Raw genomic sequence first — 230,686 nt, 5'->3', positions numbered from 1 at the left:
GTAGATGTGCGCACTAAAGAAGGCTTGGAGCCAATTAAGGGAGTGCTTTGGGGTAATGAACCCACAGCACCAGTTATCATTGAAGAAAATGGTTTAAAAATTGAAGTTGATATTCTTGAAGGCCATAAAACCGGCTTTTATTTAGATCAACGTGACAGCCGCGCTGCGCTGGAGCGTTTTTCAAAAGATAAAACCGTATTAAATTGCTTTAGTTATACGGGGACGTTTTCTCTTTATGCCCTGCGTGGTGGCTGTAAGCATGTAACCAATGTCGATGTTTCACAACCAGCTCTTGATACAGCAAAGCGCAATGTTGAACATAACAACCTTGATTTAAATAAAGTCGACTTTGTAAAACAAGATGTATTTAAGTTATTGCGCCAATACCGTGAAGACGGTGTGATGTTTGATACGATTGTGATGGATCCGCCTAAATTTGCTGATAATAAAGCGCAGTTAACTGGGGCGTGTCGGGGTTACAAAGATATTAATATGATTGCGATGCAAATATTAAAACCAGGCGGCACACTGCTTACTTTCTCATGCTCTGGTTTAATGGAACAAAATTTGTTTCAAAAAGTGGTTGCAGATGCAGCACTTGATGCAGGTAAAGATTTGCTGATCATGGAGCGCTTAAATCAAGCAGCTGACCACCCTATTGCGGGCAGCTACCCTGAAGGCTTTTATCTTAAAGGCCTTATTTGTAAGGTTTACTAAACACTAATTTTAGTTAAACTCAATAATTTCTAGCCCTGCGGTTATCGTGCCATCCTCTTCTGTGCTGGCACGTATCACCTTTGCAGTGGCTTTTAACGGTGCAATGCTTGGATGGGTTGATGCAATATCAACCGATAAAATTGAGTCAAGCTCTAATAAATCATCGAGCTGCAAGGAGAGCCCTGTTGCACTTAAGTCAAGGCAGGTGCCTGTGTAACTTAGTCCTGCGACGGGCTCAATCGAGGTTAACTTAGCGGGTGTGTTAACCTGCATACGTCTGTAGTTTCGCTTATCTTCAGTAAACATAATTCCCTCTACACAATATTATTAATTTTTTCTCGTAGTACGGCGATGGAAAAAGGTTTTACAACGTAAGCATCACACCCTGAGTCAAAGCCTGCTTGTTGCTCAAGCTCTGACTCAAGTCCTGATATCATCACCACCGGAATGTGTTTTGTCTCTGGCGTATGTTTAAGTATGCGACAGGTATCATAACCATCAAGCCCCGGCATACATACATCAAGCAAAATGATATCAGGCGGATTAGCAATGGCAGATGCTAAGCAACTTTTACCAGAATCAGCATAGCTTAAATCAAATGTTGATGCTAACCCTGATTTGAGTATTTCAAAATTGAAATACTCATCATCAACCACTAACAATTGTCGCGCTTGGTGTTTTAATAATGAGGACATAGCAATGTCATTTCCTTCTCAAGTTAGTCCCTTAGGGTCTGTTGACCGTTCAAGGTTGAATTTGCAGTAGCCTGTTTGGTATTTAGGCAAGGCAGAGCCTATGTGGTGTGGTTTTTACTTAGCCCACTAGGTTACAAACCCCGCGCCGCGATTAAACCGCCCCTGGTTTGAACAAATTTTAATCTACAAGGGTCAACAGACCCTAGCTTAATAGCGAATAAAGGGATTATTCAATTTCTTTAATCGCATTTAACACACGTTTTGCTGAAATTGGATAAGGCGTACCTAAGGTTTGCGCAAATAAGGATACGCGTAATTCTTGCTGCATCCAAAAAATAGCCTCAACATCATCAGGCAATGGCATTCCTTTAGGGGTTTTATTCGTCAGTTTTTTATATTCTTGCGCTACTTTTTCAAGCTCTAGCACACATAATCTATCACGATTTGGGTCAACGGGTAGCTTTTCTAGTCGTTTTTGAATCGCTTTTAAGTAACGAATTAAATCGCCAAGCTTATCCGCCCCATGCTGGCTCACAAAACCTTTAAAAATAAGCGATTCTAACTGAGATTTAATATCGCCATGGGCAGTGATCATGGTTAAATCTACACGCCCTTTCATTTTTTTATGCAGCGCATGAGCAATACTCAGTACTTGCTCTACTTGGGTTGCAATTGCTACTACGGTGTCGCCTAATTCGCCGCGAATATGCTCTTTAACCGCTTCAAATGCATCACTTGTACGAATATCACCATATTTAACTAATAGGCTATCAACACCCGATGCAATGCAGTCATCTATTAAATCGGCAATTTTACCAAAAGGATTAAAGTACAACCCTAGCTTAGCCTTGTTTGGTAAATTTTGCTGCAGGTATTTAATGGGTGATGGCACGTTTAATAACACTAAACGACGCAACCCTTGCTGGTGCGCTAATTTCGCTTTAATTTCGTTATCGAATAACTCCACTGCCGCCGTTGATTTTTTATCCACCAGCGCAGGGTACGCTTTAATTTCGTACTGACCTTGCTTTTTCACATAGGATGTTGGTAACTCTCCAAAATCCCACTGTGTTAAATCGGTTTTTTCTATGCCTTTGTCGGCGACTTTAGATAAGGTGTCGGTGACCTTGCCTTGTAGCTGCGCTTTAAGTTTAGCTAAATCGAGTCCACGTGCCAGTAGCTTGTCGTGTTCATCGCGCACCTCAAATTGTAGCCTTAAATGCGGAGCAAGCGCAGTTAAATCCCACGCTTCAGGGTCTACACGGACGCCGGTCATACGCAGTAATCGATTGCTTAGCGAGTCGATTAACGAGCCTTGTAATGGCTCTATAGCCGCTAACACCGCATCGGCATAATTGGGCGCAGGGACAAAGTTACGACGTAATGACTTTGGTAATGACTTAATTAACCCACAAATTAACTCATGACGAAATGCCGGTATATGCCAATCAAAGCCACTTTCTTGCACTTGGTTTAACAGTGCAACGGGTATTTGTACGGCAACGCCATCAACCGCTTGGCCTGGATCAAAGTGATAGGTAAGCGGCAGCATCAAATTATCTTGCTGCCATGTATCTGGGTAGTCAAATTCGGTAATGCTGCTGGCGCCATGTTGCATGAGCTCTTCGCGCGTCATGTGCAGGTAGTGTTTGTCTTGTTGTTTTTGTGTTTTATACCACTTAATAAACGCAGCACGATTGTTAATATCGCTGGGTATTTTCTTCTCGTAAAACTCAAACAAGGTTTGCTCATCAACTAAAATATCGCGTCTACGAGACTTGTTCTCGAGCACTTGAATATCTTCAATTAATTCGCGGTTATACGCTAAAAATGCTTCATTTAATCCAAGCTCTTGTTCAACCAGCGCCGAGCGGATAAATAATTCGCGGCTTACTTTAGGATCAATCTTGCTATACACACACCGGCGTTTATTAACGATAATCAGGCCGTAAAGTGTTTGTTGCTCAAAGGCAATGACTGCACCGGGCTTTTTCTCCCAGTGTGGCTCTGTATAGCTTCGTTTTACCAAATGTTGAGCAAACGGTTCTACCCAGTTCACATCTATTTTGGCATTAATACGGGCATAGAGTTTACTGGTTTCTACCAATTCAGCCGACATCATCCACTTGGGGCTCTTTTTAAACAAGCCAGATCCTGGAAAAATATGAAATTGGCTATTACGTGCGCCTTTATACAGCTGCTTTTCGTCTTTAAAACCAATATGACTAAGCATGCCACTTAACAGTGCTTTGTGAATAAGCTCGCTGTCTGCAACATTCGTAGTGGCTTTCATTTTCATTTCATTGCACACAGTGCTGATTTGATAAACGATGTCTTGCCATTCACGAATACGCATATACGCTAAAAAGTCTTTTTGACATAGCTTTCTAAACTGGCTATTGGTCAGCTCACTTTGCTGCTCCTCGAGGTAATTCCACAAGTTTAAAAAGGCGATAAAGTCAGAGTCTGGATCGTCAAAGCGACCGTGTTTTTCATTCGCTGCCTGGCGTTTTTCTTGTGGTCGTTCTCGTGGGTCTTGAATTGACAGCGCAGCAACAATAATAATCACCTCACGCAATGCACCCAGCTTATGCGCAGTCAGTACCATTTTTGCTAAACGCGGATCCACTGGCAAACGACTCAGCTCTCGACCAGATTGCGTTAAACTGGTTTTTTGATGACGTTTAGCTTCTTTTACCGCCTCTAACTCTTCAAGCAGTGTTAAACCATCGTTAATGTTGCGGCTATCTGGGGCTTGCACAAAAGGAAATTGCGCCATATCACCCAACCCTAATGCCAGCATTTGTAAAATAACTGACGCTAAGTTAGTACGCAATATTTCAGGATCGGTAAATTCAGGACGTGATAAAAAATCGTCCTCTGAATACAAGCGAATACAAATACCCGCTTCAACACGTCCACAACGCCCCATTCGCTGATTGGCACTAGCTTGCGAAATAGGCTCTATGGGTAAACGTTGAACCTTTGTACGGTAACTGTAACGACTAATACGCGCCGTACCCGGGTCAATAACATAACGAATACCTGGCACCGTTAGCGATGTTTCAGCCACGTTGGTTGAAAGAATAATGTGGCGGCGCGAATGCGGCGCAAAAATACGATTTTGTTCAGCGTTCGATAGCCTTGAATACAAAGGTAATATATCGGTGTGTTTTAAATTACGCTTACTTAGCGCATCGGCGGTATCGCGTATTTCTCGCTCACCGTTTAAAAAGATCAGAATATCACCGGGGCCTTCAGCGCAAAGTTCATCGACCGCATCAAAAATCCCCTGTAACTGGTCGCCTTCGGCTTCCATGTCTTCTTTTTGGATGTCACTGATGGGGTTATAGCGTACATCCACAGGGAATGTCCGGCCTGATACTTCAATAATTGGGGCATCATCAAAGTGCTTAGAGAAACGTTCTGGATCAATGGTCGCAGAGGTAATAATAACTTTTAAGTCAGGACGTTTAGGAAGTAAATTTTTAAGGTAACCTAAAATAAAATCAATGTTTAAACTGCGCTCATGCGCCTCATCAATAATAATGGTGTCGTATTGATTCAAAAAACGGTCTTGTTGTATTTCAGCTAATAAAATACCGTCGGTCATCAGTTTTATATAACTGTTATTAGAAACCTGATCGCTAAAACGAATTTTAAAACCCACTTGCTGACCAAGCTCGCATTGCATTTCTTCTGCTATACGATTGGCAACGCTACGTGCAGCTAAACGTCTAGGTTGAGTATGGCCTATATACCCATCAACCCCACGTCCTAACTCTAAACACATTTTAGGAATTTGTGTGGTTTTACCTGAGCCGGTTTCACCAGCAATGATCACCACTTGATTATTAGCAATGGCCTCTTTGATGGTGTCTTTTTTTTGACTGACCGGTAATTGCTCAGGATAAGTAACGTTAGGTAGCCCAGCTAATCGCTGCTCGCGAAGCGATTGACTGCGACTGATATCAGCCGTAATTTTTTCAAGCGCACTAGTAAGTTTTGCCTCGTCGGTAATTTTTTTTACGCCATGAAGGCGCTTTTTAAAACTGAATTGATCTTTTTTTAAGCACGTTTTTAGCTCGCCAAACAACTGACCTAGGTTTACCACCTGCATACCTTATAAAAATTAGTCAAAGAGCCTCGATTGTAGCAAATTAAATGGCTGGGGTTAATCCTGTAAAGGACATAACAATCAGCAGATTATTATATAAACCTCCAGCCACTAAAGAAAAACGCTTATTCGTCGCTAAAAATACCTACATAAGTCGCTTGCGTATTCGATTTACTCGCACGGTACATGCCTGTGGTATTAAACGGCAGGCTAATATTGCCTTTTGTATCAACAATAATAACACCGCCTGTGCCGCCAATCGGTTTAAGCACCCCATTTATTACTTCATCCCCAGCTTGAGCAATGGTTTTACCTTGATATTTTACTCGTGCGCAAATATCGCTTGCCACATTATAACGAATAAAATATTCGCCATGGCCAGTTGCCGATACCGCACACGAGGCGTTTTCTGCAAAGGTACCCGCGCCAATAACTGGTGCATCTCCAATACGGCCAAAACGTTTTGCGGTCATTCCGCCAGTTGACGTGCCCGCGGCTAAATTACCTTGTTTATCCAGTGCCACCGCCCCCACAGTCCCCATTTTATAATTAGCGGGTAACGCCTTGTGCGCTGCTTGATAATCTTTATTGGTGTTTTTGCTCGCCTCTAGTTTTTCCTTTGCTTTTAATAAAGCTTCATAGCGATGCTTTGTATCAAATATATTATTCTCTACTAAGCTAACGCCTTGCTCTTTAGCAAACTCTTCTGCACCTTGGCCACTTAACATCACATGCACCGATTTTTCCATCACTAAACGGGCAAGTTTAATTGGACTTTCTATGTGCTTAATGCCCGAAACCGCTCCAGCTTGACGGTTACGACCATCCATAATAGAAGCATCTAACTCATGGCTACCATCATAGGTGTATACCGCGCCACGCCCGGCGTTAAAATAAGGCGATTGCTCTAACACTTCAATGGCTGCTGTGACTGCATCAAGACTTTCTCCGCCTTGTTCAAGTACCTTATACCCGGCCTCAACAGCTTGAGCTAATTTATCGCGGTAAGCTTGCTCTTGAGCAGGTGTAAATTTACTTTTTTCGATTGTGCCTGCCCCGCCATGAATCGCAATGGCAAACGGCGTACTCGCACTCAATGCAGATGAGCTCACACTCATTAAACTACCGTAAAGCAGTCCTAGTAATAGTGATTTTTTCATTGTGCGTTCTTTTGTTAGTTAAGATTAAAACTAATGTGAATGGTTACGTGGGGTTTTTCAAGTGAACTGAGTTTAATGGCATAAAAAAAGCGCCCTGAGGCGCTTTTTAAATTCTGTTTAAAAATTACGCTTGTTGCGCTTTTAAACGTGCTAAACGTGCTACTTGGTGAGTAGACGTTAAGAAAGAATAGATAGGTGCTAAATAACCGCGTTTACGAAGCTCTAGAAAGTCTGCATCGCTTAGCTCATTTAGTTTTTTCTCATCGATAAGGTAAATACCGTTGATGTCTTTTTTCTCGCCTTTAATATCAACCGTTAGCGTTTGTGCTACTAGTAATTCTTTATCAGCAAGGAATTTAGTGAACGCATCAGTGACTTGTGAAAACTCAATGAACGATACTAACGCTTCTTTACGACGCTTAAGGTAATCAGTTTCTTCACCGTTTTCGAATAATGCATTACCCTCTTCCTCACCAACTAATGAGCTCGCTTCGTCAATTACAATACCAAATTGATCTTGCTCAGGGTGCTTTACTAAACCTAATGGGTAACGTGTCGTTGCCATAGGTGCAAACGCAGCTGTCCATTTGTCACCATCGACAAATAAGTTTTCACCTGGCTCTAGGCCAAACATAGCAACGGCTTGAAAAGTACCTGTTTCGTTATTTTTAACAAAAGACATTGGAAACTCATTGGCGATACGCGCAAACTCGTGTGCTACAACTGGCACTAAGTGTTGAGTTTTCATAAATTCGATATTGATGCCATTTTTAATTTTAGTGTTGGCATGTTTTTCGTTGTGTAAAGGCTGTACTTGTTGCTCCGCCATGTTACTGCTCCGTTATTTTATAAATTTGATTTTTTACTGTTAGTGCCCTAAGGCTAAAGGTTTTGGCAACAAAAAGGAAGTGAAAATTTTGTGGCAGTTTGTAGGATATTAATTAACAAAAAATTATCGTTGATTATTTAGACAAATATATATAAAAACGTTACTTATGATATGCCACAACCTTACTTGAGGTTGTTGCACGCATTTTTTCAAAATGAAATACAGCCTAAAATAGAAAACAAAAACTACCAAGAGTCTATTCTTCATAAAAGTTTGCTTTCATTAGTTTCATGTAAACCGGCTAATTTAATTGTCGATCAATTTCCAGCATGTACTTGAAGCATTTTTAAATTGATTTTGTTTAAAACAACGTGGTGAGTAGGAATTTTCAAACCGTAAAACATGCTTGTGAGTTAGTGTTTAATAAATTTAACCATTTGATTTTTTGCTATAAGTAAAATTTATTCAGGATTTACAATCGGTGTAAAAGCCTATTTTATACTGCTAATTGTGGAGGTAATACTCAGCATTTCATCTTTATCTCTGCGCGGCTTTGTTTAATTCAGCAAAGATTAAAACAGATCAGCAATAAAAAAGGTCAGTAGCAAAAGCGACTGACCTTTCATTAAACAATCAATACAAAGAGGTTAAGCGCACATCTAATTTATATTAAAATTAGGGCGCCCAATACACTTCAATGTTGATCTCAGGGTGATTTAATACCGCACGTAACGGCATGTCATTCACATCGCCCCCCGCTAAAGCTTGTTTATAAACAGCCAGCTTTTCATCGCCACTAATTAACAATTTAACCACTTTAGATTGTGCAATCGCATTTAACGTTAAGCTCATGCGCTCAGTAATACTGCCTGTTACGTCACTTTGTATCGCGTTGATAGCGCACACAAGTTGGCTTGAATCTAGGCCGTTTTTCAGGCCTTGTGCATGTGGGAATAACGACGCGGTGTGGCCATCTGGGCCCATGCCTAAAATAGTCACATCAAAAGGACGTTTTAATGCTTGAAACTGCGCTTCACAGGCATCAACCCCTTGCTCTGCAGTGGCTGCTGTATTTTTCATGCTAATAAAATTAGCCGCTGCACCATGGTTTTGTAACAAAGTACGCTTGATGAATGCTTCATTACTCTTTTCATGACTTGCCTCAACCCAGCGCTCATCAACCATAGCAACATCAATGTTTGCCCAGTTTAAATCAAGGGTCGATAAATGTTTATAAGCCGGCTCAGGTGAAGAACCGCCTGAAACCATTAATACTGCACGGCCATCACGTTCAATACCATCACGTAAAGCATGCTCTAACGACTGAGATAATTCATCAGTCAGCGCAGCTTTATCGTCAAAAAACTTTTCTACTATTGTTGCCATCACTTATGCCTTATCGCCAGTGTTAAACCAAACATGATTATTCTCTGCTAATAATTCATCTGCATCTTCAGGGCCCCAACTACCGGCTCTATATAGTGCTGGTTTACCTTTTTCTTGCCAACGTTCAATTATTGGATCAATCCATTTCCACGCTTGGCGTACTTCGTCGCGGTGAATAAATAATGATGGATTATTCGCTGCAGCATCAAGCATTAAACGTTTGTAAGCATCTGAGTGAAAGCCATTACTATATGCTTGCGACAGCTCAATGTTCATCGTTACAGGCTCAAGTTGCATGTCTAAATTATCTAAACGCTTCGACATCAGCGTTAATTGAATACTTTCTTGTGGTTGTAAACGGATCACCAAACGGTTTGGCTCGATATTACCTACGCTGTCCTCATACACGTTATGAGATACTTTTTTATATTCAACCACAATTTCAGCGCAGCGCTTTGCCATACGTTTACCGGTACGCAGGTAAAAAGGCACACCTGCCCAACGCCAATTATCAATGTGCGCTCGAATAGCCACGAACGTTTCAGTTTTACTTGCCCCTTCGTTTAGCTCTTCTAAGTAACCTGGGACTATTTTACCGTTTAAATCACCCGGTACGTATTGCCCACGAATAATATTGTCATCAACATCGCTGCCCTCTAATGGGCGTAATGCTTCTAATACTTTTAACTTTTCATTACGAATACTATTGGCTTTAAGTTTATGCGGTGACTCCATTGCGACTAAGCAAAGTAGCTGTAACAAGTGGTTTTGCACCATGTCACGCAAGGCACCGGCTTTATCATAAAAACCAGCGCGGCTCTCAAGCCCTACCGTTTCTGATAAGCTAATTTGGATATTATCAATCGATTTAGCATCCCACATGTTTTCAAATAATGAATTTGAAAAACGCAATGCCATTAAGTTTTGAACGGTTTCTTTACCTAGGTAGTGGTCAATACGGAAGATTTGATCTTCGTCGAAGTACTGTGCAATTTTCGCATTAATAACTTCTGCAGACTCGCCACAATAACCGATTGGTTTTTCTACAACAACACGTGAATTGGCTGTTATTAATTTTTTAGTAGATAGAATTTCACAACAAGTGCCATACACAGCTGGCGGAAGAGATAAGTAAAACACACGAGATTTATCGCTGTCGTCTTCATCAAGAATCTTTTTCAGTACATCCCAGTTATCATCCGCTTCGGTAACATTACTCACTACAGGCACTAAAAACGCTGAGAACGATTTCCAATCCTTAGCGTTATACTCGCCTTCGCTTAAAAATTCTTGTAATGCTTTGTGTGCGGTATCAATGTATTCATCACATTTACTTTGTTCGCGCACGGTAGGCAAAATACGTGAGCCTTGCGGTAAGTTACCTTCTTGATATGCTCGATACATTGCAGGAAGTAATTTGCGTAACGCAAGATCACCACCGCCCCCAAAAATTATAATATCAAAAGGATTAAGCATAGTTACTCTCTACGTTTATGCTACCTGCCACTACCGTATTGGTAATCAGTTATAGCGGTTTATTATCTGGATAATGCAGGCCTTAGCACAAAGCCTACTAATGTTGTTCGTTATATGCGCCATAAAATATGGGTCTAGGGACACTGTAATTCCTCTCACAAAAATACAGGCCCTAGGACTCCAGCGCTACCCGTTCAAAGGTATTTGGTTACTTATTGTGTAATAAGTGAATGTGTTACTGCGTACGGTGTTGTTTGTAGTACGCCATTAAGCCCTGTGTTGAGCTGTCGTGCTCATTAACCACGTTATCGTCGGTTAATTCAGCTTCAATTTTAGAGGCTAAGCCTTTACCAAGCTCAACGCCCCACTGATCAAACGAACATATTTGTAAAAGAATACCTTGGCAAAAAATCTTATGTTCATACAATGCAATTAAACGACCCACCGCTTTTGCATCAACCGTGTCTAATAATATAGACGTTGTTGGGCGGTTTCCTTGATGAATTTTATGCTTTAGTAGCATTTCAATTTGCGCAGGCGTTTTGCCTTTGGCTGTTAAATCAGCGGTTATCTGCTGCGCATCTACCCCGTTCATTAATGCTTCGGTTTGTGCAAAAAAGTTCGATAATAAAATATTGTGATGCTTATCAACGTTAACTTGTGGTTTTACAGAGCCAATAAAGTCCGCAGGGACAATTATATTGCCTTGGTGCAAACATTGATAAAACGCATGCTGGCCATTTATTCCAGTCATGCCCCAAATAATAGGCACGGTAGTGTAAGGTACGGTTTGCCCGTCAAAAGTGACGTGTTTACCGTTACTTTCCATTTCACCTTGTTGTAAATATGCAGGCAACATATACAATGCTTGGTCGTAAGGTAAAATAGCTTGCGAATCAAACCCTAAAAAGCTGGTATTCCATACACTCAACAGCGCCATAATTAAAGGAATATTCTGCTCAAGCGGCGCCGACTTAAAGTGCTCGTCAACTTCAAACGCCCCTTCTAAAATAGCTTCAAATGCTTCAAAGCCGGCATAAAGTGCAATAGGTAAACCAATCGCACTCCAAAGTGAAAAACGACCGCCAACCCAATCCCACATGGTAAATACGTTTTCGTCACTAATACCAAATGCCGCGGTTTTTTCTAAATTAGTGCTTACTGCCACAAAATGCTTTGCTATGGCGCTTTTATCTTTGGCGCTATTTAAAAACCAATCAACTGCTGTTTTTGAGTTGGTCATGGTTTCTGATGTAGTAAACGTTTTTGACGAAATAACAAATAACGTTGTTTCAGGGTCAACTTTATTCAATACCGACGCGATTTGTACGCCATCAGCATTAGAAACATAATGAACGTTTAACGGCTTATCAACCACTGATTTAAGTGCTTCAGTTGCCATTTGAGGGCCTAGGTTTGAACCCCCTACTCCAATACTCACTACATCTTTCACCGCTTTGCCGGTGTAACCTAACCACTGTCCACTGCGTACTTTTTCAACAAAGGTTTTAATTTTAGCAAGTTCGCTATCGACCGCCTCAGTAATATTTTCACCGTCAACAACAAGCGGTGTATGGGCGCGATTTCTAAGTGCGGTATGCAATACAGCACGGTCTTCGGTGATATTTATTTTTTCACCGGCAAACATTTTTTCACGCCACACTTCAATATCACACTCTTTAGCTAATGAGATTAATTGAGCGAAAACTGTTTCATCAATACGTTGTTTTGAATAATCAAACAATACACCGGGAATGTGAGTAGAAAATTGAGAAAAACGAGAATCGTCTTGTGCAAATAAAGTTTTCAGATGTGTTTGTGTCATCTTTTGTGCACTATTTTCTAGTGCTTGCCAACTTACTAACTCAGAACGGCTCGCCATGTAAACATCCCCTAATGTATTAATTTATTGATTTAAAGCGCTTTATTTAATTTTTTACGACGCAAAACAACCAAATTTTGTAAAAAGCAAAGCCCAATATTATAGCTTAAAAAGTCTAATTTGCGTTATTTTTATAAGCTTTGATGCAGATAATAGCGCAATTTTTTGCTTTTGACACCGGTATCATAAAGTTAAAAATTGAATTTAACAACTGATCAGCCCCTCTCTTTAATAAAGATTTTATTAATTTCTAACTGATCCAAATTAAAGCGAGCAAAAAAAAAGCCGACAAATGTCGGCCTTTCCTCTAAAAAAACAATTAACCGGTTAACGCTAAACCACCTGCTAAGTTATAAACACTGCTGTAACCAAGCTCAGTCAAATTTGCTGCCGCAATTTTTGAACGGTTACCACTGCGACACACCAAAATATACTGGTTGTTTTTGTCCAATTGACCTTGCGTAAGTGCATGAGCCATTCGACTTAAAGGAATATTTAAGGTTTTAGCTATGGGTACGTTTAGCAATACGCTTAAATTATTAGCGCCATGTTCATAAGGTTCTCGGGTATCAATTAAATACGCATTGCCCTTTACCAGTATTTCTTTTGCTTGGTTAAAACTTAATTGCGAAGTTTCTACAGCAGGCTTAGCATTAACATAACCACAGAGCGTGTTAGCTTGTGTTTGCTGTTGTAAATCTGCTTGCTGTTTTTGTGCGGCAAATTCAGCGTCATTAATATCACCTTTAATTAAGGTTTGTAATAATGGCGTTTGCTGCTGTTGAACAGCCCAGTTCATTGCAAAGCACTGTTGGTAATCATGCCCTGAACACACCACACTTAGCGGATTCAGCTCTGCTGCTAACATCGTCAAGGAATGCGCCATTTGCATTGCATCCCCGCCATCAAGGGCGGTATTTCCAAGCCCTGCAGGTAAAATTAAATCACCGCAAAAACAGTACTCAACATCACCATTATTCGCTTTTAATAAATAACTCACGCTATCTTGGCTATGCCCTGGTGTGGCTAACTTTTCGAGTACGTGAGTGGTTAATTGCAATTTGTCGCTATTAGTTGGCCAGCCTAATTTATCAACCTCTCCAGCGACTAGGTTTTCGTTAAGTGCGCTGCGCATTAAATCAAGTGCGCAGTGACGTTCTTGATGCTCGTGCGTATTTAAAATAGCGGTAATAGTTAAATTTTGTGTAGTTACTATTTTTTCAAAGCGAGGGATCAATTCAATAATCGGATCGATAATAAATGCATGTTGATCATCTGTTACATACAACCAACTACATGCACCTTGGTGTCTAAATTGGGTAAGCCCTAAAGCACATACTTCTTGCACAGGAAAACTGCTATCAGAAATCACTAAACAGTTAGCTTGTAATACCGTTTTAAGCGCTCTAATTTGTTCACATGCATCATCTATTTGCGCCATCGTGGCAGCAGGGCCAAACGACAAACGAATAGCGTTTTCACTTTGCCACTGTGAGGCTCCCATCGCATCAAGCACAAAGCTCTGCGTAGCTCCCGTGCTGCATGCAGAACCACCGCTGACCCTAATACCTGCAGCGTCAAATAAATCAATAACTTCTTTACTGGTTAAATCGTTAACTGCAAAATTAAGCGTTGTGGGCACTGAGCAGGCAAAGTCATGATTAAAGGTAATACTTCCAAAAGTATCAACTAAGGCGCTATGCAGTTTATCTCGATACAAGTTAAGTACATCTGTTGACTTAAATGTCTCGTCTTGTTTATCTAGCAGCAAACTAAACAGCTTATTGAGCCCAGCTATACCAGGCAGGTTTTCTGTACCAGAGCGCATGCCACTTTCTTGTCCGCCACCGGCTATAAAGGGCGTGTATGGGCTGCCTTGACGAATATACAATAAACCTATGCCTTTAGGTGCATAAAGTTTATGCCCTGAAAAAGGCGCATAATCAATCGTGGTTTCACTTAGGTTGAGCTGTTGTTTGCCAAGCGCTTGTACGCAATCAACCATCCAAGTGACTTGGCTATTACGACTACGAATCACCTTTTCTATGGCGCTTAGATCTTGGTAAACACCGGTTTCATTATTAACGGCCATCGTGCAAATCATCAAAGCGTTATCAATATGCTGAGCAATAAAGTCTAAATCTAAAATACCATCACGATTAACCGGAATAGCAATAATATCAGCGTTAATTTCCAGCACTGTATTCCAATGCTTTAGGGTATTAGGCACTGCTTTATGTTCGGTTGCCCCATACAATAAAACGGGATTTGGTTTAGTATGGTTTTTTGCGTTAATGAGCGTCGATACAATGGCGGTTTGAATCCCCTCAGTGGCACCGGAGGTGAATAAAATATCGCCCTGTTGCGCGCCAATGACGATACGGGCTTTTTGCCTGGTTTGTTCTAATAAGTGCTTGGCTTGAATGCCGGTTATATGAGGACTTGAGGGATTACCAAAACAAATTTGCATAGCATGGCACACCACCTCTGCAATACATGGCAATACAGGTGTGGTCGCATTTGCATCGAGATAAACTTGAGCTTTGGGTTCATCTGGCAATAAAAACTCTGACATTAAAAACGCACCTTATTACTAAAAAATATATCTTATTCCCAATAGTACATAGTTTTGACAGGAATGAGTAATAATCTTTAGTAATTAAAGTGCGTTTACTATACCTTTTAGTTACCGAGTTCTTCGTGTTTGGATGACCAGGCATTAATAAGTGCTTTGACTAATGATGCTAATGGAATGGCAAAAAACACTCCCCAAAAACCCCATAGCCCACCAAAAAATAGCACCGCAACAATAATAAATACCGGATTTAAATCAACCGCTTCAGAGAACAGTAAAGGCACCAATACGTTGCCATCGAGCGCTTGAATAATGCCGTATATAATTAAAACGGTCCAAAATTGAGTTTCTAAACCAAACTGAAACAGCGCTACTGCGGCCACTGGTATAGTTACTAACGCTGCGCCCACAAACGGAATAAGCACCGAAAAGCCTACGAGAACGCCTAAAAGCGCGGCGTAGCGTAAGTCCAGTATGGTAAAAGCAATAAACGACACAGAACCAACAATTAAAATTTCAAATACTTTGCCACGAATATAATTCATGATTTGCTGATTCATTTCATGCCACACTTGTAGAATTAAGCGGCGTTGGCGTGGGATCATTTTAGCAATGCTGGCACTGAGCTCTACTTTATCTTTGAGCATAAAAAACACCAGTAGCGGTACCAAAATAAGGTAAATTAACCATGCTACAGCGTCTTTTAATGAATTAAGCGACGCAGACAATACCACTTGGCCAAAGTCGAGTACTTTGGTTTCAACAGTTACTACAATCGACTGCACTTGTTCTGCGCTAATAAGGCTGGGGTATTTATCAGGCAGTTCGAGTAAAAACGATTTACCTTGTTCGACCATATGCGGTGTTTCTTGGACTAAGTTACTGCTTTGCTGCCAAAGCACAGGGCCTATAACCAATATTAAAGTGAGCATAATGCCAATAAATATCAGCATTACTATGCTGGTGGCAGTAAAGCGCTTAAGGCCAAACCGCTCTAAGTGAACCACAGGCCAATCTAATAAATAAGCTATGATCAGTGCCACTAACACAGGCACAATTAATGGGCCAAAAAAATACAACATGGCAACCAGTACCAACAATAAAAAAAGTAAAGTGACTGAATCGGGATCAGAAAACTTTTTTTCATACCATGCTTTTACATATTCAAACACAAAACGGCTCCACTAATAACAACCCCTGTTGTTTATTTAACTTGTAATAATACGCTTTTTTTTGCAAATATCGTTCAATATCATCAGTGTTTTGTTCTTGTGAGATATTAAAGGTAATTGCTTGTTTTAACGATATTGCATCACGCAGCCCTAATTTAAACTGAATAAATTGCTGTGGGCATTTATAAGTGCGTAAATTTAGCTCTAGCATACTCGTTTCGCTACCTATTCACATTAATAATAAGTCCTATAACAGGGTCAATTGAGATTAACCGCAGTTAAATTTAACTTTTCCTTAAAACAACCTCTGCAATGGTTTATCCTTATAGCATCGTTAGCTATCAGGATACGTTAATGCCTAATTCGCATAATAAAGCGCAATTGCCTAGCAATCCAACTCTCAAAGAAATTAATTGGTTTAAAAAGCAAATTAATTGGGGGGAGCTGCCGCATTTTTATCATTTAGTGGCTTCGTCGGTAAGTGAATGTGAAAGTATTTTAGATCACGGATTTGATAATGCCATCAAGCGTATTATCGACAAACGCAATTGGAATTTAGAAGCGCTGGGAATAGACCCCAACGAACTTTATGAAAAAGAAAGCAATAACAAACCACGAATTTCACTGCATCAAGTGTTTACCGAGCGTGGTTTTGAATTACAAGCCCTCCCTTTTTCTAATGATACCGCCATCGATAGATACGCACGACATGATGAGACAATGGAGTTTAGGTTATGGGATCCATTGACCATGAAAACCGTTATTCGCATTAATCAATTACATAAATTTATTGGCTTTTACTTAGACCAAGGCGATGAAGCAGATAAAGCGCTTATATTACATTCTCACAAAGTGGTTCATAAAATTATTGCTTTTTTACAAACTCAATTGAACATTGTTAAGGTTGATGGGGTCACAATAAAGGCGTTTTATCAACTATGTGAAAAGGACAGCCGTTTATATAGACATGATCCTTCAAGTGCCCCTGATAAAAAATAAACAAGGAATATAATGCAGCTAAAATCAGCCTTTATCACTTTATGCAGTGCAGCGCTTACGTTTAGCCTACTGATAAGTGAGCCGTTAAAGGCACAAACCAATCTTCAACTGCCCGACTTAGGCACTTCAGCCTTACAAGCACTACCAATTGAAAAAGAAAAAGCGATTGGTGAAGTGATGATGATGCAGATCAGAGGCTCATCGCCTTTGATTAACGATCCGGTGCTTGATGAATACCTAACAACCTTAGGTAGAAAGTTAGTTGCTAACGCCAATGATGTGCGTTTTGGGTTTTCATTCTTTTGGTTAAATAATCCCGAAATCAATGCATTTGCATTTTATGGCGGCCATGTTGGTGTACACACCGGATTAATAGCCCAAGCCGATAACGAGAGTCAATTTGCATCGGTTCTTGGCCACGAAATAGCACACGTCACCCAGCGCCACTTAGCAAGGCGCATTCAGCAGCAACAAGATAATAGCGGGCTTACCATTGCAGGCATGATTGCTGGTATTTTAGCCGCGGTTGTAGCCCCTGATGCCGGTATGGCTATTATTTCAGCCAGCCAAACACAATCAGCTTTCAGTCAGCTGACACATAGCCGTTCTGCCGAACAAGAAGCAGACAGAATGGGCATGCAAACCCTCAACAACGCAGGGTTTGATGCCAGAGCATCAAGTGAATTTTTAACTAAACTTGCCGCACAAATTCGTTATAAATATAAACCACCGGCGTTTTTACTCACTCACCCTCTTCCTGAAAGTCGTGTGTCAGATGTTCGCCTTCGTGCCGAGCAATACCCTAAACGCCAGGTAAGCTCGAGCCTTGATTTTGACTTAGCAAAAAGCCGAGTCCTGGCGCGTTACGATAACAAACCCGAAAACGCAGAAGCCTTATTTAGAAAGTTAATGCGCGAAAACACCTATAACAACGTAGCATTACAATACGGTTTAGCTATTAGTTTGCTTGATCAAAAAAAGACGGATGAAGCACAACCTATTCTTGATGAGTTACTGGCAGACGATCCTAAAAACTTATTTTATATTGATACCAAAACAGATTTACTCATTGCACAAAAAAAAGCCGCAGAAGCTGTTAGTTACTTAAGCGAGCTAAATAATTATCGGCCAAATAACCAAGTGATCACCTTAAATTACGCCAACGCGGCATTAGAGGCTGAGCAATATGAGTTAGCTGAAAATATATTAAAGTCGTTTTTACTGGAAAAACCCGATCACAATTTAGGCAAACAGCTTTTAACTGACGCCTACAAAAAACAAGAAAAATTGGCGGCCTACCATGAAGCCAATGCCGATGTATTATCTCAGTATGGCGCGTATTTAAAAGCGGCCGACGAAATACAAAAAGCGCTTAATTTTGTAGAGCCAAGTGAAGATGTTAAGCAACAGCGCTTAAAAGCGTTACTCACACAGTATCGGTTATTGCAAAAAGAGCTTGCGAGGCTTTAAGTCTTTAGTGAGTTCACCTAAAATAGCCACAATTTATACTTTGGATGTATTATTATGTCAGTTACTATTTATCATAATCCGCGTTGTTCAAAATCACGCGAAACCCTTAACCTATTACAAAGTAAAAACATTGAACCGAGTGTTGTTGAATACTTAAAAACACCGCTTTCTCATGAGCAAATTAGTACCTTAGTTTCTCAACTTGGGTTTAATTCGGCACGAGATTTGATGCGCACCAAAGAAGAGCAGTACAAAGCGCTTAATTTAAAAGATGAAAATAGCGAGTCAGAGCTTATTGATGCCATGGTCAATCACCCAAAACTAATTGAGCGCCCTATTGTAGTAAATAACAATAAAGCCGCCCTAGGTCGCCCGCCTGAAAACGTATTAAGCGTTCTATAATGAGCACAACCATCGTGGTGCTGTATCACTCAAGCCATGGCTCAGTAGAAGCCATGGCACATGAGATTGCAGAGTCAATAGAGCAACAAGGTGCAACTGCATTACTGCGTACTTTTGTGGCTAAAAACCCGCATGACATTGTGATCAGTAAAGATGATTTAGTTGCCTGTGACGGGCTTGCATTTGGTACGCCGACCCGCTTTGGCATGATGGCCTCACAAGCAAAAACGTTTTGGGAAACCACCAGCGATCTTTGGCTCAAAGGCCAACTTATCGATAAACCTGCCTGTGTGTTTTCATCATCAAGCAGTATGCATGGTGGCAATGAAGCAACCCTACTCAATTTGTCATTGCCTTTGTTACACCATGGGATGATGTTGATGGGCGTACCCTACGATGTACCTGAGTTGCTCGGCACCGAAACAGGAGGAACACCTTATGGCGCCTCTCACGTTGCAGGTAGCAATAACAGCTCAATCCTAAGTCAAGACGAAATTAAAATATGTCAAAGCGTAGGAAAACGCCTGACTCAAGTTGCGAGTAAACTTAAATGATTCAAGTAAGCGAGCCTGCTAAAAAACCGATTACCATTAAATTTCAGCGCCTAGCCTTATTTGGTTATATTGGTCTGCTTATTTTAATGCCGTTATGGATGTTTGTATTAGCCCCTAGAGACGGTCACAGTAACACCTTTCTTTTCTTAGTGTATGTATTGCCACTATTACTGCCATTAAAAGGCATATTACAAGATAAAACCTACACCTATGCGTGGGCTAATTTTATTGTTATGTTTTACTTTATTCATGGCTTTACATTGCTGTGGGTCGCACAAGATGAGCTTATATGGGTATTGCTTGAGTTATTATTTGCCTCATCTATGTTTATTGGCTGTACTTATTATGCGCGCCATAGAGGGCAAGAACTTGGGCTTAAAATTCGCAAGCTTAAAGATGAGCTCGCTGAAGAAAAAGCTGCACACGAGCACGATAAAAACAATCCGTAATAAATACCCAACAATGCAAAAACGCGCTAATTAGCGCGTTTTTTTGTAGCAAAACATTAACTTTTAAACTAACTCGCTTAAAGCTGCCAACCCTACAATACAGGCTAAACCTAGTTGTGCAACAAGACTAAAAACCGACATCATTCGTATTAAAAACAACCCCCATGGGTGTTTTACATGCGGATACAATGAGCAACGCTTTAAGTTCGTTGCAAAGAAAAAACACACCACCGCCGTCATGGTCATAAAAAGAGTAAGCTCACTTTTTATAGTGATGTTTTCATCAAAAAAGAAAAATAACTGTAGCGGTAATAATAAAGCCACAAGCGCATGTAGCACATGCACCTTTTTAATTCGCTCTAGCTGCCCCTCTGGCGATAACTCTTTAATACCAAAGTCACGCTCAAGGCACTTAACTAAGTTGCTGGCTTTTATACTAACCGCTAATCGGTAACAACTTAACCCCTCGTTATTTCGCGCTCTAAAGTCATACCCTGCTTTGAGCAGTAAAATCATTAACGATTCGTTTTTACTTATCACCGCGTAATGCAGCGCCGTATTACCTTGGTCGTCTACCGCTTTTTTATCTTGGTACTGCAGGAGTGTTTCTACTACATTTACGTAGCCTTTTTCTGCCGCCCACATAAATGCTGTTTTATTACCTTCATCGGTTAAGGTGCCCGTGGCGCCTTGCTCAATAAAGCGCATTGCCATGGTTTGCTTAGCTTTTTTCTTGTTTAAATGCGCAAGTAAGGCATTTTCTAAAAGCACAATAGAATCAACATCAGGAGACACCTGAGTTAACAAAGTAAAGTAATCTTTGCCAGCAGCCACTTTTTCGCTGGTCAGCTCTGCTAAGTGGTCAATATCAGCAATCGACTGGGGAATATGCGCACTTAAACGCTCTCTAAAATCGACCTCTTTCCAAATAGCTAAGGTATCTGCAGCTGAGAGCTTTGCACCTTGCTCTAGTGCATGCTCTATCAGAGTAAAAAAGCGTTTACTAAAAAATAAGCTAATTAAAGAAAGTGGCGTTTCAATGTTATTTTGTGCCGACACACTTGCGTACTTTTCAAGTCGCTGACACAGCATTAGCACAATATTTTCTATGCTGTAATCATTGGCAAAATAATGCTCTTTCAGTGCAGCAATATACTCTTGTGCGTTTTCATCATATTCAGAAATATGCTGAAAATAACACTCTTCGAATGGCTCTAAGGGGGTTAACCAGGTTAAATAATAAATTGGGGGTAAAACAGTGGTGCATACACCATTATCTTCTTCAGTAGAGCGACAGGCGGGCCAAGCTTCTAAAGCATCTAAAATGAAGGCACCGTTTTGCTCAACCAGCCCTTTGACCAGTAACGGGTATTCCTTTGGCCAAATTAGTACATTTTCCATTAAAACAACACAACTCCAGTGTAGCTCGGGTGAGTAGTCAGTTATAACAGTATTTAGCTGACACCACGCTTAATCAAAGAAGCTAATATTCTACCACAGCTAGGTAGCCAAGCTAGCGTAAACTCATGCAATATAGGCCAAAATACAAAAGCAGCTAACAACATACGTCATTAGCTGCTTTTAAGGTTGGAGCTGTTAATTGCAAAAGTACTAACTTTGCTGAAGTTCTGCTATGACTTGGTCTAATCCCACATCAGAAATACGTTGAATGATCTCTTTTTGCTTAGCACTGAGTAACGAAATTCCCTCTGCAACAATGTCGTATACTTTCCACTGGTTGTTGTTACCTAAACGCAATTTAAAGTGCAAATCAATGGTTGGCTTATTCGGTTCAATAATTTGCGTTTTTACCGTAGCAAATTTAGAGTCGCTTGCAGCAGCGTCTTGCTCAAATATTACATCCTGCCCTGTGTACTTCATGAGCGCACCGGCATAAGTCCCTGTTAAGTAATGCTCTACAGCATTAATAAACGCAACACCTTGGTCACGGTTAATACCTTTAATATGCTTACCTAATAATTTAAACGACACAAACTTAACATCAATATGTGGCATTAAACGCTGCTGAACAATTAACGACATGGCTTCTTTGCTGGCATCGCCTTTCGCATTTACCTGTCCAATATCGTTAAATAATGATTCTGCTACAGTTTGCAATAACTGCTTAGGTGATGGCTGCGTTTGTGCATACAAAGTGCTACTGAAAAAAACAGCAATAACCATTAAAAGCTTTATAAGTTTCATAAAAAATGCATAGTTTAAATAATTAATTTAAGCGTAATTTACGCAAATAACAGGCAATAAAAAAGGCATAAATAAGCAACTTATTAATGCCTAATTGGCACCAATTAAATTAATTAAATAAATTCAATTGGTTAAATAAATCAGTTAACAAGCCATATACAAGCGGCTTTTTGTCCTTATTGAAAACACCAATTCACCGCCCTTATTATCCCTTTACTATTTTGACTTAAACCCTAGTTGGCCGTTATGAAAACCTCATACAACAGACTTTTAGTTCTTGTTTTTACCCTGTTTATATTGGCTACCAAAGCCGCTTATGCATCCTCTAACCATGGTTATGCCGTCGATTTATTAAAAGGAGAAGGCAATGTAACAGGGGCAAAGCTTGCGTATCAATATCACCCTCAAGGAATGCAAAACTTTGTCGGCGATGCTCGTTTTTATTTAGAAACCAGCGTTAATGCGTGGCAATACCGCCATGATCAACAATCACAATCCAACGTGGTCTTGGCTGTGTCACCGGTGGTGCAATTTCCAGTATTTAGTGTATACAACACCCCCTTTTATGTAGAGGCTGGCATTGGTTTTTCATTACTTGATGAGCGCTATTTTGCTGGTAAAAACCTAAGTACTCACTATCAGTTTGAAGATAGGATAGGCCTAGTGGCAGATTTTGGTGAAACTAATGTAGCGCTGCGAATTATTCACTATTCAAACGCCGGATTCAAAGCGCCCAACCCAGGTATTAACTTTTTAACGTTATCGGTGGCACAACGGTTCTAATTGCTTATTTACAGCCCTAGAGAGGATTGCAGCTTTTATTTAAAGTGGTCATAATTATCGCTTAATAAAAAATAAGAGCATCGCAATGCAAATTTGGCAAATCGTACTCGTTATCGTGATTGTACTGGCTATTGTTATCGGCAATTTAGTACTGCTGCGTTTAAGTGCAAAAAGCGAGTTTAAACCCTCAGCACCACGCTCATCTGCGCAAAGCAAAGAAACAAAAAAGCCCTGAATAATCAGGGCTTTTTTTCGTTTAAATGACTGTTCTAGCCAACTAACCAGTGTGCCATTAAGGCAATAACAGGCAAGGTTACTAAGGTTCTGAGAATAAAAATAACAAATAGCTCAAAAATATTAACCGGTATTTTACTACCCAATAAAAGTGCGCCCACTTCAGACATATAAATAAGTTGCGTTACACTCATTGCCGCAATAATAAAACGTGTTACATCGCTTTCAATTGAGCCTGCGGCTAGAATAGACGGGATAAACATATCTGCAAATCCAACCATAATCGTTTGTGCCGCCATTTCAGCTTCAGGTATTTGTAGCAATTCTAAAAATGGAATAAACGGCATACCTAAATATTGAAATATTGGCGTGTACTCAGCAATAATTAACGCAAATGTACCCACAGCCATTACCACAGGTAATACTGCAAACACCATATCAAATGCGTTGTGTAAGCCCTCTTCAATTGTGCCTTTTAAGCCTGGTGCTTTTTCTGCTTTAGTTAATGCAACATCAAGTGAATGCTTAAGTAATGTTTTGCCTTCAGGAACCAATTCAGCGTTTCCATCGGGCTCTTTACCATCAATAAGCACGTCCTTTTTAAACCGCAGTGGCGGTAAACGCGGAACAATTATCGCAGCCACTACACCCGCTAAACACACAGTTAGGTAAAAAGGTGCAAATAAGTATTCAAGCTTTACTTGGCCAATAACAACCAAACAAAAGGTAATTGAAACAGCTGAGAAAGTGGTACCAATAATCGCAGCTTCACGTTGAGTATAATATTTATCTTCATACTGACGCGCAGTCATTAAAATACCGACGCTACCATCACCTAACCATGAAGCAACACAGTTAACTGCACTGCGCCCTGGTACGCCAAATAATGGGCGCATTACTTTAGTAAGTAAGGTACCCACAAGCTCAAGTAAACCAAAGTTAAGTAATAACGGCAGTAACAAGCCCGCTAAAATAAACACCGAAAACAACACTGGTAGTAAATCTTTCAATACCAGCAAGCCGGTATTTTCTGAGGTAATAGCATGCGGCCCCAACTTGAAAATAAGTTAAAAGCACAAACACCATACCTAATAACCGTGTTACTAACCAAATCCAACTCACATTAAACAAATGATTTAATAAGCGAAATTTGGTTAAGCTTTTCGGTTTAAACACACTAAATACCAACGACATAACGCCAGTAATACAAATAATCGTCGCTATTAACCCAAGCGCTATTTGACTAAATAAAGCTTGAATTGCTTTTGCCATTACCGCAATAGGAATCGTCATTATTTCGCCAGACGGTACTGGCGTCATAAACAAAAACACACCGATTAATGAAGGAATTAAAAAAACCAACCATATTTTCAAATCATAACTTTTTTGGACCGGTGCTGGGCGTGATGAATCTAACTGAGACATATTTTTAACCTGTAAAAACCACAAAAAGAGCAAAAAGCTCTTTTTGTGGGAAGTATTTATAATTATTAAATTTTAATACCGCGCTTAATTAGCGCCGCTTCTAATGCTTGTTGTAACCCATTCATTGTACCTGGTTCAAGTGTTTCGCCTTTGTCATCCATCCACGTTAGACTGGTGCCACCTTGTTTGGTTTTGCTAACCAAAATTTGGTATTGACCTTCATCAATTGGAAGCTCTATTGGTTCATCGCCCCAAATTGAATCCCACACACTGGTTTCTACTTTCGCATAATCTGCTGTAATTAAACCTGTCTCTTGGTTTATTTCAACAATAGTAAAAGATAAACGCTCTAAGAATCCAGAAAAGCGATCGAATACCGTATCGTAAGCCTGCTCAGTAACAAGTGCGGCATTGCCTTTGTTATCAAACCCGAGTTCTAACGAGATGATCCCTTGGCGCTTACGCATATCAACTTCAAGCTGACGGTAGCGGTAATCAAACTCACTCACTACTTGGTTAAGTGCACGCACTTCAAGCTGTTGTTTTAATAAATCAGTTAGCGGCTTATCACCTTTAAAATCAATAAGCTCAGCAGTTAACGAGGCTGTGCGTTGGTGTTCTTTTTCTTCAATAGTAAATTTAAAACGCTCTAAATCAACGCTTTCATCATTGCCCCATAACCAGCTTTCTTCAGGCTTTATAATAGCGTACCAATCGGTTACAAGTGTTCCTTGCGTTTTATCTTGCTGTGTTGCACTAATGTTATTATCAGCAAGCACCGCTTGAATCGAATCCCAAATAAACACATCTAAATCTTCAATGCCGTCATTTTTATCAAAATAAATACGCGCTTGTTTATCTGCTTCCTCAACCCAACTGCCTTTAGCAATGGTTAAAACTTGCGCCGGCGGACGATAGTTTGTTGCCTCCGGATTATTATCATATTGACCCACATCCATTTTATAAACAGGATCTTGAGCGGGTTGAGATAACGATGCAGGCACTTTAACCGGCTCATGGGCGCGGTAATTACGCTCATTATGAGCATCACTTGTAAATACACTACACCCTGACAAACTTACCAATACACTTACTGCTAGTGCTTTTGGGATCCAATACTGCACAGATAATTCTCCTTAGCATACCCTTAATTGTTTTAACAAATATATGAGTGGGTAATGCCGATTTGGTTCAGTGTAAAATCAATATTAACTTTACATTTATAATTTGCTTGCCTAACTGCATTCAGCCTATGAGATAACAAACGGACTAGGCTACAAATAGACACATTTTTGCTATGGTACTTTCACAAGCTTGTAAAAACAAGAAACACTGCACTATTAACCGCCTAAAATTAACCGCTGCTATAGTTTAACGCGGGTTTTGTGTTAAACTTTGCCGCCGTGCAACGCTACGTGTTTATTTTTTTGTTGCCAAGTCGGTTGTTTTCATCCAAGTAACTTAGGTACTTTAAAACCCATGACTGCATTTTCAAATCATCAAATTGTTTTAACCGCAATTGGCGAGGATAGATCGGGCATCGTCAGTGAACTTACGCAACTCGTAAGCGATTGCCACTGTAATATTATAGATAGCCGTATTGCAATTTTAGGCAACGAATTCACCTTTATTATGCTACTTAGCGGTGATATGTCAGCCATTAGCCGCATAGAGCATACATTACCCACCAAAGGCATGGAGCTTGGACTGCTCACTATGATGAAGCGTACTTCAAGCCATAATCAAAGCGAGTTTTGTGCAGGCTATACCTTAGAATATACCGGCATAGACACCCCTGGCACATTAAGCAAAGTAACGCGTTTTTTTGCAGATAATAATATTAATATTTGCTCATTAAAATCAGACACCTACGAAGAAGAAACTGAGCTTAAAATGCGCTGTGAACTTGAATTTAATATTCCCGTTGACGTTGATATTGACCAATTTAAAATTAGTTTTGAAAACCTTTCGCACGTTTTAAACGTAGATTACATCTTTCGACGTATTCGCTAAGGAGTTTAGCATGAACAAAATTACCCCATTACAAAGTGGCGACACAGCACCGGCTTTTAGCTTACAAAACCAAAATGACGAAACTGTCGTGCTCAGCGAGTTATTAAAAGAAAAACAAGTACTGGTATACTTTTATCCTAAGGCGTCAACGCCTGGCTGTACCGTACAAGCCGAAAACCTGCGTGACCAACAAGCCGAGCTTGCTAAATTTAACACCCATGTTGTTGGCATAAGCCCAGATCCGATTAAGCGTCTTAAAAACTTTGAAACAAAAAAAGAGCTTAACTTTGACCTACTTTCAGATGAAGATCATGCCATTGCTGACGCTTTTGGGGTGTGGGGCTATAAAAAGTTTATGGGCAAAGAGTACGACGGTATCCACCGCCTCACTTTCTTAGTAGGCCAAGACGGTAAAATTAAACACTTGTTTGATAAATTCAAAACCAAAGATCACCACCAAGTGGTATTAGATTATTTAGCAGCTGAATAAAGGCTAAAGGCTAAAGGCTAAAGGCTAAAGGCTAAAGGCTAAAGGCTAAAGGCTAAAGGCTAAAGGCTAAAGGCTAAAGGCTAAACAAGATAAAAAAAAGCGTTGCTCAAGGGCAACGCTTTTTTATATTTGCTTATTTATAATTTAGCTAATAACGGTGATTGTGGAATACCTATTCGAGGAAGTAGAGCCGGTGTTACCGCAAAGGCTGCTGGTAAACGTCCTTTTAATTCAGCCATTTTTGTTTGATTATTTTGCTGATCAAAAATGTAGTATTTTAAAACATCACCATAAGCACTTCCCTCTAAACTAGCTTGTTGCAGTGTGTCTAATGCTTTATCGTAATCTGCGCTATAAATATAAGCTAATGCTAAGTTCCCAGCAGAACCTTCGTGTAAGTTACCGTCAAGCTCTCTAGACAACTCCTCTAATTCAGCTATAGCCAGTTCATAACGACCTAGTTGTATGTAGGCATTAGCAAGCGAGTTTTTCGTAAAATATGGCGGGTTGCTTCCTGCTGGATACCATGTTTCGTAAGCACTTAAGATATCTTCATATTGTTCAAGTTTAGAAAAAACATGAACGAGTAAAGTATAACTTTCTAATTTAATTTTTCCCTCTTCAAAACCTGATAGCACATCTCTATTTGCATACCATTTTTGAATATTTTTTGCCGTTTGTATTAGTTGTGTTGATTGATCACTTTTTGCATCACCAGCTACCTCTAAAAGTTGCGCTAACTGTTGGTTATACTGATTACTAGCTGCGGGCTGTTTTTGCGCACTATGTTGTTCATTCTTTGGATTTTCATCAACAATTTGTGCTGCTGCCAACGCGCTAAAAGACAGTGCAGCCAAGGCCATTACCATATGTTTACTTTTCATTGTTTTTTCCTTGTTTAACATTTTAATCCTTTGAATATTAAAACTCTTTGAGTGTTCAATATTCAAAAGAGGGGGAGTGAAAAAGTTATATTTAGATTTTTTTTCATGCTCAGAGAGTAACAAACTGGCTAAATCTAACTGATACTTACCTTTGAGTTTACGCATACATTTTTCGTCACAACTAAGCTCTAACTGCTCTTTTGCCAAACGCGCTAGTTTTGAGCATATTGGGTTCCACCAAAAAACACTTTCTATAAAGCAAATTAGCCATGTCCAATAAATATCACCTTGTTGTAAGTGCGTTAATTCGTGCTCAATAACAGAGTTTAATTCTTTTCGATTTTCCATCTCAGGAGTAAGCCAAACAACCGGATTGACTAATCCTGTTGCAAAAGCAGGCCCTCCAATTGAGGTGAATCTTATTGGATATATACAGTTTGCTCGTTTTGAAGTGCTATATAAGCTTGAGTTAGCTTTTAAGTTTTTGACTAACTTTACATACATAGCAACACGCAATGTAAACAAGCCAATTCCACTAAACAGCAATACACTAAAAATATGGTTTAATGATGGTAACCAACTCACTGGTGCAATAATGCTACTTTCTGATGTTATGACCTGCGCACTGGTAGGGGCTATTAACGTATTTAAAAAACTAAACTCAGCAACATTAACAGTATATTGCGATGTACTTTCAAATAATGGCAATTGAGAAAAGTATTGCCAAGGAACAAACCAGGCTATTAAAGCCAGCATTATTACGTAAAAATTTAATCTAGAAGGGGCACTTTTCATCCCTAATGATGCAAGCAAACAACACACACTAATAATTGTGCAAGTTACAAAATAATCCATCATAGCCTTCTCCTTTAATCTTGCTTTTTATTTTTCAATAACGATTGTAGGTACTCAATATCCTCGTCATTCAGTTTTTCTTCTTTAATAAAATGGGCAATTAAGCTGCGAGAGTTACCTTTAAAAAAACGCTGCATAAAGCTAGGCATTGCTTGTGCTGAAAATGCGCTTTGAGTGATCACTGATTTAAATACGATCGCTCTCCCCTCGTTCCCACAGCGTACTATCGCCTCTTTTTGCTCTAACCTATCAACGATTGTTTTTACTGTGGTGTAAGCTACTTGCTTATCTTTTTTTGTATCAGCAAGTAGGGCTTTATGTAACTGGCTAGCAGTACAAGGCTCGTGCTGCCAAAGCAACTGCATTATGTCTAATTCAAATTCACTAAGTTTCATTTTAACCTCTATTACTACGGTTGTAGTTTTCATCTATTACAAATGTAGTAATAAGCACTCAGTGTGTCAATATAAAAATTATATAATTTAAAATAAAAAATAAATTTAGAGGTTGGTAAATACATAAGCGATAAGAGGCATAATTATCGAAGTGAACATATATAATGAGATGTCATTTTTTGTATTTATCGCTTTAGTACATTAGTATCTCTGCCGATAGCTAAATTGGTAACGAATAACATTATGGATAATAAACCGTGATACAGCTAAATAAACACTCAGCCTTTTACGTTAAAATTACAGCCGAAAAAACAAATATTGCACTACAAACAAAAGACACAACAAAAAATCAGGACAACACTGATTATCAATTATCAGATAAAGAGCGCAATAAACTCTCAGGAAAAAAGGCTGAGCAAAATGCTGAAAAAACAGCAAGTTCAGAAATGCCTGAATATATCGCTAAAATGATAGAGCAACTTAAGGAGCTCAAGCAGCTGCTTGAAGAACAAAAAGAGCAACTCACTCAATTACAAGCTCAATCGGACCAAGAAGACGAGGCAATACAGGCACAAATTGAAGCACAAGCAAACATCGTTTCATCAACACAATCTCAGGTAATTGCGCTCGTGCAAATGATCGGCCAAGCCATGAAGGATGCAGGTATTACAGACGCGGGGGCACTTGTAAGTGCCATTGTTTGAATTTTCAGAGCAAAGATTTCAATAATAAATAGCCTACCCTAGCGGTTAAAAAACTACGCTGTGCTTGCGTTCTCACTCTCCATCTAACAGTGCTTGCTGATAAATTTTATTAAACTCTTCAGCAGGTAAATCAGCCGCAAAGTGATATATAAGCGCTTTGTATTTATCGCTTTGAATTAATTTTGAGAGTGTATTATTAAAGTTCTGCATAAATTTCATATAACACGTTGTTAAAACTTTATAGGTTTTTAAAAAATGGAGTTTGAAAATGCGAAAAGAGTTCGAATTCACGGTCAAGGGTCATAAAATTAAAATTGTTAACTCATGGTTTGGTGGTGCAATACTATATGTTGATGGCGATTTTCGTGATCAAGATTCTACTTTTATTGCTAATGGCAAAACGGCACTTCTTTCAGCTAAACTTGCTGACTTTGGTATTTTAGAGATTTTCCCCATATCTGCTTTAATATCTGTAGAAATGGATGCATTTTTAATTACGGACGATGAAAGGTTGCAAGTATACAGGTCACATAAGCGTTTAACCTTAGCACAGCAGCGATTAGCAAAATAAACACATAGGTAAAATATGAAACTATTAATGGCCCCTTTAATACTCATTATTGCTGGATGCAGTAGTGTTGCGCAAAAAGATGAACAATATTCGCCGTGCTCTGAGGCGTGGTTTAACTATGTTGAGCAGCAAATTAATACCGGTGACGGTTATGAACATGGGCCAGACATTGGCTCTTTAGAATGGCGCTCTGTGATCATGTTTAAACTCGGTATTAGAGATAAGCCAAATGTACCAGAATTAAACACACAGCTGTGGTGTCAGTTTATTGATGAAAATTATATTTAAAGCCAGCTTAACTTTATGAGTTAAAATTTGTTTAGTTAGGTTGGGTTTATAACCCAACCTTGTATCTACGTTATATAACTTAACGCAGAGCAGCTTACAGCTGCTCTTTAACTAATCCCCAAATACTTATGTACTTGAATTGATAAGCGCCAGTTTTTAGCGATACAAGTATCAATGGCTAATTTAGTGGCTGAGGCTTTTTGGCTGATTGGCTGCAAATATACCAGTTTTGGGTTTACGCCGGTGGCGGTAAATAGCTCTTCCAGTTCTTCTACGTGTTTTTGCATAGCAACTGGGTGTTTAATTTCATCGGCGCGTTGCATGGCACTACTGAGTACTTTGTAGCCACCGCGCATATTAATTTTTGGCGATACCGTGACCCACGTTTGTGCAGGGGCGAGTATTTCAAAGGTGCCACTGGTTTCTACTTGTGTGCTAAAGCCATGATCATGCAGTAAATTACATACTGGGTTCAAATCATACATGCAAGGTTCGCCACCGGTTATAACAACATGCTTGGCGGTATAGCCACGGGACTTAAATAATTCAAGTACCTGCGCTGCGCTGGCCTCAGCCCAATGATCTGAGTCGGCTTTTTTTTCTACCGTGTCATCAAGTGATACTTTATATACGTTATCAACATCCCAGGTTTGCTTTGTGTCGCACCATGAACATCCCACAGGGCAACCTTGCAGGCGTAGAAAAATAGACGGCGTACCAGTAAAACTCGCTTCACCTTGAATGGTTTCAAACACTTCATTAATTTTGTACAAAAGAAATCTCACTTACAACCTGACGGCAAAATTGTTACTATTAGAAATCACAAAGCACGGTGCAAAAATTGTCATTTATGCCTTGGCCGTGTAGTATATCGCGCCCTGATATAAACCTCTATCAAAACTAAAGAGCAAACCACGTATGACGCAAAAAGTAGTTGTTATTTATTCCGGCGGTATGGACTCATTTACTGTATTAAATAAAGCCCTGCAGCAAGGCCATGATGTTTATGCCCTCTCGTTTGATTATGGTCAGCGTCATGTTAAAGAACTTAAAGTCGCCGCCAGCGTATGTGAAAAGCTAAATGTACCGCACAAAATTGTTGATATATCGGCAATTAATCAGCTTATTGGTGGTTCGTCGTTAACAGACGATATTGATGTGCCAGAAGGCCATTACGAAGAAGAAAGCATGAAAAGCACCATTGTGCCTAATCGCAACATGATTTTACTTTCTTTAGCGGTAGGTTATGCGGTGTCGCTTAAAGCAAGCAAAGTATATTACGGTGCGCATTCGGGCGATCATGCTATTTACCCAGATTGCCGCCCTGAGTTTGTTAAAAAGATGGATGATGTGTGTCGTATTGCAAATTACGATGCGGTAGAAATTTTTAGCCCGTATTTAAATAATACTAAAATCGATATTTTAACCGATGGTATTAAAATGGGATTAGACTACAGCCAAACATGGACCTGTTATAACGGTCGTGATAAGGCCTGTGGCAAATGTGGCGCTTGCCAAGAACGTTTAGAAGCCTTTGAGCTGAACAACGTAACTGACCCGCTTGAATACGAGTAAAGTTTAAAATAAGCACACTATAAGGCTACCAAGGGTAGCCTTTTTTAGCATGAAAAAACATTAAAGCCAGCGTTTTACCCGCGATTTGTAATCCTCAAATTGCTCACCAAATAACTGATGTAACGCCCGCTCTTCGGGAATGATTTGAAACAGCGTTAAATAACCAACGTAGCCCACAATACCTAAAAAAGCCCAAATAGAGCTTAGCCACACGCCCCACCCCGCCAGTATAAAAGCAAAGCCTAAATACATAGGGTTACGTGAGAGTTTATATACCCCTGAGGTAACTAAGCTTGTTGCTTGCTCAGGTTTATTTGGTAGTACCGTGGTTTTGGCTAAACGAAAACTGACGACCCCGGCAATACAAAAGAAACAACCTATAGCGACTAATCCTAATGCTAGGTAAGTTATGAAGGCGGTAAAGTCTATTACTGTGTAATGCGCAATCAGTGCCATAACAGCAGCGAAAAATACCACAACGACAACCGGTGGGATTTTATTATTTAACATACCTATTCCTTGTATCGATTAAAAAAACTACATGGTTATTATATGGTGGCGGCACAAATAATAACAATGACTTTATAAATACAAATAAAGTTACAATTAATTAGCTTTATCGGCGCTTAATTATGGTTATAATTTAAACTTAAAATAAAATTAAAGGAAGTAATTATGTCTGGCACAACAATGATAGTTCTCATTGTACTTATTTCTGTCGGTTCGGGGGTTATTTACGATATGTATAAAAAGCACCTTGAGTTTAAACATAAAGTACAGGACAACAACCAAGACGCACACAAACAACTAGCTGAGGTAACCGCTCAAGTGAGTGAACTTAAACAACGAGTACAAACACTTGAAGCCATTGTTACCGACTCAAGCTATAGCGTAAAACAAGAAATAAACAAACTATAGCCGTCCCTTAGTTATAAATAATTAGGGTATAAATGTGCATTTTCTGGCTGCTCTATACCATGGGCAGCTAAAAACCCGCCAATGGCTTGTCCACACCCTTGAGGTGCCCTGCCGCTGTCTATTTCAAAGTTTAACTGATTCGCCTCTTGCTTACCCATAGAACATAAACTAACTGAACTTGGTGAACGCATGGCAATACTTAGCTCCCCTACCTGCTCTGCGTGTACATCTTTACTAAAGCGCGCAAAGCCTTGGTATTTAAAATGCTCACTCACATACTCGTTACTTACAGCAACCAGTGCGGTAATAAAGCTATGTAAAAAGCTGTTGGTTGTTGCATTAGGTGCTAAAAATGACAAGGTTTTATTATTAAATTCGCTTAGCTGACAACTATCGCAATGAAGTTTAACCGTATACACCTGCTCACCGGTGATTATTGCTTGGCAGTTAATTAGCGCAATTTTATTATCCGCAAACACCAGGCGCTCAATCAGGTCGTTCAATGGAATATTTTTAAACGATGTGCTTTTAACAAGCTCAGGGTTTTGAGCCATAACGGGTAAGTCATGATGATTATTAAATGGCGTGCTGGTTGCGCCTTGATGCTGCAGCTGAAAAAGCTCTCTTACTTCATGCTCGCGTGCCACTTTCAATGCTAAAAATGCTGTTTGAATAAGCTCTGAGGTTGGCAAATTTTGCTCTACTGGCCAGCGACGACCAAACAGTAACTTTTTTGCTTTGTTCTCAGCACGGTAATTATCTGGACTAAGTACCGCCACTTGCAGATAAATATCACTGTTTTTTTCTGCAGCTAACACACTAAAGTGAGTAGAAAAACTAATGTCGTTAAGCACTTCATTAACGCTGGCTAGCGTATGTTTGTAACGTAAAAAATGCTGGGGAACAATCCAGTTATTATTGGCCAATTGCACTAACGGTGCATACGAAATCGGTTGCTCGTAACTGTGTTGCCACTTTTGCCCATCGCCCAATAATGGCTCAATTTTTATATTTTTATCTGACATATTTAAACCAAATAAATCCGCCTGATGGCAAGATATTAACTATGAAGCACTTTACGTAGTTAATCACAAAAACCGATCACACTGACTTAGCATTCAAATACTCGTTGATACTCTGTTATAACTTTTTGATAGTAAAGTCTATCTTTATTGAGCATTCGAGTATAATGGTTAAGCAATTGCTGCTGATATTGATGATGTTGTGGATTGTATTTATCCCACATTTGAGCACCGGTTTGAGTGAGTGTTTGGCTGGCATTTACACTAACGTGTAATACTTCGTAAAAACGTTTGTTTTCAACAATAATTTGCTCGTTTTCGAGCTTTAAATTACAGGCTTTTAAACCTGCACGCACTTTGTAAAGATGCTGAATGGGGCAAATAATAAAACTGAGTTGGTGCAAGCTTTGCGGGTTGTTGGCAATAATTTGTTCAATAAGCTTTAAACATAAATCGCCCCCCACACCAGCAATAACCACCACTTGCTTTGCAACTGTTGACAATTTAATCTGCGCAACATCTTCGCAGCGCACTTGCCATGAAGGTAAAGACTTTCCTTGCTCAAATTGTTGCAGCGACTGTTCGAGCGCTTCCATTAACGTTGGAATAATATCCACAAAATTTATATGTTTTGCTATACCGCGCTCAAGTAACGCCATCCCTAAAAAGCCATGATCGCAGCAACAATCCCAAACAATATCGTAAGGCTCTGTAATTAATGAATTGATGGCGTTTAAACGTTTACTCAGTTTCATTTAACTCACTATGTTTTTGTTTTGTACACCAATGCTTTTAAGCTTTTATCGCTATCAATTTCAATAAAGCGATCAGTCGGTTCTAGGCGTTTAACAAACTCAATAGCACCTTGAGTATGTTCTTGAATAAGTGCTTTAAAGTCATTTTCGGAAAGCTCTGGGCTATTAGCGCATAACAACAGCTGTGTAGTGTCGTTTAAAAGCTCAGGGAGTCTGCGCAGCACTTTTTGGTAGTCTTTTGTTAATATAAAACTGCCTTTTTGAAAGCTGGGTGGATCAACAATAATTAAATCAAACGGTGCGGCTTTTTTTAGCTTACCAAACGACTTTAAAATATCATGCGGTAAAAAACTGACGCCCCTATCAACATTGTTTAATTGATGGTTTTGCTTACCGACTTTTAACACGCCCTTGCTCATATCCATGTTCATCACATGATCGGCACCGCCGTGCATAGCCGCTACCGAAAAACCACAAGTATAAGAAAACAGGTTAAGTACTTTGGCATGTTTACTATTGTGCATGACAAACTCACGGCCTTTTCGCATATCTGGAAAAATACCGGTGTTTTGCTTACTCATTAAATCAACCAAAAAACGCACACCATTTTCGGCTACGCTATGGCGCGCGGGCAATTGCCCATGCACTAAGGTATTGTGGCTTTGCAGCCCCGCTCGCTGCTGATATACCAATGCAGTAATTAGCTCTGGATGATGTTGTCGTGCCCACTGCCATAACGTATCGGTGAGCGTAGTGAGTGTTACCTCATCAATTTCACTGTATGACACCAAAAACAAACTCGGTGGATAAAAGTCTAAGTTAATATGGCTTAGCGCTTCTACGCTGTGGCCGCGACCATGAAATACGCGGCATAATTCGTTATCTGCAAAAGGCGTGTCTGCTAATGCATTAATAAGAGGAGTAAAATCGATTGTCATTTAATTAATCAACTGTTGTTGTAGTTCATGTATTTCATCGCGTACAGAGGCGGCTTTTTCAAATTCTAAATCACTGGCGTAGGCATGCATTTTGGTTTCAAGCTGCTTAATTTGCGTGGCAATTTCTTTCGCACTAAGAATTTTTTTAGACTCTTTACGAATAAGCTGTAAGTTATCTTGTGGTGAAGCATCTTCACCTACATCCATTACATCGAGTATCTTTTTGATCAGTGCTTTAGGCTCAATACCGTGCTTAACATTATAAGCATGCTGTATATCGCGGCGGCGCTGGGTTTCATCAATGGCTTTGGCCATCGACTTAGTGATTCTATCGCCGTATAAAATGGCACGGCCATCAAGATGGCGAGCAGCACGGCCTATGGTTTGAATAAGCGAGCGAGCTGAACGTAAAAAGCCCTCTTTATCAGCATCTAAAATAGCAACTAGTGCCACTTCTGGCATATCTAAGCCTTCACGTAGTAAGTTAATGCCTACTAACACATCAAACACACCGGCTCGTAAATCACGAATAATTTCAACCCGCTCTACAGTGTCTATGTCAGAGTGTAGGTAGCGTACTTTTACATTATGTTCGCTTAAATAATCAGTTAAATCCTCAGCCATGCGTTTGGTCAGGGTTGTTACTAACACGCGCTCTTTTGCTTCAACACATTTGTAAATTTCTGAGAGTAAATCATCAACCTGATCGCCTACCGGGCGAACTTCAATAACAGGGTCAAGTAAGCCGGTTGGACGAATAACCTGCTCTGCAACTTCGCCGTTGCTGCGCTCTAATTCAAAGTCACCCGGGGTAGCCGATACATAAATGGTTTGTGGTGCAATGGCCTCAAACTCTTCAAAACGCAGTGGCCTGTTATCCATAGCTGAGGGCATTCTAAAACCATATTCAACGAGGTTTTCTTTACGGCTTCTATCGCCTTTATACATGGCACCAATTTGCGATACGGTTACGTGCGATTCATCAATAATCATTAATGCATCATCGGGTAAATAGTCCAGTAATGTTGGCGGTGGATCGCCAGGTGTGCGCCCCGATAAGTAACGACTGTAGTTTTCAATACCGGAGCAATAACCAAGCTCGGTCATCATTTCTATGTCGTATTGAGTACGCTGAGCTATGCGTTGCTCTTCTACTAACTTATTAGCGCTGAGCAATTGTGCTCTGCGCTCTTTAAGCTCAACTTTTATTTTTTCGATGGCTTCGAGAATTTTTTCTCGTGGCGTTACATAGTGAGTTTTAGGATAAATAGTGGCACGCACTATGTGTTTTTCGACGGCACCGGTTAGAGGATCAAAAATACTTAGGCGTTCAACTTCATCATCAAACATTTCTACACGCACTGCATAGGTGTCTGATTCAGCTGGAAATATATCAACAACTTCACCACGAACGCGGTATGTACCGCGACTAAAATCAATATCGTTTCGCGTATATTGTAGCTCTGCAAGACGGCGCAGCATGTCACGTTGGTCGACCTTTTCACCCACTTTTAAAAGCAGCATCATTTTCATGTATGAATCAGGATCGCCCAGACCATAAATCGCCGATACCGATGCAACAATTATAGTATCGCGACGCTCTAACAGCGCTTTAGTGGCGCTGAGCCGCATTTGCTCAATGTGTTCATTGATGGATGCATCTTTTTCAATAAAGGTGTCACTGGCTACCACATAAGCTTCTGGTTGGTAGTAATCGTAGTAAGATACAAAGTATTCAACCGCATTATGCGGGAAAAATTCTTTCATCTCGCCGTATAATTGAGCCGCTAAGGTTTTATTGTGCGCCATAATAATAGTGGGGCGATTTAAATCACTAATGATATTAGCCATCGTGAAGGTTTTTCCCGTCCCTGTTGCACCCAATAAGGTTTGATGAGCAAGCCCTGCTTCTAAACCTTCGCACAACTGAGCGATAGCGGTAGGCTGATCCCCAGCGGGTTTAAATTTTGATTCTAACTGAAAATGATCGCTCAATGACTACACTCCTGTAATGCTTGACTGCTTAACGCTTCAATTTCTTTCATAAACCACTTGTAGGCTACAAATGCTGTAAATAAATTACCAATGGTCGCGCCAATAAACAAGCCGATTAAGCCTGCAAGTTCGTTCCCGATATACGCAAAGGGAATATAAAAAACAAACAACCGAATAACGCTCAAAACTAAGGCGTTCATGGGTTTGTGTAAAGCGTTAAACGAGGAGTTGGATAAAATGATCACTCCTTGCAAGCCATAACTTAATGGGATGGTATAAATAAACAATTTTATGACATCAACAACGGCTTGCTCTTTACCAAATATTTCACTAATGACGCCAGAAAACATAATTAATAAAATATAAATAACAAACTGCCATAACATCACAAATTTTAAGGTTCCTAGGTAGGCATCCTTTACGCGAGAAAAATGACTCGCTCCAAAGTTTTGACTAATAAAAGGGGGCAAGGTCATCGACAAGGCTAATACCACTAAACTCGCTATTGATTCTATTCGACTCCCTACCCCAAAAGCAGCCACGGCTTCGGGGCCATGATGAGCAACCAATGCCGTCATTACTGCCATAGCAACTGGGGTGAGCATGTTAGCACCCGCTGCCGGTAAACCAATTTTTAAAATTTTACGAATTGCACCAATAACAGTTTGTTTGCCCGCTTTTAAACTAAGCAACTGCTTTTTAACAATTAATATGTAAAAAATAATCGCCACTCCAACTGCCCAAGCTATAACACTGGCAATGGCAGCCCCTTTAATGCCTAATGCGGGAATGGGACCAAAGCCAAAAATCAGCATGGGATCGAGTACAGCATTTATAAGCCCCGCTCCCCCCATAATAATACTCGGTGTTTTAGTATCGCCACTGGCTCGCAGTACAGAATTACCAATCATTGGGGTAATTAAAAATACACTGCCTAAAAACCAAATACTGATATATTCATGAATTAGCGGGAGTACTTGCTCCCCTGCCCCAAGCAACGTAAATATGGGATCAATCAATAAATAGCCACTAGCAGATAAAATTAATACTAATATTACCGCTACCAACAACGAAACACTGGCATCAAAGCGCGCTTCTTCTAAATTGTTACTGCCTAATGCTTTTGCAATAACCGCAGAAGTCCCTATACCTAAACCAATTGCTAAACTAATCACGGTAAAAGTAACAGGAAATGTAAAACTAACTGCAGCAAGCGGCTCTGTACCCAATAAACTAATAAAAAAAGTATCAACTATGTTGAACATCATCAGGGTAATCATCCCAAAGATCATTGGAACGGTCATTTTCTTTAACGTAGGCAAGATTGGAGCAGTGAGTAAATCAGGGCGAGTATGTGATTGAGAATGTGCGCGCATAAAATAAATAAGCCTCTTTTACTGAGCTGCATATTTTAAAGCATCCGGAGAGTTCAAGCCATGCTTTATTAAATCTAAACAACTAAATCAGCCTTTAATCTACAAACTATTACTTTTACGCTGTTGTAAATAAATTTTGCACAAACACATTAAAAATCAAATTAAATACACTTATGTAACTTTTGCAACATTTACCTTTTAGATTTTGTTGCTTTATTACACAGTTAGCGATGATGCTTTATCGTCACGAAAAATTTTATTTATCGTTTAGGTGGCTATCTAAGCTGAATCATAAGCCTTTGTTTTTTTAATATATAAAAAAAAGCTTTTTAATACTTGAAATCGTTGTAGCGCCCTACAATGCTGGAGGTGCTGATGTTCTTAAAGTTTCATAAACAGAGTTATCCACAGAAACCGTGGATAACTCAATCAACCCCACGTTTATAAAGGGCTACAACGTGGTGCTAAATTGTTAGATCATTTGGTTTTTTCCGTTACCAATATGCAAACAGCGTTGTATGCCCCCGTTATGTGTATGAAGGTGATATTTTCTTAGGCTAATATCAGTGAGTAACACATTCAAACAGGTAGCTAACTCATTGATTGTCTTATTTTTGTACAAGGCATTGCTGCAGTCAAAATTTATATTATGTTTTAGCGCTAATTTTAGTTTACGTAACTAATACGCATTTAGTTCAACCGTTTTAACGCACCAAAATAAAAAGGAGCCATTTATTTTAAATAAGTTAATTATCGCTTTATAAAAAATACAGGAAATAGAACGCGTTTTTGCTATTAAAAGCCGTTTTCTTAAATTTTACTCATCACTTTATTGCCTCAAATTACAAACTTCATGCAAATATTGCCCTGTTTTTATAAAACAATACCACTGCGCTTTACTTAAATAGTGTTACAAAACGCGCAGATTGCACATAAAAACAACGAATAGACCTCTTTTTTGAATTTATGATCTTTTATATGTTGACACTTTGCTATGCGGTCATTAATATTTCGCCCCGTTGAAAGGCAAGACGCTTCCCCCTTAGCTCAGTTGGTTAGAGCGACGGACTGTTAATCCGCAGGTCCCCCGTTCGAGTCGGGGAGGGGGAGCCAAGTTTTTCAGCCATAAACGATTCCCCCTTAGCTCAGTTGGTTAGAGCGACGGACTGTTAATCCGCAGGTCCCCCGTTCGAGTCGGGGAGGGGGAGCCAGGTTTATGTTTATGATGTAGTTCCCCCTTAGCTCAGTTGGTTAGAGCGACGGACTGTTAATCCGCAGGTCCCCCGTTCGAGTCGGGGAGGGGGAGCCAAGTCATAAAAAGTATATTTTAGTTCCCCCTTAGCTCAGTTGGTTAGAGCGACGGACTGTTAATCCGCAGGTCCCCCGTTCGAGTCGGGGAGGGGGAGCCAATTTACTACAATCACATAGACATACCCTTCAATTTGCTCTAACATTCTTCTTTTAAAATAAAAACTTTTTTGCTTAAAAAACTAACTATTTGATAACTATTGATATCGAGCTATAATTAGTTTAATAATCATGAGGTTGTGTCCTCCCCCATTTGACATAAAAAGATTAAATAATGGCAGCTTTCAAAAAACTTATTCTTATACAACTGTTAGCTTGGCTGGTACTTGTATCCGCTGGTAGTTATTTTATTAGCCAAAATTTTGATAATGCCATCGGCAATGCTCAAAAAAATGCACAAGCGACCGTTGAGCAATACATTAAAAATCTCTCTGCGACAGATATATCAGCAGAAAATCTTAAAAACACGCTTGCAACTAGTGAAACCTTTTCATATTTTGTTTTACGAGACTATCAAGGCGTTGAAGTATTTTCGGTTAACAATGCAGTGCAATTACCTATAATTGCTGAGCTTATTCAATCTAGTAGCAACTCAGTACGTCCCCAGTACGCCACAAATAATAACGCCGATATAAAAATTGAATTTAAATTAAACATTACTCACTTGGGTGAGCAGTTTCAAACCGCGTTTTTTGTTATTTTAATTGTTAGCACCCTACTTGCCCTAATACCTATTATATTGATGAAAACCATTGTTAAGCACATTAACGACAATATATGTACGAACGTTGCTGATGTTATTGATGTATATATCAATCAAAACCAACTAGGTGATGATTTTACAACTAAAATTGATTCACCTGAGTTTGCTAAGTTAGGGAAAAGTTTAGTTCCTAGCTTTAATCGTTTATCGCACTTTTTAAAAAGTAAAAATGACAATATAAAAAATGCAGCCCACGATATTAAACGTGAAGCCTACAAAGACGGTGTTACTGAATTAGGTAACCGCAATATGTTTGTTGATTACTACGAAAAAAATATAGAAAACACCGAAATAAGCACATTTGGCTCTTTAGCACTCGTTCGCTGTAGTGAGTTACAGTCAATTAATCAAAGTCGAGGCTATCAAAAAGGTGATGAGTACATTAAGTCGGTTGCAGATATCATAGTAAATATCAGTGGCACCTATTCCGGCAGTCAAGTTTTTAGAGTAAACAGCTCTGACTTTATAATTATATTGCCGAATACCCCGTTAAAAGAAGCTGAAAAATTTGGTGAAAACTTACAATCTCGCTTTACTCAATATATGCAAAACCAAGAGCTTAGCTCGGTTGCAAACACAGGTATTGTGGGGTACGAAAAAGCCAAACCTTTAGGTGAGTTGCTCTCTATCGTTGATAACGCAATGAGTATGGCGCAATCTAAGCAAGCTAATGCGTGGCATGTGCAGCGCGATACTGATCTTGTTAATAATGTGAGCGCAGGGTTTGGTAATCAAAACTGGCGTAAAGTGATTAACGAAGTGATCGAGTCTAAAAGCGTCCATTTAGTGATCCAAAATATTATGCCATTAGGCAAAAGCATTAAAGCCTATGCTGAAATTCAAGCCCGCTTCAAAACAGAAGAAAACCAAGCTTTGCCTACCGCTTCATTTTTAGCAATGGCTGAAAAACTCGATATGGCGATAGAAATTGATAAGTTAATAATAGAAACATCATTAGAAAGAATAAAATCGAGTAATTTATCTGAAAAATACTTTGGCTTAAATATTACCCCTTCAAGCGCGCACAGTGACCAATTTATGATTTGGTTAGAGCGTCGTTTGCTTAAAGATACCCATATTGCTTCTAAGTTAATTTTTGAGGTGAGTGAATTTGGTCTGCAACAAAACATTAAAGCAAGCAAACGTTTTATTGATATGGTGCATCGCGTTGGAGCCAGAATTACTGTTGAACGCTTTGGTGTCGGGCTCACCTCATTTAAGTTTTTCAGAGATTTAAAACCAGACTTTATTAAAATGGATGCAAGTTATACCCGAGGCTTAGAGGATGATAAAAATAATCAGTACTTTATGCGTTTAATGGTCGACCTTGCTCATAGAATTGGCGTCAGTGTTTTTGCTGAGGGCGTTGAAAGCCAAGAAGAAAAACACATTGTAGATACGTTATGCCTAGATGGTGTTCAAGGTTACTACATTGAAAAGCCCAAAGACATCTAACTAATTACCCTATTTAATGATAAAAAAGAGCATTTATGCTCTTTTTTACTTTTTAATGTGTGCTTTTATGACTGTTCAATCGTTAAAATGCTGACAGTTTTTTAATTGCAAACTCCCTTAAATTTAACCCTTTACAATTAGCCCATTATTTAACGTTGTTTATTTAACTGATAATCACTCAACGTGTTGTTAATCACAGTAGAAAAAAGGATAATACACGGGATTTTATTAGCGTGAGGCACACATGACAGAATACGTCTTGTTATTAATTGGAACAGTGTTAGTCAACAACTTTGTATTAGTACAATTTTTAGGCCTTTGCCCGTTTATGGGTGTGTCTGGGAAACTTGACACAGCCATAGGTATGTCTTTGGCAACTACTTTTGTGCTAACGCTTGCCTCTGTAACAAGCTATTTAGTAAATGAGTATATTTTATTACCTTTGGATATTACCTATCTGAAAACAATGAGCTTTATTTTAGTGATAGCTGTTGTTGTACAATTTACTGAAATGGTTGTCAGAAAAACCAGTCCAACGCTTTACCGGTTACTGGGAATATTTTTACCTTTAATAACCACTAACTGTGCGGTATTGGGTGTTGCTTTATTAAATGTCAAAGAAGATCACACGTTTTTACAATCGGCCGTTTATGGCTTTGGTGCTGCGGTGGGGTTTTCATTAGTATTGGTTTTATTTGCTGCATTGCGCGAGCGTTTAGCCGCAGCAGACGTACCAACCCCATTTAAAGGTGCCTCAATCGCAATGATAACGGCAGGTTTAATGTCAATGGCCTTCATGGGTTTTACTGGATTAGTGAAGTTTTAATATGACCTTGTTGTACGCTTTAATAGCGCTGGGTTTGCTGGCGTTAATTTTCGGATTAATTTTAGGGTTTGCAGCAGTGCGCTTTCGAGTTGAAGGTAATCCTGTTGTAGAACAAATAGACACCATTTTACCGCAAACACAATGCGGCCAATGTGGTTACCCAGGCTGTCGTCCTTATGCAGAAGCCATTGCCAATGGCGATGAAATAAATAAATGCCCTCCAGGTGGTGATGCGACAGTTAAAAAATTGGCTGATTTGATGGGTGTTGAGGCTAAACCCCTCGCTGGCGGTGAACAAGCAGATCCGGTTAAAACAGTGGCGTATATCCGCGAAGACGAATGTATTGGCTGTACCAAATGTATTCAAGCCTGCCCTGTTGATGCCATTGTGGGTGCAACACGTCAAATGCATACCGTTCTAATTGACGAATGCACTGGCTGCGATTTGTGCGTTGAACCTTGTCCGGTCGATTGTATTGACATGCTACCTGTTGCACCAACAAAACAAACCTGGAAATGGCAATTAGACGCTATTCCAGTTACCCAAATAGATTAGAGGTTTGAGTGGAAAAGTTACTTGAACAAATAAAAAAAGGCACCGTTTGGGCATTTCCTGGCGGCGTACATCCTCCTCAGCAGAAATCATTATCTAATAGTGCGCCTATAGCCAGACTCCCTTTGCCTGAAAAACTTGTTCTGCCTTTAAAGCAGCACATTGGCGCTAGTGGTAAATTAATAGTTGAAAAAAACCAGCACGTATTAAAAGGCCAAGCCTTAACAAAGCCATCAGCTAATTGGTCGGTGCCAATACATGCACCTACATCAGGCACAATTATTGATATTACGCCTATGCCATCAGCGCATCCTTCGGCATTACCTGAGTTAAGCATTATTATTGAACCCGATGGCAACGATACCTGGTGTGAATTATCGCCTTTAGCAAACCCAGCCACTGCATCACATGATGAACTGGTTGATGTTATTCATAATGCGGGTATTTCTGGGATGGGCGGCGCAGGCTTCCCAACCTATGTAAAAGCTGATATTAAACAACCTATTGAATTTTTGATTGTTAATGCGGTTGAGTGTGAACCTTACATCACGGCTGACGATACCTTAATGCGTGAGCACGCCGCTGAAATAGTCAAAGGTATTGAGCTAATGCAGCAGTTACTCAATCCGACGCTGTGTATTATTGGTATTGAAGATAATAAGCCCGAGGCTATCACAGCCATGACAGAAGCGGCGAAGCATAACGAGCATATCTTAATACAAACTGTGCCTACTGTTTACCCTTCTGGCGGTGAAAAACAGCTAATAAAACTGCTCACTAACCGTGAAGTACCAAACGGCGGTATCCCTGCTGATATCGGCATTTTAGTACATAACACCGGCACTTTATTTGCGATTCAGCAAGCTGTATACGAAGGTAAACCGTTAATTGAGCGTGTCGTTACCGTTACCGGCAATACTATACATAACCCTGGCAACGTATGGGCGTTATTAGGTACTGAAATTAAGCACTTACTTGATTGCCAAGGTTTTTCACCGGTGCCACAGCAACGCGTGATCATGGGCGGCCCTATGATGGGCTTTACCTTACCCACAGTTCGTATTGGCGTTGTTAAAACAACAAACTGCATACTTGCCCCAGATCATAAGGAGTTAGCAGAGCCTGGCCCAGAAAAAGCCTGTATTCGCTGCAGTGCCTGTGCCGATGCCTGCCCTGCCTCGTTATTACCACAACAATTACAATGGTTTGCTAAATCAAAAGAATACGACAAACTCCAAGAGCATAACTTATTTGACTGTATTGAATGTGGTGCCTGTGCCTATGTATGCCCTAGTGAAATACCACTTGTTCAGTATTACCGCGTTGCAAAAGTTGAAATTAAAGAGCAAATTGCCGAGAAGATAAAATCAGATCGCGCTAAAGAACGCTTTGATGCACGTAAAGCGCGTTTAGAGCAAGAACAAGCTGAGCGAAAAAATCGCCACAAACGTAAACCTGCCCCTAAATCGACCGAAGAGCAGCAAAAAGTAGCCGATGCCCTTGCCCGCGTTAAAGATAAAACCAGCGATGGTGACAATAAATCAGCTGTAGCAGCGGCAATTGCGCGCGCTAAAGCGAAAAAGCAAGGTGGCGAACTCGAGCCAGATAACAGTGAAGTTGCAAAAGAGCGCGCAGCACGTAAAGAACAAGCTCGCCTTTACAAAGAGCAAAAGGCACAAAACAATGGTGATGACGAGCCTGTAGATGATAAAAAATCAGCCGTTGCTGCCGCTATTGCCCGTGCTAAAGCTAAAAAAGCAGCACAAGCCAATGAACAAGCACCAAGTGATGATATTACAAGTGAATCGCCAGTCGCTGCCAATGATAAAAAAGCCGCGGTAGCTGCTGCTATTGCCCGTGCTAAAGCCAAAAAAGCAGCACAAGCCAATGAGCAAGCACCAAGCGATGACACAGTAAGTGAATCACCAGCACCGACTGCAGATGATAAAAAGGCTGCGGTAGCTGCGGCCATTGCCCGCGCTAAAGCCAAAAAAGCAGCACAAGCCAATGAGCAAGCGCCAAGCGATGACACAGAAAGTGAATCACCAGCACCGGCTGCAGATGATAAAAAGGCTGCGGTAGCTGCGGCCATTGCCCGCGCTAAAGCCAAAAAAGCAGCACAAGCCAATGAGCAAGCGCCAAGCGATGACACAGAAAGTGAATCACCAGCACCGGCTGCAGATGATAAAAAAGCGGCAGTAGCTGCTGCTATTGCCCGTGCTAAAGCTAAGAAAGCAGCGCAAGCTAATGCATTAGCACAACAGAATGAAAATGCTGAGCCACAAGGCAACGATGAATCTTCTAACGGTTCAGAGCAAACAGCTCAAGCGAAGAAAAAAGCCGCCGTAGCCGCCGCCATTGCCCGTGCTAAAGCTAAAAAGCAACAAAAAGAAGGAAACGATCAGTCATGAAACTAACCATGGCCAGTTCACCCCACAATCATAGTCACAAGTCTGTGACACGGTTAATGCTAACTGTGATTGCGGCCTGTATTCCTGGTGTTATTGCACAAGTTGTATTTTTTGGTACCGGTGTACTTATCCAATTATTATTAGCATTAGTGTGTGTAAGCGCATTTGAAGCAGCCATTATGCTTATGCGTAAGCGCCCTATTTGGCCTTCATTAAGCGATGGCAGCGCATGGCTAACCGGCGTGCTGTTAGCGATTAGTATTCCACCTTTAGCGCCGTGGTGGGTTATTGTTATAGGGTGTTTGTTTGCCATTGTTATTGTTAAGCAACTTTATGGTGGTTTAGGCTTTAATTTATTTAACCCTGCAATGGCAGCCTATGTGCTTTTATTAGTGTCGTTCCCTGTGCAAATGACGGCCTGGTTACCGGTTACAGAGTTACTCAATACGGGCATTACTTTTAGCCAGCAGCTTAGTCTAATATTTAGTGACTTTACAACTCTTGGATACAGCTTAGATCAGCTCAGAGTGGGTATTGATGGCAGCACGATGGCCACCCCTCTTGATACGTTAAAAACAGATATTGCTCATAGCCTTACCGTCACTGAAAGTATGCAAAAACCGGTATTTAATGAATGGGTTGGCCTAGGTTGGGGTTGGGTTAATTTAGCCTTTTTACTCGGTGGCCTTTATTTATTAAAAACAAAAGTGATTAACTGGCATATACCAGTGAGTTTTATTGCCAGTTTAAGCCTCTGCGCTGCAATTGGTTATATTGCCTCGCCAGGCACTGAGCCGGGTCTAGTGTTTCACTTATTTAGTGGTGCAACTATGCTCGGAGCCTTTTTTATCGCCACCGATCCTGTATCAGCTGCAACCACTAATCGAGGCCGCCTTATTTATGGTGCCGCAATTGGTTTAATTGTGTATTTAATTCGCACCTTTGGTGGCTTTCCGGATGCTGTTGCATTTGCCGTATTACTGATCAATATTGCAGTACCGCTTATTGATTACTACACACAACCAAGAACTTATGGCCATGGAGCAGTAAAATGATTATTTCTTCAATGGTAAAAAATGGCGCAATATTATGCGGTTTCGCACTCCTTACAACAGGATTAGTGGCCACTATAAACTCGTTAACGGCCGATAAAATTGCAGAGCAAGAGCAACTGCAATTAACTAACCAGTTACAAGAAGTATTACCGCACAGTAAGTACACTAATGAACTTTCTCAAGATTGTGTGATCATATCAGACCCTTTACTGGGGCCATACGACAACCAAGTAATTTACCGTGCACGTAAAGATGACGAACCCGTTGCATTAGTCATTCGTCATGTCACTCCTAGCGGCTACAGTGGCGATATAAACTTACTTAGCGCGGTATATCGCGATGGCAGCGTTGCTGGTGTAAGGGTTACTAAGCATGAAGAAACCCCAGGTTTGGGCGATAAAGTTGAAATTAAAAAGTCAGACTGGATCACCTCATTTAATTCAAAAACAGTACAAAGCGAAAGTGACGCGCGTTGGGCCGTTAAAAAAGATGGCGGTCAGTTTGATCAATTTACTGGCGCAACCATTACACCTCGCGCTGTAGTTGGCTCAGTTAAAAATGCGGTAGTGTATGCACAAAATAACTTTGATGATCTTTTTGCAGCAGCGAATGCTTGCCCTGAGGTAACACCATGAGTGAATTAAAAACCCTTTATAAAGAAGGCCTATGGGGAAATAACCCCGCCTTAGTACAGTTATTAGGTTTATGTCCTTTACTTGCTGTTACCTCCACAATTACTAATGCGCTAGGTTTAGGCTTAGCAACCTTGTTAGTGTTAGTGGGCTCTAATATTACCGTATCAATAGTGCGCAATTGGGTGCCTAAAGATATCAGAATACCGGTTTTTGTAATGATCATTGCCGGTTTTGTGACGATTGTGCAGCTGTTAATGAACGCCTACACTTTTGGCCTTTATCAATCTTTAGGGATTTTTATTCCGTTGATTGTGACTAACTGCGCCATTATTGGTCGCGCTGAAGCATTTGCCTCTAAAAATCCAGTGCATTTATCTGCCTTTGATGGCTTGATGATGGGCTTAGGCTTTATGCTGGTACTAGTTGTACTTGGCGCTATGCGAGAGCTGATTGGCCAAGGCACCTTATTCGATGGCGCCGATTTATTACTCGGCCCTTGGGCTTCAGCTTTACGCATCGAAGTATTTAGCTTTGATAGCCAATTTTTACTGGCCATTTTACCACCCGGCGCATTCTTAGGGCTTGGGCTGCTGATCGCCGCTAAAAACGTCATTGATGCACAAATAAAATCAAAACAAGTAACGCCGCCAGAGGCTGAAAAAGGCCCACGAGCGCGTGTTACTAGCTTAACTTAAGGGGAAAACGCATTAACTGAATAAAGCTAATGCGTTTTAAGTTACATGAATAAAGAAAAACGTCACCAAATACTTACGCGCTTGCGCGATGACAACCCACATCCTGAAACGGAGCTTGAATACTCAAGCCCATTTGAGTTACTAGTTGCCGTTACGCTCTCAGCACAAGCCACCGATGTTGGGGTAAATAAAGCCACCCGAAAACTCTTTCCAGTGGCAAACACACCGCAAGCTATTTTAGATATTGGCCACGACACACTGCGTGATTACATAAAAACCATCGGGTTGTTTAATTCCAAAGCTGCGAACGTATACAAAATGTGCCAAATATTGGTAGATAAGCATAACGGTGAAGTGCCAGAGAATCGTGAAGCCCTAGAAGCCCTTCCTGGCGTTGGCCGTAAAACTGCTAACGTAGTATTAAATACAGCCTTCGGCTGGCCGACTATCGCGGTAGACACGCATATTTTTCGTGTATCTAACCGTACCAAGCTTGCCATGGGTAAAGACGTGGTAGCGGTTGAACAAAAGCTCGAAAAAGTGATCCCCAAAGAATTTAAAGTCGATGTACACCACTGGCTGATACTGCATGGCCGCTATACCTGTGTTGCCCGTAAACCTAAGTGCGGCAGCTGTATTATTGAAGACTTGTGTGAGTTTAAAGATAAAACGGAATAGCTAAAGTCTTCAAAGAGTAAAAACAAACTATAGCTCTAGCTTTATTAAGCATAAAGAGTTTATATAACACCATTCAAAAACCTTCATTTGAGTGGTGTTAGAGTTAAGATTGTCTGTTATTTTAAATCAGTCCACTTCTGTTGATCTGTCAAAGTTTTTTTGCAATAAAAAATTGGTAACCAAACTCACCGAGGCTTGATTTATACAAATCAACTTCCTTATGGATATCCATCACAGCTTGTGATCCTACCATTTTTGAAGCGACCTCTTTCAGACGTTGTTCCAATGGCTCGTAGTAGCTCCTCCAAGCCTGCTCGGATACCGTGAATGTGTGTTGAAGTTCGTAGCCAGCCTTTTCTATTTGTGATCTGCGGGTATCAACGCTTTGTAAATCGGGGTAGTCGCTTTTCCAATGGTCAATAGCTTCTTGACTTGGATCGTCTATTAACCAGACTAAATCGCTAAAAACCAGCGTTCCATCATCTTTGAGTAACGATTTCCATTTCTTAAGTGCGTTTTCGATGCCCATAACATAAGCGGAAGCTTCTGCCCAAATAACGTCAAATTTCTCTAAACCAAAATCTAATTCAGTCATGCTAATGCACTTAGTTGATACTCGTTCACTCAGGTTATTTTGCTTTATTTTTTCTTCTACTTTATCAAGAGCATTTTGTTCATTGTCAGTCGCTACTATTTCTGCGCTTGATAGTTTAGCGAGTAACATGGTTGAATTGCCCTTACCGCAACCAACCTCCAAAATTTTTTCAGGGTTGGTGCTGAGTAATTCATACGCTCTTGAAGTGTCAGCTTCACTATTTGGTCCCCAAGACTCCAGCGCCTCAAATACGCTCATGAAATCTTGCATATATTTGTCATGTTCGTTCATGTCTTTTGATAACAATTTGATTCTTAGGGCTTGCTTTTCGTCAAACCCTTGGACTTTTAACCAGTCTATATGTGCATCTGGCGCGACTTCAGCGAGTGTTTGATGCCATGACTTACTACTGTTTTCTCCTAACAGGGAAGACAGCAAAGCCAACGACTTTTGTTTTCGCTCAATGTCTTGCTCTAACTCTTCATAACGAAATTTAAGAACAGACCTATCCAATTTACTTTCAAGACAAGATTTACATTCCGCCAAGGTTAATCCACCACTTTGTAGTTGTTGAACTAAACGAACTTGCTGTAAATCTCTTTCACTATAAGCCCGATAGCCGTTTTCTAGCCTCTTACCCGAAATCAAATTAAGCTTTTCGTAATAAAGTAAAGTCGTTCTAGATAAGCCAACCAACGAAGCTAACTCAGAAATAAGATACACATATAACCTCATACATTTTAAATGCGATAATAAATGTAAACTATAAAGCGATAGACAGGTTAAGTACCAAGTTGACTTTCTAATGCTTAATGCTTCTAGTACTAAATGATGTTACAACAGAAGCAAGTTACGATTAATGTCTACATTGGCACATAACAGCCTGATATAAAAACATTTTAACATCTACTTTTCTTATACTTTGGCTGGCCGACATACGCACATATTCCGTGTATCAAACCTTACTAAGTTTGCAATGGGTAAGAACGTTGTTGAAGTAGAAAAGAAGCTCGAAAAACTAGTGCCTAAAGAGTTTAAAGTCGGTGTTCACCACTAGCTTATACTGCATGGACGCTATACCTGTGTTGCCTGTAAACCTAAATGCGGCAGCTGTATTAGTGAAGACTTGTGTGAGTTTAAAGGTAAAACTGAGTAGCTATATGGCAAGTGTTCCTCTACCAATACATTCTATTTCTTAATGCAGGTGCCAAACTTAGGCACCTTGATTTTTCTATAGTGCAAATTAATTAAATAAACGCTTATACCTGCACCCTTGCGAAGAGCAATTATTGGAACATTTTCAAAGTATTAATTTCACAAGCGTCAATCCTTTAGTTATGCTGTTGAGCATTATGAAATTTTATTGCGAGAATTCCTATGCTACCAATACTTCGTATCTTGTTAATTGAGCAAGATCCAGTCACCTTACAAGAGCTTTCAACGAATCTATCGAAGACCATTGTCAATTTTGAGCGAGATGATATTCATATCGATATTATTGAGCGTCTTGAGTTAAAACAAGCGTTGGACATTGTAGAGGAAGATGGTGATATTCAGGCTGTAGTGCTTAGCTGGGATTTGCAAAATAAGGTTGGCGAACGCACTTATAGTCGCTTTATCGAGCAGTTAAAAGGGATCCGCCTTGAGCTGCCTGTTTATGTTATTGGCGATGATACGAAGGGGCTAGAAATCGTTAATGAGTCGGAGGAGATTGAGTCTTTCTTTTTTAAAGATGAGGTAATTTCTGATCCTGAAGCAATTTTAGGCTATATGATCAACGATTTCGATGACCGCTCAGAGACCCCATTTTGGACTGCGTATCGCCGTTATGTTGGCGAAGCAAACGATTCTTGGCATACACCAGGTCACAGTGGCGGCTCCAGCTTTAGAAATTCCCCTTATATTAAAGATTTTTATCAGTTTTATGGTCGTAATGTGTTTGTGGGCGACTTGTCGGTTTCGGTTGATTCGTTAGGATCATTATCAGATAGCACCAATACCATTGGCCGTGCCCAAGAGTCAGCAGCGGCGACGTTTGAAGTCAAGCATACCTATTTCGTTACCAATGGGTCGTCTACCTCAAATAAAATCATCTTGCAGACATTGCTGCGTAAGGGCGATAAAGTGATTATCGATCGAAATTGTCATAAATCTGTGCACTATGGCATTTTGCAATCAGCCAGTTTACCTGTTTATTTGTCGAGTATTTTAAATCCTAAATATGGCATCTTCGCGCCGCCGTCGTTGGCCGACATTAAACAGGCGATAGAACAAAATACCGATGCGAAATTGCTAGTCCTCACCGGTTGTACTTACGATGGCCTACTGAGCGATCTGAAACAGGTGGTCGATTATGCCCATCAACATGGTATTAAAGTATTTATTGACGAGGCATGGTTTGCTTACTCGCTGTTTCATCCAAGCCTACGATACTATTCCGCCATTCATGCTGGCGCTGACTACGTCACTCATTCGGCGCATAAAGTGGTATCGGCGTTTTCTCAAGCGTCTTATATTCATGTTAACGACCCTGATTTCGATGCTGATTTCTTTCGTGAGATTTACAGTATTTACGCCAGTACATCGCCAAAATATCAGCTTATCGCGTCGCTTGATGTATGCCAAAAACAATTAGAGATGGAAGGCTATAAGTTACTCAATGCTTTGTTGAACCATGTGGAAGAATTTAAACAACAGATGGCTTCACTCAAACAAATTAAAGTACTAGGTAAGCAAGACTTTATGGAAATATTCCCGCACTTTAGTGGTGATAACATGGGTCACGATCCGCTAAAAATTCTCATCGATATTAGCGAATTACCTTATTCATTAAAGGATATTCATAAATACCTGCTGGATGAAATTGGCCTAGAAATAGAAAAATACACTCACAGCACCATCTTAGTATTACTGACGCTTGGCGGCACGCGCTCAAAGATCATTCGTTTATACAATGCATTGAAAAAACTCGATAGCGGCAAGGTTAAACTAGCCACATCAACGCGACGTTCTCGCTTGCCGGAAAATTTACCGGCTATAAACTTAGCCTGTATTCCAAGCGAAGCATTCTATGGCGAGCGAGAATCGGTGCCTATTAGTAAAAGCAATAACCGCATTTGTGCCGGTTTAGTTACGCCCTACCCGCCAGGCATTCCACTTTTGGTTCCGGGGCAGCATATTACACAAGAGCATATTGACTATCTTAAAGAATTGGCAGGACAAGGATTAACAATTCAAGGCAGTTTTGATGGCGAAATATATGTTCTTAAGGGCAAAGTTAATAAGTAAAGATATACTTTAATACAGTCGAACTCCTCATAACTAAACAGCAATATCACATGATATTGCTGTTTAGTAGAGTAAAAAGCTGATCCTCACACTCCAAAAATAAATGAAGCCAGAATGCAATGATACAATTGAAGAACAAAAAAGCGCTTACACTTCTGCGGATTGCAGCTCTCATTGTTACTCTTACTAGCATATACATTTTTGCCCCTTGGCAGTTTGCTTTATATTACTTTCACCCACTGCCCGCTAATGTTCAAGCACAAACACAAGAGGCTATTGAACAAGGAATTGATGGCATTATTGTGTATATTCATAAACAAGGACAGCAACCTGAATATTTTGCAAATGGTTGGCATAATAGAAAGCACAAAATACCCGCTTACCCTAGTGCACTTTTTAAAATTGGCAGCATTCGAAAGTTATATGATGCAGCAGCTTTAACCAAACTTTCAGCCGCTGGACGTATTGATGTAGATAAAACACTGGCTGATTATCTTCCATCATTAATTGGACGCATTGAAAACGCAGATAAAATTACATTGCGAATGATGGTAAAGCACAAAAGTGGTATACCCAATTACACAGACACTGATAATTTCGATTGGTCAATAACCTACCCTGACCCACTTATATTTGTGCTCGATAAACCCGCTGATTTTAGCCCTGATGCTGACTATGGCTATTCTAATACCAATTATTTGTTGCTGCGAAAAATTATGTCAAACGTGCTGGGTTATGATCATAACCAATTTATTAAAGATGAAATTTTAACGCCACTGGGCCCTAACGCATACGTTTTCATCTGTACATGAAATCAATTTAGTAGATTTGATGAGTGGTTACTACGTAGGTTATGAGAATGATTTTAAAGCACTCGATCAAGGCTATGTGGCAACCGCACAAGATGTAGGCGACTTTATTTTTGCTTTAAACAAAGGCACTTTTTTCGATGAACAAGAGCAAGCTTTGTATGCATCACTTTATAAGTATGAACACACAGGTTGGGTATTAGGGTATTCAAGCATTGCTCGTTATTATAAAGATATCGATACAGTCGTTGTGCAGTTTATAAATACTAATGGCGATGATACTGTGATGCTCACAGAAATAATTTATAATCGGATTATTGATATTTTAGCTGCGCAGCAATAGTAGTTAAAACTAGCTGCGTTATAAAAATTTATATGAATTTTAAAGAGGATTTAAATGCGTTTACTACACACCATGTTACGGGTTGCAGATCTAGATAAATCAATTGCGTTTTATACTCAAGTACTTGGTATGAAAGAGTTACGCCGTGCTGATAACGAAGAGTACCGCTATACCCTCGCCTTTGTCGGCTACGGTGATGAAACTGATACAACAGTGCTTGAACTAACCTATAACTGGGATACCGACAGCTATGATTTAGGCAATGCCTATGGTCATATCGCGATTGAGTTTGATGATATCTATAAAGCCTGTGCTGATATCAAGGCCGCTGGCGGTAACGTAAGCCGTGAACCAGGTCCAGTAAAGGGTGGCACAACAGAAATAGCGTTTGTAAAAGATCCAGATGGCTACTCAATTGAACTTATTCAGAAAAAAGAAAATATGAATAAATTTTAGTAAATATATTTAATAGATTTACTAACCCTTTTAATTATTTAAGCTCAACTCTGATACAATTTTAAAAAAGGTGCTGTATGCACCTTTTTATCGTAATTGACTATCTTTACTGCCACGCCGATTAAGCCCTTTAGAAAGTGCGCCTTTACCTTCTAGTTCAACTTGGCAGCTTACACAATACTTAACACCTGGTAACGCAAGTCTTCGTGCCTGTGGTATTGGTTCATCACATTCTTCACATAGCTCGGCACTGGCTCCAGAAACTAAGTTACCTCTAGCATATTGCACAGCATCATTAACGCTGGCGTCGATTTGATCTTGAATTGCACCATCGCGTGCCCATCCACTTGCCATATAACCTCCTATTTATTTGGACGTTTATATGTATCCTAACATAGGTGAAGTTTATTTAAGCTGAATATAAAGAAAGGAAAGAAACTAATAATATATAGGGGTTATTATATTAAAATATTTAATTTTGAGATTTTAACTTCACTGGATAATTCTGAGGTAATAATAGAAATGCAGATAAATTGATTTTAGATACTTTTTAATAAAAGCTGTCTTACTAATAAATAGTAAGTGGCGTCCCCAAGGGGATTCGAACCCCTGTTACCGCCGTGAAAGGGCGGTGTCCTAGGCCTCTAGACGATGGGGACGCAGAAATTGGTTTGCAAATCACTGATTTGCTATTTCTGCGTAAGATGAGCCGAGCCTGCGAGGCGAATGGCATTATCTTCTCAGAAACATTTTCTGTGTCACTAGGACAACTGAATGGTTTAACTCGTTTCAGGCGAGCTGCTCAATAACACTGCACTTCCCTATTTAAAATATGTAAGTGGCGTCCCCAAGGGGATTCGAACCCCTGTTACCGCCGTGAAAGGGCGGTGTCCTAGGCCTCTAGACGATGGGGACACTAAAAAAGTGTCACTAGGACAACTGAATGGTTTAACTCTTTTCAGGCGAGCTGCTTAATAACACTGCACTTCCCTATTTAAAATAAGTAAGTGGCGTCCCCAAGGGGATTCGAACCCCTGTTACCGCCGTGAAAGGGCGGTGTCCTAGGCCTCTAGACGATGGGGACACTAAAAAAGTGTCACTAGGACAACTGAATGGTTTGACTCGTTTCAGGCGAGCTGCTTAATAACACTGCACTTTCCCTATTTAAAATAAGTAAGTGGCGTCCCCAAGGGGATTCGAACCCCTGTTACCGCCGTGAAAGGGCGGTGTCCTAGGCCTCTAGACGATGGGGACACTAAAAAAGTGTCACTAGGACAACTGAATGGTTTGACTCGTTTCAGGCGAGCTGCTTAATAACACTACACTTCCCTATTTAAAATAAGTAAGTGGCGTCCCCAAGGGGATTCGAACCCCTGTTACCGCCGTGAAAGGGCGGTGTCCTAGGCCTCTAGACGATGGGGACGCAGAAATTGGTTTGCAAATCACTGATTTGCTATTTCTGCGTAAGATGAGCCGAGCCTGCGAGGCGAATGGCATTATCTTCTCAGAAACATTTTCTGTGTCACTAGGACAACTGAATGGTTCGACTCGTTTCAGGCGAGCTGCTTAATAACACTGCACTTCCCTATTCAAAATAAGTAAGTGGCGTCCCCAAGGGGATTCGAACCCCTGTTACCGCCGTGAAAGGGCGGTGTCCTAGGCCTCTAGACGATGGGGACACAGAATATGTGTCACTAGGACAATCGATTAGTTTAACTCACATCCTGAGCTTTTAAGGTAATGGCGTATAATACAAATAAAGACTCGAGCTTTATGTGTTACGCTATTTTCTCGGTAAAACCGCCTTTAACTAAAAAGTTAAATGGCGTCCCCAAGGGGATTCGAACCCCTGTTACCGCCGTGAAAGGGCGGTGTCCTAGGCCTCTAGACGATGGGGACACAGAAAACTGTTACCCTAGGACAAGCACTAAAAATTGGTGGAGCTATGCGGGATCGAACCGCAGACCTCTTCGCTGCCAGCGAAGCGCTCTCCCAGCTGAGCTATAGCCCCAACTTATTCAATACGCTCGGTGATAATCACGTCGTGTATCGCTTAGTGCGGGGCGCATTCTATGCACCCCCCAAAATAAAGTCAACAGTTTTTTATGCGACATTATTTAAATGGTTTAAATTTCAACAAACTGGCTATCATACGTGCTAAAAAACAGATTTTCATACTAATTTAGATGTCACGTTGCGCTTTACGTTGTTGTACTCGCCACATGTATACGACTGAGTACCCTATTCAACCGATAATATGAGTTTGAATATGATTTAAAGGGTATACATTTATATGCAAATTAGCTTGGTGCTGTTTTACTACTAAAAAAGCGCTGTTCATTGGCATGTTAAACTTTAAATAACTTTTATTACCCGCTAATTTGTATCACGCAATACAATTATTGAAAGTTAGCCTTTTATTACATAAATATTTTATTGTTTATCCCACCACCAATGATATCTATTTAGTCTACGCCGCCGACTTTAAATAAACATTAAGCTTAACAATTGTTCGTTTAATATTAGTTTGTTGATAAAGTGAACACCGTTCGCACTGTATTGTTTATAAAAGCTTCATTCAGCACATTTTTATCATTCAAGTGTTGACACATTTGCAACTCTATCTATAATAGCGCCCCACAACAACGCAGCAATGTGGTGTTGTTTAGATGCGGGTGATTAGCTCAGTTGGGAGAGCATCGCCCTTACAAGGCGAGGGTCACTGGTTCAAGTCCAGTATCACCCACCACATTTTAATGTGTCGTATCTAATATTCTATATGGTGCGTTAGCTCAGTTAGAAAAAAGAGAGCTCACCGTTATTTACAAGTAACGGCAAGGTTCACTGGTTAAAGTCCAGTAGTATTAAACTTTAATAGTAGCGTTTGAATTTATATGTGGGTGATTAGCTCAGTTGGGAGAGCATCGCCCTTACAAGGCGAGGGTCACTGGTTCAAGTCCAGTATCACCCACCACATATAAAATCTATTATTATTTTAATAGTCATGTGTAAATTTGTAATATGGGTCGTTAGCTCAGTTACAAGAAATGAGAGCATCACCGCTATTTACAAGTAACGGCGAGGTTCACTGGTTAAAGTCCAGTACTATTTATTTTAATAGTAGCGTTTTAATTTATATGTGGGTGATTAGCTCAGTTGGGAGAGCATCGCCCTTACAAGGCGAGGGTCACTGGTTCAAGTCCAGTATCACCCACCACATATAAAACCTACTGTTATATCAATAGTGATATGTATTAAAATTGTAATTTGGGTCGTTAGCTCAGTTACAAGAAGTGAGAACATCACCGCTATTTACAAGTAACGGCGAGGTTCACTGGTTAAAGTCCAGTACTATTTATTTTAATAGTAGCGTTTTAATTTATATGTGGGTGATTAGCTCAGTTGGGAGAGCATCGCCCTTACAAGGCGAGGGTCACTGGTTCAAGTCCAGTATCACCCACCACATATAAAATCTATTATTATGTTAATAGTCCTGTGTAATTTGTAATATGGGTCGTTAGCTCAGTTACAAAAAATAAGAGCATCACCGCTATTTACAAGTAACGGCGAAGTTCACTGGTTAAAGTCCAGTACTATTTATTTTAATAGTAGCGTTTTAATTTATATGTGGGTGATTAGCTCAGTTGGGAGAGCATCGCCCTTACAAGGCGAGGGTCACTGGTTCAAGTCCAGTATCACCCACCACATATAAAATCTATTATTATGTTAATAGTCATGTTTTAAAATTGTGATATGGGTCGTTAGCTCAGTTACAAGAAGTGAGAGCATCACCGCTATTTACAAGTTACGGCGAGGTTCACTGGTTAAAGTCCAGTACTATTTATTTTAATAGTAGCGTTTTAATTTATATGTGGGTGATTAGCTCAGTTGGGAGAGCATCGCCCTTACAAGGCGAGGGTCACTGGTTCAAGTCCAGTATCACCCACCACATATAAAATCTATTATTATGTTAATAGTCATGTGTAAATTTGTAATATGGGTCGTTAGCTCAGTTGGGAGAGCATCGCCCTTACAAGGCGAGGGTCACTGGTTCAAGTCCAGTACGACCCACCATTCTTTGAATGGTGCATATTACAAAAATCTAAACCCTCTAGTATCATCTTCCATTTTAATTTTCATTATCCTGCACTCTTTTAGTTCACGTTCAGTATTAATTGCCATTTAGAAATTCGTTATCAAGCAATTCTTCGGTTACAAAAAATCAGTATTACCAATCTCATGCCAAAAACCTATCTGCCGAGTTTTATTATCTCCAAAATCATTTTTTTTAAACTTACTTTATTACGCGTGCTACCCATTTACTTTAAATGGTTTTTTAGGTCTTTTAAGATAAAAATATAAACCTTTAGAATTAATTTGCTTAATAAACTCTCATCTTCGAAGCGAATCTTTAAATTACCTTGTAAGCGTCTAAACTGTTGATTATAGTCTGTGTTAAATTCAATTACGCTTAAGCCAATGTCTAAAAATATTTTTAATGAAGCAAAAATACTGATTGTAGAAGAGCAGCCACTTGCTCAAAGCTACATGAAACAGTCGCTCGAAAAAATTGGCTTTGGACATATGCGTTTTGCAGATCATGCTCTAGCGGCAAAAGAACAATGCTTACATGAAGAGTTTGATCTGGTAATTTGCTCTTTTAATCTAAGCAAACGCCAAGATGGCTACCAGCTTTATGAAGAATTACGCGCTAAAGCATTAATAAAACACTCTACTGGGTTTATTTTTACATCTGCGGAAACTAGCGGAGAGTTAGTTCACAGTGTATTAGAACTTCAACCCGATGACTTTTTAGTAAAACCCTTCTCTGTACAAGAATTAAGAGTGCGCATAGAGCGTATTCTCAAACGTAAAAGCGACTTAAAAGCTATATACACTTTAATTGATGACGATAACCAGTCTAAAGCATTAAAACAAATTAATGCCCAACTCGATAAAAGTAATAAATACAGCCCTATTCTGCTTAGATTAAAAGGTAATATTTTACTGGCGCTAAAAAAAAACCAAGAAGCGAAAGACTTTTTTAAGTCAGTTTTGAATATTCAAAAATTTGCATGGGCAAAAGTAGGATTGGTAGAAGCCTTAATTGCTAACAATGAGCATATTTTAGCTCAACGCATGCTTAAAACTATGCTTGAACGTAATGAAACACGACTAGTTGCATTAGACTTATTAGGGCGTTTAGAAATAAAACTAAACCAATTTGAGCTAGCCCAAGAGTTTTTAAGCCAAGCGGCACATATTGCTCCACGTAATATAGACCGTCAAAAGTCACTGAACAGCGTATCGCTCATTAATAGAGATTATGAAACCAGCTACTTAACTCAAAAAGATATTGCCACTTATGCTAAGTACTCTATGCATGATAGCCCAGACATTTATTTAAATGCCGCTCGTGCTGGGATTGATTTTGCACTAACCACAGATCAAAGTGACCAAATAAACAGAATCTCCCGTCAAACAAATAAATATATTAATGAGCTAAAAACACAATTCCCAACCAGTAATGCGCAAACTCAAATCGATGTGCTCAATGCACGCCTTTATTATTTAAAAGATGAACATAAAAAAGCGAAACAGTTGATTGAACAACTTGATGACAGCGATACTCAAATACGTTCAGTCGATGGTGCCCTAGACAAAGCAAAAGCATTACATGAATTAGGTTTTCACCAAAAGGCGCAAGCGCTATTTAGCCAAATTATTGATCATTGCGAACGCCACCCAAGTAGAAGCGATGCTACTTACTTGCGTTATATACAGCAACAGCAAAGTGAAAGACGTGATATTAAAATGGGGCCGAAAGAACTTAACAATCATGCTGTTAAGCAGTTTGAGCGCGGCCAATTAAATGCTGCCTTAGAGGCATTCAGCCAAGCCTTTAGGGTCATGCCACACAATCCAAGTATTGCGCTTAACTTGTTACAATGTTTAGTGGATAAGTCAAAAAAACAGGGTGACTCTTTCAATAGTGTACTGGCTCAAAAGTGCTTTAAACTATTAAAAAAATCCCCCTTAGCTGAAGAGCAATCGGAGCGGTTCGATAAACTACTTCAGATTGCTAAAGAAATGAAACTAGAGATTAGTTAGGGCCTGTTTGGAATTGATGCTACGTTATCGCCTATTTATGGGGGAGTAACCACACCACATAGGCGCTGCCTTGCCTAAATCCCAAACAGACCGCTGTAAATTTAACCTTGAAAGGTCAACAGGCCCTAGAGCTTTTTCATTGCCAGTGCGTTTACACAGTAGCGCAAGCCGGAAGGAAGTGGGCCATCAGGGAAAATATGCCCTAAATGCGCATCACACACATTACAAACAACTTCAACTCGCTCCATGCCATGGCTGTTATCCATTACATACCCTATCGCATTAACCGTTGCAGGTTGGGTAAATGAAGGCCAGCCGGTGCCACTATCAAACTTTTCATCTGCATCAAATAGTAGGTTATCACAACACACACACACGTACTTTCCCGGTTCTAATAGTGTGCAACTACTTGAACTATTTGGTCGCTCTGTGCCTTTTTTACGGGTCACGTAATATTGCTCTTCGTTTAACAGTTCACGCCATTGCTGATCTGTTTTAACTACTTTTTGAACCGGTGTCGGATTGCCATGGTTGGCAAAATTAACAATATCGTTCCATTTCAACATAACAACCTCATTGCGTTATTAATTTGCTTCATACTGAGCCAAAGCATTGGCTGACAGCCTATCATTACGTCTGTGGCTAACACCACGATCAACGCTATTTAAACACTATACGGTGCTTCTCTGTTGCTGTAAGTATACGGCTTATATAAGCGTGTAATTGAGCTTGACTACCAGGAATACTCACGCTTAATTGCCTGTCATTATTACTATGCACTATTAGCTCATCGTCTTTTATCTCTATTGACTCAATATTGCTGATGACTAACCAATGCGGGCCATTCTTTTTATCAAACAACCCGGTTAAACTAAAAACAAACAAATGCTGCGCATCACGCTGAATAAAGTTACGCAGTGGGTTACGCATTTTAAATAACGGCGTTAACCGGTAACAGCACGAACAAAATACCACTATCCACAATAGCAATATCCCTTTAAACCAAATATGTTCGCCTAATGATAAAAAATAGCCAACGCAGATAATAATCAGCCCTATAAAGGCCACCACTTGCGCTATTTTTTTATTAATAGTGTGCATAATCTCTTACTTTTTATCGGTTGCTTTTTCTGTTGGCTCGGGCCAATCACTAAAAAAAACACTTAAATAACGACTTTTTGCCAAATACCACAATACCCACAATACAATCACCATTTGTATGGCTAAAAACAGTGAAAAGCGATAATGACTATGGGCCGCCTGGATACTTAACCACGACAAGTCTATTAGCGCGCAAGCAATAAGCGGCCAACGCATGTATCGCCAAATACGCGCTAACCGTTTCGTAGCTTGATGCGAGTCTCTGGGTCTGCGTAAACAAAACAAAATAGTGGGTGCAATTGCCACGGCACCAATTGCTATGGCAATAAAAAAATCATTTTTTGATTTAAAAAACAATGACATTAGATCAAGTTCAGGACGACGGCTCAGCGCGGCAATCACCCAAATAAAATAGGCCCGCAGTAACACCAAAATACTCAAATGAAACGCTATTGGCGTACGATAGCTGCCATATTTATCCCAGTATTCAGGTCCATAACGGCTCACAACTGGTTTTTCCTATCGGCAATAGTGCCCAAAATAAAAAATGCAGCTAATAATGTGAGCCCCAACCACTTAGTACCAAAAAACAGCAAAGCTTTAGTTAGTAATGGGCTTAACCACACCACTAATAAACCAAACCCAAACGCGGTGATCAACACAAAACATGCCACCCTTATAATAAAGTGACGCCTAGCTACCACGCCTTTGGTGAGCTTTAAAATGTCATCCGCATAAAGCGACACTAAGCACACCATCAAAAGTAATGATAAATGCGGCAAATAGCCTTGTAGCCACTTGCTTAGGTCAATTAACAAGGTATTAAGTATATTTGTAAAACTAGCCATTATGAGTCTCTAACAAAGTAATTAAATCATCCTCTGTCAGTATTTCTATACCGAGTTCTTGCGCTTTAGTTAGCTTAGAGCCGGCTTTTTCGCCCGCCACTAGCGCATCCGTTTTAGCTGAAACACTGCCAGATACCTTAGCACCTAATTGTTGTAGGCGCGCTTTCGCATCATTGCGATTAAGCGTATTAAGCGTCCCAGTTAGCACATAAGTTAAACCCGCTAGCGGCTGTTCTTGCTCTGATGGCGCTGTTAACTGTGGCCAGTTAATGCCTTGGGCTATTAATTCGTTTACCACGGTTAAATTATGCTCTTCAGTAAAAAAGCCACGCACGTGCTTTGCCACTATTTCACCTACATCGCTTACTTCAATCAGCTGTTCAATGCTGGCATCGATTACGTTTTCAAGCGTTAAAAAATGATTAGCTAAGTTTTGCGCGGTTGCCTCACCGACTTCACGAATACCCAGTGAATATAAAAACTTTGCTAAGGTAGTCGTTTTTGCATCATCAAGCGCGGCAACTAAATTTTTAGCTGATTTAGGCCCCATTCGTTCAAGTGACTCAAAGTGTCCCTGCTTTAAAATAAATAAATCAGCCGGGGTTTTGATCAGCTCTCGATCAACCAATTGATCAACAATTTTGTCGCCCAAGCCGTCAATATCTAAAGCCTTACGTGAGGCAAAATGCTTAATCGCTTGTTTACGCTGTGCTTGGCATACTAAGCCACCGGTACAACGTGCAACCGCTTCACCTTCAACCCGTTCAATATGCGAGTCACAAATGGGGCACATAGTTGGAAATACAATCTCTTTTGCATCGCTTGGGCGTTGCTCAAGTACTACTTGGGTAATTTGTGGGATCACATCCCCAGCGCGACGAATAATCACAGTGTCGCCCACTTTAACGCCTAAACGGGCAATTTCATCAGCATTATGCAGCGTTGCATTCGATACCGTAACCCCCCCAACAAATACCGGCTCTAATCGCGCAACAGGAGTAATTGCCCCTGTGCGACCCACTTGAAATTCAACATCTAATAATTGCGTTATTTCTTCTTGCGCCGGAAACTTATAAGCAATAGCCCAACGCGGTGCACGAGCTACAAAGCCTAAGCGCTCTTGTAAGGCTTTTTTATTTACCTTTATTACTACGCCATCTATTTCATATTTTAGCTCGCTACGACGCGTTAAAATGTCATTGTAATAAGCAAGCGCAGCCTTTGGGCCTTCAACTAATTTGGTTTCTGGGCACAGGGGCAATCCCCAATCGGTAAGCTTAGCAAGTTGCTGGTAGTGATCTTCAGGTAAGGTGCCATCGGCAACTAATCCGGTGCTGTAGGCATAAAACATCAATGGGCGTTTTGCGGTAATTTTTGAGTCGAGCTGGCGTAAACTTCCTGCCGCCGCATTACGAGGGTTTACAAAAACTTTATCACCACGCTTTTCTGCCTCTGCATTTAATTTTTCAAAGCCCGCGCTATCCATAAATACCTCACCGCGCACTTCAAGCTCACGCGGGTAATCATCACCGCGAAGCTTTAATGGCACATTGCGAATTGTTTTTACATTTTGGGTAATATTTTCGCCAGTAAAACCATCGCCACGAGTAGCAGCTTGTACTAGTACCCCATCGCGATAAATAATCGATACCGCTAAGCCATCCAGTTTAGGCTCACAGCAAAATGTAAGCTCTTCAGAGCTCATTAAACGCTCTTTAATACGACGATTAAAACCATTAAATTCGTCTTCACCAAAAGCGTTATCAAGCGACAACATAGGCACTTGATGTGCTACTTGCTCAAACTTGGCAAGCGCCGCCCCACCTACTTTTTGAGTAGGTGAATCGGCGGTTAAAAACTCAGGGTGCTGGGTTTCTAATTCGCTCAATGTACGTAACAAGCGATCATATTCGGCATCGGGTATGCTGGGTGTATCAAGCACATGATAACTATAATTGTGTTGCTCAAGCGTGGTACGAAGATGATTAATTTGCTCACTAATGCTGCTTGCCATGTAGACCTCAAAAACATAAAAAAAGCCACTTTGACGAGTGAACGCCCAGTGGCTTACAAAATTTAACTTATGCGTATATTACGCAGAAAATGCGCGAACCTGCTCAACATATTGACGAATACGCTCTACCGTCATTTCGTTTCGCTCTGCATCTAAAATATCGGCACCAAATTCATCCGCTATTTTTTTAGCGGCGCTGTGCAGCATATTAAACGCAGCAAGGCCATCGCCATCACATGGTAGCGTCATAAATAAGCTCACGCCTGCGGTACTAAACTGTTCCATATTATCAATATCGAATGTACCAGGGTTATACATATTTACCAGTCTAAATAACACCGGCCCTTGGCCTGCAGGGTCTAGGTGGCGATTAAAAAAGCCTTCTTCTGAATACTTAAAACCTAGCGTGTTAACTGCTGGCAGTAATTTACTGCCTTGCATGGTCAATCCTTCTGGCATTTGAATATGCACAATAACAAAGTCTGCAACATCTTTAGGGGCGTCTTGTTGTGTATCTACAGCCTCTTCTGTTACCACTTCAAGGTCATCTTCAATAGCTGTATCAGCAGGGCTAACATCTATTTGTGGCTCATCAGCGCTGAAGTTTAACTCACTCATTTGTGGCTCTTCTCGTTGCGCTAACGTTGGCTCTTGTGGCTCAGTATGCACAGATGAAGGCTGCTGTTCTTGAACAGGTTCAACTCGCTCGCTTGCAGGGAGTTCAGCATTCTCTTTTTTTCTTACTGACCACAAACCGTGTATTAATAAGCCACCAATGACAAACACACTGATCACAATTAAAACCCATCTTAATTCTTCGGCCATCCCCTCACCTTTTATTATTAATATGCCTAACTGCCATCATTTTACCCAAAACAACTAGCAAATGACTATAAAATTATGCATGTGCAAGTTGCACCGCTTGTTCAATATCTACAGCAACCATGCGCGACACGCCGGGCTCTGCCATGGTTACACCCGTTAATCTACCCGCCATTTCCATTGCAATTTTATTATGGCTTATATAAATAAACTGCACAGATTGTGACATTTCTTCAACCAATCGGCAAAAACGAACCACATTGGCATCATCTAATGGGGCATCTACCTCGTCCAGCATACAGAATGGAGCTGGATTGAGCCTGAATATAGAAAACACCAATGATAATGCGCTCAGCGCTTTTTCTCCACCACTTAACAAATGAATTGTCGAATTTTTTTTACCTGGTGGCCTTGCCATTATACTAACACCACTTTCGAGTAAATCGTCACTGGTTAATTCTAAGTAAGCACTGCCGCCGCCAAATACCTTAGGGAAAAGCTGGCCAAAATCGTGATTTACCTGATCAAACGTAGACTTAAAGCGCGTTTTTGTTTCACGATCTATTTTATGAATAGCGCCTTCTAAAGCTGTTAATGCTTGGGTTAAATCGTCCAGCTGATTATTTAAATAATCACTTCTTTGCTTCGCTTGTTCAAATTCATCAATGGCTGCAAGGTTAACGGCTCCTAATTGCTCTAGCTGATTACTTACTCCAGCAAGTTGATTTTGCGCTGCATTTAATGACAACTCTGCAGGAAGCTCTGCTAAAACCTGTTTTAAATTTTGATTAAGCTCGCTAAGTGGCTCAAGTACCGCTTGCGCTTTTATTAATAAGCTTTGTTCTTCAATACTCAGCTTTTGATGTTGCTCTTGTAATGCCACCAGCTCAGTTTGTGACGTTTTTAAACTCGCTTGTTTGTTTTGTAATTCTTGTTTTGCTTGAGCTAGCTGTTGTTGTAAATCCGCAAGGGTTTGTTCGCCTTGTTGGTGCTGCACTAATAATTGTTCAATACTTAGTGCAAGCTCTTGCTCAGGAATAAGTAACGCCTCAATTTGCTCTACTAGCTCTTGCGCACCCTCTTCGGCACTAGTAAACGCCTGTACAGCATGGCTAAGTTTAGTTTGACTGAGCTGCCATTCACTTCGTGCTTTTTGCTCATTAAGGTTTGCCTGATGCGCTAGTGTTTTATATTGTTCAGCATTACTCAAAGCTTGTTTGTAACGCTCATCACTATTTGTGCGTGTGCTATCGGCTTGGTTAAGCTCTTCAGCTAAGGCCTGTAATTGCTGTGTAAGCTGTTCATTTTTATCAAGCTCTTCGCTCAATAATTCGCTTAACTGCTGTTGTTGCTCTAGCAGAGGCTGACGCTGTTGTTGTAATTTTGTTAGCTGCTGCAGATGCTGATCAGCTTGCGCTTTAAGCATATCACCACGCGTTGTTGCTACAGCAAGTTGTTGTGCTAATTGGTGAATAGTATCTTTGCGCTCATTTTGCTGCTCGGTTATTAATGCAGCCTGCGTTTTATGTTCTTCAAGTGTGGAGTGTGCGTCCGTCAATGCCTGTTGTTGTTGCTCAAGTAAGGTTTCTTGCTGCTTGAGTTTTTTGTGCATTAATAATAAGGAATTTTCTGTATTTTTATCGCCACTTACATGCCAGTTTCGACCGTGTAATGCCCCTTGCTTATCTATAACCGCAATATAACTATTGTCGTTAAGTGCGCTTATATCGCCGGCTTCATCATAAGCAATATGATTTAATAACTCAGGATACACGCCTGAGGTAATAAACGCGGCAATACTGTGCTTAGCTGCAGACTGCGATGCAATTTCCCACGTGCTATTTTCTGCTTTACCTTGTGATATATGAATATGCTCAAGTGATGACAGCGCCTGCTCGACTAAAAACTCATAACCCGACTGAACAGTTAACTGCTTAAATAAGGTTAAACTTTCATCGCTGCTTTTTTCAAGCCCAAGAGTAGTTTGTAGCCCCGCTATACCGGCTTTTAATTCATTTACTTGCTGAAATAAATGCTGCCAATCTTGCTGTGTATCATCAAGCTGTTGCTGCTGTATTGCCTGAGCACTTTGACCTCTACTATGAGCAGTTTGCGCTTTCGCTAGCTGCTCAGTCAAGGCCTGTCTGTGCTGCTGTTGCTGAATTAATTGCTGCTCTATCTCACTGTGTTTTAACTCATCTATTTGCACATCAAGCTGCGTTAGTTGTTGCTTAACATAACTGATTTTTTGTTCTGTGTGTTTTACTGCGTTGGTATGCGCTAACTGCTGATTATGCAATTGTTGATAATCTTCTTTTAGCGATTGCCAGTGTGATGTGTCGGCATTTTTAATCTCCAGCAGCCTATTAACCTCTTCGCTAAGCTCTATAACCTGATCGCTACACATTAAGTTATGCTCTACAGCCTGTTGTAAGCTGTCATCTAACTCTTGGCAGAGACTTTGTTGCTGCGTTTTGACTTCTTCACTTTGGTTTTTTTGTTGCTCTAACTTGGCTAAGTTTTGTTTCAGTGACAGCGTTTGTTGCTTAATACTAATTGCCTGCTGTTCACTGCGAGTCAACTCGGTATGCGTATGGTGCTGCTGTTGCTGTGCATCATTAAGTTGATCTTGCTGAACTTGTACTTGAGCTTCAAGACTTGCCAGCACATCATCATGGCCTGAATGCGCCGTTTTAAAAAAGCTGATTTGTTCATCCAGTTTTTTTATTTGTGCGCTTTTATCAACTTGTTGCTGATGCAGCTTTTGCCATTTTAATACCGCTATTTGCCCCTTTAAAGTGCGTTCTTGGGTTTTAAATTCGCGATATTTCTTAGCATCAACCGATTGTACCGCCAGTTTGTCAAGCTGGTTTTGTAGCTCTTGGCGAACATCGAGGAGTCGCTCTAGGTTTTCTCGGGTGCTTTTTATGCGTGTTTGTGTTTCTCGGCGGCGCTCTTTGTATTTAGAGACCCCTGCGGCTTCTTCTAAAAAAATACGTAGCTCTTGCGGTTTGCTCTCAATTAAACGCGAGATCATCCCTTGTTCTATAATGGCGTAACTACGCGGCCCAAGCCCAGTGCCTAAAAATATATCGGTAATATCACGTTTGCGGCATTTGCTACCATTTAAAAAGTACAGCGATTGGCCATCGCGAGTCACCAAACGCTTAATAGCCACTTGGCTACGATCAGCAAAGGTATTGGGTAATTTACCTTGGGTATTATCAAATATGAGTTCAACAGAGGCTTGCGAAATGGGCTTGCGATTAGTGGAGCCATTAAAAATGACATCAGTCATGGCATCGCCACGTAAATTTTTAGCTGAGCTTTCACCAAGCACCCATCGCACCGCATCAATGACGTTTGATTTGCCACAGCCATTAGGGCCGACAACACACGTCATTTGATCTGGAAATGGAATTTTAGTGGGCTCTACAAAAGATTTAAAGCCCGCTAATTTTATAGTGCTTAAGCGCATCTGGTTGTTTTACCAATTTTTATTATTAGGGTCTGTTGACCTTTTAAGATTAAATTTGCAGCAGTCTGTTTGGTATTTAGGCAAGGCAGCGCCTATGTGGTGTGGTTATTCCCCATAAATAGGCGATAACGCAGCATCAATGCCAAACAGGCGCTGCCCGAAGGGTTCTTCCTAGGGGCGATTTACTCTTTGTTACTCGGTTTTGACTTAGCCCACTAGGTTACAAACCTCGCGCCGCGATTAAACCGCCCCTAGTTTGAACAAATTATAATCCACAAAGGTTAACAGACCCAAGTTGTTACAATTTAACCTATTTTTAGGCAAAAGGTTAAGCTTGGCGTTTAAAGTTATCTAAAATAATACCCGTTGCCATTGCCACGTTAAGCGATTCAGCACCGCCAAAGGCGGGAATAGTAATTTTATTACTCACAAGCGCGGCACACTGCTGGCGTATGCCATGTGACTCGCTGCCCATTAATAACACCCCTTCTCCAGCAAACTGGCAATGATGGACATTCTCGCCCTCTAAAAATGCACCATAAATAGGCACATCCAAAGATGTTAAATAGCTAGGTAAATCAACTTGGCTTACCGATACACGAACAAATGACCCCATAGTGGCGCTAATTGTTTTTGGATTATACGGATCGGCACTGTCGGTGCTGGCAACAATGTGTTTTATACCGTACCAATCAGCCACGCGAATGATGGTACCTAAATTACCCGGATCAGATACCCCATCTAAGGCTAATATTAAACTGTTTTCATCGGGTAATGTGGTGCTTGGCATATCAACAATGGCAATAGCCGCATTATTACTGACCAAAGTACTTACCTTTGTTAACTGCTCTTCATCAGCTGTAATAAAATGCGTTTGAGGGTATGCGCTTTGGTTATTATCAATAAAACTTTGCGTTGCAAATACATCGGTTACTTTTAATGGGCTATTTAATAACTCCAGTACATTTTTTTCGCCTTGTACGAGGTATTGATTAAATTGCTTGCGATACTTTTTTTGGCCAAGCTGGCGAATAAGTTTAAGTTGGTTTTTTGAAATCATGACAGCCCCGTTAAATTATCTGCACAGTATACCAGAGGTGACTTAAAGTGCAGCCCTATAAACATTAAAAGCAATAAAATTAGCCTACTTACAATAAGCTAGCTAATCATAAAGATTGTTTTTATTCTCTAAAAAGGGTAAGTTTACAAAAATTACAAGGACTTTTTTTAATGGAATCAATACACCCAACTTCAAATGAAACAAATCCCCCTACACCACTCACTGCCTCTTCCATTTTTAGTGGTATAGTAAATTTTAGCGGCAAAAGCGGCGAATTTTTTGGCATATTGAGTGTCAATATACTGCTAAGTATTATTACTTTAGGAATTTATTCTGCATGAGCAAAAGTACGCACCTACCGTTATTTTTACGGTCATACGCGTATCGACGGCCTTAGCTTTGACTATCTAGCTACGCCTATACAAATTCTAAAAGGCCGCATTTTAGCGGTCATTGTATTTTTAATTTACACCCTGCTTAGCAGCCTCGCACCGACGATAGGCCTTTTATTTGCTATTGGCTTTTTATTTTTATTGCCGTGGATCATCAACCAAGGTCTGCGTTTTAATATGCGTATGACTCGCCATCGTAATGTACGCTTTGCCTTAGAGCCATCTCAACTTGCTGCTAAAAGCAAACAGAAATTCAGCAGCTAATGCGTTTGCTCTTCCAAATGGTCGGGTTGTTGTAACTGACGAACTTGTTGAGCTATTAAAAAATGATTCTGATGCCCTGCGTGCTGTTTTACTTCATGAAATTGGTCATGTTCAGCACCATCACAGCATTCGCCTTGCAGCACAAGCTGCAGTGAGCAACCGTTGTATTTGCAGTTATTTTTGGTGACTTAGATGGTATATTAGAAGTCGTGCTTGGCTCTGGTTCATCTTTTTTACAACAAGCGTTTTCGCGAGATATGGAACAAGAAGCCGATGAATATGCTATTACAAACCTTTTAAAATTAGGCTATTCTAACCACGACTTTGCTGATGCAATTGAAGCACTGGAAAATAATTTAAAAGCACAAGAAGGGAGCTATGATGATACTTGGTTAAAGTATTTATCAACGCACCCAAGTTCTCAAGAACGAATAGAATATGCGAGGCAATATAAACCATAATGACCCCTGAACTGAGTTTATTGTTATTAGTTATCATTATGATAACGCTTGGCTACGGATTTATTTATCCGCGCTTTGCAGGCAGTAGCTTTAAAAAAGTATCGGTGCAAGATTTATTTGCAACAGGCATTACGCTATTAATTGCATCTAGCCTTTATTACAACTCGGGCGTGCAATTTAGCTGGTTAATATTTGAAGTTAATTGGTTTTGGTTTACTTTTTTAACTTACGTCATAATCGAAATTCCAATATTTTTTATTTATGCTAAAAAACACGATATGCAGTTTTAATCGTACTTTTATTTTTATACAAAAAAAGCGCCAAATTGGCGCTTTTTAAGCTACATTAAAACAAATTAATATTTATGCTTAAGTGCCCACAAATGTAGCAATTCACTGGCAATTGTTGCTGCAGCAATGGCGGTAAGCTCACTTTGGTCATAAGACGGGGATACTTCAACCACATCCATCCCCACCATATTAATGCCTTTGAGTGCGCGTAAGATTTTAAGTACCTTATCAGAAGTTAAACCACCACACACTGGTGTGCCCGTACCTGGTGCAAAAGCCGGATCGAGACAATCTATATCAAAGGTTAAGTAAACCGGTAAATCACCCACTCGCTCAATAATCTGAGCTGCAATATCATTTGCATGCAGATCATTGGCTTGCATAGCATCAATCACTGCAAACTCATGCTTGCTTTGATCAAAGTCGGTACGAATGCCTAGCTGAATACTGTGATTAACATCAATCAACCCTTCCATTGGCGCATGATAAAACATGGTACCGTGATCAAAACGCGAACCGTTACTGTAAGTATCGGTATGCGCATCGAAATGAACTAACGCCATTTTGCCATGAATTTTTGCATGCGCGCGCAATAGCGGTAAGGTTACAAAATGATCGCCGCCCAAGCCTAGCAATGTTTTACCTTGGCGAAGTATTTGCTCTGCCGCCATTTCTAGTTGCGCGGTAAAATATTCCGGGTCACCTACCGGATAGGTAAAATCGCCAGCATCCGCCACGGTCAAGCGCTCAAACAACGGAAATGTCCACGGATATTTAGTATCTTCCCATGCTAAATGTACCGACGCTCTGCGAATAGCATCTGGCCCTAATCGAGCACCTGGGCGCCCTGAAGTGGCTAAATCAAACGGTAAACCCAGTACCACTACATCGGCCTCAATCGCATTAATGTTTTGTACCATAGGACGACGTAAAAACGTCATCCCGTTTGAGTACAATGAGTGGTCAACACAACCAAACAAGCTAGACATTGCTTATAACTCTTCTAAATAAGTGTAGCCGTCAAGGCCGCTTTGCAATTCGTCGAGGACGCTTTGCTGTTCATTTGGTGCAATTTTTGCACTCACTAACTGCGCATATGACTGCTGAAAACCTTCAACATCTAAATGTACATAACGCATCATATCAGCCACAGTATCACCATGATTAATTTCTGTAATACTAGCAACACCTTGCTCATCCATATTGACAATAGCACTGTGCGTATCACCAAATAAGTTATGCATATCGCCTAAAATTTCTTGATAGGCACCTACTAAGAAAAATCCCATTAAATAAGGTTTATCTGCTGTAAACTCAGGTACTGGCAACGTACTTTCAATACCTTGACCATCTACATAATGCTCTAATGCGCCATCGGAGTCACAGGTGATATCTAGTAACACAGCCCGTTTTTGTGGAGCTTGCGTTAAACCACTTAATGGCAATACCGGAAACACTTGGTCAATACCCCACGCGTCAGGCAATGACTGAAACAATGAGAAATTGACAAAAAACTTGTCCGCTAAACGCGCATTCAGATCATCTATAATCGGTCGATGAAAACGGTTTTTGTTATCCATTAATTTATTAAGTTCATAACACACGCGTAAGTTTATTTGCTCTGCCCATGCACGCTGAGTTAAATCTAATAATCCCATCGCAAACTGACTATGCGCTTCAGCTAAATCACCTTGGCTGTCGTGAAAAATCTCAATTAATGCACGGTCATCAGTAAGCACATGTAATTGTTGCCATGAAATCCACATATTTTTAAGTAACTGCGGCGCATCATCAGCTGGCGCTTCGATTTCTTCCGGTGTATACGTTTCGGTGCCAATTACATTGGAAATTAGTACCGCGTGATGCGCTGTTAATGCTCTTCCCGACTCTGAAATAATGGTAGGAAAAGGCTGCTCATACTGCTTACAAATATCATCGATGGTGTAGACAATATTATTTGCGTATTCAGCTAAACTGTAGTTCATTGAGTTGTGTGATTGACTGCGTGTGCCGTCGTAATCAACCGCTAAACCGCCCCCTACATCAAGGCACTCTATGTGCGCGCCCAACTTGCGTAGTTCACAATAAAAACGTGCAGCTTCACTTACACCTAAGCGTACATCACGAATATTGGCCATTTGCGACCCTAAGTGAAAATGCACAAGCTGTACTAAATCAAGCTGATCTGTTTCTTTTAAGCGGTTTACTACATACAGCACTTGTGAAGCAGACAACCCAAACTTAGATTTTTCTCCGCCACTTGCTTGCCATTTACCTTTGCCTTGCGAGGCTAAACGCACACGAATACCAATACGCGGTTTTACGTTAAGTTCTTTGGCTTGGCTAAGCACCATATCCAGCTCAGACAATTTCTCAAGTACGATATACACTTTATGACCCAGCTTCTCGCCAATCAGCGCTAAGCGCACATATTCTTTATCTTTGTAGCCATTACATACAATCACCGCACTGGTTTTTTCTGCCAGTGCTAATACAGTTAATAACTCTGGCTTGCTACCGGCCTCTAAACCTAGCTGTTTTTTTTCTACTTGCGCTTGGCTGGCAACAATTTCTTCAACAACTTCGCGCTGTTGATTTACTTTAATTGGATAAACTAATAAATAGTCTTTTGGGTAACCATAGCTTTCTATAGCAGTATTAAATGCACCACATAGGCTATGCACGCGATGATGTAAAATTTGTGGAAAACGAACAAGTGCTGGCAAGCTTAAACCTTTGTCTTCAAGCTGCTTAGCAATGTCTGTTAATGCAATGGTTTGCTGTGGGGCATCAGCCTTGGGCGCAACATACACATCACCTTGATCATTAATACCAAAAAAACCTTGGCTCCAATGACGAACGTTGTAGCTCGTACGAGCTTGTTCAAGTGATGTTGTCTCTTTCATTTATCTTTCTCTTTTATTTATGAATGCCAAACCGGCTAGTTGCCGCGCATTAAAAGAAAAATAGTGATTCATGTCCAACAAGTATTTCTACTCGTAACGAGTTAGGATTGAAATTAATAAATAAAAGCTTCAAACAAAGCAATATTAGCTGAGCGCAAGCTCCATAAATAAGCTATTTGGGTTTTCTGTGTATTCACCAAAAGGGGCACATTGCACAAACCCTAAATTCTCATAAAGATGGATTGATTGTATTTGCTTTGGTCCTGTTTCTAGTTTTATGATTGGGATTTCTTCTTCGCCTGCATAGTGCAATAAAATTTGCATAATACGCCGCGATAAGCCTTTTCCGCGATAGCTAGGTTTTACGTAAAGCCGTCTAATTTCGCCATACCAGCTACCATCAAATTGCTTTACTATTGCGCCACAGGCAACTATTCCGTCTTGATTTTTTAAACCTACAGCGTAAACGCCCGGTAAACCAAGCTCATTAACTGTAAGCGCTTGTGAAGTTGCTACAGGATATAATGAGCTAATAAGTCGATCTATATCTGCAAACACGTTGATCACATCCTGATCACAAGGGTCTAAGTCGACTAACTGCATGGTTTATCTCAAGGTTATGCTTAAATATATCTAAACTATACCGTATCGATAGGAATGAACAACCTACTTAGGCTAAGTTATTTTTAGTGGGTTAGTTTATTGCTAGGATAATAAATAGCTCAATAACAAGGTGAGAATATGATGTACCCAGAAAAAGAGCGCTTATTAGCGCTCTTTATCAATTATTAAAGTCCTTGTTCGTCTGCCATTTTCTTAACTATTTGTGGTGCCGTCCACAGTGACGGTAGTAACACAAACGAAACTGGCACCGCAGTGACCACAATAAACGACTGCAAGGCTGAAATTCCGCCCTCGCCAATAGAGATGAGTAATGCAGCCATTACCCCCATCATAATCCCCCAAAACACTCGAATTGATGTTTGCGGATGATCGGTACCTGTCATCACCATAGATACCGAGTACGTCATTGAGTCACCGGTTGTTGCCACAAAAATAGTGGTCAGTACTAAAAATAATACTGACACAACAAACCCCATGGGTAACTGCTCAGTAATGGCTAACAATGCCGCTGGTAAATTAAGCCCAGCAAAAGGCTCTGATATAACGCCGGGATTATTTAACTCAAAAAAGATGCCTGAGCCACCCACAATAGTAAACCAAAAGCAGGTGATCACTGGCGCAACCACAGAAATAAGTAAAATCATTTCACGAATAGTACGTCCACGGGATATACGTGCAACGAACATAGCCATTAATGGGCCATAACCTAAAAACCAGCCCCAAAAGAATACAGTCCACCAGTCTAGCCACGGTTTATCGGCACGAAATGTAGCCATAGGAATAAAGTTATCTAAATACAAACCAAAGGAATGAATGTAACTGTCGATAATAAACGCAGTTGGCCCCATTAGTAATATAAACAACATCAGCAACACTGCCAGTACAACATTAAAACGGCTTAGTAGTTGAATACCTTTGGTAACCCCACTTACCGCTGAAAGTGTGTAAATTCCAATTAAGCTAAATAAAATAACCACCTGCGTGGTGTAGGTATCAGGAATGGCAAACAATTTATCTAGGCCAAAACTCACTTGTAAGCCTAAAAAACCAATAGGACCCACAGTGCCAGCAACCACAGCGAGTACACAACATGCATCAACAATAGTACCAAGCGCCCCTTTCATTGCGCGATCGCCAAATACGGGGTAAAGCAAAGTACGAGGTTTAAGCGGTAAGCCTTTTTCGTAATGAAGATGCATATAAACAATGCCGGTCAAACTACCTAAAATAGCCCAAGCTAAAAACCCCCAGTGCATAAAGCTTTGTGCAAGGGCGTTATAAGCGGCATCGTTAGTGCCTGTTTCACCACCAAATAGCGGTGGCGGAGAAATAAAATGTGCCATTGGCTCTGCTGCGGCCCAAAATACGCCGCCACCAGCAAGCAAAGTGCACATAATTATACTGATCCATTTGAAGGTAGATATTTCAGGGGTTTTTAAACCGCCGAGCACCACTGAACCGGTGCGGCCTACGGCCAAAAATATACCTATCACAAAGGTTAATAACAGCAGAACTTGCCAAAAGGCGCCAAAGATTTTAGTGGAAAAGGCAAAGGCAGAGTTTATCCAATCCGACATCAGTTTTATGTCGTACAGTGCCAGCGCGGCAAATAAAACTAATATACCGCCACTGATTAAAAATACGGGTATATCAACCCCATCCAGAAACTTAACTCGGGAAGAATGTGTTTCACCCGACTTTAAAGTTGCTTTAGTGGTATTCATTTATCGCTCCTAATGGTTCTTTAAAGTTACCGACATAGCGACATACCATGACATCACACTAAACCCTAGTTTCAACAAACGACAAAGCAACTCAAAAGCGAGTTTTAAGTACTTGTTATGTTCACGTTTAGGTAATGTCACAACAAGTAGACTTATTGCCAATTCCTGACTAGTTTAACGCGTTAAAAACGCTAAACCAATGCCTCAGGAATGATTTGTGTAGTAGTTACACAATAATAAAAAATAAATTACATCACGGTATCAAACAAACAAAAAATATACATTTTTGCTTTAGCAAAAGCGCGGTACGTTATTAAACGTTACTGCGCAGTGGGTACGCAAACAACGCGGCTTATCGATTAGGGCAACTAAACCTGTCGCCTCAGTTAGTGATAAATACGGGGTTATTAATGCTGTTTATGCCATGTTAAATAGTTGCTGTGGGTTAATGGTTTTGCAAATAAATAACCTTGCACTGCATTCACGCCCATCGACTTTAATATTCTTAGTTGCTCAGCACTTTCGACCCCTTCGGCCACAATGTTAATATTTAAGCTATGACCTAAGCCAATAATAGATTGCACAATACTTTGACCCGATGCGCTATTGAGCACTTTATCAATAAAGCTTTTATCAATTTTTAACTCATCAATAGGAAACACGCTTAAATGTTTTAAACACGAGTAGCCCGTACCAAAGTCATCAATTGAAAACACAAATCCATGCGATTTTAATTCTTCCATTTGCTTTACGGTCCCCATCAAGTCACCCGCTAACATTGATTCAGTGATCTCTAATTTAATTCGAGTTGGCGAGACGTCAAACGCTTCAATTGCTTTAAATAGCTCACCTTTTAAAGTGGAAGAATTAAACTGACACTGGCTAATGTTAATTGATACGCTAAAACTGTCATCGAGTAAGTTATTATCTCGAAGTGTTTCAAGTAAAATACAAATATCTCTTAATACAATATTTTGTAACTTTTGAATTAAGCCAAATTGCTCGGCAATTGGAATAAATGCATTAGGGGGGATAAGTCCTTTGGTTGGATGATTCCATCTTATTAATGCCTCAGCACCCACAAGGGTTCCATCAATTGCTAATTGTGGCTGAAAATAAGCACAAAACTCATCGCACGCGATAGCCCTGACAATGTCAGTTTCAAGCTCAGTTTGATTTTCCAGTAAGGTTTGCAGTGCGGGGTCGTAAAAGCTACTACTATTACCGCCTTTCATTTTAGAGAGATACATAGCGGTATCTGCAAATTTTAAAATATTAGCGGTTATGGCATTGCTCGTGTTAATCAAACAAATACCAATACTACAACTGACCTGAAACGCTAAATCGCCCACTTCAAATTTTTCATAAAAGACACTTTGTACTTTTTTAGCAATCAACTCAGATTCACTATTAGCTTGCTTATGGCTATCACCGACATGCTCGATAAGAATAATAAATTCATCACCACCGACTCGTGCGAGGGTATCTGCCGGGTTCAAAATAGCTGTTAATCGCTGTGATAACTCAACCAGTATTTCATCGCCTGCATTATGACCTAGTGAGTCATTTATGCGTTTAAAATTATCTAAATCTAAAAATAAGAGTGCGCCCGTGTGATCAGACTGCTTAATTCGCTCCACATACATACTGAGCCTATCATTGAGCATTCTGCGATTAGGAAGGTTTGTAAGCGGATCAAAAAATGCTAACCGTTGTACTTCTTCTTCGGCAGCTTTGCGATTAGAGATATCTCTGGCCATCCACACCACATGTCTCAGTGACGGGTTATTAGGCTGGTAACTTTCAAGGGGAGCTGTTCGCCCTTCAAATGTAAGTTGCTTACCTTTTATATTGAGCTGATATTCAAACACTTGAACTTCATTAGTTTGCAGCGTTTTGGCAATTACCTCCATAATAGGATTTGCATCTTCAGGAGGCATAATATCTCTGACATTACGATTAATCACATGCTCTTGGCTTAAATATAAACTTTCATTAGTAGTGCCGTAAACGTTGGTATACTCCCCTTCTTCACTCAAAATAAGAGTTAGATCGGGAAGTACTTTTGCGAAGGCTTTAAACTTTTCATTACTTTGCTGTAATTCAAAAAGCAACGCGTTTAATCTTAGTGACTCGGTGTGCTTTTCTAAAGCAATACTGGTGAAATCAACAAAAAAGTCTATTAACTCTAAATCTTGTGGTGTCGGTGACTTGGCACTGTCATGATAAATTGCAAAAGTGCCTAATATGTCTGATTTTGTTGAAATAATAGGGGTAGACCAACATGACCTTAAACCATAACTTAACGCCATTGCTCTATAATCATCCCATAATGGCGATGTTGTAATATCTGCGGCAATAATACGTTTTTTTTCATAGGCTGCAGTACCGCATGAACCGACAGTTGGCCCTATTTTCACGCCATTAATTGCTTGGCAGTAACCCTGTGCAATATTAGGCGCCGCACTATGAAATAGCTGTTCTCCTTTGAGCGTTAATATAGAGCACTTTGCAGAGGAGTCTTCAATAAGCTCCTCAATAGATAAACAAATATTTTCCAGTACCTCATCAAGTGGCGCACCGAGTGCTATTTTCGATAATATACTTTGTTGCTGAGAAAGCAGCTTTCTGACTCTCATTATTTCAATCAAATTATATTCCTCAACAATCACTAACGCTAAATGCGTCGCTCAATTTTAGGGCCTGTTTATAATAATTTATAATAGTCTTTTGACTATACATAATATTGAAATCAGCATCTATGCTATTTTCGTCTATTTCACGCGCGTTTGCCATTCAATACAAGGTGGCGATTTGAAATGTACTTATCAACAAATCATTTATTTACATACCATCTGTAAATACCCTTTATTAAATACTTTGTTACTTAAAAGTACTGTTTAAAATCATCAAGCTATTTATAATAGCTAAAACATAAATAATCGATGAGGTTAGTGTGCAAATAACACAAGGTATGGAATATTTTTTTTCAGGGTTTAAGTTAATTAGTCAAAAAGGGCTAAAACGCTTTGTACTTATACCCCTACTTATTAATATTTTATTATTTGGTAGCTCCTTATTCTTTTTATTTGGCTGGCTTAGTGATGGCTTTAATGCCGTAACCGCCATGCTCCCAGAATGGCTAAGTTGGCTCGAATGGTTAATGTGGCCAATTGCTGTGCTGGTGGTGCTGTTTACTTACAGTATGTTATTTACCGTTATTACTAACTTTATCGCCGCACCTTTCAATGGCTTACTAAGTGAAAAGGTAGAGCTTTATTTAACTGGTCAAAAAATTAACGACGACGGATTAGCTGATTTAGTTAAAGATGTTCCGCGAATGCTGGGCCGGGAATGGACTAAGCTTTGCTACTACCTCCCACGCGCTATCGGCTTTTTTATTTTATTGTGGGTACTACCTGTGATAGGCCAAGTGCTATGGGTGCTTTTTACCTGCTGGATGCATGCGGTGCAATATAAAGATTATGCTTTTGATAATCACAAAATTAGCTTTACACAAATGAAAAATGACTTAAAAAGCAAACAAGGGTTATCTTATGGGTTTGGCTTTGCCGTGATGCTGCTAACCGCTATCCCATTTGTAAATTTAATTGTTATGCCTGTGGCGGTATGTGGTGCCACACGATTATGGGTTGAAAATTACCGACCACAATACCGTAGTTAAAATAAAAAATGGGCCACCTGGCCCATTTTTTATGCTCGCTAATATATTAACTATATAAGCTCTGTGGCACTTTAGTTACATTTAAGTGCACCGTTATTTCTTCACGATCATGGTATAAATGCTTTGCTTGAAGTTCATAGCTTATGCCGTACTTCGCCATTTCTTCCCTGATCATTTTTAAACATTCATACACACTATCAAAGCGTTTTTTCATTGGTAATTTTAGATTAAAAATAAGCTCTTTTGCATAGGCGTTTACAGCCCAGTCAATCATCAAGTTAGTCACTTTAGTCGGCTTTTCTACCATATCGCAAACCAACCAAGTGATGTTTCTTTTTTCTGGACGGTATTTAAAACCATCTTCTCTAAAATGCTTTACTTGACCCGTTTCCATTAAACTTTCATTCATTGGGCCGTTATCTATCGCGCTAACAAACATACCACGGCGAACTAACTGATAAGTCCAGCCACCTGGGCATGCACCTAAATCAACGCTGCGCATCCCAGCTTGTACCCGCGACTCACGCTCTTGCTCAGGAATAAACACGTTAAACGCTTCATCTAACTTAAGCGTTGAACGACTTGGGCCATCGCTTGGCATACGTAAACGTAAGATCCCCATAAAAAAAGGAGAATTGTTATAACTATATGAGTAACCCACATACGCAGTATTATTAGCTAAAAACAGCACATGCATTACTGGGCGATTTGCTTTTGGTTCACGCAATACGGTGTTTTGTTTCTCAAGGGCTTTTTTAAGCGGAGTTGATATTTTTTTACAAAAAGTCAGTAACTCTTTGCCCTCGTTGGTATCGGGTGTTTCGACACGCAGCTCAGAACACAAAGTAAAATCTTTTGCAGCATCTACAATAGCGCCTACTCTATCTTCTACGGGCATATTTTCAATTAGGTTACCGGCAAACCATTGGCGTGCAAATACCATATTTTTAAAATCAACTTTTTTGATTATTTCGTCGCTGTGCTGCGTTTCAAAACATTCATAAATAACATAACCGGTATTTGGTTTTGCTTTTACATACCCAGCAAATCCTTGTTCGGCAGCGTGAAACGTTATTTCAGCAGCGGCATCGTTTTCAAAACCACTACGACAGTAAATCACAACACTAGACATATTAACCCTTAAACTCTTTAAAACTTAAATCGTGCAACTTGCACTAAAATAACTATCCAACCAATAATAAAGCACAGCCCACCCAAGGGGGTAATTGGGCCCAGCCACTTCAACCCTGTTAAGGCCAATAAGTATAAGCTGCCACTAAATAACAATGTACCAGCAATAAAAAAACCACCCGCCATGCTGAGGTGCATACCCCACTTAATTAAAATAGCCACTGCAATTAACGCCAGCCCATGTACCATTTGATACTCAGCGGCGGTTTTAAAAATACCAATGGAGTACTCTGATAAACGACCTTTCAGACCATGAGCAGCAAATGCGCCCAGTATCACTGAAAGCATGCAAAAAAAGCTGCCTGCTAATAAAAATAGTTTAATCATGTTTATCCTCTTTTAAATTTTCAAGCGTATTCTTTATAAAGCTTGCTGCCTGTATTGCTGCAGCATTCAGGTTTTCCTGCTCAGTCACGCCACTTTTTTTACGCGGTTTTAGTGAGTGGTCACCATCCGTTAACCATATATACTTTGGCTGCTTTGGCATGACCATTGTGGCAAGCTCTTCGCGGGTGCCAAAGGTATCCCTTTCCCCTTGTAATACTAAAAAAGGACACGGTATGTCTGCAAAATGATCTGTACGCAGTTTTTCTGGCTTGCCCGGAGGATGAAACGGATAACCAAACGCAAGCACACCTAAAACAGGATGAGAGGTCGAACAGGCAAGCATCGATGCCATGCGCCCGCCCATTGATTTACCCCCTATAAATAGCGGTAAATTTGCATCAGCTTGAGTCACTATATGTTCAAAATAAGTAAGTAGTTTAGGCGCTCGATCTGGTGGGCGACGTTTGTTAGTTTGTTTAGCAATTTGCATATATTCAAAATCAAACAAGCCAACGTCAATACCGTACTCACTGAGATGTTTAGCCATGATTTGCATAAACTCAGAATCCCTGCCAGCCCCTGCGCCATGAGCAAATATAAACTGTGCGATTGCCGGTTGCTGACTACTTCTAACCCATTCGATGCTCATTAATATTCTTGCTCCTGCTCAACTAAACTTAACATCCAGTCTTTAAACGATACAATTTTGCCTAACTCATTTTGTGACTCACGGATCACTAAGTAATAGGCATTCTTACTCTCTAAGCTGTGATTGAACGGGATCACTAAACGTCCGGCATCAATATCTGGTTTTGCTAGTACGCTGTTACCAATTGCAACACCTTGGCCATGTACCGCAGCTTGTAACACCATAGATGAATGACTAAATATAGGTCCTTGGTTAACTTGTACATTACGTACGCCGGCGGTTTTCATCCAGGTTTTCCAGTTTTTACGGGTGGTGTCATGTAGCAAGGTATGGTTTGCTAAATCACTGGGTTGGTTAAGCGCTCTGGGGCCATTTAACAGTAATGGGCTACATAACGGCACTAAATACTCAGTGTGCAGTTTATAGGCTTGCACCCCACTCCAATGACCGCGACCATAATAAATTGAGATATCAACATCGTCTGTTAACGAGTTTTCATCCTGATCTTGGGCTTTAATTCGCACATCAATTTCTGGGTGTAATTCGTTAAATAAGCTCAATCGAGGAATAAGCCATTGAATCGCAAAACTGGGGGTTAAACTTACGGTTAACGAGCCTTTGGCACCACGGGCTAGTAGCTTTTCAGTTGCATCTATTAGCTGAGTAAAAATTTCTTTAATATCTAAAAAATAACCTTGGCCTTCTTCGGTTAATAATAACGAGCGATTTTTACGTAAAAACAGCTTTAAGCCTAAATGCTCTTCAAGCGTTTTTATTTGATGACTCACCGCAGCTTGCGTGACATACAACTCTTCTGCGGCTTTAGTAAAGCTTAAATGACGTGCTGCAGCTTCAAAAGCTTTCAGCGCGTTTAATGGAGGAACTCGTCTTGACATGGCAACCAAGCTTAGAATTAGTTTTTCTTATGCGGTGAATTATATACCTATGCTGGGAAAGAGTATATTCAAGCCACAAAAAAAGCGACCTAAGTCGCTTTTTAATGAGTTAATCACTTCTTTATAAATCACTAGCACTGGTATCAAGGGGAGCAAAGCTTTTGATTAGATCATCAACCGCTTTCATTTGCGATAAGTACCCTTCTAACTTGCTCAATGCTAATGCACAGGGGCCATCACATTTTGCTTCATTTGGATTGGGGTGTGCTTCAATAAATAAGCCTGCAATACCCAGTGCCATACCGCTACGGGCAAGTTCTGCTGCTTGAGCACGACGACCATCGGCTGAATCAGCTCGACCGCCAGGACGCTGCAGCGCATGAGTGGCATCAAAGATAACGGGAGCCATGGTTTTCATATCATCCATGCCCAGCATATCAACCACTAGGTTGTTGTAACCAAAGCTTGAACCACGTTCACACAAGGCTACATTATTATTTCCGGCTTCATTAAATTTAGTAATGATATGACGCATTTCATGTGGGGCTAAAAACTGTGGCTTTTTCACATTAATAATCGCGCCTGTTTTAGCCATTGCAACCACCAAGTCTGTTTGACGAGCCAAAAACGCCGGTAGCTGAATAACATCAACAACCTCTGCAACCGGTGCTGCCTGATGAGGTTCATGCACATCGGTGATAAGCGCAATATTAAAGGTATTTTTAATCTCTTCAAATATCTTTAAGCCTTCTTCCATGCCTGGACCACGATAAGAATTGATGGACGAGCGATTGGCTTTATCAAATGATGCTTTGAATACATAAGGAATATTTAATTTAGTGGTCACTTCAACATAATGCTCGGCAATACGCATCGCTAAGTCTCGTGATTCAAGCACATTCATGCCACCAAATAAAACAAAAGGTTTATTATTTGCCAGTTCTATTTCATTGATATTAATAACTTGGTTGTTCATTTTAATTCCTTATGGTGCAACTGCTTGCATCATTAATCCACAAATATATGCCATATATGTACCTACACCATAGCCAAGTACAGCTAATAATACGCCGACCGGTGCCAGTGACGGATGAAACGCAGCGGCCACAACAGGGGCAGACGCTGCGCCACCTACATTGGCCTGTGAGCCAACAGCCATATAAAATAACGGCGCTTTAATTAATTTAGCCACAATGAGCATTAAACTTGCGTGAGTTAACATCCAAATTGCACCAATAACAAAATACATCGGTGAATCAAAAATCGCCATTACATTCATATGCAGGCCAATCGATGCCACTAAAATATACAAAAAGGCTGACGCCACTTTCGATGAACCAAACGCCTCAATATGGCGTACTTTGGTAAACGATAAGCAAATACCTATCGTCGTTGATATAACAATAAGCCAAAAGAACTTACTGTTTAAACTGTATTCTTTTGCCCACGCATAATTATTGGCAAAGAAGGGTCCTAAAATATCTGCACAAAAGTGCGCTAAACCGGTAATACCAAAGGCAATAGCTATAATCATCATGTAATCATTTAGCGTTGGCATACGCGCATGCTCTGCATGGTATTTTTCAACACGTTGCTTTAAGTCTTCAATCGCGGTGGTATCTGCACCGGCTTTAGCGTCAATCGCTTTATGATTAGCTGCCATTAATAATAATACTGCCATCCATAAATTAGCCACTATCACATCCACGGTGACCATGGCTGAGAAAATATCGCCACCCACTTCAAACATTTCTTTCATAGATGCTTGGTTTGCACCGCCACCAATCCAGCTACCTGCAATGGTTGTCATACCACGCCAAACAGCGTCAGGGCCATGTCCACCTACCGCTTCTGGATAAACAGCACTCATTATTAAAATAGCTAATGGGCCACCAATCACAATACCTGCGGTGCCGGTTAAAAACATAATTAATGCTTTAGGACCTAAATTAATAATCGCTTTTAAATCAATACTGATGGTAAGCAAAATTAAACACGCAGGCAGTAAATATCGCGAAGCGACGTAATACACGTTAGATTGAGAACCATCAACAATACCAAAGGTATTTAACAATGATGGCAAAAAATAACACAACAATAATGCCGGTACATATTTATAAAATGCCACAAGACCTGGGCGTTGACTATTTGAGGTTTTGAAAATAAACCCTAAAATAATCGCCAATAAACCAAGTACAACGGCATCATTGGTAATTAATGCAGTTTGGGGATCAGCCATAACATTTCCTATTTTTTATTCTTAGTGGTGAGTTTTATGATTGTCTTCAAGTTCTTCAATTTGATGTAGAATGATTTCAATAGCAGGATCATCAGGACATTCATCAACAAAAAACTGTAAATCATCTCGTGCCATTTTAGGGCAGCCAAGCTGATTTAGTAAATAACCTCTGTCGCGTCGCTCATAGGGATCATCACCTAATATTTCCATTAATAAATCAACGCAAGTTAACGCATGACCAAATTTATTTTCACTAATGAAAGACCATTTTTGCTGCGCTAAAAATAATTTATACACTTCGTCTTCAAAAATAAGCTCTAAAGGCTCTTGTTCTTGAGGATTTTCTTCATCAATATTTTCAGGAATGATGTACCAACTTTGTTGGCCACTGCTAGGGTCAACAAGATAACCCTCTTCATCACTCATTGCGACGTGAATGCCCACTTCGCCTTGAGTTATACTTACACTGGCATCGAGTTTAGCATGCTGTAAAAAGTGGCATAACAAAATAGCTAAGGTTGTCGGTGTGCCACTGCGCATAGACAAGGTATAGCTGATGCTATTTAACTTATACTCAGGAACTTTCAAGCTTGATGCACTAAATAGCCACTCACTATAAAAGCTATCAAGTAGTTTATCTAGGCGATCGTGTTCGTCCGGCATCTGCTGACAAATAGCCTCTATTTGCTGCTCAAACGCAGTAAGTATTTCAAGACTTGGTGTTAAGTCTATTTGAGAATCCCATTTAGCTTCCGCTTTGATACAACGATATATAGCCGGCGGCAAAAAATCATCGTAAGCATCTTCTATATAAGATTCATCGTGTTCATCAAACCCGAGGGTGGTCATTCATACTACAACATTCTAGAAAACGAGGACGTAGTTTACCTAATTTTAAAGCTAGATACCAATAATCAGAAATGAATTGAAGAGGTAAGCTTTACACCTTTGGTGTGCAAAGCTTAAATAGGCATTGTTAATTATAACAACAGCGGGGCTTTAGCTGTTGCTAAGTAACCAATAGCTGAAATAACAGCGGTGTTAAGTACTAAAAATACAACTTTTGGAACGGTTGTCGTTTGTTTAGCGCTAATAATACCCACAACAATATAAACGATAACTAGAATAATTTTTTCTAATAACCAAAGCTGCTCTAATGGGTTTATTTTAGCCATTGCCATTAAACCGATGGCTGAAACAATCAATAAAGTGTCTATACTGTGGCTACCAATAAAAACCAACTTATTTTTGGCAAGGCTGCCACTGCCCATACGAGAAAAAGAACGTACGTAAAATAAAATAATACTCACTAGCGCAATGGCCATGTGTGAGTGTTTTAATGCTAAATAATCCATAGGTATTGTTACTTCTGTTTAGTTATGTGTTTTGTCAGGAAAGCGTAAAAGTACCGCTTCAAGGTCTTCAAGTTTATCATTAAATACATCAACAAGTTTAGGATCAAAATGCGTTCCTTTATTTGCGTTTATCTCCGCAACCGCTTCTTCAAGTGTCCACGCACCTTTATAACAACGTTTATGGCGCAGTGCATCATACACATCAGCCAATGCCACTATTCTGGCAAAAATATCAATACGCTCCCCCTTTAATCCACTAGGGTAACCAGAACCATCCCACTTTTCGTGGTGCTGCTGTGCGATTAATGCCCCTGCGCTGACTATTTTACGCGGTGAATCTTTCAAAATAGCATAGCCTTTTCCAGCATGAGTTTTCATAACTTCCCACTCTTCGCTGTTTAACTTGTCAGGCTTATTTAAAATTGCATCCGGAATACCTATTTTACCCACATCATGTAAAGGCGATGCAAAGCGAATTAAATTCGCTTGCTCTTCAGATAACCCGTAGGCTAATGCTAATTCATAACAAATATAAGCAACCCGTTTTACATGATTACCCGTTTCGCACGAGCGCTGTTCAACGGCTTCACTTAAACGATAAACAAGCTCTTGTTGTGTGGCTTCAACTTCAGTGTGTAACTGCACATTTTCAAATGCCAACTGCACATTTTGAGAAAAGATTTCAATTAAGTTTCGTTGTGTATCCGTCAACTTTGACGGCACACCCGATACAAATAACATTGAATTATGGTTAAATTTACTGCTGCAATAAGCAAACAAATAATCATCTCTATACACAATTGCTTTATTAGCAAGGGCCTCTTGGCACGCTAACAGTTGGTTTTCTGGTAGTACGGTTTCTAGCTCTTCTCCCTCGCGCTTCGCAAAATCACCGGTACCAGAGCAAACAATCAGTTTTTTATTCATCTCCTCTGACGGATTTTGTGCAACTAAGGTGGTGGCATACATGGCTTCATCAGCAACGTTTAGTAAAGAAGTAAGCTGCTGCATCACGCCTTCAATAAAGTTATCCATTGAATGGGTTGCAAAAATATTGCGCGAAGCAGTGATTATTTTTTCTAGTCCCTCACGCGATTGCTCAATCGAAATAATATCGCGATACGAGCGAAGACTTGCCATCATAACGGTGAATAATTTTTGTGCGGTGAGTTCAGTTTTAGATTTATAGTCATTAATATCGTAATTTACGATTACTTGGCGCTCGGGTGCTTGGCCTGGCTGCCCGGTTCGTAGAATAATGCGAATATAATTATTTTTAACGGTATCACGAATGTATTTTGCTACTTGCAAACCCGCATCGTCTGTTTCCATAACAACATCGAGTAGGATGATGGCCGCATCAGGATGATCATCAATCAACTTTTTCGCTTCTGCGCCGGAATAAGCACTAATAAACTCCAAGCGTCTATCTTGAAACTTAAAATCACTCAACGCTAAACGCGTAACAGCATGAACCTCGGGTTCATCATCAACAATTAGAACTTTCCATGTTCCTTGCTCTTCACTTACTACTTCAGGTGGTTGTTCATTTGAAAATAAAAAATCTTCCATCACAAAGAGTTCCTTAAAACATATGCAAACAACGGGGCTATTTTTAATAAGTTAAGGCCATTGTCCGAAAGTTACGCGGTCGTTATTACCAAGATCTTTCACTGTGCTTACATTTATAAACGCCATTTGGTTGAATATATGGCGAACAGCTGCACTTTGCTCAAATCCGTGTTCAATTAAAAGATAGCCATTAGAATGTAAATAGTCACGTGATTGCGTAATTATTTGTTTAATATCAGCTAATCCAGCATCATCTGCAACCAATGCAGACAAAGGCTCAAAGCGCACATCACCTTGATGCAAGTGTTTATCGTTATATTCTATATAGGGAGGGTTGGTTACAATTAGATCAAATTTTTTATTATTTAACGCGCTAAACCAATTGCTTTGTTTAACACACACATTATTTATCGCTAATCGTTTTTGATTACGTTTGGCCAGTGCTACCGCATCATCAATACGATCAACGGCAATAATATCCCATGTAGGCATTTCACTACCAAGCGCAAGTGCAATTGCTCCAGTGCCTGTGCCTAAATCGAGCACTTTGGCATCATTTGGTACATTACATGAAAGCGCAAGCTCAACTAAGGTTTCTGTATCAGGGCGAGGAATGAGCGTTGTTGGATTTACTTCAAGCTGTAAACTCCAAAATTCACGACAGCCGGTAATGTGCGAAACAGGCTCGCCGTTTAAACGACGCTCACATGCACGCTCAAACGCTTGTGATTGCTCATCCGTTAATTGTTTTTCTGGCCAAGTAAATAAATAACTACGTGGCTTTTGTAAAATATTAAGCAGTAGTACTTGAGCATCTAACTTTGCGCTATCACTACTTGATGCTAATAAATTAGCACCGGTAGTAATAGCGTTTTCAACAGTGAGGTTCACGATTAATCGTCGCCCATCGCTGCTAATAAGTCGGCCTGATGCTCTTGCATTAGCGGCTCAACCACAGCGCCTAAATCACCGGCTACCACTTCGTTTAAACGATAAAGCGTTAAGTTAATACGGTGATCGGTAATGCGCCCCTGCGGATAGTTGTATGTGCGAATACGCTCAGAACGATCGCCACTGCCCACTAAATTACGACGTTCAGACGCCTCAGCAGCATGACGTTTTTCATCTTCAGCCTGTTGCAAACGCGCCGCCAATACCGACATCGCTTTTGCACGGTTTTTATGTTGAGAGCGCTCATCTTGACACTCAACCACAACACCGGTTGGTAAATGGGTAATACGAATGGCAGAGTCGGTTTTATTAACGTGCTGACCACCCGCGCCCGATGCTCTAAAGGTATCAACTTTAATATCGGCCGTATTGATTTCGATGGCTTCTGCTTCTGGTACTTCAGCCATTACAGCAACAGTACAGGCGGAGGTATGTACGCGCCCTTGTGACTCAGTTTCTGGGACGCGCTGTACACGGTGGACGCCTGATTCAAATTTTAATTGCCCATAAACACCTTCACCGCTGATGTTAGCAATTACTTCTTTGTAACCACCGTGCTCACCTTCGTTGGTGGTAACAACCTCTACTTTCCATTTTTTTGTTTCTGCGTAACGGCTGTACATTCTGAATAAGTCGCCAGCAAAAATAGCAGCTTCATCGCCCCCTGTTCCTGCACGAACCTCTAAAAATACATTGTTGTTGTCTCTCGGATCTTTAGGCAACATAAGCACTTGAATGTCGTCTTCTAAAGTCGAAATCTGTGCTTTTGCTTCTTTATATTCTTCTTGTGCCATTTCGCGCATTTCAGGATCTGAATCTTTTAGCATTTCTTCAGCGCTACTCAAGTCTTCTTGTGCTTGCTGGTATGCTAAAAACGTTTTCACCACTTCTTCAAGCTCAGAGTATTCTTTTGAAAGAGTACGGAAGCGGTTTTGATCACTAATGACCGATGGGTCACTTAGTAGCGCTTGAACTTCTTCGTAGCGCTCAACTAAGGTTTCTAATTTACGATAAACGGACTCTTTCATTTAACTGTTATTCCTGATCTATACCTAACATTTTTTTCAATTGGTTTAACTGAGCCACTTCACCTTTTTTCGCTGCATCTTGGATGGCACGGGTAGGCGCGTGCATTAAGCGATTGGTTAATTTATTGGCCAGCTCTAAAATTACTTTTTCTGCATCTTTACCTGTATTTAGCTGACTAAGCGCCCTATCTACAAGTTCTGCTTTTGTTGTTTGTACATCATTACGGTAATGGCGAATTAAATCCACTGAATCAAGCGAGCGCAACCACATAAAAAACTCTTTGGTGCGCTCACTAATAATAATTTGTGCTTGCTCAGCCGCTTGTTCACGAGCAGCCATGTTTTCACTAACAATCGCTTGTAAGTCATCGACCGAGTACAAGTAGGCGTCGTCGAGTTCACCGACTTGGCTTTCAATATCGCGTGGTACAGCTATATCAATAAACAGCATCGGCTTATAGCGGCGTTGTTTAAGTGCTTGCTCAACTACACCTTTACCAATAATAGGTAAAGTGCTGGCGGTGGAGCTAATCACAATATCAGCTTGATGCAAACGTTCAGGCAATTGTGCCAACGCAATAACATCGGCTGATACTTCATCGGCTAAACTGCGCGCTCTTTCTATTGTTCTGTTGGCAACAGTAATTTTTTGCGGTTCATTTTGGTATAAATGTTTTGCTACCAGCTCTATGGTTTCACCGGCACCAATGAGTAACACCTTGGTTTTATCCAGCTTTCCATAAATATGCTTTGCTAAATTAACTGCCGCAAAGGCAACCGATACTGCACTGGCACCAATGTTGGTTTCGGTACGGACTTCTTTTGCCACCGAAAACGTTTTTTGAAACAAACGATCAAACGTAACGCCCACCGCATCATGAGTTTTGGCACTATTATAGGCTTGTTTTATTTGCCCTAAAATTTGTGGTTCGCCTAACACCAGCGAGTCAAGCCCACAGGCTACACGCATCAAATGGTTTATTGCAGCGCTGTCTTCATGACAGTAGATATTTTTACTCAGTTCATGTTCATCTAAACCATGGAAACTGGCCAACCATTGCAACAATGTTTGGGAATTTTGCTGCGCAAGGCTACAATACACTTCAGTGCGATTACAGGTAGAGACAATAACCGCTTCATTAAAGTCGGCATGGCCACTTAATTGTTGTAGCGCCTCTGAAATTTGCTCAGGCGAAAAGGCCACTTTTTCTCGTAATTCTACGGATGCGGTTTTGTGATTAATACCAAGTGCTATTATGGTCATATCTGCCAAATATTGCTGAGCCCTACTACATAGGCGGCAATTTTATCAAAAATCTCAGGAATATGGAAAGTAAGGAACAACATTTGACTCGACAATATTTTATTTTAACCCTGTTATTTATTTTTTTAACGGGCTGCGCCAATAAAAACAACTACAATACAGAAGCTTACGAAGACTGGAAGTTACGTCTTAGTACACAAAAAACTTGGCAGGTGGAAGGTAAATTAGCGTTTATTAGCCCTGATGAGCGCCAATCTGCTAACTTAAATTGGCAACAAACACAAAATAGTAATCATTTAGTGTTAACCACATTTATTGGCACCCGAATTTTATCGCTCAAACAAACCGCAGTGGGGGCTGAATTAATATTTGATGACCAACCGTATTTTGATACTAATGCGAGTAGACTTTTACAACGCTTAACGGGGTTTACTTTACCGGTAAATAACGCCGGCCCATGGTTAAAAGCCACTATTGACGATCAAACCTTAGAAGTCGATCAATTAGGCCGTGCTAAAAGCGTGTTATGGTTTGATGACGCTGGCAAAAAATGGCAAATAAACTACACCAGTTACATACAAAAACACGGTTTTTGGTTACCTAACGCGCTAACCTTAACACATGAAAAGATTAAAATTAAAATCAAACTCTACGATTGGCAGTTTAACTAATTATGAATACTCCCTTTGAACTTTCGCTGATTGCGCCGGCGAAGCTAAATTTATTTTTACATATTAATGGTCGCCGTGATGATGGCTATCATGAATTAGAAACCCTGTTTACATTTTTGAACTATGGCGACGAGCTCCATTTTACGCTTACTAATGATAAAAATATTAGTATTAGCGGTGACACCCATGGCATTGCACTAACTGACAACTTAATTTATAAAGCAGCTTTATTATTGCAAACTCAGTGTAAAGTGAATTTAGGTGCAAAAATAAATTTAACTAAACGTTTGCCTATGGGCGGAGGTGTTGGTGGTGGTTCATCCGATGCCGCAACAACACTTTTAGCGCTAAATACACTATGGAATACCGCTCTTACATTAGATGAACTTGCAGATTTAGGCTTGAAGCTCGGTGCAGACGTACCTGTATTCATTAAAGGTAAAAGTGCCATAGCACATGGCGTTGGCGAGCAATTAGAGTATGTTAAATTGCCACAAAAATGGTACTGCGTAGTTTTTCCAAACCAGCATGTCAGTACTGCACAAATATTTACTCACCCCGATTTAAAACGTGACACGCCTAAACTTTTAGGTGACTGGCAACAGCAGGTTTTAACTAACGATTGTGAGCCTTTAGTGAAAAAGCTGTGTCCCGAGGTTGAAAAAACCCTGCAGTGGTTGCTAAAATACGCCCCATCAAAGATGACCGGAACAGGTTCATGTTGTTTTGTTGAATTTGCTAGTCAAGTTCAAGCACAAGATGTACTTGCTAACCTCCCCCATACTTGGCAGGGATTTATCGCATCAAGCGTTAATACTTCTCCTGCTCACACGGAGTTAGCCGCCATCATTGATAAATGAAGTAACGTACAAGTAATCATAAGTTAACCTACTTTGTTCATTCAATGTAAGTTAGTCCAAAAATTCAGTGCCTGAGGAACCCTACCGTGCCTGACATGAAGCTCTTCGCTGGTAACGCAACACCTGACCTAGCTCAAAAAGTTGCAAAACGTTTATATATTGAATTAGGCGATGCTGTTGTTGGCCGTTTTAGTGACGGTGAGATCAGTGTTCAAATTAATGAAAATGTTCGTGGCTCGGATGTTTTTATCTTACAATCAACCTGTGCCCCTACTAACGATAACCTAATGGAACTTATCGTTATGGTTGATGCGCTACGCCGTGCATCTGCCGGTCGTATCACTGCTGTTATTCCTTATTTTGGTTATGCTCGTCAAGATCGTCGTGTACGTTCTGCGCGTGTGCCAATTACAGCTAAAGTGGTTGCAGATTTCTTATCAAGTGTAGGTGTTGACCGCGTTCTTACGGTTGATTTACATGCTGAGCAAATCCAAGGCTTCTTCGATGTACCAGTAGATAACGTATTTGGCAGCCCGGTATTATTAGAAGATATGAAAAACCGCGACTTTGATGACGTGGTTGTTGTATCACCTGATATTGGTGGTGTTGTACGTGCCCGTGCAATTGCAAAACTATTAAACGATACCGACCTAGCTATTATTGATAAACGTCGCCCTCAAGCTAATGTTTCTCAAGTAATGCATATTATTGGTGACGTTGAAGGTCGTGATTGTATTATTGTTGATGACATGATTGATACCGGTGGTACATTGTGTAAAGCAGCTGAAGCTCTTAAAGAGCATGGTGCTAAACGCGTATTTGCTTACGCTACTCACCCTATTCTTTCTGGTACAGCTGCAGAAAACTTACGTAACTCTGTGATTGATGAAGTGATTGTAACTGACTCAATTCCACTGTCTGACGAACTAAAAGCGCTTGATATTGTAAAAGTATTAACACTTGCAGATATGTTAGCAGAGACTATTCGTCGCATTAGCAACGAAGAATCTATCTCGGCAATGTTTGAACACTAAAGTTAAACATTAATGAGTATAAAAGCGCCTTTTGGCGCTTTTTTTGTAAGCGATGTTTATTTTATAAACCCGCAGTGGTATGATAGCGCGCCTTTTGGCTAGGGACCTTGGTCGCAAAGGCCCTAACACTTTTAATTATTGGAGACATCATGTCTAACACAACTTATACTTATGACGCTGAACTTCGCGTAGAAACTGGTACTGGTGCGAGCCGCCGCCTACGTCGCGAAGACAAAGTGCCGGCAATCCTTTATGGAGCTGATAAAGAAGCGGTATCGCTTACTTTTGCTCATAAAGATATGATCAAAGCACAAGAAGACGAAGGCTTTTACACTCACATCCTTACATTAAATGTAGGTGGCGAGAAAGTTGAAGCAATCTTAAAAGATATCCAACGTCACCCTTTCAAGCCTAAGCTTACTCACCTTGATTTCCAACGTGTAGACGCAACTCATAAACTAGTAACTAAGGTTCCTTTACACTTCATCGGTGAAGAGAAAGTAACTAAGTTAGGTGCAACTGTTGTTCACCAGTTAACTGAAGTTGAGATTTCTTGTCTTCCTAAGTCACTTCCAGAATTCATCGAAGTAGACGTATCTGATCTTGTTGCTGGTGATTCAATCCACCTTACAGATCTTGCGTTCCCTAAAGGTGTTCAATCTGTTGAGCTTGGTAAAGGCGAAGGCCACGATCAGTCTATCGTTACTATCAAAGCTAACAAAGCAGCTCCAACTGAAGACGACGCTTCAGACGCTGCAGAATAATATTTAAGGTCTCGCACCTTGAATTCTATTCAAATGCTTGTGGGCCTGGCTAATCCAGGCCCCGAATACTCAAATACACGCCACAACGCAGGTGCTTGGTTCATTCAAGAACTCGCTGCACGCTACAACTGCACGCTAAAACACGACCCTAAATATCACGGCCTTACTGGTAAAGTGATTATTAAAGGCAAAGAATTCAAATTACTGATCCCCACCACTTACATGAACTTAAGTGGCAAAGCGGTGAGTAGTTTAGCCAATTTTTTTAAAATCCCCGTGGAAGACATACTTGTTGCCCATGATGAATTGGATTTAGACCCGGGCGTTGCTAAATTAAAAAAAGGCGGCGGACATGGCGGTCATAATGGCTTAAAAGACATTATTGCAAAAATGGCAAATCAAAAAGACTTTATGCGCTTACGCATAGGTGTAGGTCATCCAGGACATCGCGAAATGGTCACCGGTTGGGTGCTTGGTAAAGCAGCCAAGGACGATCAAGAAAAAATGGATGCCGCAGTTGATGAAGCAGTTCGTTGTATGGAAATACTTGCTAAAGACGGTGTGTTAAAAGCACAAAACAGACTACATTCGTTTAAACCCTAATTTTTGGGTATACGTACGCACGTATTAAACGAATCTAAACAAGGTATCTTACTATGGGTTTTAAATGTGGCATCGTTGGCTTGCCTAATGTTGGTAAATCAACACTTTTCAATGCATTGACTAAAGCGGGTATTGAAGCCGCTAACTTTCCTTTTTGTACCATTGAACCTAATACAGGTGTGGTACCGGTGCCAGATCCTCGCCTAGACGAACTTGCTAAAATTGTTAACCCGCAACGTATTATTACAACTAGTATGGAATTTGTGGATATTGCAGGTTTAGTTAAAGGTGCATCGAAAGGTGAAGGCCTAGGCAATCAGTTTTTAGCAAATATTCGTGAAACAGATGCGATTGGCCATGTAGTTCGTTGTTTTGAAGATGAAAACGTTATTCACGTTGCTGGTACTATCGACCCTGCGGACGATATTGACGTGATCAACACCGAGCTAGTACTTGCTGATATGGACAGTGCTGATAAAGCAATATTCCGTAATGCGAAAAAAGCAAAAGGTGGCGATAAAGACGCAAAAGAGCAAAATGCGGTACTTGAAAAAGTAAAAGTGCATCTTGATGAAGGCTTAACTTTACGTTCTTTAGCACTAACAAAAGAAGAAAAAGCAGCCATTGCGCCTATTAACTTCTTAACTATCAAGCCAACTATGTATATTGCTAACGTGGCTGAAGACGGATTTGAAAATAACCCACTACTTGACCGTGTCCGTGAAATAGCGGCTGCTGAGGATGCGGTTGTTGTACCTGTGTGTGCAGCTATCGAATCTGAGCTATCTGAGCTTGACGAAGAAGACAAATTAGAGTTTATGGCTGACCTAGGTCTTGAAGAGCCAGGGCTTAACCTTGTTATTCGTGGTGGCTATGAGCTACTACATTTGCAAACTTACTTTACTGCGGGTGTAAAAGAAGTACGTGCATGGACTATCCCAGTAGGTGCAACAGCGCCACAAGCAGCAGGTAAAATTCATACCGACTTTGAACGTGGCTTTATCCGCGCACAAACAATTGCTTTTGATGACTTTATTGCATTTAAAGGTGAAAGCGGTGCAAAAGAAGCAGGTAAAATGCGCCAAGAAGGTAAAGAGTACATCGTTAAAGATGGCGATGTAATGAACTTCTTGTTCAACGTATAATTAAACATGGTACCACGTTAAGTGGCTCATTGTTTTTTAAAGGCTCGTTTTTACGAGCCTTTTTATTTTTCAGCCGAATAAAAGTAATAATTAGTCTACCCTTACTATAGGCTTTGAATTGTAAGGCAAAGCCAAAATTACAATACAAAGCTCACAAAGAGTGTTAAAAAAAGCAACGTTTTAATTAAAAAGTAGCCGGTTAGCCTATTTTTCCTGCAAACAAACCAACTTAAGTGTTTTTTTACAAAAAAGGTGTTGACGAATTTGGGGCATATCAGCATAATACGCCCCGCACTCAGCGATGAAGTGTTAACAAAAAAGATGGCTAAGTAGCTCAGCTGGTTAGAGCACATCACTCATAATGATGGGGTCACAGGTTCAAATCCCGTCTTAGCCACCATTTACTTTTTGTTGCTCAATGAAGAGTTTAAAATAACTACCATTTCTTTGATTTATTCAAAGTGATAATACGGGAGTTGAGGAATTAGCAGTTGTCTTGAATTAGACGCTGGATTTAGGTTCTAAAACATTGTTACCTGTATACTCGATGCGGGAGTGGCGGAATTGGTAGACGCGCTGGATTTAGGTTCCAGTATCTTAGGATGTGAGAGTTCAAGTCTCTCCTTCCGCACCATATTCTTGATAAGAATTAAAACTATCAATTGTTTATTGTTGGGATATCGCCAAGCGGTAAGGCACCAGGTTTTGATCCTGGCATTCCCAGGTTCAAATCCTGGTATCCCAGCCAACAATGGCTAAGTAGCTCAGTTGGTTAGAGCACATCACTCATAATGATGGGGTCACAGGTTCAAATCCCGTCTTAGCCACCATTTCTTTTTTTGAAGTGGCTCTGCAAGAGTTAAAATTGCAGCTCAATGAAGAGTTTAAAATAACTACCATTTCTTTGATTAATTCAAAGTGATAATGCGGGAGTGGCGGAATTGGCAGTTGTCTTGAATTAGACGCTGGATTTAGGTTCTAAAACAGTATGACCTGCATACTCGATGCGGGAGTGGCGGAATTGGTAGACGCGCTGGATTTAGGTTCCAGTATCTTAGGATGTGAGAGTTCAAGTCTCTCCTTCCGCACCATATTCTTTGATAAGAATTAAAATTATCAGCAATTTCTTAGTTGGGATATCGCCAAGCGGTAAGGCACCAGGTTTTGATCCTGGCATTCCCAGGTTCAAATCCTGGTATCCCAGCCAACTTCTTCTACCAAAGAATGTTGAATTAAGAAATACTCTGTTAAGAGTATAGACATAAATTTGTATGCGGGAGTGGCGGAATTGGTAGACGCGCTGGATTTAGGTTCCAGTATCTTAGGATGTGAGAGTTCAAGTCTCTCCTTCCGCACCATATTCTTGATAAGAATTAAAATTATCAGCAATTTCTTAGTTGGGATATCGCCAAGCGGTAAGGCACCAGGTTTTGATCCTGGCATTCCCAGGTTCAAATCCTGGTATCCCAGCCAACTTCTTCTACCAAAGAATGTTGTATAAGAATAAGAACTGCGGGAGTGGCGGAATTGGTAGACGCGCTGGATTTAGGTTCCAGTATCTTAGGATGTGAGAGTTCAAGTCTCTCCTTCCGCACCATGTTCTTAATTAGAACTAAAACTCATCCAAATTTAGAGTTGGGATATCGCCAAGCGGTAAGGCACCAGGTTTTGATCCTGGCATTCCCAGGTTCAAATCCTGGTATCCCAGCCAATTTGCATGTTTCTTTGATTGCCCCCCACACTAGCTTCAAAACCACTAATATTTTTACTTTTATAACCCAATACCACATTTTTCAAATATAAAAAAAAGACCCAAATTTGAGCCTTTTCACCAACTAACTAAGCTCACCACTTATTGCGTATTTTAATACCCAGTTTTTTACCGGCCCTGTATTATTAGCTAACTTTAAAAATGTGCTGCGCGCCCATTTTAATGGGGTTATTTGGTTTGAGAAACCAAAGTAGCAAGCATCCATCATACTCATCATTAATAAATTAGCGTTACGACGACTACGTTCGTACTCTTTAAGCATTAGCGGGCAACCTACATCATCAGCTGTACGCAACACTTCAGCTAAGGCAGCCACATCTTGAAAGCCTAAATTAACGCCCTGTCCTGCCAGAGGATTAATGGTGTGCGCCGCATCACCCACTAAAACGAGTCGCCCTTGTGAATAATTATTGGCATGCTGCCTTGCTAGAGGAAATATAGCATGGCTTTGTACTTCAAAATCACCAGCGAGCTTTGGAAACTTTTCAATAATATGAGCTTTTAATGCGCTAGGTTGTAGGGCTTTAAATGCTTTGAGGGTATTTGCATCGTCATACCAAATTAAATTTGCATAAGGTGCTTGCATAGGTAAAAACGCAACGGGCCCTGTAGGTGTAAACTGCTGCCATGTTTTAACTTGTTGCGGTGCATCGAGCTTTATTAGCACGCCCATACAATGCTGCTGATATTGCCACCCAGTTATACCAATATTGGCTTTGCTACGTAATTGTGATTGCCCACCATCGGCTGCAATCACTAAATCAGCAGTATAGCTTTGTTCGTTATAGTGTAAGGTAATGCTATCAGGGTTTTGCTCTATTGCAGTTAAAGCCGATGCAGGATTAATCATTTCAATATTATGCTGCCCAAATTGCTGCCATAAGCTTGCTTGAATTAACTTATTCTCGATTAAATGACCTAAATGCGTGGTATTGATGGCATGGCAATCAAATACTAAATGATCGTTACCACGCTCAAAAGCTTCTAATCGCTCATAGGGAGCGAGTCTATTTTCGCGCAGCAATGGCATAGCACCGAGCTGATCAAGCAGTTTTTCCGAAAAGCGGTTAATAGCTGATACTCGTATATCAACTACATCACTGCTAAGCACTAGTGATGCATCTATTGGGTGTTTTTCAATAACACGTACAGCTTTGCCTTGTTGCGCTAATTTAATAGCTATAGCGGCACCAACCATGCCGCCCCCTACTACAATTACATTACTTTTAGCCATGTCTTTCATCATTTTACTTCTGACTTAACTCTACTTTGATTGTATCGTAATTAGTTTGCTCTGTGTGAGCGCTTCGCTTAATTCTCTTATTAAACCCATACTATATTGATTTCAGATCACAAACATGAAATCTATACTTGGTTTTGAGCGTGTATCCAGCTAAAATACGCGTCCTTTAAGTCGAGCAAAATTTAATAATTGCGCCACTTATACCTGTTTCTAGCACATGTTTGTGCCACTATCGAATTGAACACGAGGCTATATTTCAATGAGCAAAAAGCTGCATATTAAAACCTGGGGTTGTCAGATGAACGAATACGACTCTCAGAAAATGGCTGATCTTCTAGATGCGACCAACGGCTATCAGCTAACTGAAGAAGCTGCTGATGCTGATGTTATATTACTTAACACCTGTTCAATTCGTGAAAAAGCGCAAGAGAAAGTATTTCACCAACTAGGTCGTTGGAAGTTATTAAAAGATGACAAACCAGACCTGATTATTGGTGTTGGCGGCTGTGTAGCATCGCAAGAAGGCGATTCAATTCGTCAACGCGCGCCGTTTGTCGATGTTATTTTTGGCCCACAAACATTGCACCGTTTACCTGAAATGATCAAACAAGTGCAAGGTAACAAAGGGTCATCAGTGGTTGATATTTCATTCCCAGAGATTGAAAAATTTGACCGTCTTCCTGAGCCAAAAGCGGAAGGTCCTACTGCGTTTGTATCAATTATGGAAGGGTGTTCTAAATACTGTACTTTCTGTGTTGTACCTTACACCCGTGGTGAAGAAGTAAGCCGCCCTGTTGATGATGTATTATTAGAAGTTGCACAGTTAGCCGAGCAAGGCGTACGTGAAGTTAACCTATTAGGTCAAAACGTAAATGCATACCGTGGAGATACACACGATGGTGAAATTTGCTATTTCTCAGATCTAATTCGTTTAGTGGCTGCAATTGACGGGATTGACCGTATTCGTTACACCACCTCGCACCCTGTAGAGTTTACACCTGACATCATTGACGCTTATGCCGATGTGCCTGAGCTGGTTGATCACTTACACCTTCCAGTACAAAGTGGCTCAGATCGTGTTTTAAACTTAATGAAACGCGGCCATACTGCACTTGAGTACAAATCAACTATTCGTAAGCTACGTAAAATTCGCCCTAACTTAAGTATGTCGTCAGATTTCATCATAGGTTTCCCAGGTGAAAGCAAGGCCGATTTTGAAGCGACCATGAACCTTATCAACGATATTGGTTTTGATATGAGCTTTAGCTTTATTTACAGTGCACGCCCAGGTACGCCAGCGGCCGATTTGCCAGATGACGTAACCGAGCAAGAGAAAAAAGAGCGCCTGTACTTATTACAAAACCGTATTACACAAATGGCACAGCAAATTAGCCGCCAAATGTTTGATACCGAACAACGTATTTTAGTTGAAGGTCCTTCTAAGAAGAACCCGATGGAACTACGTGGCCGAACTGAAAACAACCGTGTAGTTAACTTTGTTGGTCCACACACAGTGATCGGTCAGTTTGTTGATGTACGTATTACCGAGGCACTACCAAACTCTTTACGTGGCGATTTAATTCGTACAGAATCAGAAATGAACTTACGCCGCGAAATTGCCCCTTCTGCTATTTTAACCAAAGCAGCGAGCGAGCAAAAAACCGAGACAGCTAACGAAATTGGCGTTGCTACTTTCGTACCTTAGTTGCAAAAATTCATTGCGTCAGTTAACGCTGGCGCACTGTAATAGGAAGTAATTTTGAGTAATCAGTTAAAAACATTAGAGATTTATTTAGAACCTGCCGACAACAAACGCCTTTCTTCATTATGTGGCCCGTTTGACGAAAACATCAAACAAATTGAACGCCGTCTAGGTGTTGAAATTATTCATCGTGATAACTTTTTTAAAGTAACCGGTAAACTACACAGTAGCGCCGGCGCGGTAGAGATCTTAAAAAACCTTTATATTGATACTCAGCCTGTACGTGGGGAAATTGGCGAAATTGAGCCTGACAACGTCCATTTAGCCATCACTGAGTCTAAAGCGCTTGAGCAAGACACCTCAAGTAGCGCCTACGGCAAAGAAATGATGATTAAAACCCGTCGTGGCGTGATTAAACCGCGTAACGATAACCAAGGCTCATATGTTGCTAATATTTTGCACCACGACATTACCTTTGGTATTGGCCCTGCGGGTACAGGTAAAACCTATCTTGCCGTTGCGGCGGCAGTTGATGCACTCGAGCGCCAAGAAATACGTCGTATATTGCTCACTCGCCCTGCGGTTGAAGCGGGTGAAAAACTTGGCTTTTTACCCGGTGATTTAAGCCAAAAAATAGACCCTTACTTACGCCCACTTTACGATGCCTTATTTGAAATGCTTGGCTTTGAGCGTGTTGAAAAGCTGATTGAAAAAAACATCATCGAAATTGCTCCACTGGCTTATATGCGCGGACGCACACTTAATGATGCGTTTATTATTTTAGATGAAAGCCAAAATACCACCACAGAGCAAATGAAAATGTTCTTAACTCGTATTGGCTTTAATTCTAAAGCGGTGATCACCGGCGACATAACCCAAGTTGATTTACCTCGGGGAGCGCGCTCTGGCCTTCGTCATGCTATTGATGTGTTAGATGGCGTTGATGAAATTAGCTTTAACTTTTTTAAATCGCATGATGTAGTACGCCACCCTGTGGTAGCACGTATCGTTGAAGCCTATGAGCGCAACGACGAACGTGAGCGCCTTAAGCGATTAGAAAAACAACAAGCTAAAGAAGCGCTTGCCTCTCATGAGCAACCTGCGACTAAAGAGTAATACAGTGAAAACAGAACTTGATTTACAAATCGCGTGTGAGTTTGACAACTTACCCAGCCTTGAGCAGTTTGCAATGTGGGCCGATAAAGTACTTAGCCAATACCGCGATGAGTCTGAGCTGACCATTGTCATTAGCGATGAAGCACAGTCACAACAGCTCAATAATGACTACCGCGGTAAAAATAAGCCTACCAACGTATTATCGTTTGAATTTGAAGCGCCACCGGGTATTGATATCCCACTTGTGGGTGACTTAATTATTTGTCCAGCCATCGTTTTGGCTGAGGCCCAAGAGCAAGAAAAGTCATTTCATGACCACTTTGCCCATATGGTTATTCATGGATGCTTGCATTTACTTGGATTTGACCATATAAAGAGTGAAGATGCGTTAGAGATGGAAAGTATAGAAAAGCAATTACTTGCTGAACTAAACATAGCAGACCCATACCGGGACGATATTTAAATAAACGGAGCAATTAGACGTAATGAGCGACGATAACTCGCAATCTAGCCAGGGTTCTTCTGGCAGGACTTGGCTGGGCCGTATAACCCACATGTTGCAAGGGGAACCCCAGAATAGAGAAGAGCTGGTTGAGGTGATTGCCGATGCCCAAGAGCGGGATGTAATCGATCCTGAAACCAAAGAAATGATTGAAGGTGTGCTTGGTGTGTCTGAGCTTAAAGTGCGAGATATTATGATACCGCGCTCACAAATGGTCACCTTGGAAATTGATAGCCCGCTTGAAGAGCATATACCTATGATGGTTGACTCTACCCACTCTCGTTTTCCGGTTGTGTGTGAAGATAAAGACCATGTAGAAGGGATTTTACTCGCAAAAGACTTATTACCTCTTATTTTAAACAAAGATGAGCATTTACCATCGCTACGTGACTATTTACGTCCTGCTATGGTGGTGCCTGAAAGTAAACGGGTTGATACTCTGCTTAACGAGTTTCGTCAGCAACGCTACCATATGGCAATCGTGATAGACGAATACGGCGGCGTATCTGGTTTGGTCACTATTGAAGATATTCTTGAGATCATTGTTGGCGAAATCGAAGATGAGCACGATGAAGAAGAAGAACAACAAGATATTCGTCAACTAGCTAAACATGTTTACGTTGTGCAGGCACTGACCCCTGTAGATGACTTTAATGAGCATTTTAAATCAGGTTACAGCTCGCAAGACGCCGATACTATTGGTGGTATCGTATTACATGCCTTTGGCCATATGCCGAGTCGTGGCGAAACTATTGATATAGACGGGTTTCAGTTTAAAGTAACTAATTCTGATAACCGTCGTATATTACAACTGCAAGTCACCATTCCTAAGGCTGATGATAACGACAGTGAAGAAACTGCTAACTAGTCTCACCCTACTAGCAAAAGATAAAAAAGCATGGCTCGCACTGGTTGCGGGCCTTGTTTTGACTTTTAGCTACGCGCCTTTTGGTATTTGGCCAATTGTATTTTTTAGCTTGGTCGCATTATTTTATTGTATCCCTGCAAACCTCACTGGAAAAAAACACGCTAAAACCGCGGCTAAATATGGCTTTATATTTGGCCTAGGCTGGTTTGGTGCAGGTATAAGTTGGGTACATGTTTCTATCGCCACCTTTGGTGGTATGCCACTTATCGCTTCCATTTCGTTAATGGTATTACTGTGCAGCTACCTTTCATTATTTCCTGCGTTGGCACTATGGGCAACCACTCGTTTTTCAAACGGCTCTATAAGTTTTGCAGCGCTACTACTCCCTTGTTTTGCGATTAGTGAATATTTGCGAGCCAAGCTATTAACCGGTTTTCCTTGGTTAAGCTTTGGCTATACACAAACAGATAGCCCACTGAATGCCCTTGCTCCTTTTATTGGTGAATTTGGACTCACGCTATTATGTATTGCCATTGGTTTTGCATTGTACAGCTTAACGCAAAAACAATTTAAAATGCCTGTTGTTACCGCTGCTGTGGTTGTTTTAGCTTTTGCAGGTGCACATTTTACAAAGGCACCCCATTACTCCAATAAAGACCTTTCTGTGCTGCTTGTACAAGGTAATATAAAACAACACTTGCGCTTTGACCCCAGTGAGTTTTGGACCACCATGAGTAAGTATCAAGATATGACGCGCCGTCACTGGGATGCTGATTTAATTGTGTGGCCTGAAGCTGCAGTGCCTGAAATAGAAGCCCTCGCTGATTCATATTTAGCAGGCTTAGACAGTGCCGCCTCATTTAATAAAACCGCGCTAGTAACGGGTATTGTCGATTACCAACGCGATACAAAAACCATTTTCAATACGCTGATTGTGGTCGGTAACAAAGAGCAAAATGATGAACATGGCCACTACCGTTACTTAGACAGTAACCGCTATCAAAAGCATCAGTTATTGCCTATTGGAGAGTTTGTTCCCTTTGAAGACATACTGCGCCCCATAGCTCCGTTATTTGATTTGCCTATGTCATCGTTCTCTCGCGGTGATAAAGTGCAAAATAACTTACGCGCGAATGGCTTTAATCTACTGCCCGCTATTTGCTACGAAATAGTCTTTGCTGATTTAGTGCGTGGTAACTACAAAAGCGACTCAGACATATTATTTACGGTGAGTAATGATGCTTGGTTTGGTGATTCAATCGGCCCCCACCAGCATATGCAAATTGCCCGCATGCGCGCCCTAGAACTACAACGTCCACTAATACGTGTTACCAACAACGGCATAAGTGGTGTATACGACCCCATAAGCCAAACACGTCAAACTATGCCACAGTTTGAAACTACCACACTTAAAGCCAATATAAAGCTCATACAAGGGGATAGCGTGTATAGCCAATACGGCAATGGGTTTGTATGGGGGTTTATATTGTTATTGGGTATGATTGGATTTGGGGTTAAATTTAAGAAGTAAATTCGTTGGTTACTAGCTCAATAATTTGTTGTTTTATTGCTGCCTGCGGAGACTTCACCTCACTAAGTTGCGGCTGCAATCTATTTATCCCTTCTTGTTGTTGCTCGATTTTATATTTTTTAGCCCCGATATGCTCAGCATCCATAGTCAAACGATTGTCGTCTTCAGCTGGCCCATATTGGCTATTATTTATGGTTAAACTACGTTATACAGTGCTCTGCTTAAGCTTATTTACATGCTCTTGTAATGCAACCACTTGCTTATATGCCTTTTCTAAATTTTGATATTGCTCAGCAAATGTTGCGCTATCTTCGCTGTATTTTTGAACCTTTGCGTCTAAAAACTCTGATAAAACATAGTCAAGTTCTTCTTGTGATTCGTCACCTGTAGGTTGCCGCTCTGTTTCTACTAAAGCCTGATTGTTATAATTAGATGCTTGATATTGAATTGAGGCGGTTGAAATCTTCATTATTTTATCCCTAAAATAAATTTGTCACTATTTTAGGTATCGACTGATATTTTAAACTCTTGAGTAGGATTGACTGATAAGAGCAAATAAAAAAGCCCTACTTGATTAAAGCAGGGCTTAACGTATTTTTTACCTTAAAATTACGACTCAATAGCCAGTAATTCCACCTCAAAAATAAGCAATGACGCAGGAGGTATAATCCCTACCCGCTTTTCACCATAGGCAAGCTGGTGCGGTATATAAAACTGAAATTTATCGCCCGGGCTCATCAGTTGCAGACCCTCAGTCCAGCCTTTTATCACTTGGTGCAAGCCAAAGCTAATCGGAGTTTTACGCTCTACTGAGCTGTCAAATACAGTGCCGTCGATTAAAGTGCCATGATAATGCACTTTCACCATACTTGTTGGGCTAGGTGTATTTTCGCTCTGTCCTTTATGGATTATTTTATATTGCAAGCCAGATGCGGTTTCATTTACGCCTTCAGTTTTTGCATTAGCAATTAAATAATCACTTTCAATTTGTGCGTTAGCGATTGCTTGCTGCTTAGCTTTTTTACTGTTTTTAAAAATTAAAACACAAAAAATAGCGATAACAATCAGTAAAATAATATTGATCATAACTCCCCTTTTTCATCTTCTGAGTCGTGGTCTTTTTCGTCACTGTTATCGCCATTAACAATATCGGCAATGTCTTTTAATCGCGCTAATGCAATGCCATTAACCGAATCTTCTGGGTAGTGTTCATCAACCATGTCACCCGCGTCAATGTCCATTAGTAAGTTTAGCGCTTGGTCAACGGTTTCAACGGCGAAAATATTAAATTTACCCAGTTCAACCGCATTGAGTATTTCATCATCAAGTACTAAGTTAACTTGGTTTGATTTTGGAATAATAACGCCTTGCTCACCCGTTAAGCCGCGCATTTTACATAGCTTAAAAAAACCTTCTATTTTCTCGTTTACACCACCAATGGCCTGTACATCACCATGTTGGTTAATTGAACCGGTTAGAGCAATAGACTGACTGATAGGTAAGCTCGTAATGGCGGAAATTAGCGCACAAAGTTCAGCAAGAGAGGCGCTATCACCATCTATGTAGCCATAACTTTGTTCAATAGCGATATTCGCACTGAGTGTTAAGCTAAAGTGTTGCGCGTATTTGTTACCTAAATAACCAGTGAGCAGCATTACCCCTTTTGAGTGAATTGCTTTACCCAGCTCAGCTTCGCGTTCCACATCAATTACGCCGTCGGCGCCCGCATAAACGGTAGCAGTAATACGTGCAGGTGTGCCAAATGAGGTGTCACCAATGTGCAGTACAGTTAAACCATTTACTTTACCTACGGCTTGCCCGTCGGTCGCAATTAAGGTGTGCCCTTCTTTTATATCGCTGAGCATATTTTCACTAATTTGCCCAGTACGATATTGTTTGCCTTCAATCGCTTCGTCAATATGGCGTGCATCAATCACCGTTAGCTTGTCTTGTTTAGCGTAAAAACTGGCCTCAGCCACCAGCTCTAATACATCAGCAAAACGGGCTGAGAGTTTATTATGGTGCTCAGCTTGGCGATAACTAAACTTAAGCAATCGCACCATTGCTGATTCGTTTAACATGCACTTTAATGTCTGCTCGCAGTAATCACTGACTTTAGTAATAAACTGATACTGCAGCTTATCGCTACTTGGTAAGTAATAATCAAAATCGGCAAGTACTCTAAATAACTCGGCAAATTCTTCGTCGTATTCACCGATGGTGTAATAAAGCTCACGTGAACCAAGCAAAATAATTTTCACATCAAGCGGTATTAACTGCGGGCGAAGCGTAAAGCTACTGCCAACTACACTGTCTTGATAAGGTAAGTCATTTTTAATTTGATGCGTTTTTAACGACAGTTTTAGTCCATCCCACACTTGGGGTTGAGCCATTACTTTTTCAGCATCCATAATTAAATAGCCGCCATTCGCGCGGTGCAATGCACCTGGTTGAATTGATCGATAGCTGGTAATTAACGACCCTTGCGATGTGGCATATTCAATTTTGCCAAAAATATTACCAAACGTTGGGTTTGGCTCGTAAACAACCGGTGCCGCATCGCCTTCTTTATATTCGACCAAAATATTAGGCGCAAAAAAGTCGGTAAGCATGCCTTTACGATCAAAGTCTTCTTTGTTTTCTTCGCTTTCACCTTCATCATCAAGCCATTCGAGCACGGCATCAATAATTTCTACACGTATATCTTTTAAATAACGCAGTACACCAATATGGCTGGCATATTTATGTTCTAAATCTTTTAATAACGGTTTAGTAGCTTGCTCAGCGGTAGACTTTTTAAGGTTGCGAAGCTTTTCTTTGGATTCACGTTTCCAGCGCGGTAACTCAATAAGCGCCTCAATGAGGGCATCTTCTAATTTTTCTATACGCTCAAAAAACATCTCGCGTAAGTCATCTTCAAGATCAGAAAACTCATTATCGGTAAGTTGTTTACCATCAATCAGCGGTGCAAAGCCGACTACGCCTTTTTCTTCAATTAGTGCCACACTTTGCTCAAGCGCGGCTATTTCTACCGATGTAATGGCGCCATCGTAAGCATCGTTAAACTCACGGTCTATCGATTTTTTCTTACGCTGATAGGCTGGGTTATCAAATGCAGCAGGAAAGGTGTCGAGTACTTCATCAATAAACGAGTCAATATCATCGGCTAATTGTTTGCTTTGCCCTGCATGCATAAATAACGCAATAGGCTCACGGTGATCGTCGTAGTTATTAACATATAACCATTCATGCGGTGTTGTGCGCTCTTTAGCGTGTTGTTTTAATTTGTCTTTTACTAAGGTAAAACGCCCGTGTGCCGCCTCTCCCATTACGTAAACATTATAACCGGGTAGGTCCATTCCTAAAGAAAAGTCCAACGCACTTTGCGCACGTTGTTGGCCTATAAAGGTAAGTTGCTCAGGGTATGGATTGCTCATGCAAGTGCTTACATGGCTCGAAGAAATACTCGGTGCAAGATTTGATACAGGTAGTGGCAGCAGTTTTTTCGTCATTCTAACTTCTTTTTTTACCAGCTTAATTGCTAGATTTGGGCATATTGAGTGGCCTACAGCCACTCAATACTTATATTTAGGGTTGTAAAGCCTGGCGGCTAAAATAGATGCCATCACACTGCGTACAAGGAATAATTTGCGTTGCATGGTAAACATCGTAACTATGGTTGCAATTCTTACATACTAATGTGCCCATGGCTATCCATTCACCTGCGTGATAAACACCATTATGCTTAAAATCTTCACTTAATGACTGCCATTCAAGCTGTGTTTTGTCTTCAATATGAGAAAGTTCAAACCACAATGACTCTTTAAGCTCCTGCCATGCAAGCGAATTATAGTAGCTGTTATTTTCTTGTAGATGAGAGATATCGCGCATTAAGTAATTACGATAAAGCTGATATTTTTCTTCACCTAAATCTTTAAGTGCCTGCTCAGATTCAATAAATCGCTTTACTGCAGCTTTAACCTCATGCTCTTTCACATCTTTTAACCAATCGGTTAAATCACTAAGCCATGCTCTGTAATCTGCCATTTTATACTCCTTCAAAATTGTGAGGGGACTGATATTTATACGGCGCTATTAGCTGTTGATAAAAACAACACCATACAGGCTTTGTTTAGGGTCTGTTGACCTTTTAAGGTTAAATTTGCAGCAGTCTGTTTGGTATTTAGGCAAGGCAGAGCCTATGTGGTGTGGTTATTCCCCATAAATAGGCGATAACGCAGCATCAATGCCAAACAGGCGCTGCCCGAAGGGTTCTGCCTAGGGGTGATTTACTCTTTGTTGCTCGGTTTTTACTTAGCCCACTAGGTTACAAACCTCGCGTCGCGATTAAATCGTCCCTAGTTTGAACAAATTGTAATCCACAAAGATCAACATACCCTAGCTTAAACCTCAAATACTTGCGTGTAAACTCAACTAAAAAGATTAACAAACGCTAAGTTAAAACTGACTCCTAACGTAGATAAGTATAGGTTAACCTGCACTGAAAACTAATTTAGCGGCAAATTTGTAAAAAGCGCCGCTTTGGCGCTGTGAATAACCCTTAATTTGGGGTATCCTATCGACAATTTTTTATTAGTATGCAAGAAGTTTGGAAACGTAAATGCAAGAGCAATATAACCCACAAGACATAGAGTCAAAAGTCCAACGCTACTGGGAAGAAAACCAAGTATTTAAAGTCACAGAAGACGAGAGCAAAGAAAAGTACTACTGCCTCTCAATGTTTCCTTACCCAAGTGGTCGACTGCATATGGGTCATGTGCGTAACTACACCATTGGTGACGTGGTTTCTCGCTTTCAGCGCTTGCAAGGCAAAAACGTAATGCAACCTATGGGTTGGGATGCGTTTGGTTTACCTGCAGAAAACGCGGCTATTAAAAATAAAACAGCCCCAGCAAAATGGACTTACGAAAATATTGACTACATGCGTAACCAGCTTAAGCAATTAGGGTTTGGCTACGACTGGGATCGCGAAATTGCGACGTGCCACCCAGAATATTATAAATGGGAACAATGGTTCTTCACTAAGCTTTACGAAAAAGGCCTAGTGTACAAAAAAATGTCAACGGTTAACTGGGATCCTGTAGATCAAACAGTATTAGCTAACGAACAAGTAATTGATGGTCGTGGTTGGCGTTCAGGCGCAGTAGTAGAACAAAAAGAAATTCCACAGTGGTTTATAAAAATTACCGACTATGCTCAAGAGCTATTAGACGACTTAGACAAACTAGAAGATTGGCCTGAGCAAGTTAAAACCATGCAGCGCAACTGGATTGGTCGCTCTGAAGGGTTAGATATCGAGTTTACGCGCACCGACAATAACGAAAAGTTTAGTGTATACACCACTCGTCCAGATACGTTTATGGGCGTGACATACCTAGCTGTGGCCGGTGGCCACCCAATCGCACAAGAAGCGGCTAAAAACAACGACGCGATTGCGATGTTTGTTGAAGAGTGTAAAAACACTAAAGTTGCCGAAGCGGATATGGCAACCATGGAGAAAAAAGGCATTGCAACAGGCTTTTACGCCACGCATCCATTAACGGGCGAGCAAGTGCCTATTTGGGTTGCAAACTTTGTATTGATGCATTACGGCTCAGGCGCGGTAATGGCAGTACCAGCGCACGACCAACGTGACTTTGAATTTGCCACCGCATACGGCCTCGATATTAAACAAGTTATTGCCCCTGCTGAAGGTTCAGAGCTTGAGGTAAACCTTAGCAAAGAAGCATTCACCGAAAAAGGCGTACTGGTTAACTCAGGTGAATTTGATGGCCTTGATTTTGAAAACGCCTTTAACGCTGTTGCCGACAAACTAGAAGCATTAGGTGTAGGTGAGCGTAAAGTAAACTTCCGTCTTCGCGATTGGGGCGTAAGTCGCCAACGTTACTGGGGCTCTCCAATCCCAATGCTGAGCGATGAAAACGGTAACGAGCTTGCTGCTACTGAAGATATGCTCCCTGTGCGTTTACCAGAAGATGTGGTAATGAATGGTGTTACATCGCCAATTAAAGCCGATCCGAATTGGGCTAAAACAACTGTAAACGGTGTACCTGCTACTCACGAAACAGATACTTTTGACACCTTCATGGAATCATCGTGGTATTACGCTCGCTACTGTAGCCCACGCCATGACGAAGGCATGTTAGACCCAGCAGCCGCTAACTACTGGTTACCAGTAAACCAATATATTGGTGGTATTGAGCACGCCATATTGCACTTATTATATTCGCGCTTTTTCCACAAATTATTACGTGACTTTGGTTTAGTTAATTCAGATGAACCATTCGACCGCTTACTTTGTCAAGGTATGGTACTTGCTGAAACATTTTATCGTAAAGATGAAAAAGGTGGCGACATTTGGATTTCGCCAAGTGATGTAAACACAGAGACCGACGACAAAGGTCGCGTAACTAAAGCATGGCATAAAAAAGATGGTGAACCGGTGTTCTCATCTGGCATGAGCAAAATGTCTAAGTCGAAAAACAACGGTATAGACCCACAAGAAGTTATTGCCCAATACGGTGCAGATACAGTGCGTTTATTTATGATGTTTACAGCACCACCAGAGCAAACGCTTGAATGGTCAGATTCAGGCGTTGAAGGCGCACATCGTTTCTTAAAACGTATCTGGAAATACGCAGTAGACGTTAAAACAGTAGGTTACCAAGCACTTGATAAATCGGCGCTTACTAACCCGCAAAAAGTACTACGTCGTGAGCTACACAAAGCAATCGCAAAAGTGAGCGATGATGTAGAGCGTCGTCAAACCTTTAACACCGCTATTGCCGCAATTATGGAGCTTTCTAACAAGCTATTAAAAGCGCCATTAAGTGACACACAAGATGTTGCCATTGCTAACGAGGCACTGGAAGCATTAATAATTATGCTGGCACCTATTACACCGCATTTATCGCATCAATTATGGCAAGACCTAGGTAAAGAAGGTGATATTTTAGATGCGGCATGGCCAAAAGTTGACGAATCTGCTCTTGTTGAAGATGAAAAACTAATCATCGTACAAGTAAACGGTAAGCTGCGTGCAAAGCTAACAGTGGCTGCTGATGCTACGCAAGAGCAAGTAGAAGCTTTGGCATTTGCCGAGTCTAACGTGACTAAATTTACTGATGGTGCAACGATACGAAAAGTTATTTATGTACCCGGTAAATTACTTAACGTGGTAGCTAACTAATATGGCTGCTTTAAACGCCATTAAAAACGGACTAGCCTTAGTGCTAGTCTGCTTTTTGTTATCGAGCTGTGGCTTTCATCTTAAAAAAGCGTCTAGCCTACCCAATGATTTAAAACAGCTAACGCTTGTGGGAGATGATCAAAAATCTGCTTTATTTAGTTATTTACAAAGCGAACTGGCTATGAGCGACGTCACTTTAGTGCCTGCAAGTAAACAATCAGCGCAGCTTTATTTATTTAAAGAACAACTAGAGCGTCAAACCTTATCGTTGTTCCAAAACGGGCAAGTAGCTGAGTACGAACTGGCATACAGCGTAAGTTATGTAGTAAAACGCCCGAAACAAAAAGCCATCGAAAAACGCTTTGAGTTATACCGTAACTACCAAGACGACCCAGATAACGCACTAGCAAAAGCAAAAGAGCTTGAACTACTAATTAGCGAAATTCGCCAACAAGCGAGTCGCCGTATTGTTAGAGAGTTGTCGCAACTATAATGCGTTGTTATGCAAATCAGCTGCCTAGCGAATTAAAAAAGGGGTTAAAACCTTTTTATTTGGTTTTTGGTGAAGAGCCTTTTCAAGAAGCTCACTGTGTACAGCTCATACGCGACAGCGCAAAAGCACAAGGCTTTGATGAAGTAATTAAATTTACTTTAGTTCAGGGCTTTGATTGGCAGGAAATAATAGCGCAATACCAAAGTATGTCGTTGTTTAGTGCGCGTACGATTATTGAGCTAGATTTAAACCAGCAAAAACCGGGGACACCCGGCGCAAACACCTTTAAAAAAATAGTAGAGCTTGAAAACCCTGATACGATCTTAATCGTAAAAGGCGCCAAGGCCAGTCAAGATGTTCAGCGCGGTGCGTGGTTTAAAGCACTTGATAAGCATGGGTTATTTGTCCCCTGCTACCCGCTTAGCGGAAATCACTTAAAGCGTTGGCTTGATGAGCAGTGCCAACGTTTGTCACTAAATATTCAAAACGAGGCCAAACTCAGTTTAATTAATGCCACTGAAGGCAACTTACTTGCGTGTTACCAAGAGCTTGAAAAACTAGCCTTAATACACGGTAATGCTCTGATCACGCAACAGCTGGTGATGCAAGGACTACTAAACCAAGCTAAGTTTGATATTTTTGATTTAAGTGATGCGCTTTTAAACGGCCACACCGCTCAGGCTATAAAAGTACTTAACAAACTTGCCAGTGATAACACTGAGGTTGTGAGTATCTTATGGGCTATCAATAAAGACCTTAATACATTATTGAGTGTGCAGCAGGGATTATTGCAAGGTGAGTCATTAGCAACCTTATTTAAACAAAAAGCGATTTGGAAAAATCAACAAGCGCCAGTACAAACAGCCATTAACAGGCTAAACATTCATACCCTAGAGAATATTAGCAGTGAACTGGCATTGTTTGATGCAAGTTACAAGCAAGGCGCATTGATTGCCCCTTATCAAGCATTGGCGCATATTTGCATTAAGTTCTGCCAACCGCTCGATATTCCACTTCCCTGCCATACTAACCGTCAGTAAAGGGAAATACATGATTGCAATTTTTGGTGGTACTTTTGATCCCGTTCATTTGGGACACCTTAATATGGCGCAGCAATGCGTTGCGACCTTTAAATTACACTCACTCTATTTTATGCCCTGTGCAATACCCGCACACAAAGCGGCACCGGGGATCAGCACCGAGCATCGTATAGCAATGCTTAAAGCCGCAATTACACCTTATGCGCCGTTCAAACTTGATTTACGAGAACTGCAACGCAGCGGCCCGTCGTATTCTTTATTAAGTTTGCAAGAGCTAAGAGCAGAAAACCCCGATACCCCTATTTTATTTTTAATTGGCATGGACTCATTCAACAATTTCGATAAATGGTATCAATGGCAAACAATAACTCGCCTTTGTCATCTGGTGGTGTATCAACGCCCAGGCCAAAGCTGTGATGTACAAGGTGAACTTAAAAACTACAAACAGCAGGCTGTGACCAACGATATTTTTCTGCTCAACAAAACAAATGCCGGACACCTTTACTTTTTAGAGGGAGAACAGCTGGACGCTGCATCCAGCGAAATCCGTCAAGCCCTTAAAAAAAGAACTAAAAAGAGTGAACTATTACCCGACGCCGTGAGTCACTATATTAAGCAGCATCAGCTTTATCAAGAGTGATTGGTATAAACCCCTCAGCGTGTTAAAATAGCCGCTATTAAATTTTAAATTGAGACAAAACCTTGGATTCGAAACAACTACTCGCTTTTGCACTAGACAAAATTGACGATATGAAAGCACGTGATGTGATTCAACTTGACGTAACTGGCAGCTCAGACGTAACCGATTACATGATTGTATGTTCTGGTACATCAAGACGTCATGTATTGTCAATTGCTGATAACTTAGCAAAAGAAGCTCGCCACGCTGGTGAAGAGCCATTAGGGTATGAAGGCCAAAGCGATGGCGAATGGGCACTCGTTGATTTAGGTGATGTGATTGTTCACGTTATGCAAGATCAAGCACGTAGCTATTACGATCTAGAAAAGCTTTGGGGCTAATAGCTCCCTATTTTAGACAACGCTTGGAAGTAACGTCGTGAAAATACAAATGATTGCTGTTGGTACAAAAATGCCAGCATGGGTAGAAACAGGTTTTGCAGAATATCAGCGCCGCTTTCCCAAAGATATGGCACTGGAACTAATCGAAATACCGGCAGGTAAACGTGGCAAAAACGCAGATATAAAGCGTATTTTACACACCGAAGGTGAAAAAACCTTAGCCGCTATACCTAAAGGCAATCGTATTGTCACACTGGAAGTAACCGGTAAAGCACTGGATACTCACCAGCTAGCGAAAAACATGGAAAAGTGGCAACTTGATGGTCGCGATGTCAGTTTACTGATTGGCGGACCAGAAGGCTTAGCTCCCGAGTGTATTGCGGCCTCTGAGCAAAAATGGTCGTTATCAAATTTAACGCTCCCACATCCTTTAGTACGCATTATTGTTGCTGAAAGCCTTTACAGAGGCTGGAGCTTAAATAACAACCACCCTTATCATCGCGAGTAGTTTCTTGCCATGCTAAAACGAAGACCCACTATTCGCGACCACTCAGCAGAAGCTAATTTATTTGCTCGGCGTGCATTCGTGGGTTTTATTTTTATCTTAGCCTTAGTAGCCATATTATTGTCTAACTTGTACACCATTCAAGTTGACGACCACCAAGATTACCAAACTCGCTCTAACGACAACCGCATAAAAGTAATCCCTATTGCACCTAATCGCGGACTTATTTACGACCGCAACGGTGTTTTACTGGCAGAAAATAAGCCCGTTTATAACCTTGAAGTGATCCCTGAAGAAGTTGATGATTTAACCGCCTCTTTGAAGTCTATCAGCAAAATCATTGAAATAACCGAGCAACAACAAACTGATTTTATTGATGATATAAAACATACTCGACGTTTTAAAAGTCAAGTCCTCAAAGCCCGTTTAAATGAAAACGAAGTTGCGATGTTTTCAGTAAATCAACATAAATTTCCAGGGTTTAGCATTGAAGCGCGCCTAGCGAGATATTATCCCTTTGGCGATACTTTAACCCATGCATTAGGCTACGTTGCAAAGCTCAATAGAAAAGAGCTAAACAAACTTGAGCAACAAGATGAAGCCACAAACTACCGAGCCACGCATGATATTGGCAAGCTGGGTATCGAAAAATATTACGAGCCGTTACTACATGGTCAGGTCGGCTCACAGCGAGTTGAAGTAAACAACCGTGGCCGTATTATTCGCACCTTAAGCATGGATCCACCGCAGCCGGGTGATGACTTAGTACTTACTCTCGACATTGGTTTACAACAAATAGCCCAACATGCACTTAAAGATATGCGCGGCGCTATTGTGGTAATGGATGCAAAAGATGGCGGCGTTTTAGCGCTTTATTCAAACCCTAGTTATGACCCCAACTTATTTGTGCACGGTATTAGCAGTAAAGATTACAAAGCCTTACTCAACCCTGATCGTCCACTGATCAACCGTACCACTCAAGGACGTTATGCACCCGCATCAACTATTAAGCCGCACATGGCTATTTTGGCATTAGAAGAAAACATAGTGCAAGAAACCACCAGCATGTGGGATCCAGGTTTTTTTCAAATACCAAACGTAAAGCATAGATGGCGAGATTGGCGACGTTGGGGCCATGGCCATGTTGATGTTTACAAAGCAATAGAAGAGTCATGCGATACCTACTTTTACGATGCAGCCTATCGAATGGGGATCACCAAAATAAGTAACTTTATGGCTCGCTTTGGCTTTGGTGAATTATCCGGTATTGATATTCATGAAGAAACAACCGCTATTTTACCCTCAAAAGAGTGGAAAGAAGCCCGTTTTAAAGAGTCGTGGTGGCGTGGCGATACTATTTCTGTAGGAATTGGCCAAGGTTATTGGACTGCCACCCCCATTCAAATAGCGAATGCCACTAATATTTTAGTTAACAGAGGGATAAATCACCCTCCTCATTTAGTGCAAGTTGCTAAAAAAGAAGATCAAATTACTCAGCTCAATAATGAAGAAAAGCCACCTGTTGTTCTTAATAACGAAGATAACTGGCGCATTGCTATTGATGCTATGCATAACACGGTTAAAAAAACCACCGGAACTGCCCATCGTGCGTTTAAAGGCGCTACCTACGATCCAGCAGGTAAAACCGGTACTGCCCAAGTGGTGAGTATTGCTCAGGGCGAGCGTTACGACGCCGATGCACTTAAAGAGCGCCAACGTGATAACGCCATTTACGTCGGTTTTGCCCCCTACAACAACCCACAAATAGTAGTCTCTATTGTGGTAGAAAATACCGGTGGGGGAAGCTCAGTAGGTGCGCCGATTGCCCGTCAATTAATGGATTATTATTTTGCAGCTAACCCAATTCAATCCTCAGGGGGTCAAGTACCATGACGGCTTTACATAATAAGCGTTCTATTTGGCTTCGCCTGCATATCGACTTGCCACTTTTAATTGCGTTATTGCTGATGATGGCCGGTAGTATCACCATTGTATACAGCGCCTCAGGGCAAGACTCGGCGATGATGATCCGCCATGTAACCCGCATGGCAGGTGCAATTATTGGAATGTTTTTTTTAGCGCAAATCCCCCCCGCTACGTTAAAACGCTTAGTAATTCCCATGTATTGCCTAGGATTACTCATGCTAGTTGGAGTACTACTATTTGGTGTAAGCTCTAAAGGCGCTCAACGCTGGTTAGATTTAGGCATTACCCGCTTTCAACCCTCAGAGCTGATGAAATTAGCGGTTCCTATGATGGTGGCTTGGTACATTGGTCGTAACCACTTACCACCGCGTCCACTTCATTTAATTATTGGCTTTGCCATTGTTATGTTGCCCACCTTACTTATTAAGGAACAGCCCGATTTAGGCACCTCAATTTTGATTGCCAGCTCCGGTGTGTTTGTATTGTTTTTATCTGGCTTGAGCTGGCGTTTAATCGGCTTTTTAAGCTCGGTTGTTGCTTTGGCAGCATGGCCATTTTGGCACTACGGTATGCACGATTATCAAAAGCAAAGGGTACTGACCTTTTTAGACCCTGAGAGCGATCCGCTGGGTTCTGGCTATCATATTATTCAATCAAAAATTGCTATTGGCTCAGGCGGTATCGAAGGTAAAGGCTGGTTGCAAGGCACGCAATCGCAACTAGAATTTTTACCTGAACGACATACTGACTTTATTTTTTCAGTACTGAGTGAAGAGTTTGGCTTATTTGGTGTGTGTGTTTTACTTAGTTTATATTTATTTATTATTGGCCGTGGACTGTATATTGCGGTTAACGCACAAGATGCGTTTGGTAAACTATTAGCCGGCTCACTCACGCTCACATTTTTTGTTTATATTTTTGTAAATATTGGCATGGTATCGGGTTTGCTACCTGTTGTAGGTGTACCGTTACCATTAATTAGTTATGGCGGTACCTCAATGGTGACCCTGATGGCTGCATTTGGCATTATTATGTCGATTGCCACAGATAAAAGGATGCTCTTAAAATAATGCGCCTTTACAAACAACTTATAATTATTATTCTCGTTAGCCTCTTTTTAAGTGCATGCAGCAGTTCAAATAGTCGTTACAGCATGCGCCATGATGCGGCGCCGCTTCGTGCACCGACCGAATTAGAAATGCAAGATGCCATTGTTACTCAAGTTATTAAAAGTGCGAGTACCACGCGCCCCTACGAAGTGCTTGGCAAACGCTATACCCCGATGCTCGATGAAACCGGCTATTCAGAAACGGGCATTGCTTCGTGGTATGGCCGTAAATTTCATGGGTATCACACCTCTAATGGCGAAATTTACGACATGTTCGCGATGACCGCAGCTCATAAAACGTTGCCTTTACCTAGTTTTGTGCGGGTAACAAATACGGCTAATGGCAAATCAATTATTGTTCGTGTTAATGACCGTGGCCCCTTTCATGATAATAGAATTATTGACCTTTCTTATGCCGCTGCATACAAACTTGGATACCATAAGTATGGTACAGCAGAGGTTAAGCTAGAAGCCATTACTCTAGCCGATACCCATGCACGAAAAACCTATGTTCAAGTTGCCGCGGGCAGTACCTTAGCCAACATAGAAGCGTTAGCAAGTACACTGCGAGAACAGTATAAGTTACCGACAAATATCGTTGAAAAAGACGCTATTTATAGATTGCACTTAGGGCCAATAAAAGATGCCCAACATGCGCAACAAGTACTAGAAACATTAAAACAAAATCAATTTCAAAACGCGTTCTTGCTTTACACTCAGTAAGCCCTTTAGAATGGGAATACGCATATTTTTAACTTTAACCATTAATGAGTATGATGAAATCTATTAAACATAAAATTCTTACTGGTGTTTGCGGCTTAGTCTGTTCTGCCGCCGTATTTTCAGCCACCGCTCAAATTATTCCAGCGCCTCCTCAAGTTAATGCAAAAGGTTACTTTTTGGTGGACTTCACCACAGGTAAAGTCATTGCACAAGGCGAGGCTGATACCAAACTCGCACCGGCCAGCTTAACTAAAATGATGACCAGTTATGTAATTGGTACCGAAATTAATGCTGGTAATATTGCGCCCACCGATATGGTTACTGTTAGTGAAAAAGCGTGGGCAAAAAACTTCCCTGAATCATCAAAAATGTTTATTGAAGTCGGTAAACAAATTAGTGTCGATGATCTTAACCATGGCATTATTATTCAATCAGGAAATGATGCATGTGTTGCTATGGCAGAGCACATTGCTGGCAGCGAAAGCGCGTTTGCAGATTTAATGAATGCTCACGCCGAAAAAATAGGCATGACTAATACGCATTTTGTTAATAGCCATGGCCTTGATACTGATGCGCATTATACAACGCCACGCGACATGGCAACATTAGGGGCTGCACTTATCAGAGATGTGCCTGATGAATACGCTCTATATAAACAAAAGTCTTTTACCTTCAATGGCATAAAGCAATATAACCGCAACTCTTTGTTGTGGGATGAAAGCCTAGATGTAGATGGTATTAAAACAGGTCACACATCTGATGCCGGTTACAGCTTAGTCACCTCTGCAACAAAAAACGACATGCGTTTAATTGCCGTTGTAATGGGCACCTCAAGTGAGCGCGCGCGTAAAGTAGAAAGTAAAAAACTACTAAACTACGGTTTTCGCTTTTTTGAAACAATTACCCCGTATAAAGCCGGCGACAGCTTTGCTGAGCAACGTGTTTGGATGGGCAATAAAGAGAATGTTTCTTTAGGAATTTTAGAAGATACACCTATTACTATTCCTCGTGGTCAGCATAAAAACCTTAAAGCAAACTTTGAGCTAGACGATACCCTTGAGGCACCTTTAGCCAAAGGCACTAAAGTAGGTACTTTATTTTTACAGCTTGAAGGCGAAGATATTGCACAATATCCGCTAGTTACACTTGAAGAAATACAAGAAGGTAGCTTCTTTAGTAAAATATATGACTACTTACGCTTACAGATTATGTAATTGCGAGTAAAGTAATATGAACGCCTCCACTGTGAGGCGTTTTTTTTTGCTTGAAAAGTGCTAGAATGCGCCCCATATATACCAATCGTATTGAATGACTATCATTGGCTTGGGTCAACAATAGCATCATTTCAAGATTGCCATTAGCCTGTCAGTTTTAAGCTTCGCGTTTTAGCAAAGCCAACACTTTTTGTTTGAGGAGTTCCCGTCGTGGTTGAACCTGTTAAAGACACTAAATTTGATGAGTACTTAGAGTACCCTTGCCCATTTACATTTAAAATTATGGGTCTAGCTAATGTAAACTTAACTGATCAAATTTTAGCTAAATTACAACCTATTGCTCCAGGTGATTATGCGCCAAAAGTAAAACCAAGCAGTAAAGGTAATTACGAGTCTGTAACGCTAGTAGCTACTGTAACAAGCGGCAAACACATTGAAGAAATTTACAACGTGATCAGCAACATCGATGACGTACGCCATATGCTTTAATCCATAGTTGAGATTTGTTGTGAGCGAAAACCCCCTAATCGTACGCCAACTGGGTCGTCAGCGTTACATGCCGATTTGGCAAAAAATGCAAGACTTTACCGACACCCGTGATGAAAATACCCCAGATGAAATTTGGCTGGTAGAGCACGAAAGTGTATTTACCCAAGGCCAAGCCGGTAAAGATGAGCACTTGCTCGCCCCAGGTGACATTGAAGTGATTAAAGTGGATCGTGGCGGACAAGTAACTTACCACGGCCCAGGTCAGCAAATGATGTATGTATTATTTAACTTACGTCGTTTAAAGATTGGCGTACGAGAGCTAGTAACATGGCTTGAGGAATGTATTATTGAATCCCTTGCTGAGTACGGTATTGATGCATACGCAAAAGCCGATGCACCCGGTGTTTACGTGAACGACAGCAAAATTGCCTCTTTAGGCTTGAGAGTTCGTCGTGGCTGCTCATTTCATGGCTTAGCATTAAATGTTAACATGGACCTAAGTCCATTTTTACGCATTAACCCTTGTGGTTATGCGGGCATGAATATGGTGCAAACTAAAGAATTAAATGGCCCTCAAAACCTTGAAGCTGCAGGTCAAGGGCTGGTAAAACACATGATCAAAAAGCTTAATGCAACACAGGTTAAGCATACTGAAGGGTTTGAAAACGAATGAATAAACCAGTCAAAATGGAACCAGGTGTAAAACTACGCGACGCAGAAAAAATGGCGTTGATCCCCGTTAAAGTTTTACCAACAGAAAAAACCGAAATGCTCCGTAAGCCAGATTGGCTTAAAATCCGCTTACCTAAGTCAACCGAGCGGATTGACGGCATAAAACAAGCAATGCGTAAGCATGGCCTTCATTCTGTATGTGAAGAAGCCTCGTGCCCTAACTTATCAGAATGTTTTAACCACGGTACGGCGACCTTTATGATTTTAGGGGCTATTTGTACACGTCGTTGCCCATTCTGTGATGTAGCACATGGCCGTCCATTAAAGCCCGATGCAGCAGAGCCTGAAAAGCTTGCACTGACCATTAAAGACATGAAGCTAAGCTACGTAGTGATCACTTCGGTAGATCGTGATGATTTACGTGACGGTGGCGCTCAGCACTTTGCCGATTGTATCCGTGAAATTCGCAAGCACAATCCAGAAATCACCATTGAGATATTAGTCCCTGATTTTCGTGGTCGTATGGACAGAGCGTTGGAAATATTAATTGAAACGCCGCCAGATGTATTTAACCACAACCTAGAAACAGCACCACGTTTGTACAAATTGGCGCGTCCTGGTGCTGATTACAAGTGGTCACTTGAATTATTACGCCGCTTTAAAGAAGCACACCCTGAGGTTAAAACTAAATCGGGGTTAATGGTTGGTTTAGGTGAAGAAATTAGCGAAATTGAAGAAGTACTGCGTGATTTACGTGAGCATAACGTTGATATGCTAACCGTAGGCCAATACCTACAACCTTCTAAGCATCACTTACCAGTAAAACGCTACGTGCCGCCTGCTGAGTTTGATGCACTAAAAGAGTATGCTGATGAAATTGGCTTTACACACGCGGCTTCTGGCCCGTTTGTACGCTCAAGCTATCACGCAGATCAACAAGCAGCGGGTAAAGAAGTAAAATAAGCCTGCTGATAAACAAAAAGCTGCCAACGAGCAGCTTTTTTTGTTTTTGGGCGTTATTTTCAGCAAATGTAAAATAAAGTTAGGCTAAAGCGGGGTTACTTGAGATAATTAACGCTGATACCCTTAATTAGGTTCATTATGAAACTATTAGTTCGCAACTTATCTCGTGCTACCACTGAGCATGAGCTTCGTACTTTATTTACAGCGCACGGTAAAGTGACCACCTGTAACTTAGTACTCGATAAAGAAACTGGCCAATCAAAAGGTTTTGCTTTTGTAGAAATGCCAAACGACATTGAAGTTAAAGGCGCAATTAAAGCCCTTAATCAAACAACCGTTGATAAAAGCAAGATCCGCGTAAAACTAGTCGATGCTTAATAACGATTGAGGGGTTAGAAGTTTATACGTATTTTTAGCGTTTAACCTCGCTTTATATTGCTCAAAGCTTAACTTTAGCACTTTGAGCAATATAACCGATTGGGCTTATATCTTAGTTAACATCGCCTTTAATACCTGCTGCTTACTTACTATATCCCTGTACAACGCAAATTGATTTTTTGCGCGATCTAAATTGTGTCTCTTATGTTTAACACTAAAGTAATTATCGCCGTCTATATAGTCGGTTAAAAAGCGTAAGCCAATCATAAAAGGCATCACTTTAGCACCTAACCAAAAGCTTTGTTTTTCCGCGGCCGTTAATATTGATTTTAATGGTTCAACATAACCTTTAACAATGGCTGCAAAAATGTCTTCACGAACACCTACTTTATCAAGCGCTGTTGAGTCTTCTTGCTCTGCAGAGCAAAATGTTCTGACCATATCGCCAAAGTCATTAAGCCAATAACCTGGCATACAGGTGTCTAAATCAATCACCGCTTTTGCATTATTAGAATCTGAACAAAATAGCATGTTGTTTATTTTAGTATCGTTATGACACACGCGAATAGGGACTTTTCCAGCTAATTCATTGAGCTCATCAATGAGTGAGAACTGCGACAAGCAAAAATCAACCTCCTCCTGACAATGAGCTACACGTTTATGAGGATCGGTGTTAATAACTTGCTTAAAAACCTCTGCACGCATGGCTAAATTATGAAAGTTAGGGATAACCGCATGTAATTTGTTAGCGTCAAAGTCCTCTAATGCTGCAGCAAATTGGCCAAAGGCATTAGCCGCGGTTTGCGCTTGGCTAACAGTATTAACCACATCTTCGCTGTAACTGCCACCAATAAACTCAAGGGCTCGCCAAGTATCGTCATTATTATTTACTAAATAGTCATGCTGAGTTGTCGCTACATGCCGCACAATTGCTAAGTTGAACTCACCTACTTGCTGCTTTTTGCTTAAGTGTTGTTCTATTAATCTTGCATTATCAACAAGTAACTGTGGTTTTGGAAACACCACCGTATTAAGCTTTTGTACAACCAATGACCGCTTAGGTGTACTCAATAACATGGTAGTATTGATATGACCACTACCGATGGGTTTTATACTCGCATGCATATCGTCAAGGCCAAAATTCTCAGATAGGTAAACTTCTATAGGAATTGAATTCATTTTCTACTTCACCCTTTTCGCCCAAGGCGACAATAATTCAATAGCTACGCTTGACGCAATGCGCACAAAGTAGCCGCAATACTTGTCAGTTCTGATTTATAGGTAACCCCAAACCAAGGCTCTTTTGCCCGCCCGCAAGCACAATCAAACTCAGTTTATGTTTTTTCATCTAGAGTCTGCGCATTTAAGAGGGTAATTTACCAAGCCAAGTTTGTAACCAAGGCTCGGCGACAGGCCAAGGCTCAAAGTCTTCACAGGCATCGATTTCGAGTCGGTTACCAACAGGTTTAGCTTGTAAGTCACGTAATAGTTCATCAAAGCTGCGCCCTGCTGCGCAAAACGTATCACCGTAGCTTCTGTCACCCATGGCTACAATGCCAAAAGGCTTGCCTGTTAGCATTGGAAAAGTACTATTTAATTGATGATAAAGATCGGCTAAATTATCAGGAATATCGCCTTGCCCAGTGGTCGAGGTAATAATTAAAATATGCGAAGCATTTTTTATATCATCTAAAGTAGGCTGCTCGAAGACACTAACCTGATGGCCAGCTTGCTCTAGCGTGTCGCTAACTTGCTCACTTAATCGCTCTGCACCGCCATACACGCTGCCAACAAAAATACTAATATGTGCCATTTAATAATCCTCTTCTTGTTCTGGCCAACCCAGCTGTTTGCAAATGTTTAACATTGCGTCACCCAGCGGCGCTTTAATTGTTATGGGTTTATTACTATAAGGGTGCACAAAGCTAAGCTCTGATGCAAACAACATTAGACGGCGAAGCGAAAAATGCTCCCTAAAAAACTGATTATGCTGGTTATCGCCATGATTTACATCACCAATAATAGGCAAAGACAAGTGCTTTAAATGCCGACGTATTTGATGTTTGCGACCCGTTTTAGGAAAACACTCTACCAAAGAATAACGAACCGTTGGGTATTTTCCTATTGGGATAGGCAGCGCAGCTTGATGCAAACAATTAAATTGGGTTTGTGCTTCTTGCGCGGCTTTGTCTTGATCAGCAAACTTATCGGCTATTTTGTCGAGTTCTTCTTTTAACGGTTTATCTAAAAAAACAGATTCAGGCGCAAACCCGCGTACCAACGCTAAGTAACGCTTTGTTATTGTGCCCTCAATAAATAATTGATTCATATCACGCGCCGCCTCTGAGCTTAATGCAAACAGTAATACACCCGAAGTAGGCCTATCAAGACGGTGAACCGGAAACACATGTTGCCCTATTTGATCGCGCAGCATTTGCATTGCAAATTGAGTTTCATGTTTATCTAAAAATGAGCGATGAACAAGTAGCCCAGAGGGTTTATCTATTGCTACATAATTTTCATCTTGATAAAGAATCAACAGTTCGCCGTATTCAATAGGCTCTAGGCGCTCACTCATCTGACTCTCCTAGCAATGAGTCTAATTGGGTCAGTAAAGCGATAATGTCTTCGCTGCCTGATTTATCAGTGAGTGTCATTTGCGCCATCGGGGCGACTGCAAAATTGCGCGGTAACGGCTGCTTGTTGTCAATTAGCCGCTGTAACTTTTCAATAAATACAAACTGCAACCATTGTTCAAATGCCAGTGTATCGTGACAAAACGGTACGCTAGAATCTAATAAATCGGGATTCAGCGGCTCAACCTGCCACAGTTGATGCTTTTTAAGTAGCGCTGCTAATTGCTGTAAATATATGTGGGTTTGCTGGTACATAATCACCCTTTGGTTTGTGTATTATGCAATTATACCCTGTTCCCACAACAGTCGCTATGGCGTATAATTAAGGTAATTTTGTAGTAAAAACAGTTGGAAATCCATGAGTGAACATATAGCTACGTTAGGCCAGCTTTTAGATGGTGCAGGCACTCAATGGCGTGCTTTTGATATTGGCAGGCACATTACCAAGCTTGATAAACAACAATTTTTAGCCGTTGAACAAGCGCAAATTCCTTACCCTTACCCATTAGCAGGTCATGCATGGTTAGCTATTCAGTTTTGGGATAGCAAAGCCAGTAAAGAACCCTATGTGTGGTTTTTAAAATTCCCACTTGATGAGCAAAGTAAGTTAGTAAGCGCGAGCCGTGATCACTTTGCAGATATGGTTATTCAGGCACTAGGAACAGAAATTACCGGCGAGCAAGCCGATGGCACACTCGATAACAACCCTTATGTATTTACTCCGAACGCGAATAAATTAGCGGCGTTTAATGCACAAGTTAAAGTGTTACTAAAGCAACCAGCGTCGCAATACTACGAGCACGCCCAACTCTACTTTAGTGGCCAAATTGGCTTTGATAATTGGCAAAATGTCGCGTTACAAGGCATTGCCGATTTTGCTTATCGTCTTCATAGTGCTGATAACTTAAAGCACTTACAAGCAGCGTGGCCTAAATTACCAGTTGAAGTATTACAGCCATTAAGTGCAATGCTTGAACACATCGAAATACCGCCCTCGTTAAGTGAGTTATTGTTAAGTTATGGGCAAACCGCCCTTAGTAATAATGATGTTGTTGCGGCCTCTGCCGCGCTGCGTGCAATATCATCAGGGCAAGCTACTGGGCTGAGTGCGCAGCTTGTTGATTGCGCGCTTAACTCACCTTTAGGGCAGGATTCTGATATTTTGTTGACCATTGCTGGTCGCTGCTTTAAACAGTTAGAACAGCCACAGCGTTTACATGTTTTTATGGATAAATGCGCGCATCATGAGGAAATAGCTGAATTATTTCCTAGCGTTTTTGCAGATTTAGTTGCAATTGCGACTATTCGCCCTCACTTATTAGCTTTATTACGTGAAGAAAACAGAAGCGAGACATTAGCTCGCGCAATTGGAAGGTTATTCTCTTAAATGGCTAGTTTATGGACGTTCATACTTATTGGTGCTGTAATTTATTTTTTTTGGCTAAATCGTAAAATAGCCGAAGCCGCGAACGTTCATGCCAAACGCCAAAGCGAGCAATTGCAAGTGCAACTTATGAGTGTAGCTTGCAACAAGCGTCGATTTGGCATTTTAAAAAGTGGTAAGCCGGGCATGAAAAGCGAATTTATTTTTGAGTTTTCAAGTGACGGTGAAAACGCCTACCAAGGGGTATTAATCATGGAAGATGAAAAACTAAAAAGTGTGGTTGTGCCACCACATAGAATATAATTTCTTAGCACAAAAAACTAAGGCGTAACCTCAGTTACGCCCCAATTGCCAACATCCTGTAAGGTATCCTTTACCTGTTCCCTGTTTATCATCCTCTGAACGAGCAAACTACCGTGTTTACTCTCCATTGCATCCTGCAATATCCACTTGCCGCCTTGGCTATCCTGCGTAAACTAACGCTCCTGCAATTTCCTATCGCATCATCCTTGGTGTCCTTTAAATAGCTCCCAGCTATTTTAGTCCTCAGTGTACTTCCTGTTTCATCCCTGCATCCGTGTTAACTTGTCCTTTGTGCTTCCTGCTAGTAACTACTTATTCCTTATCCGTGGCAGTAGCTCAATCATTGGGCTATGTCGTCTTGACAAAGTAAAGTTTAAAGCAAGCAGCTTAGTATGATAGTGAGGAAAACAAAAAAATTACGGTCATAAAATTGAAAAATAAAATAAATACAATGGCTTGATATTTTTAAGAAGATAAAATACGGAGTTAAACTGACAAGGCGCACGTTAATGTAAGATATATCTCACGTAAGTGCGCCCTATTTGGAACATTGGCTTACATAATCACAATTCTAAACACCTAGCCTTGTACAGATAGAGCAGTTTTAAAAAGTAATTCACCTTTAACTCGGTTAAATGTGAGCTGCTTAAAGTGCTCAAAGCCTTGTGATTTAAAAAATTGCGTATGTTCGTCACGAGTCACAAATACCGCTATACCAGAGGACTCAGGATTGTCATACAATAAACCATCTAAGCCTTTAAGTAATTGGCGGCCAAACCCTTGACCATGAAAATGTGGGTCAACGGCTATAAACGCTAAAAAGTAGTAATTGCCTTGCGGCTTTAGTGCATCACGAATAGTTTTTTCTTTTTCAATTAATTGATTCGTTTGCAAATAACCGGCACTTAACATCAACTTTAATCGCCAATGCCAATAACGCTCTGCTTGAAGTTGGCTACTTGACTCAAATACACAAGCAACTGCTTTTAACTTATCGTTACGGTAAAGGCCAATTAAAGGCTGTTTTTCTTGCCAAAAGCTACTGAGCTCTTCGCGAATAAGCGCACGGAGTTTTTTTTCATAGTCCAGAGGGCTTTTTTCGTTATACCCGAGCAGAGTTTGTAAAATAGGGTCATTTTGGTAGGCCTGATATATAAGGCTTGCAGCGGTACTGATATCTTCTGGTGCAATATGTTGCACGCTAAACGTGTCTGTGGATTCTGCTGTGGCTGTCATTTTATTTCCTTTATTATTTTATACCTTTTGTCATTACGCCGAGTAACTTGTTTGGGATTAATTTTGAACTACAACGATGACCAAATGCTCATATAACTATAGACCTAAGTGGGACAAATAAGCGAATTTACATTTTAGTTAGTACGCTCATCCACTGCGTTGAGTCAGATCATGCTTTAGCGACTTACTACTGAGTAAATAAAGCGTAAATTCAGTAAGGGTTAAACTGGCAAGATATATCATTCCCCCCTAGAGTTAATAAGTATTAAGTATTAATTCATTAAGGAGCACGATTATGGATACGACTAAGCACGACATAAATACATTGTTCGCACAATTAGGGTTACCTAATACAGAAGCAGAAATAGATGCATTTATAGCATCGCATGCCATTTCGGATACCACATTATTGCAAGATGCTCCCTTTTGGGATGAAGCCCAACAACACTTTATTGCTGAATCGCTGGCGGTTGATGGCGATTGGAGTGAGGTAATTGACGAACTCGACTCTCGCCTTCGTCAAAATAATTAAATCGCACATTTTAATGTGTCTGAGCCACTTTATTGTTACCATACCTGCTCGCAACTTCCATGTTGCGAGCTTACTTTATTAAAGAGTTATAAATCGAATGAATGCTGCTGTATTTGAAGCTATTAAAGTCCTTCTTGATGAAGGCAAAGTCCCCACTGTTGCACTAACTAAAAGCCGTTTAGTAAAACCACTTCCTATGCCGGTTATTATTGCCGCAGTGAGTCAATATAAAAATAATCCCGATTCAATTTATAATTTAATGAAAACACCCGAGCAAACAAGTAACTCAGATCCTAAAAACACTCAGTTAGATAGAATTGAGCAAAAACTTGATCGATTACTTGCTTTGCTAGAGCAAAAATAATTTGAGACTATAAATGTTTGTTGTTGATTTAACATTTGATTGCTACCAAGACACAACCCTAGAGCAAGCCGAGCAGGCAATAAACCGCTTAGTGAATGCATTACGCTTTAATGGCCAAATCATTGGAGAGGAATTTCCAACGGTGTTAAAAGATGGCTATTTTATTACTCGTGTAATGTGCCCGACCGAAGACGCCATGCACCCACTTAATAACAGTGCGTTTGTTAAACACAGTGTTGAAAAGCTTCATGGCGCTGGTTTGCTTGCTCCCAAAGTAAAGGTCATCGGCCAAGATATTCACTCCAATAGTGCCGATGGCTGTAAAGAGCCATCAAGCTATATTTTATATACCACCTATGTGCATACATGTAGCCCACTGTATTGTGGCGATGACTTTTTACCCGTGCCGCTATTTAATATTCCTGCGATTGCTAATGGTGACTATAAAACACTAATTAAATGGCAAGAAGATTGGCAAGCGTGCGATCAAATTCAAATTAATGGTGCAACACGCTGTGAATTTCCAGCGCTTGAAGAAATAGCCAGCACCCAAAGTGATTTATACCGCCGTGGTAAAGATATAACTAAACGGATTAGTTTTTTAACTAAAAAGCCTGTTTACTATTATTTATACCGTGTAGGGGGGGTTGATAAAGCCTCTGAACTTGAGCGTAAATGCCCGAGTTGCCATGGTGAATGGAAATTACCCGAGCCTTGGTTTGGCTTGTTTGATTTTAGGTGTGAACCGTGTGGTATAGTCTCTAATATTTCGTGGGATTTTCAATAAATCCCCCACTTAAGGTGCTATGTCTAAAAACATCGCACCTTAAAACTACCTTATAATTATACTGACAACGATGCTATAAATTCACTGAGGTTTTTGGCAAGTACATGATGTGGTTTTTTACCTACATATTCTAGGCACACCTCACCTGTTTCTACTAATACGGTAACAAGCAAATCGTCTTGGTCGGTTAACCCAATAAATACACTTGGCGCTTGTTTGAGTTTACGTTTCATTAAAACATGACCGGTGATATTTTGTTGCAGTAGGTCAAAATCATCTTCATTCCATGCTTGTAATAATTCCACTTGATGTCCGTCAATATTGGCTACAACACTGCCAGCAAACATATGACCATAAAATTGACTCAACGCCTCTGGAAACTCAAGCTCCAATGCGTTAGCGAGATCGGTTAATGAACCTGTAGGCTCTCTAACTATCGCTTGCCATTGGATCATACCATGTTCATCGGCGCTACCTATTTCACATGGGCTTGGCCATTGCTCATCGTGGACGATTAATGGGCGCCTTTGTGTATTAGTAATCGTTTGTTGGCTAAATTTTTCGTGAAGTTGAGCTAATTGCATTGCAACAGACATACTGTGAAACTCATTTAATTTATATATAATGCCCCCATTGTAACTATTTAAGAGCAAACATGACAGATTACAGCAATTCTCCCGATCTTAAAGGCAGCGTACTTGGTCAATCTACTGAGTATGTCGATCAATACACGCCCAGCTTGCTTTTTCCTATTGCTCGCAAGCTTAATCGTGATTCATTGAGTATTGATGAAACTGCGCTGCCGTTTAAAGGCCAAGACATATGGACAGGTTACGAACTGTCTTGGTTAAATACTAAAGGTAAGCCTCAAGTTGCGGTGGCATTGTTTACTTTCGAATGTCAAAGTAGTCATATTATTGAATCAAAGTCGTTTAAGCTTTATTTAAACAGCTTTAATCAAAGCCGTTTTGGGAGTATTGAAATTGTTAAACAACATTTAATTGACGACTTATCCAATGCGGTAAACAGCCCTGTAAAGGTAACCTTATACAGCGCTGATGACTACAATTGTATTCCTTGCACACCGCTTCCAGGTGAGTGTATAGATGAGTTAGATATTGAGATAGATAACTACCATATTGATGCCCATTCACTTAAATCACAAAGCAATAAAATAGTCACCGAAACTTTGCATAGCCACTTGCTTAAGTCTAACTGTTTAATTACTTCACAACCAGATTGGGCGAGTATTATTATTCGCTATACTGGTGAGCAAGTTTGTCGTGAGTCCTTATTACGCTATTTAATTTCATTTAGAACCCATAATGAATTTCATGAGCAATGTGTGGAGCGTATTTACAGCGACTTAACCACTCAACTCAATATTAAAGAACTTGAAGTATACGCGCGTTATACGCGCCGTGGTGGGCTTGATATAAACCCATATCGCTCAACACATTATAACGAAACCCCATTTTCGGTAAAAATAAACCGCCAATAAGTGTCGCGTTACCTTAACAAAAAAGGAGCCTGAGGCTCCTTTTTTAGTCATTAAGTTGCTTAGTTGGCACCGCCATGCCACACACATCAATATAATTATGGCTGTACGCAAACCATTCCTCGCTGCGGTTACCCCGAGCAATAATTAATTGTTTGAATGAATCAGAGTCTGTTTTCATTACTTTAAATTGGCTGCTATCGTCTGCTACATCCGCTAATACTTGTAGATCAGTAATGGGGTTAAACTCGGTATTCTCAGTTGGCGTTCGCGCTAGCTGATGAAAATGTGCCATGCCTTTAAGCACCCGACCAAACACGGTAATATTTTTGTCTAAATAACGCGGCCCTTGACCTATGGTGACAAAAAACTCACTGCTGGCACTGTTTATATCGTTATCGCGCGCCATTGCAAATATGCCATGACAATGGACTTGCCACGTTTGTGTATGCGCTTGGTTTTGTGCAACCGCAAAACCACCTAAAAACCCCGTTACGGGTGCATAACCATCACTTCCCATCTCGGTTATTGAAAGTGGCTCAGTGGTGGTTAAATAAAATTCCGCTGGCACCGTGTTATCTTTAGTTTTGGCTAACTTTTTACCCGTACTATCGCCACCTTGGGCTACAAATCCTTCAACAAAACGGTAAATGTGAGTACCTTGATAAAAGCCTTGTCTTGCCAGTTTTTTAATATTCGCAGTGTGTTTAGGCGCAAGTTTGGGGTTAAGCTCAATATATGCGGCGCCTGTGGGCAGGGTTAACTTTAGAATATTCTCTGATTCGACCCATCGCCATTCATCATCTTTAGCCGCCGCAATAATCTCACTGCTTGTTAGTTTTTTAGCCGATGAGGCTGGTGATTGAGTACTGTGCTGGGCACATCCACCTAACAAAGCCGACACTAGAAGGGTCACTACACACTTTTTCATACCTTTCCTTTTTTATAGTTATCTATTAGGGTCTGTTGACCTTTCAAGGTTAAATTTGCAGCAGCCTGTTTGGTATTTAGGCAAGGCAGAGCCTATGTGGTGTGGTTATTCCCCATAAATAGGCGATAACGCAGCATCAATGCCAAACAGGCGCTGCCCTTCGGGTTCTGCCTAGGGGCAATTTACTCTTTGTTACTCGGTTTTTACTTAGCCCACTAGGTTACAAACCTCGCGCCGCGATTAAACCGCCCCTAGTTTGAACAAATTTTAATCCGCAAAGGTCAACAGACCCTAGTCCCAATCAAACTTATACAGTATATCTACGTTTTGGTATAAGCCACTGGTTATTTCTATGTATAGTTTAGAGAGTAACTGATAGCGCACAGCCACTTCACTGAGTGAGTCAAACACCCCAACACTGTACTTAACCTGCAAGCTTGGAGCTATATAACCCGATATCTCTACTTTTGTTTGTTCACCACTGCCTTTAGAGCTTAAGCTTACATCAGATAAACCAAAGGTTTCACCCACCTTAGAAACCACTCCCTCACTGCGACTCACACCTTGAGAAAGTAATAACTGAGTTAACATAGCATCTGTAGAGCTGTCGCCCTCTCCTAATGGTTGCCCATTGAGTAAATAGGCTAAGGCTTGGGCTTGATCCATCGCAGGCTCAGAAAATACTTTTAACGTAGGTTGCTCAACACTGCCGGTTAAAGTCACTCCGGCAATCACACCATCAGCGGTATTATCTGGGTTACGAATCGCTTTAATATTGAGATACGGTTTGTCGATTGCGCCACTAAAGCCTATTTGCCCTGTTCTAATTATCAAGTCTTGCCCGAAGGCTAAATACGTCCCTTCTATTAAATTAAGCTCTCCGGTGGCAATAATTGGCGTACCTTGGCTCATTTTAAGCGCTAAATCACCAGTCACTTTAGACTCGAGCCCAAACGATTCGACTTTTACATCATTTTTTACTGTTACTTTTAAGTCTATATCATAATCAAAAGGGACTTTTTTAGCCGCTTGTGTTTTTTGATCAATAATTATTTCATCATCGCTTACTTGCACTGCGCCCTCGGGCAGCTCTTCAATTTCTATACGCCCATAAGGCACAACCACTTCACCAACAAGGTTAAGCGCGTTATCTGCTATGCCGATTTTTAGATCAGGTGATACTTTAAATATCACACCCTGCTGCGCTCTAACAAAAAACTCATTGCCAACAACTGCAACATTAACCGCGGGTTGCTCGCCTTGCCAATCAACATCACCGGTAAGTTTAACTTGCCCGCCTTGAGGATCACTTAAGTTGCCTTTAATTGTTGCTGTGGTTTTATTAAATAAAATATGTATATTAGAGTCTTTAAGTGCAACGGGTAATTGCTCTCCCTCTAAATTAATGTCTACAATATTAAGCTCACCATCTAACTGAGGATCTTTAAGCGTTCCTGCTAATGTAACCTGTCCGCTGATTGCCCCTTTAAGTTGCTCAAGCGTATCTAAAAATGGCTGAATGTCTGAGAGTAAAATTTTATCTATATTAACGTTACCAGAGAGTGTTTGTGTATTTTGAATGTCGTCAATGTTTATCTCGGTAGCTATTTTACCTAGCACACTGGATGCCAAGTTAGCTTCAATTTTACCAATCTGCGAATCTGAAAAAGCACTAATATTGAGTGTTTCTATTGGGAGTTTAAATCGATCCTCTTCTGAGGTTAGCACTGCATTTAACCCATTAGAATTTACATTCGCTCTGAGCGTTTTAAGTGCACCTGACTGCCAATTAGCAGCAAAATCACCTGTTAAGTCTCCACGTGTGCGAATATTATCTGGTAATAAGTGCTTAAGCTCTGCAAGTGAGAGGTTAGCAAGCTTTGCATTAAACTGCCCTAGCGCTTTTGTTTGCGACAAGGTATCTATACACAACTTACTTTGAGCTGATTGCCAACAATGAGCGCTCACATCAAAATCCCCGTTTTGTGTATTCACCATAACGGATATTTTTTTAGTATTATTAAAACTCAGCTTTTTATCACTAAGGGTTATGTCACTTAGCTCACCATTCCAAATGGCATTTTTCATTTTGCCATTAAGCTCAAGTTCCACCGCGCCTTTTTCGGCATCAATCGACGCGCTAAGTTGATGATCTGTTTTATCACCACTGGCAGCTATGTTTATATTATTAATTTGCTGCCCAGCGACCAGTGCAGATGCAACATTAACACTGAGATCAGTTTGCCAATCAGCGGCCGTATCTAATTGAGATTTTATAGCGAGTTTATTAATGTTTATCTCATTAAAAATAAAGCGCTCTAGCATAACAACTAAGTCAACCGAAGGGGTTAATCTGTTGCCGCGTACTTTTAAGTCCGCTTTACCGTTAGCAATAAAAGGCAGATTAGCCTGCTCATCACTATTAAGCATAATATCACCGTCAACTTGCCATGTATCATCTACCTGTCCATTCAAAGTTAACTTGTTAGTACCACTACTTAAATAAAAACTATCGATATCCGCTTTTAATTGATTATCTAACTTAAAGTTTGCAGCAAACTCTAAGGGCACGTTGTTTAGTAAGCCGGCTAGCTTAGTATTGTTCATTCTTAGCTGCCAGGTATCGGCTTGGGCGTTAAATACGCCTTTAAACGTCCCTGAAACATCACTGGTTAGGGCATCGGTTAAGTATTGCGCTTTTAAATTTGATAAAACGCCGGTAAAGTCCGCTTTAATTCCCTGTTGCCAATCAAGCTGTGCTTGAATATTCGCAGCGCTATCGTTAGCTTTTAAAGCAAGCGTTTCAAGCGTTGCCTTGTTTAGTGTGCCTTTTAGCTGAGCATTTAAATCTACACTTGGATAAGCATCTAGCTGAGTATTACCCGTTAAACTTAATTGATAGTCGTTAGCATTACCTTGGGCACTTAAATTGATGTTTTTAACCTTTAGCTCATTACTTTGTGTATTAATAAGCCATTGATTAATTTTGCCATTAACACTAAAGGGATAATTTTTCTGTTTGAGGTTGGCTGTTGCTCTCAAATTTAAAGGAAATAATCCTGTGGTATCAAGCGCAATGTTAAGCTTGGCTAGATCACCATTTATATCAAGAGTAGCTCCATGTTCATTCCCTTTTAAGCTAATGTTGCCGTTAATTGGCATTGCCCCTTCAAGTGTTGCATCAAGCTGAGTTTTTAACTGCCACTGCTGATAACCTGCCGATAGTGACTGTACCTTAATAGTGGCATCTTCTACGCTCATTTGCAGAGCAATATCATTAATTGAATAGTGTTGCTCGCCCTGATTTATTGTCACGTTGGTGATATTGAACTGCTCAACATTGATGTTAAGTGGTGAGATAAAATCGATATTGGGTAAAGCTGGCAATTCATTAATAGCCGCTGTTGTTTGTTGATTAGCCGCTGCTTGTTGAGCTGCGGTTTGCTCTTTCAATACCACATTAATGCGAGGAGTGGTTAAACGTTTAATTGTAATATCAGACCCTTCAGCCTTTGCCGACAATTGCAGAGTGTTAAGTGTTACGTTTGCACTTGAATGATTTAAAATAAATTCATCAATAGCTAGATTTTTTAATGCAATATTAAAGGGTAAGGTTATTTGTTCTAATGCTTCGGTTGGCGTATCGTCTTTATTCTCAGCGCTTTTTGGCAAGGTTAATTTAATCGACTTAGCACTTAAATTATCAATACAAATACCATCACATTGCCACCAAAATAAATCTATCTTTAGTTGCTGTGCATTAACACTTACGCCATTTTGGTCAAACTGTAAGTTAAACGCGTCATTGTATAAAAATCGGCCATTTTTTATTTCAATGGTAAATCCATCAACCAATTTATTCGCTGTGTAAGCAAGCAATTGATTACCTGGGGCGGTAAACAAAACACAAAACAGTGTAACTAACAGCGTTGCTAAAACGGCGCTAATTATCGCCGTTACTTTTTTAAATACTGACATTAAATTTCAGGCCCTATGGTAATACTTAAACGGGTACTTTTACTTTCTTTTGTGAGCCCCCACGCGTGATCAACTCTTATCGGACCAACCGGTGTTAAATAACGAAAACCAAATCCTGCACCTACTTCAAATTGTTCTGAAAAATCATTGGTTGCGGTCCCCCCATCAACAAACAGCGCAGCCCGCCAATTTTTAGCAAATTGGTAGTTGTATTCAACGGTACTCGCTAATAAATATTTACCACCAATACGCTCACCCTGCTCGTTTTGCGGAGAAATCGACTGATAAGCAAAACCCCTGATACTTTGATCGCCACCGGCATAAAATCGCAAAGAAAATGGCACGTTATTTATATCATTAACAATCATTGCGCCCACGTTTGCTTTTAAAAAAATCAGATGGCGGTCAAGGTAAGTACGTAACCAAGCATGCTGTAATTGAACTCTAACCAAATTGGTACTTGAGAGTACGCTATCGAGTCCAAACTCAGCTGAAATAGACCACTGCTCCCCCCAATAAGGTGTGGTGCCACCCTTTGATTGTTTACGCGCATAACTGATCCCAGGCATTAACATTTCAGTTGTTTTTTCTTCGTCATCCCCTATGCGGTAGGTTTCTTGCTCACGCCTTAAAAAAGCCGTTCGTACCCATTCATGCTCAGTTAACCACTGGCGCTGTAACTGCCCTGTTAATATTTCACTGTAGGTTTGATTGGTTAATTCATCTTCCAACTTATAACCGACAGAAAAGCGCCATAAATCATCGTTCGGATCATTCACCGGCACGGTGTAAGCCATGGAAATATCTTGCTGTTTTTGAGAAACATTTAAATTGCTTTCAAGATAGTGCCCGTTATCGGTGATCCATGGTTTACTCCATTTAAAACGTACTTTCGGCCCTAAATCTGTACTAAAGCCACCACCAATTTCATAACTATTTTCTGGTTTATGTAACACATCTACTTTTATAGGAACTTGCTTGTTTTTTCTCGCTGTAATATCGGCGTAAACACGCACGCTCTTAAAATAAGGGGTACTTGATAAATCAAGATTATAATCGGCAATATAGGATGCTTTGTAAGACTGACCCATTTTAAATGGCGCCAAAGAGCGGATATATTTTTCAGCTGGAGTATTTCTGGCAATTAAAATATCGCCAAACTGATAACGAACTCCGCTATCAATAGTAAAAGTAATGGATGCGCTGTGTTTTTTGAGTGATACTTCAAATTTTCTAACAGGCCATTTTGCATCGAAATATCCATACTCTAGCAACACTGACTCTATTTTTTGATGCGCGCTGCTATAAACCCCATGATTTAAAATATCACCTTGTTTTAAATTAAGATCTTCAATCGTTTTTTGAACGAACGGATCCTGTTTTGCTTCACCATTAATAGTTATATTAAGTGACTCAACACGTGTGGCTGGACCTCGCTCTATATTTACAACAAGTTCGCGCTCGTCTTTATCAAAATCAATATTTACTACTGGACTGTAATAACCTAAGGCTTTGATACTATTCTCAACTTGCGTTTTTGCATACCGACGAAGTGTACGGGTTGGTTTTTCACCAACAAGTTGTTTTAAATAAAGTGCAACGTTATTTTCTAAGTCGCCACTGATCCCTTTAATTTCATAATCTTCAATTATATTTTCAGAGGCAATAGAAGACAGGCTTACTAATAAGCAAAAAAAACAAAAAAACTTTAAAAGCTGATTGAACAAGTAAATATCCTTACTGTGGTAGCCATAAAATAAACCGTTAGACAGCAATATCATACCATAGCCACAATGAGCCTAACATTAACTTAATCGCAATTAACACTCAAAGATGCAGTCAAAATTTAGTACGCGTTAACGGTTTATTTTGGTTACAATAGCTATAACGAGTACAAAATAAAATTAATGAGTTTTTAATGCAATTCCCTGATGATGACAATGGCCAGCTTCTTGCTGAAATTTCCGCCGCCGGTGTAGATTTAAGTAAAATGCAACAAATTGATTTTTACATTTTATTTGAACAACAGGCTGATGCCGAAAAATTTGCAACTGAGATTGTAAACGATGCATTAGTGCAAACTGCTGATGTTGAAAAATGTAAAGATACCGGCGTTTGGGAAGTAATTGCCCATGTACAAATGGTGCCTGAACATGCACTGTTAGGCCAAGCAGAACAATACATTGAAAGCATAGCGAACAGTTTTAATGGCTATGGTGATGGTTGGGGATTAGACGCAGAAGAAGCATAATTCCTAATTTAAATAATGAATGAGATACCCAGCTTAGTCTATCGACTTAGCTGGTTTGCTTTTCTAAAGCTGCCTTTATAATCAAAAAGTTTATCTGCTACTTTCCAGCCATATTTTTTACTTTTTCGCGCAATCACAAAGTCCGGTGGTATTAAATCAAACTGCGCTTTTATAACTTGCTCTGCACTGCTAAATTCAACTGGTGACTGTCCCTGCCCTACACGCTTACCAAATTGCTGATTAAAGTAATACCGAGCACCTTTGTTTGATAAATCAAAAATTTCATCACAACTGGCTCCGTCTTCATCAAAATAAGTAATTTTTAACAATTGCTCTTTAAGTTTTACCACACTCAAGCCGCTACAACGTAGGACTAATGCATCTTTAAGGTTTAACGCATTACGAAGCTTATCATCAGGGTCGGCCATCACAGCACCACAGTCATGACATTTTCGAGCAGCAATATCATTTTGTGCGCCGCACTGCTCGCACTCTTTAAAACGAAAACGATAATCGCATTGCTCGCTTAAACCGTTATCATCTTCTAGCAAACCTTTACAACGCCTACCAAAGTGCTCGATTACTTTGCCGTCAGCATCTGTTTTTCCCCAAAATATATTGGCAAAGCCACACCCAGGGCACAGCACTTGCACGGGTTCATTATCGCTATCGCCTTTTTTATCGCCAACTTCTGGGTAGAATAAATCAAAGCCATTGCCCGCATAGTCAATCACTAAACAATCGTTTTTACCTTCTGCCAACCTCAAGCCTCGACCGACAATTTGCTGGTATAAACTCACCGACTCCGTGGGGCGTAAAATAGCTATAAAATCAACATGAGGGGCATCAAAACCCGTCGTCAGTACTGATATATTTACTAAATATTTTAACTGTTTAGCTTTAAATTGCTTTATTATTTTATCGCGTTCGCTATTAGAAGTATCTCCCGTGATCAGCGCACTGTGATCTTCTGGTAGATAAGTCATTATCTCTTGTGCATGCATAACCGTAGCTGCAAAAATCATCACGCCGTAACGATTTTCACTGTATTGTATAACCTGTTGTAAAATTGTTTGAGTTGCACGGGTCGATTTTTTTAACAGCGCATTCATATCCTCATTGCTATATTGCCCAAATGCATTGCTAGTTAAAGATGAAAAGTCATAATGGCTAATTGCAGCATCAACCTCTTTAGGGTGAGTTAAGTAGTTATGCTTAATCATATAACGCAAAGGTAGTTCAAAAATACAGCGCTTGAATGGACTTTCCTTATTGCCACGCACAAAGCCATGGTAATGATGCTGATAAATCCAGCCTAACCCTAGTCGGTAAGGCGTCGCGGTTAAACCTAATACTTTTAATTCAGGGTTGTGAGATTTAAGTGCATTAATAACTTTTCCGTACTGGCTTTTCTTTTCGCCATTTACTCTGTGACACTCATCAATAATAAGTAATGAGTAGTGCTCATTAAGTTTATTTAGATTACGCGATAACGACTGCACACTCGCAAAAGTGACCTGATGGGTTAACGACTTCTCTTTGAGTCCTGCGGAAAATATACTCGCTTCAAGGCCAAAGCTTTTATACTTTTGAGCATTTTGCTCCACTAATTCTTTTACGTGCGCCAACACCAATATTTTTTGTTTAGCAATACGCGCAAGTTCAGCTATCACTAAACTTTTACCCGCCCCCGTAGGCAACACAATAACAGCAGGTTCGTTAGTTTTTCTAAAGTGTAAAACGGTTCGTTCAACCGCCTCGCTTTGGTAGGGTCTAAGGGTGTAGGTCATGAGATAACAATTAAATTTTAATGAGGGATTTTAGCAAATAACTTAACTTTAAAGGTAATTATTAATTACGTGGTTTTTAAATCGCATAATTAAAACTCATTTTAATGGGGAATACTACGATAAAACATTTATATCTATTAATAATACCCCTAAGTTAATTACTCAGGGGTAGACTTTTATTTACCTATGTTTTTATCAAAAAATGTTAGCATTTTTTCCCATCGCTCTACATTATGCTCTGGTTTATAAAAACCATGCCCTTCACCTTTTTTGTACATCCACTCTACAGAGTGATTGCGTTTTTTAAGCGCATCTCTTAGCCTAAATGCATGCTCTTCAGGCACCCTTACATCTTGGCCACCCTGAATAATGAATACAGGTGCTTTGAGTTTATCTACATTATGCACTGGCGATTGTGCTTCTCTTTCTGCTTTTGTCTTCGGAAGTACGTTTTCTAAGTAATTTAAACCTGAAGATGATTCTGAGATATCGCCTTCTTCAAACATTAGCTGTAAATCGTAAACGCCTACAAAGCCTACAACACACTTATAAAGCTCAGGTTCTCGTATAGCACTTTGAACCGCAGCATAACCACCATAAGATGCACCATAAGAACAAATTCGACCTTCATCAACGACCCCCTGTTTAATTAGGTAACGTACACCATCGGTCATATCATCAATCATGCTTGTCCCCCAGCTTTGGTAACCCATTTGCAGAAACTTTTTACCATAGCCACCTGAACCACGAAAGTTCGGTTGAAAAACAGCGTATCCATGTGATGCAAGTACTTTTACATCACTACTTAATGTTGATAATGAATCTCTAATACCATGTGGGCCACCATGAGGATGCATTATTAGAGGTAAATTCTTATCTGCATTCACAGGGAGCGTTAGCAGCCCGCGAACCTCTAACCCATCACGTGTTTTATAAGAAATTAGCGTTGTTTGAGGGATCTCCTCCTGACTTAACCAAGGTTTAGCTTTAACTATCGCGCTAAGACTTCGTTTCTTAGTATCAAATAAGTAAAATTGCTTTGGGTTATTAGTGGAGCTAACTGTTAACACCAGCTTCGCATTATCTAAAGTTGAGGAGGTAACCTCTATAGTTTGGTTTTTAAATGAATTTGATAAGCTCGATAATAAACTCGCAAAGCCAGTATCTGTTATATCTTCAAAAAAAACATTTTCAATTGAATCTAATTCATAACTTGCTCCAATTACTTCACTGACTTTGCCGTTATTTATACTAACAACTGGCATTAGATCTGTATTTGGATGAGTCACTTTCACAGTTTGTTTGTTTGTTTTCAGATCAAATGAAGAGATAGATAACGTATCAGTTGTATTATCACTAATACCAATCACAGTTGAATTATCAGCTAAAAATGTAAGTGGGGTAAAAGATCCTGAATCACTGTCAAATCGGAGTACTTCATGCCACTCATCATCTTTATTATCTCTTGTGACTACAATACTTTGATTATTTTTATCTGGGGCAATACCTGTTGCCAGCCTCGCAATACCATTATGATCCAATAAAACGCTCGTATTTGTTCCTTTGTAAACACGTAAAGGAAGCTTCCCCATACTTTGTTTACGCCCTGAACTTGCTTTTACTCGCTGTAGTTCTAAATAAGGTTCGTCTGAGTATGGCGAAAATGACGAGATGATAATTTCATCGTCAGTCTCTGGTAAGAGATCAATGACTCTTGCCATTCGAATTCTTGAATCACCTGAACGAGGCCCAGCTATTATAGTTTTACTTTTACCATTAACGTTTATAGATAAAAGATCACCCGTTGCCATTGGCGCATCATAAGCACCATATTCTTGAGCGAGTGAAATAATTACTCGTTCATTATCTGCCCAACCAAAGTCTGCAACAGCTTCGCTTTCTTTTCCTTCGGTAATAGAAACAATCTCATGATTACTAACATTAAGTATAGTTAGCCTAATAGCGCCTGTTTCCGTTCTTGTTGTAGCTGCAAGATGTTTACCGTCAGGTGAGATTTTCATATTTATAAACTGCGCATGCTTAGCGTAATTTTGCAACTTAACGCTATCGACCTTGGCCAAAGCCCCTACTGATGCAGCAGCTAAAAACATCCCTACAGTAAATTTAGCTATATTCCTCATAAGTATTTCCTTATCAATAAAAAAGCCCTCCTACGAGGGCTTAATAAATAAACTTTAATCTAAATACTGATTAAAAATTATAAGTAACATTCGCAAAAAATCTACGGCCTAAATTATCATATTGTGAATAAAGCGCACTGTTACCAACGGCTCTAACATAACTAGGAGATACTTGCGGTGGCTCTTCATCAAAAACGTTCGCAATACCCATTGTTACATCAAATTGGTCAAGCTTTAAATTACCTGATAGTGAATGGTAGAATACTTTAGGTGTTTCAGCTACAAAAGTAATATCTTCACCACGGTAAGTTGATTCATTTGAATCATCATAATATTCATAGTCATTCGTTTCATCAACATAGCGTGTAGTCCATGTTAAGCTCCAGTCATCCTTTTTGAATGTTGCTGAAATATTACCAACATGTTTAGGATCACCAATCTCACCAATGTATTGGCTTGGCTCACTGTCAGCAAAAAGCTGGTAAGTGCGCTCTAACTGAACAGTATGCTCAATGTTGAAGTATACCGAACCAAAATCGAAATCATCACGGTAAGTGAAGTTTAAATCAACGCCACGTGTACCTTGGTTTGCAACGTTAGTGTAACCACCGTAGATAGTATCAATACCGTAATTGCCGTCTGTTCCATCATTTCGCGTGAACTGAGTACAAATAGGATCATTCGGGAAGTTTTCAGAGTTATAACAAGTGCTTGTTATATCACTGCCACCTAAATTAGCTACTTGGTTGCTAATATCAACTTTGTAGTAATCAGCTGAGAATGCATAAGTATTTTCCGGGCTTGTCCACACAAAACCAAAACCTTCCGAAATTGAAGTTTCAGCTGATAAACGCCCTGCACCACCACTTGTTACACTTGTTGCAGAACTTGAAGTTGAGCCATCATAATCAGTAGGTACGCCTGAGGCTAAACAGTTATTGTAAATGCGTTCTGATACCGTACCATCAGCATAGCCTGCACCATAGTCATAACATGGATCGACTGAATTTTGGCCAAAAAAGCCAGTTTGCCCAGCTAAATATAACTCGTACAATGCTGGAGAACGGAACGATGACCCACGAGATCCTCGTAATGTGAAGCCATCAACAACTTCCCATGTTAGACCCACTTTGAAGGTGGTATCGCTTCCGTAAGTAGACACATCAGTCCAACGTCCTGATGTTGTTAACTCCATACGCTCAGCCCATGATTCCGATTCGAAAAGAGGTATACGAATTTCACCAAACACAGCGCGCGTATTTTGCGTCCCAGCGGTGCGGCTTGCACTACTTAAACCCCATGAGTTACCAGTAGAAGAAGCAACCCCAGGCGTATCATCAAGTTCATCTTTTTGATAAGAAACACCAAAAGCGCTACCAACTGCACCTGCAGGTAATTCAAATAAATCACCCGTAATATATGCTTCTAGCGTTTGTTGCTTGTAAATGGTTTCACCTGTTTCTTCACCAAATAAGAAGTTACGAACTTCATCTGAAGGATTACCATATAAAAATTGTGGATCTGTCCAAGGTACATCAACACATGTTTTTCCTGAATTAGCAGTAACCTCACCAGAACATGATGTCCCATTTCCTAAATGCTGTTGGGCCATTACCATTGAATCGCGGTAAATTACTTTATTTTGGTATTCACCTTTACTATGGCTGTTTTGATAAGAAACGTCCCAATCCCAAAAACCTAAAGAACCCTCCAAACCAAGAACAAAACGTCTGTAGTCGATCGTCGTTTCGCTACCATAATGATCCGTCAATGCAACTGGCATAATTCGAACATCACCACCAAAACCTTCATATAAATCAGCATCAGGTCGAGCTATATCACCAACCCAAAATTGACGGTATGCTTGTGTTTCAGTTTTACGAGAACTATATAAGGCTTCTGCATAACCACTTATACTATCCGTAAAGCTATAGTCACCTTGTAAAAACAATGAATAAGTAGCTGTTTTAGGTATCATTGATTCGTTATCAGAAAACGGATGTTCTAGGTGTCTCCATCCATCAGACTCTTTATCAAACCCTACATTATACCAACCATCTGGAGTCGTAAAATCGCCTGGACCACTAGCAGCATCATTAAAGCTACTGTAACCATTGTTACCAAAAAAACCATCATAATCGTAAGAGCCATAGCCAGAGTCAAAGTTAGATGCACCATCATTAGTTAACCACAAACCATAGCCGCTTTCGTTACAATGGTATTTACCTGTACGAGGGTCAATTGGATCGGCTCGCTCACCATCTTCGTTATAATATCTACGAGCAGTACAATCGAAAAACTCACGATCGCCTCGCTGTAATTCATGTTGTACTTTATAATCACCAACTACACGTATCGACCCTTTTTCAAACTCTTCACCGATTGAAAAGTTTACACGTTGCTGTTCACCACCTGACTCAAATGGTTGCGAAAGGTCAACTGAAATAGACTTATCATCACCTTTTTTAGTAATAATATTAATTACACCTGCAACCGCATCAGAGCCATAAAGAGAAGATGCACCATCTTTTAACACTTCAATACGTTCAATAGCAGATACTGGTAATGCATTCATATCAAATGATGATACTTGTCCGCGTGTACCGGCAGGACCAGCACGACGACCATTCAGTAGTACTAAAGTACGATTGGCACCAAGACCACGCATTGAAATAGTTTCCGTACCAGCACCACCAGAAGTTACATAACCAACAGACAATGCCGATGTTACTTGGCTAGAGCCTGCAGCAATTGTACTTGTTCGTAATAACTCACCTAAAGATGTGATCCCTTGATTAGCTGCATCTTCAACAGAAATAATAGTAATTGGCGTATCGCTAGCAAAGCTATCTGTACGTATGCGAGAACCTAAAACTTGTATTTTTTCAACTTCTTGAGCACTCTCTTCTTCTGCAGCAAATGTACTTGCTGAGAAAGCAGCTGTAGATACTGCACCAAAAGCGATCGCTAAACGAACTGCTTTTGAAACTTTGTTATTTAACATGTGATTCTCCCTAGAACACTATTATATTTTTATTATTTAACTAGACAGGCAAATATCAGCATTAAAACCTGTCTGTTATTTAACATCTTAAGCTTAACTTATGCACAAGGTCAACACCCTATTTACACTTAAGTTACAAGAACAAAATTTTTAACTTTATTTTTTTTACATATCACCAAGTTCTTTCAAAGGTTAAATAAACGACTTAAATTAAAAGTATACTTTTAAAACAATTAATTCTTTAATATCAAAAGCTTGGACTAACTATAAGGTTTAAATACTAAATAACTTAATTTGACTTAAGTAATTATTTTGTATGAGGTAATTATCACAATACTTGAGTTATGAAAGCAAATGTATCTATTTAATAGTTGGTTTACTTTTAATTAAAATTACTTATAAATTAAGCATGAAATCTTACACTTATAGTAAATAATAGAAAAAGTTTTATAAGTAGACACATCGATTTGTTAAAAGATAAATATACGTTCTTTAATTCTAAATATTGATTGCAGGTTTAAAAATAATAAATGTCGATATATTTTGTTCTGAAATAGTTAGCTGCTCAAGTGTAATAACCTCAAAATATGGGCTTATTTTAATTTCACTTATTAGCCTGGCTGCATTAGTTGCGGATTCTATTTGTTGATTCAATCTATTCTGATAATTAATGTATGTATTCCTGATGGAATCAAATTCTAACTTATCTAGACTACCCTTTTGATAGCTTGACATCATATTTACTATATCTGAGGCTAACCCTGAGTTCGCAACCTCAGCATTTTGTATATTCAATTGCAATAAAATATCAATATAAGATTTAGCATCAGCGATCGAAAAGTTAGTATTGAGCTTGTTTTCCAAACTCTGCAAGCGTTGATTACTCGTCCAAGCCGATATTGCATTACTTACTTGTTTACTTGTTTCTGTAATAATAGATTGTTCATAATGTAAGTTTAATGCAATATAACCATCACTATTTATATGATTACTTATAAACTCAAGAATATCATTTTCTTTAATATACTCTGCGCCGAAGTTAGATACTATTAAATCGAATTTTTTTTCTAGTTGACTTTTTTCATTGATTATAAACTCTGAAAGTAAATTTAGTTTATGCCTTTGCGGAAGTGAAAAGCTGACTTTTCCTGCATCAAGACAATTGAAGTAGGCATCATATTTAAGTGTATCTGCTAAAATATGGGAAACCATACCACTTCCACAAGCTAAATCTAAAATTGCTAATCCATCGCTTTCACAAAACCTAGTACCGAATAGCTTCCATTGTGAGTTTATCAAATTATTCAATTCTTCGTTTGCTTTACCTGGTAAACAACTTATCTCTTTGCTACACCAATAATCAGTCCAATGTTTCAAAGTTTTCTCCAATAAAAAAGGAGCCAAATATGGCTCCTTTGCAAATTTATAAAATGTTAGAAACTGATACTGTAGCCTGCAAATACTTCGCGACCAATGTGGCCTGCATTATATAAGCTATCATCTACCCAATTACCAGCATCATCCAAAACAACACCTTTATCAAATAAATTACGTGCACCTAGAGTAACTGTTCCATAATTCTCAGTGAAGTACTTAACGTTTAAGTTATGAACAACATAAGTTGGATTATGATTTTCGAAAACTTGACGGAAGTTTTCTGGGTTACCGTCTTTAGTATCTAAGTAGCTATCTTCAGCTGTGTCAGCAATTACATCCGTTGTCCAGTTTATAGCTAAATTATCGATTGAGTAATTAATCACAAACTGTGATCTCCACTCTGGAGTACCTGAGTCACCTATAAAGTTTTGCTTAGGACCGCCGAAATAAACATCCTCTTCGGCGTCAGTTACCCAAGTTGTAACATTTTTAAGGTTAAATTCACCAAAACTAGTTTCAATATTGTAAGACAAGTCAATATCGAAACCTTTGCGAGACATAAAGCCACCGTTATCTGAGCGAGTAATCACATCGCCTATAATAGCTCCCGAATTATCTCGTTCTAACTTAACACCTGGGTATTGAGTTGTGAAACTATCAAGATTACCGCCGTATTCGATGTTAATTAAAGATTGAACTGTGATTTCAGATATAACATCTTCAACTTCAAGTTCAAAGTAATCTACTTTTACTGCAAAGTTTTCGATACCTGAATATACAACACCTAAATTCATGTATGTTGATTCTTCAGGACCCAAATTATTATTGCTTTCTTGTAAATTGTCGTACTGACGCTCTTTACAATCAGCTGTAGCAATGTTTTGTTCACGACAAGCAACATAGTCTGTCGCGTCGGTTGCACTGAAAGCTGTAGCACCAAGCAATTCAGATAAACTTGGGGCTCTAAAACCTTTAGAGTAAGAAGCTCTGAATAATAAATCATCCATTGGTCTATATTCTGCTTTTACACTAGGAGTTCCTTTGCTACCAAAGTCACTATAATCATCGTAACGATATGCTGCACTAACAACTAAGTTCTCAAGGATAGGAAGCGATACCTCATAAAATAGAGCTGTTGTGTCGCGCTCACCTGAAGCTGAATTACCAGCTGAGCCACCGATTAAATCGGCTTCAGATTGTGCATCGTATTTCGAGTCAAAAGTTTGCTCGTAATATTCACCACCAAAGTAATGCTGAATCTCTCCACCAGCCAATTCACCTAATGCAAAGCCTACACCGGCAAAATAATGGTCAAAGTTATTTTGTTGCTCAGTGTAAGTAGTAGAACGAAGGTTATTTACACCTTCTTCAGAGCCTAGATCAATACCATTAGCTTCATTGTAAGCAAGGCCTGAGTAGCTAAGATAGTATCTACCAGCAGATCTGTAGTCAAGCTTAGCTTTATGGTAAGAGATTTCCCATTCAATTGAATCTCCAGCTATACCATTTAACCCGATAGTATAATCTTGTTGATAATCGGTAACTTCTCCATCTCGGTTACCGATTTGGTACCAACGGAAATAACCTGTAGCTTCAGTATCATAAGGATTATGTTCGTTGCTTGCAGCCATATTTTCCCATTTAGCTGCTGGAGGTGCATAACGACCAAATGAATCATTTCTGCTAAACATGCCTCGAGCGTAAAGCTCAATATCATCAGTTAACTCATAAGATGCACTAGTCATAATTGAATCACGATTTGTTGACGCCATATTTGCGGAAACATTTGCAAAAGCAAAACCACAAACTTCACCACCGCCAACACCACCTAGTAAAGAACCTTGGTCTAAAGTACCAACAAAACCAGGTTGATTAGCAGTCAAATCATCACATTTATTAGAAGACTTGAATCCATCTGGACCAAGGATGGTTGCTCCGTAGTAGCTGATGCCCACTGTTTCGTCATAAATAGATATCAGTCCATCACCATCTAAATCTTCCATAGATGCTGAGGTATAAGCACGATCTTTATCAAAAATTGCACCTTGCTCTTGGTGATCATAAACAAATGTAATGTTACCTTTGTCAGAATTTACACCAAAAGAAAGTGACATTTGCTTAGTATCTGCGCCTTCTTCACTAGGACGACCAAATTGGATGTCGAATGAAGCACCTTCGTAGTCTTTTTTCAATATAATATTAATAACACCAGCGATTGCATCAGAACCATAAACAGCAGATGCGCCATCTTTTAAAATCTCAATACGTTCTACTGCAGCCATTGGTATAGAGCTCAAATTTGCAGAAGCACCACCAAGAGAAGGTGAACCCGCCATACGCTTACCGTCTAGTAAAACAAGAGTTCGATCTGAACCTGCGCCAAGAAGGCTTACCGTAGATTGTGACTGAGCAGATGAACCTGAAGATGGAACAAATGAACCAAAACTATTCGATGTAACATTGCGTAAAGCGTCTGCTACTGAAATACGGCCTTGTTGCTCAAATTCAGCTGTCGTAATAACTTCAACAGGACTTGCGCCTTCAAGGTCAACTCGTTTAATGCGTGAACCTGTAACCTGAATACGCTCAACTTTTTCTGCGCCTTCTTCTGCAGCAAATGAACTTGCTGAGAAAGCAGCAGTAGAAGCTGCGCCAAAAGCGATCGCTAAGCGAACTGCTTTTGAAACTTTATTATTTAACATTTGATTCTCCCTAGAATACTATTTGTTTTTTTATTTTTGACCACTTTTGTTAACTAAATTGTGATCATGCTCCAGATGATAATACTATGAATACAAGGCAGTCAACATTAAATTAACTTTAAAAATACTTTAAGTGACTTCTCGTTATCATTTTTACGTTTTTTTGTTTCGTTTTTTAAGCTCTTTTTCGAACCTAATTTATAAAAAACCCAGCCACAAAAAACAAACCACTGATTTAAAGGGGAATTATTTACTTTAGTTAGATTTTTATTTTGTAGTGCTTTTGAATAAATATGTAACCAAGATCACAAATGTTAACTTTTACAATTTTTATGCAAAGTAGGAACTTAATATCGAAAAACAACCTATAAAATGCCTATTTACCTCATGATTAAGTTAAAATAATGTAGCTTGGGTAGAATCAGTTGGTGTGTTTAATGCGCTTAATATCATTTGCGCAACAGGGTCGAGCTGTCTTTGAATGTACAGTGGGTAGTTCAGAATGTTTTTACCGGTATAAAGCTCAGCGCCGGTTACTGCGTATACATATTCAATCACCTGCCCGCGTTTTATTTCAAACTCAGGATGATTCGCTTTGTATTTTTTAACAGCTTGAACATGAGGAGGAATATTTTTGATGTAATCGTTAAGGTGCTGCCCTAACCGCTTTCTATATACTAATTTACGGTCGAACTCACCATTATAAAGTTTTTGCGTGTAGCTGTTTATTATATTGTGCAGTTGCTGTATTTCGAAGTCGTCGGTAAATAAAGTCTCGAATAACTGTGTTTGAAACTCTTGTGCAAACTCAGTCCAATCACTGCGAACTGTTTCCATACCTTTAAAGACCAACTTTTTTTCATTGTTTTTTATTACTTGACCAACATAACGTTTTTTAGAACCTGTTTTTTTACCTCGTATAGTTGGCATAAAAAATGGACTGTAATGGGTTTCAAATTCAATTTCTAAATAGCTTTTTAAACCATAACGCTGCTTTAAATCTACTTGCCACTTTTCGTTGATATGTCGAACAAGTTGGCAGCCAATTTCGTTGCATTGCTCAGGACTGGTATCTTCACTAAGTTTTACAAACGTAGAGTCGGTATCACCATATATCACCTCAAAGCCTTGCGCTTCTATCCATTTACGGGTTGTTTGCATTATCTCATGGCCACGCAAAGTAATGGAACTCGATAAACGCGGATCGTAAAACCGACAACCCTTAGAGCCGAGTACGCCATATAAGCTATTCATAATAATTTTAATCGCTTGCGAGAGCATGGGTTGATTAGTGTCTTTTGCTTCTTGGCGAGTTTGTGTCAGGTGCTCAATTAATTTTGGCAGGTGGTGCTGCGTTCTTGAGAATAACGCCTGATTAAATCCTTCAACCGCATGCTCTGGTGCATTTAACCCTGCGATTAAACCTAGCGGGTCAATACAAAACGTACGCATAATTGAAGGGTATAAGCTTTTAAAATCAAGTACCAAAACGTTTTTATACAGCCCTGGAGTCGACTCCATCACATAGCCACCGGGGCTTTCAAATGAGAGCCCATGATCGCCTAAATTGGGGGCAACATAACCACTGCGGTGTAATAACGGTAAGTATAAGTTTGTAAATGCGGCAACCGAGCCACCCATGCGTTCCAGTTCGAGCCCTGTTATTTGGGTTCTGACTATGGCAAATTCAAATAACTTTAATTTTTCGAAAATTTGATTAACCAAAATACAATCTTGGCGGTTATAAGCAGCAAGAGCGAGCTTGTCTTCATTAAATTGGCGTACAATTTCAGATAATCGGTTATCGGTTTTTATTAATTTAGATTCGTTAAGCACACGCTCTGCAACATTGGCTAATGAAAAGCTGTCAAATCGGTAAGTGGCATTTTTTAATGTATCAATGCCATCAATGATGCACCGCCCAGGAAGCGTTAATCGGGTGTAATGGCCTTTATTAATATACAAAGGTTGATTATCTCGGCCAAAGTTAAGGGTAAGCCCTAACGCCTCTGCGCGTTCTTGCAATAAACTAAAATCAAAATCAATGACATTCCAACCAATAATAACATCAGGATCGTTATTTATAATGTACTGCTGCAACTTGGTAAGTAGGTTAATTTCGTCATAGCACCAGTCTATTTCAAATGTCGAGTCGCTCTGCTGCGGCTCCCCTATCATCAATACGCAATCTAGGCCATTTCCCACCAGTGCAACACTAAATAGCACGCCATCGGCATTACATTCTATATCCAAAGAAACAGACTTAAGCGTTGGCGTATAATCGGTGTTTGCTTTTAACTTTGCGTCACTAATTTCAATAAAGCCGTTTTGAGCTTTGGCGTTACCCGCTACCCACACACCTCCTTTAATAAAGCGCTCCATTAAAAAGCGGTCGCTGTGGCGTACATCGGCCTCATAAATTGGCATTGCTTGTTCTAGTAGAGTTCGCGCAGTATATAAACTATGTATGTCGTTGAAGTAACAAGCCACACATTCGCTGCCACTAAAATGGCACAACTCAACCTTATTAAATTGCGCTTTTATATTTGCCTGTGCGAGTAAAGTATTTGCAGTATGTTGCGCTGACAATGGGATGAAAAACACTGCCTGCTGGTTTTCAATAATAACTTTAAGTGGGCCCTGATCAGAGCTTAGCCAATAGCACAAAGTAATACCTTGTGCATTTTTAGCCGCGTATTGTTGCCTTGATAAAATAAAGCCCTGATAGATTGCTTGTGTCAATGTTCGATCCCACTTAATATATACACTGTAATTATATACATATTTTAGGTTAATCATCACATGCTATCGAGCTCACTTAAAAAAACAATTAGACAAGTACACCAGCATGTTGCAAATAACCTAACCGATTACCGTCCTCGCAGTAGTCAAAACTATTTAGTTGCTGAAATCGCCAAAACATTAGCCGGTGAATACCATAAAAAACAACGTATTTGTGTTATTGAAGCAGGCACAGGCACCGGAAAGTCATTAGCTTACTGCCTAGGCGCTCTACCACTGGCATTAGCACAAAAAAAGAAATTGGTTATTTCCACAGCTACTGTGGCTTTGCAAGAGCAATTAATCGCTAAAGAGCTGCCGTTTTTTAAAAAACACTCAGGGCTCGATTTTAAATTTGATTTAGTAAAAGGCCGCCAACGTTATATTTGTGCACACAAACTTCATAATGCACTAAACAGCGATAGCCAAACTCAAATGGAGTTTATGCCTACCCTTACATCGCCATTAAGTGATATGGAAACTAAGTGCTTAAAGCAACTTTACGATGCCTATATCAATAAAAAATGGCAAGGCGATAGAGACAGCTGGGCCGATACCATTCCTGATAGAGTATGGGGGCTCATTGCTTGCGATAAGCATGCTTGCCAACGCCAGATGAAAGCACACCAAACATGCCCGTTTCAACTGGCTCGCCAGCAGTTAATGCAAATGGATGTTTTGGTTATAAACCATTCGTTACTGTTAGCCGATTTAGACTTAGGGGGCGGAAAAATTTTACCCGAGCCCGACAACACCATTTATGTAATCGATGAAGCGCATCACCTTGCGCATATTACCCGCGATTTTTCATCTGCTGCGGCTACAATAAAAGGCACGATAGATTGGCTCGACAAACTCACTAAATTTAGTGGCAAAATGGCCAAAGTGTTAGTGGGTCAAAAAGGTATTGGGCAAAACTTTAAGTTATGCGATAGCGTTAACGATGCTAACAAAGATTTAAAAGTGGTGCGCGATATACTCGACAACGCTGATTTTGAATATTCAAAAGACGATACCTATCGCTTTGAACATGGTGAAATACCTAAATCGTTACACGCAAAAGCAAAAGACATTAGCGAAGCCACGCTTGATGCATTACGGTGTTTAAATAAAATGCACGACACCCTCACCCAAGATGTAAGCGACGGTGATATTAAACCTTATATTGCCGACCCCATTTTGGCTGAAAGTGGGCAATACATAAACCGATTAGAGCAACTTAATAAATTATGGTTTAGTTACGCCACTAAAGGTGAAGGCACGCCGCATGCACGTTGGATAAAACGACTTGAATATAAAAGCCATCATGATCACTTGCTTAGCGACTGCCCCATTGAGGTCGGTTATTATTTAAAAGATAAGCTGTGGAGCGAATGTGCTGGAGCCGTGTTATGTTCAGCCACCTTGAGCGCACTCGGCTCATTTGATCACTTTGCCTATGAAAGCGGCCTTGCTAAAGAGGAAGGGGTGAAATTTATTAAAGTCCCCTCTCCGTTTGACTACCCAAAACAAGCCACTTTACGCATTCCGGCCTCAAGTATAGAGCCAACAGATAAAGAATTTAGCGATCATATTGCTAAAACATTACCCGAATATCTGAACACTAAAAAAGCCAACTTAGTGTTATTTGCCTCTTACTGGCAAATGGACCATGTAAGTAAGTTTCTTAGAACAAAAGGTTTTAACTTATTAGTACAAGGTGAAATGTCACGAGAAGCTTTACTCAAATTACATACTAAAAATATTGATGAAGGCAAAGGCAGTATTTTATTTGGTACCCAAAGCCTTTCTGAAGGGCTTGATTTACCTGGGAAGTATTTAGAAAACCTGATTATTACCAAAATTCCGTTTGCGGTGCCTACCTCGCCAATAGAAGAAGCACAAGCAGAGTTTGTGCAAAGTAAAGGCGGTAATCCGTTTTTATCGATTACTGTGCCAGACGCAGCAAAGAAATTGGTACAAAGCTGTGGTAGACTGCTGCGCAAAGAAAGTGATGCAGGCACAATAACTATTTTAGATAGACGCCTAGTCACCAAACGATATGGCAAAGCCATGCTTGACACCTTACCACCTTTTAAAAGACAAATAGATTACTGATGTTTGAACTTGCACTCGACCCAACAACTTGGGCTATTTTATGTGGCGTTGCACTTTTAGCGGGCTTTATTGATGCTATTGCTGGCGGCGGTGGATTACTTACTGTACCAGCACTGTTAACGGCGGGATTGCCTCCTCACTTGACGCTCGGCACTAATAAATTGGCCGCCAGTTTTGGCTCGTTAACGGCCAGTATCACCTATTATAAAAAACAATTATTTAACCCACGATTTTGGTTTGCTTCTATAATCGCCACCGCCATAGGTGCTTTGTTAGGCACACTCATTGTTGATCATTTAAGCATTGAATTTTTAAATAAGCTCTTACCCATTATTATTATTTTAGTGGCTTGCTACAGCTTGTTTGGTAATTTAAGTACCACACAAAGCGACGACCTACCTGAATTAACCCGCGCAATAAAAATTAAACAGTGGCTACAAGGGTTAAGCCTAGGCTTTTTTGATGGTTTGGCGGGGCCTGGAACGGGAACTTTTTGGACTGCCTCAAACGGTATGCTTTATAAAATGAGTTTGCTACTTAATTGTGGTTTGGCGCGTTCAATGAATTTTGTTTCTAACTTTATCTCGCTGATCACCTTTGTTGCACTTGGCCATGTTAACTTTTTACTGGGAATTACAATGGGCTTCTTTATCATGCTTGGTGCATGGTTTGGCGCACATTCAGCTATTCGTTTTGGCAGTAAATTTATTCGTCCAGTATTTAATACTATGGTTATACTTTTAGCATTAAAACTAATTTACGAGGCATACTTTTAACATGCAACCTGCTGCTTTAGACAAACTACGCCAACAAGTTGCTACGCTTAAGCAACAGGCAGAGCAATTTGATAAAGCAAAATTATTTGCTAAAAACCGGTATATGCAGGCACAGCCGAGCTTATTTGACAGAGGCGTATTTAGTACCAAAAGCATGAACTTAGCCGACTATGTAGTAGAAATAGAAGATGAAATAGCCAGCCTACCACCGAGCGAACACCGTCATGCCTACACCTATGCACTTGAGCGCATTGCCAGCCAGGTACAAGCGGTCTTTAATGTAATTAAATCGACCCCTATTTGGGTGAAAGAAAACAAAAGTCATTTTAAGCCTCGTGCCAAACAGCCTATTTACAAACAAGCAGTGCAAAAAATCATGCAATCATCCCACGAGTTATATGATGAACTTAAACAAAACCATGAGTTTGAACGCCGCTTGGTATTAATGATTGAAGAGCGTAAATTGCAAATGGAAAAAGCATCACCTGCGCAAGCACAAAAACTTAATCAAGAAATTTTAACCACTCATGCACGACTCGGCCGTTGTAGAAAAGCAATTTCTGCCACCGAAGACAAAATTCAACAAGTAGAAAAACAACAGCTACGCTAATGCAGCTTTTTTATCACGAACTGTACTCGCAATTAGAGTTACCTAAACGCCATCGCTTTCCAATTAAAAAGTATCAGCAGCTCAAGCATGAAGTTGAATTTTTAGGCTACACCCAATTTATATCACCTTCGCCAGCAACAACAGCGCAATTGAAATTGTGTCATAGCTCAGATTATATTGCTGACTTTTTAAATGGCTCGTTAACTGACAAAGCAGTTAAAAAAATGGGGTTTCCGCACTCACCTGAATTAGTCGAGCGAACCCTTTATTCTGTTGGTGCCAGTATTCAAGCAACTGAGAATGCACTTAATAGTGGTTTAGCGGCTAATTTAAGTGGCGGGTACCACCATGCTTATAGCAATTACGGCAGTGGCTTTTGTATTTTTAATGATTTAGCCATTGCGGCAGCGCATCTTATTGCAACGGAGCAAGCCGACACCGTATTAATATTTGATTGTGACGTACACCAAGGTGACGGTACCGCGCAAATAACCCAACAGCACGAGCAGATAATTAGCTGCTCAATTCACTGTGAACAAAACTTTCCTCGGCAAAAACAGCACTCAAACTACGACTTTGGCTTACCTGCAAACACCACAGATGCAGAGTATTTAACAACACTAGAGCAAGCTCTTGAGTTATGTGTTCGCCTCCACCAGCCCGATATTATTTTATATAATGCGGGCGCCGATATTTATACCAAAGACGAACTCGGCTTATTTGATGTTTCTTTGGCTGGCGTATACGCGCGTGACTTTGCCGTTCTTAACTTATGTAAGCAGCGAAACATCCCGCTTATGTGTGCTTTAGGTGGTGGTTATCAGCGTAACATTAATGATTTAGTCCGTGTCCATAAACAACTATTTAAAGCGGCTCTCGATTTATAACAGTCCTTGGTATAGACTCATTAAAGACAATAACAAAAAGTGACTGGAATATGCGATTAGATGACGACATACACAATTTTTACGAAAAACTCGTTTTAGAAGAAATAGAAAAACGTAAACTTAATGAACGTTACAACGACGATGTAATGGCTGACTTTTGCTGTACCGTACTCAATCAATTACCCCCACGTTATATTCGATACGATGTAGATATGGCATTTTATTTAACTCAAACAGATCGTTTAGATATGCAGCAACGCGTTGAACTTGCTATTAATTTTGCGATTGATCAGATTGCTAAAAAGAAAGATATTAATGAGTAACCCGCTAGAAGACGCCCCTACACACATAAAACTTGCTGTGGATTTAATTATGATATTAGAGCAACACGACGTAGAGCCCGAAGAAGTATTAAAAGCGCTCGATATCGTAAAAAGTGACTTTGAGAAAAAGCTAGTTAGTAACTAGCTTTACTCTATTGTTTGTATTTCATGAACGGTGACAACACCATCGTGTTTATTACAATCAATTTTAATTTCGCCGAATGTTCGTCTCGGTGATGTTGACCTACGGCAGGTCATGTTTTGAGCTTTAACACTAAACTGCTCAATATAAACGGCCACAATTGCATCTATTTCTTGCTTCTCGTGTGTTGTCGCAGCAGTATAAAAAGTATCATATTGTTGTGACCAATTTTCAACGCCTGCTTGTGCAGCAACACCCAACCACCCCATACTAAGCTTAGTTATTGCTCTAAATATTGCCCTTTTCTGTATGCCTTAACACCATTATATTCTTTTTTTCTTCATGGTATTATCGTTGTAAAGACTTATTGGTGACGAATTACAGCCAGTTATTAAAGCCATCAATACCAGCAAAGTGGCACTCAATTGTCGATGATTCAATATTATCCTTAATTTATTATTGTTTTTGCCCAGAAACATACACCACTTTTAAAACACCCGCCCTAAAATTTGTTAGCATAAATTTAACATTATCATGGGATTGCAAAGCTTACAGCGATTATTTTATTAGCGCAGTTTTAATCACCCATTTAAAAATAGATAAACCTAATTTTTAATACCCTGTGTTTATACCCAAGCTACTTTACTACTTTAAGTACAATACATTTAACTGGCTCAAATTTATCACTGGCTGTCTGTTTGTTGAACTAGTAGCAATAACTGCGCGGCCGCTTTGGCATCGTCTAATGCACGGTGATGATTGGTTAAACCTAAATTAAAGTGTGCCGATAAATTACCGAGTGAGTATGACTTTAATCCCTTAAATGCTTTGCGTGATTCAACGACTGTACACAGTTTTGGCATTTTAAAATTAATTCCCACCCTCTCAAGCTCTTTTTTAATAAAGCCATAATCAAAATTAACATTATGCGCCACAAAAATACTGCCTGAGAGCTGATTCAGTAACGGCTCTGCAATATCGCTAAATATGGGCGCATTGCTTACCATGGCATCGTTAATACCGGTTAGTTTGGTAATAAAACGAGGGATGGGCCGCTCTGGGTTTATCAGCGTAGTCCATGTATCAATGATGTTGCCTTGCTGTATTTTAACAATACCAATTTCGGTAATGCGGTTACCGCCTTTGAGGCCTCCTGTAGTTTCAATATCTACCACACTATAAATACGGTTAGGGTCTACATACCAGTTTACCGCTGCAATATTGACTTTAAAACCACTGTTTTTTAAATTTTCAATACTCACTAGTTGGTTTCTTTTAAGCTTGTCTCCGGGCGCTTTTACCTCTTCAAAATGAACGCTATTGTTATCAACAATCATTAAATCGGGATAACCATCTTTTAGCTGTCGGTAGTTTTTTGCCATATTTTTTAAATGCTGAAGTAAAGCCGTTATTGGGCTATTTAATATAAGCATCTCTACTGGCTTTAATACATCTTTGTGCCACCTAAATAAGCCATTTGGTTGCTCATAATACTTCGCGGCATGGTCACACACTAAACGCAGCAATTTCTGGGCACTACTACACGCAGCTAGCCGCGCTTCTATTTGTGAGGATTGATTTATATAAAATGTGTCTGTTTTTAACGCTTGCGGGAAAATATCAAATTCGTTACAAGGTGGTGTTGGGGTTTCAATAAAGAGCTCTTGCCAAAAAACCAGCGCAAATAAGCTTTGCCATAACGTATTTTCAGTATAAAAAACGTGTTTGCCTTGACGAGTGTAGTGCTCGCTTACACCTAACTCAACATCGCCACGGTAAAGCTCATCAACTTCTATAATACAGCGTGTACTGGCTAACATTTCACTAAGCCGTGAGCGTGTTTGCTTGTTAAATTTTCGCATTAAAAAGTCATCCGCAAAGTACAATAACTCATCGGTGAGCGGATTTTCTATAATTTTCTCAAGTTGCGCCTTTACCCATTCTTTATTGCCTAAACGGTATTGCTCTCTTATTTGAATTTCTAGTGCGTGCGCATCGTCTTCGCAGGCATTAAGTACATCAAACGCTAATACAGGGTTAGTTGTTTTTAGTTGCTTATAAAGTATGACCAATAACTTATTCTTTAGCTCTCGAGCTATAACTCCTACTGCTAATTCATTTATTAACTGTTTTGCTAGCGTCTCATTTTCATTGTCATCTTTCGCGTTTTTAACGGCTAACCGAAAACGGTTTAACACATAGTTAGATTGCGCTTCCTCAATTGAGTCAAAGCGAGACAAACTTTCATTATGCCCTTGCCTAACAGGAGTTACCCCTAAATCTCTTAGTACAAACCGGTTTTGATGATTAACATCACCGGCACTGAGCCTGCCAAGATACAAAAATTCAAAATACTCGTAATACTCTTCTCTATTATTAATCACGTACTGATTATACAAATGCGAAAGACGCTCTGGCTTAGATTCAAAAAATGAAATAGCGACTTCAACTAAACAACTTTTAGCCGCACTTTTTTTAAATAATGGTGGCAGCTCTTGTTGAGCTAACAACTCAATTAAGGCCGGCTTTGTTAGATGACTAAGCAGTTGCTTAGCGTCTGCTTGTGAGGGTTCACAGACTAACCCAGCTGTTTTTAAATTAAAAAGTGCCTGATAAGGCGAAATAATCTCTTCATAATTTAATGACTGAGTTTGCACTAAATAAGGTTTACGAGAATAAATACGTGCTAGCATGCATTGGCTTTGCTCGTCGAGTGTGTTTATTTTATTAATAAATGTAATGTGCTTTTGCTCAAGTAAATGCATACATTTATCACTCACAAAGCCTATTAGCTCTTTAAAATGTGCCAAATAATATTTTGCTGGTAACTCTTTTCTCATAAAAACCGCCTGAACTGTATATAAAAACAGTATCTAGCATCTCATTATTTTTATCAACCCAATAAAAATTTTTTATGCATACGTATTACTATTGAAATATCTTTTTTAGCGTGATTACTCTGTGCTAAGGTTGCCCGCAAATTATTAGTGGTACTTTAACTTCATTACACATAATAAAAATTAGGATTGAACAACATGACAACACAGTATGCAGCTAAAGGTGTGCAAAGCGCACAGACAAAGTGCTCACTTTTATACGTTATTTTTATATCGGCTGTTGCCGCCATTGGTGGTTTTTTATTTGGTTTTGATTCAGGCGTTATAAATGGCACTGTATCGGCATTAGGTAATACATTTAACTCAAGCAGTGTAGCAACAGGGTTTAATGTTGCCTCTGTTTTACTTGGTTGTGCGCTGGGTGCTTTAGCTGCTGGCCCATTAGCTGACAAATTTGGCCGTCGCGCTATAATGATTGTCACTGCACTTATATTTGCTATCAGTGCATTTGGCTCTGGCATTGCTGATAGCTCAGCTGAGTTTATTTTTTACCGCTTATTTGGTGGATTAGGTATAGGTGCGGCATCTGTTTTAGCGCCGGCTTATATTGCAGAAGTAGCACCTGCCAGCTTACGCGGCCGTTTAGCAACACTGCAGCAGCTTGCTATTGTGCTGGGTCTGTTTGCTGCCTTTTTAAGTAACTACCTAATTGCTAATGCCGCAGGCGGTGCCGAGGGTATTTTACTGTTAGACTTAGCTGCATGGCGCTGGATGTTTTGGGCTGAACTGGTTCCTGCAGGCTTGTTTTTAATTGGGGTCTTGTTTATCCCTGAGTCACCGCGCTACTTAGTTGCACAAGGCAAGCTTAAACACGCTAAAACTGTATTTAATAAAATTTCAGACGATGATGCTGATGCGCAAATCAATGACGTAAAGCAGTCTCTGAAAAGCGATAAAAAACCAAGTATTCGCGATTTATTTATAGATGGCAGTAAAAAGGTACACCCTATTGTTTGGGTGGGTGTGGCCTTGTCAGTGTTTCAACAATTTGTTGGTATTAACGTGGTATTTTATTACGGTTCAGAGCTTTGGCAAGCCGCTGGTTTTGATGAATCACAATCACTGTTTATTAATGTACTTGCCGGCACTACTAATATTTTATCGACCTTTATAGCTATTGCTTTAGTCGATAAAGTAGGTCGTAAGCCACTATTATTGGTAGGTAGTATAGGTATGTTTATTAGTTTAAGTGCACTTACCTACACCTTTGGCAGTGCAGGCCTTGATGAAGCGGGCAAGTTAGCACTTAGCGAAAATATGGGTACCTTTGCTTTAATAATGGCTAACCTGTTTGTGGTATTTTTTGGTTTAAGCTGGGGCCCAATTGTGTGGGTACTGCTTGGCGAAATGTTTAATAACCGCATCCGTGGTGCAGCGCTTGCAGTTGCTGCCAGTGCGCAGTGGATAGCTAACTTTGCTATTACTATGACCTTCCCGATTATGCTAGGTAGTATTGGTTTAGCAGGCGCCTATGGTTTTTACACTCTCTCGGCGTTTATTAGTGTGTTCTTTGTGGTTAAATACATTAAAGAAACACGCGGTATGAAATTAGAGTCAATGTAAATTACTTGGCTGGAGTAAAATAGCGCTTAAAAATGCTATTTTACTCCAACGTATTTATCTCTCCTTTGTAAGCCCTTTCATTTGCTTGTTCCTCATCTACAAACAATATGCTTTTTTAGTATATATAATCTTTTAAAGTTCTTTTTTAGAATATAAAAAGTTAGCTATTGTTCGCCAACTATCTCTACTTAGTCTCAATTTAAATGAAAAACAGTTACTCTCGGGCCTTATTTTCACCTCTGCGTTAAGCACATTTAATGTATTTGCAACGAATGGCTATTTTACTCATGGCTACGGTATGACTCACAAAGGCATGGCAGGTGCTGGTGTAGCGTTATCAGAAGAGTTAATGTCGGGTGCAAATAACCCGGCTACTTTTTCAGCTAATGGCACGCAAATGTCGGTAGGCATAGAATTATTTGCTCCTGAGCGTAACTACACCGCTGCAAAGGTCGATGAATACTTTACCAATGCACTGTATTTGGACGCAACAACCAAAAAAAGTGATAACAGCTTATTTGCAATTCCCGAATTTGCTATTGGCCATCAATTAAATGAGCGCATTAATATTGGCCTATTAGTTTACGGTAACGGCGGAATGAACACAGAATATGTGGCTGCTTCTGCCCCTCAAGGCACATTTTATGGCGGCACCACTGGTGTTGACTTAAAACAGTTATTTGTCAGTCCAACCATGAGCTATCAATTAAATGAACAAATACGCCTAGGTGTTTCTGCTATTTATGTAGTGCAACAATTTGAAGCACAAGGTTTGGCAAATTTTGCCGCCTTTTCGCAAAAGCCAGAGGCGCTGTCTAATAATGGCGTTGATACCAGCACAGGCATTGGAATGCAACTTGGGATCAGCCACATTATTAATTCGTCATTTAGCTGGGGCGCCAGTTACCGTTCATCAGTGTCTATGGATGAATTTGACCGTTACAGCGGCCTGTTTGCAGAGCAAGGCGGGTTTGATTTACCAAGCTCTATTCAGCTCGGTACCGCTTGGCAGTTTTTACCATCGCACCAAGTGGTGTTTGATTGGCAAAAAATAAATTACAGTGAAGTAAAAAGTATCGCCAACCCTATTACTAATTTAATGTCAGCGCCACTAGGGGCTGAAGCCGGAGCAGGCTTTGGTTGGCACGATATGAGTATTTATAAACTGGGTTATCAATGGCAACGCACTGAGCAACAAAAAATTAGGTTTGGTGCTTCTTATACTGAGCACCCCATTCCATCATCTGACATTTTATTTAATATTTTAGCGCCCGGTGTGCAAGAATGGCATTTTACAGCAGGCATTGGTCATGCGCTTAGTGACGCGGTGCAATTTAACGCAATGGCTTTTTATTCACCCTCTAAAAATGTAACAGGTGCAAACTATTTAGCGCCTAATCAACAACTATCAATTTCAATGGAACAATCAGGATTGGGTTTATCCCTTGCTTGGAGGATTTAAACGATGACAACCGAATTCACACCACTATCTGGGGCTATTGGCGGTGGTTTAATTGGTCTAGCCTGCGCGTTATTACTGGTTTTATTTGGTAAAGTAGCGGGAATTTCAGGGCTTATAAAATCAATTTTTAATCCACTGGCAGCAGCTTCTCGTTGGAAACTGTGTTTTGTGATGGGGTTATTACTAGCAGGTGTATTTATACAATTATTTGCCCCTGAGCTGTTAGTAGGCGAATTAAACTTATCGCCTTGGATGATTATTATTGCAGGGCTTTTGGTCGGTGCGGGGACCACGTTAGCGAATGGCTGCACGAGTGGTCACGGCGTATGTGGTATGTCTCGCTTTTCGGCCCGTTCATGGGTATCAACCTGTACGTTTATGGCAATCGCCATTATCACCGCTAATTTAGTAGGGTAAATCATGCACGCAATTATTACGCTTATTTTAGGGTTTGTATTTGGTTTGGGACTAATTATTAGTGGCATGACCAACCCAGATAAAGTGCTTAACTTTCTCACTTTTAATCAACAATGGGACGGTAGCTTAATTATTGTTATGGCTGTTGCAATGACCATTATGATGGGCGCATGGTTTTGGCTCACTAAAAAAGGCACGCCGGTGTTTAACGACAAACTAAGCCTTAGCGATTTAAAAAAGGTCGATACGCGGTTAATTACTGGCTCTATTTTATTTGGTTTAGGTTGGGGCTTAAGCGGCGTGTGCCCGGGCCCTGGGCTTGTACAACTGGTATCACTTAAAACAGAGTTTTGGTTATTTTTTGCTTCCGTACTTGGCGGTATGTGGCTGACCAAAAAAATATAATATGAGTCATCGAGCACGCCTCGGCCACTTAGCATACTAACCGTGATCTATGTTGTGTGCTCTTCAACTGCTGCTCAACTGAGTAAATTACCAATCACTGTATATAAATCATCGCTATTAATGGGTTTGGCTATAAAGTCATCCATACCAACAATTAAACAGCGCTGCTTATCTTTTTCATAAGCATTTGCAGTGTTCGCCACTATAGGTACCCGTAAGCCGCTTTTAATTTCATTGGTTCTAATCGCGCGAGTGCATTCATAGCCATCCATATTGGGCATTTGGCAATCCATTAAAATCAAATCAAACGACTGACTCTTCAAGACTTCAAGCGCCTTTAAGCCATCTTCAGCCATTGTTAAACTCGCTTTAGTAGGCTCAAGCATTTTTGCAATCACCTGTCGGTTAATCCCATTATCCTCTACCAACAGTATACGTTTATCCAAAAGACTGGGCTGCGAGGCTGTTTTTTTAGGTAACTTTGAGGGAGCCTCTGCTGATTCTGGCGCACTAATACTAAAGGTGAACGTACTACCTTTACCCTCTTCGCTGTGTAAATGAATTTCACCGTCCATCATCTTTATCAGTTTTTGAGAAATAGCCAGTCCCAACCCTGTTCCGCCATACTTGCGAGCAACGCCAACATCAGCTTGAGTAAACTCACTAAATAATAATGATTGCTGTGCCTTTGCAATACCAATACCGCTATCTTCAACGCTAACCTGAAGTTTATTATCGTTATAATCGAACGATAATCGCACAAAGCCTTGCTCTGTAAATTTATACGCATTAGAGAGTAAATTAATAATCACCTGATTTAAGCGTAATTCATCAACACTAATGTACAGTGGTAAATTTGTGGTTTGAATTATGCTAAATTCCACCTCTTTAGTACTAACAATCGGCGTAAATAAAGAGCGTATATTTTCGATAAATGGGGCTAGCTGTGTGGGTCTACTATTTAGCTCCATGGCATTTGCTTCAATTTTAGAAAAATCTAAAATATCGTTAAGAATATTAAGCAAGTTTTTTGAGCTTTTTTGCTGCGTGAGCAACAACTCTTTTTGTTCATTATTTAAAGACTGATCTCGAAGCAAAACCTCTCCCATACCTAATATGCCATTCATAGGTGTGCGAAGTTCGTGACTCATATTAGCTAAAAATTGTGACTTAGCGATATTTGCTTCATTAGCGAGTTTAACTGCTTGTGTTAGCTCAGTTGTTTGTTCTGCTACTTTATCTTCTAATTGCTGATTAAATTGGCTAAGTTGTTTATTAAGGTCTTCATTTTTTACATTAGAGGCTTGCAAACTTTTGATTGAATGCTGAAGTGCATTGCTCAACATTTCAAATTGTTGCTGTAATTGCAGTATTTCGTACCAACTAGAGTCTGTATTAAATACGTGTTTTTTAGTTTTACTAAAGCTGTTAATTAAATGAGTTAACTCTATGATGGGTTTAACCAGCAAATGGGTAAATTTATAGATAAATAATACCACCAGTGCAATAGAAAATAGCCCCAGCAACATAGTGGGCAACCAAGAAGCCACTACCACCAAGCTTAAATATTTACGATTGTAGAGCGATATAACCTGCCACCCTGTAGTGTCGTCAACATACTGATTTATATGGTACACCTCGTTATCATTTGAGCGAAAAAGCTGATTACCACTAAAACGTTGGATACTAAGATCCTGCTGCTTAAAATCAGTCAGCACCGTAAACTGACTTAACGAGCTAAATACTACTTTTTTATCGGCATCAAGAACTAGTAAATCCCCTTTATACTCAAATAAATTGGGAATAAACCGCTCTAACTGATCTAGCTTGAGCGAAATAAGGACGATCATTAACATAACGCTGACTCTGGCTTAAACCACCGAGCAATTCACTGGGTATACTTTTCTCAACATAACCTTCGGAGCTCGCATACAGACTAGTTGCAAAACCAGGGTATAAAGCTATTAGCCGCTCAAGCTGCTGCTGTATTGGTGCTCCGGCACTCATTGCATCACTGGTTATTACCATTGCATTTTTATGAAACAACAAATAGTCACTAAGCTGGGCACTGATCGAGCGTGATTTTTCTTTAAGTTGCGTATTTACTTCGTATTCTAAGCGCGAGTAATGCTGATTAACCAAAAAGACACTGGTGATCAAAACCACCAAAACAATAATGATACTGACAACATAACTTAATATACGGGCCAGAGGCTGCCCTTGATAAGCCCGGCTTGCGTGGGGAACAAACACACTCACTAAGTCGACCAAAGCTAACGCTATCATGGCATTGATAAAGTATTTTGAGGCAGCCACAACAAGCGTGAGCCAAGGAAGGCCTATAACAAAGTGACCCAAAACCCACACCAGTGGTAAGCCGACTAAAAACCAAAATACTGCACCTAAAGGAAGTATTGGCTTAAAACGCTTTAAGCAAAAGGTATAAAGCCAAAACAGCTCAAGCACATAAACAACACTGGCCCAGCTATGCCCCCAGCGATAAAATAAAAAACCAGTGACAATAGCTAAACTAAGGAGGGAATAACGAAGCCCAGCAAACACTAAACTGAGTATTACAAACGTCTGACCAAATAAAATTCAGAGCTATCAAAAAAATACAGAGGTAAAAGGTTAGCGCATCCCCCTAAAAGCCCTAATAATATAGCAAGCGCCCACTTATTTCTCACTCATTAGCTATTGTCTATAAAGGTAAAAATTTAGCTAAGTGGGTATGATCTAGAATTAGTGTACGAATAATATAAATAAGAAATATTAAAAAATGGAATTTTAATACACCCAAATGAGGAATTTGGGTGGCAGTCTTACCAGCCACATCTCGGCACACACGTCACAAACTGTGGCTGCTCCCTTCCGGGCCTGACCAGGTTCGCCTGCTAGTGTTGCGAGAGGACCAATAAGACTACCATTGAGGGCCTTGGTTGGCGCGATTGAGATTATCGCTACTTTTATTCTATTATTCAAGGGATAATCAAAAAAGAAAGTGCGATTGCATACTTCATATACAATCGCAGGGTGTTTAGTGGTTAAAGCGGTTATTAATTACTCTCTAAATGCGCTTTTATATTACGTAGCGCTGCTTTTACTTTTTTCATGTTCTCTGGGCCCATGCGTAAAAGTTGCTTTTGTGCAGCGGGTAATTGCTCCCACTCAGAAAACGCATACTGATAAGTAACCGAGTCACGCAATAAAGGTAAGCTGCCTTTTGGCTCTGGAGTATCAAGTAGCAAGTCAATGGCATCTTCAAGTGTTTGTGTAAACTCATCATCGCCATAGCCAATTTCAGTGTATGCACTGTTGATTAGCGGTTTATATTCTTCATATAAACGAACAGCTTGTGCGGCACTCATACTCGTTAGTACTTTTACATATGGGGTGTAGCGTTCATAGCTATTAGGGTCAATGGTTAAAATATCGCCTTCGTTTACGCTAAAACCTTCTTCTAACTTTACAACTGGGGTATGTTTCTTAGCTACCTTACCTTTTGCTAAGTTATCGATAAACACCACACCACGACGAATAACATCATCGTTTAACACTAGGCTCATTGCCGCATCGCCTAAGTATTCATCTAATTTTGCAACCACGACAGGATCACTGTCATTTAATGTTGGTAGAGGTACAACCTCAGGCTCTGGCTCAACGTCTGGGCGCTGTGCTGGTTCTGCAAACTCTTCAGGTTTTTCTGGCTTAACCGATGGCGCACCCACCACAGGATCGTTTTCAGGTTTTAGCTCCATAACGGGTTGCTCTTTTATGGGTTCTTCAACCTGCATAACTGTTTCTGGGGCTTCGCTTGGTTTTAATAATACAAACGCGGCGGCAATAATAATGATTAATAAAATAACCCCTGCGAAGATAAGGTTGTTATTCGGTGGACGTTTTTGAACATCTGATTCTGATGGTTTATCTGACATACGAACTCCATAAATATAAAAATGCGATACCGTTTAGAGTACTCTAAACAGATTTAATTCCTAACTTACACTAATATTCATTAATAAGTAGGGCCTGTTGACCTTTCGGATTAAAATTTGTTCAGCCCCCTTAGCAGAGGATGTTTGGTTTTTAAGCTTCGTTATCGCCTATTTATGGGAAGTAACCACAATACATAGGCTCTTCCTTGCCTAAAAATACAAACACACTGATAAAAATTCAACCTCGAAAGATAAATAGACTCTAACATATCCTTTGATTCTTCTAGCTTAAAGACTTACAGTGAATAAATAAAGTAAAGACAGCGAACAGTTTAAATACCTAACATGAAAATTAAGCAAGTCGATCCTAGTAAACCTAAAATTGCCTTATTACTAACAGGTGGTGGTGCCCGAGCGGCTTATCAAGTGGGTGTTTTGAAAGCGTTAGCGCAAAGTATGCCCAGAACCGCCCCGCTCCCCTTTAGAGTGATAAATGGCACCTCTGCCGGTGCAATTAATTCTGCGGCCTTAGCATGTTACGCCTCATGCATGCATTTAGCGGTAAGAAAACTAGAAACAGTATGGAAAAACTTTTCAACTTCGATGGTATATAAAAGCGACTTTTTAAGTGTGTTTGGTCATATTACCCGTAATATTTTAACCAGTTTCCAGTCAGAACATATAAACCATCCACCAGCAAGCTTGTTAAATAACCGACCACTTAGAAAACTGTTAAACGATATACTGGATTTACATCGTATTGAGCGTAATTTACACCGTGACTATTTAGAGGCGCTGTCTATTACTGCATCCAGTTATACTACTGGCGATTCTGTTGCTTTTTTTCAGTCAAATACGCAGCATTCTTGGCAACGAGCCAAACGCGAAGGTCGTGCTACTCGTATCAATGTTGAACACCTAATGGCCTCAAGTGCCATTCCTATGGTGTTTCCAAGTGTGAATATTTATAACCACTATTTTGGTGATGGCTCTATACATCAGCTTTCACCTTTAAGCCCGTCTATTCACTTAGGGGCAAATAAAATATTTATTATTGGGGTTGATCAACCCAAAGAGCCACATCCTCCTGGATACTCTGCACATTTCCCGGGACTTTCGGCCGTGGCAGGGCATTTACTCGACAGTGTATTTACCGACACTATGCAATCTGATCTAGAGCGCTTGGACAGAATAAACCGCACACTCGGTTTATTGCCCAATAAGCATAAGCATCAAGAGTTGAAACAAATAGATAGCTTTATTATTAATCCATCGCAAAACTTCAATGCCATTGCAGCGCAGTATTACGATGATATGCCTTGGGCGATAAAAGTTTTATTACGTATAATCGGGGTAAAAAAGCGCTCTCAGTCGAGTTTGACCAGCTATTTGTTATTTGAAAAACGCTACACCCAGCATTTAATTCAAATCGGATACGACGATGGTATGGCAAAATTACCTGAGATCAGAAAGTTCTTAGAGCTAGAGTAAGTTTTTTGCTTGATGGGCTACTCTATACCATCAAGTAAATAATGCTCAACACGTTCTACTCGCCTCGGTTTGCCTTGCAACACTAAAATATCATTAGCATACAATATTGTGTGTTCTGGTGGTGTGTCTATTTCTTCGCCCTCGCGGCGAAGCGCCTTAATTAGCACTTTTCTTTTTGCTAAATTGAGCTCGCTTATAGCCTTGTTTACCGCAAATGCTTTATCAGGTAAGGCTATTACATGTAAATACTCTAAACGCTCTAACAAGTTGGTATCGCTGTCAATGTTTTCGCCTGCAAAAAAACTTTGTAATAGCTTATAGCGGTTACGTCTTTCGCTACTAACACGGCGAATTATTCGGCTCATTGGTACACCCGACATAGACAACACATGTGAGACCAGCATTAAACTTGCTTCAAGCGCCTCAGGCACAACCTCAGTGACGCCTAAATCTTTTAAACGCTCTAATTGGCTGTCGTCACGGGTTCTTATGAGTATTTTTACCCTAGGAGCAACCTGCTTTATGGCATCAATCACTATTTGAGTTTGTTGAAATTCCGGAAAAGTAATAATCACTAAGCGTGCTCGCTCTACTCCTGCGCACTTTAAAATATCTTTTTGCTCAACGTGACCAAACAATAACGGTTCACCCGCCGCTTTTCCTTCTTGCACTAATATGGGGTCGCTTTCAATGGCCACATAATCAATAGCCTCTGGCGATAAAAAGCGAGCGATAGTTTGTCCTACCCGAGAAAATCCACATATAACTACATGATTATTATAAAGCGTACTGCTTTGTGGCTCATCTTCATAGGCAAACTTAGCGCGTTCTAACATACCCAGTCGCTTTAAAATAAAGGGAGTTTTATCGATTAAATACGGGGTGAGTGCCATAGAAATTACACCCATGGCAATTAAAAATGATACTTGCTCCGCACTCAGTAAGTCATGCTGTGCTGCGAGTGCAATTAACACAAAGCCAAACTCGCCCATTTGCCACAGCATTATAGCGCACGCTAATGCATCTTGTTTTCGCTCTCCCATAAATAAAGAAGATAACATCACTACGGCGATTTTTAAGACTAGAATGCCCAGTAAGGCAACAACAATAATACTCGCATGATTAACAACAAAGCTGATATCTAGCTGCATACCTACGGTAACAAAAAATAACCCCATTAAAATATCACGAAACGGGCGAATATCCGCTTCTAGCTGGTGACGGTAATGGCTTTCACCAAGCATCATACCGGCTAAGAATGCCCCTAATGCCATCGATAAACCAAAAGAGTATGTGAGTAACCCTGCAAACAAAGACACCAATAACGTGGTTAATACAAACAGCTCATCGCTCCGTGCTAGTGCCACTTCTTTAAACACCTTGGGCAAAACCCACTTGCCAATAGTCCATAGCAATACACACACAAACGCGCCTTTAGTCAGCGCTAACAGTAATGCCCAACCAATACTATTGGAATCACTGCTGGCAAATAAAGGCAAAATAATGAGTAACGGCACAGCCGCAATGTCTTGAAGCAGTAAAACACCGATTGCTAATTGCCCTCGGCGTTTATTTAAATCCCCACTCTCTTTTAATAATTTAGCAACCACCGCAGTAGAGGAGAGCGTAATAATAATGCCAATGGTAAAACTGGTTAATAAATTAAAATTTAATAAATGCAGAATCACAATCAGCAAAATACTACTAACAAATACTTGCAACGACCCTAAACCAAATACAATATTACGCATTGCCATTAGGCGCGATACAGAAAACTCCAAACCTAAACTAAACAGCAAAAATACAATACCTAGCTCTGCAATAAAGTCCATCTCATGGCTTTGTGTTATCCAGCCAACACCATGACCACCCGCTAATAAACCCACTGCCAAATAAGCCAACACAGGGGGAAGCCCTATTCGCTTAAATAGCCATACAAATAGAACCGCAGCAACTAAAAGTCCAAAAACCTGAACATTAATATTTTGCAATGCAATCCTTATAAGCAATCAATGGAATGTGACTTAACTATAGCAACCGTATAAGTTTCAGCAAAAATGTAAATATGGCATATAACCTGCTTAGTTATAAAAAGTAATACTATAGGGGGAATAAATAGTGGAAAACGTTCATATTTTGACACAACGTATCTCTGGTCGCGGCGAATTTTTGCCGTTCTCAGCAGAGCAATATAATAGCAATACACCGACATCACTGCATGAGCTGGCGGCTAAACTACAAACTAGCTTAGTTTTAGAAGATATTTTAGGTACGTTTGCAAACTTTGCAAAACAGCTGCTTAATTTTTCTGGTGTGCATTTTAAAGCAACAAGTATTGATGTAAAAACACCCAATAGTGATGTTGAAAATCCAGCGTACTCGTTTGATTTAAAAGTTGAAAATGAGTACTTAGGCACATTAACTTATTATACAAAGTATCCGCTTAGTGCGGCTATTGAGAAAAAGCTACAACACTTTCATAGTGTGCTAATTTATCCATTGCGTAATGCACTTATGTATAACCGTGTATTAAGGTTAGCCACAAAAGATTCATTAACCGGATTAAACAACCGTAGTCAATTTAATGACATGTTACAACAAAAGCTTGAAAATCATAGACGTAACGGCTATCCATTTAGTTTAATGCTGCTTGATTTAGATAATTTTAAACAAGTGAATGATAACTATGGTCATAAAATTGGCGATGACGTTTTGATAGAATTTGCTACAGTTTTATCGAGCAGTATTAGAGGGACTGATTCGGTATTTCGCTTTGGTGGCGATGAGTTTTCAATATTAATCGAAGACCCGGCTTTCACCACCAATAAAGTGATCGCTGAACGTATTTTGCATTTAGTACGAAACTCACCGATTATGTCTAAGTACAATGTAACAACCAGTATTGGTTTTACCTTAACTAACAGTGGTGATTGCCAAAACGAGATATTTTCTCGTGCGGACAAGGGCTTGTATAAAGCAAAAGCATCTGGGCGAAACTGCGCAAAAGCTTATTAAGCTATAAAAGAGCCTACTGATTGAAAAGCCTAGCCTCCCCCGCTGGGTTTTTTTATACTACTTTTTTAATATAAAGTATTTGTAAATTAGTAACATGGCGAAAAAGCCAAAAAAGAAACCACTGAGTAAATTAAGTAATGCAGCAATTGTCGTAAGCGGTGTAAAAAGCACTAACAGTAAAGGCGTACTCACCCCTAGAATGAAAAACACGCCCCCTTTACCTAACCAATAGGCAAGTAAAATGGCGGCACATACCATACCACCCAATACAGCGTAGCCGAGAGTAATAATATTATGGGTTAAAAATACATTCGCTAAAACCGCAATCAATAGCGTAATTAATATGCCAGTAGGTGCCTTATTTATAAGCGACAGCCCAACATGAGGTTGTTGACTCATGATTTATACTCCCAAATAAAACCAGCATCATCTTTGTGATTATCACTAATAAAATAGCCAACCACTTGAACTAGCTCATCATTGTAAAAAATTAATGGAATATCAGCACGTAGCCAAGGCGCTACCTTTGCATCTTTAAACCAATGCTTAAGGGTATTACTGCCGGGCTTTTTTAGTGGTTTAATACGCGCACTATTACAGTTAAAACGAACACTGACTTGTTCATCAGGTTTAGGGGCGCGTATACCTATTCCCTGCAGGCATTGTAGTATTTGTCCGTCATTCAGCACTAGTTCGCGACTTGTTACGCGTTCAATATTAACGGCTAAAGGCGTCGGCTGCACAAAATACAGATAACCTTGATGGCGGCGTATTTGTCCATCGCTTAGCTTAATAACCATTTGCGCATCAGCTTTGGCATGAATAGCCTGACTCATTATTTGCATTAACTGTTTTTGCGAAGGCATGGTATGGGTAAATAAAGCCAGCCATGCGCGCAGAAGATTCGCAATGCGAATAGCGTTGTAATGAGCCATATTTTGTATATTAAGCCCCTGATGTTGGTTAATACACTGTGCGAGATCTTGCTGGGTATATTCATCAAGCAGTGTTTGTTGCTGCTGTAATAACTCAATACTGCGTGCTGTACACTGCTCAAACCCAGTAAAACGCTCTGCCAACTTAGGCACGATTTGTTGACGCAAAAAATTACGATCAAAGCGTTCATTGGAGTTTGATTCATCAGTAATATGGCTAATATTAAATTGCTGCGCAAACGCTTCTATGTCGCTGCGTTTTACCCCAAGTAATGGCCTATAGCACTCACGGCCACTTTCAAGCACGCGAGTTTGCTGCATAGCGCCGAGCCCTTTTAAGCCTGAGCCGCGCTTTAAACGAAGTAAAAATGTCTCTACTTGGTCGTTTAAATGCTGGCCTAACAAAATAATACTATCACTTGGGCTGTATTCATCTAGCGCTTGATAACGCGCTTCGCGAGCTTGCGCTTCAATACTGGTGCGCGATTGCTGCTTAATAATGACGTGTGCCGCTTTAAAATCAATTGAAAGTTGCTCACAACGTGCTTGGCAAAATTGCTGCCAGTGATGGGCGTTATCACTTAAGCCATGATTTACATAAATTGCACTTAAATTTAATTGTGGCCACTGCTCTTTTAACCCATGCATTATCTGCAACAACACTACCGAATCTACGCCACCAGATAAGGCTACTGTAAATGTGAATTGCCCATTTTCTAAGTAGTGATTAAGGGCTTTTTTTACCTGCAGATAAATTTGTGATGTGTGCATTATTATAACCAATGAATGAATTGCTAATAACCCGAATAAAAAAGGCTCTACGTTACGGTATATTAAAACAAAAAAAGCCGCATAGGCGGCTTTTTTCTCTATTTAGCTACATTTAGCTACTTTTAACAATAACCAAACGACATTAAACGCTTGTAACGCTGATCAAGCATCTCTTCAAGCGATAACGCTTGTAGGTCTGCTAAATCTCGCTTAAGGCGTACTTTTAAGTTACGTGCCATGCCATCGTAATTACGGTGCGCGCCGCCTAGGGGCTCTTCAACTAAATTATTAATTAAATCTAGCTCTTTAACACGCTCTGCTGTTACACCCATTGCCTCTGCAGCCAATGGTGCTTTGTCAGCACTTTTCCATAAAATAGAGGCACAACCCTCTGGTGAAATAACTGAGTAAGTGCTGTATTGCAGCATGTTTACTCTGTCGCCAACACCAATCGCTAATGCACCACCTGAACCACCTTCACCAATAACAGTACAAATTGTAGGTACTTTTAGTGCGGCCATTACTTTTAGGTTACGTGCAATTGCTTCTGACTGACCACGTTCTTCAGCGCCAACACCTGGGTATGCACCTGGGGTGTCGATAAAGGTCATGATTGGCATTTTAAAACGCTCAGCCATTTCCATTAAGCGCAATGCTTTACGGTAACCTTCTGGTTTTGGCATGCCAAAATTACGTTTAATTTTTTCAGCAGTACCACGGCCTTTTTGCTGACCGATCACCATAACAGGCTCACCATCTAAACGGGCTACGCCGCCTAAAATGGCAGGGTCGTTAGCAAACGTGCGATCACCCGCAAATTCGTCAAATTCCGTAAAAATACGCTCGATATAATCTCGAGTATAAGGACGCAACGGATGACGTGCTAGCTGTGATACTTGCCAAGCGCCTAGTTCAGAGAAAATTTTCTCCTTCATTTGTGCGCTCTTTTCTTTAAGTTTGCTGACTTCCTCTTCTAATCCAAGGTCTAATTCGCCAGCGCGGCTTACATTTTGTAATTCTTCAATTTTTGCTTCTAATTCTGCAATTGGAAGCTCAAAATCAAGATAATTGAGGCTCATGCTCTAAACTACCTAATTAGTTAAATTCTAGTTCTACATTTTGCGCTGCCATCAGCGATAACTTATGAATTAAGTCGTCACTTGGCGTAACACACCATTCGATCCCTAGGGTTAATTGCACCAACGCATCGGGGCGTTGATAATATACCTTGATCGGACACGTTCCCATTTTGTATGGTTCGAGTACTTTTTGTAATTTATCGAAGAAACCAGCCTCGATCTGCACCATATTCAGCGTCATCTTAATCGCTTTTATACGCTTTTCACGCGCCTGAGCAATGGTGTTTATTTCTCTGGCGGTCATTGTAATGCCACCGGAGAAGTTATCAAAGCTGACCTGTCCAGATATTACCAAGATATTGTTTACTTGAAGCATTTCTTGGTACATTTCGAACTGTTCTGGAAACAAGCGTACATCAATTCGGGCGCTCTTGTCATCTAAAGTTATTAAGCCCCAACGATTTCCCTTTTTATTTATTAAGGTTCGCGCTGAAATAACTAAGCCCGCAGCCGTAGAGAGTACATCACGATTGGTTGGCTGTAAATCCACCAGCTTACCACTGGTGTAATGTCTCAGCTCGCGTCGATATTGATTTATTGGATGCCCAGTTAAATAAAGGCCTAGTGTGTCTTTTTCGCCATCAAGCCATTGGTTATCGGTAAGCGGTGTGGCTTTTATAAACGCTTGCTCAACTTCATCAGGCTCGGTGGCAAGTAAGCCAAATAAATCGCTTTGCCCAAGTTGCTCAGCTTTATTGTGCTGATCGGCTGCACGCATGGCATCTTTTAAACTTGCTAATAACGTTGCACGCCCTGCTTGGGTTTTATCTGGCCCTAGTTGGTCAAGTGCACCGGCGTAAATTAATTTTTCGGTCACGCGTTTATTTAAGCGTTTTAAATCGACACGGGCACAAAAATCAAATAAATCTTTAAAAGGGCCGCCTTTTTCGCGCGCCTCTAAAATAGCCTCTACCGGCGCTTCACCAACGCCTTTAATTGCACCGATGCCGTAAACAATTTCACCTTTTAGGTTTACTGTAAACTTAAACTCACCGGCGTTTACATCTGGCGGTAATAAGGTGAGCTTCATGTTTTCACATTCATCCACCAAGATCACTATTTTGTCGGTGTTATCCATATCGGCCGACATTACCGCCGCCATAAACTCTGCAGGATAATGCGTTTTCATCCACAGTGTTTGATACGATACTAATGCATAAGCTGCTGAGTGCGATTTGTTAAACCCGTAACCCGCAAACTTTTCAACCAAGTCGAATATTTTAATTGCCAGTTCGCCGTCAATACCGTTGTTACGTGCGCCTTCTTCAAAGGTTGAGCGCTGCTTTGCCATTTCTTCAGGCTTTTTCTTACCCATAGCACGACGTAACATGTCGGCGCCGCCCAGTGTATAACCGGCGAGTACCTGCGCTATTTGCATTACTTGTTCTTGATACAAAATAATGCCGTAAGTCGGCTCAAGAATTGGCTTTAAGCTTTCGTGTTGGTATTGCGCATCGGGGTATGAAATTTCTTCTCGGCCAAGTTTACGGTCGATAAAGTTATCAACCATGCCTGATTGCAGCGGACCTGGGCGAAACAAGGCTACAAGTGCAATCATATCTTCAAAGCAATCGGGCTTTAATCGGCGTACGAGGTCTTTCATGCCGCGCGATTCGAGCTGGAATACCGCGGTGGTTTCAGCGCGCAGCAATAGCTCTATACTTTTTTTATCATCAAGTGGAATGGTGTTTATATCAATGGGCGCTTTGCCTTCGCGCTTCATGCGCTCATTGGTCATATCCACTGCCCACTGCAAAATGGTTAAGGTACGTAAGCCTAAAAAGTCAAACTTTACCAGCCCTGCAGTTTCTACGTCGTTTTTGTCAAACTGGGTAACCGGAAACTTACCTTCGTCATCGCAATAGAGCGCCGCAAAATCGGTAATTGTGGTCGGCGATATTACAACCCCCCCGGCATGTTTACCGGCATTACGGGTACAACCCTCAAGAATACGACACATGTCGATTAAGTCTTTAACTTCTTCATCGCCGTCGTAGGCTTCTTGCAACCGAGGTTCAACTTCAAACGCTTTAGCCAGTGTCATCCCAGGGTCGCCCGGAATAAGCTTAGAAATACGATCGACAAACCCATACGGATGACCAAGTACACGGCCTACATCGCGTATTACCGCTTTTGCTGCCATAGTACCAAAGGTAATAATTTGCGATACCGCGTCACGTCCATACAAGGCCGATACATGATCAATTACTTCATCACGCCTATCCATGCAAAAGTCGACATCGAAATCGGGCATTGATACACGTTCTGGGTTTAGAAATCTCTCAAAGAGTAAGTCAAATTCCAGCGGATCTAGGTCTGTAATTTTAAGCGCGTACGCCACTAATGAACCCGCACCCGAACCACGTCCTGGCCCTACTGGAATATTGTTATCTTTACTCCACTGAATAAACTCCATTACGATTAAGAAGTAGCCAGGGAAACCCATTTGGTTAATTACATCTAGCTCTACTTTTAAGCGATCGTCGTATTCGCGCCGTTTTTCTTGTCGCTCTTGTTCATCAGGGAATAAAAACTGTAGTCGCTCTTCAAGGCCGTCTTGTGAAACCTTAACCAAAAACTCATCAATTTTTAGTGAGCCCGTCGGGTAATCTGGTAGGAAATACTCACCTAATTGCACGGTTACATTACAGCGCTTTGCAATTTCTACGGTATTTTGTAGCGCTTCTGGAATATCACTAAATAGCTCTGCCATTTGTTCTGGCGTTTTTAGGTATTGCTCTTGTGAAAAACGCTTTGGTCGGCGTTTATCATCCAATGTGTAACCGTCAAAAATCGCCACGCGTATTTCATGAGCTTCAAAGTTTTCAGGTTTTAAAAATACCACTTCATTGGTGGCCACTACTGGCAATTGCTCATTTGTTGCAAGCTCTACCGCCATGTGCAAATAGTTTTCTTCTTGGGCACGGTTGGTACGAATAAGCTCAATATAAAAATGATCGCTAAAGTGCTGCTTATAAAAACTGACCACCGACTCAACAATAGCGGGGTTACCTTTTATTAAGGCTTTTCCTAAATCGCCATCTTTGGCGCCCGAGAGTATGATAAGCCCCTCTTTTAAATCAACTAACCACTCACGGTCAATGACAGGGCGATGAAAAACATGACCACGTTGATAGGCTTTAGAGATCAATAAAGTAATATTTTTATAGCCAATGTTATCTTTGGCTAACAATGTTAATCGGCTTGGTTCGTCGGGGAATTCTGGGCTACGTACCCAAAAATCCGCACCAACAATTGGCTTAATACCCGCATTATGCGCTGCGCCATAAAAACGCACCAGACCACAAAAGTTCATTTGATCGGTAATAGCCAGCGCGGGCATTTCAAGCTCTTGCGCTTTAGCGACAATAGGCTTGGTTTTAGCTAAGCCATCGACCATCGAAAAGTCTGAGTGAACGCGTAAATGTACAAACTCTGGTGCAGCCATTATTTATGCCTCGCCCTTTGCTTGCATCAGCACGCGCTGTACCGGCTTAAAGCTTTTACGGTGCTCATCAATTGCGCCGTATTGCTCAAGTGCTGCAAAATGCGCCTTAGTTGGGTAGCCTTTATGCCCTGCAAACCCATATTGTGGGTAGCGCGCATCAAGCTCAAGCATTTCGTCATCGCGAGCCACTTTTGCTAAAATAGAGGCTGCTGAAATTTCTTCTACTAAGCTGTCGCCTTTAACAATGGCTTGTGCCGGCATTGCTAATTTAGGTAAACGGTTGCCATCTACAAACACAAATTCAGGCACTGTGTTAAGTGCTTCCACCGCGCGGCTCATGGCAAGCATGGTGGCTTGTAATATATTTAGCTCATCTATTTCACTGGGGCTACAACGACCAATGGCGTAACACAGTGCTTTTTCTTTTATTTCGATGGCTAATAATTGGCGTTTTTTATCCGTTAATTTTTTAGAATCTGCAAGGCCTGCGATTGGCTTAGCGGGATTTAAAATAACAGCGGCAGTAACCACATCACCCACCAGCGGTCCACGACCAACTTCATCCACACCGGCTATTAAGGTTACATTAGGTCGTTCAATTTGCATCTATTAACTCCGCCACAGCCTTGGCTGCTTGTTTACTGGCATTTAATCTAATTTTTTCATGTATAGCTAAAAAGCGTGCTTTTAATTCTTTATTATCGCTATTGAGCATAGGGGTAAGTGCTGCTGTTAAGTTAGCGACATTACACTCTCTTTGTAAAAACTCTGGTACTAACTCTTCGTCTGCCAATAAATTGGGTAGCGAAAAATATTTAATATTAAAGGTAAATAAGGTTTTAAAAATCCAATAACTCATGGGTTTAATTTTATAACCAACTACCATTGGCTTTTTATATAACATGCCCTCAAGCGTTGCTGTACCTGATGCAAGCAATATAGCATCGGCGGCTTGCATGGCTAAATTTGATTGGCCATCTAGTAAGTTAACATTAAGAGAGGGCGCTGTGGCATTTAAAATAGCAATAAATTGCGCTTTACGCTTTTCGTTCACCAGTGGCACAACGACTTTAAGCGCTGGGTTCTGCGCTTGTAACTGCGCCGCTGTTTTTATGTAGGTTTCACTTAACAAGCCCACTTCTGAGCCCCGGCTCCCAGGTAATAACGCTAACACCTTGTCATCAGCACTTAAGCCTAGTTGGCTGCGGGCTTTGCTATCGTCGTGCTTAAGTGCAATGTCGTCAGCTAATGTATGACCTACAAAAGTACACGGTACTTGGTGTTTGTCGTAAAATTCTTTTTCAAAAGGCAATAAAGCCAATACTAAGTTAGTGGCTGCACTTATAGTGTGAATGCGTTTTTCACGCCACGCCCACACTGAAGGGCTTACGTATTGCACGGTTTTGATGCCAGCGTCTTTTAACGGTTTTTCTACACGTAAATTAAAATCCGGCGCATCAATGCCTATAAAAACATCAGGAGGGTTTTCAATAAAGTGCTGTACTAACTGTTTGCGGATTTTTAGCAAGCGCGGTAAACGGCCAAGGACTTCAACCAAGCCCATAACCGACAACTCATCCATATCAAACAATGTTCTGCAGCCTTGAGCTTGCATTTTAGGGCCTGCAATACCTTCAAAGATTGCATTAGGAAAGTGTATTTTAAGCGCTTTTATGAGCCCTTCACCTAAAATATCGCCCGACAGTTCACCTGCCACAATACCAATTCGTAGTTGTTTTACATCTTTTTTCATTTGCTATTTTTTCACAAGTAAACCCGGCGTTAATACCGATTAGTTTACCGTGTTTTAAGGCTAGGTTAAACGCTTAAAACACACCACTTTTTTCTAACTTACTCTTAATTGATGATTGCGTATTTTATAGACTGATGTAATGTCATGGTATATTAAAGTTTTCTAATATACATATTGACAAAAATTGTACAAACGCCAATAATAACGCAAACTTTCAGAAATTACTGAAAGCTTATTAAAACATTAACAATTGCTTTGTGCTGTCACTGCATCACAACCAAAGGAGCCAAAAATGATAGATGAAACCTTTGTGGATCTATCGCGATTACAGTTTGCTGTCACCGCTCTATTTCATTTTTTATTTGTGCCGTTAACAATCGGTATGACCTGGATTTTAGTTATCATGGAATCGGTTTATGTTATGACCGGTCGCGAAATTTATCGTGATATGACTAAGTTTTGGGGCAAGTTATTTGGTATTAACTTTGCTATTGGCGTGGCGACGGGCCTCACCATGGAATTTGAGTTTGGTACTAACTGGTCATATTACTCACATTATGTAGGCGATATATTTGGCGCGCCGCTGGCTATTGAAGGTTTAATGGCGTTCTTTTTAGAGTCAACTTTTGTGGGTATGTTCTTTTTGGGCTGGGACAGGTTAACTAAACGCCAACATTTAGGTGCTACCTTTTTAATGGCGCTGGGTACTAATTTGTCGGCGCTATGGATATTAATTGCTAACGGCTGGATGCAAAACCCTGTGGGAGCAGAATTTAACTATCAAACTATGCGCATGGAAATGACTAGCTTTGCTGAGCTTGTATTTAACCCTGTAGCACAAGTTAAGTTTATTCATACTGTATCGGCTGGTTATGTTGCCGCTTCTATGTTTGTACTGGGTATTAGTAGTTGGTACATATTAAAAGGCCGTGATTTAGCCTTTGCAAAACGCTCGTTTTCGGTGGCATCCGGCTTTGGTTTAGCGTCAATACTGTGTGTTATTTTATTAGGTGACGAATCAGGCTATGAAGTGGGCGAGGTTCAAAAGGTAAAACTAGCCACCATAGAAGCTGAGTGGCACACCGAAGAAGCACCTGCAGCGTTTACTGCGTTTGGTTTTCCTGATTCAGATGAGCAAGTTACCCATGCAGCAGTGAAAATACCCTACGCATTGGGGATTATTGCTACTCGCTCTCTAGATGAGCAAGTAGTTGGTATTTCTGATTTAGAGAAAAAACACGAGAAGCGTATTCGTAATGGCATGATAGCGTACGAATATCTCGAAAAACTTAGAAATGGTGAAGACAGCGAAGAAAACCTAGCTAAATTTGACTCCCTCAAAGATGATTTAGGTTATGGCTTATTGCTCAAACGCTATACCCCCAATGTGGTAGATGCCACAGATGAACAAATTCAAATGGCGGTTAAAGACTCCTTCCCTAGAGTGGGTCCTATGTTTTGGTCATTTAGAATAATGGTTGCCTGTGGCGTAGTCATGCTCGCCGTGTTTGTACTGGCATTTTATTACAACGCACACCGCATTATTGAGCAAAAACGCTGGTTGCTGTGGGCTGCGGTTTTGAGTATTCCACTCCCTTGGATTGCAATAGAGTTTGGCTGGATCGTTGCCGAATACGGCCGCCAACCTTGGGCAATATCTGAAATATTACCAACCTTTTTAGCGACTTCGTCACTGACGGTAAACGATATTTTAATTAGCTTAACTGGATTTATTATTTTTTACACCGGCCTTGCTATTGTAGAGGGATGGTTAATGCTGCGCTTTATTAAACAAGGCCCAAGCTCATTACATACAGGTAAGTATCACTTTGAATTACCAAACAAAGCAGATAAAGACGCAGGAGAGCAATTATGATTTTTGATTATGAAACATTAAAAATGCTGTGGTGGTTGCTCATTGGCGTACTGCTTATAGGCTTTGCAATTACCGATGGCATGGATATGGGCGTTGCCATGTTACTGCGTATTGTGGGCAAAACAGACAGTGAACGGCGTACCGTTATTAATACCATTGGTGCCCACTGGGATGGTAACCAAGTATGGTTTATTACTGCAGGCGGTGCCTTGTTTGCAGCGTGGCCTATGGTTTATGCGGCAGCGTTTTCTGGTTTTTACTTTGCTATGATGCTGGTCTTATTTGCATTATTTTTTAGACCGTTAGGTTTTGACTACCGCTCAAAAATAGACTCTAAACGCTGGCGTAATAACTGGGATTGGGGCCTATTTGCAGGCAGCGCCATTCCCGCTTTAGTATTTGGTGTAGCCTTTGGTAACTTATTTTTAGGTGTACCGTTTAACATTGATAATCTACTACGTGTAAGCTACCAAGGCTCATTTTTTGGCTTACTTAACCCATTTGGTTTGCTAGCGGGTTTAATCAGTGTAGCCATGTTAATTGCCCATGCAGGTATGTGGTTGCAATTGCGCACAGCAGATGCGGTTGCACAGCGCTCAGCGCAATATGGCCGCTATGCCTTAGTGGTATTTATTGTTTTGTTTGCAGCAGCTGGCTTTTGGGTGGCAAACATTAATGGCTACCAAATTGTATCGATGCCTGATACGCAAAGCCACGCAGATCCGCTGGCAAAAGTAGTAAGCACAGCAAAAGGCGCATGGCTTAACAACTACAGTGAACGCCCATGGACAATAACCTTCCCTATTTTAGGTTTTGCTATGGCATTAAGTGCCCTGCTTTTCTCAAAGCTTAACAAGCCAGCACTTGGGCTTATTTCAACCAGCTTTATGTTAATTGGCGTTATTATGACGGCAGGTGTGTCGCTATTCCCATTTATTATGCCATCGGTTAATAACCCTGATATTAGCTTAACTATTTGGGATGCTGTATCGAGTCACAAAACACTCAATATTATGTTTGTTGCTGTTGTTATATTTATTCCGTTAATCCTGGCCTACACCACGTGGTGTTACGTAAAAATGTGGCGCAGAGTAACAGTCGAAGAAATTGAAAATAACACACACGGTAGCTACTAAGGAGACTAAATTATGTGGTATTTCGCTTGGATTTTAGGGGTACTTTTAGCCTGTACCTTAGGGGTTATCAATGTAATGTGGTACGAGTTTCATCAAAATAAGAACAGTATTGCTGATGATGAACAACCTATGCACGATTTACTAAACGAAGCTAACAAAACAAAAGATGACGACTAACCCCCGACCAAATCGCGCGCAGCAGCAATCTCTGCGCGCTTTTTTAAAAAAGCAAAGTAAGCCTGCGGGTGCATGGTTAAAGTTAAGTATTGCACTGGGCACATTTAACGCTATTTTAATGATTGCTAGTGCGTATTTACTGGCACAGGCTATTCACAACGTCATGTTTGCAGGCGCAAGCCTTGAGCAAGTAAATCACTTACTTTGGCCTCTCGCGGGAATTATTTTACTCAGAGCTCTATTTTTAGCTATTAGTGAAAGGCTCAGTGCTTATGCGGCACTTAAAATAAAGTCGGCTATGCGCCAAACCTTATTAACCAAATTGACTCAACTTGGCCCTAGTTATATTGAACAACACGGTCAAGGTGCTACACTCAACACGCTGCACAATGGCGTTGAAGCACTTCACGATTACTACGCTAAATATTTACCTGGTGTTGCCTATAGCGCGCTTATTCCAATGGCCATATTAGTGGTTATATTCCCTACCGATTACAAGGCAGGCTTAATATTTTTATTAACCGCCCCGCTTATCCCATTTTTTATGATTTTGGTTGGCCATAAGGCCGAGGCACTCAATCAACAACGCTGGCAACAATTAGCTGTACTCGGTAATTACTTTTTTGACCGCGTACAAGGGCTTACCCAACTAAAATTGTTTAATGCTACGCGCAAAGAGCTAAAGCAAATAGCCCAAATTTCAGATGATTTTAGGCATGCAACGCTAAGCGTGTTAAAAATTGCTTTTTTATCTTCTTTTGCACTGGAGTTTTTAGCCACAATTAGTGTGGCACTGGTAGCGGTTATTATTGGTTTTAGATTATTTTTTGGCACGCTCGACTTTGCAACCGGCTTTGTAGTATTGCTGCTAGCGCCTGAATTTTACTTACCGCTTCGCCAATTAGGCAGCCATTATCATGCACGCTTACAAGGAATTAGTGCTGCTGCAGATATGCTAATCATTTTAAATGCACCACTGCCATCAAAAAATAATAACCACACAGCTCATATAAACATGGAGGGTAACAGCACTATCAGCGTCCATGATCTCAATTTTAGTTACCCTAATAGCAATGAGGGAATTAATAATATTAATTTAACCCTGCCAAGCAAAGGACTAGTAGCCATTGTGGGAGCTAGCGGCTCAGGTAAAAGCACCCTACTTGATTGCATGCTTGGTTTTCACCCAGAAGTAATACAACACATATCCATTGACCAACAACCATTGACGACAGCCGATATAAGCCAATTACAACAAAACATTGCCTGGATCCCACAAAAGCCAACCTTATTTTACGACACCATTGGCGCTAATATAAAGCTAGGTAACCCAGGCGTTTCAAATGCAGCACTTGAGCAGGCGGCGCAGCAAGCTGGTGCGCTGGAATTTATTAACGACTTACCTGATGGGTTTAACACCTTAATAGGTGAACAAGGCGAAGGGCTCTCTGGAGGGCAAAAGCAGCGTATTGCTTTAGCTCGTGCATTTTTAAAAAACGCCCCTATTTTAATGCTTGATGAGCCAACCGCTCATTTAGACAGTCAAACTGAACAGCTCATTCAAAACGCTATTGCTGAGTATGCAAAAGAACACTTAGTGATCACCATAGCGCACCGCTTAAATACAGTAAAAAATGCTAAACAACTTATCGTTATGGAAAACGGTGCCATCGCTCAGCAAGGCGACTTTATAACGCTCAGCCAGCAAGCTGGCGAATTTGCAAAGCTGCTGCAAACAGCGCAACATGGAGCGACTAATGACTAACTTTATTCGTTTACTTAAATTGTGCCGCCCTCATTATAAAGCGATGCTTTTAGGGACGTTTCTAGCGTCACTGACGGTGCTAGCTAATGCAGGCTTACTCGCTATTTCCGGCTGGTTTTTAGCTTCTATGGCTGCCGCAGGACTTGCAGGCGTCCATATGAACTACTTTACCCCAGCTGGCACCATTCGTTTTTTGGCGATTGTGCGCACCGCCTCACGTTACGCTGAACGCTTAGTTACTCACAACGCCACATTTTTATTGTTAAGTGAAATACGAGTAAATATGTTCGCCACACTCAGTAAACTTAATAACCTTGATTTGGCTATGAGCCGCAGTGCCGATTTAGTTAACCGCTTACAAAATGATGTAGACGCACTAGATAAATTTTATTTAAATGTGTTGCTACCGATGTTAGTAGCCTTACTCACTGTGCCTATTATTATGCTGTTTATGTCTGCTTACAGCCCAAGTGTAGCCTTAATTTGCTTTACGGGCATCGTTGTTATTGGGGTGGTTATACCCGTTATATTGAGCAGACAATTAGATAAAAACAGCCACCAAGAAACATTACTCAGCGCCCAATTAAGAGCTGAGCTAGCTGATACCTTAACGGGTCTTAGAGAACTAAATATTTACCAAGCTCGAAACCAACAACTCACTAAGTGTGATCAGTTAAGTAAGCAGTATAATCAGCAATTATTTATTCGTCATAAGGCTCTTAGCAATGCTGATGGTTTGAGCTTACTCATAGTGCAACTGGCTATGCTCGCCAGCATTGTCACTATTGTGCCGCTGGTATTTAGCGCCGAGATGGTAAATGTTGAATTGGCGATGTTGAGTTTGTTTGTACTGGCCAGTTTTGAAAGCGTATTGTTACTACCCAACGCGTTTATTGAACTACCTAATGTATTAAAATCAGCTGAGCGACTATTTACCCTTGAAGATAAAGTACTGAAGAAAAACGAAGGGGCGCCACAAGTTATTGATTCAAAAAATAAAAAATGGACACTTTCGCTAGATAAAATTAGCTACCACTATGGCCAAAAGCAGGCATTAAATAATGTGAGCTTTGAGCTACCTGCAAAGCATAAAGTGGCGATTGTTGGACGAAGCGGCAGTGGTAAAACAACCTTAGTGAATTTACTAAGCGGTTTATGGCCTCTGCAACAAGGTGCAATTAGCTTACAAAACGAAAAAGAAACAATAAACCTGCAAAATTTAAATAATGAAAGCCGTGCAAAAACATTAAATATTTTAGCCCAGCAGCATCATATTTTTGATGGTACATTAAGCGATAATCTTGCCTATGCGGCACCTGATGCAACAGCGCAACAAATGACAGCGGCGTTAAAACAAGCCGAGCTGGGTAACTGGTTTAGCGCGCTAAAAGAAGGTTTAAATACTCGTTTAGGTACCGGCGGGCGAAATGTATCTCAAGGCCAGTCAAGACGCATTGCCTTAGCACAAGCGCTGCTGCAACAACCCGCCATTGTAGTGCTCGATGAACCCACTGAAGGGCTCGATAATATTTCTAAACAAGCCGTTATGAACAGTATTTTACAGCTAAAAGAGTGTGCCAGTGTACTAACAATCACACACGATCCAGCGTTGTTATCGCAAATGGATAGTGTCATCTGGTTAGACAGTGGTAAAATTATCGCTCAAGGTTCACATCAACAATTGCTCAATGAACACCCTGACTATGTGGCGTTAACGACCCGCTTTTAGTCCTTAGCAGTATTACTTTTATCAATAACGGTGACCGTTACATCAATAACGCCGACTTTAGGGTCGGCTATTTTTTTAAACATCGCCTTAGATAAATCAATAATTCGCCCCCGAATATAAGGCCCCCTGTCATTAATTCTGACCACAACAGACTTATTATTAGCAATATTGGTAACTTTCACTTTTGTACCAAATGGGAGTCTTAGGTGCGCAGCACTTGCTGCTTGTTGGCTAAACCGCTCGCCACTGGCAGTAGTTCGGCCGTGGTATTTATCAGCATAAAATGATGCTTTACCTTGCTCTGCAACATCACGTTGTTGATTATTTATATTACTTGGCGCAGTACTACAGGCGGTCAAAATCACTAATAATACTGAAATAAATACTAACTTTATCCGTTTCATTATTAATACTTTATAGGAAAATGTGTAGGGAGTGTAATAAGGTAAGCCTGAGTAGAGACTGAATTTAATAAACACAGCAACATGCACTTCATGACTGAGTTATTAATCAAATATCAGCTAATAAAAAACCACCTTGATTACTCAAAGGTGGTTTTTTTATAAATTAAAATGCTCTTTATTAACGCACGATACCGCGCTCTGAGCTTTTAACAAAATCAATCATCAGTTGAACAGCTGGGTATTTTTCAGCGTCTTCTGAAAGCGATTCTATCGCTTCATCAACGCCTAGGCTCTTGCGATAAAACGCTTTATAAGCGCGGCGTACTGCCATTATCTCATCACTTTCAAAACCACGGCGTTTCATACCTTCGGTATTGATTGCTGCAGGGCCTGCTGGCATCCCAATGGTGGTAACAAAAGGAGGTACGTCTTTATTTACACCAGAATACATACCAACAAATGCATGAGCACCAATTTTACAAAATTGATGCACACCTGAGTTACCCGCTAAAATAACCCAATCACCAACATGAACATGACCCGCTACACTGGCATTATTTGCAAAAATAACGTTATCGCCAATCACCGCATCGTGTGCAACGTGAGTGTAAGCCATAAATAAGTTATTGCTACCTATTTTGGTAACACCTTCATCTTGGATTGTACCGCGATGAATAGTCGCACATTCACGAATAACATTATTGTCGCCAATAATTAAGCTGGTTGGCTCGTTGTTATATTTTTTGTCTTGGCAGGCTTCGCCCACAGAAGCAAACTGAAAAATATGGTTACCAGAGCCAATAGTAGCAGGCCCTTTAACAACAACGTGAGACTCAATAATACAGTCATCACCAATAACAACATCATTACCGATGTAACTGTATGGTCCAACTGACACATTGTTACCAAGTTTTGCACCCGGTTCGATTATTGCCGTAGCATGGATCACAATTAAAACTCTCTTCTAGCACACATGATTTCGGCGCTACACACTGTTTTGCCGTCAACTTTAGCTTCAGCCGCAAATTTCCATATGTTACGACGCTCTTTCAAAAACTTAACATGAAGATGCATGGTATCACCTGGCACAACCGGCTGCTTGAAACGAGCATTGTCTACGGCTGCAAATAGGTAAAGTTCGTTTTCATTACGATTTTCAACCGTTTTAAACCCTAATAGACCCGTTGCTTGTGCCATTGACTCTAATATTAGCACACCAGGAAAAATCGGCTGGTTTGGGAAATGGCCGGTGAAAATGGGTTCATTAATCGATACGTTTTTAATTGCATGTAACGATTCACCAGGGGTGAAATCTATAACGCGATCAATCAGAAGCATCGGGTAACGGTGCGGTAATAAACTTAAAATTTCTTGAATATCAAGGCTATTTAATTCGTTTGCCAAAATAGCATCCTTATTAGTGTTCAACGTTCATGACTTATTCAATGCTTCAAGCGCTTTTAGACGTGACTTCATGTCTGAAAGGTTACGCAAATGAGCAATTGATTTTCGCCATTCTTTGTTAGTCGTATGAGGCATACCGGATGAGTAAATACCCGGTTCGGTGATTGATTTAGTCACCATACTCATACCAGTAATTATAACACCATCACATACAGACATGTGACCGTTAATTGCGGTCATGCCGCCAATCTGGCAATTTTTACCTATGCTGACACTGCCTGCAAGTACAGTACAACCGGCAATTGCAGTGCCTGACTGAACTTCAACGTTGTGTGCTATTTGACACTGATTATCAATAATAACGTTACTGTGAATAATAGTGTCATCGAGTGCACCACGATCTATGGTGGTGCTTGCACCAATTTCGACTTTATCGCCAATGATCACTGAGCCTAGTTGTGGAATTTTAAGCCACTGACCACGTTCATTCGCATAACCAAAACCGTCGCTGCCAATAACGGTATTCGCTTGAAATAAACAGTCTGCGCCAATCTCAACATCATGATAAACGCTCACACTTGACCATAGTTTGGTGCCTGAGCCTATTTTAACACGTTCACCAATAAAACTGTTCGGACCAATTTGTACGTTATCGTCAATCACAGCGTCAGCTTCAATTACAACATTCGCGCCTATGGATGCGCTTTTACTGACTTGCGCACTGGCATGTATAACCGCACTTGGGTGTATACCACTAATGGCACTACGTGGCGTGGTATCCATTAACTGAGCGAGTTTAGCGTAATTCACATACGGATTGGCGACGATGATTTTGTTGCCTGAAAAATAAGGCGCATCCTCAGGACCCAGTATCACAGCACTGGCTTGTGTTGTTTCAAGCTGAGAGCGATATTTCTTGTTCGCTAAAAATGCAATATGCCCAGTCTGGGCATTTGCAAGTGTCGCTATTTTTTTTATTTCTAAAGCGCCATCACCTTGAAGCTCAGCGCCTAGAAGTTCCGCAATTTGCGAAAGCGTATAATTTTGCATAGATTAATTATTTCTTACTTACAGCGTCTACAACTTTTTCAGAAAGATCAGTTACTTCTTTAGGATTAAAGTAAATAGTTGTGTCTTTTACTTTAACTTCGTCGAAGTCACCTTTTTTAGCAATCTCTTGGATAGTTTCAATGATTAAAGTCTGAACTTTAGCCAACTCTTGATTTTGACGTGCTTTAATTTCTTGCTCTAACGGACGACCCTTTTCAGCAAGGTTTTTTTGCATACCTTGAATTTTATCACGTAATGCGTCTTTTTGATCTTGACTCATTGTGGTGCTTTCACGCTTAAACTTTTCAGCTTCAAAGCGAATATCGCCTTGTAACTTTTCAAGCTCTTGACGACGCTCAGCAAATTCAGTTTGTAAAGACTGTTCAATTTTAGCCATTTGTGGAAGCTGCTTGTAGATTTCTTGCATATCTACAATACCCACTTTATGAGCAAAAGCATTAACTGATGTACCCATCATAAGTGTAGCTAAAACGGCAACTGCTGTTGATTTGAATAATTTTTTCACAAAAAACTCCTTTAGAAAGTGTTACTAATATTAAAACTGATGGTCTTGGTATCGTCATCTTCTTCTTTTTGCAACGGATACGCAAAGCTGATCAGCATAGGACCCATAGGTGAGATCCACTGTAATGATAAACCGGTTGCAACCCTAAAGCGCATTGGATCTGAATAATCATCTAATTTTGCACGCTCATCAATACCTAAGTTTTGATAGCGATCAACACTGAATTCGGTATCCCATACATTGGCAGCGTCAACAAAGAAACTCGTTCGCACCGAACTGGTATTTTCTTCATCTAAGAACGGTGTAGGAACAATAAGCTCCATACCTGCCACTGCTTTAGCATTACCACCAATACGACCTTGTGGTATTAGCACGTCAAACTCTGACGCCCCACCAATATTACCTGTGGTTGTACCATCACCCGATGGCGTGCCTGGTATAGATTGCGGTACTCGTGATACTGCACGCGGTAAGATAGTATTTCTATCAAAGCCACGTAGTTCCATTTCTGTAATACGGAAATACTCTTGGAATGGGAGCGTCTGCTCATACCCGTTAGTAGAGCCATAACCATTACCGTAACCTAATGCCGCACGCGTTGAGAACACCCAACGATGATCGTTTGAAATCGGCCAGTAAAAACGTGAATCGTAATTTAATTTAAAATATTTTAAATCTGAATTCGGCGTTGTTGCTGTTAGGTTTAATGTTTGTCTTGAGCCAGCGGTTGGGAATAAACCACGGTTTACCGTTACACGCGACCAACCTACACTTAACTCATACTTGGTAAACTCAAAGCCCGCATCAGGGTTCTCTGGATCGAGGAAAGTTTCACGTAATACACGTGTTTGCTCATATTCAGCGATATCTGATAGTTCTTCTTCTATCCAACGAACCCCAAAGTTAATACGGTTAATGGCATCAATTGGAAAACCAATGTTTGTCCCAAGGCCATAACTTTTTGACTTATAGTCAATCAAGCTAAACTGGCTAGCATCGTAGTTACTGTAAAAAACGCTGCTGCCTTGCGATACGCCATCTGGCGTAAAGTAAGGGTCTGTGTACGACACACTGACACGCTCAGAGCCACGCGAGGTATTAATGTTAAAACCAATTTGGTTACCTGTGCCTAAAAAGTTAGATTCAGTTACACCAATATTAAATTGCAGACCTAGGTACGAACCATAAGCAAGACCGGCATTGAAGCTGCCCGCAGATTGCTCTTTAACAGTAAAATCAACATCTACTTGGTCATCTACACCTGGAACAGGCACTACGTTAAAGTCAACAGTTTCCATATAAGGTAAGCGTTGAATTTGTAATTTAGAACGCTCAAGGTTTTGGTTAGATAGCCATGCACCTTCAAGCTGTGTCATTTCACGACGTAGTACTTCATCAGCTGTATTTTGGTTACCACCTACAATAATTCGGCGAACATAAACACGTTTTCCAGGGTCAACTGACAAAGTTAGTTGTACTTCTTGGTTTTCATCATCAATTTCTGGAATGGTGCGTACTTCAGCGTTAGCATATCCAAAACGAGCTAAGTAACTTTTTATAAACTCTTCTGAAGAAGTCACCACCGAGCCGTTATAGAGCTCTCCGGTACGAAGTGGAATAACACTTTTTATTAGTTCTTCTCGGCCGAGTAAATCACCGATAAAATCAAAGCCTTTCACTTTGTATTTTACACCTTCAGTGATATTTGCCGTTACATAAACCGATTCACGCTCAGGACTCACTGATACTTGAGTTGAATCAATATTAAAACGCAAATAACCACGGTCTAAATAAAAGCTACGAATTTTCTCTAAATCGCCTTCAATGGTTTGTTTTTGATAGCGGTCGCTACCCATAAACTGCCACCATGGTAAGTCTTGCTGCGACTCAACTAGTTGCAATAATTCTTCGTTTGAGAAAAGCTCATTACCCACTAAGTTAATTTGACGAATCGAGGCTGCATCGCCCTCGTCAAACTCAAGTCTTAATTTAACGCGATTACGTGGTAATTTAGTGACACTGATCTCCACTTTTGCATTGTATTTACCAATACTGTGAAAAAATTCAATCAGGCCTTTTTCGATGTTATCGATTACCGTTTTATCAAGCTGCTCGCCTTGGCGAATATCTTGTTGATCGAGTGACTGATTTAACTGCTCATCTTTTATGTCTTTATTGCCTTCAAATTCAATAAAGCTAATGGTTGGACGTTCAGTTACTTTAAAAATAACGTTATTACCATCGCGTAACGCTTTTATATTGTCAAAGTGACCAGAGCGATAAAGTGACTTAATTGTTTTTGAAATTGTATATTCATCAACATTGTCCCCCACGTTAATAGGAATATGCGTTAATGCAGCACCAAGTGCAACACGTTGCAATCCCTCAACTTTTAAATCTTCAACAATAAAGGAGCTTTGGCCTAGGGCTGCAAAGCTTGCACCCAATAAACTTGAAACTACCAAATGTTTTTTTATAGCCATTTTATTATCTTTATCCTTTACAACTGTATTACCGCTTAGCATCGGAAATTAAATATTTACGAGCTTTACAATCGTGTTCTAATTTGTCGTTACCACGCTTACATAACTACAAGCGGGATACATCATTGAACAAAGCGAAACATGTTAGAAAAATGAGTAGCAAGGCTCCCACTTTAAAACCAAACTCTTGTGTATTTTCAGAGACTGGCTTTTTACGAAAAAGTTCAATTATGTAATACATTAAGTGCCCACCATCAAGCACTGGCAGAGGAAGTAAATTAAATACTCCCAAGTTAACGCTTATCAAAGCTAAAAAGCTTAAAAATGCGACTAATCCATAACTAACACTGGTGCCGGCGCCTACGGCTATGCCGACGGGTCCACTTAGGTTTTTAACCGACACTTGGCCTGTTATTAAGTTACCTATCATGTCAAAGCTCAGCGTAATTAAACGCCATGTTTCTTTTGTGCCCAGCACAATACTATCTAGTGGCCCATAATGTCTAGTCTCTACAAAATCATCAGGCCACTGCTCTACAACGGGAGCAACACCCAAAAAGCCTTGCTCTATGCCATTACTGACGACCCGGCGCTTTGGAGTAACTGTAATTGTTTTTATACTATCTTGTCTTTTTACACTAAATTGTAAGGATTTGTTAGCCGATTGAGTAATAAGATTAACTAATTGCTGCCAACCGCTCATTGTTTCACCATTCACAGCTAAAATAACGTCGTTAACCTGTAAATTAGCCTGTTCAGCAGCTGAGTTTTTAGTAATAGCGGCAATAACTAAGGTTGCCTGAGGACGAAACGGTACAATACCTAACGAACTGAGCGGCGGTACATCTTGTTGATCAAGCTTCCAACCATCTAGGTTAAGTGTTTGCACTGTTTGCTGATAATTTTCGTTACGTAAGGTTACGGCAACGCTTTTATCACCTAAATGAGACATCAAAGAAAAGGTCGCATCTTGCCAATTACTTATGTCGTCATCACCAATTTTAATAATTTGTTGGGTTGGCATAATACCGGCCTGTTCAGCTCGGCTGCCTTCAACAACACTACCCACAACAGGTTTTATGGTTTGCACACCTACCATGTACATGGCCGCTAAAGCAAAAATAGCGAACAAAAAGTTCGCCATCGGCCCTGCTGCCACAATGGCTATGCGGGCTTGAACTGATTTAGCATTAAACGATAAATGACGTTGATTTTCGGGTACTTCATCAACACGCTCGTCTAACATTTTTACGTAACCACCGAGTGGGATTGCCGCAATCACGTATTCAGTATTGTATTTGTCGTACCATTTTAGTAAGGGTTTACCAAAACCAATTGAAAAGCGCAGTACTTTAACGCCCGCCTTACGTGCCACCCAGAAATGACCATATTCATGAACGGTCACTAGAATACCGAGTGCGAGTATAAACGAGCCTAAATTCCAAAAAAAATCGAGCATTTTAATGCACCACTTTGGTTATAAACTGCGCTGCACTCAAACGTGCTAAACGATCACACTCTAAAATTTCATCGAGCGTTTGCACATTGGTAAACTTTGCTGCCTCTAACGTTTTCGCATTCACTTTATAAATATCAGTAAAACTAATTTGCCCCTGCAAAAATGCATTTACAGCCATTTCATTAGCAGCATTCACCGTAGTGGTTGCGCCCTGTCCCGCATCACACGCGGCAATTGCCAATTTTAAATTAGGGTAGCGCGAGAAATCAGGTTTGGTGAACGAAAAATCACAAATATCAGAAAAGTTTAATGGTTTAACACCCGCATCAATTCGCTGTGGAAAGGCAAGTGCATGTGCTATCGGGGTGCGCATATCAGGGTTACCCATTTGCGCTAAAATAGAGCCATCTTGGTATTGCACCATAGAATGGATAATACTTTGAGGATGAATCACCACATCAATATCGCTTGCATCACAGTTAAATAACCATTTTGCCTCAATAAACTCTAAGCCTTTGTTCATCATTGTAGCTGAGTCTACCGATATTTTTTGCCCCATAGACCAATTAGGGTGAGCAACCGCTTCATTGACGCTAACGCTATCAAACGTATTAATATCACGGTTTAAAAATGGGCCACCAGAACCGGTTAGTAAAATTTTGCTAACCCCATGATGCTCAAGTTTTGCTTCACCTTGGGTATTTTGTAACGCACCAGGTAAACACTGAAAAATAGCATTATGTTCGCTGTCGATGGGTAATAAAGTTGCTTGATGCTTTTTAACTTTATCAATGAATAACTGACCCGACATCACCAGTGACTCTTTGTTGGCAAGCAATACTTTTTTGCCCGCTTCAACAGCGCTCAAGGTAGGGAGTAATCCGGCTGCACCGACAATCGCTGACATAACCGTATCAACATCACCATGAGCACAGAGCTCACTCATGGCTTTCTCGCCATGCATTACTTGTGTTTTACTCTCATGCTTTAAAAGCGCAGAAAGCTGCTTAGCCGCCAATTCAGATGCCATTACAGCATAACGAGGCTGGTGAGCTATACACAGTTCAGCCATTTTTTTTGCATTTTGTCCTGCGGTCAATGCAAAAACTTTAAATTGCTGCTGGTTTCTTACAACAACATCTAACGTGCTAAGACCTATCGACCCCGTCGCACCCAAAATAACCAGTTGTTGCACAGCACTCATAAGCTAAGCGTCCAAGCAAAGCAAATAACAAACATCGGTGCTGCCGCAGTTAAACTATCAATACGGTCTAAAATACCACCGTGACCTGGTAAGCAACTGCCGCTATCTTTAAGTCCCGCTTCGCGCTTAAACATACTCTCAAGTAAATCACCTACCGCAGAAAACAAGGCAATAAACGCTGTCATAACTGCATAAATAGGCCATACAGAGGTATCAACGTTAGTGTAATAACAAAAAGCCAGTACAAATAACACCGCAGCAACCACGCCACCTGCGAGGCCTTCTATGGTTTTATTTGGACTAACTTTAGGCATTAACTTATGTTTACCAAAACTTTTACCTGTAAAGTAAGCGCCTATATCGGCACTCCATACAATGCCTAATACAACTAAAATAAGCACAGAGCCATAGTGAGTAGATTCAGTATATTGCGCACTACGCAGTGTGTTAAGTGCAAGCCATAGCGGTACTAAGGTCAACAAACCAGCAATGCCGCGCATCACAAGCCCTTCGTTCCACCCTTTGGCCATAGCAGGGTAACGCCATACTAAATAACTGGCTACCAACCACCAAGAAAACGACAAGGTAAATAAGTAATTAGCATCGCCTACAAGTTGACCATTTTGCCATAGAGTCTCTATAGGCCAATGCAAATTGAGTAACCCTAGTAATACTGCCACTAATAATACAAAGGCGCCACGTTTTAGCTTATCGCATAGTCCCATAAAGGCAGACCACTCCCACGCGCCCATTAATACAATAGCACCCGCAAAATAACTAAATAACGTTAGTGGGGTGTAAAAAACCAAAGCCAGTGCTAATGGCGCTAGCACTAGTGAGGTTAAAATACGTTGTTTTAACAAAATGATGACCCTTAATCTATTTTAGGTTTGAGCGAGTAATTGTTTTATTTGTTCGCCCGTGCAACCAAAACGTCGCTCTCTGGCAACGTAACATGCAATGGCCTCTGCAAAAGCAGCTTCATTAAAATCAGGCCAAAGTGTATTTGTGAAATAAAGTTCAGCGTAGGCTGCCTGCCAAAGTAAAAAGTTACTAATTCTGACATCGCCACCGGTACGGATCAGTAAATCAGGCTGAGCTTGATCTGCCATACTCATATGCTGTGCAATATGTTCTTCTGTAATATCTGCTGGGTCAATTTCTCCATTCGCTACTTGTAAAGCAACTTGCTTAGCAGCGTGAGTCATATCCCAGCGACCACCGTAATTTGCCGCAACATTTAAGTGCAGCCCGGTATTGTTCGCTGTTAGTTCTTGAGCTGTATGTACTTTAGCGCGCAAGCTTTCAGAGAATCGAGATAAATCTCCAATGATGGTTAGTTTTACGTTATTTTTTTGCAGCTTTTTAACTTCTTTACTCAGTACAAATAAAAAAAGCTCCATAAGTGTATTTACTTCGTCTTCAGGGCGGCGCCAGTTTTCACTACTAAAAGCAAATAAGGTTAACGATTGTATTCCTAATTTAGTACAAAACTGCACGGATTGACGAACTGCATCCACGCCTTTTTTATGCCCATATACACGAGGTCTATTTCTAGCTTGTGCCCAACGCCCGTTCCCATCCATGATGATGGCAACATGTTTAGGTAAACATTGCTGTGAAATTGTATCAGCGTCTAGAACCATAAATTTTGTGTATTCCATAAAAAAACGCCGCCTAGTATACCCCAGACGGCGTTTCAAAACTAATAATTTTAACCTGTACCCGTGATAATAAATCTACATAAAGCAAATAATTATACAGCTAACAACCTTGTATTTACTGATAATCGAGCCAATAGTAAAGAGTAAACACAATCTGCTACCCTTTAAAATCAAACAATTAAAGTTAAGTGCGAAGGCATATAAACAACGACTTAGTTACTTTAGTAAAGCTGTTAATCCGAGCCTAGATTAGCAATTAGATTTCCATCAACTCAGCTTCTTTCGCTGTTAGTTGCGTATCCATTTCTTTGATAAACTTATCAGTGATTTTTTGGATAGCATCTTCAGCTTGACGCGCTTCATCTTCAGAGATGTCTTTATCTTTTAATAAGTTTTTAATATCGCCATTTGCATCACGACGAATGTTACGAATAGCAACACGACCGCTTTCTACTTCACCACGTACGATTTTAATTAAATCTTTACGACGTTCTTCAGTCAATGGAGGAAGTGGTACACGGATCACTGTACCTGCAGACATTGGATTTAAACCAAGGTCAGATGCCATAATGGCTTTTTCAACAGCTTGCGCTAATGACTTATCAAATACACCAATAGCCAATGTACGTGAGTCTTCAATTGTTACATTTGCAACTTGGTTTAACGGTGTTGGCGCGCCGTAGTACGACACCATGATGCCGTCTAAAATTGCAGGATGAGCACGGCCAGTACGAATTTTAGATAATTGACTACCAAGTGCTGCTACACTTTTTTGCATGCGCGCTTGCGCATCTTTTTGAATATCGTTAATCACGGTTTAATCCTAATCTAGTTACTAACTTCATCTGAGGCTTGTGAAGAAATAAGGGTTCCTTCTTCTTCACCCATTATTACGCGTTTTAATGCGCCTGATTTATTCATATTAAATACGCTCAATGGCATATTATGGTCGCGAGCGAGTGTAAATGCCGCTAAATCCATTACTTTTAGTTCTTTATCAATAATTTCATTGTAGCTTAAGTGACGGTAAAGTGTCGCATCTGGGTTTTTAACCGGATCATCGCTAAATACACCATCTACTTTGGTTGCTTTAATTACTGTGTCAGCTTCAATTTCAATGCCACGTAAACACGCTGCAGAGTCAGTTGTGAAGAACGGGTTACCCGTACCGGCTGCAAAAATAACTACACGACCTGTTTTTAATAAGCTAATGGCTTCTGCCCAGTTATACGCATCACATACGCCATTTAAAGGAATGGCTGACATTAAACGGCAATTTACAAATGCACGGTGCAACGCATCACGCATAGCAAGACCATTCATGACAGTTGCAAGCATTCCCATGTGGTCGCCAACAACGCGGTTCATACCTGCTTCGGCTAGTGAGCCACCACGTAAAAAGTTACCGCCACCAATAACTAAACCCACTTCTACGTCGAGTTCTACGAGCTCTTTAATTTCTTGTGCCATACGATCTAAAACTTTAGGGTCGATGCCGAAGCCTTCGTCTCCCATTAAAGCTTCACCACTTAATTTGAGAAGAACACGTCTAAAAATAGGTTTGCGATTGATAGTCATAGTTTTGGGGCCAACTTTTATTGAATTATGGATAAAAAATAACCGCGCTTATGTTAAACATAAAAGCGCGGTTATTTTAAAGAATTTCTAAGCGTGACGCAAAAGCAAATAGTACTTTAATTGCATGTATTTTCCTTTGGCATCACAAATAGCTAATCTTACTTAGCTTTAGCAGCTGCAATTTGAGCAGCAACTTCAGCAGCAAAATCTTCTTCTTTCTTCTCGATACCTGCACCAACTTCCATACGTACAAAGCCAGTAACTGTTGCGTTTTTCTCTTTAAGAATTTCGCCAACAGACTTTTTAGGTTCCATGATGAAAGCTTGACCAGTAAGAGAAACCTCACCAGTGAATTTTTTCATACGACCAACAACCATCTTCTCAGCGATTTCAGCAGGCTTGCCTTCATTCATCGCGATGTCGATTTGTACTTGCTTTTCTTTTTCAACAACATCAGCAGGTACATCATCTGGCGTTAGGTAGTCTGGGTTTGAAGCAGCAACGTGCATTGCAACGTGCTTAAGTGTTTCTTCATCAGCAACACCTGCAACAACTACACCAATACGCTCGCCGTGACGGTACTCAACTAGTTGCTCACCAGTGATGTACTGAAGACGACGTACATTGATGTTTTCACCAATTTTAGTTACTAGCTCAACACGATCTTCTTCAAACTTAGCTTGTAAGTCTTCGATAGATGAAGTGTCAGCAATAGCAGCATCTGCAACTTTATTAGCAAACGCTAAGAAGCTTGCATCTTTAGCTACGAAGTCAGTTTGACAGTTAACTTCTACAAGTACTGCAACACCCGCGTTTTGCTTGATGATGATAGTACCTTCAGCAGCGATGTTACCTGCTTTTTTAGCAGCCTTTGCAGCACCGCTCTTACGCATGTTTTCAATCGCTAACTCGATGTCACCATCAGTCTCAGTTAACGCTTTTTTACAATCCATCATGCCAGCGCCAGTACGCTCGCGTAATTCTTTAACTAGGGCAGTAGTTACAGCCATTAGTAAATCCTCAAATCTGAAATCAGGTTTAGATAAGCGGGTTACCCGCTCCACAAGAATAGCAAGTCTTCACCTTCAGAAGATGAAGACTTGATGACAGCTAATTACTCAGCTTCTACGAAGTCATCTTTTTCAGCTTGAGCAACGATGTTACTCTCACGGCCTTCAGTGATCGCAGCTGCAACAGCACTAGTGTAAAGGTTGATTGCACGGATAGCATCATCGTTACCAGGTACGATGTAATCAACACCGTCTGGGTTAGAGTTAGTATCAACGATTGCAACAACTGGGATACCTAGGTTGTTAGCTTCACGGATAGCAATGTGCTCGTGGTCAGCATCGATTACAAAGATAGCGTCTGGAAGGCCACCCATGTTTTTAATACCACCAAGGCTTTTTTCAAGCTTGTCCATTTCACGAGTAAGCATTAACGCTTCTTTCTTAGTTAACTTCTCGAAAGTACCGTCTTGGCTTTGAGCTTCAAGGTCTTTAAGACGCTTGATTGATTGACGAACTGTTTTCCAGTTAGTCAACATGCCGCCTAACCAACGGTGGTTAACGAAGAATTGATCGCTTTGTAAAGCAGCTTCTTTTACTGCTTCGCTTGCTGCGCGCTTAGTACCAACGAAAAGAACTTTACCTTTGTTTGCAGCAGCACTAGATAAAAACTTAAGTGCAGTGTTGAACATTGGTACAGTTTGCTCAAGGTTGATGATATGTACACGGTTACGTGCGCCGAAGATGAAAGGCTTCATCTTAGGGTTCCAGTAACGTGCTTGGTGACCAAAGTGAACACCAGCTTGAAGCATATCGCGCATTGAAACGTTTGCCATTTTGTAAATCCTCTAAGTTGTTTAGGGTTAGGCCTCCACATATCCCATAGCACCAACACCGCAGTTAAATGAAACTGAAATGCACCCAAGTGTATGTGACGATACGTGTGTGTGTTAAAATAAAATTGTGTTTGCCTTAAATACAAAAAATCATTTAAGAATTTATTTGTAAAAAGACGGCGCGCTTTATACCATATTAAAATTAAATACTCAACGTCTCGTGCAAAAATTGTGCGACGATAATCATCTAAAAACGCAACTTTGGAGCCTCAATGAGCGCTGTGATTAAGACCCCTGAAGAAATCGAGAAAATGCGTGTAGCCGGCCGTTTGGCTGCTGATGTGCTAGAAATGATCGAACCACATGTGGTACCAGGTATCACCACCGATGAGCTAAATACAATTTGTCATGATTATATTGTTAATGTGCAAGATGCCGTTCCTGCTCCTCTTAATTATCATGGTTTTCCAAAATCAATTTGTACCTCGGTAAATCATGTAATTTGTCACGGAATTCCGAACGACAAAGCATTAAAAGACGGTGACAGTGTCAATATTGACATTACTGTTATTAAAGATGGCTACCATGGTGATACTTCAAAAATGTTCCATGTTGGCACACCTAACATTCAAGGCAAACGCCTTGCAGAAGTGACTCAAGAAAGCCTTTACCTTGCCATTAAAATGGTAAAACCGGGTGTTCGCCTTGGTGATATTGGTGCAGCTATTCAAAAATATGCAGAGAGCTTTAATTACTCTATCGTACGTGAATACTGCGGGCACGGTATTGGCAGTGAATTTCATGAAGAACCACAGGTAATGCACTACGGAAAACCAGGTACAGGCGAAACATTAAAAGCCGGTATGTGTTTAACAATCGAGCCCATGGTCAATGCAGGCAAACGCCAATGTAAATTACTAAAAGACGACTGGACTGTGGTAACAAAAGACCGTAGTTTATCAGCTCAGTGGGAACATACCTTACTGGTAACTGAAAATGGTGTTGAAATTTTAACACTACGATCAGATGATACTATCGATAGAATCATCGAGCACTAATCTTAGTGTGCGCTTAATCATGATACTAAGCAGGCTTTAGCCTGTTCACAGATTAAGTGGTTTGCTGCAAAGGGAAATAACATGATTTATTCCCTTTGCAGTAAACACAGTATAAAAATAACTTAATCCAAGACTTATAATGCAGTCCATATATAGGAGCCAGCCTAAGTGGCATTACCTAACAAAGTAAAAAAGTTGCTCAATGATGCTCAGCAACTTAGCGAATACCGCGATTGCTCTACCTATTTTTATAAATGGTTGCATAATGAATTCTCAAAACAACCCGTTGGTAATCTAATAAACGCCCGTGCAGAATTTATAGACCGGTTACTGATTAAACTCTTTCATGTTTTCGATTTAGCCCACGAGCCAGATCTCGCTTTAATTGCTGTAGGAGGTTATGGTCGCGGTGAACTTCATCCCTACTCCGACATTGACTTTTTACTGCTTGTTACCCAGCAACCCAATGACGATATTTGCGAAAAAATTGGCCAGTTTGTCACTATGCTGTGGGATCTTAATTTAGAAATAGGTCACAGTGTACGCACCATTGAACAAGCCATAGAGCAAAAACGTGAAGATGTTACCTTTGCCACCAGCCTACTAGAAAGCCGATTAATTTTCGGCAACCATATTGAATTCGAAAAGCTCAAAAGTCACCTCATCGAAAGGCCTGTATGGGGCTCTGGAGAGTTCTTTGTTGCAAAAGTACAAGAGCAAAATTTACGCCACAAAAAATGTCATGGTACGGCTTATAATTTAGAGCCTAATATAAAAGAAAATCCAGGCGGGCTGCGCGACTTACAAACCATTATTTGGGTTGCAAAAAAACACTTTAGAGCCGAAACCCTGCAAGAGTTGATAAATCACGGCTACCTAACTCACGAAGAATACCAAGAACTGTTAGAGTGCCTTGAAAATTTATGGAATATTCGCTTTGCTTTGCATTTAGCCGCAGGTCGCTCAGAAAACCGTTTATTATTCGATCACCAACCGCAAGCGGCTGAAATTTTGGGTTTTGGTAGTGATGGAAAAGCCTCTGTTGAGCGCATGATGAAACGCTTGTTCAGAATAATGAGCCGGGTTCGTGAACTTAATCAAATGCTACTTTCGTACTTTGAGCAAAGTATTTCACCAGACAGCAGCCAAGCCACTGTTGAAGAACTTGATCGTAATTTTGAACGCGTTGGCCATCAAATTCGGGTAAAAAGTCCGTCAGTATTTTTTAGGCGTGACCAACTTTTTGTATTATTTGAGCACATTGCTGATCATCCAGAAATTACCCATATATACCCAAGCACTATTCGAACTATCCGCCAAGTACGTCGTCGCTTATTAGGTGACTTACAAGATTATGCCGCGTGCCGCGAAGCTTTTTTACGTATTATAAAGCACCCTAACGGCATGGGCCGTGCGTTTACGCTAATGCATAAGCACGGCATGATTGCGGCTTACCTTCCGCAGTGGCGCAATATTTTTGGCCAAATGCAGTTTGATTTGTTTCATGCCTATACCGTAGATGAACATACCCATAAATTAATTAATAATATTTACCAATACTTCGATAAAACCAGCATTAGTGAATTTCCAATTTGCAGTGAAATAGTCACGCGCATGGATAAACCCGAATTACTGTATTTGGCTGGTATTTTTCATGATATTGCTAAGGGGCGAGGAGGAGATCACTCAGAGCTGGGCGCTGTTGATGCCATAACGTTTTCAAAGCTGCATGGTTTTGCTTCTTCAGATGGTAAGCTCATAGCGTGGTTGGTAAGCAACCACTTACTTATGTCGGTAACTGCGCAACGTAAAGATATTAACGACCCCGATGTAATAAAAGATTTTGCATCGCGAGTAAAAACCGAACGCCAACTCGATTACCTCTATTGTTTAACCGTGGCTGATATTCGAGCCACCAATGACAACCTATGGAATGACTGGAAAAACACGCTGCTGCGCGAGCTTTATTTGCACACACAGCGCGCCTTGCGCCTTGGGCTTGAAAACCCAATGGATCAACGCGACCAAATTCGTGATAAAAAGCACCAAGCTAAGCAACGCCTGCTTAATTTGCATTATCACGAGGAGCAAATTGACTTAATTTGGAGCCGTTTTAAAGCAAATTACTTTACCGCTTTTAGTGAGCAACAAATTTCTTGGCATACTGAGCACTTACTCAAGTGCACTGATTTAAGCCAGCCCAGTGTTATCGTTTCTAATAAAGCGATGCATGGCGGTACCCAAGTGTTTGCTTATAGCCCTTATTCAGGTGCGCTCTTTGCTCGACTGGTAAGTGTTATTGGCTCTAAAAAAGCGCAAATTCAGCACGCCCAAGTACTGACCACCAAAGATGGCTACGTACTGTTCAACTTTGTTATTTTAGAAGTTAACGGCGATCCGATTGCCAGTAGCCGCGCACAATCGATTAAACGCGGATTAGAGCAAGCGCTTCATGATCCACGTAAAAAAATACGCTTTAAAAAGAGCCGATCACAGCGTTTTAAAGACTTTAATATTAAACCTAAAATTGTACTGCGCCCGCATCCTCGTAAGGATCGTAGCTTAATAGAAATTCAAGCGGTTGATATACCTGGACTATTAACTAAAATAGCCGAGGTTTTTCAAGCTTACTTACTCCACATACATGCCGCACGTATTACCACGGTAGGCGAACGTGCAGAAGATTTCTTTGTGGTATCAAATAACGAATATCAAGCGCTGACTGATGAAGAGCAAGCAAAAATTCATCAGGCATTACGTAAAAAACTCAACGCCGAAATTGAATAAGAGGACACTATGTCAGATTTAAAAACCATGATTGAAAATGCGTGGGATAACCGCGACAGCATTAGCCCTGCTACAGTATCAAGCGATGTTAAACAAGCGATTATAGATGCGCTTGAGCTATTAGATAGCGGCGCTGCTCGCGTTGCAGAGAAAATTTCAGGCGAATGGGTTGTTCACCAGTGGCTTAAAAAAGCAGTACTACTTTCATTTAGAATTCGTGAAAATCAGCCAATGAACGACGGCGTAAACCAATTTTACGATAAAGTACCGCTTAAATTTAGCGACTACACGCCCGAGCAATTTCAGCAAGGCGGCATGCGTGTCGTACCCAACGCCGTTGCTCGTAAAGGCAGCTTTGTAGGTAAAAATGTCGTATTAATGCCATCGTACGTGAACATCGGTGCATTTGTTGACGATGGCACCATGGTTGATACATGGGCGACAGTGGGCTCATGTGCTCAAATTGGTAAGAATGTACACTTATCTGGCGGCGTAGGCATAGGCGGCGTTTTAGAGCCGTTACAAGCAAATCCTACCATCATTGAAGACAACTGTTTTATTGGCGCACGTTCAGAAATTGTTGAAGGCGTAATTGTTGAAGAAGGCGCCGTTATTTCAATGGGTGTTTACATCAGCCAAAGTACCCGTATTTACGACCGTGAAACCGGTGAAATTCACTATGGCCGCGTACCTGCCGGCGCAGTTGTGGTTCCAGGTGCTCTACCTTCAAAAGATGGCAGCCATAGCTTGTATGCGGCTATTATTGTGAAAAAAGTAGACAAACAAACTCGCGAAAAAGTGGGCATTAATGCCCTACTGCGCTCAATTGATGATTAAGAGCAGCTGTAAGTTTTTAGCTGTTAGCGCTAAGCAGGTTGATGTTAAACGTAGCTTGGGTTGAATAAAACGAAACCCAACGACACATTAAGTTAATGTGTATTCGCTAAAATTTAATTACATACAGAAAAAGCCCTAAGCTTGTATAGCTTTAGGGCTTTTTTAGTGATTTTAAAATACTTTCTCACAAACCTGTACCCTTTAATGGCGTTGCTTTGTTAGATGCCTACAACTATAATGAATTGACGCATAGTTCGATTGTCGAGGTTACGTTGTTGCGGCTTTTTGTAATAAGTTGGTTGATATTATTATGTTCAAAACACCTCTTTGCTAATGACTTTAATACCTTTGAAAAAAAATTAGACGAAGCCGAAGATTATCTTACTGTTAATCCAGCTCAATCTATTACTATTTTAGAAAACCTCACAGGGTTACAACTCATGCCGCCAGAATTATTTATCCGCTGGCACCTTATCTATGCCCGTACAGCAGTACCTACAAGTCACTATGACAAGCTTTATACATCGATTGACGCAATATTTCAGCATCATCAAACTGACTATTTCAAACAAAAGCTGACCACCATTATGAGTGCCTTGGGAATATGGCTTCGCCATGCAGAATATTTAGACGATGCCCAATATTCATTTAAATGTGCTTACAAATATGCGCAAAACGATCGTCAACGGCTAACACTCACCAACAGTATGGCATTGGTTGCTCGCTCGCAAGATGACTTTGCAAAAGCGCGTGCTTTATACCTCGACAGTCATAAGATCACCACACAATTACAGCTTCCCAATGTAACCGCACTGATAGAAAGTAACTTAGGTTATTTAGCCCTGGATGAGGGCAATATACCCGAAGCTGAGCGCTATTTTAGAAGTGCATTAAGAAATAACCAAAACATTGATAAACGCGCGGGGCAAATCTCAACCGGGCTTAATTTATTAATGGTTTTTTTGATTCAAGAGCAGCAAATTAATTTTGAGCGACTCTATAGCCCAACGGCCACATTAACCCATGCCTTTCCCAATGAAGCGAAACAAGCATTACTTTTTTGGCTTGAAATAGGCTACAAAAATTTGACTGGGGGTTTTATAAGCCAAAAAGACAAACAACAGTTACAAACAGCGTATGAGCAATTAGAAAGCGATAAAATGAAACAACTAGTCGCGCGCTATTTAGCCAACAAACTAGATGTAGCTGTAACCTTACCCGCTTCTATTGTCGCTAAGGACTTTACCAGCCCTTGGTTTGAGCTGGTAAAGCAATGTGATTGGAAACGCTAAGACTCGATTTAGTCCTTAGCATGTAAAAGTCTATCCCCCTTTAAAACAGCGGCATTAACACTCCTATATCAAATTTCACTTACTTTCTTTTTTAAAACCAATCTGCTGTAAATATTAACTTTAATTTAAAAAAGTGTCGTTTTTAAGCTGCAAAATTAGCCAACCATAGTGAATTTATAATAAGGTAGTTAAGCATACTTGAAAGTTAGCAATTAATATTAAGGATTAATATGACAAAAACTGCTTTACGCTCAACCATTTTGCTACCCGTATTTTTGCCTGCAGTATTTATTATTCTACTTTTGGTAATTGGTACAAGTAGTAACCCTGAACTCGCTGGTCAGGCATTTAGTGTTGCCCTTGCGTGGATAACAGAAACCTTTGGCTGGTTTTATATGTTGTCTGTCGCTATTTTCTTGGTATTTATTGTCTCGGTCGCGGCTTCTAGTTGGGGGAATATAAAATTAGGCCCCGATCATGCACAGCCACAATACAGCTTTGGTGAATGGTTTGCCATGCTCTTTTCTGCCGGTTATGGCGTGGCACTGCTTTACTTTGGTGTTGCTGAACCTGTGCTGCATTACGCATCCCCGCCATCGGGGGCGGCTGAAACCGTTGATGCCGCCAAGCAGGCAATGCAAATTGCCTTTTTCCATTGGGGATTTCATATTTGGGCTATCTATGGAATTGTTGGTTTAGTGCTTGCTTATTTTGCATTTCGCCATGGCTTACCACTGTCTATTCGCTCTGCCTTGTATCCACTTATTGGCGATAAAATTTATGGCCCAATCGGCCATACTGTGGATGTGTTTGCCATATTAGGTACTTTATTTGGTATTGCTACTACACTAGGGCTTTCGGTGACCCAAATAAATGCAGGCCTACATTACTTATGGCCAAACATCCCTATTAATACCACAGTGCAAATTACGACCATTGCCGTTATTACTGCCGCAGCTACGCTCTCAGTAGTTGCCGGTATGGATAAAGGGGTTAAGAGATTATCAATTGTGAATATGACCTTAGCGGTTTCACTAATGGCTTTTGTGTTTTTCATTGGCCCAACTATTCACATCTTAGAATCATTTTTACAAAATACCGGCAGCTACCTAAGCGGTATTGTTGAGCGTACTTTTAATTTACAAGCTTATAGTCGCAGTGATTGGATTGGTAACTGGACTTTATTTATATTTGGCTGGACCATTGCGTGGGCGCCGTTTGTCGGGATGTTTATCGCAAAAATTAGCCGCGGCAGAACCATCAGACAATTTGTTGTTGGCGTAATGTTAGTTCCTACTATTTTTACTTTTTTATGGTTCTCAGTGTTTGGCGATACAGCACTGAATTTAATAATGAATGAAGGCTTTGATACGCTCATTGGTGATGTACAAGCAAATCATGCCGTGGCGTTATTTCAATTATTTGAAGTGTTACCACTGTCATTTTTCATTTCACTGCTCACCGTAATTCTGATCATAACTTTTTTTGTTACATCATCTGATTCAGGCTCTTTAGTCATTGATTCACTCGCCTCTGGTGGAAATATCAATACGCCGGCTTGGCAACGCGTGTTTTGGGCGGTACTAGAAGGTGCTGTGGCGGCTGTCTTATTAGTGGCAGGCGGACTTAGTGCACTGCAAACCATGACCATAGCCAGTGCCTTACCCTTTGCTGTTATTATGTTAATTGCCACTGCCGGGCTTTGGCGAGCTCTAAAAATTGAAGGCCATCGCGATACCAGTCTACAAGCACATTCACTTAATGGTCGTAATATCGATCTATCCCATTGGAAACGCCGTTTAGCGGCTATGGTTAATTACCCTAATAAAGAAAAAGTACATACTTTTATTGGCAGTGTAGTAGTTGAGGCAATGAAAGCCGTACAAGCAGAATTGAAATCTCGACAATGGCATGCCGTGGTCGAATTTGATACTGATTTAGGACGCGCTCATTTAACTGTACTACGTCATGAGCATGTGGATTTTGTTTATGATATTCGCCTTACCGAGCACCCTATGCCGAGCTTTGCTTACTCAGAGCTGCGGCCAGATAATGATAATAATGAAATGTACTATAAGGCCGACGTGTTTTTACGTCGTGGTGGTCTATCATACGATGTTTATGGCTACAGTGAAGATGATATTGTGAAAGATATTCTTGATCAGTTTGAGAACTACTTACACTTTCTAGGTAATAGCCCAGGCGAACTTCCTTGGGATATGGCCGAACATGATGACATGTTAAATACCGATAAAGCTTAACGGATGCAGTCAATATTGGTAAAACGGTAATTAAAAATAAAAAAGGCACTGTAAAGTGCCTTTTTATTTGCTCAAATATAATTAATTACAGCGCGTTAAATACGTCATCTGTTTTAGCAGCACAAATAAAATCGTTTTTATGCAAACCTTTAATTGAATGGCTCCACCAAGTAACAGTTACTTTACCCCATTCGGTTAATAGACCAGGGTGATGGCCTTCGTCTTCAGCCATATCGCCAACTTTATTAGTAAATGCAATGGCCTGCTTAAAGTTTTTAAACTTATAAACGCGCTCTAATTGCATAATACCGTCGCGTACTTCCGGCACCCAATCAGGGATTTTTTTAATTAATTCAGCCAATTCTGCATCTGATACTTTTGGGGCATCTGCATGACAGGCTTCACATTTTTGTTCACTTAATGAAGACATTTTAAATCCTTAATTCTAGTGTTACTTTTATTAAAAAACTAACTAGCTAATTTTTCTTTTGGGGGAAATTTCGGCTCATGTAAACCAAGCGCCTTAGCTTGCTCAACTAAAGTCATTATATCCATTTGCGATATTTCAAACAGATCATGAATCGAATTAATCGTATAATACAATGGTTGCATAATATCTATACGGTACGGTGTACGCAGTACATCTAATACATTCATTGAGTTTATCTCTGGTGTATCTGAATACACGTATTGGGTTTCCCCTGGGCTTGATAAAATACCACCGCCGTAAATACGTAATCCTTTTTCGGTTTGCATCAAACCAAACTCAACGGTAAACCAGTACATGCGTGCTAAATAAACGCGATCTTTTTTCTCTGCCGCGTAACCTAGTTGCCCATACTTATGGGTAAATTCAGCAAAGTCAGGATTGGTTAGCATGGCACAGTGACCAAATATCTCATGAAAAATATCGGGCTCTTGTAAATAGTCAAATTCTTCACGGCTACGAATAAAGGTCGCTACAGGAAATTGCTTGTTAGCGAGTAACCTAAAAAACTCATCAAAATCGATAAGTGCAGGCACAGGTGCAACTTGCCAACCTGTGGTTGCTAATAGGACTTCGTTTAGCTCACTAAGCTGTGGGATACGGTCATGAGGCAGGTTGATTTTTTTCAACCCTTCCATGTACTCATCACAGGCTTTGCCTTCAATGCACGCAAGTTGGCGTGCTACAAGCTCAGACCAAATTTTATTTTCTTCATCGCTCCAATGTATAACGCCATTTTCATCTGGTGTTTTGGAGGTGTAATTACTTGCTTTAGCCATAAATACCTTCTTTGGGTTTAAACCCTAAATCGGTGTCAAAATAATAGCCACGTGCTCGGCTATTCGATGTAGCCATACTATGCAAAAGTGAACAAAAGTTTAATAGCTTGACTCAGATCAATACTTTCGCAGATCGCACATATCGTAAATTTATAATTACACCAAAGCAAAGATAAAAACACACCCTATATTTAACAGCACTTACAGATCGAAAACACTGTAAACAATAAGCTACACCTTACGATATTTTAGTAAATGCTTGGTTGAGATCGTTAATAATATCGTTAACATCTTCAAGCCCAACAGATAAGCGAATTAAACCATCACTAATTCCGGCTGCTAATCTTTCTTCGGGCGTGTAAGGCGAATGGGTCATCGATGCAGGGTGTTGAATAAGTGTTTCGGCATCGCCTAAGCTAACCGCTAAAGTACATAGCTTCATGCTATCAATAAACTGCTCACCGTCGGTTAAACTCCCTTTAATTTCAAAAGCAATAACACCGCCAGCAGCTTTCATTTGCTTACCAATAAACCGATGACCTGGGTGCGACTTCAGTCCAGGATAGTACACTTTACTCACTTGAGGGTGAGCCTCTAAATGTTCAGCAATCGTTTGCGCACTCTGACAATGACGCTCTACCCGTATAGCTAATGTTTTTAAGCCTCGGTTAATTAACCATGCATCGTGTGGGCTAATCGTCGCGCCAATATCTTTTAACACCGTCATTTTAATATGTGTAATGTGCTCAAGGGATCCACACACAATACCTGCGACTACGTCGCCGTGACCATTTAAATACTTGGTAGCACTGTGCATAATAATATCGATGCCGTATTGTTTAGGTGACTGTAGCAGCGGCGTTAAGAAGGTATTGTCGACCACACTTATTAAATTATGCTGTTTTGCTATATCACCAATAAGTGCTAAATCAATAACAGCCATCGTTGGGTTTATCGGGGTTTCTGCAAATATCATTTTTGAGTTTGGCTTTATTGCAGCACGTAACTCATCTTCATTGGTCATATCCACAAAGGTGACTTCAATGCCCCAACGCGGCAACATATGCGCAAAAAAAGCAAAGGTGCAACCATAAAGCGCACTCGATGCTACTAAGTGATCGCCTTGTGATAAAAAGCTCAGTACCGAAGCTGATACCGCCCCCATACCTGTAGCCGTTGCCGCTGCAGCCTCACAGCCCTCTAATTGCGCCACTTTTTGTTCAAGTTCAGTGGTGGTAGGGTTACCCAAACGCGTATAAATATAACCTGGCTCATCGCCAGCAAACCGTGCAGCACCCTGCGCAGCATTTTCAAAATGAAATGTCGATGTTTGGTATAATGGCGAGGTTAATGCGCCATGTGGATCATTGGCTTTTTGTGGGCCATGAATACATTGGGTGTGTGGATGATGCTTGCTCATTGTGTGCTCTCGTTTTTATTATGTGTGTCAATTACATAAATAAAACGCACCGCACTTTAAATCACAAGCATGCCGGATGCTCAGATGGCTATTTGTGCAAACTTCACTCAAAAAGCTGTACACAAATATTGCCAACTATTTACTCTCGGCTCTCTTAGTGCGACTCATAATTTTACTCACGATCCCTTGAACAGTGCCTTTTAACAAGCTGCGTTTATTTTCAAGACGCGGTAATGGTCGGCTTAATTCCATGGCTTTATAGCCTATACGCGCTGTAAATATACCCGCACTGACGCCTTGCGCGGCTCGCCCTGAAAGTTTGCCTAATAGCTCAGCACTAAGTGCTGTGGCCGCTAAATCAGATACAAGCTCTGCACTGCCTACAAACATGACTTGTTTTAACAGCATTCGGTAGAGCTTAATGCGACTGGCGTAACCAAAACCAATGCCATAAATTTTACCTATTTGCTCAATTAATTTTGTACCGCGCCAAAGCACCGCCATCATATCCACCAGCGCAAGAGGGCTTAATGTGACTAATAAGGCTGACTCTGTTGCAAAGCGGTTTATAAGCTTTTTAGCTTGGGTGTCTTGCCTTACCAGTAGGCTATTAGCGTAAAGTGTCATTATCTCTTTATCACTATGGTGCGTAGCAACTTGGTTTTTAAAGTTTTCAAAATTGTCTAACTGCTGGTGCTTGTTCAATTTTTCAAGCCAAGGGAGTGCACCACCCACTTGCTCACTGTTTAATAGCCTATCGGCTTCATGGCGATGCAGCTGATTACGCTTTAAACTGCGCAACATCAGATACTCTCGCCATAACAATCTTGTTATTAATAACACACCGCTTACCACAGCGGTTAAATAAATACTGCCCAAAATAAGCGATTGCTGATAAGCAAGCACAATAGAAAACCCAAACTCTAGCAGTACTAAAATAATAAAGCTGAGCGCAAACAAGCCTTTTAGCGTTTGCCATTTTGACTTTTTATACACCGGATCTAAATCAACTTCAGGCTCAAGCGCATCATCCTCAACCTCAGAGGTGTAATCACTTTGTCCGTGTTCAATAATTTTAGCGGATGTTAACGCAGGCTCGTTTTGCTCAATACTTGGTGCACTAATACGACGCCCTGCTTGAAACTGTTGCGTTGACTCACTCATGTTAATTTATCTCCTAGCAGGTACTGCATCACATGATCTAATCGAATATGTTTAAGTTGTTTGTCGGGGCTTGGCATCGGCGAAAATGACAAAAATTCAAACCCTTGCGCTGGCCACTCACTTTTATTAAGCATTCTACTTGGCGGCTCTGGTGGTAAATAAGTCAGCCACTCATCCTCATTTAAAGGTTTACCGTAAACGCAATCAAGAGTTTGACCTTTATCAACCACTTGGCGAGGCTGGGTTGCGGTAATTGATGACATAGCCATAGTTTCAATTTGTACACCATCAAACTTTAAATGATTACTTTGCTCTTTAACCAGCGAGTCTAGTAACAAGGCTAACGCTTTATGATGCTTAGCGCTGATGTGATCTGACTTATTAGCAGCAAACAATATTTTATCAATATTCGGTTTGAATAAACGTTTAAAAAAGCCAGACTCCCCATAACTAAAATGGGCCAACAATTGATTAATAACACGGCTTTGCTCATGCAACGTTTCATGGCCTTCATTTAATGCACTGAGTACATCAACCAACACAATTTGGCGGTCAAAATGACGAAAATGCTCATTATAAAATGGCTTAACGACTTCTTTCACGTAAGCGTTAAAACGTTTAATTAAATGCGCTAAATTAGAACCCGCCACCACATCGTCTTTCATTTTTTCAGGATTAATTGGAAAAAATAACAATAACGGCGCACCTTGCAAGTCGCCTGGCATTAACATTCGCCCTGGTTGTAGCATCGCAAGTTTAGTGTCTTTTTTTAGCCCTACCAGCATGCGTTGATAAAGTTGTGCAATGTTAGCAAGCTCACTTTCATCCACAGGGGCATGTAAATCAAGTTGCTCTACGGCGTGTAAAAAATCGCCTGAGGTAGCGCTGCGAGGAGACTGATTTAATAATGGGTATTGCTGTTCACACCATGCAGTATAGCTTTGTTCAAGCATAGGTAAATCGAGCAGCCATTCACCTGGATAGTCAATAATATCAAGGTATAACGTTGATTGCGGTGAAAAATGACCTCGCAGACCCGAATTACTTTGGTATTTAATCGCTAAGCGCAGGGTATTTATTCGCTCTGTAGACGCCGGCCAAGCAGGGTCACCTTCCATTGGCAGTAAAGCATTTATTGCACTGTTAAAGTCAAAGGTGGGCACGTTTAATGCCTCTTGCGGCACAATTTTAGTGGCAATATGACGATGCTCGCGCATCACATCAAAAAAAGGTAAGTTGTTGTCATTCGCCTGAGAGGTTAAGTGCTTAACTAACGCACTGATAAACGCGGTCTTACCACTGCCGCTCAACCCTGTTACGGCAAGCTTAACATGTTGGTCTAAACTACGGTGCAGGGCTTTTTGTGCTTTGCCTTTAAAGGTTTTAAAGGTCTTTTTTGCAAATGATTGGCTCATAAAGTGTTTTGCACCCTATCTGCCGTAATTGTTCACGTTACAAACAAGGTGCCTATCAATCCTTTAAAGTTTATTAATTTCACGACTGACCGTAAATTCGCTTGAGGTAACGTAACGTTCCATCTCTTGTAAGCGAACATCAACACGCGTTAAACGCTCTTTTAAGTCTTGTAATGCACGACGAGGTGGCTCGCCCTTTTGCCATACTTTAAACTTAACTTCCAGTGGGTCATCGCTATAAGTTGAATGCGTTTTATGTGTTGCAGCAGGTTTTTTATCTAAAATAAACCATGCTGCAATGTACGCTACCACAAATAATGGGCCACCGGTTAGTAGTACCGCACTAACAAATATAATGCGAACTAACCATAACTCCATATTAAAGTAGTCACTTAAACCGGCACATACGCCAGCTATTTTGCCGCGTTGTGGGTCTCTAAATAATTCGCGTTTAGTGTTCATACTTTTTGTCTCCACTGAGGTGACTCTTGATCAAGCAACGCTTCTAATGTTTCTACTCTATCAGCCATTTTTTCAGCTTTTTGTGCAAGCTCCAATAATTGGCGATGCTCATGCTCACTCAACCCTTGGCTTACTTGCTTTTTGCTACGGTAGTGTAAAATTAACCACAGTGGCGCAACAAAAATCATAAATAAGATAAAGGGGGCAACTAGTATCTCTGGATCAAACATAATCCTCTCCTGACAATCCATATTCTATGTTGATGTCAGGGGCACGTGGCCCCTGATATTATCGTTTTATTTATTTGCGAGTTTCTTTTTAAGTTCAGCTAACTCGTCATCAATCTTTTCATTCTTTTGTAAGTCTGCAATTTCATCAGCTAACGTTTGTTTACCTAAATCATAAGACTCTATTTGAGATTCTAGCCCATCAATTTTGGTTTCGTAACGTTCAAAGCGATTAAGTGCATCCTCTACTTTAGAACTATCAAGCGCTTTTTTAACTTCAAGGCGCGACTCAGCCGAGCGTTGACGTAAAATAATCGCTTTTTGACGTGCCTTAGCATCTGCTAGCTTTTCTTGTAGCGTAGTTACCTCTTGTTGTAGCTTCTCTATATGAGACTCTACATGGTCAAGTTCACTTTCTACCGCAGCAACTGCGTCGGCTGATTTTTGCTTTTCAAGTAATGCTGAGCGTGCTAGATCGTCACGATCTTTGCTCAGTGCCAATTCGGCTTTGTCTTGCCAATCGTTTACTTGGGCTTTTAGTGTATCTACGCGACGTACTAATTCTTTTTTCTCAGCGAGTGTTTTTGCTGATGTAGAGCGGACCTCTACCAGTGTATCTTCCATCTCTTGGATAATAAGACGAACCATTTTTTCAGGGTCTTCTGCTTTATCTAAAATGGCATTGATATTAGAATTAACAATGTCTGCAAAACGTGAAAAAATTCCCATAACATATACCTCTATTATTTAATCTAAATGTGTCTGCTTTTATTAGTATCAATATGCTTGCCAACTTTTTTAATTTTAAAATAGCAATAAATTTCAAATAGTTAAATGCAAATTACAAATTACTTTTGTTGTCAATCATAATGAAATACACTAATTGTTAGTAAAAATGACTAAGAGTTAGGAAATATGAGTCAATATCGCCAACAGGATAATTTGCTCGGCCAATCAGACAGCTTTTTATCGGTTCTTGATCAGGTATCGCAGCTAGCAAACCTAGATAAACCCGTACTTATTATTGGTGAACGCGGTACCGGTAAAGAGCTTATTGCAGCACGTTTACACTTTTTATCCAAGCGCTGGGATCAAAGTTACGTCAAACTCAACTGTGCGGCATTAAACGAAAATCTACTCGAAAGTGAATTATTTGGCCATGAAAGTGGTGCATTTACCGGCGCAAGTAAACGTCATGAAGGCCGATTTGAGCGGGCTAATAGCGGCACCTTATTTTTAGATGAGTTGGCAAATACTTCTGCCCTAGTGCAAGAAAAGCTATTAAGGGTAATAGAGTATGGTGAGTTTGAGCGTGTTGGCGGCAAACAAACGGTTAAAGTAGATACGCGTTTAGTCTGTGCGACCAATGAAGACTTACCGCATTTAGCGCAGCAAGGTGAATTCAGAAGCGATTTACTCGATAGGCTCGCATTTGATGTAATCACTCTACCGCCACTGCGCGAACGCCAAGACGATATTATGTTATTGGCTGAGCAATTTGCAATGAATATGGCACGCGACTTAGAGTGGGAGCTATTTAGTGGTTTTACTCGCAATGCACAAGAAAGTTTACTTAGTTATGAGTGGCCGGGTAATGTGCGTGAGCTTAAAAATGTGGTGGAGCGAAGCCTTTATCGCCACGGCAATGAACACATCCCTGTGCATAAAATTATTTTAGACCCATTCGAAAGCCGCTTTAGACCTAAAGCACGTATTAAACATACACAAGCCCCTGTTGCTGTGCAAAATGAAGTTGTTAACACCCAGCCTACAGAGGCGCCTGTAACACCGAGTTTAAGTAACGCAGAACCTGAGTTTCCTTGTGACTTAAAAACACTCTCTAATGAATTTGAGATCACATTAATAAAAAAAGCATTAGAACATAGCCAATTTAATCAAAAGAAGACTGCAGAAGTACTTGGTTTAACGTATCATCAATTACGTGGTTATTTGAAAAAATACAATTTGCTGGAATAGTAGAGGTTGTGCGGGTGCGTAAATTATTACTTGCTTTATTATCATTGAGTTTAGTAGGTTGCATTGATAGTAAAGAAGAAATCTTAGAAGAAAAAAACCAAGGCCTCGTTTATTGCGCTGAGGCAAATCCTGTGTCGTTCAATCCACAAGTCACAACCACAGGATCAACCATCGATATTATTGCTAACCAGTTGTACGACCGGTTAATTAGTATTGACCCTGTGACCGCCGAATTTAAAAGCGAACTAGCCAGCGACTGGAAAATTAGCAAAGACGGTAAGTCTGTCACATTTACTCTGCGCAAAGGGGTTAAATTTCATACCACCGCATATTTTACTCCAACACGCGAATTTAACGCTGATGACGTCATTTTCACTTTCAGTCGTTTATTTGATGTATACAACCCCTATCACTTTGTCGGTGATGCGAATTACCCCTACTTTCAAAGTGTGGGTATTGACCAACTTATTCGTAAAATTGTCAGGGTCTCTGATCACCAAGTTCGGTTTGAATTATTTAACGCAGAAAGCAGTTTTTTAGCGAATATGGCAACCGATTTCGCCGTGGTGCTCTCTAAAGAATATGCCATGGCGCTCAAAGCCAACAACCAAGAAAACCTATTTGATCAATATCCAGTTGGCACCGGTCCTTATATTTACAAAGAATACCGACGAGACCATTTAGTACGCTTTTATAAAAACGCTGACTATTGGAAACACGAGGTGGCACTTGAGCAGTTGGTGTACGACATTACCCCTAATGGCACTACGCGTATTGCTAAAATTCTTACCAAAGAGTGTGACGTAACTGCGCATCCTAGCAGTGCACAGTTAAGTATTTTAGCTCAGCGAGATGATATTAACGTTGAAAAGGAAACCAACTTAAACATAGGTTATTGGGCATTTAATACCGAACGCCCTCCGTTTGATAACTTAAAGGTACGCCAAGCCTTAGTGCATGCCATTGATATAGAAAAAATAATGCAGGCAGTTTACTATGGTAATGGACTTCGTGCGCGGTCAATATTACCACCCACGTCGTGGGCGTTTGAACCACAAAAGAACATGCCAATTTTCGACCCACAACTGGCAAAAAAATTATTAACTGAAGCAGGTTTTCCAAAAGGGTTTGATATGAGCATTTGGGCTATGCCTGTCAGCCGTATTTATAACCCCAATGCACGAAAAATGGCAGAGCTGATGCAAAGCGATTTACGCAAAATTGGCGTTAACGTTAATATTGTCGAGTATGAGTGGAACACCTTTATTCAACGCATAGGCGAGCACCGTCACGACAGTGTATTATTAGGTTGGGCAGCAGATACGCCTGATCCTGATAACTTTTTTAGCCCGTTACTTAGCTGCACCGCGACCTTCAGTGGCAAAAACCCAGCGAACTGGTGTAATCCTGAATTTGATTTACTGTTAACTAAAGCTCTCGATACGACCGATTTAAATTTACGTAAACAATATTACGACGCAGCACAAAGCATGATCATCAAACAATTGCCTTTACTGCCAATTGCCCATGGCATGCGTTTTCAGGCAAGTAGTGCTGATGTTGAGGGGATCACACTCGGGCCATTTGGCGCTATTTCATTGGCTAACGCGAGGAAGAAGTAATGTTATTCGATTATATTTTACGCCGCCTCGGATTGTTATTTTTCATGGTGTTATTACTGAGTATTTTTACTTTTTCGCTGAGCTACTTATTCCCTGGCGATCCACTGAGTAACTTAAGCGGCATACCAGACACTAACTTTACTCAAAATGTACAGCTAGAAGAAAAGTACCTGTTTAACAGTAACTACTTTATGCAGTACATTGCCTTTGTCGGGCGAATAGTACAAGGCGATTGGGGCGTGTCGTTTGCCTCGGGGAGCAGTGTTTTTGCTCACGTGGTTGATTTAATTCCTGCAACGTTAGAGCTAAGTATCTATGCGTTATTTATTTCGGTGGTAGTGGGTGTGCCTGTCGGAATTTTAGCATCGGCTTATCATAAACAATGGCCTGATAAATTAATTAGCTCAACAGCTATGGTTGGCTATTCTATGCCTATTTTTTGGCTCGCGTTATTACTAATTATGGTTTTTTCGCTCAAACTTGGCTGGTTTCCCATGTCGGGGCGAGTGAGCTTATTGTATGAAATACCTGCCAGTACGGGGTTTATCTTACTGGATATTTTACTTGCTGATTTTCCCTACAATGGCATGGCAATGCTTGATGCACTGCATCACCTAACGTTACCTACCATTGTACTGGCTATGTATCCAACTACTGTATTAGTGCGCTTTACTCGCGAATCGATGTTAAAAGTGATGGATCAAAACTTTATCAAAACAGCTCGCGCCAAAGGCCTTACTCGTGGGCAGCTTATTATTCATCACGCCCTGAGAAATGCATTACTGCCAGTCATAAAGCAAATTGGTTTGCAATTTAGCACCTTGATCACCCTTGCTATGATCACCGAGGTTATTTTTTCATGGCCGGGGATTGGCCGTTGGTTAATAGACAGTATTTATCAACGTGACTACCCTGCTATACAAGGGGGGTTAATGGCCGTTTCTTTTTTCATTATTATTGCGACAATTATGGCCGAACTGACCTACACCCTACTCGACCCTCTGTCTCGGAATCAAGCGCATGGCAAAGTTTAACTTATTTTCAGAAGATTCAAATAAATCGCCATTAGCGAGACTCTGGCGAAAGTTTAAAAATAACCACCCTGCACTGGTTGGTTTATGGGTGTTTATTGCCTTTAGCCTGTTAGCGGCTACCGCACCTTTTCTTGCGCCTTATGGGGTAAATCAACAGCACAGTGATGCACTATTACTGCCTCCCTCGTGGAATGAAATGGGCGATGTGCGGTTTATACTTGGCACCGATGATTTAGGCCGAGATGTGCTGTCCCGTTTAATGAATGGCGCCACATATACGTTCGGGTTATCGGTTGTGGCTGCACTGATCACCACTGTTATTGGTGTGTTGCTAGGTACCTTTGCAGGGATCAACAAAGGCATACGTTCTAGTTTTTTGAACCACTTACTGGATGTAACGCTATCAATTCCCTCATTGTTACTGGCCATCATTATTATTGCTATACTCGGTCCTGGATTAATGAATACCGTATGGGCAATTATTTTGGCCTTATTACCCCAGTTTATTCATTCAATTAGAAACCTAATAGTTGACGAACTTGGCAAAGATTATGTTACCGCCTACCGCTTAGATGGCGCCTCTAAGTGGCATATTTTATCGCGCGGGATTTTTCCTAATGTGTATGAGTATATTGTGGTTATTTTTACTATGGCCCTCTCCACAGCTATTTTAGATATTGCTGCGCTAGGGTTTTTAAAGCTTGGCGCACAGCCGCCCACCACTGAATGGGGTGCTATTTTGGCTGAAAACTTAGGGCTTATTTACTTAGCGCCATGGACAGTGGCACTTCCGGGTGTACTGCTATTTTTAGCCGTTCTTTCAACAAACTTGGTGGGCGATGGACTTCGCAAAGTTTTACAAGCGCGTAAGGCCGATTAAATGCATTTACTAGATATTCGAAATTTAACCATAGAGCTGCAAACGTCTGAAACTGCTATTCGCGCTGTTGACCGAGTAAGTTTTAGTTTAAAAGAAGGTGAAGTACACGCCTTAGTGGGAGAATCCGGATCAGGAAAAAGCTTAATTGCAAAAGCCATTGTAGGCGTACTTAACGAACGCTGGGTTATAACCGCCGATAGAATGCATTGGCGCGGTGTTGATTTAATGCGCCTCACACCTGAGCAGCGCCGTAAAACCGTCAGCCAAGACATTGCAATGATTTATCAAGATCCAAGTCGCTGCCTTGACCCTACTGCAAAAATATTTAACCAAATCGCTGAAACACTGCCTGAAGTAGCCGCCAAAGGGTTTTTCTTAAAACGCAACCGAGAGCGTAAAGACCGTGTTAAAGCCTTAATACATAAAGTAGGTATTAAAAATCATGAAGCCGTGCTTGATAGCTACCCTCATGAACTCTCTGAAGGTGTGTGTCAAAAAGTCATGATAGCCATGGCCATTGCGCGTACACCTAAGTTGCTCATTGCTGATGAGCCCACAACCGCACTAGAGAGTACCACTCGTGCGCAGGTATTTCGATTATTAAAAAGTTTGAATCAGCTAAAGAATATGTCTATTTTGATGATTTCCCATGAGCTAGAAGAAATAGTAAATTGGTCACATGGTATTCATGTTTTGTATTGCGGACAAATGGTTGAAGCCGGTCCAACGCACCTTATTTTTAGCCAACCGCGTCACCCTTATACGCAGGCTTTATTAAAAAGCTTACCTGATTATGAGCACGGCTTAGCACATAAAGAACCTTTTTATGCACTAAAAGGTACCATACCTACACTACAACATTTACCGATTGGTTGTCGTTTAGGACCGCGTTGCCCGCAAGCACAAAAAGAGTGTGTGGTTGCCCCTAAACTCTCTAAACACCACGGCCATAGTTACGCGTGTCACTTTCCATTGATCAAGGAAATAAAATAATGCAACCCTTGTTAAAAGTTCAAGCCTTATCAAAAACCTTTAACATACGTGCAGGTTTATTTAGCCGTAAAAAATTTGATGTACTAAAAAACATCTCATTTTGTATTGGTAAAGGTGAAACAATTGCCATTATTGGTGAAACCGGTTCAGGAAAAAGCACCCTGGCTAAATTATTAGTGGGTGCATACAGTGCCGATAGCGGGCAGATATTACTAGAGAATAACACCATAGAAAACAATGGTAATCGTGATGCCCAGTGTCGTTATATCCGAATGATTTTTCAAGACTCCGCCACCTCATTAAACCCAGCAGTGACCATTGCTGAAATGCTCGATGATTGCTTAAAATTCAATACTGATTTTGATAGAACTCAACGTAGTGAAAAAATTGCTAGTACGCTGCTTAAAGTGGGTCTACTGGTCGATCATCAGCAATACTATCCGCATATGTTTAGTGTAGGGCAATTACAGCGTGTAGCGCTCGCTCGTGCGCTTATATTAGATCCTAAGGTTGTTGTGCTCGATGAGGCACTTTCATCGCTTGACCCTTCTGTAAGAGCGCAAATAGTAAACTTATTACTTAAACTACAGCTTGAAACTGGCTTAACCTATATTTTGATCACCCATCATTTAAGTTTAGTGCGCCATATTAGCGACCAGCTAGTGGTACTCAATAAGGGTGAGATTGTTGAATACGGTGCCACAGAAACTATTTTTCAAAACCCGCAGTCAAAGGTCACCCAGCGCCTGTTAAGTTGTTAATGAAAAACAAAAAAGGCGCCAATTGGCGCCTTTTATAGTTTAGCTATGATTTATTCAGCAGGTTGCGCTGCTTTTGGTACTTTTAGTTCCGCTTGTTGCTTAAGCGACTCAATGAATACCGTATAGTTTTTCTGTGCTTGGGCCATGGTGATATTTTGCTTCATTTGTGGCTCAATGCTGTCACTCACTGGTGCATCATTTACCGCATTAAGCGCAACAATAGCAGCATCACCATTGTTTAAGTTAACTACATCATAAACTGCGCCATCATGTGGGTGCGCCATTTTAAATACTTGGGTAACAATAGCAGGCGAAACAGCAAAGCTTTCACGAGTAAGTTGCGACTCATGACGAACGCTTAGTGACTGCTCAGCAGCAACGTCATTTAAGCTCTTACCGTCTTTGATTTGTGCAAATAAGGTACGTGCTTTTTCTTTAGCAAGATCCGACGCTTTTTCGTTTACTAAGCGTGTTTTAATTTGCTCGCTTACTTCGCTCAATGCTTTAGTTGCAGCTGGTTGATGCTCGTTAACACGAACCACAATCACGTGCTCATTACCAAGTTCGATTACTTCTGAGTTTACTTTATCTTCTAGTAATTCAACTGATGATAATGCGGTTATAACCGCAGGATTATTAAGCGGCTCAGGAAGCGCACTCAGTGCTAATAGCGGTGTAGATTGTACTTCAACACCTGCTACTTCAGCAGCATCGTCTAAGCGGTCAGAAATTTCAAAGGCTAATGCACCCATTTCTGTTTGCTTCTCGTAAAACGCATCCACTTTTTCAGCTTGCTCAAGTTCAGCGCGTAAATCGGCTTTAACGGCATCATAAGGTTTAACTTGCTGCGATTGAATGTCTGTAAGTTTAATGATGTGATAGCCAAATTCAGAGGCTACTACATCAGAGTAATCACCTTTGTTTTGCAGTGCAAAAGCAGCATCCTCAAATGCAGGCTCCATGACATCACGTTCAATCCACTCTAAGTCACCACCCATTTCGGCGCTAACAATGTCATCTGACGACGATTCAGCTAATTGTGCAAAATCAGCACCCGCATTAAGCTGGGCCAATAAAGATTCAGCTTTGGCTTTTGCCGCATCGTCATCTTCACTGTTATCAATTAAAATATGTGATACACGACGTTTTTCAGGCTCAACATATTGCGCTTTACTCTGCTCATAATATGCTTTTACGTCGTCTTCGCTTACCGATGCAACATCGATATCATCTGCATCTAACTCAATGTAATTAACTGAAATAAGCTCTGGCGATAAAAATTGCCCTGCATTTAATTCGTAATAATCAGCCACTTCTTGATCAGTAACGTCAACATCAGCCTGCATTGCTTGTTTATCGATGACTAAATAATCAATGCTGCGAGTTTGTTGTTGCAGTGCAATGGCTGATTTAAGCTCGTTTTGCAATGCAAAGTCAGTTCCTGCAACCGCTGACACTAACTGGCTACGTGTCATATCATCACGAAGGTACTCTCGAAATGAATCAGGTTGGAAGTTCATTTGACGAATCACTTGTAAGTAACGGTCGTTATTAAATTGATCGCCAATTTTAAAATAAGGAAGCTCTAAAATTGTTTGACGAATACTTTCATCACTCACACGCAGACCCAGCTCAGTCGCTAACTGGCTTTGTAATTCTTGTTGTACTAAACGGTCAATCACGCCTTGACGTATTTGAGCCATATAAGTTGGATCGGCTGCTATTTGGGTAAAATATTCACCAAATTGTTGTTCTAAGCGGCTACGTTCATTTTGAAACGCACGGCTAAATTCTGTTTGGCTAATTTTAATTCCATTTACTTCAGCAACGGGTTGTTCTGTGGTTTGACCTAAGTAACTACCGATCCCAGCTAAGGCAAAAGATAAAATCACCGCGCCTAAAATGACTTTGGCTACCGGCCCTTGCGAACCTTCTCTGATTTTCTCAAGCATTTGTTTATCTCTTTTCTGACCAAGGTCTTTTCTACCTTGTCATATGTAAAAAAAGCGTATCTTACCAGATACGCTTTTTCACTTGAAGTAACTGGCGGTGAAGTAACTTAATTTATCGATTGCAATAATTAAGCGTCTCTTTACTCGCCATAACTAAATTGTTTACACAATGATTAGTTTACTGCGTCTTTAAGCGCTTTACCGGCTTTGAAAGCTGGGATGTTAGCTGCAGCAATTTGAATCGTTTCACCAGTTTGTGGGTTACGACCTGCACGAGCAGCACGCTCACGTACAGAGAAAGTACCAAAACCAACAAGTGCAACTGAGTCGCCATCTTTTAGCGCGCCAGATACAGATTCGATGAATGAATCTAGTGCACGACCTGCAGCCGCTTTAGAAATGTCAGCATCAGCTGCGATTTGATCGATTAATTGAGATTTATTCACAATATCATCCTCTTTCATTGTTGTTATCAAGAGCGATTGTTTTTTTAAACTAACATCACTGTTTTGAAATTTTTGAGCATTTATTTAAAGCTCATATGATTATATTTTTCTTAAGCCTAGGCCCTGCAAGGGCTAGGCTTGAAAACCAGTGCTTAACTTATCATACCGTTTAGATTTGAAAAGCCCCTAAAAGCACTTTTTTTGGCTTTTTTACTGCTTTTTCGGAGTTTCGACTGAAAAACTATCAACTGGATGCACTAAAGCAAGCTTTAATACCTCATCAATCCATGTAACTGGGTGAATATCAAGACCCGCCAATACATTGTCAGGTATCTCTTTTAAGTCACGTTCGTTAATTTTTGGAATGATGACCGTTTTAATCCCACCACGGTGAGCCGCTAATAATTTCTCTTTTAAACCACCAATAGGCAATACTTCACCACGTAAGGTAATTTCACCTGTCATGGCTACATCAGAGCGCACCGCATTACCGGTTAAGCTTGAAACCAAACACGTTACCATTGCAATACCGGCACTTGGGCCATCTTTAGGTGTTGCGCCCTCAGGTACGTGTACGTGAATATCGCGTTTTTCATAAAAGTCGCTATTAATACGCAGCTCATCAGCACGATTACGAACAACGGTCATCGCCGCTTGAATCGACTCTTGCATCACATCGCCTAACGAGCCTGTATAGGTCAGCTTACCTTTACCTGGTACTGCAGCACATTCAATCGTGAGTAAGTCACCGCCTACTTCTGTCCATGCTAGGCCAGTAACTTGGCCAATACGGTCGCCGTCTTCTGCTTTACCATAATCAAAGCGTTGCACACCTAAGTACTCTTCAAGGTTATCTGCATCGATCGTCACTGTTTTAGTGTCTTTCTCGATTAAGATATTTTTAACTGCTTTACGACATAGCTTAGATACTTCACGCTCTAAATTACGCACGCCCGCTTCACGGGTGTAATAGCGGATAATACCAATGATGGCACTGTCGGCAATTTCAACTTCTTTAGCTTTTAAACCGTTACGCTTAATTTGCTTAGGAATTAAGTGCTCTTTAGCAATATTTAGCTTTTCGTCTTCGGTGTAACCCGATAATCGAATCACTTCCATGCGGTCTAATAAAGGCCCTGGAATATTAAAGCTATTTGAGGTTGCAACAAACATCACATCAGATAAGTCGTAATTAACTTCTAAATAATGATCCGCAAAGTGACTGTTTTGTTCAGGATCCAGTACTTCTAATAATGCTGATGCAGGGTCGCCACGCATATCCGCTGACATTTTATCAATTTCATCTAACAAGAATAACGGGTTTTTAACGCCCACTTTAGTCATGTTTTGAATCAACTTACCAGGCATAGAGCCAATGTAAGTACGACGGTGACCACGTATTTCGGCTTCATCACGCACGCCACCCAGTGCCATACGAATGTACTTACGACCCGTTGAACGCGCAATAGATTGCCCAAGTGAGGTTTTACCCACCCCCGGCGGCCCTACTAAACACAAAATTGGCCCTTTAAGTTTATTGGTACGCTGCTGTACCGCGAGGTACTCAATAATGCGTTCTTTGACTTTATCAAGCCCGTAGTGATCGCTATCTAGTATTTTTTGCGCACCGGCTAAATCTTTTTTCACTTTAGAGCGTTTTTTCCACGGTACGTTGATTAACGTATCTATGTATGAGCGAACAACACTGGCCTCTGCCGACATCGGCGACATCATTTTAAGTTTGTTAAACTCTGCGGTGGCTTTTTCTTTTGCTTCGCTGGGCATACCTGACTCTTCGATGCGTTTTTTTAGCGCTTCGAATTCATCTGGTACATCATCAATTTCGCCAAGCTCTTTTTGAATCGCTTTCATTTGCTCATTGAGGTAATACTCACGTTGCGATTTTTCCATCTGCTTTTTAACGCGGGTACGAATTTTTTTCTCAACTTGCAATAAATCTATTTCACCTTCCATTAGCGCCATTAAGTACTCCAAACGCTCTGTAACGCTTGATATTTCAAGTACTTTTTGCTTTTCAGGCACTTTTAATGGCATATGTGCAGCCATGGTATCAGCAAGACGCGCTGGCTCATCAATACCAGAGACCGAGGTCATCACTTCAGGTGGAATTTTTTTATTTAATTTTACATAGCCTTCAAACTGGCTTAATGCACTGCGAATAAAAATATCTTGTTCTTGCTCGTTTACTGAATCAGATTCAATAAACTGTGCATTGGCAACGAAAAAGTCTTCGTTATCAACAAACTCTTCGATATTCGCACGTTGTGTGCCTTCAACTAATACTTTTACTGTACCATCGGGTAGCTTTAATAATTGAAGTACAGTCGCAATTGTCCCTACACGATAAATATCGTCTTTCTCAGGCTCGTCTACAGTTGCATCTTTTTGTGCAACTAAGAAAATTTGTTTGTCTTTATCCATTGCCGCTTCAAGGCATTTTATTGATTTTTCACGGCCTACAAAAAGCGGGATCACCATGTGTGGATACACCACCACATCGCGCAGTGCTAGCACAGGGATTTCGACTCGATCGTTTCTCTCAAGCGTCATTGTATTTTCTCTTTGCACTTCATTTATTTAAAGATTACTCAAGTATATGGGGATAACCTAATTAAAGTTCAACAATTTTTGTTAACTCGATTAAATTAATTATAAAAAAAGGAGCCATTGGCTCCCTTTTTTTATAATTCGCTCAGAATTTAATCTGCCGCAGCGTGTTCTTGATTACTGCTATCATAAATTAAGATAGGATCAGACTCGCCTTTAATAACGGTTTCATCAACAACCACTTTGCTAACGTTATCAATTGAAGGCAGCTCATACATAGTATCAAGCAATACACCTTCTACGATTGAACGCAGGCCACGTGCACCGGTTTTACGTTCCATTGCTTTATGAGCAATAGCACGTAGTGCATCATCACGAAACTCAAGCTCAACGTCTTCCATCCCAAACAATACTGAAAATTGCTTAGTAATAGCGTTTTTAGGCTCACTTAAAATTTGTACCAGTGCAGCTTCATCAAGTTCAGTCAATGTAGCAACAACAGGTAAACGGCCAATAAACTCTGGAATTAAACCATATTTTACTAAATCTTCTGGCTCAACATCTTTAAATGTTTCACTTAAAGAGCGGCTCGCTGCCGACTCTTTAACGTCAACACCAAAACCAATACCGGTGTTTTTGTGGCTACGCTGTTCAATAACTTTATCAAGACCAGCAAATGCACCACCACAAATAAACAGAATTTTAGAAGTGTCTACTTGCAGGAACTCTTGCTGTGGATGTTTACGTCCACCTTGTGGCGGAACAGAAGCCACTGTACCTTCAATCAGTTTAAGTAAGGCTTGTTGTACACCTTCACCTGATACATCACGGGTGATTGATGGGTTATCTGATTTACGTGAAATTTTGTCAATTTCATCAATGTAAACAATACCACGTTGTGCTTTTTCTACGTCGTAGTCACATTTTTGTAAAAGCTTTTGAATGATGTTTTCAACATCTTCACCCACATAACCGGCTTCGGTTAACGTTGTGGCATCGGCCATTGTAAACGGCACATCTAGCAAACGTGCTAACGTTTCAGCTAGTAGTGTTTTACCACTCCCAGTTGGACCAATTAATAAAATATTACTTTTACCTAGTTCAACGTCTTGTTTAGTTGATTGGTTGCGTAAACGCTTGTAGTGATTGTAAACCGCTACAGACAACACTTTTTTCGCATGCTCTTGGCCAATTACGTAGTCGTCTAAGTGGTTACGAATTTCTTTTGGCACAGGTAATTTGTCAACGGCATCATGCTTAGGCGCGATGTCTTTAATTTCTTCCCTGATAATATCATTACACAGCTCTACACATTCATCACAAACGTATACTGAAGGTCCTGCAATTAATTTTCGAACTTCATGCTGGCTTTTGCCGCAAAAAGAGCAGTATAACAATTTATTACTTTTGTCGCCGTCTGTAGGAGTGTCAGACATTCAGCTACCTCATTTTATTACGTTGGCCACCAAAGTCTTGGTGGCTATTTTAATACGCTTTAACTATACCAAAATTTAGTGTTTTTCGCATAGTAACTCTCATTAGCAAGCATCACTGCTTGCAGGCATACTTACTTGCTACCGCGATTAGTAAATACTGAGTCAACAATACCGTAATCTACAGCCTGGCTTGCACTCATAAAATTGTCACGGTCTGTATCGCGTGAAACAACGTCAAGCGGTTGGCCAGTATGCTCAGCCATTAAGCGATTTAACTTGTCTTTAATAGACAGGATTTCTTTTGCGTGTATTTCAAAGTCAGACGCTTGACCTTGGAATCCACCTAACGGTTGGTGAATCATCACGCGTGAATTTGGTAAACAAAAACGTTTACCCTTCGCGCCACCAGACAATAAAAATGCGCCCATGCTAGCCGCTTGGCCTACACAGATTGTGCTTACGTCTGGTTTAATGAAGTTCATTGTATCGTAAATAGCCATTCCCGCAGTGACAGAGCCACCCGGTGAATTGATATATAAGAAAATATCTTTCTCTGGGTTCTCTGATTCTAAAAATAGCATTTGCGCTAAAATCAGGTTTGCCATGTTGTCTTCAACTTGGCCCGTTAAAAAGATAATACGCTCTTTTAATAGTCTCGAATAAATATCAAACGAGCGCTCGCCTTTAGCTGTTTGCTCAACAACCATAGGGACTAATGCGTTTAGGGGATCTGTCATACCAGTGTTCATACTTATTTAATTCCTTATGCGCTTATACTTATTCTAAG

Annotated in this window: 196 protein-coding genes, 29 tRNA genes, 1 other RNA gene and 7 pseudogenes (1 of these 233 running past the window's edge); 113 read left to right on the top strand and 120 right to left on the bottom strand. The window is 40.5% G+C overall.

The window, feature by feature from the left end:
• On the top strand, window positions 1–717 hold the 3' portion of the coding sequence (locus LOC50_RS05020; protein ID WP_013465236.1) for a class I SAM-dependent methyltransferase. It extends 474 nt beyond the left edge of the window; the window shows 717 of its 1,191 coding nt (coding positions 475–1,191); its start codon lies off the left edge, out of view; it ends in the stop codon at window positions 715–717.
• Between the two features lie 9 nt (window positions 718–726).
• Here the strand turns inward: LOC50_RS05020 and LOC50_RS05015 are convergent, their stop codons facing one another.
• From LOC50_RS05015 to LOC50_RS04965, 11 genes are all read right to left on the bottom strand, one after another.
• Window positions 727–1,023 (bottom strand): PilZ domain-containing protein, encoded by a 297-nt coding sequence (locus LOC50_RS05015; protein ID WP_214552626.1) that lies wholly within the window; start codon window positions 1,021–1,023, stop codon window positions 727–729.
• Between the two features lie 8 nt (window positions 1,024–1,031).
• A complete protein-coding gene (locus LOC50_RS05010; protein ID WP_138627520.1) occupies window positions 1,032–1,412 on the bottom strand; it encodes a response regulator in 381 nt (126 codons plus the stop codon).
• Window positions 1,413–1,638: 226 nt separating this feature from the next.
• Window positions 1,639–5,526, bottom strand: a complete 3,888-nt coding sequence (hrpA, locus tag LOC50_RS05005; RefSeq protein WP_250653721.1) for an ATP-dependent RNA helicase HrpA — start codon at window positions 5,524–5,526, stop codon at window positions 1,639–1,641.
• A 128-nt stretch (window positions 5,527–5,654) separates the two neighbouring features.
• The gene (locus LOC50_RS05000) at window positions 5,655–6,689 is read right to left on the bottom strand and encodes an isoaspartyl peptidase/L-asparaginase family protein (RefSeq protein ID WP_250653720.1); all 1,035 of its coding nucleotides are present in this window, start codon (window positions 6,687–6,689) and stop codon (window positions 5,655–5,657) included.
• Window positions 6,690–6,813: 124 nt separating this feature from the next.
• Window positions 6,814–7,518 carry a SapC family protein gene (locus LOC50_RS04995; protein WP_013465241.1) on the bottom strand — a complete coding sequence of 235 codons (705 nt, stop codon included), beginning with the start codon at window positions 7,516–7,518 and terminating at the stop codon, window positions 6,814–6,816.
• Between the two features lie 675 nt (window positions 7,519–8,193).
• Complete coding sequence (gene pgl, locus LOC50_RS04990; protein ID WP_013465246.1) at window positions 8,194–8,904, bottom strand: 6-phosphogluconolactonase; 711 nt, start codon at window positions 8,902–8,904, stop codon at window positions 8,194–8,196.
• A gap of 3 nt (window positions 8,905–8,907) precedes the next feature.
• Window positions 8,908–10,380: a glucose-6-phosphate dehydrogenase gene (gene zwf / locus LOC50_RS04985; RefSeq protein ID WP_013465247.1), complete on the bottom strand. Its 1,473-nt coding sequence runs from the start codon at window positions 10,378–10,380 to the stop codon at window positions 8,908–8,910.
• 235 nt (window positions 10,381–10,615) lie between these two features.
• Complete coding sequence (gene pgi / locus LOC50_RS04980) at window positions 10,616–12,262, bottom strand: glucose-6-phosphate isomerase (protein ID WP_250653719.1); 1,647 nt, start codon at window positions 12,260–12,262, stop codon at window positions 10,616–10,618.
• Between the two features lie 319 nt (window positions 12,263–12,581).
• On the bottom strand, window positions 12,582–14,837 hold the full coding sequence (locus LOC50_RS04975; protein ID WP_250653718.1) for an aminotransferase class V-fold PLP-dependent enzyme: 2,256 nt from the start codon (window positions 14,835–14,837) through the stop codon (window positions 12,582–12,584).
• A 107-nt stretch (window positions 14,838–14,944) separates the two neighbouring features.
• Window positions 14,945–16,009: an AI-2E family transporter gene (locus tag LOC50_RS04970; RefSeq protein WP_250653717.1), complete on the bottom strand. Its 1,065-nt coding sequence runs from the start codon at window positions 16,007–16,009 to the stop codon at window positions 14,945–14,947.
• Window positions 16,002–16,220: a hypothetical protein gene (locus tag LOC50_RS04965; protein ID WP_036982228.1), complete on the bottom strand. Its 219-nt coding sequence runs from the start codon at window positions 16,218–16,220 to the stop codon at window positions 16,002–16,004. Before LOC50_RS04965 ends, LOC50_RS04970 begins: the two co-directional genes overlap by 8 nt.
• Before the next feature lie 143 nt (window positions 16,221–16,363).
• Here LOC50_RS04965 and LOC50_RS04960 point away from each other — a divergent pair, with 143 nt between their 5' ends.
• The 5 genes from LOC50_RS04960 to LOC50_RS04940 are packed head-to-tail and all read left to right on the top strand — an operon-like array spanning window position 16,364 to window position 19,883.
• Window positions 16,364–17,008 (top strand): hypothetical protein, encoded by a 645-nt coding sequence (locus LOC50_RS04960; RefSeq protein ID WP_069439656.1) that lies wholly within the window; start codon window positions 16,364–16,366, stop codon window positions 17,006–17,008.
• Between the two features lie 12 nt (window positions 17,009–17,020).
• Window positions 17,021–18,478 (top strand): beta-barrel assembly-enhancing protease, encoded by a 1,458-nt coding sequence (gene bepA / locus LOC50_RS04955; RefSeq protein WP_069439657.1) that lies wholly within the window; start codon window positions 17,021–17,023, stop codon window positions 18,476–18,478.
• A gap of 54 nt (window positions 18,479–18,532) precedes the next feature.
• A complete protein-coding gene (gene arsC / locus LOC50_RS04950) occupies window positions 18,533–18,880 on the top strand; it encodes an arsenate reductase (glutaredoxin) (RefSeq protein ID WP_036982212.1) in 348 nt (115 codons plus the stop codon).
• Entirely contained in the window at window positions 18,880–19,434 is a 555-nt protein-coding gene (gene wrbA / locus LOC50_RS04945) for an NAD(P)H:quinone oxidoreductase (RefSeq protein ID WP_250653716.1), read from the top strand. The genes arsC and wrbA overlap by 1 nt, the downstream gene beginning before the upstream one ends.
• Window positions 19,431–19,883 carry a DUF2069 domain-containing protein gene (locus tag LOC50_RS04940; protein ID WP_036982203.1) on the top strand — a complete coding sequence of 151 codons (453 nt, stop codon included), beginning with the start codon at window positions 19,431–19,433 and terminating at the stop codon, window positions 19,881–19,883. Before wrbA ends, LOC50_RS04940 begins: the two co-directional genes overlap by 4 nt.
• Before the next feature lie 63 nt (window positions 19,884–19,946).
• Here the strand turns inward: LOC50_RS04940 and LOC50_RS04935 are convergent, their stop codons facing one another.
• Window positions 19,947–21,284 carry an ankyrin repeat domain-containing protein gene (locus LOC50_RS04935; RefSeq protein WP_036982202.1) on the bottom strand — a complete coding sequence of 446 codons (1,338 nt, stop codon included), beginning with the start codon at window positions 21,282–21,284 and terminating at the stop codon, window positions 19,947–19,949.
• Between the two features lie 210 nt (window positions 21,285–21,494).
• A complete protein-coding gene (locus LOC50_RS04930; RefSeq protein ID WP_036982201.1) occupies window positions 21,495–22,088 on the bottom strand; it encodes an MlaC/ttg2D family ABC transporter substrate-binding protein in 594 nt (197 codons plus the stop codon).
• A 246-nt stretch (window positions 22,089–22,334) separates the two neighbouring features.
• Here LOC50_RS04930 and LOC50_RS04925 point away from each other — a divergent pair, with 246 nt between their 5' ends.
• Both LOC50_RS04925 and LOC50_RS04920 read left to right on the top strand, forming a co-directional pair.
• Window positions 22,335–22,871: an acyloxyacyl hydrolase gene (locus LOC50_RS04925; protein WP_036982200.1), complete on the top strand. Its 537-nt coding sequence runs from the start codon at window positions 22,335–22,337 to the stop codon at window positions 22,869–22,871.
• Window positions 22,872–22,956: 85 nt separating this feature from the next.
• Window positions 22,957–23,106, top strand: a complete 150-nt coding sequence (locus LOC50_RS04920) for a DUF2897 family protein (RefSeq protein WP_076916055.1) — start codon at window positions 22,957–22,959, stop codon at window positions 23,104–23,106.
• Between the two features lie 34 nt (window positions 23,107–23,140).
• Here the strand turns inward: LOC50_RS04920 and LOC50_RS04915 are convergent.
• Window positions 23,141–24,530 (bottom strand): annotated as a pseudogene (locus tag LOC50_RS04915) (YjiH family protein).
• Between the two features lie 65 nt (window positions 24,531–24,595).
• Entirely contained in the window at window positions 24,596–25,654 is a 1,059-nt protein-coding gene (gene bamC, locus LOC50_RS04910; RefSeq protein ID WP_036982196.1) for an NlpB/DapX family lipoprotein, read from the bottom strand.
• A gap of 355 nt (window positions 25,655–26,009) precedes the next feature.
• Here bamC and LOC50_RS04905 point away from each other — a divergent pair, with 355 nt between their 5' ends.
• Complete coding sequence (locus tag LOC50_RS04905) at window positions 26,010–26,543, top strand: glycine cleavage system transcriptional repressor (RefSeq protein WP_013465263.1); 534 nt, start codon at window positions 26,010–26,012, stop codon at window positions 26,541–26,543.
• 10 nt (window positions 26,544–26,553) lie between these two features.
• Window positions 26,554–27,033 (top strand): thioredoxin-dependent thiol peroxidase, encoded by a 480-nt coding sequence (gene bcp, locus LOC50_RS04900; protein WP_013465264.1) that lies wholly within the window; start codon window positions 26,554–26,556, stop codon window positions 27,031–27,033.
• A gap of 137 nt (window positions 27,034–27,170) precedes the next feature.
• On the opposite strand, the gene LOC50_RS04895 is transcribed toward bcp, so the two are convergent.
• A complete protein-coding gene (locus LOC50_RS04895) occupies window positions 27,171–28,772 on the bottom strand; it encodes a M56 family metallopeptidase (RefSeq protein WP_250653907.1) in 1,602 nt (533 codons plus the stop codon).
• A 14-nt stretch (window positions 28,773–28,786) separates the two neighbouring features.
• Window positions 28,787–29,167, bottom strand: a complete 381-nt coding sequence (locus LOC50_RS04890) for a BlaI/MecI/CopY family transcriptional regulator (RefSeq protein ID WP_036982191.1) — start codon at window positions 29,165–29,167, stop codon at window positions 28,787–28,789.
• A 257-nt stretch (window positions 29,168–29,424) separates the two neighbouring features.
• Here LOC50_RS04890 and LOC50_RS04885 point away from each other — a divergent pair, with 257 nt between their 5' ends.
• A complete protein-coding gene (locus LOC50_RS04885) occupies window positions 29,425–29,871 on the top strand; it encodes a hypothetical protein (protein ID WP_036982189.1) in 447 nt (148 codons plus the stop codon).
• A 72-nt stretch (window positions 29,872–29,943) separates the two neighbouring features.
• Here LOC50_RS04885 and LOC50_RS04880 read toward each other — a convergent pair whose 3' ends face one another.
• Entirely contained in the window at window positions 29,944–30,081 is a 138-nt protein-coding gene (locus LOC50_RS04880) for a hypothetical protein (RefSeq protein WP_171034729.1), read from the bottom strand.
• A gap of 58 nt (window positions 30,082–30,139) precedes the next feature.
• On the opposite strand from LOC50_RS04880, the gene LOC50_RS04875 reads away from it, so the two are divergent.
• Together LOC50_RS04875 and LOC50_RS04870 are read left to right on the top strand one after the other, a co-directional pair.
• Window positions 30,140–30,442 carry a hypothetical protein gene (locus tag LOC50_RS04875; RefSeq protein WP_036982187.1) on the top strand — a complete coding sequence of 101 codons (303 nt, stop codon included), beginning with the start codon at window positions 30,140–30,142 and terminating at the stop codon, window positions 30,440–30,442.
• Between the two features lie 15 nt (window positions 30,443–30,457).
• Window positions 30,458–30,730: a hypothetical protein gene (locus LOC50_RS04870; RefSeq protein WP_036982178.1), complete on the top strand. Its 273-nt coding sequence runs from the start codon at window positions 30,458–30,460 to the stop codon at window positions 30,728–30,730.
• A gap of 107 nt (window positions 30,731–30,837) precedes the next feature.
• Here the strand turns inward: LOC50_RS04870 and queE are convergent, their stop codons facing one another.
• A complete protein-coding gene (gene queE / locus LOC50_RS04865; RefSeq protein WP_036982177.1) occupies window positions 30,838–31,503 on the bottom strand; it encodes a 7-carboxy-7-deazaguanine synthase QueE in 666 nt (221 codons plus the stop codon).
• 145 nt (window positions 31,504–31,648) lie between these two features.
• Here queE and queC point away from each other — a divergent pair, with 145 nt between their 5' ends.
• Complete coding sequence (queC, locus tag LOC50_RS04860) at window positions 31,649–32,305, top strand: 7-cyano-7-deazaguanine synthase QueC (protein ID WP_013465272.1); 657 nt, start codon at window positions 31,649–31,651, stop codon at window positions 32,303–32,305.
• A 60-nt stretch (window positions 32,306–32,365) separates the two neighbouring features.
• Here queC and LOC50_RS04855 read toward each other — a convergent pair whose 3' ends face one another.
• Window positions 32,366–32,815 (bottom strand): methyltransferase family protein, encoded by a 450-nt coding sequence (locus LOC50_RS04855; protein WP_013465273.1) that lies wholly within the window; start codon window positions 32,813–32,815, stop codon window positions 32,366–32,368.
• Between the two features lie 165 nt (window positions 32,816–32,980).
• Here LOC50_RS04855 and LOC50_RS04850 point away from each other — a divergent pair, with 165 nt between their 5' ends.
• Entirely contained in the window at window positions 32,981–33,223 is a 243-nt protein-coding gene (locus LOC50_RS04850; protein WP_008110174.1) for a hypothetical protein, read from the top strand.
• An 11-nt stretch (window positions 33,224–33,234) separates the two neighbouring features.
• Here the strand turns inward: LOC50_RS04850 and LOC50_RS04845 are convergent, their stop codons facing one another.
• From LOC50_RS04845 to LOC50_RS04825, 5 genes are all read right to left on the bottom strand, one after another.
• A complete protein-coding gene (locus tag LOC50_RS04845; RefSeq protein ID WP_250653715.1) occupies window positions 33,235–34,248 on the bottom strand; it encodes a hypothetical protein in 1,014 nt (337 codons plus the stop codon).
• 86 nt (window positions 34,249–34,334) lie between these two features.
• Window positions 34,335–35,000, bottom strand: coding sequence for a tRNA (adenine(22)-N(1))-methyltransferase TrmK (locus LOC50_RS04840; RefSeq protein ID WP_250653714.1), 666 nt, complete (start codon window positions 34,998–35,000; stop codon window positions 34,335–34,337).
• 8 nt (window positions 35,001–35,008) lie between these two features.
• A complete protein-coding gene (locus tag LOC50_RS04835) occupies window positions 35,009–35,938 on the bottom strand; it encodes a class I SAM-dependent methyltransferase (RefSeq protein WP_250653713.1) in 930 nt (309 codons plus the stop codon).
• Window positions 35,939–37,933 (bottom strand): excinuclease ABC subunit UvrB, encoded by a 1,995-nt coding sequence (gene uvrB, locus LOC50_RS04830; protein ID WP_250653712.1) that lies wholly within the window; start codon window positions 37,931–37,933, stop codon window positions 35,939–35,941.
• Window positions 37,930–39,309 carry an MATE family efflux transporter gene (locus tag LOC50_RS04825; RefSeq protein ID WP_036982158.1) on the bottom strand — a complete coding sequence of 460 codons (1,380 nt, stop codon included), beginning with the start codon at window positions 39,307–39,309 and terminating at the stop codon, window positions 37,930–37,932. The genes uvrB and LOC50_RS04825 overlap by 4 nt, the downstream gene beginning before the upstream one ends.
• A gap of 1,036 nt (window positions 39,310–40,345) precedes the next feature.
• Between LOC50_RS04825 and LOC50_RS04820 the strand changes: the two genes are divergently transcribed.
• From LOC50_RS04820 to nth, 12 genes are all read left to right on the top strand, one after another.
• Window positions 40,346–40,422 (top strand) — tRNA-Asn (locus LOC50_RS04820).
• Between the two features lie 21 nt (window positions 40,423–40,443).
• Window positions 40,444–40,520 (top strand) — tRNA-Asn (locus tag LOC50_RS04815).
• Window positions 40,521–40,541: 21 nt separating this feature from the next.
• Window positions 40,542–40,618, top strand: a tRNA-Asn gene (locus LOC50_RS04810).
• 23 nt (window positions 40,619–40,641) lie between these two features.
• Window positions 40,642–40,718, top strand: a tRNA-Asn gene (locus LOC50_RS04805).
• 173 nt (window positions 40,719–40,891) lie between these two features.
• Window positions 40,892–42,835 carry a bifunctional diguanylate cyclase/phosphodiesterase gene (locus LOC50_RS04800; RefSeq protein ID WP_250653711.1) on the top strand — a complete coding sequence of 648 codons (1,944 nt, stop codon included), beginning with the start codon at window positions 40,892–40,894 and terminating at the stop codon, window positions 42,833–42,835.
• A 244-nt stretch (window positions 42,836–43,079) separates the two neighbouring features.
• On the top strand, window positions 43,080–43,661 hold the full coding sequence (rsxA, locus tag LOC50_RS04795) for an electron transport complex subunit RsxA (RefSeq protein ID WP_250653710.1): 582 nt from the start codon (window positions 43,080–43,082) through the stop codon (window positions 43,659–43,661).
• A 1-nt stretch (window position 43,662) separates the two neighbouring features.
• On the top strand, window positions 43,663–44,217 hold the full coding sequence (gene rsxB, locus LOC50_RS04790) for an electron transport complex subunit RsxB (protein WP_036982152.1): 555 nt from the start codon (window positions 43,663–43,665) through the stop codon (window positions 44,215–44,217).
• Window positions 44,218–44,225: 8 nt separating this feature from the next.
• Window positions 44,226–46,625, top strand: coding sequence for an electron transport complex subunit RsxC (gene rsxC, locus LOC50_RS04785; RefSeq protein ID WP_250653709.1), 2,400 nt, complete (start codon window positions 44,226–44,228; stop codon window positions 46,623–46,625).
• Window positions 46,622–47,680, top strand: coding sequence for an electron transport complex subunit RsxD (gene rsxD / locus LOC50_RS04780; RefSeq protein WP_036982148.1), 1,059 nt, complete (start codon window positions 46,622–46,624; stop codon window positions 47,678–47,680). The genes rsxC and rsxD overlap by 4 nt, the downstream gene beginning before the upstream one ends.
• Window positions 47,677–48,315, top strand: a complete 639-nt coding sequence (gene rsxG, locus LOC50_RS04775) for an electron transport complex subunit RsxG (protein ID WP_013465285.1) — start codon at window positions 47,677–47,679, stop codon at window positions 48,313–48,315. The genes rsxD and rsxG overlap by 4 nt, the downstream gene beginning before the upstream one ends.
• Entirely contained in the window at window positions 48,312–49,010 is a 699-nt protein-coding gene (locus LOC50_RS04770; RefSeq protein ID WP_036982145.1) for an electron transport complex subunit E, read from the top strand. The genes rsxG and LOC50_RS04770 overlap by 4 nt, the downstream gene beginning before the upstream one ends.
• A gap of 45 nt (window positions 49,011–49,055) precedes the next feature.
• The gene (gene nth, locus LOC50_RS04765; protein ID WP_250653708.1) at window positions 49,056–49,688 is read left to right on the top strand and encodes an endonuclease III; all 633 of its coding nucleotides are present in this window, start codon (window positions 49,056–49,058) and stop codon (window positions 49,686–49,688) included.
• Between the two features lie 148 nt (window positions 49,689–49,836).
• On the opposite strand, the gene LOC50_RS04760 is transcribed toward nth, so the two are convergent.
• Entirely contained in the window at window positions 49,837–51,006 is a 1,170-nt protein-coding gene (locus LOC50_RS04760; RefSeq protein WP_250653707.1) for a MerR family transcriptional regulator, read from the bottom strand.
• A 211-nt stretch (window positions 51,007–51,217) separates the two neighbouring features.
• Here LOC50_RS04760 and LOC50_RS04755 point away from each other — a divergent pair.
• The 4 genes and pseudogenes from LOC50_RS04755 to gloA form a co-directional block, all read left to right on the top strand.
• Window positions 51,218–51,439 (top strand): annotated as a pseudogene (locus LOC50_RS04755) (endonuclease III); the annotation flags it as partial.
• A gap of 221 nt (window positions 51,440–51,660) precedes the next feature.
• On the top strand, window positions 51,661–53,571 hold the full coding sequence (locus LOC50_RS04750; RefSeq protein WP_036982123.1) for an aminotransferase class V-fold PLP-dependent enzyme: 1,911 nt from the start codon (window positions 51,661–51,663) through the stop codon (window positions 53,569–53,571).
• 119 nt (window positions 53,572–53,690) lie between these two features.
• A pseudogene (locus LOC50_RS04745) lies at window positions 53,691–54,723 on the top strand (serine hydrolase domain-containing protein).
• Between the two features lie 54 nt (window positions 54,724–54,777).
• Window positions 54,778–55,179, top strand: coding sequence for a lactoylglutathione lyase (gloA, locus tag LOC50_RS04740; RefSeq protein WP_024602990.1), 402 nt, complete (start codon window positions 54,778–54,780; stop codon window positions 55,177–55,179).
• Between the two features lie 87 nt (window positions 55,180–55,266).
• Here gloA and LOC50_RS04735 read toward each other — a convergent pair whose 3' ends face one another.
• The 9 genes from LOC50_RS04735 to LOC50_RS04695 form a co-directional block, all read right to left on the bottom strand.
• Complete coding sequence (locus LOC50_RS04735; RefSeq protein ID WP_214552921.1) at window positions 55,267–55,533, bottom strand: DksA/TraR family C4-type zinc finger protein; 267 nt, start codon at window positions 55,531–55,533, stop codon at window positions 55,267–55,269.
• A 229-nt stretch (window positions 55,534–55,762) separates the two neighbouring features.
• Window positions 55,763–55,838 (bottom strand) — tRNA-Glu (locus LOC50_RS04730).
• Window positions 55,839–56,018: 180 nt separating this feature from the next.
• A tRNA-Glu gene (locus LOC50_RS04725) sits at window positions 56,019–56,094 on the bottom strand.
• Between the two features lie 93 nt (window positions 56,095–56,187).
• Window positions 56,188–56,263: transfer RNA gene (locus LOC50_RS04720), tRNA-Glu, on the bottom strand.
• Between the two features lie 94 nt (window positions 56,264–56,357).
• Window positions 56,358–56,433, bottom strand: a tRNA-Glu gene (locus LOC50_RS04715).
• Window positions 56,434–56,526: 93 nt separating this feature from the next.
• A tRNA-Glu gene (locus LOC50_RS04710) sits at window positions 56,527–56,602 on the bottom strand.
• Window positions 56,603–56,782: 180 nt separating this feature from the next.
• Window positions 56,783–56,858, bottom strand: a tRNA-Glu gene (locus tag LOC50_RS04705).
• Window positions 56,859–57,002: 144 nt separating this feature from the next.
• Window positions 57,003–57,078 (bottom strand) — tRNA-Glu (locus tag LOC50_RS04700).
• Window positions 57,079–57,114: 36 nt separating this feature from the next.
• Window positions 57,115–57,190 (bottom strand) — tRNA-Ala (locus LOC50_RS04695).
• 662 nt (window positions 57,191–57,852) lie between these two features.
• Between LOC50_RS04695 and LOC50_RS04690 the strand changes: the two genes are divergently transcribed.
• From LOC50_RS04690 to LOC50_RS04655, 8 genes are all read left to right on the top strand, one after another.
• Window positions 57,853–57,928 (top strand) — tRNA-Val (locus tag LOC50_RS04690).
• A gap of 149 nt (window positions 57,929–58,077) precedes the next feature.
• Window positions 58,078–58,153, top strand: a tRNA-Val gene (locus tag LOC50_RS04685).
• A 167-nt stretch (window positions 58,154–58,320) separates the two neighbouring features.
• Window positions 58,321–58,396 (top strand) — tRNA-Val (locus tag LOC50_RS04680).
• Window positions 58,397–58,566: 170 nt separating this feature from the next.
• A tRNA-Val gene (locus LOC50_RS04675) sits at window positions 58,567–58,642 on the top strand.
• Window positions 58,643–58,808: 166 nt separating this feature from the next.
• A tRNA-Val gene (locus tag LOC50_RS04670) sits at window positions 58,809–58,884 on the top strand.
• 168 nt (window positions 58,885–59,052) lie between these two features.
• A tRNA-Val gene (locus LOC50_RS04665) sits at window positions 59,053–59,128 on the top strand.
• A 49-nt stretch (window positions 59,129–59,177) separates the two neighbouring features.
• Window positions 59,178–59,253: transfer RNA gene (locus LOC50_RS04660), tRNA-Val, on the top strand.
• 405 nt (window positions 59,254–59,658) lie between these two features.
• Window positions 59,659–61,290, top strand: coding sequence for a tetratricopeptide repeat-containing response regulator (locus LOC50_RS04655; protein WP_250653706.1), 1,632 nt, complete (start codon window positions 59,659–59,661; stop codon window positions 61,288–61,290).
• A gap of 125 nt (window positions 61,291–61,415) precedes the next feature.
• On the opposite strand, the gene msrB is transcribed toward LOC50_RS04655, so the two are convergent.
• The 8 genes from msrB to LOC50_RS04615 form a co-directional block, all read right to left on the bottom strand.
• Complete coding sequence (msrB, locus tag LOC50_RS04650) at window positions 61,416–61,856, bottom strand: peptide-methionine (R)-S-oxide reductase MsrB (protein WP_069439981.1); 441 nt, start codon at window positions 61,854–61,856, stop codon at window positions 61,416–61,418.
• A gap of 94 nt (window positions 61,857–61,950) precedes the next feature.
• The gene (locus LOC50_RS04645; RefSeq protein WP_214553020.1) at window positions 61,951–62,391 is read right to left on the bottom strand and encodes a hypothetical protein; all 441 of its coding nucleotides are present in this window, start codon (window positions 62,389–62,391) and stop codon (window positions 61,951–61,953) included.
• A 6-nt stretch (window positions 62,392–62,397) separates the two neighbouring features.
• Window positions 62,398–62,898 carry a DUF2919 domain-containing protein gene (locus tag LOC50_RS04640; RefSeq protein WP_069439979.1) on the bottom strand — a complete coding sequence of 167 codons (501 nt, stop codon included), beginning with the start codon at window positions 62,896–62,898 and terminating at the stop codon, window positions 62,398–62,400.
• Window positions 62,895–63,239, bottom strand: coding sequence for a DUF3392 family protein (locus LOC50_RS04635; protein WP_250653705.1), 345 nt, complete (start codon window positions 63,237–63,239; stop codon window positions 62,895–62,897). The genes LOC50_RS04640 and LOC50_RS04635 overlap by 4 nt, the downstream gene beginning before the upstream one ends.
• Window positions 63,232–65,253, bottom strand: a complete 2,022-nt coding sequence (gene ligA, locus LOC50_RS04630; protein WP_250653704.1) for an NAD-dependent DNA ligase LigA — start codon at window positions 65,251–65,253, stop codon at window positions 63,232–63,234. Before ligA ends, LOC50_RS04635 begins: the two co-directional genes overlap by 8 nt.
• Window positions 65,254–65,331: 78 nt before the next feature.
• On the bottom strand, window positions 65,332–66,078 hold the full coding sequence (zipA, locus tag LOC50_RS04625) for a cell division protein ZipA (RefSeq protein WP_069439976.1): 747 nt from the start codon (window positions 66,076–66,078) through the stop codon (window positions 65,332–65,334).
• A gap of 73 nt (window positions 66,079–66,151) precedes the next feature.
• Window positions 66,152–69,553 carry a chromosome segregation SMC family protein gene (locus LOC50_RS04620; RefSeq protein ID WP_250653703.1) on the bottom strand — a complete coding sequence of 1,134 codons (3,402 nt, stop codon included), beginning with the start codon at window positions 69,551–69,553 and terminating at the stop codon, window positions 66,152–66,154.
• Window positions 69,554–69,881: 328 nt separating this feature from the next.
• Window positions 69,882–70,613 carry a TrmH family RNA methyltransferase gene (locus tag LOC50_RS04615; RefSeq protein WP_138627154.1) on the bottom strand — a complete coding sequence of 244 codons (732 nt, stop codon included), beginning with the start codon at window positions 70,611–70,613 and terminating at the stop codon, window positions 69,882–69,884.
• 170 nt (window positions 70,614–70,783) lie between these two features.
• On the opposite strand from LOC50_RS04615, the pseudogene LOC50_RS04610 reads away from it, so the two are divergent.
• The 3 genes and pseudogenes from LOC50_RS04610 to LOC50_RS04595 form a co-directional block, all read left to right on the top strand.
• A pseudogene (locus LOC50_RS04610) lies at window positions 70,784–71,224 on the top strand (DUF898 family protein); the annotation flags it as partial.
• 37 nt (window positions 71,225–71,261) lie between these two features.
• Window positions 71,262–71,730 (top strand): annotated as a pseudogene (locus LOC50_RS17425) (M48 family metallopeptidase); the annotation flags it as partial.
• Window positions 71,730–72,020: a hypothetical protein gene (locus LOC50_RS04595; RefSeq protein WP_250653700.1), complete on the top strand. Its 291-nt coding sequence runs from the start codon at window positions 71,730–71,732 to the stop codon at window positions 72,018–72,020. The pseudogene LOC50_RS17425 and the gene LOC50_RS04595, both read left to right, overlap by 1 nt.
• A 65-nt stretch (window positions 72,021–72,085) precedes the next feature.
• Here the strand turns inward: LOC50_RS04595 and speB are convergent, their stop codons facing one another.
• The 5 genes from speB to LOC50_RS04570 all read right to left on the bottom strand — a co-directional run bounded on the left by speB (window position 72,086) and on the right by LOC50_RS04570 (window position 79,925).
• A complete protein-coding gene (gene speB, locus LOC50_RS04590) occupies window positions 72,086–73,009 on the bottom strand; it encodes an agmatinase (RefSeq protein ID WP_036982103.1) in 924 nt (307 codons plus the stop codon).
• Window positions 73,010–73,012: 3 nt separating this feature from the next.
• Complete coding sequence (speA, locus tag LOC50_RS04585) at window positions 73,013–74,926, bottom strand: biosynthetic arginine decarboxylase (RefSeq protein ID WP_250653699.1); 1,914 nt, start codon at window positions 74,924–74,926, stop codon at window positions 73,013–73,015.
• A 144-nt stretch (window positions 74,927–75,070) separates the two neighbouring features.
• Window positions 75,071–75,529 carry a GNAT family N-acetyltransferase gene (locus LOC50_RS04580; RefSeq protein ID WP_008467955.1) on the bottom strand — a complete coding sequence of 153 codons (459 nt, stop codon included), beginning with the start codon at window positions 75,527–75,529 and terminating at the stop codon, window positions 75,071–75,073.
• Window positions 75,530–75,714: 185 nt separating this feature from the next.
• Window positions 75,715–77,274, bottom strand: a complete 1,560-nt coding sequence (locus LOC50_RS04575; RefSeq protein WP_250653698.1) for a BCCT family transporter — start codon at window positions 77,272–77,274, stop codon at window positions 75,715–75,717.
• Window positions 77,275–77,681: 407 nt separating this feature from the next.
• Entirely contained in the window at window positions 77,682–79,925 is a 2,244-nt protein-coding gene (locus LOC50_RS04570; protein ID WP_250653697.1) for a putative bifunctional diguanylate cyclase/phosphodiesterase, read from the bottom strand.
• A 323-nt stretch (window positions 79,926–80,248) separates the two neighbouring features.
• Between LOC50_RS04570 and cysZ the strand changes: the two genes are divergently transcribed.
• Window positions 80,249–80,959 (top strand): sulfate transporter CysZ, encoded by a 711-nt coding sequence (cysZ, locus tag LOC50_RS04565; protein WP_502934584.1) that lies wholly within the window; start codon window positions 80,249–80,251, stop codon window positions 80,957–80,959.
• A gap of 46 nt (window positions 80,960–81,005) precedes the next feature.
• On the opposite strand, the gene rlmM is transcribed toward cysZ, so the two are convergent.
• The 12 genes from rlmM to hemA form a co-directional block, all read right to left on the bottom strand.
• Window positions 81,006–82,091: a 23S rRNA (cytidine(2498)-2'-O)-methyltransferase RlmM gene (gene rlmM, locus LOC50_RS04560; protein ID WP_069439967.1), complete on the bottom strand. Its 1,086-nt coding sequence runs from the start codon at window positions 82,089–82,091 to the stop codon at window positions 81,006–81,008.
• Window positions 82,092–82,108: 17 nt separating this feature from the next.
• Window positions 82,109–82,477, bottom strand: a complete 369-nt coding sequence (locus LOC50_RS04555) for a DUF423 domain-containing protein (RefSeq protein ID WP_036982087.1) — start codon at window positions 82,475–82,477, stop codon at window positions 82,109–82,111.
• The gene (locus tag LOC50_RS04550) at window positions 82,470–83,126 is read right to left on the bottom strand and encodes an alpha/beta family hydrolase (protein ID WP_250653695.1); all 657 of its coding nucleotides are present in this window, start codon (window positions 83,124–83,126) and stop codon (window positions 82,470–82,472) included. Before LOC50_RS04550 ends, LOC50_RS04555 begins: the two co-directional genes overlap by 8 nt.
• Entirely contained in the window at window positions 83,126–84,022 is an 897-nt protein-coding gene (locus LOC50_RS04545) for a transcriptional regulator GcvA (RefSeq protein ID WP_013465321.1), read from the bottom strand. Before LOC50_RS04545 ends, LOC50_RS04550 begins: the two co-directional genes overlap by 1 nt.
• Window positions 84,023–84,143: 121 nt before the next feature.
• Window positions 84,144–84,998, bottom strand: a complete 855-nt coding sequence (kdsA, locus tag LOC50_RS04540) for a 3-deoxy-8-phosphooctulonate synthase (RefSeq protein WP_036982082.1) — start codon at window positions 84,996–84,998, stop codon at window positions 84,144–84,146.
• 9 nt (window positions 84,999–85,007) lie between these two features.
• On the bottom strand, window positions 85,008–86,261 hold the full coding sequence (locus tag LOC50_RS04535; RefSeq protein WP_036982079.1) for a DUF819 family protein: 1,254 nt from the start codon (window positions 86,259–86,261) through the stop codon (window positions 85,008–85,010).
• Window positions 86,262–86,282: 21 nt separating this feature from the next.
• Entirely contained in the window at window positions 86,283–87,110 is an 828-nt protein-coding gene (locus LOC50_RS04530) for a tetratricopeptide repeat protein (protein WP_036982077.1), read from the bottom strand.
• A 131-nt stretch (window positions 87,111–87,241) separates the two neighbouring features.
• The gene (locus LOC50_RS04525; RefSeq protein ID WP_069439964.1) at window positions 87,242–87,616 is read right to left on the bottom strand and encodes a SirB2 family protein; all 375 of its coding nucleotides are present in this window, start codon (window positions 87,614–87,616) and stop codon (window positions 87,242–87,244) included.
• 18 nt (window positions 87,617–87,634) lie between these two features.
• Window positions 87,635–89,188 (bottom strand): DUF3369 domain-containing protein, encoded by a 1,554-nt coding sequence (locus tag LOC50_RS04520; protein WP_138627163.1) that lies wholly within the window; start codon window positions 89,186–89,188, stop codon window positions 87,635–87,637.
• A 51-nt stretch (window positions 89,189–89,239) separates the two neighbouring features.
• Window positions 89,240–90,079, bottom strand: a complete 840-nt coding sequence (gene prmC, locus LOC50_RS04515; RefSeq protein ID WP_250653694.1) for a peptide chain release factor N(5)-glutamine methyltransferase — start codon at window positions 90,077–90,079, stop codon at window positions 89,240–89,242.
• Window positions 90,080–90,081: 2 nt separating this feature from the next.
• Window positions 90,082–91,167 carry a peptide chain release factor 1 gene (prfA, locus tag LOC50_RS04510; protein WP_010388346.1) on the bottom strand — a complete coding sequence of 362 codons (1,086 nt, stop codon included), beginning with the start codon at window positions 91,165–91,167 and terminating at the stop codon, window positions 90,082–90,084.
• A gap of 7 nt (window positions 91,168–91,174) precedes the next feature.
• Window positions 91,175–92,431, bottom strand: a complete 1,257-nt coding sequence (gene hemA / locus LOC50_RS04505; protein ID WP_024602657.1) for a glutamyl-tRNA reductase — start codon at window positions 92,429–92,431, stop codon at window positions 91,175–91,177.
• 83 nt (window positions 92,432–92,514) lie between these two features.
• Between hemA and lolB the strand changes: the two genes are divergently transcribed.
• The 16 genes from lolB (at window position 92,515) to LOC50_RS04425 (ending at window position 99,219) form a co-directional block, all read left to right on the top strand.
• A complete protein-coding gene (gene lolB, locus LOC50_RS04500) occupies window positions 92,515–93,102 on the top strand; it encodes a lipoprotein insertase outer membrane protein LolB (protein ID WP_138627161.1) in 588 nt (195 codons plus the stop codon).
• A 2-nt stretch (window positions 93,103–93,104) separates the two neighbouring features.
• Window positions 93,105–93,962: a 4-(cytidine 5'-diphospho)-2-C-methyl-D-erythritol kinase gene (gene ispE / locus LOC50_RS04495; RefSeq protein WP_138627162.1), complete on the top strand. Its 858-nt coding sequence runs from the start codon at window positions 93,105–93,107 to the stop codon at window positions 93,960–93,962.
• A gap of 86 nt (window positions 93,963–94,048) precedes the next feature.
• A complete protein-coding gene (locus LOC50_RS04490; protein ID WP_008115168.1) occupies window positions 94,049–94,996 on the top strand; it encodes a ribose-phosphate pyrophosphokinase in 948 nt (315 codons plus the stop codon).
• 149 nt (window positions 94,997–95,145) lie between these two features.
• Window positions 95,146–95,760, top strand: a complete 615-nt coding sequence (locus LOC50_RS04485; RefSeq protein WP_013465331.1) for a 50S ribosomal protein L25/general stress protein Ctc — start codon at window positions 95,146–95,148, stop codon at window positions 95,758–95,760.
• An 18-nt stretch (window positions 95,761–95,778) separates the two neighbouring features.
• Window positions 95,779–96,363, top strand: coding sequence for an aminoacyl-tRNA hydrolase (gene pth, locus LOC50_RS04480; protein WP_250653693.1), 585 nt, complete (start codon window positions 95,779–95,781; stop codon window positions 96,361–96,363).
• Window positions 96,364–96,416: 53 nt separating this feature from the next.
• On the top strand, window positions 96,417–97,508 hold the full coding sequence (gene ychF, locus LOC50_RS04475) for a redox-regulated ATPase YchF (protein WP_036982063.1): 1,092 nt from the start codon (window positions 96,417–96,419) through the stop codon (window positions 97,506–97,508).
• A gap of 323 nt (window positions 97,509–97,831) precedes the next feature.
• Window positions 97,832–97,908, top strand: a tRNA-Met gene (locus LOC50_RS04470).
• 149 nt (window positions 97,909–98,057) lie between these two features.
• Window positions 98,058–98,142 (top strand) — tRNA-Leu (locus LOC50_RS04465).
• Between the two features lie 39 nt (window positions 98,143–98,181).
• Window positions 98,182–98,256 (top strand) — tRNA-Gln (locus tag LOC50_RS04460).
• A 5-nt stretch (window positions 98,257–98,261) separates the two neighbouring features.
• Window positions 98,262–98,338 (top strand) — tRNA-Met (locus LOC50_RS04455).
• A 176-nt stretch (window positions 98,339–98,514) separates the two neighbouring features.
• Window positions 98,515–98,599, top strand: a tRNA-Leu gene (locus LOC50_RS04450).
• 41 nt (window positions 98,600–98,640) lie between these two features.
• Window positions 98,641–98,715, top strand: a tRNA-Gln gene (locus LOC50_RS04445).
• Between the two features lie 66 nt (window positions 98,716–98,781).
• Window positions 98,782–98,866, top strand: a tRNA-Leu gene (locus tag LOC50_RS04440).
• Window positions 98,867–98,906: 40 nt separating this feature from the next.
• Window positions 98,907–98,981: transfer RNA gene (locus LOC50_RS04435), tRNA-Gln, on the top strand.
• A gap of 39 nt (window positions 98,982–99,020) precedes the next feature.
• Window positions 99,021–99,105, top strand: a tRNA-Leu gene (locus LOC50_RS04430).
• 39 nt (window positions 99,106–99,144) lie between these two features.
• A tRNA-Gln gene (locus LOC50_RS04425) sits at window positions 99,145–99,219 on the top strand.
• A gap of 124 nt (window positions 99,220–99,343) precedes the next feature.
• On the opposite strand, the gene LOC50_RS04420 is transcribed toward LOC50_RS04425, so the two are convergent.
• Window positions 99,344–100,525, bottom strand: coding sequence for an FAD-dependent oxidoreductase (locus LOC50_RS04420; RefSeq protein WP_250653692.1), 1,182 nt, complete (start codon window positions 100,523–100,525; stop codon window positions 99,344–99,346).
• A gap of 256 nt (window positions 100,526–100,781) precedes the next feature.
• Here LOC50_RS04420 and miaB point away from each other — a divergent pair, with 256 nt between their 5' ends.
• The 5 genes from miaB to lnt are packed head-to-tail and all read left to right on the top strand — an operon-like array spanning window position 100,782 to window position 106,241.
• Window positions 100,782–102,227: a tRNA (N6-isopentenyl adenosine(37)-C2)-methylthiotransferase MiaB gene (gene miaB, locus LOC50_RS04415; RefSeq protein ID WP_069439958.1), complete on the top strand. Its 1,446-nt coding sequence runs from the start codon at window positions 100,782–100,784 to the stop codon at window positions 102,225–102,227.
• A gap of 54 nt (window positions 102,228–102,281) precedes the next feature.
• The gene (locus LOC50_RS04410; protein WP_069439957.1) at window positions 102,282–103,340 is read left to right on the top strand and encodes a PhoH family protein; all 1,059 of its coding nucleotides are present in this window, start codon (window positions 102,282–102,284) and stop codon (window positions 103,338–103,340) included.
• 4 nt (window positions 103,341–103,344) lie between these two features.
• Complete coding sequence (gene ybeY / locus LOC50_RS04405; protein WP_008115159.1) at window positions 103,345–103,803, top strand: rRNA maturation RNase YbeY; 459 nt, start codon at window positions 103,345–103,347, stop codon at window positions 103,801–103,803.
• 22 nt (window positions 103,804–103,825) lie between these two features.
• A complete protein-coding gene (corC, locus tag LOC50_RS04400; RefSeq protein ID WP_036982057.1) occupies window positions 103,826–104,710 on the top strand; it encodes a CNNM family magnesium/cobalt transport protein CorC in 885 nt (294 codons plus the stop codon).
• On the top strand, window positions 104,691–106,241 hold the full coding sequence (lnt, locus tag LOC50_RS04395; RefSeq protein WP_250653691.1) for an apolipoprotein N-acyltransferase: 1,551 nt from the start codon (window positions 104,691–104,693) through the stop codon (window positions 106,239–106,241). The genes corC and lnt overlap by 20 nt, the downstream gene beginning before the upstream one ends.
• On the opposite strand, the gene LOC50_RS04390 is transcribed toward lnt, so the two are convergent.
• The 5 genes from LOC50_RS04390 to LOC50_RS04370 form a co-directional block, all read right to left on the bottom strand.
• On the bottom strand, window positions 106,231–106,386 hold the full coding sequence (locus LOC50_RS04390; RefSeq protein ID WP_250653690.1) for a hypothetical protein: 156 nt from the start codon (window positions 106,384–106,386) through the stop codon (window positions 106,231–106,233). The genes lnt and LOC50_RS04390 overlap by 11 nt on opposite strands.
• 60 nt (window positions 106,387–106,446) lie before the next feature.
• Window positions 106,447–106,710: a hypothetical protein gene (locus LOC50_RS04385; protein WP_248474877.1), complete on the bottom strand. Its 264-nt coding sequence runs from the start codon at window positions 106,708–106,710 to the stop codon at window positions 106,447–106,449.
• A gap of 140 nt (window positions 106,711–106,850) precedes the next feature.
• Window positions 106,851–107,327: a BamJ family beta-barrel-assembly machinery protein gene (bamJ, locus tag LOC50_RS04380; RefSeq protein ID WP_250653689.1), complete on the bottom strand. Its 477-nt coding sequence runs from the start codon at window positions 107,325–107,327 to the stop codon at window positions 106,851–106,853.
• Entirely contained in the window at window positions 107,324–109,753 is a 2,430-nt protein-coding gene (locus LOC50_RS04375; RefSeq protein WP_036983426.1) for a Lon protease family protein, read from the bottom strand. Before LOC50_RS04375 ends, bamJ begins: the two co-directional genes overlap by 4 nt.
• Before the next feature lie 76 nt (window positions 109,754–109,829).
• Window positions 109,830–110,288: a zinc ribbon-containing protein gene (locus LOC50_RS04370; protein ID WP_138627455.1), complete on the bottom strand. Its 459-nt coding sequence runs from the start codon at window positions 110,286–110,288 to the stop codon at window positions 109,830–109,832.
• A gap of 574 nt (window positions 110,289–110,862) precedes the next feature.
• Between LOC50_RS04370 and leuS the strand changes: the two genes are divergently transcribed.
• From leuS to LOC50_RS04300, 14 genes are all read left to right on the top strand, one after another.
• The gene (leuS, locus tag LOC50_RS04365) at window positions 110,863–113,451 is read left to right on the top strand and encodes a leucine--tRNA ligase (RefSeq protein WP_138626344.1); all 2,589 of its coding nucleotides are present in this window, start codon (window positions 110,863–110,865) and stop codon (window positions 113,449–113,451) included.
• Between the two features lies 1 nt (window position 113,452).
• The gene (locus LOC50_RS04360) at window positions 113,453–113,944 is read left to right on the top strand and encodes an LPS-assembly lipoprotein LptE (protein ID WP_036982052.1); all 492 of its coding nucleotides are present in this window, start codon (window positions 113,453–113,455) and stop codon (window positions 113,942–113,944) included.
• Window positions 113,944–114,984: a DNA polymerase III subunit delta gene (gene holA / locus LOC50_RS04355; protein WP_138626345.1), complete on the top strand. Its 1,041-nt coding sequence runs from the start codon at window positions 113,944–113,946 to the stop codon at window positions 114,982–114,984. Before LOC50_RS04360 ends, holA begins: the two co-directional genes overlap by 1 nt.
• Window positions 114,985–114,994: 10 nt before the next feature.
• The gene (nadD, locus tag LOC50_RS04350) at window positions 114,995–115,624 is read left to right on the top strand and encodes a nicotinate-nucleotide adenylyltransferase (protein ID WP_036982050.1); all 630 of its coding nucleotides are present in this window, start codon (window positions 114,995–114,997) and stop codon (window positions 115,622–115,624) included.
• 62 nt (window positions 115,625–115,686) lie between these two features.
• Entirely contained in the window at window positions 115,687–116,004 is a 318-nt protein-coding gene (gene rsfS, locus LOC50_RS04345; protein WP_013465348.1) for a ribosome silencing factor, read from the top strand.
• A gap of 37 nt (window positions 116,005–116,041) precedes the next feature.
• Window positions 116,042–116,512, top strand: coding sequence for a 23S rRNA (pseudouridine(1915)-N(3))-methyltransferase RlmH (rlmH, locus tag LOC50_RS04340; RefSeq protein WP_008109455.1), 471 nt, complete (start codon window positions 116,042–116,044; stop codon window positions 116,510–116,512).
• Between the two features lie 9 nt (window positions 116,513–116,521).
• On the top strand, window positions 116,522–118,402 hold the full coding sequence (gene mrdA / locus LOC50_RS04335) for a penicillin-binding protein 2 (protein WP_250653688.1): 1,881 nt from the start codon (window positions 116,522–116,524) through the stop codon (window positions 118,400–118,402).
• Window positions 118,399–119,505: a rod shape-determining protein RodA gene (rodA, locus tag LOC50_RS04330; protein ID WP_036982047.1), complete on the top strand. Its 1,107-nt coding sequence runs from the start codon at window positions 118,399–118,401 to the stop codon at window positions 119,503–119,505. The genes mrdA and rodA overlap by 4 nt, the downstream gene beginning before the upstream one ends.
• Window positions 119,505–120,266, top strand: a complete 762-nt coding sequence (locus tag LOC50_RS04325; protein WP_028834084.1) for a septal ring lytic transglycosylase RlpA family protein — start codon at window positions 119,505–119,507, stop codon at window positions 120,264–120,266. Before rodA ends, LOC50_RS04325 begins: the two co-directional genes overlap by 1 nt.
• Window positions 120,267–120,319: 53 nt before the next feature.
• Complete coding sequence (locus LOC50_RS04320; protein ID WP_036983423.1) at window positions 120,320–121,480, top strand: serine hydrolase; 1,161 nt, start codon at window positions 120,320–120,322, stop codon at window positions 121,478–121,480.
• Between the two features lie 210 nt (window positions 121,481–121,690).
• Window positions 121,691–121,969: a DUF493 family protein YbeD gene (ybeD, locus tag LOC50_RS04315; RefSeq protein WP_016898950.1), complete on the top strand. Its 279-nt coding sequence runs from the start codon at window positions 121,691–121,693 to the stop codon at window positions 121,967–121,969.
• 19 nt (window positions 121,970–121,988) lie between these two features.
• Window positions 121,989–122,642 carry a lipoyl(octanoyl) transferase LipB gene (lipB, locus tag LOC50_RS04310; RefSeq protein WP_138626350.1) on the top strand — a complete coding sequence of 218 codons (654 nt, stop codon included), beginning with the start codon at window positions 121,989–121,991 and terminating at the stop codon, window positions 122,640–122,642.
• The gene (gene lipA / locus LOC50_RS04305) at window positions 122,639–123,604 is read left to right on the top strand and encodes a lipoyl synthase (protein WP_250653687.1); all 966 of its coding nucleotides are present in this window, start codon (window positions 122,639–122,641) and stop codon (window positions 123,602–123,604) included. The genes lipB and lipA overlap by 4 nt, the downstream gene beginning before the upstream one ends.
• A 138-nt stretch (window positions 123,605–123,742) precedes the next feature.
• A complete protein-coding gene (locus LOC50_RS04300; protein ID WP_138626351.1) occupies window positions 123,743–123,982 on the top strand; it encodes an RNA recognition motif domain-containing protein in 240 nt (79 codons plus the stop codon).
• Window positions 123,983–124,087: 105 nt separating this feature from the next.
• Here the strand turns inward: LOC50_RS04300 and LOC50_RS04295 are convergent, their stop codons facing one another.
• The 4 genes from LOC50_RS04295 to LOC50_RS04280 form a co-directional block, all read right to left on the bottom strand.
• Window positions 124,088–125,161 carry a phosphotransferase enzyme family protein gene (locus LOC50_RS04295; protein WP_250653686.1) on the bottom strand — a complete coding sequence of 358 codons (1,074 nt, stop codon included), beginning with the start codon at window positions 125,159–125,161 and terminating at the stop codon, window positions 124,088–124,090.
• Between the two features lie 184 nt (window positions 125,162–125,345).
• On the bottom strand, window positions 125,346–125,795 hold the full coding sequence (locus LOC50_RS04290) for a flavodoxin (protein WP_138626353.1): 450 nt from the start codon (window positions 125,793–125,795) through the stop codon (window positions 125,346–125,348).
• A complete protein-coding gene (gene truC / locus LOC50_RS04285; protein ID WP_250653685.1) occupies window positions 125,796–126,560 on the bottom strand; it encodes a tRNA pseudouridine(65) synthase TruC in 765 nt (254 codons plus the stop codon).
• Entirely contained in the window at window positions 126,553–126,873 is a 321-nt protein-coding gene (locus LOC50_RS04280; protein WP_036982034.1) for a YqcC family protein, read from the bottom strand. The genes truC and LOC50_RS04280 overlap by 8 nt, the downstream gene beginning before the upstream one ends.
• 103 nt (window positions 126,874–126,976) lie before the next feature.
• Here LOC50_RS04280 and LOC50_RS04275 point away from each other — a divergent pair, with 103 nt between their 5' ends.
• Together LOC50_RS04275 and LOC50_RS04270 are read left to right on the top strand one after the other, a co-directional pair.
• On the top strand, window positions 126,977–128,005 hold the full coding sequence (locus tag LOC50_RS04275; protein WP_250653684.1) for a DUF3549 family protein: 1,029 nt from the start codon (window positions 126,977–126,979) through the stop codon (window positions 128,003–128,005).
• Window positions 128,006–128,305: a DUF3301 domain-containing protein gene (locus LOC50_RS04270; protein WP_013465365.1), complete on the top strand. Its 300-nt coding sequence runs from the start codon at window positions 128,006–128,008 to the stop codon at window positions 128,303–128,305.
• A 579-nt stretch (window positions 128,306–128,884) separates the two neighbouring features.
• On the opposite strand, the gene LOC50_RS04265 is transcribed toward LOC50_RS04270, so the two are convergent.
• Window positions 128,885–129,541, bottom strand: coding sequence for a GNAT family N-acetyltransferase (locus LOC50_RS04265; protein WP_214552869.1), 657 nt, complete (start codon window positions 129,539–129,541; stop codon window positions 128,885–128,887).
• A 295-nt stretch (window positions 129,542–129,836) separates the two neighbouring features.
• Here LOC50_RS04265 and LOC50_RS04260 point away from each other — a divergent pair, with 295 nt between their 5' ends.
• The 3 genes from LOC50_RS04260 (at window position 129,837) to LOC50_RS04250 (ending at window position 131,224) form a co-directional block, all read left to right on the top strand.
• Window positions 129,837–130,073: a DUF2789 domain-containing protein gene (locus tag LOC50_RS04260; RefSeq protein ID WP_013465367.1), complete on the top strand. Its 237-nt coding sequence runs from the start codon at window positions 129,837–129,839 to the stop codon at window positions 130,071–130,073.
• Between the two features lie 97 nt (window positions 130,074–130,170).
• Window positions 130,171–130,437: a hypothetical protein gene (locus LOC50_RS04255; protein WP_036982027.1), complete on the top strand. Its 267-nt coding sequence runs from the start codon at window positions 130,171–130,173 to the stop codon at window positions 130,435–130,437.
• Window positions 130,438–130,450: 13 nt separating this feature from the next.
• Entirely contained in the window at window positions 130,451–131,224 is a 774-nt protein-coding gene (locus LOC50_RS04250; RefSeq protein ID WP_214552870.1) for a Zn-ribbon-containing protein, read from the top strand.
• A gap of 56 nt (window positions 131,225–131,280) precedes the next feature.
• Here the strand turns inward: LOC50_RS04250 and syd are convergent, their stop codons facing one another.
• Window positions 131,281–131,820 (bottom strand): SecY-interacting protein, encoded by a 540-nt coding sequence (gene syd / locus LOC50_RS04245; RefSeq protein ID WP_214552871.1) that lies wholly within the window; start codon window positions 131,818–131,820, stop codon window positions 131,281–131,283.
• A 59-nt stretch (window positions 131,821–131,879) separates the two neighbouring features.
• Here syd and queF point away from each other — a divergent pair, with 59 nt between their 5' ends.
• Complete coding sequence (gene queF / locus LOC50_RS04240; RefSeq protein WP_036982025.1) at window positions 131,880–132,725, top strand: NADPH-dependent 7-cyano-7-deazaguanine reductase QueF; 846 nt, start codon at window positions 131,880–131,882, stop codon at window positions 132,723–132,725.
• Window positions 132,726–132,768: 43 nt separating this feature from the next.
• Here queF and LOC50_RS04235 read toward each other — a convergent pair whose 3' ends face one another.
• From LOC50_RS04235 to LOC50_RS04225, 3 genes are all read right to left on the bottom strand, one after another.
• Complete coding sequence (locus LOC50_RS04235; protein WP_214552873.1) at window positions 132,769–133,653, bottom strand: peptidylprolyl isomerase; 885 nt, start codon at window positions 133,651–133,653, stop codon at window positions 132,769–132,771.
• 291 nt (window positions 133,654–133,944) lie between these two features.
• Window positions 133,945–137,631 carry an autotransporter assembly complex protein TamB gene (gene tamB, locus LOC50_RS04230; protein WP_250653683.1) on the bottom strand — a complete coding sequence of 1,229 codons (3,687 nt, stop codon included), beginning with the start codon at window positions 137,629–137,631 and terminating at the stop codon, window positions 133,945–133,947.
• Window positions 137,631–139,358 carry an autotransporter assembly complex protein TamA gene (locus LOC50_RS04225; protein ID WP_250653682.1) on the bottom strand — a complete coding sequence of 576 codons (1,728 nt, stop codon included), beginning with the start codon at window positions 139,356–139,358 and terminating at the stop codon, window positions 137,631–137,633. Before LOC50_RS04225 ends, tamB begins: the two co-directional genes overlap by 1 nt.
• A 191-nt stretch (window positions 139,359–139,549) precedes the next feature.
• On the opposite strand from LOC50_RS04225, the gene LOC50_RS04220 reads away from it, so the two are divergent.
• Window positions 139,550–139,882 (top strand): ribonuclease E inhibitor RraB, encoded by a 333-nt coding sequence (locus LOC50_RS04220; protein ID WP_036982019.1) that lies wholly within the window; start codon window positions 139,550–139,552, stop codon window positions 139,880–139,882.
• A gap of 38 nt (window positions 139,883–139,920) precedes the next feature.
• Here the strand turns inward: LOC50_RS04220 and radD are convergent, their stop codons facing one another.
• The 6 genes from radD to LOC50_RS04190 all read right to left on the bottom strand — a co-directional run bounded on the left by radD (window position 139,921) and on the right by LOC50_RS04190 (window position 153,638).
• Window positions 139,921–141,672 carry a DNA repair helicase RadD gene (gene radD, locus LOC50_RS04215; protein WP_250653681.1) on the bottom strand — a complete coding sequence of 584 codons (1,752 nt, stop codon included), beginning with the start codon at window positions 141,670–141,672 and terminating at the stop codon, window positions 139,921–139,923.
• 176 nt (window positions 141,673–141,848) lie between these two features.
• Entirely contained in the window at window positions 141,849–143,813 is a 1,965-nt protein-coding gene (locus LOC50_RS04210; protein WP_250653680.1) for a S9 family peptidase, read from the bottom strand.
• Window positions 143,814–143,883: 70 nt separating this feature from the next.
• Window positions 143,884–146,817 carry a TonB-dependent receptor plug domain-containing protein gene (locus LOC50_RS04205; protein ID WP_250653679.1) on the bottom strand — a complete coding sequence of 978 codons (2,934 nt, stop codon included), beginning with the start codon at window positions 146,815–146,817 and terminating at the stop codon, window positions 143,884–143,886.
• Between the two features lie 498 nt (window positions 146,818–147,315).
• The gene (locus tag LOC50_RS04200; protein ID WP_250653678.1) at window positions 147,316–148,221 is read right to left on the bottom strand and encodes a class I SAM-dependent methyltransferase; all 906 of its coding nucleotides are present in this window, start codon (window positions 148,219–148,221) and stop codon (window positions 147,316–147,318) included.
• 29 nt (window positions 148,222–148,250) lie between these two features.
• Window positions 148,251–150,896 carry a TonB-dependent receptor domain-containing protein gene (locus LOC50_RS04195; protein ID WP_250653677.1) on the bottom strand — a complete coding sequence of 882 codons (2,646 nt, stop codon included), beginning with the start codon at window positions 150,894–150,896 and terminating at the stop codon, window positions 148,251–148,253.
• Window positions 150,897–151,292: 396 nt separating this feature from the next.
• Window positions 151,293–153,638, bottom strand: a complete 2,346-nt coding sequence (locus tag LOC50_RS04190) for a DNA polymerase II (protein WP_250653676.1) — start codon at window positions 153,636–153,638, stop codon at window positions 151,293–151,295.
• A gap of 60 nt (window positions 153,639–153,698) precedes the next feature.
• Here LOC50_RS04190 and dinG point away from each other — a divergent pair, with 60 nt between their 5' ends.
• From dinG to LOC50_RS04160, 6 genes are read left to right on the top strand one after another with little or no spacing between them, the layout of a single operon-like run.
• Window positions 153,699–155,774 carry an ATP-dependent DNA helicase DinG gene (gene dinG / locus LOC50_RS04185; RefSeq protein ID WP_250653675.1) on the top strand — a complete coding sequence of 692 codons (2,076 nt, stop codon included), beginning with the start codon at window positions 153,699–153,701 and terminating at the stop codon, window positions 155,772–155,774.
• On the top strand, window positions 155,774–156,550 hold the full coding sequence (locus LOC50_RS04180; RefSeq protein ID WP_054202433.1) for a TSUP family transporter: 777 nt from the start codon (window positions 155,774–155,776) through the stop codon (window positions 156,548–156,550). The genes dinG and LOC50_RS04180 overlap by 1 nt, the downstream gene beginning before the upstream one ends.
• Window position 156,551: 1 nt before the next feature.
• Window positions 156,552–157,160, top strand: coding sequence for a primosomal replication protein (locus LOC50_RS04175; RefSeq protein ID WP_250653674.1), 609 nt, complete (start codon window positions 156,552–156,554; stop codon window positions 157,158–157,160).
• Window positions 157,160–158,047 (top strand): histone deacetylase family protein, encoded by an 888-nt coding sequence (locus tag LOC50_RS04170; protein ID WP_250653673.1) that lies wholly within the window; start codon window positions 157,160–157,162, stop codon window positions 158,045–158,047. The genes LOC50_RS04175 and LOC50_RS04170 overlap by 1 nt, the downstream gene beginning before the upstream one ends.
• Window positions 158,048–158,097: 50 nt before the next feature.
• The gene (locus LOC50_RS04165; protein ID WP_013465384.1) at window positions 158,098–158,370 is read left to right on the top strand and encodes a late competence development ComFB family protein; all 273 of its coding nucleotides are present in this window, start codon (window positions 158,098–158,100) and stop codon (window positions 158,368–158,370) included.
• Window positions 158,363–158,515 carry a YbaM family protein gene (locus LOC50_RS04160; protein WP_081762898.1) on the top strand — a complete coding sequence of 51 codons (153 nt, stop codon included), beginning with the start codon at window positions 158,363–158,365 and terminating at the stop codon, window positions 158,513–158,515. The genes LOC50_RS04165 and LOC50_RS04160 overlap by 8 nt, the downstream gene beginning before the upstream one ends.
• A 2-nt stretch (window positions 158,516–158,517) precedes the next feature.
• Here the strand turns inward: LOC50_RS04160 and LOC50_RS17420 are convergent.
• Window positions 158,518–158,952: pseudogene (locus LOC50_RS17420) on the bottom strand (SEL1-like repeat protein).
• Window positions 158,953–159,195: 243 nt separating this feature from the next.
• A complete protein-coding gene (locus LOC50_RS04150) occupies window positions 159,196–161,352 on the bottom strand; it encodes an exonuclease domain-containing protein (RefSeq protein WP_250653671.1) in 2,157 nt (718 codons plus the stop codon).
• Window positions 161,353–161,547: 195 nt separating this feature from the next.
• Between LOC50_RS04150 and LOC50_RS04145 the strand changes: the two genes are divergently transcribed.
• From LOC50_RS04145 to LOC50_RS04130, 4 genes are all read left to right on the top strand, one after another.
• Window positions 161,548–162,972: a sugar porter family MFS transporter gene (locus LOC50_RS04145; protein ID WP_051498241.1), complete on the top strand. Its 1,425-nt coding sequence runs from the start codon at window positions 161,548–161,550 to the stop codon at window positions 162,970–162,972.
• A gap of 298 nt (window positions 162,973–163,270) precedes the next feature.
• Window positions 163,271–164,434, top strand: coding sequence for an OmpP1/FadL family transporter (locus LOC50_RS04140; protein ID WP_250653670.1), 1,164 nt, complete (start codon window positions 163,271–163,273; stop codon window positions 164,432–164,434).
• A 3-nt stretch (window positions 164,435–164,437) separates the two neighbouring features.
• Window positions 164,438–164,851 carry a YeeE/YedE family protein gene (locus LOC50_RS04135; RefSeq protein ID WP_036981994.1) on the top strand — a complete coding sequence of 138 codons (414 nt, stop codon included), beginning with the start codon at window positions 164,438–164,440 and terminating at the stop codon, window positions 164,849–164,851.
• 3 nt (window positions 164,852–164,854) lie between these two features.
• Window positions 164,855–165,256, top strand: a complete 402-nt coding sequence (locus tag LOC50_RS04130; protein WP_036981992.1) for a DUF6691 family protein — start codon at window positions 164,855–164,857, stop codon at window positions 165,254–165,256.
• A 74-nt stretch (window positions 165,257–165,330) separates the two neighbouring features.
• On the opposite strand, the pseudogene LOC50_RS04125 reads toward LOC50_RS04130, so the two are convergent.
• From LOC50_RS04125 to LOC50_RS04110, 3 genes and pseudogenes are all read right to left on the bottom strand, one after another.
• Window positions 165,331–167,943, bottom strand: a pseudogene (locus tag LOC50_RS04125) (ATP-binding protein).
• A 133-nt stretch (window positions 167,944–168,076) separates the two neighbouring features.
• Window positions 168,077–168,173, bottom strand: an RNA gene (ffs, locus tag LOC50_RS04115) — signal recognition particle sRNA small type.
• A 139-nt stretch (window positions 168,174–168,312) separates the two neighbouring features.
• A complete protein-coding gene (locus tag LOC50_RS04110; protein ID WP_250653667.1) occupies window positions 168,313–169,191 on the bottom strand; it encodes a DUF3014 domain-containing protein in 879 nt (292 codons plus the stop codon).
• A gap of 345 nt (window positions 169,192–169,536) precedes the next feature.
• Here LOC50_RS04110 and LOC50_RS04105 point away from each other — a divergent pair, with 345 nt between their 5' ends.
• Entirely contained in the window at window positions 169,537–170,682 is a 1,146-nt protein-coding gene (locus tag LOC50_RS04105; RefSeq protein ID WP_036981966.1) for a patatin-like phospholipase family protein, read from the top strand.
• 17 nt (window positions 170,683–170,699) lie between these two features.
• Here LOC50_RS04105 and LOC50_RS04100 read toward each other — a convergent pair whose 3' ends face one another.
• Window positions 170,700–172,673, bottom strand: coding sequence for a monovalent cation:proton antiporter family protein (locus LOC50_RS04100; RefSeq protein ID WP_250653666.1), 1,974 nt, complete (start codon window positions 172,671–172,673; stop codon window positions 170,700–170,702).
• Between the two features lie 127 nt (window positions 172,674–172,800).
• On the opposite strand from LOC50_RS04100, the gene LOC50_RS04095 reads away from it, so the two are divergent.
• On the top strand, window positions 172,801–173,697 hold the full coding sequence (locus LOC50_RS04095) for a GGDEF domain-containing protein (protein WP_036981963.1): 897 nt from the start codon (window positions 172,801–172,803) through the stop codon (window positions 173,695–173,697).
• A 57-nt stretch (window positions 173,698–173,754) separates the two neighbouring features.
• Here the strand turns inward: LOC50_RS04095 and LOC50_RS04090 are convergent, their stop codons facing one another.
• The 6 genes from LOC50_RS04090 to lpxB form a co-directional block, all read right to left on the bottom strand.
• Complete coding sequence (locus tag LOC50_RS04090) at window positions 173,755–174,096, bottom strand: hypothetical protein (RefSeq protein ID WP_250653665.1); 342 nt, start codon at window positions 174,094–174,096, stop codon at window positions 173,755–173,757.
• Window positions 174,093–175,403 carry a tRNA lysidine(34) synthetase TilS gene (gene tilS, locus LOC50_RS04085; protein WP_250653664.1) on the bottom strand — a complete coding sequence of 437 codons (1,311 nt, stop codon included), beginning with the start codon at window positions 175,401–175,403 and terminating at the stop codon, window positions 174,093–174,095. Before tilS ends, LOC50_RS04090 begins: the two co-directional genes overlap by 4 nt.
• 122 nt (window positions 175,404–175,525) lie before the next feature.
• Window positions 175,526–176,482 (bottom strand): acetyl-CoA carboxylase carboxyl transferase subunit alpha, encoded by a 957-nt coding sequence (gene accA / locus LOC50_RS04080; RefSeq protein WP_036981960.1) that lies wholly within the window; start codon window positions 176,480–176,482, stop codon window positions 175,526–175,528.
• Between the two features lie 16 nt (window positions 176,483–176,498).
• Window positions 176,499–179,990, bottom strand: coding sequence for a DNA polymerase III subunit alpha (gene dnaE, locus LOC50_RS04075; protein ID WP_069438624.1), 3,492 nt, complete (start codon window positions 179,988–179,990; stop codon window positions 176,499–176,501).
• A gap of 3 nt (window positions 179,991–179,993) precedes the next feature.
• Window positions 179,994–180,596, bottom strand: a complete 603-nt coding sequence (rnhB, locus tag LOC50_RS04070) for a ribonuclease HII (RefSeq protein WP_036981958.1) — start codon at window positions 180,594–180,596, stop codon at window positions 179,994–179,996.
• Window positions 180,586–181,743: a lipid-A-disaccharide synthase gene (gene lpxB / locus LOC50_RS04065; RefSeq protein ID WP_214552111.1), complete on the bottom strand. Its 1,158-nt coding sequence runs from the start codon at window positions 181,741–181,743 to the stop codon at window positions 180,586–180,588. The genes rnhB and lpxB overlap by 11 nt, the downstream gene beginning before the upstream one ends.
• A gap of 292 nt (window positions 181,744–182,035) precedes the next feature.
• Between lpxB and LOC50_RS04060 the strand changes: the two genes are divergently transcribed.
• The 5 genes from LOC50_RS04060 to cydC are packed head-to-tail and all read left to right on the top strand — an operon-like array spanning window position 182,036 to window position 188,426.
• Window positions 182,036–183,619: a cytochrome ubiquinol oxidase subunit I gene (locus LOC50_RS04060; protein ID WP_250653663.1), complete on the top strand. Its 1,584-nt coding sequence runs from the start codon at window positions 182,036–182,038 to the stop codon at window positions 183,617–183,619.
• On the top strand, window positions 183,616–184,755 hold the full coding sequence (gene cydB, locus LOC50_RS04055) for a cytochrome d ubiquinol oxidase subunit II (protein WP_036981952.1): 1,140 nt from the start codon (window positions 183,616–183,618) through the stop codon (window positions 184,753–184,755). Before LOC50_RS04060 ends, cydB begins: the two co-directional genes overlap by 4 nt.
• 12 nt (window positions 184,756–184,767) lie before the next feature.
• Window positions 184,768–184,932 carry a cytochrome bd-I oxidase subunit CydX gene (cydX, locus tag LOC50_RS04050; protein ID WP_036981951.1) on the top strand — a complete coding sequence of 55 codons (165 nt, stop codon included), beginning with the start codon at window positions 184,768–184,770 and terminating at the stop codon, window positions 184,930–184,932.
• Window positions 184,922–186,697, top strand: a complete 1,776-nt coding sequence (gene cydD, locus LOC50_RS04045; RefSeq protein ID WP_138626785.1) for a thiol reductant ABC exporter subunit CydD — start codon at window positions 184,922–184,924, stop codon at window positions 186,695–186,697. The genes cydX and cydD overlap by 11 nt, the downstream gene beginning before the upstream one ends.
• Window positions 186,690–188,426: a thiol reductant ABC exporter subunit CydC gene (gene cydC / locus LOC50_RS04040; protein WP_250653662.1), complete on the top strand. Its 1,737-nt coding sequence runs from the start codon at window positions 186,690–186,692 to the stop codon at window positions 188,424–188,426. The genes cydD and cydC overlap by 8 nt, the downstream gene beginning before the upstream one ends.
• Here cydC and LOC50_RS04035 read toward each other — a convergent pair.
• The 14 genes from LOC50_RS04035 to rpsB form a co-directional block, all read right to left on the bottom strand.
• Window positions 188,423–188,830, bottom strand: coding sequence for a septal ring lytic transglycosylase RlpA family protein (locus tag LOC50_RS04035; RefSeq protein ID WP_036981945.1), 408 nt, complete (start codon window positions 188,828–188,830; stop codon window positions 188,423–188,425). The genes cydC and LOC50_RS04035 overlap by 4 nt on opposite strands.
• Window positions 188,831–189,008: 178 nt before the next feature.
• Complete coding sequence (lpxA, locus tag LOC50_RS04030) at window positions 189,009–189,779, bottom strand: acyl-ACP--UDP-N-acetylglucosamine O-acyltransferase (protein WP_013465422.1); 771 nt, start codon at window positions 189,777–189,779, stop codon at window positions 189,009–189,011.
• Between the two features lie 2 nt (window positions 189,780–189,781).
• Window positions 189,782–190,234 carry a 3-hydroxyacyl-ACP dehydratase FabZ gene (gene fabZ, locus LOC50_RS04025; protein ID WP_036981943.1) on the bottom strand — a complete coding sequence of 151 codons (453 nt, stop codon included), beginning with the start codon at window positions 190,232–190,234 and terminating at the stop codon, window positions 189,782–189,784.
• A gap of 27 nt (window positions 190,235–190,261) precedes the next feature.
• The gene (gene lpxD / locus LOC50_RS04020) at window positions 190,262–191,284 is read right to left on the bottom strand and encodes a UDP-3-O-(3-hydroxymyristoyl)glucosamine N-acyltransferase (protein ID WP_250653661.1); all 1,023 of its coding nucleotides are present in this window, start codon (window positions 191,282–191,284) and stop codon (window positions 190,262–190,264) included.
• A 7-nt stretch (window positions 191,285–191,291) separates the two neighbouring features.
• Entirely contained in the window at window positions 191,292–191,810 is a 519-nt protein-coding gene (locus tag LOC50_RS04015) for an OmpH/Skp family outer membrane protein (protein WP_076922209.1), read from the bottom strand.
• An 11-nt stretch (window positions 191,811–191,821) separates the two neighbouring features.
• Entirely contained in the window at window positions 191,822–194,293 is a 2,472-nt protein-coding gene (bamA, locus tag LOC50_RS04010; RefSeq protein ID WP_069438734.1) for an outer membrane protein assembly factor BamA, read from the bottom strand.
• Between the two features lie 106 nt (window positions 194,294–194,399).
• Window positions 194,400–195,752 (bottom strand): sigma E protease regulator RseP, encoded by a 1,353-nt coding sequence (gene rseP, locus LOC50_RS04005; protein ID WP_250653660.1) that lies wholly within the window; start codon window positions 195,750–195,752, stop codon window positions 194,400–194,402.
• Between the two features lies 1 nt (window position 195,753).
• Window positions 195,754–196,956: a 1-deoxy-D-xylulose-5-phosphate reductoisomerase gene (ispC, locus tag LOC50_RS04000; protein WP_250653659.1), complete on the bottom strand. Its 1,203-nt coding sequence runs from the start codon at window positions 196,954–196,956 to the stop codon at window positions 195,754–195,756.
• On the bottom strand, window positions 196,953–197,819 hold the full coding sequence (locus LOC50_RS03995) for a phosphatidate cytidylyltransferase (RefSeq protein WP_036981932.1): 867 nt from the start codon (window positions 197,817–197,819) through the stop codon (window positions 196,953–196,955). Before LOC50_RS03995 ends, ispC begins: the two co-directional genes overlap by 4 nt.
• Window positions 197,820–197,840: 21 nt before the next feature.
• Window positions 197,841–198,620 (bottom strand): undecaprenyl pyrophosphate synthase, encoded by a 780-nt coding sequence (gene uppS, locus LOC50_RS03990; protein ID WP_036981930.1) that lies wholly within the window; start codon window positions 198,618–198,620, stop codon window positions 197,841–197,843.
• Between the two features lie 256 nt (window positions 198,621–198,876).
• Window positions 198,877–199,398: a ribosome recycling factor gene (gene frr / locus LOC50_RS03985; protein ID WP_215908014.1), complete on the bottom strand. Its 522-nt coding sequence runs from the start codon at window positions 199,396–199,398 to the stop codon at window positions 198,877–198,879.
• Between the two features lie 50 nt (window positions 199,399–199,448).
• On the bottom strand, window positions 199,449–200,198 hold the full coding sequence (pyrH, locus tag LOC50_RS03980; protein WP_016899281.1) for a UMP kinase: 750 nt from the start codon (window positions 200,196–200,198) through the stop codon (window positions 199,449–199,451).
• A 158-nt stretch (window positions 200,199–200,356) separates the two neighbouring features.
• Complete coding sequence (tsf, locus tag LOC50_RS03975; RefSeq protein WP_013465429.1) at window positions 200,357–201,208, bottom strand: translation elongation factor Ts; 852 nt, start codon at window positions 201,206–201,208, stop codon at window positions 200,357–200,359.
• Window positions 201,209–201,312: 104 nt separating this feature from the next.
• Window positions 201,313–202,041, bottom strand: coding sequence for a 30S ribosomal protein S2 (gene rpsB, locus LOC50_RS03970; RefSeq protein ID WP_024601804.1), 729 nt, complete (start codon window positions 202,039–202,041; stop codon window positions 201,313–201,315).
• A 272-nt stretch (window positions 202,042–202,313) separates the two neighbouring features.
• Here rpsB and map point away from each other — a divergent pair, with 272 nt between their 5' ends.
• From map to LOC50_RS03945, 5 genes are all read left to right on the top strand, one after another.
• Window positions 202,314–203,099: a type I methionyl aminopeptidase gene (map, locus tag LOC50_RS03965; RefSeq protein WP_008467527.1), complete on the top strand. Its 786-nt coding sequence runs from the start codon at window positions 202,314–202,316 to the stop codon at window positions 203,097–203,099.
• A gap of 168 nt (window positions 203,100–203,267) precedes the next feature.
• Window positions 203,268–205,886 carry a [protein-PII] uridylyltransferase gene (gene glnD / locus LOC50_RS03960; protein ID WP_250653658.1) on the top strand — a complete coding sequence of 873 codons (2,619 nt, stop codon included), beginning with the start codon at window positions 203,268–203,270 and terminating at the stop codon, window positions 205,884–205,886.
• Window positions 205,887–205,895: 9 nt separating this feature from the next.
• Window positions 205,896–206,723: a 2,3,4,5-tetrahydropyridine-2,6-dicarboxylate N-succinyltransferase gene (gene dapD, locus LOC50_RS03955; protein WP_008467531.1), complete on the top strand. Its 828-nt coding sequence runs from the start codon at window positions 205,896–205,898 to the stop codon at window positions 206,721–206,723.
• A gap of 275 nt (window positions 206,724–206,998) precedes the next feature.
• Complete coding sequence (locus LOC50_RS03950) at window positions 206,999–208,015, top strand: tetratricopeptide repeat protein (protein WP_250653657.1); 1,017 nt, start codon at window positions 206,999–207,001, stop codon at window positions 208,013–208,015.
• A 230-nt stretch (window positions 208,016–208,245) separates the two neighbouring features.
• The gene (locus LOC50_RS03945) at window positions 208,246–210,276 is read left to right on the top strand and encodes a BCCT family transporter (protein ID WP_248473589.1); all 2,031 of its coding nucleotides are present in this window, start codon (window positions 208,246–208,248) and stop codon (window positions 210,274–210,276) included.
• A gap of 85 nt (window positions 210,277–210,361) precedes the next feature.
• Here LOC50_RS03945 and LOC50_RS03940 read toward each other — a convergent pair whose 3' ends face one another.
• The 8 genes from LOC50_RS03940 to pspA all read right to left on the bottom strand — a co-directional run bounded on the left by LOC50_RS03940 (window position 210,362) and on the right by pspA (window position 216,959).
• Window positions 210,362–210,706 carry a 4a-hydroxytetrahydrobiopterin dehydratase gene (locus LOC50_RS03940; RefSeq protein ID WP_013465435.1) on the bottom strand — a complete coding sequence of 115 codons (345 nt, stop codon included), beginning with the start codon at window positions 210,704–210,706 and terminating at the stop codon, window positions 210,362–210,364.
• Between the two features lie 38 nt (window positions 210,707–210,744).
• Complete coding sequence (phhA, locus tag LOC50_RS03935) at window positions 210,745–211,542, bottom strand: phenylalanine 4-monooxygenase (RefSeq protein WP_036981920.1); 798 nt, start codon at window positions 211,540–211,542, stop codon at window positions 210,745–210,747.
• Between the two features lie 238 nt (window positions 211,543–211,780).
• A complete protein-coding gene (megL, locus tag LOC50_RS03930) occupies window positions 211,781–212,962 on the bottom strand; it encodes a methionine gamma-lyase (RefSeq protein WP_250653656.1) in 1,182 nt (393 codons plus the stop codon).
• A gap of 135 nt (window positions 212,963–213,097) precedes the next feature.
• Window positions 213,098–214,126, bottom strand: coding sequence for a TIGR01620 family protein (locus tag LOC50_RS03925; protein WP_250653655.1), 1,029 nt, complete (start codon window positions 214,124–214,126; stop codon window positions 213,098–213,100).
• On the bottom strand, window positions 214,123–215,541 hold the full coding sequence (locus tag LOC50_RS03920; RefSeq protein WP_250653654.1) for a YcjX family GTP-binding protein: 1,419 nt from the start codon (window positions 215,539–215,541) through the stop codon (window positions 214,123–214,125). Before LOC50_RS03920 ends, LOC50_RS03925 begins: the two co-directional genes overlap by 4 nt.
• A 63-nt stretch (window positions 215,542–215,604) precedes the next feature.
• A complete protein-coding gene (pspC, locus tag LOC50_RS03915) occupies window positions 215,605–216,003 on the bottom strand; it encodes an envelope stress response membrane protein PspC (RefSeq protein ID WP_013465440.1) in 399 nt (132 codons plus the stop codon).
• Window positions 216,000–216,233, bottom strand: a complete 234-nt coding sequence (gene pspB / locus LOC50_RS03910; protein ID WP_008111014.1) for an envelope stress response membrane protein PspB — start codon at window positions 216,231–216,233, stop codon at window positions 216,000–216,002. Before pspB ends, pspC begins: the two co-directional genes overlap by 4 nt.
• Before the next feature lie 66 nt (window positions 216,234–216,299).
• Window positions 216,300–216,959: a phage shock protein PspA gene (gene pspA / locus LOC50_RS03905; RefSeq protein WP_016899278.1), complete on the bottom strand. Its 660-nt coding sequence runs from the start codon at window positions 216,957–216,959 to the stop codon at window positions 216,300–216,302.
• A 186-nt stretch (window positions 216,960–217,145) separates the two neighbouring features.
• Between pspA and pspF the strand changes: the two genes are divergently transcribed.
• The 6 genes from pspF to LOC50_RS03875 are packed head-to-tail and all read left to right on the top strand — an operon-like array spanning window position 217,146 to window position 223,497.
• Window positions 217,146–218,207 (top strand): phage shock protein operon transcriptional activator, encoded by a 1,062-nt coding sequence (gene pspF, locus LOC50_RS03900; protein ID WP_033104002.1) that lies wholly within the window; start codon window positions 217,146–217,148, stop codon window positions 218,205–218,207.
• Window positions 218,208–218,221: 14 nt separating this feature from the next.
• On the top strand, window positions 218,222–219,829 hold the full coding sequence (locus LOC50_RS03895; RefSeq protein WP_248532699.1) for an ABC transporter substrate-binding protein: 1,608 nt from the start codon (window positions 218,222–218,224) through the stop codon (window positions 219,827–219,829).
• Window positions 219,829–220,863, top strand: coding sequence for an ABC transporter permease (locus tag LOC50_RS03890; RefSeq protein WP_036981909.1), 1,035 nt, complete (start codon window positions 219,829–219,831; stop codon window positions 220,861–220,863). The genes LOC50_RS03895 and LOC50_RS03890 overlap by 1 nt, the downstream gene beginning before the upstream one ends.
• The gene (locus LOC50_RS03885) at window positions 220,850–221,743 is read left to right on the top strand and encodes an ABC transporter permease subunit (protein WP_069438639.1); all 894 of its coding nucleotides are present in this window, start codon (window positions 220,850–220,852) and stop codon (window positions 221,741–221,743) included. The genes LOC50_RS03890 and LOC50_RS03885 overlap by 14 nt, the downstream gene beginning before the upstream one ends.
• Window positions 221,744–222,736, top strand: a complete 993-nt coding sequence (locus LOC50_RS03880) for a peptide ABC transporter ATP-binding protein (protein ID WP_036981906.1) — start codon at window positions 221,744–221,746, stop codon at window positions 222,734–222,736.
• Window positions 222,736–223,497: an ATP-binding cassette domain-containing protein gene (locus LOC50_RS03875; RefSeq protein WP_036981905.1), complete on the top strand. Its 762-nt coding sequence runs from the start codon at window positions 222,736–222,738 to the stop codon at window positions 223,495–223,497. The genes LOC50_RS03880 and LOC50_RS03875 overlap by 1 nt, the downstream gene beginning before the upstream one ends.
• A gap of 50 nt (window positions 223,498–223,547) precedes the next feature.
• Here LOC50_RS03875 and ppiD read toward each other — a convergent pair whose 3' ends face one another.
• The 5 genes from ppiD to clpP all read right to left on the bottom strand — a co-directional run bounded on the left by ppiD (window position 223,548) and on the right by clpP (window position 230,648).
• Window positions 223,548–225,449 carry a peptidylprolyl isomerase gene (ppiD, locus tag LOC50_RS03870; RefSeq protein ID WP_069438640.1) on the bottom strand — a complete coding sequence of 634 codons (1,902 nt, stop codon included), beginning with the start codon at window positions 225,447–225,449 and terminating at the stop codon, window positions 223,548–223,550.
• Between the two features lie 173 nt (window positions 225,450–225,622).
• Complete coding sequence (gene hupB / locus LOC50_RS03865; protein ID WP_008111035.1) at window positions 225,623–225,895, bottom strand: nucleoid-associated protein HU-beta; 273 nt, start codon at window positions 225,893–225,895, stop codon at window positions 225,623–225,625.
• Between the two features lie 210 nt (window positions 225,896–226,105).
• A complete protein-coding gene (gene lon, locus LOC50_RS03860; protein ID WP_250653653.1) occupies window positions 226,106–228,466 on the bottom strand; it encodes an endopeptidase La in 2,361 nt (786 codons plus the stop codon).
• 149 nt (window positions 228,467–228,615) lie between these two features.
• Window positions 228,616–229,899, bottom strand: coding sequence for an ATP-dependent protease ATP-binding subunit ClpX (gene clpX / locus LOC50_RS03855; protein WP_069438641.1), 1,284 nt, complete (start codon window positions 229,897–229,899; stop codon window positions 228,616–228,618).
• Window positions 229,900–230,030: 131 nt separating this feature from the next.
• Window positions 230,031–230,648: an ATP-dependent Clp endopeptidase proteolytic subunit ClpP gene (gene clpP, locus LOC50_RS03850; protein ID WP_013465450.1), complete on the bottom strand. Its 618-nt coding sequence runs from the start codon at window positions 230,646–230,648 to the stop codon at window positions 230,031–230,033.
• Window positions 230,649–230,686: the final 38 nt, after the last annotated feature.

Source organism: Pseudoalteromonas sp. SCSIO 43095 (assembly GCF_023650455.1).
Taxonomy (GTDB): Bacteria; Pseudomonadota; Gammaproteobacteria; order Enterobacterales; family Alteromonadaceae; genus Pseudoalteromonas; species Pseudoalteromonas tetraodonis.
Note: the sequence above shows the minus strand (reverse complement) of the source record. Positions and strands in the feature narration are given on the sequence as shown.

Coding starts and splice junctions, on each gene's coding strand:
- LOC50_RS04280 (WP_036982034.1), bottom strand. CDS start 126,873: ATGTACCAGCAAACCCACATATATTTACAGCAATTAGCAGCGCTACTT.
- leuS (WP_138626344.1), top strand. CDS start 110,863: ATGCAAGAGCAATATAACCCACAAGACATAGAGTCAAAAGTCCAACGC.
- LOC50_RS04770 (WP_036982145.1), top strand. CDS start 48,312: ATGAGTGAATTAAAAACCCTTTATAAAGAAGGCCTATGGGGAAATAAC.
- lipA (WP_250653687.1), top strand. CDS start 122,639: ATGAATAAACCAGTCAAAATGGAACCAGGTGTAAAACTACGCGACGCA.
- accA (WP_036981960.1), bottom strand. CDS start 176,482: ATGAGCCTCAATTATCTTGATTTTGAGCTTCCAATTGCAGAATTAGAA.
- LOC50_RS04385 (WP_248474877.1), bottom strand. CDS start 106,710: ATGAAGATTTCAACCGCCTCAATTCAATATCAAGCATCTAATTATAAC.
- clpP (WP_013465450.1), bottom strand. CDS start 230,648: ATGAACACTGGTATGACAGATCCCCTAAACGCATTAGTCCCTATGGTT.
- LOC50_RS03945 (WP_248473589.1), top strand. CDS start 208,246: ATGACAAAAACTGCTTTACGCTCAACCATTTTGCTACCCGTATTTTTG.
- rsxA (WP_250653710.1), top strand. CDS start 43,080: ATGACAGAATACGTCTTGTTATTAATTGGAACAGTGTTAGTCAACAAC.
- LOC50_RS05015 (WP_214552626.1), bottom strand. CDS start 1,023: ATGTTTACTGAAGATAAGCGAAACTACAGACGTATGCAGGTTAACACA.
- LOC50_RS04205 (WP_250653679.1), bottom strand. CDS start 146,817: ATGTTAAATAACAAAGTTTCAAAAGCAGTTCGTTTAGCGATCGCTTTT.
- pgi (WP_250653719.1), bottom strand. CDS start 12,262: ATGGCGAGCCGTTCTGAGTTAGTAAGTTGGCAAGCACTAGAAAATAGT.
- LOC50_RS04895 (WP_250653907.1), bottom strand. CDS start 28,772: ATGGATTATTTTGTAACTTGCACAATTATTAGTGTGTGTTGTTTGCTT.
- bcp (WP_013465264.1), top strand. CDS start 26,554: ATGAACAAAATTACCCCATTACAAAGTGGCGACACAGCACCGGCTTTT.
- LOC50_RS04615 (WP_138627154.1), bottom strand. CDS start 70,613: ATGATTTCAAAAAACCAACTTAAACTTATTCGCCAGCTTGGCCAAAAA.
- LOC50_RS04530 (WP_036982077.1), bottom strand. CDS start 87,110: ATGACCACCCTCGGGTTTGATGAACACGATGAATCTTATATAGAAGAT.
- LOC50_RS04935 (WP_036982202.1), bottom strand. CDS start 21,284: ATGGAAAATGTACTAATTTGGCCAAAGGAATACCCGTTACTGGTCAAA.
- rsxD (WP_036982148.1), top strand. CDS start 46,622: ATGAAACTAACCATGGCCAGTTCACCCCACAATCATAGTCACAAGTCT.
- ispC (WP_250653659.1), bottom strand. CDS start 196,956: ATGAGTGCTGTGCAACAACTGGTTATTTTGGGTGCGACGGGGTCGATA.
- cydC (WP_250653662.1), top strand. CDS start 186,690: ATGACTAACTTTATTCGTTTACTTAAATTGTGCCGCCCTCATTATAAA.
- arsC (WP_036982212.1), top strand. CDS start 18,533: ATGTCAGTTACTATTTATCATAATCCGCGTTGTTCAAAATCACGCGAA.
- tamB (WP_250653683.1), bottom strand. CDS start 137,631: ATGTCAGTATTTAAAAAAGTAACGGCGATAATTAGCGCCGTTTTAGCA.
- LOC50_RS04925 (WP_036982200.1), top strand. CDS start 22,335: ATGAAAACCTCATACAACAGACTTTTAGTTCTTGTTTTTACCCTGTTT.
- cysZ (WP_502934584.1), top strand. CDS start 80,249: ATGGAATATTTTTTTTCAGGGTTTAAGTTAATTAGTCAAAAAGGGCTA.
- LOC50_RS04890 (WP_036982191.1), bottom strand. CDS start 29,167: ATGAAACTTAGTGAATTTGAATTAGACATAATGCAGTTGCTTTGGCAG.
- rnhB (WP_036981958.1), bottom strand. CDS start 180,596: ATGCAAATTGAACGACCTAATGTAACCTTAATAGCCGGTGTGGATGAA.
- LOC50_RS04270 (WP_013465365.1), top strand. CDS start 128,006: ATGGCTAGTTTATGGACGTTCATACTTATTGGTGCTGTAATTTATTTT.
- holA (WP_138626345.1), top strand. CDS start 113,944: ATGCGTTGTTATGCAAATCAGCTGCCTAGCGAATTAAAAAAGGGGTTA.
- queF (WP_036982025.1), top strand. CDS start 131,880: ATGACAGATTACAGCAATTCTCCCGATCTTAAAGGCAGCGTACTTGGT.
- LOC50_RS04390 (WP_250653690.1), bottom strand. CDS start 106,386: ATGGATGCTGAGCATATCGGGGCTAAAAAATATAAAATCGAGCAACAA.
- speB (WP_036982103.1), bottom strand. CDS start 73,009: ATGTCTAGCTTGTTTGGTTGTGTTGACCACTCATTGTACTCAAACGGG.
- LOC50_RS04655 (WP_250653706.1), top strand. CDS start 59,659: ATGTCTAAAAATATTTTTAATGAAGCAAAAATACTGATTGTAGAAGAG.
- LOC50_RS04995 (WP_013465241.1), bottom strand. CDS start 7,518: ATGGCGGAGCAACAAGTACAGCCTTTACACAACGAAAAACATGCCAAC.
- LOC50_RS05000 (WP_250653720.1), bottom strand. CDS start 6,689: ATGAAAAAATCACTATTACTAGGACTGCTTTACGGTAGTTTAATGAGT.
- LOC50_RS04920 (WP_076916055.1), top strand. CDS start 22,957: ATGCAAATTTGGCAAATCGTACTCGTTATCGTGATTGTACTGGCTATT.
- LOC50_RS04090 (WP_250653665.1), bottom strand. CDS start 174,096: ATGAGTCAACAACCTCATGTTGGGCTGTCGCTTATAAATAAGGCACCT.
- LOC50_RS04535 (WP_036982079.1), bottom strand. CDS start 86,261: ATGGCTGATCCCCAAACTGCATTAATTACCAATGATGCCGTTGTACTT.
- ppiD (WP_069438640.1), bottom strand. CDS start 225,449: ATGCTTGAGAAAATCAGAGAAGGTTCGCAAGGGCCGGTAGCCAAAGTC.
- LOC50_RS04635 (WP_250653705.1), bottom strand. CDS start 63,239: ATGGCTAGTTTTACAAATATACTTAATACCTTGTTAATTGACCTAAGC.
- rpsB (WP_024601804.1), bottom strand. CDS start 202,041: ATGGCAAACGTTTCAATGCGCGATATGCTTCAAGCTGGTGTTCACTTT.
- pspF (WP_033104002.1), top strand. CDS start 217,146: ATGAGTCAATATCGCCAACAGGATAATTTGCTCGGCCAATCAGACAGC.
- zwf (WP_013465247.1), bottom strand. CDS start 10,380: ATGCTTAATCCTTTTGATATTATAATTTTTGGGGGCGGTGGTGATCTT.
- LOC50_RS04140 (WP_250653670.1), top strand. CDS start 163,271: ATGACTCACAAAGGCATGGCAGGTGCTGGTGTAGCGTTATCAGAAGAG.
- kdsA (WP_036982082.1), bottom strand. CDS start 84,998: ATGAACAACCAAGTTATTAATATCAATGAAATAGAACTGGCAAATAAT.
- LOC50_RS04620 (WP_250653703.1), bottom strand. CDS start 69,553: ATGCGCTTAAGCACTATAAAATTAGCGGGCTTTAAATCTTTTGTAGAG.
- map (WP_008467527.1), top strand. CDS start 202,314: ATGAGCGCTGTGATTAAGACCCCTGAAGAAATCGAGAAAATGCGTGTA.
- LOC50_RS03925 (WP_250653655.1), bottom strand. CDS start 214,126: ATGAGTGAGTCAACGCAACAGTTTCAAGCAGGGCGTCGTATTAGTGCA.
- LOC50_RS03920 (WP_250653654.1), bottom strand. CDS start 215,541: ATGAGCCAATCATTTGCAAAAAAGACCTTTAAAACCTTTAAAGGCAAA.
- LOC50_RS04905 (WP_013465263.1), top strand. CDS start 26,010: ATGACTGCATTTTCAAATCATCAAATTGTTTTAACCGCAATTGGCGAG.
- LOC50_RS04220 (WP_036982019.1), top strand. CDS start 139,550: ATGCAATTCCCTGATGATGACAATGGCCAGCTTCTTGCTGAAATTTCC.
- uppS (WP_036981930.1), bottom strand. CDS start 198,620: ATGGAATACACAAAATTTATGGTTCTAGACGCTGATACAATTTCACAG.
- bamA (WP_069438734.1), bottom strand. CDS start 194,293: ATGGCTATAAAAAAACATTTGGTAGTTTCAAGTTTATTGGGTGCAAGC.
- hemA (WP_024602657.1), bottom strand. CDS start 92,431: ATGACCATAATAGCACTTGGTATTAATCACAAAACCGCATCCGTAGAA.
- LOC50_RS04170 (WP_250653673.1), top strand. CDS start 157,160: ATGCAGCTTTTTTATCACGAACTGTACTCGCAATTAGAGTTACCTAAA.
- dapD (WP_008467531.1), top strand. CDS start 205,896: ATGTCAGATTTAAAAACCATGATTGAAAATGCGTGGGATAACCGCGAC.
- truC (WP_250653685.1), bottom strand. CDS start 126,560: ATGAGTGAGCGCCTAGAGCCTATTGAATACGGCGAACTGTTGATTCTT.
- LOC50_RS04255 (WP_036982027.1), top strand. CDS start 130,171: ATGAATGCTGCTGTATTTGAAGCTATTAAAGTCCTTCTTGATGAAGGC.
- LOC50_RS04800 (WP_250653711.1), top strand. CDS start 40,892: ATGGCAGCTTTCAAAAAACTTATTCTTATACAACTGTTAGCTTGGCTG.
- LOC50_RS04965 (WP_036982228.1), bottom strand. CDS start 16,220: ATGCTAGAGCTAAATTTACGCACTTATAAATGCCCACAGCAATTTATT.
- rsxG (WP_013465285.1), top strand. CDS start 47,677: ATGATTATTTCTTCAATGGTAAAAAATGGCGCAATATTATGCGGTTTC.
- LOC50_RS04150 (WP_250653671.1), bottom strand. CDS start 161,352: ATGAGAAAAGAGTTACCAGCAAAATATTATTTGGCACATTTTAAAGAG.
- speA (WP_250653699.1), bottom strand. CDS start 74,926: ATGAAAGAGACAACATCACTTGAACAAGCTCGTACGAGCTACAACGTT.
- LOC50_RS04300 (WP_138626351.1), top strand. CDS start 123,743: ATGAAACTATTAGTTCGCAACTTATCTCGTGCTACCACTGAGCATGAG.
- LOC50_RS04375 (WP_036983426.1), bottom strand. CDS start 109,753: ATGACGAAAAAACTGCTGCCACTACCTGTATCAAATCTTGCACCGAGT.
- LOC50_RS04835 (WP_250653713.1), bottom strand. CDS start 35,938: ATGACAATCGATTTTACTCCTCTTATTAATGCATTAGCAGACACGCCT.
- LOC50_RS04975 (WP_250653718.1), bottom strand. CDS start 14,837: ATGTCAGAGTTTTTATTGCCAGATGAACCCAAAGCTCAAGTTTATCTC.
- LOC50_RS04160 (WP_081762898.1), top strand. CDS start 158,363: ATGAGTAACCCGCTAGAAGACGCCCCTACACACATAAAACTTGCTGTG.
- phhA (WP_036981920.1), bottom strand. CDS start 211,542: ATGGCTAAAGCAAGTAATTACACCTCCAAAACACCAGATGAAAATGGC.
- LOC50_RS04320 (WP_036983423.1), top strand. CDS start 120,320: ATGAAATCTATTAAACATAAAATTCTTACTGGTGTTTGCGGCTTAGTC.
- LOC50_RS05010 (WP_138627520.1), bottom strand. CDS start 1,412: ATGTCCTCATTATTAAAACACCAAGCGCGACAATTGTTAGTGGTTGAT.
- lpxD (WP_250653661.1), bottom strand. CDS start 191,284: ATGCAAAATTATACGCTTTCGCAAATTGCGGAACTTCTAGGCGCTGAG.
- dnaE (WP_069438624.1), bottom strand. CDS start 179,990: ATGGCTGCACCAGAGTTTGTACATTTACGCGTTCACTCAGACTTTTCG.
- pspB (WP_008111014.1), bottom strand. CDS start 216,233: ATGTTTGATCCAGAGATACTAGTTGCCCCCTTTATCTTATTTATGATT.
- LOC50_RS04360 (WP_036982052.1), top strand. CDS start 113,453: ATGGCTGCTTTAAACGCCATTAAAAACGGACTAGCCTTAGTGCTAGTC.
- rodA (WP_036982047.1), top strand. CDS start 118,399: ATGACGGCTTTACATAATAAGCGTTCTATTTGGCTTCGCCTGCATATC.
- LOC50_RS04250 (WP_214552870.1), top strand. CDS start 130,451: ATGTTTGTTGTTGATTTAACATTTGATTGCTACCAAGACACAACCCTA.
- dinG (WP_250653675.1), top strand. CDS start 153,699: ATGCTATCGAGCTCACTTAAAAAAACAATTAGACAAGTACACCAGCAT.
- LOC50_RS04290 (WP_138626353.1), bottom strand. CDS start 125,795: ATGGCACATATTAGTATTTTTGTTGGCAGCGTGTATGGCGGTGCAGAG.
- LOC50_RS04295 (WP_250653686.1), bottom strand. CDS start 125,161: ATGAATTCAATTCCTATAGAAGTTTACCTATCTGAGAATTTTGGCCTT.
- LOC50_RS04555 (WP_036982087.1), bottom strand. CDS start 82,477: ATGATTAAACTATTTTTATTAGCAGGCAGCTTTTTTTGCATGCTTTCA.
- LOC50_RS04545 (WP_013465321.1), bottom strand. CDS start 84,022: ATGTCAAGACGAGTTCCTCCATTAAACGCGCTGAAAGCTTTTGAAGCT.
- prfA (WP_010388346.1), bottom strand. CDS start 91,167: ATGAAAGAGTCCGTTTATCGTAAATTAGAAACCTTAGTTGAGCGCTAC.
- LOC50_RS04870 (WP_036982178.1), top strand. CDS start 30,458: ATGAAACTATTAATGGCCCCTTTAATACTCATTATTGCTGGATGCAGT.
- nth (WP_250653708.1), top strand. CDS start 49,056: ATGAATAAAGAAAAACGTCACCAAATACTTACGCGCTTGCGCGATGAC.
- LOC50_RS04110 (WP_250653667.1), bottom strand. CDS start 169,191: ATGTCAGATAAACCATCAGAATCAGATGTTCAAAAACGTCCACCGAAT.
- LOC50_RS04145 (WP_051498241.1), top strand. CDS start 161,548: ATGACAACACAGTATGCAGCTAAAGGTGTGCAAAGCGCACAGACAAAG.
- LOC50_RS04180 (WP_054202433.1), top strand. CDS start 155,774: ATGTTTGAACTTGCACTCGACCCAACAACTTGGGCTATTTTATGTGGC.
- LOC50_RS04960 (WP_069439656.1), top strand. CDS start 16,364: ATGCCTAATTCGCATAATAAAGCGCAATTGCCTAGCAATCCAACTCTC.
- syd (WP_214552871.1), bottom strand. CDS start 131,820: ATGTCTGTTGCAATGCAATTAGCTCAACTTCACGAAAAATTTAGCCAA.
- lpxB (WP_214552111.1), bottom strand. CDS start 181,743: ATGAAAAAAGATGTAAAACAACTACGAATTGGTATTGTGGCAGGTGAA.
- LOC50_RS04940 (WP_036982203.1), top strand. CDS start 19,431: ATGATTCAAGTAAGCGAGCCTGCTAAAAAACCGATTACCATTAAATTT.
- LOC50_RS04520 (WP_138627163.1), bottom strand. CDS start 89,188: ATGGAAGATTTTTTATTTTCAAATGAACAACCACCTGAAGTAGTAAGT.
- LOC50_RS04135 (WP_036981994.1), top strand. CDS start 164,438: ATGACAACCGAATTCACACCACTATCTGGGGCTATTGGCGGTGGTTTA.
- LOC50_RS04060 (WP_250653663.1), top strand. CDS start 182,036: ATGATAGATGAAACCTTTGTGGATCTATCGCGATTACAGTTTGCTGTC.
- LOC50_RS03875 (WP_036981905.1), top strand. CDS start 222,736: ATGCAACCCTTGTTAAAAGTTCAAGCCTTATCAAAAACCTTTAACATA.
- LOC50_RS04035 (WP_036981945.1), bottom strand. CDS start 188,830: ATGAAACGGATAAAGTTAGTATTTATTTCAGTATTATTAGTGATTTTG.
- cydX (WP_036981951.1), top strand. CDS start 184,768: ATGTGGTATTTCGCTTGGATTTTAGGGGTACTTTTAGCCTGTACCTTA.
- pgl (WP_013465246.1), bottom strand. CDS start 8,904: ATGGCAACAATAGTAGAAAAGTTTTTTGACGATAAAGCTGCGCTGACT.
- LOC50_RS04825 (WP_036982158.1), bottom strand. CDS start 39,309: ATGCGCGCACATTCTCAATCACATACTCGCCCTGATTTACTCACTGCT.
- pyrH (WP_016899281.1), bottom strand. CDS start 200,198: ATGACTATCAATCGCAAACCTATTTTTAGACGTGTTCTTCTCAAATTA.
- LOC50_RS04855 (WP_013465273.1), bottom strand. CDS start 32,815: ATGTTAAATAATAAAATCCCACCGGTTGTCGTTGTGGTATTTTTCGCT.
- LOC50_RS04275 (WP_250653684.1), top strand. CDS start 126,977: ATGAGTGAACATATAGCTACGTTAGGCCAGCTTTTAGATGGTGCAGGC.
- LOC50_RS04575 (WP_250653698.1), bottom strand. CDS start 77,274: ATGAATACCACTAAAGCAACTTTAAAGTCGGGTGAAACACATTCTTCC.
- LOC50_RS04325 (WP_028834084.1), top strand. CDS start 119,505: ATGCGCCTTTACAAACAACTTATAATTATTATTCTCGTTAGCCTCTTT.
- LOC50_RS04525 (WP_069439964.1), bottom strand. CDS start 87,616: ATGGATTATTTAGCATTAAAACACTCACACATGGCCATTGCGCTAGTG.
- LOC50_RS03880 (WP_036981906.1), top strand. CDS start 221,744: ATGCATTTACTAGATATTCGAAATTTAACCATAGAGCTGCAAACGTCT.
- frr (WP_215908014.1), bottom strand. CDS start 199,398: ATGCAAAAAAGTGTAGCAGCACTTGGTAGTCAATTATCTAAAATTCGT.
- LOC50_RS04840 (WP_250653714.1), bottom strand. CDS start 35,000: ATGAAACTGAGTAAACGTTTAAACGCCATCAATTCATTAATTACAGAG.
- LOC50_RS04845 (WP_250653715.1), bottom strand. CDS start 34,248: ATGTCAGATAAAAATATAAAAATTGAGCCATTATTGGGCGATGGGCAA.
- cydD (WP_138626785.1), top strand. CDS start 184,922: ATGACGACTAACCCCCGACCAAATCGCGCGCAGCAGCAATCTCTGCGC.
- pspC (WP_013465440.1), bottom strand. CDS start 216,003: ATGAACACTAAACGCGAATTATTTAGAGACCCACAACGCGGCAAAATA.
- LOC50_RS04265 (WP_214552869.1), bottom strand. CDS start 129,541: ATGACAGCCACAGCAGAATCCACAGACACGTTTAGCGTGCAACATATT.
- zipA (WP_069439976.1), bottom strand. CDS start 66,078: ATGGCCGAAGAATTAAGATGGGTTTTAATTGTGATCAGTGTGTTTGTC.
- LOC50_RS03885 (WP_069438639.1), top strand. CDS start 220,850: ATGGCAAAGTTTAACTTATTTTCAGAAGATTCAAATAAATCGCCATTA.
- tsf (WP_013465429.1), bottom strand. CDS start 201,208: ATGGCTGTAACTACTGCCCTAGTTAAAGAATTACGCGAGCGTACTGGC.
- LOC50_RS04595 (WP_250653700.1), top strand. CDS start 71,730: ATGACCCCTGAACTGAGTTTATTGTTATTAGTTATCATTATGATAACG.
- msrB (WP_069439981.1), bottom strand. CDS start 61,856: ATGTTGAAATGGAACGATATTGTTAATTTTGCCAACCATGGCAATCCG.
- LOC50_RS03940 (WP_013465435.1), bottom strand. CDS start 210,706: ATGTCTTCATTAAGTGAACAAAAATGTGAAGCCTGTCATGCAGATGCC.
- pspA (WP_016899278.1), bottom strand. CDS start 216,959: ATGGGAATTTTTTCACGTTTTGCAGACATTGTTAATTCTAATATCAAT.
- LOC50_RS04645 (WP_214553020.1), bottom strand. CDS start 62,391: ATGCACACTATTAATAAAAAAATAGCGCAAGTGGTGGCCTTTATAGGG.
- LOC50_RS04175 (WP_250653674.1), top strand. CDS start 156,552: ATGCAACCTGCTGCTTTAGACAAACTACGCCAACAAGTTGCTACGCTT.
- gloA (WP_024602990.1), top strand. CDS start 54,778: ATGCGTTTACTACACACCATGTTACGGGTTGCAGATCTAGATAAATCA.
- LOC50_RS04195 (WP_250653677.1), bottom strand. CDS start 150,896: ATGTTAAATAATAAAGTTTCAAAAGCAGTTCGCTTAGCGATCGCTTTT.
- LOC50_RS04580 (WP_008467955.1), bottom strand. CDS start 75,529: ATGCAGTTAGTCGACTTAGACCCTTGTGATCAGGATGTGATCAACGTG.
- queC (WP_013465272.1), top strand. CDS start 31,649: ATGACGCAAAAAGTAGTTGTTATTTATTCCGGCGGTATGGACTCATTT.
- ychF (WP_036982063.1), top strand. CDS start 96,417: ATGGGTTTTAAATGTGGCATCGTTGGCTTGCCTAATGTTGGTAAATCA.
- rsxB (WP_036982152.1), top strand. CDS start 43,663: ATGACCTTGTTGTACGCTTTAATAGCGCTGGGTTTGCTGGCGTTAATT.
- LOC50_RS04875 (WP_036982187.1), top strand. CDS start 30,140: ATGCGAAAAGAGTTCGAATTCACGGTCAAGGGTCATAAAATTAAAATT.
- LOC50_RS04370 (WP_138627455.1), bottom strand. CDS start 110,288: ATGGCAGATTACAGAGCATGGCTTAGTGATTTAACCGATTGGTTAAAA.
- rlmM (WP_069439967.1), bottom strand. CDS start 82,091: ATGTCTAGTGTTGTGATTTACTGTCGTAGTGGTTTTGAAAACGATGCC.
- ispE (WP_138627162.1), top strand. CDS start 93,105: ATGAATACTCCCTTTGAACTTTCGCTGATTGCGCCGGCGAAGCTAAAT.
- LOC50_RS03890 (WP_036981909.1), top strand. CDS start 219,829: ATGTTATTCGATTATATTTTACGCCGCCTCGGATTGTTATTTTTCATG.
- LOC50_RS04550 (WP_250653695.1), bottom strand. CDS start 83,126: ATGAGCATCGAATGGGTTAGAAGTAGTCAGCAACCGGCAATCGCACAG.
- LOC50_RS04165 (WP_013465384.1), top strand. CDS start 158,098: ATGCGATTAGATGACGACATACACAATTTTTACGAAAAACTCGTTTTA.
- clpX (WP_069438641.1), bottom strand. CDS start 229,899: ATGTCTGACACTCCTACAGACGGCGACAAAAGTAATAAATTGTTATAC.
- LOC50_RS04105 (WP_036981966.1), top strand. CDS start 169,537: ATGAAAATTAAGCAAGTCGATCCTAGTAAACCTAAAATTGCCTTATTA.
- ligA (WP_250653704.1), bottom strand. CDS start 65,253: ATGGCAAGCAGCATTAGTGAGCAAATTAATCATCTTCGTACCACGCTT.
- corC (WP_036982057.1), top strand. CDS start 103,826: ATGAGCGACGATAACTCGCAATCTAGCCAGGGTTCTTCTGGCAGGACT.
- bamJ (WP_250653689.1), bottom strand. CDS start 107,327: ATGATCAATATTATTTTACTGATTGTTATCGCTATTTTTTGTGTTTTA.
- LOC50_RS04750 (WP_036982123.1), top strand. CDS start 51,661: ATGCTACCAATACTTCGTATCTTGTTAATTGAGCAAGATCCAGTCACC.
- wrbA (WP_250653716.1), top strand. CDS start 18,880: ATGAGCACAACCATCGTGGTGCTGTATCACTCAAGCCATGGCTCAGTA.
- lon (WP_250653653.1), bottom strand. CDS start 228,466: ATGACGCTTGAGAGAAACGATCGAGTCGAAATCCCTGTGCTAGCACTG.
- miaB (WP_069439958.1), top strand. CDS start 100,782: ATGAGCAAAAAGCTGCATATTAAAACCTGGGGTTGTCAGATGAACGAA.
- LOC50_RS04850 (WP_008110174.1), top strand. CDS start 32,981: ATGTCTGGCACAACAATGATAGTTCTCATTGTACTTATTTCTGTCGGT.
- LOC50_RS04930 (WP_036982201.1), bottom strand. CDS start 22,088: ATGAAACTTATAAAGCTTTTAATGGTTATTGCTGTTTTTTTCAGTAGC.
- radD (WP_250653681.1), bottom strand. CDS start 141,672: ATGACCTACACCCTTAGACCCTACCAAAGCGAGGCGGTTGAACGAACC.
- LOC50_RS04735 (WP_214552921.1), bottom strand. CDS start 55,533: ATGGCAAGTGGATGGGCACGCGATGGTGCAATTCAAGATCAAATCGAC.
- cydB (WP_036981952.1), top strand. CDS start 183,616: ATGATTTTTGATTATGAAACATTAAAAATGCTGTGGTGGTTGCTCATT.
- LOC50_RS04420 (WP_250653692.1), bottom strand. CDS start 100,525: ATGATGAAAGACATGGCTAAAAGTAATGTAATTGTAGTAGGGGGCGGC.
- bepA (WP_069439657.1), top strand. CDS start 17,021: ATGCAGCTAAAATCAGCCTTTATCACTTTATGCAGTGCAGCGCTTACG.
- tilS (WP_250653664.1), bottom strand. CDS start 175,403: ATGCACACATCACAAATTTATCTGCAGGTAAAAAAAGCCCTTAATCAC.
- rseP (WP_250653660.1), bottom strand. CDS start 195,752: ATGCTCGATTTTTTTTGGAATTTAGGCTCGTTTATACTCGCACTCGGT.
- LOC50_RS04210 (WP_250653680.1), bottom strand. CDS start 143,813: ATGAGGAATATAGCTAAATTTACTGTAGGGATGTTTTTAGCTGCTGCA.
- LOC50_RS04485 (WP_013465331.1), top strand. CDS start 95,146: ATGTCTAACACAACTTATACTTATGACGCTGAACTTCGCGTAGAAACT.
- megL (WP_250653656.1), bottom strand. CDS start 212,962: ATGAGCAAGCATCATCCACACACCCAATGTATTCATGGCCCACAAAAA.
- LOC50_RS04130 (WP_036981992.1), top strand. CDS start 164,855: ATGCACGCAATTATTACGCTTATTTTAGGGTTTGTATTTGGTTTGGGA.
- nadD (WP_036982050.1), top strand. CDS start 114,995: ATGATTGCAATTTTTGGTGGTACTTTTGATCCCGTTCATTTGGGACAC.
- LOC50_RS04880 (WP_171034729.1), bottom strand. CDS start 30,081: ATGCAGAACTTTAATAATACACTCTCAAAATTAATTCAAAGCGATAAA.
- LOC50_RS04235 (WP_214552873.1), bottom strand. CDS start 133,653: ATGAAAAAGTGTGTAGTGACCCTTCTAGTGTCGGCTTTGTTAGGTGGA.
- LOC50_RS04260 (WP_013465367.1), top strand. CDS start 129,837: ATGGATACGACTAAGCACGACATAAATACATTGTTCGCACAATTAGGG.
- mrdA (WP_250653688.1), top strand. CDS start 116,522: ATGCTAAAACGAAGACCCACTATTCGCGACCACTCAGCAGAAGCTAAT.